We start from the raw sequence: 230,686 nt of genomic DNA, 5'->3' as shown, positions 1-230,686 counted from the left end.
GGGCGGGGTCATCTAGGTCCTCCTAGCACTGCGGCTGAGCCTGCGTCAGCTCTGGGGGTAGGTCGTCGTCGGGCCTGGCACGGGATCAGGCCCGACGGGTGATGGTGGTCCCTGTCAGTGCAGGAGGCTGCCTTGGAGTTCGGCGCGCAGGGCGGGGGTGAGGACGGCACCGGCGCGGTCGACGAGCAGGGCCATCTCGTAGCCGACCAGGCCGATGTCCGAGTCCGGGGAGGAGAGGACGGCCAGCGAGGAGCCGTCCGAGACCGCCATCAGGAAGAGGAAGCCGCGCTCCATCTCCACGACGGTCTGGTTGACGTCGCCGCCCTCGAAGATCCGGCTGGCGCCGGACGTGAGGGAGGTGAGGCCGGAGGCGACGGCGGCGAGCTGGTCGGCGCGGTCACGAGGGAAGCCCTCGGACATGGCGAGCAGGAGACCGTCGGCGGAGACCACCACCGTGTGCGACACCCCGGGGGTGTTGTCCACGAAATTGGTGATCAGCCAGTTCAGATTGCTGGCTGCCTGACTCATCTGACTCAACTCAACGCTCCTGGTTGTCTGTGCCGAAGCCGTTGCTGCCAAGGCTTCCGTTGCCGAAGCCACCGTCCGGTGACTGGGCACGGTAGTCGCCCTGGCCGTCACTGGCACTGCCGGGGGCTGAACCGTCGAACTGCTGGGGGGTGATCGGGATGCCCTGGGTCGCCTCGGCGCCTGCCCGGCGGCCCTGCTGGATGCCGCGGCGCAGGTTGGTGAGCCGGCCCCGGACCTCCTCGGGAGCGCGCGAGACCTGCGGACCGGTCAGCGGCGCCGCCTCGGCGGTGCCGGAGACCAGGTTGGCCTGCGGGGTCCGCCGGGGCAGGCCCGACATGGTGACCCCGCTGGAGCTGGGCTCGCGCAGCTGCTCGGCCCGGCGCCAGCGCTCGTCGTTGGCGGACGGGCGCCACGGGGCGTCCGGCTGGCCGTCGAGCGGCTGGGCCTGCTGCTGCGCCTGCTGGTGCTGCTGGGCCTGCCGACGGGCCTGCTCCTGGGCCTGCTGCGCCTGCTCCTGCTCCGGCGTGAAGCCGGGGGCGCTGGTCCCGGGACGCTGCGGCTGGTACGGCCGGGGCCGTTCCTGCTGCTGGCCGTCCTGCTGCGGGGCGTTCACCTGGACCGAGGCCATCCGGCTGGCGCCGCCGGTGCGGAACCACTGTTCGTCCTGCGCGCCACCGCCCTGGGCCGGTCCGTGCTCGGCCTGCTGCTGACGGGGCGGCAGGGCCATCTGCGGAGCCTGCTGCTGGGCGTACTGCTGCTGCGGCGGGGCCTGGTACTGCTGCTGCGGCTGGGGAGCCTGCGGCCGGGCAGCCGGGCTGGCCACGCTCGGCAGTACGGGCTCGACCAGGCCGAGGCCCAGCGGGTCGCGCGGGTCGATCTCGCTGGCCTCGAAGCGCGGCCGGGCGAACTGCACGGTGCTCTCCACCGGGGCGACCTGCGGTGCCTGCGGTGCCTGCGGTGCCTGCGGAGCCTGGGGCGCCTGCGGAGCTGCCTGCGGCATGCCCTGGGGCATCGCCTGCGGGGCTGCCTGCGGGGCGCCCTGGCCGACGGCCGGCTGCTGCCGGGTCTCCTGGCCCTGCGGGCCGGGGCCCTGGGGCTGCTGCTGCCGGGGCATCGGCGCGCCCTGGCCCGGGCGGCCCTGCGGCCGTCGCTGGCCCTGACCGGGACCCTGGCCCTGAGCGGGGCCCTGGCCGGGCATCGGGCCCTGGCCGGGGCCCTGCGGCGGGCGCTGGCCCTGCGGCTGCTGCTTGCGCTCGAACGGGTTGCGCTGCTGGCGCTGCGGCAGCTCGTCGGGCCGGGCGCCCTGCGGGGCACCGGGACCCTGCGGGCGGTCGGCCTGCTCGGGCCGGCCGTGCTGGGGCAGCTCGGCACCCGTGCGGGGGCGTTCCTGACCCGGGCGGGGACCCTGCGCAGCGGACCGGGGGCCCTGCTCCTGCTGCTGGCCGCGGCGCGGCAGACCGGCACCACCGGCACCAGCGGCCGGCGCGCCGGGGCGCTCGGCCCCGCGGCGCGGCGGCTGACCGGGAGGCGTCTCGCGCAGCGACTGGCCGACCGCGCGGGTCGGCAGGCCGCCGCTGGGCGAACCCTGGGCCGGAGCGGTCGGCATGCCCGGGGCACCCGGCGCACCGGGAGCCGTCGGGGCCGGCCGGCCCTGCGTCGGGGCACCGGGTGCACCCGGTCCCTGCGGGCCCTGGGGGAGCTGCGGACGGCCACCGGGGGCGGTCTGTCCACCGCCGGGACCCTGACCGAGCGCGGGTGCGGGACGCCCACCGGGGGCGTCGGCGCCGGCCGCGAGCGGCCGCTGCTGGCGCGGCGTCGGGCCGACCCCGCGCTGCTGCTTGCCCGCCGGGCCGCCGGGCGGGCGGGTCCCCGGCGCGCGGCGGTCGGCGGAGTTGGTGACGTCCACCGGGAGCATGACCAGCGCGGTGGTGCCGCCGGAGTCGCTGGGGCGCAGCTGGATCCGGATGCCGTGGCGCAGCGAGAGGCGGCCGACCACGAAGAGGCCCATGCGGCGCGAGACCGAGACGTCGACGGTGGGCGGGCTGGCGAGCCGCTCGTTGATGTCGGCGAGGTCGTCGGGGCTGAGGCCGATGCCGGTGTCGTGGATCTCGACGAGCACCCGGCCGTCCGGCAGCGCGTGGCCGGTGACCCGCACGCGGGTCTGCGGGCTGGAGAACGAGGTGGCGTTCTCCAGCAGCTCGGCGAGCAGGTGGACGAGGTCGTTGACGACGCGGCCGGCGACCTCGGCGGAGGGGACGGCGGCCAGTTCGATGCGCTCGTACTGCTCCACCTCGGAGGCGGCGGCGCGCAGCACGTCGACCAGCGGGACGGGACGGGTCCAGCGGCGGCCCGGGTCCTCGCCCGCGAGGACGAGGAGGTTTTCGCCGTTGCGGCGCATGCGGGTCGCGAGGTGGTCGAGCTTGAAGAGGCTGGCGAGCTGGTCGGGGTCGGCCTCGCGGCTCTCGAGCTCCGAGATCAGCGAGAGCTGGCGCTGGATGAGGCCCTGGCTGCGGCGCGAGAGGTTGGTGAACATCGCGTTGATGTTGCCTCGCAGCAGCGCCTGTTCGGCGGCCAGTCGGACCGCCTCGCGGTGCACCATGTCGAAGGCGTGGGCCACGTGGCCGATCTCGTCCGCGGAGTCGATGCCGACCGGGTCGACGGTGACGTCCACGTCGTGCGGGTCGCTCTCGGAGAGCGTCTTGACCAGCTCGGGCAGTCGCCGCTCGGCGACGTCCTCGGCGGCGGTCTGCAGCTTGGTCAACGAGCGCACCATCGAGCGGGCCACCAGGGCCGCGCCGAGGACGGCGACGAAGAGCACCAGCGCGATCAGCACGCCGTTGAGGATGGTCTCGGTGTCGGCGGCCGACTGGAGCTTCTGGGCCTCGCCCTTGAGCTGCTCCAGCAGCAGGTTCTCGATCGCCCGCTCGTTGTCGATCAGCGTGCTGGACTGCTCGTACCAGTCGAGGTAGGTGCGCGGGTCGGCCGACTGGATGCCGTTGGCCTGCATCACCTGCTGCGCGTAGCGGTTGGACGCGGCGATCTCGGAGTTGTAGCTCAGCCGGGTCCGCAACTTCTGCGCGGCGGTGTTGCCGTAGATGTCGTTGAAGTTGGTGACCGCGTTGTCGTACGAGGTCTGCAGGCGGACACCGAAGCTCTGGTCCGACTCGCTCATGCTGGCGCCGCCCGGGTGGGCCAGCGCGGCGCTGATCAGCGCGCGCGTCATCGAGCTGCTCTCCTTCTCGAGGGAGAACTGCTGGAGTGCGCGGGTGGCCTTGACCAGGTCGGGGTTGGCCGAGGCCAGGGCGATGTCCTGGCTGATCGACAGCAGGTCCTTGATCATCGTGTCGTAACTGGTGATCGTCGACTCGATGTTGTCGGGCTGCTTGTAGGCGTTGGGGCGGACGTCCGGCAGCAGCATCATGTCCTTGCGGACCTGCATCAGCAGCGAGTTGCCGCCGGAGAGGTCGATGCCGTCGAAGCTGTCGGCGCGCGCGTTGTACGCCTTGTTGAGGTCGTCGGTCTGCTTGCGCGCCGCCTCGACCCCGTCGTTGGCCTGGCCGGTCTGGGTGAGCGGGCCGGCGCTGATGTCGCGCTCGGTCTCCAGCGCGTCGGCCAGTGCGGTGGCACGCGTTGCCAGGTCGCTCAGGTTGGCCATCTGGGCCAGCTGGCTGGAGTTCTGCATCGAGGACTGCACGCGCAGACCACCGAGGACCATGGCGACCACCACGGGGAGCAGCAGCAGCGCGATCAGGCGGGTCCGGATGCGCCAGTTGCGCAGCCGGATCCGGCCCAGGCCGGTGGCGCGACGGCGGTTGAGCGAGCCACGCAGCTTGGCGCGGCTGAGCCGGCTGCCGGCGGCGCTCTCCTCGGCGTCGGACTCAGCTTCGGGGGCACCGTTGATCAGCTGGTCGCCCGGCACGGCGTCGGGCGCCGGCTGGTCGGGGCTGGTGAGGGGTTCGCGCGACTCCGGGTGGCCCGCGGCGCCGCTACCCCTTTTGAAACGTCCCTGCACTGGCGTCGCAACCTCTGGACCGGGCGCCCCTCCGCGTTGCCGAGGACGGGGCGGTGTCGAGTTTCGATATCTACACCCCGGCTGATCCGGGAATGCACACGAGCCGCCGTGGGTAGGTCCTCCGCACTGCGGGTGTCCGGCGTGCGGTCGATGGATCGCAGTTCGCGGCGGTCGCAGTGCCAAGGAGGGTTCACCTCCGGCGGTTCGTGGCATTCCAGCACAGCGGGGGAACTCCAACAAGGGGCGGGGTGGGCCCCGGTCGGGAGCTACCGAGTGCGCGCGCGGCCTCACGGACGGTGGGTCCAAAGCGGTGGATTCCGCCCTTATCGGACAGTTGGTGTTCGGATGCTCAAGCCTCGCCGCCCCAGCGGGTTCCCGATATGCCGGATACTGCCCGATTGTCGGAATTTCCTTCTTGGGTGAAATATCCACTATGCGGGCCTTGGGCGCCGATTTGTGAGCAAAATCACAGGCCAATGTGTAGCTTTGGTCACGGTGACTGTGGAAAGAGATCTCTACCCTGGCTCGGTGTAGTTCCGCAGTTCGCCCCGCCGGGGCGGCCCCAACCTGAGGTGTGACGCAATGTCCCTGAAGTCGCCCAAGTCGGCCCCCAAGTCGACGCTCGGCTCCCGTCCCACGGCGAACCCGCGCCGGACGACCCTGGCCTCGGTCGAGGACTTCAGCAAGCTGCCGGGCGCCCGCGCCTCGCAGGAGCCGGTCGAGTACGCCGCCGAGCTGCCGACCAGCACGGCCAACCCGCGCCGCACGATCCTGATGACGGTCCCCGAGCAGCGGGCCTGACTTCGCGCATCCGAGGGCGCCGCCAGCAGTAATGGCGGCGCCCTCCGGCGTTCCCTGGCGATAGCCTGGGGCTGAATCTCCGCAGCACCGAAAGGTTGCCAAGCCGTGCGTATTGCCAGGTTTTCTGTCCGGGAAGGGAGCCCTGCCGCCGGCAGCGTCTCCTTCGGCGTGGTCGAGGGCGACAGCTCCCAACCGGAGTCGCTGGTGGTGCACGCCCTGACCGGCCACCCCTTCGGACCGCCCCAGCTGAGCGGCGAGAGCTACCGGATGCAGGACATCCGGCTGCTCACCCCGATGCTGCCCAACAAGATCGTCGCGGTCGGCCGCAACTACGCGGCGCACGCCGCCGAACTGGGCAACCAGGTGCCGGACGCCCCGCTGACCTTCTTCAAGCCGTCCACCTCGGTGATCGGCCCCACCGAGGCGATCGCCTACCCGCCGTTCTCCTCGGACGTCCAGCACGAGGCGGAACTGGCCGTGGTGATCGGCCGGATGTGCCGTGAGGTCCCGCTGGAGCGGGTGCCCGAGGTGATCTTCGGCTACACCTGCGCCAACGACGTGACCGCCCGCGACGTCCAGCAGCGCGAGGGCCAGTGGGCCCGGGCCAAGGGTTTCGACACCGCCTGCCCGCTCGGACCGTGGATCGAGACCGAACTCGACCCGTCCGACCTGGCCATCACCTGCACGGTCAACGGCGAACTCCGGCAGACCGGCCGGACCTCCTTGATGGTCCGCACCATCGCCGAGCTGATCGTGCACATCTCGGAGGCGATGACGCTGCTCCCGGGCGACGTCATCCTCACCGGCACCCCCGCGGGTGTCGGACCGCTCAACGTCGGCGACGAGGTCGCCGTCTCCATCGAAGGCATCGGCACTCTCGCCAATAAGGTGATCAAGCGTGGCTAACACCGAGCTGGACCCCACGGTCCGGGTTCGCTTCTGTCCGTCCCCGACCGGGAACCCGCACGTCGGCCTGGTCCGCACGGCCCTCTTCAACTGGGCCTTCGCCCGCCATCACGGCGGCAAGCTGGTCTTCCGGATCGAGGACACCGACGCGGCCCGCGACTCCGAGGAGTCCTACCACCAGCTGCTCGGCGCGATGCGCTGGCTCGGCTTCGACTGGGACGAGGGCCCCGAGGTCGGCGGCCCGCACGAGCCCTACCGGCAGTCCCAGCGGATGGACATCTACGCGGATGTCGCCCGCCGCCTGCACGAGGCCGGCCACGCTTACGAGTGCTTCTGCAGCACCGAGGAGCTGGACGCCCGCCGCGACGCCGCCCGCGCGGCCGGCCGCCCGTCCGGCTACGACGGCCAGTGCCGCACGCTGACCGACGAGCAGAAGGCCGCCTACCGGGCCGAGGGCCGTCAGCCGATCCTGCGCTTCAAGATGCCCGACTCGACCATCGTCTTCGACGACCTGGTCCGCGGCACCCTCAGCTTCGAGCCCAAGGACGTGCCGGACTACGGCATCGTCCGGGCCAACGGCGCCCCGCTCTACACGCTGGTCAACCCGGTGGACGACGCCCTGATGGGCATCACCCACGTGCTGCGCGGCGAGGACCTGCTCTCCTCGACGCCGCGCCAGATCGCGCTCTACGCCGCGCTGGCCGAGATCGGTGTCGGCACCGGCGCCACCCCCCGCTTCGGGCACCTGCCGTACGTGATGGGCGAGGGCAACAAGAAGCTGTCCAAGCGCGACCCGCAGGCCAGCCTCAACCTCTACCGCGAGCGCGGCTTCCTGCCCGAGGGCCTGCTCAACTACCTGGCGCTGCTGGGCTGGTCGCTCTCCGAGGACAACGACCACTTCTCGATGGACGAGCTGGTCGCCGCCTTCGACATCGCGAAGGTGAACGCCAACCCGGCCCGCTTCGACCTGAAGAAGGCCGAGGCGATCAACGCCCGCCACCTGCGCGAGCTGGCGCCCGAGGAGTTCGTCCGCCGGCTGCTGCCGTACCTCCAGGCCCCGGGCCTGCTGCCGGCCGAGCCGACGCCCGCTCAGCTGGAGCTGCTGGCCAAGGCCGCTCCGCTGACCCAGGAGCGGATGGTCGTGCTGGGCGAGATCGTCGAGATGGCGGGCTTCCTCTTCGTCGACCCGGCCGACTTCGCGGTCGACCCGGACGACGCGGCCAAGGCGCTCACCCAGGACGCCCGTCCGGTCCTGGAGGCCAGCATCAAGGCGCTGGAGGAGCTGGCGGACTTCACCCCGGAGCCGATCCAGGCCGCGCTGCGCGAGGCGCTGGTGGAGGGGCTCGGGATCAAGCCCAAGTTCGCCTTCACCCCGCTGCGGGTGGCCGTCACCGGCCGGCGGATCTCCCCGCCGCTCTTCGAGTCGATGGAACTGCTCGGGCGCGCCGAGACGTTGCGCCGTCTCACGCTGGCCCTGGACGCGCTCCGGACCGGCTGACCCGGTCTGCGGCCTGGTCGCGGCGCACCTGCTGTGACCAGGCCGACGGCCTGCCTGCGGTTATCGATTTTGGAGCGGGGGCAGGCGTCGGGTAATGTTCTTTCTGCGCCGCCCAGTAGGGCACGGAGAGGGACCAGAAGCCTCACCAAGATCCGCAAAGGCGCAAGCATCGAGCAGGGCCTCGCAAGAGGTTGTGTTTTGATGGGGTATGGTGTAATTGGCAGCACGAGTGATTCTGGTTCATTTAGTCTAGGTTCGAGTCCTGGTACCCCAGCGCAGTACGTTGTATCGCAAGCCCCCGTTGTGTAGCGGCCTAGCACGCTGCCCTCTCACGGCAGTAGCGCCGGTTCGAATCCGGTCGGGGGTACGCAGTTCCTGTAATTGCATATGGTTGAGCCCCCGTTGTGTAGCGGCCTAGCACGCTGCCCTCTCACGGCAGTAGCGCCGGTTCGAATCCGGTCGGGGGTACCAGATCCTTCATCAGTCACCATCCGGTGCTGCTTCCCCCGACGGGGGTGGCCAGGCCCGGAGGCGGCGAAGCTGGATCACCAGGTTTGCCCCCGTTGTGTAGCGGCCTAGCACGCTGCCCTCTCACGGCAGTAGCGCCGGTTCGAATCCGGTCGGGGGTACGAGCAGGTAGGCCGGTGGGCTGTGTCCCATTGGCCGAGTGCTTTTTTGGGGTATGGTGTAATTGGCAGCACGAGTGATTCTGGTTCATTTAGTCTAGGTTCGAGTCCTGGTACCCCAGCCAGTGAGGTCCCCCCGGTCACCGGGGGGTTTTTTGTTTTCCGGGATCTCTCGTACGCAAACCCGAAAAGCACGTCGGCCCGCCCCATTTCCGGGGCGGGCCGACGCGCTTTTCGGGTTTTCTCAGCCGCGGCGCAGCGCTTCGGTGAGGCGGTTGGCGGCTTCGATGATGGCCTGGGCGTGCATGCGGCCCGGGTGGCGGGTCAGCCGCTCGATGGGGCCGGAGACCGAGACGGCGGCCACCACGCGGTTGGAGGGGCCGCGGACGGGCGCGGAGACGGACGCGACGCCCGGCTCCCGCTCGCCGATCGACTGGGCCCAGCCGCGGCGCCTGACGCCGCTCAGCGCGGTTGCGGTGAAGCGGGCGCCCTGGAGCCCGCGGTGGAGCCGTTCGGGCTCCTCCCAGGCGAGCAGGACCTGGGCGGCGGAACCGGCCTTCATCGGCAGGGTGCTGCCGACCGGGACGGTGTCGCGCAGGCCGGAGAGACGCTCGGCGGCGGCGACGCAGATGCGCATCTCGCCCTGCCGGCGGTAGAGCTGTGCGCTCTCGCCGGTGACATCGCGCAGGTGGGTCAGGACCGGGCCCGCGGTGGCGAGCAACCGGTCCTCGCCCGCCGCGGCGGAGAGTTCGGGGAGTCGGGGGCCGAGGATGAAGCGGCCCTGCATGTCCCTGGTGACCAGGCGGTGGTGTTCGAGTGCGACGGCGAGACGATGGGCCGTGGGCCGCGCCAGACCGGTGGCGGCGACCAGCCCCGCCAACGTGGCGGGGCCCGACTCCAGTGCGCTGAGCACCAGAGCGGCCTTGTCGAGAACGCCGACGCCGCTAGAGTTGTCCATACCCCGATACTGCAGTCTCAATCTGCGAGACGCAAGTTCAATCTCGCGGGAAAAGCGCCACTCTGGATGGAGCAGCCCGGGAGACACCCCCGGTACGGGCCGCGCGGTGCCAGCTGCCACGCGGTCGGCGCCTGGGATACCGATCCGGCGTGCGGGTCGCCGTAAGCGAGCCCCGTCTAGGGCGCCACGGAAAGTGACCTCGACTACACGAGAAGGCCGGCAGAGCGGCCGGCTGGAGGGAATGCGATGGGACGGACACTCGCAGAGAAGGTCTGGGACGACCACGTCGTCCGGCGCGCCGAGGGCGAGCCCGACCTGCTCTACATCGATCTGCACCTGCTGCACGAGGTGACCAGTCCACAGGCGTTCGACGGCCTCCGGCTGGCCGGACGTACGGTTCGCCGCACCGACCTGACGATCGCCACCGAGGACCACAACACACCCACCCTCGACATCGACAAGCCCATCGCTGACCCCGTCTCCAAGGTGCAGTTGGAGACGCTGCGGCGCAACGCGGCCGAGTTCGGCGTCCGGATCCACTCGCTGGGCGACGTCGAGCAGGGCGTCGTCCACGTGGTGGGCCCCCAGCTGGGACTCACCCAGCCCGGCACCACCGTGGTCTGTGGCGACTCTCACACCTCGACCCACGGTGCTTTCGGCGCACTGGCGTTCGGCATCGGCACCAGCCAGGTCGAGCACGTGCTGGCCACCCAGACGCTGCCGCTGGCGCCGTTCAGGACCATGGCGATCACCGTTGAGGGCGAACTCCCCGAGGGCGTCACGGCCAAGGACCTGATCCTGGCGATCATCACCCGGATCGGTACCGGCGGCGGCCAGGGCTATGTCCTGGAGTACCGCGGTTCGGCGATCCGCGGCCTCTCGATGGAGGCCCGGATGACCATCTGCAACATGTCCATCGAGGCGGGCGCCCGAGCCGGCATGATCGCCCCGGACCGCACCACCTTCGACTACCTGCAGGGCCGTCCGCACGCCCCGCAGGGCGCCGACTGGGATGCCGCGGTGGCGTACTGGGAGACCCTGGTCACCGACGAGGACGCGGTCTTCGACGCCGAGGTCGTCATCGACGCGAGCGAGCTGACCCCGTTCGTCACCTGGGGCACCAACCCCGGCCAGGGCGCCCCGCTCGGCGCCAGCGTGCCGGACCCGGCCTCGTTCGAGGACCCGCAGGAGCGGGTGGCCGCCGAGAACGCGCTGAAGTACATGGGCCTGCAGGCCGGTACGCCGCTGCGCGAGGTCAAGGTCGACGCGGTCTTCGTCGGCTCCTGCACCAACGGCCGGATCGAGGACCTGCGGGCCGCCGCAGCCGTCCTGGACGGCCGCCAGGTCGCCGACGGCGTCCGGATGCTGGTCGTCCCCGGTTCCGTCCGGGTGGCGCTGCAGGCCGTCGAGGAGGGCCTGGACAAGGTCTTCACCGCGGCCGGCGCCGAATGGCGGCACGCGGGCTGCTCGATGTGCCTGGGCATGAACCCGGACCAGTTGGCCCCGGGCGAGCGTTGCGCCTCCACCTCGAACCGCAACTTCGAGGGGCGCCAGGGCAAGGGCGGTCGTACTCACCTGGTCTCGCCTCAGGTCGCCGCCGCGACCGCGGTGCTGGGCCGTCTGGCCGCTCCCGTCGATCTGTCGTCCAACGTCGCTGTGGAGGTCTGACGCGTCATGGAGAAGTTCACCACCCACACCGGCCGGGCCGTTCCGCTGCGCCGCAGCAACGTCGACACCGACCAGATCATCCCGGCGCACTGGTTGAAGAAGGTGACCCGTTCGGGCTTCGAGGGCGGGCTGTTCGAGGCCTGGCGCAAGGACCCGGAGTTCATTCTCAACCAGCCCGAGCGCAGCGGCGCCACGGTCCTGGTGACGGGCCCGGAGTTCGGTACCGGCTCGTCCCGCGAGCACGCCGTCTGGGCACTGCAGAACTACGGTTTCCAGGCCGTGATCTCCTCGCGTTTCGCCGACATCTTCCGGGGCAACTCCCTGAAGAACGGCCTGCTCACCGTGGTGTTGCCGGCCGAGACGGTGGAGCGGATCCTGGCGCTGACCGAGGCCGATCCGAGCGCCGAGGTGACCGTTGACCTGGAGGCTCGCGAGGTGCGTGCCGAGGGTATTGCGGCTTCCTTCGAGTTGGATGAGAACGTCCGTTGGAGGCTGCTGAACGGCCTGGACGACATCAGCATCACTCTGCAGAACGCTGATGACATCACGGTGTTCGAACAGACCCGGCCGACCTTCAAGCCGCGTACGCTGCCGGTGCTCTGAGCACTCGCTTTCTGACGCCGTGCCGGATGGCCCGTCTCCCCGTTGGGGGGGCGGGCCATCGTCGTTGAGGGGGGTCGGTTTGGCCCTCGCGTGTGCCGGGGATAAACCCCGGCGCGTCGCAAGTCCGGACGGATGGCACAATCAGAGCATGCACCGGCACCATGAACCTCCGTACGCGGGCAGCGATCCCGCGTCAACGGAGTTCGTGGCCCCGGAGGTCGAGAGTCGAATTGACGATCGGCCGGACGTCGACACCTCAGCCGATGAGGGACCGGACGACCCGGAAGTCGCAGCGCTCTACGCGCTAGTGGCAGAGCGGTTGAAGCAGGCTCACGCCCGCGTGTACTCGCTGCATGCGTCTGATGACGCAAAGACCGCTCTCACCCGACAGCTGTTGATCGTCACCGAGACCGCCAAGCGCGATCTCCCGGAGGCGGCGCGGCGGTTGAGTCGCTTTGTGCAGGACCTCGACGAGGGGCGTCCGCCCGTCCACTGAGGTCGCAGACGCGCAAATCCATTGCGACACTAGGGTGATTCGCGCGTTTGGTAATTGAAAGTCCGCAAATAGATGCCTAACGTGCGAATTGAACGGATGGAATCATCCGGCGCCCGTTTCTGAAGGGGAAGACGTGAACAAGGCTCAGCTTGTCGAAGCGGTGGCCGAGCAGCTGGGTGGTCGCAAGGCTGCCGCAGAGGCCGTCGACGCAGTGCTCGACACCATGGTGCGTGCCGTCGTGGCCGGTGACCGGGTGTCGGTCACGGGCTTCGGCACTTTCGAGAAGGTGGAGCGCTCCGCGCGCTTCGCCCGTAACCCGCAGACCGGCGAGAAGGTCAAGGTCAAGAAGACCTCCGTGCCGCGCTTCCGCCCGGGTCAGGGCTTCAAGGACCTGGTCAGCGGCAGCAAGAAGCTGCCCAAGGACGGTCCCTCGGTCAAGAAGGCCCCCAAGGGCTCGCTGACCCCGGGCAAGAGCGGCACCACCGCCGCCGTGAAGCGCGCCGCCACCAAGCGCGTCGCGTCCGCCGCTGCCGCCGAGGCGGCCGCTCCGGTCAAGAAGACCGCGGCCAAGAAGACCACCGCGACCGCGGCGAAGAAGGCCGCTGTCGCGAAGAAGGCGACCCCGGTCAAGAAGACCGCCACGGCGGCCAAGAAGACCACCGCCACCGCCAGCAAGGCGACGGCGGCCAAGAAGACCACCGCCACCGCCAAGAAGGCCACGGCGACGGTCGCGAAGAAGGCTGCCGCGGTCAAGAAGACCGCGCCGGCCAAGAAGACCGCCACGCGCAAGACCACGGCGCGCAAGACGGCCTCGAAGTAAGCGGGAACAGACGCAGTCTGCTCCTTCTGCGGTCCGCCAGGACCGCGCACAGCCGCGGCGGCCCGCTTCCCAGACTGGGGAGCGGGCCGCCGCGGCTGTGTCGTAAGTCGGCTGTCAGGCGCCCGGGTCGGCGAAGGTCTGCAGCGTCACGAAGACCACCCGACGGGCCTCGCCCGCCCCCTCGGTGCGAATCCGCACCCGCTGCCCGGGCCGCAGCAGCCGCAGGCCCCCCGCGTCGAACGCGGCGGCGTCGAAGGGCACCGCGGTGCCGTCGTCCAGCAGCACGGAGCCGGACCGGGTCTCGGAGTCGTAAGTGAACGCGGTGGCCTGCATGCCGTCAGCTTAGACCGCTCCACCGACAGCGGGCAGTTCGGATCCCAGCACCGCCGCCACCGCCGCGGTGCAGCGGCCGACGCCCAGGCGCAGCGCCTCGGCGAGGTCGGCCGCGGTGTCCACGTCGCGGCGGACGGACGGGACGTCGAGGAGCGCGAGTTCGAGCGCCCCGCCCGCCGTGTGACGGGCCCGGGAGGCGCCGCCGAAGGCCGGTTCCAGCGGGTGGCCGGGGGAACAGGCCAGCAGCGTGGTGCCGATGCCGGGGGAGTCGGCCAGAAAGGCGCGCCCGGGCGCGGGTACCGACGCCAGCACCCGCGCCAGTTCGTCCGGCCGCAGCGCCGGCAGGTCGGCGGAGAGTGCGGCGAGGGGCGCGTCGGGGGCCAGCACCCGCGCGCGTGCTGCGCCGTGCGCCAGTGCGGGGTTGAGCCCGCCACCGGGCTCGTCGGTCACCAGCACGGCGCCGAGCCGGGCCAGCAGCGGCCCCGCCAGCGGGTCGTCGCAGACCACCAGGACCCGGCCGACGGCAGGGCAGTTCAGCGCGGCCGTCACGGTGTCCAGCGCGAACGCCAGCGCGAGTTCCGCGCGCTGTTCGCCCGCGTACTCACCCAGCCGGGTCTTGGCCCGCGCGAGCGCCTTCACCGGCACGATCAGCGACCAGCCGGACGACCGGCCCCGCGCGGCGGGGGAGACTGGGCGTACGGTGTGCTGGGTCATCCGCGCCATTCTGGCGCCGGTCCGGGAGTCCGCGCCAGACAGCCCCGCGGGGTGTGACGTGCTGTTGGTCACTTGTGCCGGACCTGCTGGAGACCCTGCCGGGGCGACCCGGACCGACATACCGACAGACCGAGATACCGACAGCTGCGGCACCCCACGTGCCGCACCACACGAGGAGGACCTGGGGTGGCCCGCCGCTCGTACGCCAGTTTCGGCAACGCGGACTACGGAATCTGGTACCGCTTCGCCGCGGTCCTGGTGAAACCGGTGACGACCGCACTGGTGAAGCCCGAATGGCGTGGCTGGGAGCACTTCCCCAAGGAAGGCGGCTTCCTGACGGTGGTGAACCACAACTCGGTGATCGACCCGCTGATCTACGCGCACTTCCAGTACAACAGCGGCCGCCCGCCGCGGATGCTCGGCAAGTCGGCGGTCTTCTCCGTGCCGTTCATCGGATTCATGCTCCGCAAGACCGGCCAGATCCCGGTCTACCGCGACTCCACCGACGCCGCGAAGGCGTTCCGCGCCGCCATCGACGCCGTCAACCACGGCCAGGTCGTGCAGTTCTACCCGGAGGGCACGCTCACCCGGGACCCCGACCTGTGGCCGATGACCGGCAAGAGCGGCGCGGCCCGGGTCGCCCTGATGACCGGCGCGCCGGTCATCCCGGTGGCGCACTGGGGAGCGCACGAGATCGTCCCGCCGTACGGCTACGGCGGGCGCGGCAAGGGCAAGGCCAGACTCAGCCTCTTCCCCCGGCACCGGGTGCAGGTGGTGGCCGGTCCGCCGGTGGACCTGAGCAGGTATCAGGGCCGGGAGATCACCGCGCAGGTGCTGCGCGAGGCCACCGAGGACATCATGACGGCCATCACCGAGGTGCTGGCCGGCATCCGCGGCGAGCAGCCGCCCACCGAGCGCTTCGACATGCGCCGGGCCTCCGCGGCCCGCGGCCAGGCCGCCGCCGACCGGCGCGACCGCGCCGTCACCACCGACGAGGAGTCCGCCAAGTGACCCGCTGTGCAGTCTTGGGAACCGGTTCCTGGGGGACCGCTTTCGCGATGATCCTGGCCGACGCGGGGTGTGAGGTGACCCTCTGGGGCCGGCGCCAGGAGCTGGTGGACGCCATCGCCACCACCCGGGTCAACCCCGACTACCTGCCCGACCTCAAGCTTCCGGCGAGCGTGGGCGCCACCACCGACGCGGCCGCCGCGCTGGCCGGCGCGGACTTCGCGGTGCTCGCGGTGCCCTCGCAGACCCTGCGGCAGAACCTCGCGGCCTGGACCCCGCTGCTCGACCCGCGGACCGTCCTGGTGAGCCTGATGAAGGGCATCGAACTCGGCACCGCCAAGCGGATGAGCGAGGTGATCGGCGAGGTGGCCGGCGTCGGCCCGGAGCGGGTCGCGGTGGTCAGCGGGCCCAACCTGGCCCCCGAGATCGCCAACCGCCAGCCGGCCGCGACCGTCGTCGCCTGCGCCGACGAGTCGGTCGCCCAGCGGCTCCAGGCGGCCTGCCACACGCCGTACTTCCGCCCGTACACCAACACCGACGTGATCGGCTGCGAACTGGGCGGCGCGGTCAAGAACGTGATCGGCCTGGCGGTCGGCATGGCCGACGGGATGGGCCTGGGCGACAACACCAAGGCCACCCTGATGACCCGCGGCCTGGCCGAGATCACCCGGCTCGGCGTGGTGCTCGGCGCGGACCCGCTGACCTTCGCCGGGCTGGCCGGGATGGGCGACCTGGTGGCCACCTGCTCCTCGCCGCTCTCCCGCAACCACACCTTCGGCACCAACCTGGGCCGCGGGATGTCGCTGGCGGAGGCCATCGCGGCCACCCGGCAGACCGCGGAGGGCGTGAAGTCCTGCGAGTCGGTGCTGGACCTGGCCTGGCGCAACGGCGTCGACATGCCGATCGTCGAGGCGGTGGTGGAGGTGGTGCACAACGGCCGGCCCACCCAGCAGGCGCTCACCCGGCTGATGGCCCGCTCGGCGAAGTCCGAGCGGCGCTGAGCGAGCGGCGCGATCGGGCGGCCGGGGCCGGTCGGGCCGACAGCGGGCGCGCTACCGGGGAACCAAACCAGTCGCACGGTAGTCTCAGATCCGATATGAGCATCGAACCGACCTCCCCGAACCCGCAGGCCACCGGCGCCGGCCGCAAGCCGCGCGTCGCCGTCGTCTTCGGCGGCCGTAGCTCCGAGCACGCGATCTCGGTCTCCACGGCCGGCAGCGTCCTGAAGTCCATCGACCGCACGAAGTACGACGTGCTGCCGATCGGCATCACCCACGAGGGCCGCTGGGCCCTGGTGAGCGACGAGCTGTCCCGGTTTTCCATCACCGACGGCAAGCTGCCGGACGTCGCCGAGATCGCCGAACAGGCGGACGGCGCGGTCGTCCTGCCCGCCAGCCCGGCCTCCCGCGAGGTGGTCTGGAGCGAGCCCGGCGCCGCGCCGAAGGTGCTCGGCGAGGTCGACGTGGTGTTGCCGCTGCTGCACGGCCCGTGGGGCGAGGACGGCACGCTGCAGGGCCTGTTGGAGCTCTCCGGGGTGCCGTACGTCGGCTCCGGCGTGCTGGCCAGCGCGGTCGGCATGGACAAGGAGTACACCAAGCGGGTGCTGGAGTCCTTCGGCATCGGCGTCGGCCCGTACACCATGGTCCGCCCGCGGGACTGGGAGAGCGAGCAGGGGCGCGCCGCGGCCCGGATGCGGATCGCCGCGCTGGGCCTGCCGGTCTTCGTCAAGCCCTGCCGGGCCGGTTCCAGCATCGGGATCAGCAAGGTCAAGGACCTCGCCGAGCTGGACGCCGCGATCGACGAGGCCCGCCGGCACGACCCCAAGGTGATCGTCGAGGCGGGCCTGGAGGGGCGCGAGATCGAGTGCGCCGTCCTGGAGTTCGAGGACGGCCCGCGGGCCAGCGTGCCGGCCGAGGTGCTGGTCGGCGGCGGCTTCGACTTCTACAGCTTCGAGGCGAAGTACATCGACTCGTCCGAGGTGCAGATCCCGGCGCGGCTGACCGACGAGGAGACGGCCGAGATCCGCCGCCAGGCGGTCGCCGCCTTCGAGGCGCTGAGCTGCGAGGGCCTGGCCCGGGTCGACTTCTTCCTGCTCACCGACGGCCGCTGGGTCGTCAACGAGATCAACACCATGCCCGGCTTCACCCCGATCTCGGCCTACCCGAAGATGTGGGAGGCCACCGGAGTGCCCTACTCCGAGCTGATCGACCGGCTGCTCCAGGCGGCGCTGCGCCGCTCCACCGGCCTGCGCTGACCGCACGCACGGCGGCCCCGGCGCTGGTGCGCCGGGGCCGCCTGGCGTCGCCGCCGGGTGCGCCCGCTGTTACAGGTGCACCACCGGACAGGTCAGGGTCCGGGTGATCCCCTCGACCTGCTGGATCTGGGCGACGACCAGACGGCCCAGGTCGTCGACGGTCTCCGCCTCGGCGCGGACGATGACGTCGTAGGGACCGGTGACGTCCTCGGCCTGCAGAACGCCGGCGATCTTGGCGATGGACTGGGCCACGGCGGTGGCCTTGCCCACTTCGGTCTGGATCAGGATGTATGCCTGTACCACGGAGAACCTCCCGGCGGCTGGGGGTGCTGGTTCACGACAGGCTCCGCAGGCGGTCCGCACGGTGGGATGGGGTGGGGGCGGGCACGCCGCAGGGAGCTGGATCACCACGCTACCGCGCGGCAGGCCCGGGAGGGGAGACCTCGGGGTACTCCAGGGGCGTACGCTTCGCGCGGGGAGCGCGCCGTGCCTCCGCACGACCGCGCGAGGATGCAGGAGAGGACGGCACATGCAGGGGACCGTGGGCGAGCTCGGCGAGTTCGGGCTGATCAGGGAACTCACCGCCCGGCTGCCGCTCACTCCGGCGGTGGAACTCGGTCCCGGCGACGACGCCGCCGTGGTCCGCGCCCCCGACGGCCGGGTGGTCGCCACCACCGACGTGCTGATCGAGGGCCGGCACTTCCGCCGCGACTGGTCCACCGCCTACGACGTGGGCCGCAAGTCGGCCGCGCAGAACCTCGCCGACATCGCCGCGATGGGCGCGGTGCCCACCGCGATACTGCTGGGCCTGGTAGCCCCCGCCGACCTGCCCACCACCTGGGCCACCGAGATGATGGACGGTCTGCGTGACGAGTGCCAGGTGGCCGGTGCCGCGGTCGTCGGCGGGGACGTGGTCCGCGGCGACACCATCACGCTGGCGATCACCGCGCTGGGCGACCTGCAGGGCCGTGCGCCGGTGGTGCGTTCGGGTGCCAGGACCGGCGACGTGGTCGCGGTGACCGGCTGGCTCGGCTGGTCCGCGGCCGGCCTGACGGTGCTCTCGCGCGGATTCCGCTCGCCGCGCGCCTTCGTCGAGGCGCACCGCCGCCCGGAACCGCCGTACCACGCGGGCCCGGCGGCGGCCGACCTCGGCGCGACCTCGATGATCGACGTCAGCGACGGCCTGGTCGCCGACCTCGGGCACGTCGCCGCCGCCAGCGCCGTGGACATCGACCTGAAGGCCGCGGACTTCGACGTGCCCGCGCAGATGGCCGACATCGGCCAGGCGGTCGGCGTCGACCCGCTGGTCTGGGTGCTCTCCGGCGGCGAGGACCACGCCATCGTGGCGACCTTCCCGGCCGGCGTGCAGCTGCCGGCCCGCTGGCGCGTGGTGGGCGAGGTGACGGCTCCGGCCAGGCCCGGCCGCAAGGGCCGGGTCACCGTCGACGGCGCCCCCTGGGAACGGACCGCGGGCTGGGACCACTTCGCTCAGTAGTCGAACCAGGACCCACGGACGCTAGGCTTGCGCTGAATGTCAGTTCTGTCCGGATTGACCACAGAGCGGGAGAGCACAGCCGTATGCGAATCGGTGTCCTGACCAGTGGTGGCGACTGCCCCGGGCTCAACGCGGTGATCCGTTCGGTGGTCCACCGGGGCCTGGACGTGCACGGTGACGAGATCCTCGGCATCGAGGACGGCTTCCAGGGCCTGATCGAGGGTCGGGCCCGGATCATCGGCCACGACGACGTCACCGGTCTGCTCACCATGGGCGGCACCATCCTCGGCTCGGCGCGGGTGCAGCGCGAGCGGATCGCGTGGGCGGTGGAGAACGCCCGTACGCTGGCCGGCAATCTCGGCATCGACGCGCTGATCGCGATCGGCGGGGAGGGCACGCTGACCGCCGCCAAGATGTTCAGCGACGCCGGGCTGCCGGTGGTCGGCGTGCCCAAGACGATCGACAACGACATCGAGTCGACCGACGTCACCTTCGGCTTCGACACCGCCGTGCACGTGGCCACCGAGGCGATCGACCGGCTGAAGACCACCGCGGAGTCGCACCAGCGGGTCATGGTGGTCGAGTTGATGGGTCGGCACACCGGCTGGATCACTCTCACCGCGGGCATGGCGGCCGGCGCGCACGGCATCCTGATCCCCGAGAAGCCCTTCGACATCGAGGCGGTCGCCCGGATGATCGAGGAACGCTTCGAGCGCGGCAAGAAGTTCGCCATCATCGCGGTCGCCGAGGGCGCCAAGCCCGCCCCCGGCACGCTGCGCTTCGACCACGGCACGGTCGACCAGTACGGCCACCAGACCTTCGGCGGGATCGGCACCCGGCTCGCGCACGAACTGGAGGACCTGCTCGGCAAGGAGGCCAAGCCGGTCATCCTCGGGCACACCCAGCGCGGCGGCACGCCCACGGCCCGCGACCGGGTGCTCGCCACCCGGTTCGGCTGGCACGCCGTGGAAGCCGTCCACAAGGGCGCCTTCGGGCACTTCACCGCGCTGCGCGGCACCGAGATCGAGCTGCTGCCGGTCGCCGACGCGGTCCACCGGCTGAAGACCGTGCCGCAGGACCAGTGGGCGGAATCGGAAGCCGTCCTCTGAGCGGCGCCCGGTAGGTTGGGCGCCATGTCTGCTGCAACAACCCCTCCGGGGGTCCTCGCCGTCGCCGGCTCCACCGCGCCGCCTCGCGTCCTCACCGTGGCCGGTTCGGACTCCGGGGGCGGGGCCGGCATCCAGGCCGACCTCAAGACCATGCTGGCGCTGGGCGTGCACGGGATGAGCGTGATCACCGCCGTCACCGCGCAGAACTCGCTGGGCGTGCAGGGCTACTGGGAGCTGCCGGCGCAGGCCGTCCGGGCCCAGTTCCGCAGCGTGGTGGACGACATCGGTGTGCAGGCCGTGAAGACCGGCATGCTGGCCTCGATCGAGCTGGTCGAGACGGTCTCCGAGCTGCTCGCGGGCGTCGACGCGCCGGTGGTGGTGGACCCGGTCGGGGTCTCCAAGCACGGCGACGCGCTGCTCGCCGCCGAGGCGGTCGCCACCGTCCGCGAGCGCCTGTTGCCGGTCGCCACGCTGGCCACCCCCAACCTGCACGAGGTGGCGCAGCTCACCGGCATCACCGTCGTCGAGGAGCGCGAGATGCGCCCGGCGGCCGAGGCGCTGCTGGCGCTCGGCCCGCGCTGGGTGCTGGTCAAGGGCGGCCACCTGGAGGGCGAGGCCGCCGACCTGCTGGTCGGCGCGGACGGCGGCGAGCACTGGTTCCGTTCGCCGCGCTACGACAACCGGCACACCCACGGCACCGGCTGCACGCTGGCCAGCGCGATCGCCTCCGAGCTGGCCAAGGGCCAGGACGTGCCGTCCGCGGTGGCGGCCGCCAAGGAGTACGTCACCGGGGCGATCCGGGCCGGCTTCGCGCTCGGCGAGGGCATCGGCCCGGTCGACCACGGCTGGCGGCAGCGCAAGCACTGAGGCCCGGAAACCTCTGTAGGGCCCGGCACAGGTGTGCCGGGCCCTACAGAGTGGTATGAAGACCAAACAGAAAGCCGACCCATCCGAGGATGAATCGGCTTACTGGAGGACCGGCTTACCGGTCTGCGCGTCAGCGCGAGACCTTACCGGCCTTGATGCACGAGGTGCAGACGTTGAGCCGCTTCGGCGTACGCCCAATCACAGCGCGCACCCTCTGGATGTTGGGGTTCCAACGACGAGGGGTACGGCGGTGCGAGTGGGAGATGCTGTTGCCGAAGCCCGGCCCCTTGCCGCAGACGTCGCAGTTGGCAGCCACAGGAGTCACTCCAAGACTTCAGAATCATTTACGTTCGAAAACCCCGGCTGATCCGTCCCGGAGCACTCGCGTGACCCGGATCGACTCAAGGGGTGAGCCTGGACTGTTCCAGGCAACCGGAGCAGCATACAACGGCTACTCCCGTTCAACGAAATTACCACGAGCGGCCGGGCCGTTGCCCCCGCCAGGCCTCCTGCCAGCGCTGATCCCGCCACCGCCCGGATAACCTGCCGAAGGGCACCGGGGCCCGGTCTTCCCGGTCTCGCCCCACGTTCCCGTCGCGTTCACCTGGAGGAGACCCGGTGCAGGACACGCTCGACGCCCTCGCCGTCCGCACCTGGTGCCGGCTCGCGCTGTCCGCGCTCGGCCAGGCCCGTGAGGAGATCGACGCGCTCAACGTCTACCCCGTGCCGGACGGGGACACCGGGACCAACCTCTACCTGACCGCCGAGTCCGCCACCGCCGCCGTCGAGCAGTGCTTCGAGGACGGCGCCGAACCGGGTCTGGACGCCACGGTCAGGGCGATGGCCAAGGGCGCGCTGATCGGGGCCCGCGGGAACTCCGGGGTGATCCTGGCCCAGCTGCTGCGCGGGACGGCCGAGGTGCTGGCGCAGCGCGGCGGCGGCCCGCAGGCGCTCAGCGCGGCGCTGCGCCGGGGTTGCGAGGCGGCCTACCAGGCGGTCGCCGAGCCGGTGGAGGGCACCCTGCTGACGGTGGCCGCCTGCGCGGCCGAGAGCGCCGAGCGGGCCGAGCGGGACGGCGGCGGCCTCGCGGAGATCGCCGGCGCCGCGCACCAGGAGGCCCGCCAGGCCCTGCTGCGCACCCCCTCCCAGCTGGACGTGCTGGCCAGGGCGGGTGTGGTGGACGCCGGCGGGCGCGGTCTGGTCGCGGTCCTCGGCGCGCTCGCGGACGCGGTGACCGGGCAGCAGCCGATGGGCCCGGTCGCGCTCGGCGAGGATCTGGGCGCGGTGCTGCCGGGCTGCGAGGGGCATCTCCGGCCGCCCGGGCCCGGCCATCCCGCGTTCGAGGTGATCTACCTGCTGGACGCCCCCGACGCGGCGCTGCCCGTGCTGCGCGAGCGGCTGGCGGCGCTGGGCGACTCGCTGGTGGTCGGCGGCGGCGACGGGCTGTGGAGCGTGCACGTGCACGTGGACGACGCGGGCGCGGCGGTGGAGGCCGGGGTCGAGGCCGGCCGGCCGTACCGGATCCGGGTCACCCACTTCGCCGAGGCCGCCGCCCGCGCCGGGGCCGGCGGAGCTCCCGGCCCGGCCGCCCGCGCGGTGCTCAGCGTGGTCGGCGGCGAGGGACTGGCGCAGCTCTGCACGCTGGCCGGCGCCGCCGTGCTGCGGGCCGACCCGGACGCGCCGCCGTCCAGCGCCGAGCTGGCGCAGGCGGTCCGGGCCTGCGCGGCCGGTGAGGTGATCGTGCTGCTCAACGACCCCGAACTGCGGGCCACCGCCGGCGCCGCCGCCGACCAGCTGCGCGAGGAGGGCGTGCGGGTCGCGGTGCTGCCCACCCGCTCCCCGGTGCAGGGCCTGGCCGCGCTCGCCGTCCACGAGGCGGGCCGCCGCTTCGACGAGGACGTGGTCGCCATGACCTCGGCCGCCGGGGCCACCCGGTACGCCGAACTGGCCGTCGCCGAGGGGGAGTCCTGGACGATGGCCGGGGTCTGCCAGGCCGGTGACGTGCTCGGCCTGATCGACGGGGACGTGGCGGTGATCGGCCCGGAGATCGCCGCCACCGGCGCCGAGGTGCTCTCCCGGATGCTCGCGGCCGGCGGCGAACTGGTCACCCTGGTGCTCGGCGAGGGCGTCCCGTCCGGCCTGGCCGACCAGTTGGTGGCGCACGCGCGCAGGCAGCGCCCCGAGGTGGACACCGTGGTCTTCGCGGGCGGACAGCAGAGCGCGCCGCTGCTCATCGGGGTGGAGTGAGGGCCGCTGTCGCAGCGGTGGTGTCCAATAGGGCGTGATGGCCGCACTGGACGAACCCCTGACCAAGCTCGTCGGCGACCGCACCGCGAAGGTGCTCGCCGACAGCCTCAAGCTGCGCACGGTCGGCGACCTGCTGCACCACTACCCGCGCCGGTACGCCGAACGCGGTGAGTTGACCAGCCTGGACGACCTCGACGTGGACGAGCACGTGACGGTGCTCGCGCGGATCGAGAAGGTCACCCTGATCCCGTTCAAGCAGCGTCGCGGCGACCGGCTGGAGGTGGTGGTCACCGACGGCCGGGGCAAGCTCACGCTGGTCTTCTTCAACCAGGGCTGGCGGCAGAAGGAGCTGCGGCCCGGCTCGCAGGGCCTGTTCGCGGGCAAGGTCGGCGTCTTCAACCGGACCCGGCAACTGGCCGCGCCCGACTACCAGCTGCTGGACGCCGACGCGGACTCCTCGGTGGCCGAGAAGTTCGCCGGCCGGCTCATCCCGGTCTACCCGGCCAGCGCTCAGTTCCCCAGCTGGAAGCTGTCCCAGTGCGTGGACATGGCGCTGGACAGTCTCACCGCCACCGGCTGGGAGGGCGTCGGCGAGCCGCTGCCGGCCGAACTGCGGGCCGAGCACGCGCTGATCGCGCTGCCCGAGGCGCTGGAGTCGATCCACCGCCCGCGCACCCACGCCGACCGCGAGCGCGCGCAGAACCGGCTGCGCTGGGACGAGGCGTTCGTCCTGCAGGTCGCCCTCGCGCAGCGCCGGGCCGCCGACTCGGCGTTGCCCGCGGTGGCCCGGCCGGCCCGTTCCGGCGGCCTGCTGGACGCCTTCGACGCCAAGCTGCCGTTCACCCTGACCCAGGGCCAGCGATGCGTCTCGGCCGAGATCTTCACCGACCTGGCGACCGAGCACCCGATGCACCGGCTCCTGCAGGGCGAGGTCGGCAGCGGCAAGACGATGGTCGCCCTGCGCGCGATGCTCACCGTGGTGGACGCCGGCGGCCAGGCGGTGCTGCTGGCGCCGACCGAGGTGCTCGCCCAGCAGCACCACCGCTCGATCGTCGAGATGATGGGGGAACTGGCCGAGGGCGGGATGCTCGGGGGCTCGGAGCTCGGCACCAAGGTGGTGCTGCTGACCGGCTCGATGGGCGTGCCGGCCCGTCGCCAGGTGCTGCTGGACATGGCCTGCGGGGACGCCGGGATCGCGATCGGCACGCACGCGCTGATCCAGGACAAGGTCCAGTTCCAGGACCTCGGCCTGGTCGTCGTCGACGAGCAGCACCGGTTCGGCGTCGAGCAGCGCGACGCGCTGCGCGCCAAGGGCGAGAAGCCCCCGCACCTGCTGGTGATGACCGCCACGCCGATCCCGCGCACGGTGGCGATGACGGTCTTCGGTGATCTGGAGACCTCGGTCCTGGACCAGCTGCCGGCCGGCCGCTCACCGATCTCCAGCCATGTGGTGCCCTCGCTGGAGAAGCCCAACTTCCTCGCCCGGGCCTGGGAGCGGATCCGCGAGGAGGTCGGCAAGGGCCACCAGGCGTACGTGGTCTGCCCGCGGATCGGCGACGAGCCGGACGACCCGAAGAAGAAGCGCAAGACCGCCCCGGACGACACCGAGGACCTCGGCGCGGGCAGCGACGAACGCCGCCCGCCGCTGGCCGTGGTGGCCACCGCCGAGATGCTGGCCAAGGGCCCGCTGGCCGGACTGCGGGTGGAGATCCTGCACGGCCGGCTCACCCCGGAGGCCAAGGACGACGTGATGCGCCGCTTCACGGCCGGCCAGGTCGACGTCCTGGTGGCGACCACGGTGATCGAGGTCGGGGTGAACGTGCCGAACGCCACCGCGATGGTGATCATGGACGCGGACCGTTTCGGCGTCTCCCAACTGCACCAGCTGCGCGGCCGGGTCGGGCGCGGCAGCGCGCCCGGGCTCTGCCTGCTGGTCAGCGAGATGCCGGCCGGCAGCTCGGCGCGGGCCCGGCTGGACGCGGTGGCCGGCACCCTGGACGGCTTCGAACTCTCCCGGATCGACCTGGAGCAGCGCCGCGAGGGCGATGTGCTGGGCCAGGCGCAGTCCGGCGTGAAGTCCTCGCTCAAGGTGCTCTCGGTCCTCCAGGACGAGGACGTGATCGCCACCGCCCGTGAGGAGGCGGGCCGGCTGGTCGCCGTCGACCCGGAGCTGGCCGACCATCCGGATCTGCGTACCGCGCTGGAGAGCCTGTTGGACGAGGACCGGGCGGAGTTCCTGGAGAAGGGCTGACGGCCCCGGACGGGCCGCCGGACACCCGGGATTGTCAGTACCCCGCGAGAGAATGAAGGTGTTCAGGGCGCACCCCCAAGGTGCGTTCCTGACACGACACTTGGGGGTCCTGCCGTGGCATTCCGTCATCTCAACGAGCTCCCGCTCGGCGACAAGGTTTTCCGGATCGAACTCGCCAGCGACGACGACCGAGAGGTCACCCTCACCCTGACCGGCTGGCGCGAGGGGTCGGCCGCCGAGCCGCTGGCCTCCGGCCGGCTCCGCCTCCCGGTGGAGGACGTCGCCAGCCTGCGGATCGCGCTCAACCGCGCGCTGCGCGCCCTGGCGATCGTCGCCGACGTCTCCGAGCCGATCCCCGACCGCGACGTGCTGCGCGAGCTCTACCCGGGCCACGGCGCCCCCTGGGTGCCGCAGCACGAGGAGGAGCTCGTCCGGCGCTTCCACGACAACGAGACCATCGCCCGGATAGCCGCCCGGTTCGGCCGCACGCCCGACTCCGTCCGTACCAAGCTGCGCGAGCTGGGCCACGACCCGCGCCGGCCCGAGCACTGCCCGCCCGACGGCTGCCTCTCCTGGTCGCGCTACGCCTCGCCGGCCCTGCTGGGCGCGGTGCCCCAGGAGTAGCGCCGGCAGCCGCCCCGCGACCCACCGCCCTCCTGTCCGGTCTCGGACAGGAGGGCGTATAGCGTGGTCACGGAAGAGACAGCTCCGACAGTTCAGGATCGTCATGACCCGCGTGATCGCCGGGGTGGCCGGTGGCCGTCGGCTGGCCGTACCGCCAGGCCGCAGCACCCGTCCGACCTCCGACAAGGCCCGCGAGGCGATGTTCTCCACGCTGCAGGCGCTGCGCGGCACCCTCGACGGGGTCCGGATGCTCGATCTCTTCGGCGGCTCCGGCGCGGTGGGCCTGGAGGCGCTCTCCCGCGGCGCCGCGCACGTCCTGCTGGTGGAGGCGGACGCCTCGGCGGCCAAGGTGATCCGGGAGAACGTCAGGACGCTGGCGCTGCCCGGGGCCGAGGTCCGCGCGGACCGCGCCGAGCGGGTGGCGGCCGGCCGGGCGCCCGAGGAGCCGTACGACGTGGTCTTCCTGGACCCGCCGTACACCGTCACGGACCAGGAGCTGTGCGAGATGCTGATCACACTCCGCTCTGGGGACTGGCTCACGGACGACGCACTCGTCACCGTGGAACGCAGCACCCGGGGCGGCGAGTTCGACTGGCCCGAGGGCTTCGAAGCACTCCGCTCGCGCCGTTACGGCGAGGGCACGCTCTGGTACGGCCAGGCCACCGGGGCCGAGGCCGCCGCAGCCGACCGGGCGAACTGACCGGGCGAACTACCGAAGGGACACCCCACCTCATGCGCCGCGCCGTCTGCCCGGGCTCGTTCGACCCGATCACCAATGGCCACCTCGACATCATCGAGCGGGCCTCCAAGCTCTACGACGTGGTGCACGTCGCGGTGCTGATCAACAAGAACAAGCAGGGCCTGTTCAGCATCGAGGAGCGCATCGAGCTGATCGAGGAGACCACCGCGAGCTACGGCAACATCGAGGTGGAGTCGCACCACGGCCTGCTGGTGGACTTCTGCCGGGCGCGCGGGATCCCGGCGATCGTCAAGGGCCTGCGGGCGGTCAGCGACTTCGACTACGAGCTGCAGATGGCCCAGATGAACCGCGGCCTGACCGGCGTCGAGACGCTCTTCGTGCCGACCTCGCCGACGTACAGCTTCCTCTCCTCGACCCTGGTCAAGGAGGTGGCCTCCTACGGCGGCGACGTCTCGCACCTGATCCCGCAGGCGGTCCACCAGCGCCTCGCCGACCGGATCGCCGAGCGCGCCGCACAGTAGGGCGACTGGCGGATCGTCATGGGCTGTCCGCCTCCCGGGTGGCGGCGAGGCGGACGGCGTTGTCACGGCACCCCGTGGTGGACGTACAGTCTGTACTCCCGCCTCGCGGCGCCCCCGGACTGACCCCGGGTGTCGCCCGGCTCCGCTGCCTCCGCCCGTATCCCGGCGGCACACGGAAAGACAGAAGACCCGTGGACGTGCAGAACAAAGTCGATGAGATCGTCGCCGCGGTCGAGAACGCCCGCTCGATGCCCATGTCGTCCTCCTGTGTGGTGAACCGGGCCGAGCTCATCGCCCTGCTCCAGGAGCTGCGCGAGGCGCTGCCGACCGAACTCGCCCAGGCCCAGTCGGTGATGGCCGACCACGAGCAGCTGGTGGCGGACGCCCGCGGCGAGGCGGATCTGATCATCCAGGGGGCGCACGCCGAACGCGGCTCGCTGATCTCGGACACCGAGGTGGTCCGCCGCTCGCAGGCGCAGGCCGACCGGATCCTGGCGGAGGCGCGCGAGGAGATCGCGCTCAAGCGCCAGGAGGCCGACGACTACGTCGACAGCAAGCTGGCCAACTTCGAGGTCGTGCTCACCAAGACGCTGGGCGCGGTCGGCCGCGGCCGGGACAAGCTGCGCGGTGAGCAGAGCGCGTACGAGACCAACGACGCGGACGGCGAGGAGTTCCAGCCGCGCGACACCCCGAGCCCCGAGGTCGACGAGTACGTCGATGTGAAGCTCGCCACCCTCCAGGCCGTGCTCAGCGGCACCCTGGAGGCGGTCGGCCGCGGCCGCGACAAGCTGCTCGGCAAGGCCCCGATCGACGAGCTCGGCGCCTACCTGGCCGCCGCCGACGAGGCCCAGAACCAGAAGGACCGCGCCGAGGCGGTGGCCGCCGGCTTCGCCGAGGAGGGCTTCGCCGACCTCGCCGACAGCGCGGACGACCAGCCCGCCTGGTACCGGGCCGAGGTCCCGCAGCAGCAGAGCTGGCCCGAGCAGACCCCGGTCGAGGCCGGCTGGCAGGCCGCACCCGGCGACGTCCCGTACGCCGCGGCCGCGCAGTACCAGGGCGGCCAGGAGGCCCCGTACGCCCAGCAGCACGGCGGCGGCGAGTACGCCGAGGTCTACGGCGGCGGCTACGACCCGGCGGTCCAGGCCGACCCCTACGGCGGCCACGGCCAGTACGGCTACCAGGGCCAGCAGCAGGCCGACCCGTACGCGGCGCCCTCCTACGGCTACCAGCAGCAGGAGCAGGCCTACCCGGCCGCCCAGCAGGGCTACGACCCGTACGGCTACCAGCAGCAGCACCCCGTCCAGCCCGCCCAGCTGCCGCAGCAGGCCGGCCTGGACGAGACCAGCTTCTTCGACACCAGCATGATCGACATGACCAGACTCCGGGAGCTCGGCGGCCGCTAGCGGCCGCCGGGTGCGGCGGTGCCGGTCGTCCGAAGTTGGGCCTGGCGCCGCTCTCCGGTAGTCTGACCACTCCGGTCTTTCCATACCGGACCGTTCGGCTGCCCGCGCACCAGTGCCAGGCACCCGGACCAAACCCAAGAACCACTCGCGTGGCGCAGCGATGCGCCCGCCGTAGGAAGTCAGGACACCTTGAACCGCCTCGACCACCGCGACCCGCTCGTGTTCGACACGCATGAGCTCGGCCGTCGCCCCGGTTCGCTGCGCAAGGTGTCCCGCACCCTGAAGGCCCCCGAGGGCCTGGGGATCGTCGACGTGATCGGCGTTCCTGCGGACAGCGAGATCGTCCTGGAGCTGCGCCTGGAGTCGGTGGTCGAAGGGGTGCTCGTGACGGGCACCGCCGAGGCCGACGTCACCGGAGAGTGTGTGCGCTGCCTGGAGCCCGTCGAGGACAGCCTCGACGTCGACTTCCAGGAGCTGTACTACTACCCGGAGGCCGACGAGCGCGGGCGCACCCGGACCGGCGGAACCTCCTCCGAGGAGGAGTCCGACGAGGACGAGGATGAGATCTACCGGTTGGAGGGCGATTACTTCGACCTCTCTCCGGTGCTGCGTGACGCGGTGGTGCTCGCACTGCCGCTGCAGCCGGTGTGCCAGGAAGACTGCCTGGGTCTGTGCTCCGAATGCGGAGCACGCCTGAGCGACGACCCGGCCCACCACCATGATGTCGCCGACCCCCGGTGGGCGGCATTGCAGGGACTCTCCGCCGCCCCTGGCGACGAGGGTGACGGAATCAAGACCAGCAGCACCCGTGAGGGTTCTGCCGAAGATCAGGAGAAGTAGCCGTGGCTGTTCCGAAGCGGAAGATGTCGCGCAGCAACACGCGCCACCGACGTTCCAACTGGAAGGCCGTCGTCCCGGCCCTCGTGGCGTGCGACCGCTGCCACGAGCCGAAGCTCGGTCACACCGCGTGCCCGAGCTGCGGCACGTACAACCGTCGCCAGGTCCTCTCGGTCTGATCGGCGGGCGTTCGATGTCGGATGACAACTCTTCCCGCAAGTCGTCCCCCAGCAATGGGGGGAAGGGCGGCGGGCCGGCGTCGACCGACTACGACGTCCTGGAAGGGCGCCTCGGGTACACACTCGAGCGCGCCCTTCTGGTACGTTCGCTGACCCATCGTTCGTACGCCTACGAGAACGGCGGTCTGCCTACCAACGAGCGCCTGGAGTTCCTCGGGGACTCGGTGCTCGGACTGGTGGTGACCGACACCCTCTACCGCATCCACCCGGATGTCCCGGAGGGCACGCTCGCCAAACTTCGCGCCGCGGTGGTGAACTCCCGCGCGCTCGCCGAGGTCGGCCGCGGTCTGGAGCTCGGCACCTTCATCCGGCTCGGCAAGGGCGAGGAGGGTACCGGCGGTCGCGACAAGTCGTCGATCCTCGCCGACACCGTCGAGGCCGTGATCGGCGCCATCTACCTGGACCAGGGCCTGCCGGCCGCGACCGAGTTCGTGCACCGGCTCTTCGACCCGCTGATCGCGGAGTCCTCGCAGCTGGGCGCCGGTCTCGACTGGAAGACCAGCCTTCAGGAACTCACCGCCTCGGTGGGCATCGGCGTGCCCGAGTACGTCGTCGAGGAGTCCGGTCCGGACCACGAGAAGACCTTCAACGCCGCCGCCCGGGTGGCCGGCGAGGACTACGGCAGTGGCACCGGCCGTTCCAAGAAGGAAGCCGAGCAGAAGGCCGCCGAGAGCGCCTGGCGCGCGATCAAGGCCAAGCACGCCGACCCTGCCGCGTAGGACGGGAGTCCCGCCGTGCCCGAACTTCCCGAGGTCGAGGTGGTCCGGCGCGGACTCGCGCGCTGGATCACCGGCCGTACCGTCGCCGAGGTGCAGGTCCTGCACCCGCGCGCGGTACGCCGCCAGCCCGCCGGGGCCGGCGAGTTCGCCGCGCTGCTCACCGGCGCTACGTTCGGCAGCGCCCAGCGGCGCGGCAAGTACCTCTGGGTGCCGCTGGACGACGGCGAGACGTCGATGCTGGGCCACCTCGGGATGAGCGGGCAGCTGCTCGTCCAGGACCCGGCCACCCCGGACGAGACGCACCTGCGGGTCCGGCTGCGCTTCACCGACGGCGGGCGCGAGCTGCGCTTCGTCGACCAGCGGACCTTCGGCGGGCTCGCCGCCGAGCAGGCCGAGGCCGGTGATCCGGAGGCCACCCCGGTCTCGCTCGCGCACATCGCCCGCGACCCGCTCGACCCGCGCTTCGACGACGCGGCCTTCGCCGCCGCGTTGCGCGCCCGCCGCACCACGGTCAAGCGCGCGCTGCTCGACCAGACGCTGATCAGCGGGGTCGGCAACATCTACGCGGACGAGGCGCTCTGGCGCTCCAAGCTGCACTACGACCGCCCCACCGAGAGCCTCACCCGGCCGTTGGCCGCCACCCTGCTGGCCAACGCCCGCGAGGTGATGAACGCGGCGCTGGCGGTCGGCGGCACCAGCTTCGACAGCCTCTACGTCAACGTGAACGGTGAGAGCGGCTACTTCTCCCGCTCGCTGGACGCCTACGGTCGCGAGGGCGAACCCTGCTACCGCTGCGCCACCCCGATCCGGCGGGCCGCCTGGATGAACCGCTCCAGCTACTACTGCCCGCGCTGTCAGCGCGTCCCCCGGCCGCGCTGACCGCTCGCACCGTCAGCGCGTGCTGAGTTCCGGCTCCCGCGCGCCGGACGGCGGGAGCGCCTCCTCGCCCTGCCCGAAGTGCGCCACCGCCACCGCGCCGGCGACGGCCAGCACGAAGCCGACGACGCCCAGCCAGCTCAGGCCGTGCCGGGTGGCGTCGCCCAGCCACAGCACGCCGATCACGCCCGGGACCACCGTCTCGCCGACGACCAGGGCGGCGGTCGCGGCGTTGACCGAGCCGGTCTGCAGCGCGACGGTGTGCAGGTACATCCCGCCCAGGCCGCCGACCAGGATCGCGTAGAGGGCCGGGTCGCTGAGCAACTGGCCCATGTCGAACGGGTCCACGCCGTTCAGGACGCGCACCCCGATGCCGAGCGCGCCGAAGCCGAGGCCGGAGACCAGGCCGGCCACGATCGCCCCGCTGGTGCCGAGCCGGCGGACCAGCAGCGAGCCGCCCGCGATCACCGCCACCGAGACCAGCAGCAGCCACCAGTGGGTGGAGATCGGCGTCGTGCCGGTGCCCTCCGGGCCGGCCGCCACCGCGAGCATCACCAGCGCCGCGCAGACCACCGCGATGGAGGCCCACTCGGGCCGCTTGAGCCGCATGCCGAGCAGCTTGATGCTGAGCAGCGCGGTGATCACCAGGTTGGCGCTGATCACCGTCTGGGAGAGGAAGAGCGGCAGCAGCCGGGCGGCCAGCGCGCCGAGCAGGAAGCCGATCAGGTCGAGCGCGGTGCCGAGGATGAACTCCCAGGTCACCACGGCCTTGGCGGTGGAGGTGAGGCTGGGGCCGCCGTGCTCGGTGGTCATCACCGGGGCGTCGCTCGCAGCCGTCGTGCCGGCGGCCGCAGCCGCGGCCGCCTCCTCGCGGGCCGACCGGCGGGAGCCGACCGCCTGCAGCACCGAACCGGTGCCATAACAGGCGGAGGCCGCCACGGCGGTCACGAGGCCGATGATCACCAGATGCTCCGATCAGGTAAAACGCCTGCACGGCGTGGATGCTCCCACTATGCCCTGTGCTGCAGCAGGGTGAAGAACCCCGGCCACGGGTGAGACCGGGCCGGGGGACGGACGGGCGTCAGTCAACGCAGGGGATGCCGCCCATCTTCACCGGCGGTCCCTGCATCGGAAGGTTGGCAGCCGGGTCCTGAGCCCCGCTGGAGCCCTTGGCGGCCGGGCTCGCGGCGCCGCCCGCCGGCGCGCCGGGCGGGGTGTAGCCGGTGCCCAGGGTGACTTCGACGTGACCGGCACGGGTGGTCGCACCGGCGGTCGCCGTGACGCCGTAGCGGGCCGCGATCTGGTCGGCCGCCTCCTTCGCGCCGGCGCCGTAGGTGACCGTGGTCCTGGTCTGCCGCGGGGCCTGGCCGATCCGGCCGGCGGTGAAGCCGAGCGCGGTCAGCGCCTTCGACTCGGTGGCGGCGGCGCCGGCGGTGGCGGAGGTGTTGAGGACGTCGACCGTGCCCGGGGGGGCCTGCGACGCCGGTGCGGACGCGGCGGCGGAGGGGGCGCTCTCGGTGGGGCTGTCGACCGGGGCCGGCTCGGCCGCCGGGGCCGGAGCCGGGTCGTGCCCGGTCAGCTGCTGCACGATCCGCTTGATCTGGACCGGGTCGACCTTGTTCACGTCCTGCCCGTTGACGGTCGCGAAACCGGCGATCGGCAGGGTGTTGGCCTCGACGTGCCCGCCGGAGAGGTTGGGCGCCTGCTGGGCGAAGTCCAGGACGTTCCACTGGTCGTCCATCACGACGTCCTTCTTGACCACGTCGAAGAGCTGCTGCATCTTGCCCAGGTCGCCCATCACCCCGGCGCCCTTCAGCTTGGCCACCACCGAGGCGATGAAGGCCTGTTGGCGGTGGGTCCGGTCGAGGTCGCCGTTGGCCAGGTTGTGCCGCTGGCGGACGAAGGAGAGCGCCTGCGAGGCGTTCAGGGTGTTCAGGCCCGCCGTGAAGTCGGCGCCGGAGCCCTGGCCCGTGATCGCGGGGTCCCGGGTGGCGTGGTTGAGGCAGACCTGGATGGGTTCGACGGCCTTGGCGATGTCGTAGAAGCCGAGCAGGTTGACCTCGGCGAAGTGGTCGATCGGGATGCCCAGGAAGGACTGCACGGTCGCCAGGGTGGCCTTGCGGCCGGCCTCCCGGCTCTGGCGTTCCAACTCGGGCTTGGAGAGCCCCTTGCCGCCCAGCTTGACCTCGGCCATCGACTTGGCGATGCCGTAGGCCTCCTTGATCTTGTGCATCTTGCCGTCCGCGCCGACCGTCTGCACGTAGTCGTCGCGCGGGATGGAGAGCGCGGTGACCTGCCCGCCGTTGGCCGGGATGTGCATCACCATCAGGGTGTTGGTGTTGTAGCCGCCGACCTCGCTGCTGGAACCGGCGTGCAGTTCGTCCTGGACGAACTGGCCGGGCAGGTCCTCGCCGTTCATGTCCTTGCGGCTGTCCAGGCCGATGAGCAGCAGGTTGACCGAGTTGTCCAGATGCGGGGGCGCGCCCTTCCTGATGTCGTTCAGGGCGCTGGAGGTGGTCAGGCCGTTGGTCAGCGACTGGTAGGCGTACCAGCTGAAACCGCAGGTGCCGAGGACCGCCAGCGAGGTCGCACAGGCGATCGTCCGGCCGGCGACGACCAGCGGCGGGGTACGGCGCGGGGGTGCGGCGGGGCCGGGTCTGCGGCGGGCGGCGCGGTTGGTCCGGCCGGCTCCCTGGTGTTCAGGCACGACGGCCTCCGCTCTCTCGTACGACGCGTACCAGTACGACGGCAAGGGCGGCCACGAGGGCCGACGCCATCACCGGGAACCCGTGGATGGCCAGCCGCGCGGCATCGGTGGCCAGTGCTTTGCCGTCCTGGTACTTAGACGAGTCGGCCAGCACCCGGGTTGCGGCCGTGACGCCGAGTACCACCGGAGGAGGGGCGGGGAGCACCCACCACCAGCCGGCCGGACTGGTGAGCTGGGCCGCTGCGGCGGTGCCGAGGACGGTGAGCACGGCGAAGGTCCAGCCCGGGCCGGAACCCAGCAACTGGTCCAGCAGCGCGCCCGTCAACGGCAGGCCGAGCACCAGGAGGACGGCGGTTCCGCCGGCGCGCGCGCCGCGGGCCGGGCGGCGGCTCTGCGCGCGTCCAGCGCACCGCCGACCCTCCGCCCGGCCGCCCGCGGCGGACTGCGGCGCCCGTCTCGGGTCCGACCGCCGGCCCCCGAGCCGCTCGGCCGGTGCCCGGCGCTGCCCGGGGACCTCGGCCTGCCCCTCCGCCTCTTCGGCGGGCGCACCCGCCCATTGGCCTGCCATGTTCCTACCCTCGTGAGGTCGGGGGACCGACCGGCGAGCACGCCGGGCGGCTGCCGACATTCGACAGTTGCGAAATGTAGCAAGTGTTTTCGCGTTCGGGGAGTGGCCCGAGGGGGCCTCGGAGAGCGCGAAGGTTACCGGGTTCCCCGGGGTGTGCCGAACGTAACACTTGCGTAAGAGAAATAGTGTTGACCGATTGTTGGCCTGTTATTGCCTCTCTGGTCCAACTCGACTGCCATGCGCAGAAGTTGGCGCGCCGCGCGACTTCGCCTGGGAATCCTCGGCGTCCTGCGGGCTCCGGAGAACGGTTTGGCGGCCCGGTAGCGTCGGGGGTATGAGAATCGTTCCCCGCCGTTCCCGGGTCGCCGGTCCGGCCGCCGTGGTGGCGCTGCTCGGGCTGCTGCTCCTGCTGCTGGCTCCCGGCGCCGCGTCCGCCGCGGGCGGCCTCGACGCCGCCTCCTCCGCGCTGAAGCAGGGCAGGGTCTACGTGGACCCGGCGATGACGGGCCAGTTCTCGCAGGCCCAGGCCGACGCGCTGACCGCCAGGATCAAGGCCGCCGACAAGCCGATCTTCGTCGCGGTGGTGCCCGCCACCGACCAGTACCCGGCGAAGACGGTGATCAAGGACCTGCGCACCACCACCGGCGTCACCGGGGTCTACGCCGTCTGGCGCGGCACCGAGTTCGCGGTGGGCAGCGACAACGCCGCGCTCTCCCGGCAGAGCGCGCAGAACTACGCGCAGGCCGCCTTCGACGCGCACAAGACCGACGTCAACGCGGCGCTGAACAGCTTCGTCGACAACGCTGCGCCCCAGGTGCACGGCCACGCTCCCGGCGCCGCGGGCTCCTCCGGCATCAGCACCGCGGCGATCGTGGTCCCGCTGGTGCTGCTGGCGCTGGCCGGCTCCGGCGTCTTCCTGCTCTTCCGGCGCGCGGCCAAGCGCAAGGCGGAGCAGAAGGCCGCCGAGCTGCGCCAGCTGCGCACGGTGGTCGACGAGGACATCACCGCCTTCGGCGAGGAGCTCGACCGGCTGGACTTCAGCCCCTCGGCCGCCGACGTGGACGACCTCCAGCGCGCCGACTACACGCACGCGCTGGACGCCTACGAGAACGCCAAGCGCACCATGGACGCGGCGAAGGAGCCGGCCGACGTCAAGGCCGTCACCGAGGCGCTGGAGGACGGTCGGTTCGCGCTGGCCGCGCTGGCCGCCCGCCGCGAGGGCCGGCCGCTGCCGGACCGCCGTCCGCCCTGCTTCTTCGACCCGCGGCACGGCCCGTCCACCCAGGACGCCGACTGGGCGCCGGACGGCGGCGCGGCCCGGACCGTCCCGGTCTGCGCGGCCGACGCGCAGCGGCTGGCCACCGGCCTGGACCCGGCGATCCGCACGGTCCAGACCGACCAGGGGCCGCAGCCGTACTGGAACGCCGGTCCGGCCTACGGGCCGTGGGCGGGCGGCTACTTCGGCGGCTACGGATCGGGCCTGCTGCCCGGCCTGCTGGTCGGCACGATGCTCGGCTCGGTCTTCTCCGGCGGCGACGCCTGGGCGGCATCCGGCCCGGGCGGGTACGAGGGCGGGCAGGACTCCTCCTTCGAGGGCGGTGACTTCTCCGGCGGTGACTTCAACGCGCAGGACTTCAGTGGCGGGTTCTCCGGTGGCGACTTCGGGGGCGGTGGCGACTTCGGCGGGGGCGGGGACTTCGGCGGCGGGGACTTCTGATCCCCGCTCCGGCCGTCCGGCGTCTGCCATGAGCAACGGGCCCGTCACCGCGAGGTGGCGGGCCCGCGTCGTTCAGTTTGAGAACGAAACCCGCTGTGGCAGGCTGGCGGAGTGACCGCAGACAGCTCTTCGCGCCCCCCGGGCCGCCCCTGCTCGATCGCCGCCGCCCTGCAGGTCATGGGCGAGAAGTGGGCCCTGCTGGCCGTCCGCGAACTCTTCTACGGCAACCACCGCTTCGACCGGATCGCGCGCAACACCGGCGCGCCGCGCGACCGCCTGACGGCCCGGCTGCGCGCGCTGGAGGAGGCCGGGGTGCTGGAGCGCCGGCTCTACCAGGAGCGTCCGGCGCGCTACGAGTACCACCTCACCGAGGCCGGCCGGGAGCTGGCCCCGGTCATCCAGGCGCTGCTGGTCTGGGGCGACCGCTGGGCCGTGGACGAGCCGCCGGTCACCCTGATGCACCAGGTGCCCGGTCACCCGGACCACCCGCTGGACGCCGCCTGGGTCTGCCGCACCTGCGAGGTGCGGCCGAACGGGCCGGACGTCACCCTCGACATTCACTCGCCCGGCTGGGAGCGCTCTGGGCCGATCGGCTGACACGCCGCTAGCGGGCGTTCTGCGGGTAGCCGAAGTCCTCGGTCCACCAGGGGCCGCCGGGGCCCTGGTGCAGGCCGGTACCCAGGGTGGTGAACCGGCAGTCGAGCAGATTGGCGCGGTGGCCGGGGCTGTCCATCCAGGCGGTCACCACGGCCTCGGGGGTCGGCTGGCCGCGGGCGATGTTCTCGCCGCCGAGGTAGCCGATGGACGCGGCCCGGGCGCGGTCCCACGGGCTGTGGCCGTCGGGGTCGGTGTGGTCGAAGAAGCCGCGGCCGGCCATGTCGTCGCTGAGCGACTGCGCCAGCGAGTCGAGCCGCCGGTCGGCCGTCAGCGGCCCGCAGCCGGCCTGCCGGCGGTGCTGGTTGACCAGAGCGATCACCCGGGCCGAGTTGTCGGCCGGGGCCGCGGCGGCCGGGCCGACGGTGACCACGGCGCTCACGAGGGCGGCGCAGCAGAGCGAGAGCGCCAGCGCCCCGGCCGGTCGGGGGCGGCGCCGGGGCTGCCGAACGGGTCTGGTCATGGCGTCGGCTCCTCGATTCGTCACTCTGAGGCATCGTCCAAGGACCGTACGTCAGCATGGTCGGCTCTGGCGTGAGGTGCGCGGTATTGCCCGACTATGGTCGTGGGATGCAAGAAGTAGTCCGAGCCACCATCTGGGTGCGGGGAACCGTGCAGCAGGTCGGCTTCCGCTGGTGGACCAGGGCGCGCGCGCTGGAGATCGGCCTGACCGGATATGCCAGCAATCTGGGCGACGGCCGGGTGCAGGTGGTCGCCGAGGGGTCCCACCAGGACTGCGAGCTGCTGTTGGCGCTGCTCCGCGGCCCCGGCACCCCGGGGCGGGTGGCCGGCGTGACCGAGATCTGGAGCGCCACCGGCGACGGGTACGACGGGTTCGCCATCCGCTGACGATCACGCTCCGTCGCGGCGGCGGGGGTCTGTCGGGGCCCGGTCAGGGCTCGGCCGGGTTCCGGCCGGGTGGAGCATTGATGGAAGATCACCGGATCGGGTGACCCGCGGGTCAACAGGCCGTGCCGCGCGGTTGCGGTCGGCGCGCTGCCGTGGTTGACTCCGCATCGAGCAGTGATCCACCTCCACACGGTGGACACCTCCGCGACCCCGTGGTGTGTCAATCCCGCCATGCAGGTGACAGCGGCGTCGTAGCTCGCGGTGATCGTGTTGACCCGTACGGTCTTTGGTGAGACGCTGGAAACCCGCGCACACGACCGCGTTTTTCGGGCAGGGCCATGCCCTGTGGCCGTACATCCACAGTGTTTGACCTGTTAATGCCCAGCCAGCACTGCCCGTTATCCGCAGCGCGTGCGTGACCCCTTCCCTCGACCTATACCGTACCGGTTCGGTCACTCAGCGTGGAGGACCATTCATCATGGCAAAGGCGCTTCTCGGGTACGTCGGCGGCCCCGACCCGCGAATGCTTTCCGAGATGCGGCGGCTTCAGCTGCGCGTCCAGGACCTGGAATCCGAGCTGACTCGGATGCAGGCGGAGAACGACGCACTCGTCGCTGTCGCTGACGAGCACTCCCTGCTCAGCAGTATCGATCTGGAACAGCGGGAGCCCGCGCTCACCTGATCCACGATCGCTGTCGACCGGCCGCGACCGGCCGACCTCGCCGCATGTTGACGCATTCCGCTTCCGCACGGGACGCGCTCACCAGGGACGCCCTCACCGGCGTCCCTTCGTCGTCTCTGTCTCGCTCCACTGTCCCCCGGTTGCCCCCACTGCTCTCCGCCGCCTCGCGCGGCGGGCCGCCCGGCGATCACACCGGGCCGTTTTCCAGAGACTGCCCACCGGCCGCCGCGACGAAACCGGCGAGCGCGGCCTGACGGTCCGCGGTCGGTCCCTCCGGATACAGTCGACCCCCAAGGGGAGCGGGCGGGGTGACCGGAAGAGCCTCGAAGGACTGGGAGAGCGGCGCGTGCACCTGAAGAGCCTCACGCTGCGTGGCTTCAAGTCCTTCGCCTCGGCGACCACCCTGCGCTTCGAGCCCGGCATCACCTGCGTGGTCGGCCCGAACGGCTCCGGCAAGTCCAACGTGGTCGACGCGCTCTCCTGGGTGATGGGGGAGCAGGGCGCCAAGTCCCTGCGCGGCGGCAAGATGGAGGACGTCATCTTCGCCGGGACCACCGGGCGCGCGCCGCTCGGCCGGGCCGAGGTCAGCCTCACCATCGACAACACCGACGGCGCGCTGCCGATCGACTACGCCGAGGTGACGATCACCCGCACGATGTTCCGCAACGGCGGCAGCGAGTACGCGCTGAACGGCGAGACCTGCCGGCTGCTCGACATCCAGGAGCTGCTCTCCGACTCCGGCATCGGCCGCGAGATGCACGTGATCGTCGGCCAGGGCCAGCTGGACTCGGTGCTGCACGCCGACCCGATGGGGCGGCGCGCCTTCATCGAGGAGGCGGCCGGCGTCCTCAAGCACCGCAAGCGCAAGGAGAAGGCGCTGCGCAAGCTGGACGCGATGGCGGCCAACCTCAACCGGGTGCAGGACCTGGTGGCCGAACTGCGCCGCCAGCTGGGCCCGCTCGGCCGACAGGCCAGGATCGCCCGGCGGGCCGCCGGGATCCAGGCCGACCTGCGCGACGCCCGGCTGCGGCTGCTCGCCGACGACCTGCTGACGCTGCGCCGGGCCGTCGAGGCGGAGGTGGCCGACGAGCTGGCGCTGCGGCTGCGCCGCTCCACCGTGGAACAGGAGCTGGCGGCCGCGCAGCAGCGTGAGGCGGTTCTGGAGGCGCAGGTCGAGCAGCTCGGGCCGCGGCTGGAGAGCGCCCGGCAGGCCTGGTACCAGCTCTCCGCACTGGTCGAGCGGACCCGCGGCACGATCGGTCTGGCCGAGGCACGGGTGCGGCACGCCGCCGCCGGGGGAGCGGCGGAGGAGCGGCGCGGGCGGGAGCCCGAGGAGATGGAGCGCGAGGCCGAGCGGATCCGCACCGAGGAGGCCATGCTCACCGAGGCGCTGGAGCAGGCCCAGGACGCGCTGGCCGAGGCCGTCGACGCGCGCGGCGAGCTGGAGCGCGCACTCGCCGCGGAGGAGCGGCGGTTGAAGGCGGTGGCCCGGGCCATCGCCGACCGCCGGGAGGGTCTGGCCCGGCTCCAGGGGCAGGCCGCCGCGGCCCGGTCCCGGGCGGCGAGTGCCGAGGCGGAGATCGGCCGACTGGCCGACGCCCGGGACCAGGCGACCGAGCGGGCCCGTGCCGCGCGGCAGGAGTTGGAGCTGCTGGAGGAGCGGGTGGCTGCTCTGGAGGCGGGGGACGAGGAGCTGGATGCGGCGCACGAGGCAGCGCGTGAGCGGTTGGCGGGCGCGGAGCGTCACCTGAGCACCGTCCGGGATGCCGCGAGCTCCGCCGAACGTGAGCGTGCCGCGCTGACGGCCCGCCATGAGGCGCTCTCACTGGGCCTGCGGCGTAAGGACGGCACGGGCGCGCTGCTGGCCTCCGCCGACCGGCCGGCCGGGCTGCTGGGTCCGGCGGGCGCCCTGCTGCGGGTCGGCGCCGAGCATCGGACCGCGATCGCCGCCGCTCTCGGCGTCGCGGCGGACGCGGTCGCGGTGGACAGCCTGGACGCCGCGGCTCAGGCCCTGCGGCTGCTGCGCAAGGAGGACGCCGGCCGGGCGGCGCTGCTGATCGCGGACCCGGCCGGCCCGGCCGCGCCCGACATTGCGCCCGCCCCCGTGCCGGCACTGGGCGCGCTGCCCGCCGGAGCCCGTCCGGCCGCCGGGCTGGTGGACGGGCCGCCGGCGCTGCTCGCGGTGGTGCGCGCTCTGCTGGCCGACACGGTCGTGGTCGCCGACCTCGACGCGGCGCAGCAGCTGATCGCCGCCCGTCCCGGACTGACCGCGGTCACCGTCGACGGCGACCTGCTGGCCGGTGGCCTCGCCCAGGGCGGCTCGGCCGCCCCGCCCAGCCTGTTGGAGACCCAGGCCGCCGTCGACGAGACCGCGCTGGCCATCGACGCCCTCGACGCGCGCTGCGCCGAGTCGGCCGAGGAGCTGGTCAGGGCGAACGCGGCGCGTGCGGAACTCGTGGCCGAGGTCGAGCAGTTGGCCGCCGGGCGGCGCCGGGCCGAGCGCGGTCGCGCCGAGGTGGCCGGCTCGCTCGGGCGGCTCGGCGGCCAGGCCCGCGCGGCGGACGGCGAGGCCGAGCGCGGCGCCGCCGCCGTCGAGCGGGCCGAGCAGGGCTTGGCCGCCGCCCACGAGGCCGCCGAGGAGCTGGCCGCCCGGCTGGAAACGGCCCAGGAGCTGGCCGAATCCGGCGACGACGAGCCGGACGCCGCCGAGCAGGACCGGTTGGCGCAGGCGTCCGCGCAGGCCCGGCAGGTCGAGATGGAGTCCCGGCTGGCGGTGCGTACGCACGAGGAGCGGGTCCGCGCGCTGGCCGGCCGCGCCGACGCGCTGGACCGCGGCGCCCGCACCGAACGCGAGGCCCGAGCCCGCGCCGCCGTCCGCCGCCGCCGCGCGCAGCAGGACGCGGCCGTCGCCGGCGCCGTCGCGGACGGCGCCCGGCAGCTGCTCGGCTGCCTGGAGGTCTCGCTGGCCCGCGCCGACGCCGAACGCGCGGCGGTCGAGCAGACCAGGGCGGGCCGGGAGACCGAGCTGCGGGCCGAACGCGAGCGCGGCCGTGAGCTCAAGGCGGAGCTCGACAAGCTGGTCGACGCCGGCCACCGCGACGAGGTGTTGCGCGCCGAGAAGCGGCTGCGGATCGAGCAGCTGGAGGCCAGGGCGCTGGAGGAGTTCGGCATCGAGGGCACCGACCTGCTGGCCGGCTACGGCCCGGACCAGCCGGTGCCGCCGCCCACCCCCGAGGAGGGACAGCCGCCCGGCGAGCCCACCGGCTACGACCGCGCCGAGCAGGAGAAGCGGCTGCGCGCGGCCGAGCGCGCCTACCAGCAGCTCGGCAAGGTCAACCCGCTGGCGCTGGAGGAGTTCACCGCGCTGGAGGAGCGCCACCAGTTCCTCGGCGAGCAGCTGGACGACCTCAAGCGCAGCCGGCGCGACCTGATGGAGATCGTCCGGGACGTGGACCAGCGGGTCGAACAGCTCTTCACCGCGGCCTACCACGACACCGCCGCCCAGTTCGAGGGCGTCTTCTCGCGGCTCTTCCCCGGCGGTGAGGGGCGGTTGGTGCTGACCGACCCGGACAACATGCTCACCACAGGCGTCGACGTGGAGGCCCGCCCGCCGGGCAAGAAGGTCAAGCGACTCTCACTGCTCTCCGGCGGCGAGCGCTCGCTCACCGCGGTCGCGCTGTTGGTGGCCATCTTCAAGGCCAGGCCCAGCCCGTTCTACGTGATGGACGAGGTGGAGGCGGCGCTCGACGAGACCAACCTGCGCCGGCTGATCGCGATCATGGAGGAGCTGCGGGACAGCTCCCAGCTGATCGTGATCACCCACCAGAAGCTGACCATGGAGTCCGCCGACGCGCTGTACGGCGTGACCATGAAGGGCGACGGCATCTCCCAGGTGATCAGCCAGCGCCTGCGCGACGAGCACCGCGAGCGGAAGCTGCCCAAGCAGCAGGCGACGGCAACGCCGTAGGCCCGTCTTCTCTCTGCTGCGGCTGCGCGTCACGGATACTGGTCTGGATATGGAATACGTGATCCTTGCCGTAGTCATCGCCGTGATCGCCATCGGAGCGGTCACCGGCCTCGTCGTCAGCGGCAGACGACGTAAGGAACTTCCCCCGAAGTCGGCTCCCGCGACCCTCGCGCGGCCGACCCCGAGCGAGCCCCAGGTCGGCGAGGAGGCCGCGCCGCCCCGCGCGGAACCGGTCCAGACCGTCGAGGAGGTCCAGCTCCCCGCCGCGCAGGCCCCCGAGGCGACCGTCGAGGAGGCCGCCCAGGCTCCGGCGCTGGATGTCCCGGAACCCACCGCAGGCCGGCTGGTCCGGCTGCGCTCGCGCCTCTCCCGCTCGCAGAACTCGTTGGGCAAGGGCCTGCTCACGCTGCTCTCCCGCGAGCGCCTCGACGAGGACACCTGGGAGGAGATCGAGGAGACCCTGCTGGTCGCGGACGTCGGCGTGGCGCCCACCCAGGAGCTGGTCGAGCGGCTGCGCACCCGGGTCAAGGTGCTCGGCACCCGTACCCCGGCCGAGCTGCGCGCGCTGCTGCACGAGGAGCTGGTCGCGCTGATCGGCACCGACGCGGACCGCTCGCTGAAGACCGCCAAGCACGCCGACGGCCGCCCGGCCGTCCTGCTGGTGGTCGGCGTCAACGGCGTCGGCAAGACCACCACCTCCGGCAAGCTCGGCCGGGTCCTGGTGGCCGACGGCCGCACGGTGGTGCTCGGCGCGGCCGACACCTTCCGTGCCGCCGCCGCCGACCAGCTGCAGACCTGGGGAGAGCGGGTCGGTGCGCGCACCGTGCGCGGTCCCGAGGGCGGCGACCCGGCCTCGGTCGCGTTCGACGCGGTCAAGGAGGGCATCGCCGAGGGCGCCGACACCGTCCTGATCGACACCGCCGGCCGCCTGCACACCAAGACCGGCCTGATGGACGAGCTGGGCAAGGTCAAGCGGGTCGTCGAGAAGCACGGCCCGGTGGACGAGGTGCTGCTGGTGCTGGACGCCACCACCGGCCAGAACGGCCTGGTGCAGGCCCGGGTGTTCGCCGAGGTGGTGGACATCACCGGCATCGTGCTGACCAAGCTGGACGGCACCGCCAAGGGCGGCATCGTGGTCGCCGTCCAGCGTGAGCTGGGCGTCCCGGTCAAGCTGATCGGGCTGGGCGAGGGCGCGGACGACCTGGCGCCGTTCGAGCCGGCCGCCTTCGTGGACGCGCTGATCGGGGACTGACCCCGCGAGACCGACCGCTCACGAAAGGGCCGCTTCCCCACCGGGAGGCGGCCCTCGCTACTGGCAGCTTCGATCCGGTCGGTTCAGGAGGCGAGCCAGGCCGGTTCGGCCGCCACCCGCTCGCGTCCGCGATGGCAGGCGTAGGCCAGCGTGCCGAGCAGCAGCCGGGCCTCCGGCGGCCGGGCAGCGCTCTCCCGGCACGGGCGGCGCAGCCAGCGCACCGGGCCGAGGGCGCCGAGCACGGTGGGCGGCGCGGCGACATAGCCGCCCTCGCCGTGGCAGACCAGGTCGAGGGCGGCGTCGTCCCAGCCCATCCGGTAGAGCAGGTCGGGCAGCAGTGGGGCGGTGCCGCGGGCGACGAAGAAGAGCAGCCGGCCGGTCGGCGCCGCGAGCACCGGGCCGACCTGGGTGCCCATCCGCTCCAGCCGGACCAGCGCCCGCAGGCCGGCCGCCTCGGGGACGTCGAGGACGTCGAAGGCGCGACCGGTCGGGAGCAGGACGGTGGCCTCGGTGTCGGTCCCCAGGAGCGCTCTGACCTCGTGCGGGGCCGCGCCGGGCGGCAGTTCGCGGGGGGCGGCCCCGCGGATCCGGTGCAGACCGGGCGCCGCGCAGTGCGGGCGGGCACAGGCGCAGTGGGCGGAGCCGGTGCCGCGGGACGCGGTCCCGAGGGCCACCGTCCAGCCCCAGTGCCCGGCGTACTCCGCCGCCGCCTGGCAAGCGGTGGCGCGGGTACGGCGGCGCGAGCCGAACCGTAGATCGCCGAACAGGTTGTCCATGCCTCCCCCAACAGGTTTCGATTGCCGGCGGTTACGGGACTGTGACGTTCCGTCAATTCTCGCGTCCGGAGCGCGATGTGCGCGGACGGCGCGCGGCAGCCTGAACGCGCTGCCAGTATCGGCGGCGGCCCGGGCTGCTCGAATCGGGCCGAACACCGGTCCGGCTGCCTTCCAGTGAAGCGCGCGGGCCCCCTGCGCGGTTCACTCCCGGGGGTGGCGAATGGTGGCGTTTCCCGATGAACCATCCCCCGGACGGCGCAAACAGCGTTACGTTCGGCGAGCGAACCACAGCGGCGGGTGCGCGGCGGAACGAGTGAGGACCCCTTCGGGGGCCGGTCGGGACGGGGTGGATCCGGATGGCAGACAAACAGCCCAACGAGAAGTTGACGGCGTGGTTCGCGCGCAGTGGCTGGTCCAAGGGAGAGCTTGCCAGGCAGGTCAACCGCAAGGCGCGCCAGCTCGGCGCGCACCACGTCAGCACCGACACCTCAAGGGTGCGCCGCTGGCTGGACGGTGAGCAGCCGCGCGAGCCGATCCCGAAGATCATGTCAGACCTGTTCTCGGAGCGCTTCGGCTCGGTGGTGGACGTCGAGGACCTGGGCCTGCGGGCCGCGGTCCCGGTCTCCACGGTGGCCGGCGGGGTCGACCTGCCGTGGAGCGGTCCGCAGACCGTCCAGCTGATCAGCGAATACTCGCGCAGCGACCTGATGCTCAACCGGCGCGGCTTCCTGGGGACTTCGCTGGCCCTGACGGCCGGCGCCGCGCTGATCGAGCCGATGCAGCGCTGGCTCACCCCGGGTCCCAGCGGCAGCCCGACACCGATCCTGGCCGCCGCCAACGGCGGAGAGCCGTTCAGCGGGCGGCTCTCCGAGCCGGAGCTCCAACTGCTTGAGCAGACCACCGTGATGTTCCGCCAGTGGGACGCGCAGAACGGCGGCGGGCTGCGGCGCAAGGCGGTGGTCGGCCAACTCCACGAGATCACCGACCTGTTGCAGGAGACCTACCCGCCGCACATCACCCAGCGGCTGTTCCGGCTCACCGCCGAACTCGCCCACCTGGCGGGCTGGATGTCCTACGACGTCGGCATGCACCCCAGCGCGCAGAAGTACTACGTGCTGGCGCTGCACGCGGCCAAGGAGGCCGGTGACCGCCCGTTCGGCGCGCTGATCCTCACCGACATGAGCCGCCAGATGATCCACCTCAACCGCGGCGAGGACGCGTTGGAGCTGATCCACCTGGCGCAGTACGGCAGTCGGGACACCGCCACACCGCGCCAGCAGGCGCTGCTCTACGCGATGGAGGCGCGCGCCTACTCCAACACCGGCGAGGTCAACCGGTGCGCCCGGGCCGTCCGGCTGGCGGAGGACACCTTCACCGACTGCGGGCCGATCGACAACGACCCGGACTGGCTGCGGTTCTTCTCCAAGGCCGAGCTCTACGCGGAGAACGCGCACTCCTTCCGCGACCTGGCGTACCACTCCAGCCGCAGCCCGCGCTACGCCTCGATGGCCGCCCCGGTGATGGCCACCGCGGTCGACCTGTTCCGCGCCGACATGGAGAACCACACCCGCAGCTACGCCTTCAACCTGGTCGGGATGGCCAGTGTCCACCTGCTGCAGGGGGAGCCGGAGCAGGCCGCGGTGATCGCCGAGGAGGCGGTCGAGATCGCGGGCAAGGTGCGCTCCGAGCGGCTGAACACCCGGGTCCGCAAGACCTCCGCGGCCGCCACCGCCGACTACCGCTCGGTGCCCGCGGTCAGCCGGCTGGCCGAGCTCGTGGTCGACCAGATTCCGGAGTTCGAGGCGGTCTGAGAGCAGGCCGGAAGCATCGCCTCCGTTCGACAGTGCGGCACGGTACCTCACCACCTGTCATGGCGCGGCTGAAGTTCACGTACTCGTAACGTGTGCGTCGTCAGCGTCACGGCTGCGAAACACCGAGCCGCACTGGCCGAAACCCGCCTTCGGCACTCTCCTCTTCATCGCCGACACCCCGGGTGGCACGGGACAGGGATCCCGGGTGTGGAGCGGCTTTCATTCACGAGGAGACGCCGATGCCGGACGGCTTCAGCGCAGGCGATACCGCCTTTGTGCTCATCAGTGCGGCCCTGGTCATGTTGATGACCCCGGGCCTGGCCTTCTTCTACGGCGGCATGGTCAGGGTCAAGAGCGTCCTCAACATGCTGGTCATGAGCTTCATCGCGCTCGGCATCGTGACGGTGCTCTGGGTCCTCTACGGATACAGCCTGAGCTTCGGCACCGACGCCTTCCACGGCCTGATCGGCAACCTGGACCACGTCGGGATGCGCGGGATCGGCATGAACGACCTGGCCGGCAGCATCCCGGTCACCGCCTTCTCCGCCTTCCAGCTGATGTTCGCGGTGATCACCCCGGCTCTGATCAGCGGTGCGATCGCGGACCGTGCGAAGTTCGCCGCCTGGGGCCTGTTCGTGGCGCTCTGGGTGACCATCGTCTACTTCCCGGTCGCGCACTGGGTGTTCTTCTTCGACAACGGCCACGGCGGCTGGCTCGGCGACCGCAATGGCGTGATCGACTTCGCCGGCGGAACCGCGGTGCACATCAACGCCGGTATGGCGGGCCTGGCGCTGTGCCTGGTGCTCGGCAAGCGGGTCGGCTTCAAGAAGGACCCGATGCGCCCGCACAGCCTCCCGCTCGTGATGCTCGGCTCCGGGCTGCTCTGGTTCGGCTGGTTCGGCTTCAACGCCGGCTCGGCGCTGGCCGCCAACGGCCTGGCCGGCATGGCCTTCATGAACACCCAGATCGCCACCGGCGCCGCGATGCTCGGCTGGCTCGCCTTCGAGCGGATCAAGCACGGCGCCTTCACCTCGCTGGGCGCCGCCTCCGGCGCGGTGGCCGGCCTGGTCGCCATCACACCGGCCTGCGGCTCGGTCAGCATGCTCGGCGCGTTGGCCATCGGCCTGATCGCCGGTGCGATCTGCGCCGCGGCGATCAGCCTCAAGTACCGCCTCGGCTTCGACGACTCGCTCGACGTGGTGGGCGTGCACGCGGTCGGCGGTGCGATCGGCTCGCTGCTGATCGGGTTCTTCGCCACCGGCCACGTCGGCCAGACCGCCCGGGGTCTCTTCTACGGCGGCGGCGCCGGGCAGCTCGGCAAGCAGGCGATGGGCGTGGCCGTGGTCGCGGTCTACTCCTTCGTGATCTCCTGGTTGCTCGGCCAGGCGATCCAGAAGACCATCGGCTTCCGGGTCTCCGAGGACGTCGAGGTGGCCGGTATCGACCAGGTCGAACACGCCGAGTCGGCGTACGACTTCAGCACGGTGGGTGCCAGCCTCAGCCGCGCCCTGTCGAGCCACGCCCCCACCGGTTCCCCCGTCGCCACCAAGACCGAGGTCGATGCCTGATGAAGCTCATCACCGCCGTGATCAAGCCCTACCGCCTGGACGCGGTGAAGGAGGCCCTGCAGGCCTTCGGGGTGGACGGACTGACCGTCACCGAGGCCAGCGGCTACGGCCGCCAGCGCGGACACACCGAGGTCTACCGGGGAGCCGAGTACACCGTCGACCTGGTCCCCAAGATCCGGATAGAGGTCCTGGTCGAGGACGCCGACGCCGACCAGCTGCTCGACGTCCTGGTGAAGGCCGCCTGGACCGGCAAGATCGGTGACGGCAAGGTCTGGAGCGTCCCGGTCGAGACCGTCATCCGGGTGCGCACCGGCGAGCGCGGACCCGACGCGCTCTAGCTTTTCGAACCCCCTGCGGACCTGCGGATTCCGGTGAATCCGCAGGTCCGCCGACGGCATTCTCCGGCGGCCCGGGCCGCCCGTACGACGGACGGAGAGCCCGCAGTGACCCCCACCACCGACGACTCGACACAGCCCGCCGGCCACGCCGCGGAGCGGGCCGAACTGCTCGCCCGGCCCGGCCTGTCAGGCCCCGCGCGGCGGGCTGAGCTGGCCGGGCTGACCGACCGCTGGCTCGGCTCGCTGCTGGAGGAGGCCGGCCCGTCCGCGCCCGTCGCCCTGGTCGCCGTCGGCGGGTACGGGCGCGGCGCGCTCTCCCCGCGCAGCGACCTGGACGTCCTGCTGCTGCACGACGGCGCCGACGTGGCCGCCCTCGCCGAACGGCTCTGGTACCCGGTGTGGGACAGCGGGGTCGCGCTGGACCACTCGGTCCGCAGCCTCACCGAGGCGCGCACGGTCGCCGCCGCCGACCTCAAGACCCAGCTCGGCCTGCTGGACGCCCGGCACATCGCCGGGGACGCCGACCTCACGGCCGCGCTGCGCTCCGCGATCCTGGCCGACTGGCGGGCCGGCGCCGCCGACCGGCTGCCCGAGCTGCGCGAGCTGGGGCGCGCCCGCGCCGAACGCCACGGTGAGCTGGCCTTCCTGCTGGAGCCCGACCTCAAGGAGGCCCGCGGCGGCCTGCGGGACGCGGTGGCCCTGGACGCGATCGCCGCCTCCTGGCTCGCGGACGCCCCGCGCGACGGCCTGGCCGCCGCCGTCCAGCGGCTCTCCGACGTCCGCGACGCGCTGCATCTGACCACCGGACGGGCCACCGAGCGGCTCGCGCTGCAGGAGCAGGACCAGGTCGCCGCGGCGCTCGGCGTACTGGACGCCGACACCCTGCTCCGGCAGATCTACGAGGCCGCCCGGACCATCTCCTACGCGGGCGAGGTGACCTGGCGCGCGGTCGACCGGGTGCTCGCGGCGCGCTCGGCCAAGGGGCGCCGCCCGTTCGCCTTCCCGTTCGGCGGCTCCGCCCGTGGCGCCGCCGCGTCCGCCCGGGGCGCCGTGCCGCGCCGGCCGCTGGCCGAGGGCGTGGTGGAGCAGGACGGCGAGGCGGTGCTCGCGCTGGGCGCCCGCCCGGCGAACGACCCGGTGCTCGTCCTGCGGGTGGCCGCCGCCGCGGCGCAGGCCGGCCTGGTGGTCGGCCACGCGACGGTCCGCCGACTGGCCGCCGAGAGCAAGTCGCTGCCGGTGCCCTGGCCGGACGAGGCACGCGAGCAGCTGATCACCCTGCTCGGCGCGGGCGAGCCCGGCGTACCGGTCTGGGAGGCGCTGGAGGCGGAGGGGCTGATCACCCGGCTGCTGCCGGACTGGGAGCGGGTGCGGTGCCGCCCGCAGCGCAACGCCGTGCACGTCTGGACGGTGGACCGGCACCTGGTGGAGACGGCGGTGCGCGCGGCCGCGATGACCCGCCGGGTGGCCCGCCCGGACCTGCTGCTGGTCGCCGCGCTGCTGCACGACATCGGCAAGGGCTGGCCCGGCGACCACTCCGAGGCCGGCGAGGTGATCGTCCGCGACGTGGCCGCCCGGATGGGCTTCGACCAGGACGACACCGAGAGCCTGGCGCTGCTGGTGCGCCATCACCTGACGCTGGTCGAGACGGCCACCCGGCGCGATCCGGACGACCCGGCCACCGTCGAGCTGATCGCCAAGACCGTCGGCACGCTGGGCCACCTCGAGCTGCTGCACGCGCTCACCGAGGCGGACGCCACCGCGACCGGCCCGGCCGCCTGGAGCAGCTGGCGGGCCTCGCTGGTGGCCGGCCTGGTCGACCGGGTGGCCGCGGTGCTGGCCGGTGACCCGGCGCTGCCGCCCGCCGTCGCGCCGTCCGCCGACGACGAGCGGCTGGCCATCGAGGCGGCCCGCACCGACGGCCCGGCGCTCTCGCTGCGTGCCGAGGCCGCGCACGACGGCCTGGCCGGCGAGCCGATGGGCGTGCGGCTCGACCTGGCGATCCCGGACCGCCCCGGCCTGCTCGGCACGGTGGCCGGGGTGCTCGCGCTGCACCGGCTGGCCGTCCGCTCGCTCCACCTGCGTGAGCTCGACCCGATCGGCGCGGGCCCGGTGCTGCTGCTCTCCTGGACGGTGGCCGCCGAGTACGGCGAGCTGCCCGAGGCGGCCCGCCTGCGCGCCGACCTGCGGCGGGCCCTGGACGGCTCGCTGGAGGTCGCCCGGCGGCTGGCCGAGCGTGACGCCGCGGCGCCGCGCCGGCGCGGCATCTCCACGCCGCCGCCGGTGGTCGCGATCGCGCCGGGCGGCGCCTCGGCCTCGGCGACCGTCCTGGAGGTCCGCGCCCACGACGCCCCCGGCCTGCTGCACCGGATCGGCCGGGCGCTGGACGAGGCCGGCGTCCGGGTCCGTACCGCGCACGTCTCCACGCTGGGCGCCGACGCCGTCGACGCCTTCTACCTCACCGACCCGGCCGGCCGGCCGCTGGCTCCCGACCACGCCCGCGAGGTGGCCGCGGCGGTGCAGCGGACATTGGGCTGACCGGGGTGGAGACCGCAGCTTGAGCGGCCGGATACCCTGGTGGGCGACGACCGTACTCATACCGATGCCGCAAGGGACCCGCGACCGACGTGTTCGACACTCTTTCCGACCGCCTCGCAGCGACGTTCAAGAACCTCCGGGGCAAGGGCCGCCTCAGTGAGGCGGACATCGACGCCACCGCCCGCGAGATCCGCATCGCCCTCCTGGAGGCCGATGTCGCGCTCCCCGTGGTGCGGGCCTTCATCAAGCAGGTCAAAGACCGCGCGATGGGCTCCGAGGTCTCGGGCGCACTGAACCCCGCCCAGCAGATCATCAAGATCGTCAACGAGGAGCTCATCAGCATCCTCGGTGGCGAGACCCGCCGACTGCGCTACGCCAAGACCGGCCCGACGGTCATCATGCTCGCCGGCCTCCAGGGTGCCGGTAAGACCACCCTGGCGGGCAAGCTGGGCCACTGGCTGAAGAGCCAGAAGCACACCCCGCTGCTGGTCGCCTGCGACCTCCAGCGCCCCAACGCCGTCACCCAGCTCGGCGTGGTCGCCGAGCGCGCCGGGGTGGCGTTCTACGGCCCGCAGCCCGGCAACGGCGTCGGCGACCCGGTCCAGGTCGCCCGCGACTCGATCGAGTACGCCAAGCAGAAGCAGTACGACGTCGTCATCGTCGACACCGCCGGCCGCCTGGGCATCGACGCCGAGCTGATGCAGCAGGCCGCCGACATCCGGGCCGCGGTCGACCCGGACGAGGTGCTCTTCGTCGTCGACGCGATGATCGGCCAGGACGCGGTCACCACCGCCCAGGCCTTCCTCGAGGGCGTCGACTTCACCGGCGTGGTGCTCTCCAAGCTGGACGGCGACGCCCGCGGTGGCGCGGCGCTGTCGGTGGCCCACGTCACCGGCCGTCAGATCATGTTCGCCTCCAACGGCGAGAAGGTCGGCGACTTCGACGCCTTCCACCCGGACCGGATGGCCTCGCGCATCCTGGGCATGGGCGACATGCTCTCGCTCATCGAGAAGGCCGAGCAGACCTTCTCGCAGGACGAGGCCGAGAAGATGGCCGCCAAGCTGCAGGGCGGCGGCAAGGACTTCACGCTCGACGACTTCCTGTCGCAGCTGGAGCAGGTCCAGAAGATGGGCTCGATCTCCAAGCTGCTCGGCATGCTCCCGGGCATGGGCCAGATCCGCGAGCAGATCAACAACATCGACGACAAGGACGTCAACCGCGTCGGCGCGATCATCAAGTCGATGACCCCGGCCGAGCGGACCGACCCGAAGATCATCAACGGCTCGCGGCGGCTGCGCATCGCCAAGGGTTCGGGTGTCGGCGTCGGCGAGGTCAACAACCTGGTCGAGCGGTTCTTCGACGCCCGCAAGATGATGTCCGCGATGGCCTCCGGCAAGGGCATTCCCGGGATGCCGGGGATGCCGGGCATGGGCGGCGGCAAGAAGGCGGGCAAGAAGGCCCAGCCCGCCAAGGGCCGCAAGAAGTCCGGCAACCCGCTGAAGCGGGCGCAGGAGGAGCAGGCCGCCGCCGAGCGCAGGGCGCTGGGCCCGGCCGGTGCGCAGTCGCCGGCCGACGGCGGGGCGTTCGGCATCGGCGCGGGCAAGGGCCCGGCCGACTTCGAGCTCCCCAAGGAGTTCAAGGACCTGCTCTGACCTCTGAGCAGCCCCTTCACCCTGACGGCCCGTCACCCTCGCGGTGGCGGGCCGTCGGCATGCCCGATGATGTTCGAATGATGCGAGTGACGATCCGAGAGCCCCGCCCCGCCGACATCGGGCCGTACGCCGAGGCCGTACGGCGCTCCGCCGAGCACATCGGCCAGTGGAACCCGGTGGAGCCGGACGGGCTGCCCGAGCTGTTGCAGCGTCAGGGGGAGGGGCTGCGCACCTTTCTGATCATCGATCGGGAGACCGGTGGCCTGGCCGGCAAGTGCAACGTGGCCAACATCGTGATGGGTCGTTTCTGCAACGGCGCGCTCGGCTACGACAGTTACGTCCCGTTCAACGGCACCGGCCGGATGACCGAGGGCCTGCAGCTGGTGATCGACCGCTGTTTCGCCGACCAGGCGTCCGGCGGACTGGGCCTGCACCGGCTGGAGATCAACGTGCAGCCGGACAACGAGCGCTCGGTGGCGCTGGCCCGGCGGCTGCGGTTCCGGCACGAGGGCTTCACGCCGCGGATGCTCTTCCTGTCCGGTGCCTGGCGCGACCACGAGCGCTTCGCACTCACCCGAGAGGAGCGGACCCCGCTGGCCTGAGGCTAGCGGGGCCGCTCGGCCACCACGTAGCGGAAGACGTTGGCCATCCGCACCGAGCCGTCGGTGCGGCCGAACGGGTGCAACGCCTCGACCAGCTCCTTGGTCACCAGCGCCTCGCCGGAGTACTCCAGCGCCGCGTCGAACAGGCCGGTGGAGAGCACGCCGCGTACCGCGCTGTCCAGGTCCGGGTAGGCGAACGGGCAGCTCACCCGGCCGCTGCCGGCCGGCCGCAGTCCGGCGCAGGCCAGCAACTGCTCCAGCGCCCCCGGGGAGCTGAGCGCGAACGGGTCCCGGTCCGGCACCGGCGCGCTGCGCCGGTGGGCGACCTCCAGGACGGCGGCGCTCTCGCACCGCTCGGCCGGGCCCCAGCCGGCCAGCACCAGGTGCCCGCCGGGCAGCACCGCGGTGGCCGCGCCGGCGACCAGCCGCTGCGGGTCCTCGACGCGGTGCAGCTCCTCGAAGACGGTGACCAGCGCGTAGGCCGTCCGGGGGTTGTCGGGGTCGGCGGGTTCGCGCAGGGCGTCCGCGAGCACCCGCAGCCGGCGGCCGCGGGCCAGCTCGCGCAGCTCGGGGGCCGACTCCAGGCCGGCCACCTGGGCGCCCCGGGCGGCGGCCAGCAGCAGCGCCAGCCCGGAGCGGCAGCCGATCCCGAGCACGCTGCCGGCCGGCCCCACCTCCAGCCGCTGGTAGACCGCCTCGTAGAGCGGGACGAGCATCCGTTCCTGGATCTCGGCCCAGTCCCGCGCCCGTGTGCTGCTGTCGGCCCGTTCCGACCGTGTCGCCGTGCCTTGCGCTGAAGCCATCCTGCGGCCTCCCATCCGGTCCGTGGACGTGCTGCGAATGCTCCCCCCAACTGTCCCGCCCCGCATCCAGCGAACAACGCCCCGGGCGCGGCGTCCAGAGGGGTGCACGGGGGTATCCGCACAAGGCGGTCGTGCGCCCCTCGCGCTCTCCTCGTGCTCTCCGCGCACGCCGCCGATTCACAGTCGGTCGGCCTCGCCCCGTACCCTTCGCACCATGGCAAAGGCTCCCGTTCTCACCCCGCAGGCCGACGACTTCCCTCGCTGGTACCAGGACCTGATCAACAAGGCCGAACTGGCCGACAATGGTCCGGTCCGCGGCACCATGGTCATCCGACCGTACGGCTACGGCCTGTGGGAGCGGATGCAGCAGGAGATGGACGCTCGGATCAAGAAGGCAGGCGCGCAGAACGCCTACTTCCCGATGTTCATCCCGCAGTCCTACCTGACCCGCGAGGCCGAGCACGTCGAGGGCTTCGCCCCCGAGCTCGCGGTGGTTACGCACGGCGGCGGCAAGGAACTCGAGGAGCCGGTCGTGGTGCGGCCGACCTCCGAGACGATCATCAACGAGTACTTCTCCAAGTGGGTGCAGAGCCACCGCGACCTGCCGCTGCTGATCAACCAGTGGGCCAACGTGGTCCGTTGGGAGCTGCGCCCGCGGGTCTTCCTGCGCACCACCGAGTTCCTCTGGCAGGAGGGGCACACCGCGCACGCCACGTACGAGGACGCCCGCGCCTACGCCTCGCGGATCCACACCGAGGTCTACGCCGACTTCATGACCAACGTGCTGGGCATCGACGTGACGCTCGGCCGCAAGACCGCCAAGGAGCGCTTCGCCGGCGCGATCAACACCCTCACCCTCGAGTCGATGATGGGTGACGGCAAGGCCCTGCAGATGGGCACCAGCCACGAGCTGGGCCAGAACTTCGCCAAGGCCTTCAACACGACCTTCCTGTCCAACGGCTCGGAGCGCGAGCACGTCTGGCAGACCTCCTGGGGCGTCTCCACCCGGATGGTCGGCGGCCTGATCATGTCGCACGGCGACGACAACGGCCTGCGGGTCCCGCCGCGGCTGGCGGCCGTGCAGGCCGTCGTGCTGGCCATCAAGGGCGACGAGGCGGTGCTGGCCAAGGTGCGCGAGATCGGCGCCCAGCTGGAGGCCGTCGGCATCCGCGTGGTGGTCGACGACCGCACCGACACCCCGTTCGGGCGGCGCGCCGTGGACTGGGAGCTCAAGGGCGTTCCGGTGCGGATCGAGGTCGGCCCGCGCGACCTGGAGGCCGGCACCGCGATGCTGGCCCGCCGGATCCCCGGCGGCAAGGAGCCGGTGTCGGTGGACAGCCTCGCCGCCCTGCTGCCCGGCATCCTGGAGGAGGACCAGGCGCTGCTGCTCAAGCAGTCCCGCGAGCGCCGCGAGTCCCGCACGGTGGAGGTCGCCACCATCGACGAGGCGATCGAGGCCGCCGCCACCGGCTGGGGCCGGATCTCCTGGGCCGACCTCGGTCCGCAGGGCGAGGCCAAGCTCGCGGAGCAGGGTGTCTCGGTGCGTTGCATTGTTGCCGAAGACGGTTCCGTTCCGGCTTCGGACGACCAATCGGGAAACATCGCGATCGTTGCCAGGGCCTACTGAGTAACTAGTGGGTGACGCTGTCCGGTCTACTGACCAGTCAACTCCCCGCCAGGCTGAACTAGCGGTACGGTAAACGGCCCGTGGCCCTGTCAAGTCGACCGGGCCCCGGGTCGTACGCCTGGAGCGCTGAATTCGGCGTGCCCTGGGAACGGCGGACCCGGCGAGGAACGACGGTTGCAGACATTGAGGGGGTTGGCCTTGCGTCAGATTCCACGCGCTCAAGAACGGCAGTGTCACACAGAGCTGAGCAATCGCTGGGAATTCCCAGTAAATGCCCAAGGATGGAACACCGGCACGCACTCCCTCGTTGGCATAGCGTGAGCACGACACAGCCCCTCGTCCTCGCGGCCGAACTGGCCGCCGCCTGGAGCGACATCCAGGCCTACCATCACGACCTGCCGGACCTCGCCTCCCCGGAGGCGCTGATCGGTGAGTCGTCCTCGGCCTGCGGCACCCAGCTCGGTTTCGAGCGGCTGCTGCACGAGGCCGCCCACGGTCTGGCCGCGGCCCGCGACATCCGGGACACCTCCCGGGCCGGGCGCTACCACAACCGCCGATTCCTGCTGCTCGCCTCCGAGTTGGGCCTGGCGCACCCGGTCGAGCCGCATGCCAGCAGCGGCTTCTCCCAGGTGACGATGCTCGCCGAGACCGAAGAGCGCTACGCCATGACCATCGACCGTCTGGAGCTCGCCCTCGGCGCCCACCAGCAGGCCGTCACCGGGGACGGCGGCGTGCTGCGCGCCTTCCGCGGCCCGGCCGGCCGGCACGGCTCCTCGGGCGGCGGCGTCCGCGTCAAGGCCGTCTGCGGCTGTGGCCGCAACGTCCGGGTCGTGCCGTCGGTGCTCGCGCAGGCCTCGATCGTGTGCGGCGCCTGCATGCAGCCGTTCAAGATCACGTGAGGCCGCTCTCCCTGGCCGGGGCACTGCCCCGGTCGGGCAGAGGCGCGTCATGTGGCACAATCGATAGCTGATACCCGGCAGCCGAGCAGGACCCCTCTCTCCTACGGCTGGCGTGTCATTCGAACGGCCGACCCTGCAACCCCACGCAGGAGCGCGGTCGCTCACCCACGTCAACTCCAGGAGAACCCACTCCCGTGGCAGTCAAGATCAAGCTCAAGCGTCTCGGTAAGATCCGCTCCCCTCACTACCGCATCGTCATCGCCGACTCGCGCACCAAGCGTGACGGCCGTGCGATCGAGGAGATCGGCATCTACCAGCCGACGTACAACCCCTCGAAGATCGAGGTCGACAGCGACCGCGCCCAGTACTGGCTGTCCGTCGGCGCCCAGCCGACCGAGCCGGTCCTCGCGATCCTCAAGCTGACCGGTGACTGGCAGAAGTACAAGGGCCTGCCCGCCCCGGCCCCGCTGCTCGTCGCCGAGCCCAAGGTCGAGGACTTCTCGCACCTGTTCGCGAAGGCCGTCGCCGGCTTCGAGGACAGCACCACCGGTGTTGCCATCACCCCGAAGGCCAAGAAGTCGGACAAGGTCGAGGCTGACGCCGAGACCACCGAGGCCTGATCGTGATCGAGGACGCCCTGGACCATCTGGTGAAGGGCATCGTCGAGCACCCCGACGAGGTGCAGGTGCGCTCGCGCAACCTGCGCCGGGGCAACACCATCGAGGTCCGGGTTCACCCCGATGACCTCGGCAAGGTGATCGGCCGTGGCGGCCGGACCGCGCGCGCTCTGCGCACCGTGGTCGGCGCCCTCGGCGGACGCAACGTCCGTGTCGACCTGGTCGACGTGGACAGCATCCGCTGACGACTGTCGTCGTCTGCTCGGGACCGGCCGGGACGCGTGTACGCGTCCCGGCCGGTCCTTTTCCCGCTCCCGGCTCGTATCGCCGCCCGGGGCGGTCCAGGCTTTTCCCAGTAGCCCAATCTCTCGAAGCTCAGGAGTGCTCACCGTGCAGCTCGTCGTCGGCCGGATCGGCCGCGCCCACGGCATCAAGGGGGACGTCAGTGTCGAGGTCCGCACGGACGAGCCGGAGCTGCGGCTCGGCCCGGGCGCGGTCCTGCTCACCGACCCCGCCTCGGCCGGCCCGCTGACCGTGGAGTCGGGCAAGGTGCACAGCGGTCGGCTGCTGCTGCGCTTCGCCGGGGTGCAGGACCGCAACGCCGCGGAGGCGCTGCGCAACACCGTCCTGATCGCCGAGGTCGACCCGGAGGAGATGCCGGAGGACCCGGAGGAGTACTACGACCACCAGCTGATCGGGCTGGACGTGGTGCTGCTCGACGGGACGCCGGTCGGTGAGCTCAGCGAGGTCGTCCACCTGCCGTACCAGGACCTGCTCACGGTGATCCGGCCGGACGGCACCGAGGTGCTGATCCCGTTCGTCTCGAAGATCGTGCCGACCGTCGACCTGGAGAACCAGCGGGTCGTCATCGACCCGCCCGGCGGCCTGATCGACCCGGAGAACGCCGAGACCGTCGGCACCGAGGGCCCCGAGGACGACGACGCCGAGGGATCCGAGTGACCGAGCAGCACGGCATGCGGATCGACGTCGTCAGCATCTTCCCCGAGTACCTGGAACCGCTGAACGTCTCGCTGGTCGGCAAGGCCCGCGCCCGCGGCCAGCTCGACGTGCGCCTGCACGATCTGCGCGGCTGGACCACGGACGTGCACCGCACGGTGGACGACACCCCGTACGGCGGCGGGCCCGGCATGGTGATGAAGCCGGAGCCGTGGGGCGCCGCGCTCGACGCGGTGCTCGCCGACGGACCGCCCGGACTCGTCCCGACCCTGGTGGTGCCCACCCCCAGCGGTGTGCCGTTCGCCCAGGAGCTCGCCCAGGAGCTGGCCGGCCGTCCCTGGCTGGCCTTCGCGCCGGCCCGCTACGAGGGCATCGACCGCCGGGTCATCGACGAGGCCGCCACCCGGATGCCGGTGGTCGAGGCCTCGATCGGCGACTACGTGCTGGCCGGTGGCGAGGTCGCCGTGCTGGTGATGGTCGAGGCGATCGCCCGGCTGCTGCCCGGCGTGCTCGGCAATGCGGAGTCGCACCGCGACGACTCGTTCGCCCCCGGCGCGATGGCCGACCTGCTGGAGGGCCCGGTCTACACGAAGCCCGCCGAGTGGCGCGGCCGGGAGGTCCCCGAGGTGCTGCTCAGCGGCAACCACGGGAAGATCGCCCGCTGGCGCCGCGAGCAGGCCTTCGCCCGCACCCTGGCACACCGCCCCGACCTGGTGGCGCGCTGGAGCAACGGCGACTTCGACAAGAAGGACCGCGAGGCGCTCAGCATCCTCGGCCTGCTGTGGGACGCGGACCTGGGCCGATTTCGGTCCACGGTCGATCCTGTGGAAGAATAGGCGGCTGCTGTCTGTCGCTGGGCTCCCCGCAGGGGATCCAGTGGTCCGGTACCCCCGCCACGGGGGGTCTGCCGCCAGCCGACGCGACCCGCAGCGCACCCCATCAGCATCAATTTCCGTGGGCGGCCCGTGGCGCCCGCGATGGAGAGCAACATGAGCAACAAGCTCGCTGCTGTCGACGCGGCCTCGCTGCGTTCCGACATTCCGGCCTTCCGCGCCGGTGACACCCTGAAGGTTCACGTCCGGGTCATCGAGGGCAGCCGCTCCCGTGTCCAGGTCTTCCAGGGCGTCGTGATCCGCCGCCACGGTTCGGGCATCGGTGAGACCTTCACCGTCCGCAAGGTGAGCTTCAACGTCGGCGTGGAGCGTACCTTCCCGGTGCACACCCCGATCGTCGAGAAGATCGAGGTCGTCACCCGCGGTGACGTGCGTCGCGCCAAGCTGTACTACCTGCGTGACCTGCGCGGCAAGGCCGCGAAGATCAAGGAGAAGCGCGACCGCTGATCCGTCGCCCCCCGCCTCGGCAGGGGGTGCAGGATGCTCATCCGGGGCGGCTAAGCTCACCCCGATGAGCACGCACGAACCGATCGCGGACCGCGACGGCAGTCCCGCACCCGAGGGTGTGCGGACGCCGTCGCGGTCCGCGGCCGTTTCCGGCGAGGACGCCGGAAACGTTGCTGAAGCCGCCGACGAGCCGGGCGGCTGGCGTACCCGCGACCTGTTCCTCCTCGTGGGCGCGTGCCTGCTGATCCTGGTGCTCGTCAACGTCTTCGTCGCCCAGCCCTTCGTCGTCCCCTCGGCCTCGATGGAGAACGCCCTGCGGCCCGGCGACCGGCTGGTGGTCGACAAGCTGGCGTACCGCTTCGGCGGCCAGGTCCAGCGCGGTGACGTGGTCGTCTTCGACGGCACCGGCTCCTTCCTCCCCGAGGGCGACGAACCGAGCGGAATCGGCGCGGAGCTGAGCAAGGTCGGTGCCTCGCTCGGCCTGGCGGCCTCGGACGGCTCGGTCTTCGTCAAGCGCGTCATCGGCGTCGGCGGCGACCGGGTGACCTACCACGTGGGTGACCAGCGGCTCACCGTCAACGGTGTTCCGCTCACCGAGTCCGACTACCTCTTCCCCGGCGACGCGCCCTCCAGCGTCGGCTTCGACATCGTGGTACCGCCCGGTGAGCTGTGGATGATGGGCGACCACCGCAGCGACTCCCGGGACTCCCGGGACCACCTGGGCGACCCGGGTGGTGGCTTCGTGCCCACCGGCAAGGTGATCGGGCGGGCCGACTGGGTGGTCTTCCCGGTCGGTCACTGGACGAGCCTGGACCGCCCGGCCGGCTTCGCCGCCGTCGCCTCCGCCTCCGCAGGGGGGAGCGGTGGTCATGGGGACCAGGGGTAGGCCTCCGGCGCAGCTGCTGGACCGGCCGGCCGCAGGGCGTGGGCGCGCAGAGCGGCGCAGGACGGCGAAGCGCGCCTCGCGTCGCGTCAAGCGCTCCCTGATGCGCGAAGTTCCGCTGATCGGCGTGGTCGCGCTGCTCATAGCGCTGGCGCTGAAGACCTTCCTCGTCCAGGTCTTCGTGATCCCGTCCGGCTCGATGGAGCAGACCATCCGGATCGGTGACCGGGTGCTGGTGGACAAGCTGACGCCCTGGTTCGGCAGCCAACCGCAGCGCGGCGACGTGGTGGTCTTCAAGGACCCGGGCGGCTGGTTGGAGAACGACGCCGTCCCCGACACCGACGGACCGGTCACCCACGGACTCAAACAGGCTTTCAGCTACGTCGGGTTGCTGCCCTCCAGTGGTGAACAGGACCTGATCAAGCGGGTGATCGGAGTCGGCGGCGACACCGTGGCCTGCTGCGACCCGCAGGGCCGAATCACCGTCAACGGCAAGGCGATCGACGAGCCGTACCTCGCTCCCGGCAACCCGCCCTCGCGGATCCCCTTTCAGGTGAAGGTCCCGCCGGGCAGCCTCTGGGTGATGGGCGACCACCGCGACGTCTCCGCCGACTCCCGCTACCACATGGGCAATCCGGGCGGCGGCAGCGTGCCGTTGAAGGACGTGGTCGGCCGGGCCTTCCTGATTGCCTGGCCGCTGGGCCGACTTCAGGGCATCCCCGCCGGGCCCGCCGCGGTACCGGCTGCCGCCGCCGGGCCCGTCCTGCCGCTCGCCACCCGGGCCGGCTTCTCGGCGGCCTCGCCGCGGGCGGGTCCGGGAGACGATTGGCAATCCGTGGCGTCCAGGCCGGGTCTGTTGGAACCCTCGCTCGTTATGGGGATGTTGGGCGTTCCTCCGGCCCTCGTTCGACGGCGGCGCCGGAAGCGTGCAGGCGGGCCGCCGTGTGGGAAGACCCCGGTGGACCGCCCGGAGTGATAGAGAGGTGCAGGAGCGCCCGCAGTCGGAAGCGGGCCGTTCCCCAAGGCTGTGCTGGTGTCAGGCCGTCCTTTCCGGGCAGGCCTGAGGCGGGTTCATGGTCGTCACAGAGCGTGGTGCCCGCTGTGCGGCACTGGTGAGCGCGGGCGTGAGACACGTCCGCACAGCAGGGAGGAGATGTCGTGGGGGATCTGGTGATCGGCGCCCGCTCAGGAGCCGGCGAGCCTGAGGGCTCCGGCAACCGTACGGCCCAGTCCACCGAATCCGCAGAGCCTTCGGAGCCCGGCGACGACTCGGCGGCTGACCGTCGCGGTCCTGCCGAGGTGCCCGAGGAGCCCGTGGAGCGCGAGAAGCCACCGGGTGAGCGCAAGCAGCGGTCGTTCTGGAAGGAACTGCCGATCCTGATCGGCATCGCTCTGGTCCTGGCACTGGTCATCAAGACCTTCTTCGTCCAGGCGTTCTCGATTCCCTCGGAGTCGATGCAGAACACCCTTCAGGTCGGCGACCGGGTGCTGGTGGACAAGCTCACCCCGTGGTTCGGCTCGACGCCGGACCGCGGCGAGGTCGTGGTCTTCCACGACCCGGGCGGCTGGCTGAACGACGAGCCCAGCACGCAGAGCAGCAACTCGGTGATCCGCGGCTTCCAGGACGTCCTGAGCTTCATCGGCCTGATGCCGTCCGCGAACGAGAAGGACCTGATCAAGCGCGTGATCGGGGTCGGCGGCGACACGGTGCAGTGCAACGGCACCGGCCCGCTGATGGTCAACGGCGTCGCGCTGGACGAGCCGTACATCTACCCGGGCGCGACGGCGTGCGGCACCAAGCCGTTCGGGCCGATCAAGGTGCCGCCGAACAGCATCTGGGTGATGGGCGACCACCGGGACGACTCGCTGGACTCGCGCTTCCACATGGACCAGCCGGGCGGCGGCAGTGTGCCGGACAAGGACGTCATCGGGCGGGCCTTCGTGGTCGCCTGGCCGCTGAACCGCTGGAGCACGCTCCCGATCCCGTCCACCTTCAGCCAGAAGGGGATCTCCAACCAGAAGGCGCTCTCCGCCGAGGGCATGGCCCCGCCGCTGGCCGCGGTCGGTGGCGCGCTGCCGTTCGCCTGGTGGGTGCGGCGGCGCCGGAACTGACCGGACACCGGGCGCACAGCCCGGTTTTGCCCCGGGCTTTGCCCGTGGGCGCGGCTTCGGCTCTTGCGCGGGCCGTGGTACCGACGAGTAATCTGCTCGGACGTGCCACGGCCCGCCGCCGTGTCCGGCCCCTTCTTCCCCTGGACGGTCCCGATGAGCAGCCTCGCCGCAGACACCACCGGCCCGGCCGCCGGCTCCCCGCCGGACCGGCCCGCGGCGCGGCGGGCCGGCGCGGTGGCGCAGGGCGTGGCGCTGGCGCTGGGCCTGGTCCTGCTGCTGGGCGGCTTCGGGCTGATCGCGGTGGACTACCGGCCGTACACCGTGCCCACCGGGTCGATGGAGCCGACCGTCGCGGCCAACGACAAGGTGCTCGCACGCAAGGTCGGCGGGGCCGCGGTGGGCCGCGGCGACGTGGTGGTCTTCCACGACCGGACCTGGGGCACCGAGACCATGGTCAAGCGCGTGATCGGCATCGGCGGGGACACCGTGGTCTGCTGCGACGCGCAGGGGCACCTGAGTGTCAACGGCTCGCCGATCGACGAGCCGTACCTCAACCGGAACCCGTTGCAGGGCGTCACGCCCCTCGCGTCCACCTCCTTCACCGCCACGGTGCCGACCGGGCGGCTCTTCGTGCTCGGCGACAACCGGGTCGGCTCGCAGGACTCCCGGGTGCACCTCGACCAGCTCGCCGGGACAGTGGCCACCACGGACGTGCTCGGCCGGGTGGAGGCCACCGTCTGGCCGGTGGCCAGGACCGGGATGCTCGGGCGAACGGCCGCATTCGACGCGCTCGGCGGCGCGGGCGACGACCGGAGCGGGCCGCTCGAACCGGCCGCCTACGCGATGCTGGCCGGGGCCGCGCTGATCGTGCTGACCTCGCTGGCCGGCTCGCTGGCCGGACTGGCCCGGCGCCTGCGCGGCTGACGCCGCTCCTCCCCCCGGGGCTCGTTGACACTGCGGTCGGATCGCGGTGCGCTTGGCAGGCGACGGGCCTGGGCGGACAGCGGGCAGCGGTCAGTGGGCAGCGGGTGGAGAGGCGGGACGGATCGATGACGGTGCGGCGGCGCAGGGCGGCTCGGGTGCTCCTGCTGGACGGGGAGAGCCGGTTGCTGCTCTTCCACGGCTTCGACCCCGCGGAGCCCGCGCGGACCTGGTGGTTCACTCCGGGCGGCGGTCTGGAGCCGGGGGAGGACTCGCGTGAGGCGGCGCTGCGCGAACTCGCCGAGGAGACCGGACTGACCGCGGTGCGGCTGGGCCCGGTGGTCGCGGTAGACCTCGCCGCGTTCAGCTACGACGGCGAGGAGTACGAGCAGGAGCAGTGGTTCCACCTCGCGCACACCGAGGAGACCGCGCTGGACTGCTCGGGCAGCCCGGCGGCGGAGCAGCCCCAGCTTCGGGAGGCCCACTGGTGGACGGTGGCCGAGTTGCGGGCAACCGCCGAGACGGTCTACCCGCGGGGGCTCGCCGGGCTGGTGGAGCGGCTGCTGGACCAGGGGCCGCCAGTCGTTCCGGTACGGCTCTGACTGAGGGTGTAGTGGTCCACAATGGTGAAGGACCTGCCGAACTGAGGGGACGCGTGCATGAGTGCCGAAGATCTCGAAAAGTACGAGACCGAGATGGAGCTCAAGCTCTACCGGGAGTACAAGGACGTCGTCGGGCTGTTCAAGTACGTCATCGAGACCGAGCGGCGTTTCTACCTCACCAACGACTACGAGCTGCAGGTGCACTCGGTCCAGGGTGAGGTGTTCTTCGAGGTCTCGATGGCCGACGCCTGGGTGTGGGACATGTACCGGCCGGCCAGATTCGTCCGCAAGGTGCGGGTGCTGACGTTCAAGGACGTCAATGTCGAGGAGCTCGCCAAGAGCGACCTCGAACTACCGTCGGACGAGGCGGGCTTCGGCAACTGACACCCGACCGGGTGAGGCCGGTTGTCCACATCCCCGGGGTTATCCACAGGAATCACGTCGGCTCTACCGGGTCTCCGACCGCGCTGACAGCCTCCCTCCAGGGAGGTGATCACCGTGCAGAACGCACAGACTGCCCTCGGTCGCTATGGCGAGGAGGTGGCAGCGCGCTGGCTCGGTTCGGGAGGCCTACAGGTCCTGGAGCGCAACTGGCGCTGCTCGGCCGGCGAGCTCGACATCGTCGCGCTGGATGGCGACACCGTGGCCGTCTGCGAGGTGAAGACCCGGTCGGAGCGCGGGTTCCAGCAGCCGGCGGAGGCCATCGGCCCGGCCAAGGCCGACCGGCTGAGACGGCTGGCCGAGCGCTGGCTGAGCGAGCGCTGGCCGGTCCATTTCGCGCTCCTGGCGGCGGGGGTCGCACCCTGCGGCCCGAGCTCGTATCCGTCGTCCGGCACGGCCCCACCGCCACCGGGCGGGGTGCGGATCGACCTGCTGTGCGTGGTCAGCCGGGCCAGGGGCGCCGCGTCGGTCGAGCACCTTCGGGGGGTGCTCTGAGATGGCCTTCGCCCGGACGTGTTCGGTGGCCCTGGTCGGTGTCGACGGCGTGGTGGTCGAGGTCCAGGCGGATCTTGAACCCGGCGTCGCCGCGTTCAGCCTGGTCGGCCTGCCCGACAAAGCCCTCAGCGAGGCCCGTGACCGGGTCAGGGCGGCCATCACCAACAGCGGCGAGAGCTGGCCGCAACGCAAGCTGACGGTCGGGCTCAGCCCGGCCTCGGTGCCCAAGAGTGGCAGCGGATTCGATCTCGCGGTCGCCTGCGCGGTGCTCGCGGCCGCCGAGCGCCTGCCGCCCGCCGCCATCGCCGACCTGCTGATCATCGGTGAGCTCGGGTTGGACGGCCGGGTCAGACCGGTCCGCGGGGTGCTGCCCTCGGTACTCGCCGCCGCCGAGGCCGGATACCGGCACGTGGTGGTCGCCGAGCAGACCGCCGCCGAGGCGGCGCTGGTGCCCGGCGTCTCCGTGCTCGGCATCCGGAGCCTGCGCCAACTGATCGCCCTGCTCACCGATCAGCCGGTGCCCGAGGAGCCACCGGATCCGGTCGCCGGTCGCCCCGACGCGCTGCTCTCCGGGCTGCTGCTGCCGGGCGCGGCCGTCCGCCGGGGCGCGGCGGACCCGGAGTTCGGCCCCGACCTGGCGGATGTCGCCGGCCAGTACGAAGCACGCCAGGCCCTGGAGATCGCCGCCGCCGGCGGGCACCACCTCTACCTCAAGGGCCCACCCGGCGCGGGGAAGACCATGCTGGCCGAGCGGCTGCCCGGGCTGCTGCCCGCGCTGACCCAGCGCGAGGCGTTGGAGGTGACCGCCGTCCATTCGGTCGCCGGGCTGCTCCCACCCGGGCGCCCACTGGTCGACACCCCGCCGTACTGTGCCCCGCACCACTCGACCACCATGCCCGCGATCGTCGGCGGCGGCAGCGGCCTGCCCCGGCCGGGCGCCGTCTCACTCGCCCACCGGGGGGTGCTTTTCCTGGACGAGGCACCGGAGTTCCCGGTCCGCGTTCTGGACGCCCTGCGCCAGCCGCTCGAATCGGGCGAGGTGGTGATCGCACGATCAGCCGGCTCCCTGCGGCTACCGGCCCGTTTCCTGCTCTGCCTTGCGGCGAACCCCTGTCCCTGCGGGCGGTATTCACGGCGTGGTGAGGGGTGCGACTGCACGCCGGCGATGGTCAGCCGCTATCAGGGGCGCCTCTCCGGGCCGCTGTTGGACCGGGTGGATCTGCGGGTGCAGGTGGACCCGGTGACCAAGGCGGAGTTGCTGGACCGGGACAGCTCCGCCGAGAGCACGGCGGTCGTCGCCGGGCGGGTGCGGGTGGCCAGGGAGCGGGCCGCCGCCCGCTATGAGGGGACGCCCTGGCAGACCAACTCCCAGGTGCCGGGCCGCGAACTGCGCTCCCGATGGAGACCCGACGCCGGTGCGCTGGCCGACGCGGAACGCGAGATGGAGCGCGGCATGCTCACCGCGCGCGGTCTCGATCGGGTGCTCCGCGTTGCCTGGACGGTCGCGGACCTCGCCGGCCGCGACGCTCCGGGGCGCACCGAGCTGCGGACCGCCCTGGTGCTGCGCCGGGGCTTCCCGACCGGCCTACCCATGCAGGGCCCGACCCGCCCGCCGACCTAGCGGCTGATCATCCCCCCCCGAGGAGGCAACGATGCACGCTGTTCAGACCGCGCTCGACCTGGGCGACCTTGGCGACCTTGGGCCCCCTGGCGAAGCGGGCGACAACGGCGACGTGGGCGACGTGGGCGACTTGAGTGCTGCCGAGCGGGAGCCCGAGGCGGAACGCTTCGCCCGGGCCGCACTCACCAGGCTGGCCGAGCCCGGCGACCCCGCAGTCGGCCGGTGGCTGCTCGAACGCCCGGCGGCCGAACTCCTTCAACTCATCCGAGCCGGGATCGGGCACCCCGCGCTCCAGCTCGACCAGGCCCGAATCGCCGCGCTGAACGCCAGGTTGTCGGCCTGCCACCCGGCCGCCGACCTGGCCGGCATCGAGGCCGTCGGCGGACGCTTCGTCACCCCGGCCGATCCCGAGTGGCCCAGCCAGCTCGACGACCTGGGCGAGACCAAGCCGGTGGGGCTCTGGGTGCTGGGCACCGGCTCGTTGCGGCTGCTCGCCCTGCGGTCCGTCGCCGTGGTCGGCGCCCGGGCCTGCACCGCCTACGGTGCGCATGTCGCCGGTGAACTCGCCGCCCAACTCGCCGAGCGCGGCTGGGTCGTCGTCTCGGGCGCCGCCTACGGGATCGACTCGGCAGCCCATCGCGGTGCCCTGGCGGTCGGGGGCATGACGGTAGCCGTGCTCGCCTGTGGTGTGGATGTGGCCTACCCGCGCGGGAACACCGAGCTGATCCGGCGGATCTCCGGACAGGGTCAGCTGGTCAGCGAACTCCCGCCGGGCTCGCACCCGAACCGATTCCGCTTCATTCTGCGCAACCGGGTGATAGCTGCTTTGACCCGCGGCACCGTGGTGGTCGAAGCCGCGCTGCGCAGCGGAGCACTGAGCACGGCGCGGCGGGCGCACGAACTCAACCGGCACACGATGGGCATCTGTGGACCGGTCACCTCCGAGCTCTCGGCCGGAGTTCACGCGCTGCTCCGCAGTGGCGCCGCCACCCTGGTCACGGACGTCGCCGAGGTCGTCGAGCTGATCGGCGCCATCGGCGAGGACCTGGCTCCGCTGCGGCGCAGCGAGATGCGCCCGAGGGACGTCCTGCGGCCGGCGGCCGCGCAGGTGCTGGAGGCGATCCCGGCCGGTCGCGACGGCGCGCCCGTGGAGTACCTCGCACGTTGCTCGGGCCTCCCGGTGGACGAGGTCCTCAAGCAGCTGTACGAGCTCTGCTCACTGGGGTTCGTCCAGCGAGAGGGGTCGCACTGGCGGGTGATCCGCTGACGACCCGCCGGACGGGTCGGTGGACGATCCGCCGACGGTCGGTGGGCGCGGTCGGTGGGCGCGGTCGGTGGGCGCGGTCGGTACCTCGGCCGGCGGACAGGATGACCGGACGGGCCGTCGGTCAACGGGACACGTCGACGCCGGAGGTGAATGCGCGAGGCGCCCCGCGGGCGTCGGCGGTCCGGCCCGAAGCCGAGCCCGGCGTGCGGGTCCTGGACAGGGCGTGCACGTTCCTGCGGAGGAGTGAACGCCACCGGAACGAGCGACGGCCAGGTGGTGGTAGCACAGTGCATCGACTCGGTCACGCTACGCTCGCTATGGCTTCCTTATCAGCACATGACTCGGCAGAACGGCGCAGACCCACGTATGCCCACACACATTCCCGGACGCCGGGCGACCGGCGCCGCCCGGCCCTTGGGGGGCTCAGGCAAGGAGCCCCGTTCCGGCATCGATGCCCAGCCGAAGGCGCGGAACTCCCCAACCTCACCATCGCCCAGGGCACAGGCAGCGGACGGTGAGATCCGCCGCACCGGCCTGGCGGGCGCACCTGCGAACGAGGCGGAGCGTTCCGAACGACGTCGCCGCCGTGACCCGGCGACCAGGGCTGGAGCGGAGGCCACCGCCGGTACGTCGACCGGTGCTGTGACAGGCGCGGTGACCGGTAGGACAGGTGCGGCGGCCGACATCGCCGCAGATCCCTCGACCGGTGTTGCGGGCGGCACGGCCTCCGGATCGGCACCCGGCGCGGGGGACAGCGGGCAGCGACCGTCCGGGGCCCGGGGTGACGGTGGGTCATTCGATCAGCGGTCAGACCGCTCCTCGGGCGGTCGCAGCACTGCCGGTCGCCCGGCGGTGACGTCGCAGCGCGCCCGGCGTGACGGAGCGACAGGTCCGGCCGCACCCTCGCCCCAGTTCCTGCCGCGCTCCACGTCCCCCTCGGGTTCGTCCTCGTCGATTCCGTCCTCCGCCTCTTCGTCTCCCTCCCTGTCGGCTCCCTCCGCGGCTGTGCCACTGGCGGCGGCCTCGGCCGAAGGACCGGTCGGGGCGTCGGCCCGAGCTCCGGTGCCGAAGCCCGGCAGGACCGCCGGGGCGCCGCCGCCGTCGGTGCCTCCGCCGGCGCACCCCCCGGGCCGACAGGACGCCGCCGCCACGGACGCGACTCCCGGCGCCGGGGGCGACGACCACACAGCAGAGACCGCACTCCCCGCATCCGCCCCCGCGCCCGTCACCGTCCCCGCGCCTGCACTGAGCACGCCGGACATGCCCAGCAGTTCAGGCCGGAAGAGCGAGCCGGTCGGCATCGTCCAGCGCACCGCGTTGGAAACCCTCTGGCGGTCCTACAAGGAGACCGCGGACCCCAAACTGCGCGAGCAGTTGATCCTTCACTACTCCCCGTTGGTGAAGTACGTGGCGGGCAGGGTCGGCGTCGGTCTGCCGGCCAACGTCGAGCAGGCGGACTTCGTCTCCTCCGGCGTCTTCGGCCTGATCGACGCGATCGAGAAGTTCGACATCGACCGGGCCATCAAGTTCGAGACCTACGCGATCAGCCGTATCCGCGGCGCGATCATCGACGAACTCCGGGCGCTCGACTGGATCCCCCGTTCGGTCCGGCAGAAGGCGAAGGCGGTCGAGCGCACCTACGCCTCGCTGGAGGCCCGGCTGCGCCGTACTCCGCACGAGCCGGAGGTCGCGGCCGAGATGGGCATCGCGATCGAGGATCTGCACGCGATCTTCAGTCAGCTCTTCCTGGCCAACGTCGTGGCACTCGACGAGCTGCTCCACCCCGGGGGTGAGAGCGGTGACCGTCTTAGCCTGATGGACACCCTGGAGGACAGCGGCGCCGACAACCCGGTCGAGGTCGCCGAGGACCGTGAGTTGCGCCGGCTGCTGGCTCGCGCGATCAACACCCTGCCGGAGCGGGAGAAGACCGTGGTGACGCTCTACTACTACGAGGGCCTCACGCTCGCGGAGATCGGTCAGGTGCTGGGGGTGACGGAGAGCAGGGTGAGCCAGATCCACACGAAATCCGTCCTCCAGTTGCGTGCGAAACTCTCCGACCTGCGCTGAGCCGACCGGCCGTGAGACTCTCCGCGCGACAGCCGTTCCCTGCCGGTTGGATACCCGCTTGGCCGGTATGCGTGCCACCGTTCCGGCGGATGTGAGGGCTCCGTACAGTGGGAGGGTGCCGAAGATCCGTGCAGCCACCCTGGCCGAGCATCGTCAGCTGCAGCGCGCAGCCCTCCTCGACGCTGCCCGCTCGTTGCTGACCGAAGGCGGGACGGAAGCGCTGACCTTCCCCGCCCTGGCCTCGCGGACCGGGCTCGCGCGCTCCTCCGTGTACGAGTACTTCCGTTCGCGCGCCGATGTCGTCGAGCAGCTCTGCGAGACCGACTTTCCGCTCTGGGCGGCCGAGATCGAGGCCGGGATGGCGTCCTGCGGCACGCCGTTGAGCCAGGTCGAGGCCTACGTCCGCGGACAGCTCGCGCTGGCCGATGACCCTCGACACCGCGCCATCACCGCCCTCTCCGCGCTGGAACTGGACGACGCCGCCCGCGAGCGGATCAGGGCGGCCCACACCGGGCTCGTGACACTGGTCGTCAACGCCCTCCAGGAGCTGGGCCACGACGAGCCGCGCCTCGCTGCGGCGTTGCTGCAGGGAGTGGTCGAGGCCGCCGTGAAGCGGACCGAGGGCCGCTCGGTGGACGAGCGTCGGGCCGTGGCGGATGCCGCCGTCGCCCTGGCTCTGCACGGGCTCGCGGGCGTCGGCTCCGACACTGCCTCCTGATTCGCCCGCCGAGGAGCCCAGCGGTAGCAGCCGGGCCCGGCCGGCGCCGAGCAGGGCGAGTGGGTCGAGGTAGCGGTCACCGCGGAGCAGACCCCAGTGCAGGCACCCTGCGGCGCAGTGCCCGCTGCCGGGGGAGAGCGCACCGATGGTCCCGCCGGCCGGCACCGCCGCACCGACCGCAACGCTTCCCGTCACCGGCAGGTAGGTGGTGCGCAGTGGTGGGCTCCCGGTGCCGGGGTGCTCGACCGTCACCACCGGTCGCCCGGCCACCGTCCCGGAGAAGGTGACGACGCCGGCCGCCGCGGACCGTACCGGCGCGCCCACCGATGCCACGAGGTCGACGCCGCGATGGCCGGCGGCCCATGGCGCGGGCGGCGCGTCGAATCGGCGCAGGATGCCTGACGGTCCGCCCGTCGGCCAGGCTCGCCCCGGTCGTGCCACCGAGCTGTACAGACGCCCGGAGGGAAGTCCAAGGGAAAGCCCACGCGGCAGGCCGGACCGGTAGTCGGCGCGGTCGTCGGACGCCGACCGAGTGGGCGAGGCGCGTGCCACCGGCCCGGGCGTGAGCACGAACACCACCGTGACGACGAACAGGGCGACCAGCGCGGTCCGCCTTCGCCCGTCCGGCGTCGGTGGGGGCATGCCGGTCGCGGGGAGCAGCCCCCCAAGAGGTGCGGGGGTCCAGCGTCCCGGAGCCTGGAGCGGGGAGGGCTGAGAGCAGGGCCAGGGGGAGCGTCGGGGGAGCCGAGTGAATCCGAAGGTGGTCATGACCGTGAGGTTCCGCCGCTCTGCCCGATGCCACCAGTCCCACCCCGAAAGCTGTGGACAACCCGCTCCCTGTGGACAACGAGCCTCACCCGTTGTGACCAACCGAAGGCCCTGGCGCCCCTGCGAAACGTCCCTAGCAGCCACCGCCGTCACCCCCGCCGCAGCGCCTCCCCACCCCGGCCGTACTATGCCCCCGCCCGCCGCAGCATGCCCCGCCCCGGTCGCCGTCCCGGTCCCCACCCCGGCCGCCGCACCACAGAGTCGCCGGTCGCGCGGCGCTTCCCGTACACTTCTCACGCGACCCGGTCCGCCGGGTCGACTTCGCACGCCCCGCCACCGGCGAATCAGTGCGCGAACCAGCACCCTCCGGGTCCTGTTCGCCACTCCCGCCCGATGCGAGTGCCGCTCGGTCCGCCCGAGCCTGTCGCGGCTCCGCCGCCCAGGCCAAGCGGCTCGGCACGTTCGGGGCGTCAGGCGTGACGGTCATCCTGACCGGCACGGACAAAACCGAGCCTGACCTGGTCATTGCCCACGAGCGCGCGCGAGCGTGCGGGCGACACACCAGGCGCAACACCTGAGGAGCACGGCCATGGCCGTCGTCACGATGCGGGAGCTGCTTGAGAGCGGCGTCCACTTCGGTCACCAGACCCGTCGTTGGAACCCGAAGATGAAGCGCTTCATCCTCACGGAGCGCAACGGCATCTACATCATCGACCTGCTGCAGTCGCTGAACTACATCGACCGCGCGTTCGAGTTCGTCAAGGAGACCGTTGCCCACGGCGGCAGCGTCCTCTTCGTCGGCACCAAGAAGCAGGCCCAGGAGGCCATCGCTGAGCAGGCCGGTCGCGTGGGCATGCCCTACGTCAACCAGCGCTGGCTCGGCGGCATGCTGACCAACTTCCAGACCGTCTACAAGCGCCTTCAGCGGATGAAGGAGCTCGGCGAGATCGACTTCACGGATGTGGCCGGCTCTGGCCTCACCAAGAAGGAGCTCCTGGTTCTGGAGCGCGAGCACACCAAGCTCGAGAAGACCCTCGGTGGTATCCGTGACATGCAGCGCGTTCCCAGCGCTGTGTGGATCGTTGACACCAAGAAGGAGCACATCGCTGTCGGCGAGGCCCGGAAGCTCAACATCCCGGTCGTCGCGATCCTCGACACCAACTGTGACCCCGACGAGGTCGACTACAAGATCCCGGGCAACGACGACGCGATCCGCTCCGTCTCGCGCCTGACCCGCGTCATCGCCGACGCCGTCGCGGAGGGCCTGAAGGCCCGTGCGGGTGTCGCCAAGGCCGACGTCAAGGCCGAGCCGGGCGCCGACCAGCCGCTGGCCGACTGGGAGCAGGACCTCCTGGCGGGCGAGAAGGCCGCTGACGAGGCCCCCGCCGCCGACGCCGCTGCCGAGGCCCCCGCCGCCGACGCTGCCGCCGAGGTCGAGGCCCCCGCGGCCGAGGTCGAGGCTCCGGCCGCCGAGGCCGAGCAGGCCTGACGTACCCAAGGGTGAGGGGCACTCGCCGGTACGTACCGGCGAGTGCCCCTCTCTCCACGTGCCGGGGCTGAACCACGAGCCTCGGCACACCTCCCCGCAGACACGCGAGACGCGAGAAGAGATTCACACCATGGCGAACTTCACCGCCGCGGACGTCAAGAAGCTCCGTGAGCTCACCGGCGCCGGCATGATGGACTGCAAGAAGGCGATCGAGGAGTCCGACGGCGACGTCGACAAGGCCGTCGAGCTGCTTCGCATCAAGGGCCAGAAGGGCGTCGCCAAGCGCGAGGGCCGTGACGCCACCAACGGTGCCGTCGTCGCCAAGATCGCCGCGGACAACAAGTCCGGCGTCCTGGTCGAGCTGCGCTGCGAGACCGACTTCGTCGCCAAGAGCGAGAAGTTCGTCGCCGTCGCCGACGCGATCGCCGCGCACATCGCCGCCGCCGCCCCGGCCGACATCGAGGCCGCCCTGGCCAGCGAGATCGAGGCCGGCAAGACCGTCCAGGTCTTCGTGGACGAGGCGAACGCCAACCTCGGCGAGAAGATCGTTCTCGCCCGCTTCGCGCAGTTCTCCGGCGACAACTACGTCGCCGTCTACCTGCACCGCACCTCGCCCGACCTGCCGCCGCAGGTCGGCGTCCTGGTGGAGCTGGACAAGGAAGACGCCCTGACCGCCAAGGACGTCGCCCAGCACATCGCCGCCTTCGCCCCGAAGTACCTCTCCCGCGAGGACATCCCCGCCGAGGACATCGAGAACGAGCGTCGCGTCGCCGAGGCCACCGCCCGCGAGGAGGGCAAGCCCGAGGCTGCCCTGCCGAAGATCGTCGAGGGTCGCGTCACGGGCTTCGTGAAGGAGAACTCCGTTCTGGAGCAGGCCTTCGCGAAGGACAACAAGAAGACCGTCGCCAAGGTCCTGGACGAGGCCGGCGTCAGCCTGAAGCGCTTCGCCCGCTTCCGCGTCGGCGTCTGATCCACGTTCACCGGGGTTCCCGCCTAAGGTAGGAACCGCGGCCCCCCGCTGTGACCAGCGGGTCGGCACCATGAACGACGAGGAGGCCATTGCCGTGCAGGACACCGAACCGGTTCCCGCGGCAGTGGCCTCCTCGCGTGTACGCGCAGGTCTGGGCTCCGCACACCCGGCCCTGTGAAGCAGCAGGTAGAAGGAGAAGTCCATGCAGGAGACCCAGGAGACCACGCCGGGGGGAACGGGTCGCCGCGTTCTGCTCAAACTGTCGGGTGAGGCCTTCGCCGGTGGTGGGGGCCTCGGCGTCGACCCCGACGTCGTCCACAAGATCGCCCGTGAGATCGCCACGGTGGTCCGCAACGGTACCGAGGTCGCCATCGTCATCGGCGGCGGCAACTTCTTCCGCGGCGCCGAACTCCAGGTCCGCGGCATGGACCGGGCCCGCTCCGACTACATGGGCATGCTCGGTACGGTGATGAACTGCCTGGCGCTCCAGGACTTCCTGATGAAGGAAGGCATCGAGACCCGGGTGCAGACCGCGATCACGATGGGTCAGGTCGCCGAGCCCTACCTGCCGTTGCGCGCCATCCGGCACCTGGAGAAGGGCCGCGTCGTGATCTTCGGCGCCGGTATGGGCATGCCCTACTTCTCCACCGACACCACCGCCGTGCAGCGCGCCCTGGAGATCCACGCCGAGGTGCTGCTGATGGGCAAGAACGGGGTCGACGGTGTCTACGACTCCGACCCCAAGACCAACCCGGACGCCGTGCGCTTCGACGCGCTGGAGTACTCCGAGGTGATCTCGCGGGATCTCAAGGTCGCCGACCTCACCGCGATCACCCTCTGCAAGGACAACGGCCTTCCGATCCTGGTTTTCGAGCTGCTGGCGGAGGGCAATATCGCCCGCGCGGTCAACAGTGAGAAGATCGGCACACTCATCAGCCAGGATTCCGTCCGGGCCTGAACAGTAGTCAGCCGCGCCCACTCGTGAGGCGCTCCAGTACACCGCAAGGCAACCGGACAGGGAGCAGACTGTGATCGAAGAGATCCTCCTCGAAGCCGAGGAGAAGATGGAGAAGACCGTCACGGTCGCGAAGGACGATTTCGCCGCGATCCGCACGGGCCGGGCCCACCCGGCGATGTTCAACAAGATCGTGGCCGAGTACTACGGTGCGCTGACCCCGATCAACCAGCTCGCCTCGTTCTCCGTGCCGGAGCCCCGGATGGCGGTCATCACGCCGTTCGACAAGAGCGCTCTGCGCAACGTCGAGCAGGCGATCCGCGACTCCGACCTGGGCGTCAACCCGTCCAACGACGGGTCCATCATCCGGGTGTCGTTCCCGCAGCTGACCGAGGAACGCCGCAAGGAGTACATCAAGGTCGCCCGCACCAAGGGCGAGGACGCCAAGATCTCCATCCGGGCCATCCGCCGCAAGGCCAAGGAGACCCTGGACAAGCTGGTCAAGGACAAGGAGAGCGGCGAGGACGAGGTCCGCCGCGCCGAGAAGGAGCTCGACGACACCACCGCGAAGTACGTCGCGCAGGTGGACGTGCTCCTGACGCACAAGGAAGCAGAGCTGCTCGAAGTCTGATGAACGACGCCCCGAACGCCCCTGGCAGGCGGGGCGCACCTCAGCAGACCCCGGTCGCGCCGGATCAGCTCCGGCCGCCCGTCGGGCACCGAACGGGTCATCCGCAGCGGCCCCCGGTATATCCGGGGGCCGAAGCGGCACAGACTCAGACCATGCCTCGAGTCCAGGACCCCTCGGCCGAGCCGCCCTCGTCGGCGGCCGAGGAGGCAGCCGTGCTCCCTCCGCTGTCCGGCCCGACCCGCGGGCCGGACAGTTCCCCGCAGATTCAACCGGCGGCCGCCGACAGCGGCCCGAGTGCCGGACACCCCGAGCCGGCCCGCGTGCCGTCCCACCCAGGGCAGGAGACACCTGTGGCCCAGCCCGACCCGCAGCAGCCCCGCAAGCAGCGCGGCGGCCGCAACCTGCAGGCCGCGATAGGAGTCGGGGTCGGCCTCGGTGCGGTGATCGTCGCCTCGCTCTTCGTGGTGAAGGTGCTCTTCCTCTTCGTGGTCGTCGCCGCGGTCTCGGTCGGGATCTGGGAGCTGACCAGCCGCCTCGCCGAGCGCAAGCAGGTCGACGTCCCGCTGCTGCCGCTGCTGGTGGGCGGCGTCGCGATGCTGACGACGGGCTACTGGATCGGTGCGCAGGGCGCGGCCGCCGCGCTCGCGCTGACCGCGCTGGCGGTGATGGTCTGGCGGATGCGCAAGCCGCCGGAGAACTACCTGCGCGACATAACGGCCGGTGTCTTCACCGCCTTCTACGTCCCGTTCCTGGCCACCTTCGTGGCGCTGCTGCTGGCGGCCCACGACGGACCGCAGCGGATCGTGCTCTTCCTGGTGGTCACCGTCTGCAGTGACACGGGCGCCTACGCCGTCGGCTACAAGTTCGGCAAGAACAAGCTGGCCCCGACGATCAGCCCCGGCAAGACCCGTGAGGGCCTGGCCGGCGGCATCGGACTGTCGATGCTGGCCGGTGCGCTGCTGATGCAGTGGATCATCGACGACGGCCACTGGTGGCAGGGCCTGATCCTGGGCGGCTGCGCGGCGGTCGTCGCCACCCTCGGCGACCTGGCCGAGTCCATGATCAAGCGTGACCTGGGCATCAAGGACATGGGCACGCTGCTTCCCGGCCACGGCGGGATCATGGACCGCCTGGACTCGCTGCTGCCGACCGCTCCGGTGGTCTGGCTGCTGCTGGCGGCCTTCGTCGGAAGCTGACCCGCCTCACCCTGTCGAGAGCCCCGGCGCCCAGCGTCCGGGGCTTTCCCCATCTGCGACACTGGATGAACCATGCCTGCACCCGGAGAACTCACCTTCGTCGCGCCGCGCGGCGCCAAGCCCCCGCGACACCTTGCCGACCTCAGCCCCGCACAGCGCAAGGAGGCGGTCGCTGAGCTGGGCGAACAGCCGTTCCGCGCCAAGCAGCTGTCGAACCACTACTTCGGCCGGATGTCCAACAACCCGGCCGACTGGACGGACATCCCGGCCGCGAGCCGCGAGAAGCTGACCAAGGAGCTGCTGCCCGAGCTGATGTCGGTGGTCCGTCACGTCTCCTGTGACGACGACACCACCCGCAAGACGCTCTGGAAGCTCTTCGACGGCACGCTCGTCGAATCCGTGCTGATGCGCTACCCCGACCGGGTGACGATGTGCATCAGCTCGCAGGCCGGCTGCGGGATGAACTGCCCGTTCTGCGCCACCGGTCAGGCGGGTCTGACCCGCAACCTGTCCACCGGCGAGATCGTCGAGCAGATCGCCGCGGGCATCCGCGCGCTCAAGGCCGGCGAGATCCCCGGCGGGGAGGCCCGGCTGAGCAACGTGGTCTTCATGGGCATGGGCGAGCCGCTGGCGAACTTCAACCGGGTGCTGGCCTCGATCCGCCGGTTGACCGACCCGGCGCCGGACGGCTTCGGCATGTCGCAGCGCGGCATCACGGTCTCCACCGTCGGCCTGGTGCCGGCCATGAACCGCCTCGCGGACGAGGAGCTCAGCGTCCGGCTGGCGCTCTCGCTGCACGCGCCGGACGACGAGCTGCGCGACGAGCTGGTCCCGGTGAACACCCGCTGGAAGGTCGCCGAGGTGCTGGACGCCGCGTGGAACTACGCGGAGAAGTCCGGGCGCCGGATCTCCATCGAGTACGCGCTGATCAAGGACATCAACGACCAGGCCTGGCGCGCCGACCTGCTCGGCCGGTTGATCAAGCACCACCGGGTGCACGTCAACCTGATCCCGCTCAACCCCACCCCGGGTTCCAAGTGGACCGCCTCCCGTCCGGAGGACGAGCGCGAGTTCGTCCGCCGGCTGGTCGCGCACGGCGTGCCCACCACGGTCCGCGACACCCGCGGCCAGGAGATCGACGGAGCCTGCGGGCAGCTCGCGGCGGCGGGGTAGGACCGCTAGCGGCACTAGCTGCGCAGGATTCCTGCGGCCAGCGCGGCGGTCAGCCCGCCGGTCAGCAGCAGGACGGTGCCGCCGGCCAGCCAGCGCAGGGCGGCGGCACCGAAGAGCAGCTGCGGCGAGGCGCCCAGCTGGTGCAGGGTCGCGGCGACGGGGCGTCGGGCGATCCGAAGCTCGGTCAGCCGGGCGATCATGGCGGCGGCCACGCAGCCGGTGATCAGCACCGCCTCGGCGCCCGGCAACGGCTCGCCGTTCTGCACGCCGGGCGTCACCCACTGCCGGACGGCCGTCAGCACGACCGCGAGGGTCAGCGCCAGCACGGCCGGCGGCGCGCCGAGCCGGGTCGCCCGGCTGCTCAGCTCGCGCCCGGCCAGCAGCCGACGGGCGCTGGGCCGTCCGAGCGCCAGCAACCGTCCGGCGAACGCCAGCAGCGGACCGGTCAACAGGGCGAGACCCAGTGCGGCGATGCCCCAGCCGATCAGCAGGTTGACGCTGCTGTGCCCGAGGCCGGCCGGCAGCTTCAGCGGGTGCGGGTCGACGGGCGCGGCGGGGCGCAGCCCGTACAGCTCCGTCAGGGTGCCACCGAGCGCCAGCAGGGCGGCCAGGATCGTCCGGGCCGGGTGGAAGCGTCGGGTCCCGGCCGCGGTGGTGGCGCCGGGCAGTTCCTCCCGGACCGGCACCGCGAGCGCGGCCGCGAGGCCGGCGGCCAGCGGCAGCAGGGTGAGCAGCGCGACCGGCGCGGCGATCGGCAGCGCGACGCCCATGCCGAGGTCGGGCGCCAGCGTGGGGCCGGCGATGTTGTTGCGCAGCACCAGGAAGAGCAGCAGCGAGACCACGCTGCCGACGGCGCAGGCGAACGCGATCTCGCCGGCGATCAGCAGCCGGATCCGGCGCGGTCCGGCTCCGGCCGCGGTCAGCCCGGCCATCCGCTCGGGCCGCTGGGCGGGCAGCGCGCGGGCGGCGATCGCGGCGAACCAGCCGACCGCGGCCAGCGGCGGCAGACACCAGAGCAGCCGTCCCAGCGATCCCCCGCCCCGCGGATCGCTCAGCGCCAGCCCCAGGGCTCGCAGCAGGAAGCCGGCGACCACCGCGGCAGCGGCGGCGGTGAGCAGCCAGCGGCCCAGGTCGATGACCCGGTATCCCCTGACCAGGCGGAGATAGAACACCTGAGTCTCCCTCAGCCCTTCAGTGCGCGGCCGGAACGGGCGTCCCGCGGCGCACCGGGGCGGCGGGTACGGGCGTGCGGCCGTCGACCAGGGCGACCGTCCGGTCCGCGTAGCGGGCGAGTTCGGGGTCGTGGGTGGCGAGGACCAGGGTGAGCTGGTGGGAGCGGGCCGCGCTGGTCAGTATCCGCAGCACCTGGTCCCGGGCTTCGCGGTGCAGCGGCGCGGTCGGGTCGTCGGCGAAGACCACCCGGGGCAGTGGTGCGAGGGCGCGGGCGACGGCGATCCGCTGGCGTTCGGTCTGCACCAGCTCGGCGGGCCGGCGCTTGGCGCAGCCGGTGACGTCCAGGCGTTCCAGCCAGTCGTCGGCGGCGCTGTAGGCGGCCTTGTGGCCGGCTCCCGCCAGGAGCAGCGGCAGGGCGACGTTCTCGCGGGCGGTCAGCTCCGGGACCAGCCGGGGTTCGGGTCCGACGAAGCCGAAGCGGTCGCGGCGCAGCTTTTCGCGTCCGGCCCGGCTGAGGGTGTGCACGGGGGAGCTGTTGAACCAGACCTCTCCGCGGTCCACCGGAAGCAGCGCGGACAGGCAGCCGAGCAGCGTGCTCTTGCCCGAGCCGCGCGGTCCGGTGATGGCGAGCACCTCGCCCTCCCGGACCCCGATCGAGACGTCGCGCAGCGCGGGGGTGCCGTTGTGGGACTTGACGATCCCGCGGGCCCACAGCACGTCGTTGTCCGGCGGGGCCGCTGACGTGGCCGCTGACATGAAGTTCCTCCGCCGGTGCTGGGGGCCGCTGCACGGGTGCAGGGAATGACAGTCGTCAGATTAGAACGACAAGGTCGCGTTGAGGTTGCGGCACACCCGGCCGAGTCGGGTTATACCTGGATGAACCAGTCAGAAGATCAGTCCGGTTCGGCCGAGAAAAACGCCGCGAGGCGGTCCCGGCGGCTCCGAGGAGGAGACTGCCGGGACCGCCTCGCGGCGGAGGGTGGGTCAGAAAGCTTCAGACGGTCAGATCTTCGCCCACGCGTCGGTGAGGCTGACCCGCAGGATCTGCTCGATCTCGTCGAAGGTCGACTGGTTCGAGATCAGCGGCGGGGCCAGCTGGATGACCGGGTCGCCACGGTCGTCGGCGCGGCAGTACAGGCCGTTGTCGAAGAGCGCCTTCGACAGGAAGCCGTAGAGCACGCGCTCCACCTCGTCGTCGTTGAACGACTCCTTGGTGACCTTGTCCTTGACGAGCTCGATGCCGTAGAAGTACCCGTTGCCGCGGACGTCGCCGACGATCGGCAGGTCGCGCAGCTTGCTGAGGGTGCCCAGGAAGTTGGCCTCGTTGTCGAGGACGTTCTGGTTGAGGCCTTCGCGCTCGAAGATGTCGAGGTTGGCCAGCGCCACCGCGGAGGAGACCGGGTGGCCACCGAAGGTGTAGCCGTGCAGGAAGGTGTTGTCACCCTTGTAGAACGGCTCGGCGAGGCGGTCCGAGATGATCGTCGCGCCGATCGGGGAGTAGCCCGAGGTCATGCCCTTGGCGCAGGTGATCATGTCGGGCTGGTAGCCGAACTTGTCGGCGCCGAACATGGTGCCCAGGCGGCCGAAGGCGCAGATGACCTCGTCCGAGACGAGCAGGACGTCGTGGCGGTCGCAGATCTCGCGCACGCGCTGGAAGTACCCGGGCGGCGGCGGGAAGCAGCCACCGGCGTTCTGCACCGGCTCCAGGAAGACGGCGGCGACGGTGTCGGCGCCCTCGTTGAGGATCGCGACCTCGATCTCGTCGGCGCACCAGCGGCCGTACGCCTCGGGGTCGACGGTGCCGTCAGCGCTCTCCAGGAACGCGGGGGCGCGGTAGATGTTGGTGTTCGGGGCCCGGAAGGTGCCCGGCACCAGCGGCTCGAACGGGGACTTCAGGCCCGGGAGGCCGGTGATCGAGAGGGCGCCCTGGGGGGTGCCGTGGTAGGCGACCGCGCGCGAGATGACCTTGTGCTTGGTCGGCTTGCCGGTCAGCTTGAAGTACTGCTTGGCCAGCTTCCAGGCGGTCTCGACGGCCTCGCCACCGCCGGTGGAGAAGAAGACCTTGTTCAGGTCGCCCGGGGCGTAGTGCGCCAGCCGCTCGGCCAGCTCGATCGCCTTCGGGTGGGCGTAGCTCCACACCGGGAAGAAGGCCAGCTCGGCCGCCTGCTTGGCGGCAACCTCGGCGAGCTCGCGCCGGCCGTGGCCGGCGTTGACCACGAACAGGCCGGAGAGGCCGTCCAGGTACTTCTTGCCGTTGCTGTCCCAGATGTAGGTGCCCTCGCCCTTGACGATCGTCGGCACGGGGGAGTTCTCGTACGACGACATGCGGGTGAAGTGCATCCACAGGTGGTCGTAGGCGGTCTTCGAAAGGTCCTTCGGTGCCGGGTCGGCGCTCATCGGGTGCCCCAGGTGTAGGTCTGTTTCCGGAGTTTCAGGTAAACGAAGCTCTCGGTCCTCCGCACGCCGGGAAGCGCGCGGATTCGCTTGTTGATCATTTCGAGCAGGTGTTCGTCGTCCTCGCACACGAGCTCGGCCAGCAGGTCGAACGAGCCCGCGGTGCAGACCACGTAGTCGACCTCGTCCAGGGCGGCCAGCGCGTCGGCGACCGGCTCGATGTCGCCTTCGACGTTGATCCCGACCATCGCCTGTCGGGTGAATCCGACGGTCAGCGGGTCGGTGACGGCGACGATCTGCATCACGCCCTGGTCGAGCAGCTTCTGGACCCGCTGCCGGACGGCGGCCTCGGAGAGGCCGACGGCCTTGCCGATGGTCGCGTACGCGCGGCGGCCGTCCTCCTGCAGCTGCTCGATGATCGCCTTGGAGACGGAGTCGAGGGGAACGCTGCTGTTCCGGTCGCGGTTGGCCACGCCGCCACTGTGCCTGATCGCTGGTGTGTTCGCAAGTGGCGTGGGTACTGATTTCGTCGTCGGGATCAGTAATCGATGCGGATTTCATCGTGATCTGCGCACGGGTATGTCGATTCCAGCAAGAATGCGGATACCCTTGCGAGGTCACCCGCGCGCCCGCCAGCTGGGCGTACGCTCCCCACCAGTGGACCGTGTCGTACCCGACCCGGCCACTCGGCGCTCCGCCGAGCGCCACGCCTGGTCAACTGCCCGGGTCCACTGGCAGAGCCCCCCGCCGGACCAGCGCCACCGCGCCGTCCGCAACCCGAGGAGAGAGTCGTGAGCGACCTTCGTACGCTGCGCAACTACATCAACGGCGAGTTCGTCGACGCGGCGGACGGCCGCACGCTGGAGGTGGTCGACCCGACCACCGGTCAGGCGTACGCGACCTCCCCGCTGTCGGGTGCGGCCGACGTCGACGCCGCGATGGCCTCGGCTGCCGCCGCCTTCCAGACCTGGCGCGACGCGACGCCGTCCACCCGGCAGAAGCTGCTGCTGAAGATCGCCGACGCGGTCGAGGCGCGGGCCGACGAGCTGGTGGACGCCGAGTGTCGTAACACCGGCAAGCCGCGCGGACTCACGCTGTCCGAGGAGATCGGCCCGATGGCCGACCAGATCCGCTTCTTCGCCGGTGCCGCCCGCCTGCTGGAGGGCAAGGCCGCGGGCGAGTACATGGACGGGATGACCTCGATCGTCCGCCGCGAGCCGGTCGGCGTCTGCGCCCAGGTCGCGCCGTGGAACTACCCGATGATGATGGCCGTCTGGAAGTTCGCCCCGGCGATCGCCGCGGGCAACACCGTGGTCCTCAAGCCCTCCGACACCACGCCGGCCTCCACCGTCCTGCTGGCCGAGATCGTCGGCGGGATCCTGGCCGACCTCGGGCTGCCGGCCGGTGTCTTCAACGTGATCTGCGGTGACCGCGAGACCGGGCGCCTGATGGTCGAGCACTCGACCCCGGCGATGGCCTCCATCACCGGTTCGGTGCGGGCCGGCATCCAGGTGGCCGGCAGCGCCGCCAAGGACGTCAAGCGGGTCCACCTGGAGCTCGGCGGCAAGGCCCCCGTGGTGGTCTTCGAGGACGCCGACATCGCCGAGGCCGTCGAGGGCATCTCGGTCGCCGGCTTCTTCAACGCCGGCCAGGACTGCACCGCCGCGACCCGCGTGCTGGTGCACGACTCGATCCACGACGCCTTCGTGACGGCGCTGGCCAAGGCTGCCGCCGAGACGAAGACCGGTGGCATCGACGACGAGGACGTGCTCTACGGCCCGCTCAACAACGCCAACCAGCTGGCGCAGGTGACCGGTTTCATCGACCGGCTGCCGGCGCACGCCAAGGTCGAGGCGGGCGGCCACCGGGTCGGCGAGGTCGGCTACTTCTACGCCCCCACCGTGGTCTCCGGCCTCAACCAGGACGACGAGATCATCCAGAACGAGGTCTTCGGCCCGGTCATCACCGTGCAGCGGTTCACCGACGAGGAGCAGGCCGTCTCCTACGCCAACGGGGTGGAGTTCGCGCTCGCCTCCTCCGTCTGGACGAAGGACCACGCCCGCGCGATGCGGATGTCCCGGGTGCTCGACTTCGGCTGCGTGTGGATCAACACCCACATCCCGCTGGTCGCCGAGATGCCGCACGGCGGTTTCAAGAAGTCCGGCTACGGCAAGGACCTCTCCTCGTACGGCTTCGAGGACTACACCCGGATCAAGCACGTCATGACGGCGCTCTGACCCGATCGGTCCGATGCTCTGCCGCAGGCCCGGGAGCCCTCTCCCGGGCCTGCGCGTTTGTCACCCTGTCGGCCTGGAGGGTGACCGCCTGACAAGATGGAACTGCACGGTTGCGGCGCGCTTCCCTACCCTTGCGACATGAGCATCCCCACTGCCGATCCCGCCGCCGGGCTGGCCGTCAAGGCCGCCGACCGCGCACACGTCTTCCACTCGTGGTCCGCACAGGCCCTGATCGACCCCCTCGCGGTGGCCGGGGCCGAGGGCTCGTACTTCTGGGACTACGAGGGCAACCGGTACCTCGACTTCTCCTCCCAGCTGGTGAACACCAACATCGGCCACCAGCACCCCAAGGTGGTCGCCGCGATCCAGGAGCAGGCCGCCAAGCTCTGCACGCTCGCCCCCGGCTTCGCCGTCGAGCCGCGCAGCGAGGCCGCCCGCCTGATCGCCGAGCGCACCCCCGGCGACCTCGACAAGATCTTCTTCACCAACGGTGGTGCCGAGGCGGTCGAGAACGCCGTCCGGATGGCCCGGCTGCACACCGGCCGGCAGAAGGTGATGTCGACCTACCGCTCGTACCACGGCGCCACCGGCAACGCGATCGCCCTCACCGGTGACCCGCGCCGCTGGCCCAGCGAGACCGGCATCGCCGGCGTCGTGCACTTCTGGGGCCCGTACGCCTACCGCTCGCACTTCCACGCCGAGAACGAGACGCAGGAGTGCGAGCGCGCACTGGCGCACCTGGAGGAGGTGATCGCCTTCGAGGGTCCGCAGACCGTCGCCGCGATCATCCTGGAGGGCGTCGTCGGCACCGCCGGCATCCTGATCCCGCCGGCCGGCTACCTGGCCGGAGTCCGTGAGATCTGCGACCGCTACGGGATCGTCTTCATCCTGGACGAGGTGATGTCCGGCTTCGGGCGCACCGGCGAGTGGTTCGCCGCCGACCACTGGGGCGTCGTCCCCGACCTGCTGACCTTCGCCAAGGGCGTCAACTCCGGCTACGTGCCGCTGGGCGGCGTCGCGATCAGCCCCGAGATCGCCGCAACCTTCGCCGAGCGGCCGTTCCCGGGCGGGCTCACCTACTCGGGCCACCCGCTGGCCTGCGCCTCCGCCGTCGCCACCATCAACGCGATGGCGGAGGAGGGCATCGTGGAGAACGCCAAGCGGATCGGCGAGCAGGTGATCGGCCCCGGCCTGCGCGAGCTGGCGGAGCGTCACCCCTCCATCGGCGAGGTGCGCGGTCTGGGCGTCTTCTGGGCGCTCGACCTGGTCAAGGACCGGGCCACCCGTGAGCCGCTGGTGGCCTACAACGCGGCCGGCGCGGCCAACGGCCCGATGGCCGAGCTGGCGGCGGCGTGCAAGAAGCGCGGGCTCTGGCCGTTCACCAACATGAACCGCTTCCACGTGGTGCCGCCGTGCACCGTCAGCGAGGAGGAGGCCAAGACCGGCCTCGCCGTGCTGGACGAGGCGCTCAGCGTGGCGGACAAGTACACGGTCTGACCCCCCCCGGGGGCACGGCCCTGCTCAGCGCCGGACGGCGTCCAGCGCGAGCAGGGCCACGTGCAGGGACAGGCAGGACTCCACCTGGTCCAGGTCCACGGCCAGGATCCGTTCCACCTTGTGCAGCCGGTCGTAGAACGAGGGCCGCGACAGATGCGCCGCGTCTGCCGCGGCCGACTTGTTCCTGCCCTGCTCCAGGTAGACCCGCAGCAGCGGCACCAACTGCGAGCCGTGCTCGGCGTCGTGTGCCAGCAGCGGTCCCAACTCGCGCTCCACGTAGGTCTGCAGACGGGCGTCCTCGCGCAACAGGTGCAGCAGGCCGCGCAGTCGGACGTCCGGCAGACGGTAGTACGAGGCGGCCCGGGTGCCCGGCGCGTCGTGCAGCGCGGCGTCGGCCACCTGGGTGGCCTCCATCAGGGTGCGCCGGGCGTCGCGCACCGAGCCCACCGAGGAGCCCACCGCGATCACCGGCTCCGCGACCTCACGCGACGGCGCCTCCTTGCCGCTGTCGGCCGACAGCTTGCGCAGCGCGGCGGCGAAGCCTTCGAGGGCCGCGTGCTCGTCCTGCTGCGAGCCGAGGGCGATCAGCAGGCCGACGCCGTCGTCGTCGAGCGCGCCGACCAGCGCGGCGAGGCGGCAGGAGCGGGCGGCGGTGGCGGCGAGTTCGGTGAAGTCCCGCAGTCGGGACTGCGCCTCCAGTGCGGCCGGGATCAGGCCGCCGCGTTGCCGCAGCACCACGCCGACCAGTCGGCGGCCCTCCAGCGGCACGCCCAACGCCTGGGCCCGCAGCGCGACTTCGGAGACCGTCAGGGCGTGCGTCAGGATGCCGGAGAGCAGTGTGCGGTGGGTCTGGCGCTCCAGGCTCTCCCGGTCGCGGACCAGCAGCCGGTTCAGCGCGAGGGTGGCCGCGCCGCGCTCCAGCAGCATCGCGAGCGGTCCTTCCTGCCCGTTGTCGGCGCGCCCGCCCGGCTCGTTCACCAGGACCAGGCGCCCCCAGTCCTGCCCGCGCGCTCCCACCGTGGTCACCAGCCAGCCGCTGCGCGGGTCGTAGCCGGTCCGTCCGGTCGGCCGCACGCCGCGCGAGCGGCGCTCCCAGTCCTCCAGCAGTTCGTTCTCCGGGCTGCCCGCCGAATCGTGGGCCAGCACCTGGTGGCTGAGGTTCTCCAGGACGACCGGGGCGCCGGCCATCCGGGCGATCTGCCGCAGCACCTCGCTCGGCTCGGCGCCCTCCACGGCCAGCTCGTTGAAGACCTGGTGCACCGCCTCGGAGGCGCGCAGCTGCTCCAGCTGGGCGTTGACCACCAGCGCGTGCACGGCCTCGGTGATCGCGACGAAGCGCAGTTCGCGGCGGAGCACGATGACCGGCAGGCCGCGCTGCTCGGCGGCGTGCACCAGGGCCCGGGGCAGCGAGTCGAAGTAGCGGCGGCCGAACTCCACCACCAGGCCGGCCGCGCCGACCTCCACCAGTTCCCGGACGTAGCGGGCGAGGCCGTCCCGGTCCTCGGGCAGCGCGATACCGGTGGTGAGCACCAGCTCACCGCCCTGCAGCACGCCGGCCACGTCGTGCAGCTCGCTGACGTGCACCCAGCGCACCAGGCGCTCCAGCTGGTCCGCGCCGGCGACCACCTGTGGCAGGCCACGCCGCATCACGTCGAGATCGAGCACGCGGGCGACGGTGGGGAGCACGGCTACGGCCTCCTGGCTGTGGGGGAGCGGGGGAGCAAAGTGTCAGGTGAATCATGCATCCTGGCGACGACCTGTTGCCCGGCCAGGCCGTTGGCACTCTGTAAGGCCCTTGGCGGATCGGCTGGCGGAGTGAGTCTTGTCCGGTTTGTCGGTGAGCGGGCATGGTCGGCGAGCCGGAGCGGTTGGAATGGGCGGCATGGGCACGCGGAGGAGAACCGAACAATGGATCTGACCAGCTTCACGGACGGCGCACAGTACATCGCGGGAAAGCAGACCGGTGGTTCCGGCAGCGAGCCCTTCGACGTGGTCAACCCGGCGGACGGCAGCACCGTCGAGCGGGTACGGCTGGCGTCGACGGCGGACGTCGACGCGGCGGTGGCCGCCGCCGGCGCGGCGCTTCCCGAGTGGTCGCGGGCCACCCCCGGCAGCCGCTCGGAGGCGCTGCTGCGGCTGAGCGCGATCCTGGCCGACCACGCCGAGGACTTCGCCCGGGTGGAGACCGCGCAGACCGGCAAGCCGATCAAGCTCTCGACCGAGTTCGACGTGCCCGGCACGATCGACAACACCGCCTTCTTCGCCGGCGCCGCCCGCAACCTGGAGGGCAAGGCCGCCGGCGAGTACTCGGGTGACCACACGTCCTACGTGCGCCGCGAGCCGATCGGCGTGGTCGGCTCGATCTCGCCGTGGAACTACCCGCTCCAGATGGCGGCCTGGAAGATCCTGCCGGCCATCGCGGCCGGCAACACCATCGTGCTCAAGCCTGCCGAGCTGACCCCGCTGACCTCGCTGATGTTCGCCCGGGCCTGTACCGAGGCCGGCATCCCCGACGGCGTGGTCAACGTCGTCACCGGCGCCGGGCGCACGGCGGGCGAGCATCTGGTCTCGCACCCGGGCGTCTCGATGGTCTCGTTCACCGGCTCCACCCCGGTCGGCAAGCGGGTCGCCGAGCTGGCCACCGCGACCGTCAAGCGGACCCACCTGGAGCTCGGAGGCAAGGCCCCGTTCGTGGTCTTCGAGGACGCGGACCTGGACGCCGCCGTGCACGGCGCGGTGGCCGGCTCACTGATCAACAGCGGCCAGGACTGCACCGCCGCGACCCGCGCCTACGTGCAGCGTCCGCTCTACGAGGCCTTCGTGGCCGGGGTGGCCGAGCTGTTCGCGGCCGTCCGGCTCGGCGACCCGCTGAACCCGCGGACCGACCTGGGCCCGCTGGTCTCCTTCACCCACCGCGACCGGGTGGCCGGCTTCGTCGAGCGCGCCCGCGGCTACGGCGCGCGGGTGGTCACCGGCGGCGAGACCGGGACGGTCGGCCACGACGGCACCGACCTGACCCGCGGCGCGTACTACCGGCCCACGCTGATCACCGACATCGCCCAGGACAGCGAGGTGGTGCAGGGCGAGATCTTCGGGCCGGTGCTGGTGGTGCTGCCGTTCGACTCCGACGACGAGGGCCTGCGGCTGGCCAACGACACGCCGTACGGCCTCGCCGCCTCGGCCTGGACCCGCGACATCCAGCGCTCACTGCGGGCGACCCGGGAGATCGCCGCCGGGTGCGTCTGGATCAACGACCACATCCCGATCATCAGCGAGATGCCGCACGGCGGGTACAAGTCCTCCGGCTTCGGCAAGGACATGTCGCAGTACTCGCTCGACGAGTACACGCAGGTCAAGCACGTCATGTACGACATCACGGCGGTCGCGCGCAAGGACTGGCACCGCACCGTCTTCGGCGACCGCGACTGACGGCCGCGGCGCAGGACCGGCGGACCGGAAGCGTGTAAGAGAACCCCAGCTCAGCGCTCTCTCCCAGTGGACGGCGGCTTCGATGCCCGCCGCGTCGCGCGAGCAGAGGACGAGCCATGGAGAGCACCGGACCCGCCACCGCCGTGGAGTGGCTGTCGGCAGCGGCACCGGACCCGGAGGCCTGCCGACGGGAGTGGGACCGCAGCGGGCTGGGCGTGGCGCTGCTGCCGGCCGGTCGGCTCTGGGACGTGCTGCTGGTCCCCGGGCCGCTCGGGCACCCCGCTCTCGGGGTGCTGGGGCAGCTGCTCGGCGGCCGCGGGCCGGTGCTGGTCGATCCGGGCGACGGGACCGTCGGGTTCTTCGTCCCGGTCGGCACGGCCGCCTGGTGGGTGGGGACGGGCGTGCGCGGCGCGGGCGAGGGCACCTGGGTCCTGGTGCCGCACCCGGCCCGCCGGGGGCGGGGCCTGCACTGGCTGGTCCCGCCGGACGGCTCGGGTGCGCTCAACGACCCCGTCCTGCTGGAACTCGCGCTGCACGAGGCGGCCGGCGGGCTCGGCGGACCGCGGGAGCATCCGTGAGCAGCGGCAGAGGGTACGAGCTGTAAGGCCAACCGGGGTATCTCCAGCAGTGTGCTCGTTGAGCCGGGGCACCGGGGCGCGCAGACTGGGAGAAGAGCGCGGTAGCGCCGTGATCCCCGTCGCCCGGCACAGAGCCCGGGTGGCGCCGCACAAGGGTCCGGCGGGCAGCTGAGCCGCCCGGGAACTTCGGAGGCAGACGACCTTGAGCAAGCCCACCACGAACAAGCACTGCACCCACTGGATCAACGGTGCGCCGGTTGCGACCGCGGGTGTCGCACCCCGCCGCGGTGACATCTACGACCCGGCCACCGGGCGGATCTCCGGCCAGGTCGACTTCGCCGGCATCGCGGAGGTGGACCAGGCCGTCAGCGCGGCGGTCTCCGCCTTCGCCGAGTGGCGCAACGCCTCGATCGCCAAGCGCACCTCGGTACTCTTCGCCTTCCGCGAGCTGTTCAACGCCCGCAAGGACGAGCTGGCCTCGATCATCGTGTCCGAGCACGGCAAGGTGCACTCGGACGCGCTCGGCGAACTGGCCCGTGGCCAGGAGGTCGTGGAGTACGCCTGCGGGATCCCGCAGCTGATCAAGGGCGGCTTCACCGCGCAGGCGTCCACCGGCATCGACGTGTACTCGATCCGTCAGCCGCTCGGCCCGGTCGCGATCATCTCGCCGTTCAACTTCCCTGCCATGGTGCCGATGTGGTTCTTCCCGCTGGCGATCGCGGCAGGCAACACGGTGATCCTCAAGCCCTCCGAGAAGGACCCGTCCGCGGCGAACTTCATCGCGCAGATGTGGAAGGACGCCGGTCTCCCGGACGGCGTCTTCAACGTCGTGCACGGTGACAAGGTCGCGGTGGACCGCCTGCTGGAGCACCCCGACGTCAAGTCGATCAGCTTCGTCGGCTCGACGCCGATCGCCCGCTACGTCTACGAGACCGGCACCCGCTACGGCAAGCGCGTGCAGGCGCTGGGCGGCGCCAAGAACCACATGCTGGTGCTGCCGGACGCCGACCTCGACCTGAGCGCCGACGCCGCGATCAACGCCGGCTTCGGCGCGGCCGGCGAGCGCTGCATGGCGGTCTCGGTCCTGGTGGCGGTCGACCCGATCGGCGACGAGCTGGTCGAGAAGATCAAGCAGCGGATGGCCGAGCTGAAGGTCGGCCCCGGCTGCAACGGCGACTCCGAGATGGGCCCGCTGGTCACCGGCCAGCACCGGGACAAGGTGACCTCCTACGTCGAGTCCGGCATCGCGGATGGTGCGGAACTGGCCGTGGACGGCCGCAAGCACCCGATCACCGAGACGGACACCGACGGCGACGTCACGACGGACGGCTTCTGGCTCGGCCCGACGCTCTTCGACCAGGTGAAGCCGGGCATGTCCGTCTACAACGACGAGATCTTCGGCCCGATTCTCTCGGTGGTCCGGGTCTCCTCCTACGAGGAGGGCCTGGAGCTCATCAACGCCAACCCGTACGGCAACGGGACCGCCATCTTCACCAACGACGGCGGCGCGGCGCGGCGCTTCCAGCAGGAGGTAGAGGTCGGCATGGTCGGTATCAATGTGCCGATCCCGGTGCCGGTCGCCTACTACTCCTTCGGCGGCTGGAAGGCCTCGCTGTTCGGCGACGCTCACGCCTACGGTCCGGACGGCGTGCAGTTCTTCACCCGGGGCAAGGCCGTCACGCAGCGCTGGCTCGACCCGTCGCACGGCGGCATCAACCTGGGCTTCCCGACCAACAGTTGATCCCTCCTGCCGCTCGAAACGGCCGGCCCGCCCGCAGCACGTCTGCGCAGGCGGGCCGGCCGCGTTTGCATCGTCCCCCGTCAGGGCGTAGTGTTCCCTAGTCGCTCGGCAGGGAGCACCGGACACGCATCGGCGCGGACGGTCCCGGGGCGGCCACTCTCCTGAAACACCACTTCCCGGCAATACATTCTCCTTTTTGCGCACCGTCGCAGGGGTGCTGTTTTGCTGTGCCGGTATTTAGGTGAGTGGGGTCGGATTCGCCTTTCGGGGCGGGGCTGGGCTAAAGTTCAACACGTCGGACAGGCCGTCAGGTCGGTTACGGCGAAGGGCACTTGAGGCCAAGTGGTGCGGAAGACCTGCTAGGGTCGGAGGCACTGCGGCAGGAAAGCGAGTGGGAAACGCCGAACGGCGGATCTGATAAGCTGAATGCAGAACGAAACGCAGTAATATTGAAACGAATACTCGGAGAGCTTGCGAGAGCGGCTTGAAGACAGTGTCCGTTCCTTGAGAACTCAACAGCGTGCCAAAAGTCAACGCCAGATATGTTGACATCCCCGGCCTCGGTCTTTGATCGGGGTTGGAGATTCCTTTTGAAGTAAGACACAGCGAGGACGCAGTGCACGTAGCCACCCTATTCCGGTGGTTGTCGTGCCGCTCAACGCGGGTGTTGAGCCCGATTACGGGCAGACATTCACGGAGAGTTTGATCCTGGCTCAGGACGAACGCTGGCGGCGTGCTTAACACATGCAAGTCGAACGATGAAGCCTTCGGGTGGATTAGTGGCGAACGGGTGAGTAACACGTGGGAAATCTGCCCTGCACTCTGGGACAAGCCTTGGAAACGAGGTCTAATACCGGATATGACCTGTCCTCGCATGGGGGTGGGTGGAAAGCTCCGGCGGTGCAGGATGATCCCGCGGCCTATCAGCTTGTTGGTGGGGTAATGGCCTACCAAGGCGACGACGGGTAGCCGGCCTGAGAGGGCGACCGGCCACACTGGGACTGAGACACGGCCCAGACTCCTACGGGAGGCAGCAGTGGGGAATATTGCACAATGGGCGAAAGCCTGATGCAGCGACGCCGCGTGAGGGATGAAGGCCTTCGGGTCGTAAACCTCTTTCAGCAGGGAAGAAGCGCAAGTGACGGTACCTGCAGAAGAAGCACCGGCTAACTACGTGCCAGCAGCCGCGGTAATACGTAGGGTGCGAGCGTTGTCCGGAATTATTGGGCGTAAAGAGCTCGTAGGCGGCTTGTCACGTCGGATGTGAAAGCCCGGGGCTTAACCCCGGGTCTGCATTCGATACGGGCAGGCTAGAGTGTGGTAGGGGAGATCGGAATTCCTGGTGTAGCGGTGAAATGCGCAGATATCAGGAGGAACACCGGTGGCGAAGGCGGATCTCTGGGCCATTACTGACGCTGAGGAGCGAAAGCGTGGGGAGCGAACAGGATTAGATACCCTGGTAGTCCACGCCGTAAACGGTGGGAACTAGGTGTTGGCGACATTCCACGTCGTCGGTGCCGCAGCTAACGCATTAAGTTCCCCGCCTGGGGAGTACGGCCGCAAGGCTAAAACTCAAAGGAATTGACGGGGGCCCGCACAAGCAGCGGAGCATGTGGCTTAATTCGACGCAACGCGAAGAACCTTACCAAGGCTTGACATATACCGGAAACGGCCAGAGATGGTCGCCCCCTTGTGGTCGGTATACAGGTGGTGCATGGTTGTCGTCAGCTCGTGTCGTGAGATGTTGGGTTAAGTCCCGCAACGAGCGCAACCCTTGTTCTGTGTTGCCAGCATGCCTTTCGGGGTGATGGGGACTCACAGGAGACTGCCGGGGTCAACTCGGAGGAAGGTGGGGACGACGTCAAATCATCATGCCCCTTATGTCTTGGGCTGCACACGTGCTACAATGGTCGGTACAAAGGGCTGCGATGCCGCGAGGCGGAGCGAATCCCAAAAAGCCGGCCTCAGTTCGGATTGGGGTCTGCAACTCGACCCCATGAAGTTGGAGTTGCTAGTAATCGCAGATCAGCATGCTGCGGTGAATACGTTCCCGGGCCTTGTACACACCGCCCGTCACGTCACGAAAGTCGGTAACACCCGAAGCCGGTGGCCTAACCCGTAAGGGGAGGAGCCGTCGAAGGTGGGACCAGCGATTGGGACGAAGTCGTAACAAGGTAGCCGTACCGGAAGGTGCGGCTGGATCACCTCCTTTCTAAGGAGCACATAGCCAGACCTGGGCGAATGTCCCGGGTTGGTTGCTCATGGGTGGAACGTTGACTATTCGGCACACACGGTTGAAGTCGTTAGTACTGTCCTTCGGGGCGTGGAACGCGGTGGAGGTCGGGTGTGTCGGGCACGTTGTTGGGTCCTGAGGGAACGGCCGTATGGCTGGTACCTCTGGAGCCGGTCCCACGGACATTGCCTCATTTTTGGGGTTGTGTAGGTGGGTGTCTGGTCGTTGTTTGAGAACTGCACAGTGGACGCGAGCATCTGTGGCCAAGTTTTTAAGGGCGCACGGTGGATGCCTTGGCACTAGGAACCGATGAAGGACGTGGGAGGCCACGATAGTCCCCGGGGAGCCGTCAACCAGGCTTTGATCCGGGGGTTTCCGAATGGGGAAACCCGGCAGTCGTCATGGGCTGTCACCCATACCTGAACACATAGGGTATGTGGAGGGAACGAGGGGAAGTGAAACATCTCAGTACCCTCAGGAAGAGAAAACAACCGTGATTCCGGGAGTAGTGGCGAGCGAAACCGGATGAGGCTAAACCGTATTGGTGTGATACCCGGCAGGGGTTGCCAATGCGGGGTCGTGGGAAAGTTCTTCAGTCGTCTGCCGGCGGCTGGGTGAGTCAGAAACCGTATGGGTAGTCGAAGGACATGCGAAAGGTCCGGCGTAGAGGGTAAGACCCCCGTAGACGAAATCTGTACGGCTCACTTGAGCTTCTCCCAAGTAGCACGGAGCCCGAGAAATTCCGTGTGAATCTGGCGGGACCACCCGCTAAGCCTAAATATTCCCTAGTGACCGATAGCGGATAGTACCGTGAGGGAATGGTGAAAAGTACCGCGGGAGCGGAGTGAAATAGTACCTGAAACCGTGTGCCTACAAGCCGTGGGAGCGTCGGACACCAGCTTGCTGTGTGTCTCGTGACTGCGTGCCTTTTGAAGAATGAGCCTGCGAGTTTGCGGTGTGTAGCGAGGTTAACCCGTGTGGGGTAGCCGTAGCGAAAGCGAGTCCGAATAGGGCGGTTGAGTTGCATGCCCAAGACCCGAAGCGGAGTGATCTAGCCATGGGCAGGTTGAAGCGGAGGTAAGACTTCGTGGAGGACCGAACCCACCAGGGTTGAAAACCTGGGGGATGACCTGTGGTTAGGGGTGAAAGGCCAATCAAACTCCGTGATAGCTGGTTCTCCCCGAAATGCATTTAGGTGCAGCGTCACGTGTTTCTTGCCGGAGGTAGAGCACTGGATAGGCGATGGGCCTCACCGGGTTACTGACCTTAGCCAAACTCCGAATGCCGGTAAGTGAGAGCGTGGCAGTGAGACTGTGGGGGATAAGCTCCATGGTCGAGAGGGAAACAGCCCAGAACACCGACTAAGGTCCCTAAGCGTGTGCTAAGTGGGAAAGGATGTGGAGTCGCACAGACAACCAGGAGGTTGGCTTAGAAGCAGCCATCCTTGAAAGAGTGCGTAATAGCTCACTGGTCAAGTGATTCCGCGCCGACAATGTAGCGGGGCTCAAGCACACCACCGAAGTCGTGTCATTGCAGCAATACTCCCAACGGGGGCTGTGATGGGTAGGGGAGCGTCGTGTGCCGGGTGAAGCAGCGGAGGAATCCAGTTGTGGACGGTTCACGAGTGAGAATGCAGGCATGAGTAGCGATACAAGAGTGGGAAACTCTTGCGCCGATTGACCAAGGGTTCCTGGGTCAAGCTGATCTGCCCAGGGTAAGTCGGGACCTAAGGCGAGGCCGACAGGCGTAGTCGATGGACAACGGGTTGATATTCCCGTACCCGCTTTGAAGCGCCAACGTCGAACCTCTGAATGCTAAAGCCGCGAAGCCGGCCTGGAGTCTTCGGACGAAGGGACGTGGTGGAGCCGCTGACCCAACAGGGTAGTAGGTGAGCGATGGGGTGACGCAGGAAGGTAGTCCAGCCCGGGCGGTGGTTGTCCCGGGGTAAGGGTGTAGGCCGAGTGATAGGCAAATCCGTCACTCATTGAGGCTGAGACCTGATGCCGAGCCGATTGTGGTGAAGTGGATGATCCTATGCTGTCGAGAAAAGCCTCTAGCGAGTTTCATGGCGGCCCGTACCCCAAACCGACTCAGGTGGTCAGGTAGAGAATACCGAGGCGTTCGGGTGAACTATGGTTAAGGAACTCGGCAAAATGCCCCCGTAACTTCGGGAGAAGGGGGGCCACGCCTGGTGATGGGATTTACTTCCTGAGCTGGGGGTGGCCGCAGAGACCAGCGAGAAGCGACTGTTTACTAAAAACACAGGTCCGTGCGAAGCCGTAAGGCGATGTATACGGACTGACGCCTGCCCGGTGCTGGAACGTTAAGGGGACCGGTTAGTCATGATTCGTCGTGGCGAAGCTGAGAACTTAAGCGCCAGTAAACGGCGGTGGTAACTATAACCATCCTAAGGTAGCGAAATTCCTTGTCGGGTAAGTTCCGACCTGCACGAATGGCGTAACGACTTCTCGACTGTCTCAACCATAGGCCCGGTGAAATTGCATTACGAGTAAAGATGCTCGTTTCGCGCAGCAGGACGGAAAGACCCCGGGACCTTTACTATAGCTTGATATTGGTGTTCGGTTCGGCTTGTGTAGGATAGGTGGGAGACTGTGAAGCGGCAACGCCAGTTGTCGTGGAGTCGACGTTGAAATACCACTCTGGTCGTGCTGGATGTCTAACCTAGGTCCGTGATCCGGATCAGGGACAGTGTCTGGTGGGTAGTTTAACTGGGGCGGTTGCCTCCTAAAGAGTAACGGAGGCGCCCAAAGGTTCCCTCAGCCTGGTTGGCAATCAGGTGTTGAGTGTAAGTGCACAAGGGAGCTTGACTGTGAGACCGACGGGTCGAGCAGGTGCGAAAGCAGGGACTAGTGATCCGGCGGTGGCTTGTGGAAGCGCCGTCGCTCAACGGATAAAAGGTACCCCGGGGATAACAGGCTGATCTTCCCCAAGAGTCCATATCGACGGGATGGTTTGGCACCTCGATGTCGGCTCGTCGCATCCTGGGGCTGGAGTAGGTCCCAAGGGTTGGGCTGTTCGCCCATTAAAGCGGTACGCGAGCTGGGTTTAGAACGTCGTGAGACAGTTCGGTCCCTATCCGCTGTGCGCGTAGGAATATTGAGAAGGGCTGTCCCTAGTACGAGAGGACCGGGACGGACGAACCTCTGGTGTGCCAGTTGTCCTGCCAAGGGCATGGCTGGTTGGCTACGTTCGGGAGGGATAACCGCTGAAAGCATCTAAGCGGGAAGCCTGCTTCGAGATGAGTATTCCCACCTCCTTGAGAGGGTAAGGCTCCCAGTAGACGACTGGGTTGATAGGCCGGATGTGGAAGCCCAGTAATGGGTGGAGCTGACCGGTACTAATAGGCCGAGGGCTTGTCCTCAGTTGCTCGCGTCCACTGTGTTGTTCTGAAACAACGACCCCACCCCGTGGCCATGGGGTGGTGCGGTTGACAGTTTCATAGTGTTTCGGTGGTCATAGCGTGAGGGAAACGCCCGGTTACATTCCGAACCCGGAAGCTAAGCCTCACAGCGCCGATGGTACTGCAGGGGGGACCCTGTGGGAGAGTAGGACGCCGCCGAACAAATTTTGATAAAGATAAGCCCTCACCCGGGTTCCGGGTGGGGGCTTATCTGCGTTCAGGGGCTAATCTGCTCTCCAGCACGTCAGCACGTCAGCACCGCGGAGAGGCACAGGGCGTTGCAGAATCTGACCCTTTCGTACCAGGGAGCCGGCGGTACGGCCGCGGTGCTCCTCGGTGCCTCCTACGCCGTCCACCGTGTCTCGCCGTCCCGCCGCACTGTGGTGGCGGTTCTGCGGGAGGCCGGCACGCTGCTCGCGTTGTTCGCGCTCTGGCAGCTCGTCGGCCAGCTCTCGCTGATGAGCACGGATCACGCGCTGGACCGCGCCGAATGGATTCATCGCACCGAGCTGCGATTCGGCCTGCCGGACGAGACCTCCTGGCAGCGGGCGGTCACGCCCTACCCGATCCTGGTCAGGCTGGCCAACTACTACTACGCGAGCATGCACTTCGCTGCCATGATCGCCCTGCTGGCCTGGGTGTTCCTGCGGCACCGCGCGCGGTACGCGTGGGTGCGGACCACGGTCGTCCTGGTCACGGCGGCCTGCCTGCTGATCCAGTTCATCCCGGTCGCCCCACCCCGCCTGCTGCCGGGCAGCGGTTTCGTCGACGTGGCCGCGCAGTACGGCCAGTCCGTCTACACGGCGGGCTTCGGCGGCATCCACGCCGACGAGCTGTCGGCGATGCCGTCCGTCCACGTGGCCTGGTGCGTGCTGGTGGCGATCGCGGTGATCAAGGTGGCGCGGACGCCGTGGCGCTGGCTGATCCTGGTGCACCCCGTCCTGACCGTCGCCGTCGTGGTGGTGACGGCGAACCACTTCTGGGCGGACGGCCTGGTCGCCGTCCTGCTGCTGCTGTTGGCGTACGCCGCGCAGTACGCCTGGGCGCGGGCGCGCAGCCGGGGGACGTCCGGTGGCCCAGGGGATGCGGCGACGCACCAGCGCGAGAAGCAGTCAGCGGCGTTCAGGCCCTAGGCCCAATGCCGGTGACTTTAGGTCGGGCCGTGCTTGGTGATGGTGGGTGTTGCTGGTTGTGGTGGTGGGCAGTTGCGGTGGTGGGCGCGTTTGAGGGGCCAGTTGGACATCTTGCGTTTGATGACGCGCGGGCAGGCTCGTTGACGCCGTTCGGGTAGCAGGCGTTCGGTGATCTCAGCCAGGGTGCGGATCAGTGCGCTGGCGAGTCTGCCGGGGGGAAAGCGCCGCCTGGGTGGGGACTTGGCGGCGCACAACACGCAGGCTGCGGGTGAACGACAGACGGTCGGGGTCCAGGCCCTCGCGCAGGGCAGCCTGGTGCATCAACTGCCGGATGGCGTGATGGACGAGGAGGAGGCCGTAGATCTCCTGCTCGACGCCCCACGGGTACTTCGAGCGCAGGACGAGCCTGGGGCCGCGCTGGTGGGTCTTGATCTCGTCCAGCGTGGTCTCGATCTCCCAGCGCTGGGCATAGAGCGCGGCCAGTTCGACGGCCGGTGCCTCCTTCGGGTCGAGGAGGGTCGTAAGCAGCCGGTAGACGGTGGTGTCGCCGGTGCGGGCCAGGGTGTACTCGACGACCCGCACGGTCACCGGGTCGCGGCGGGTCCTCCTGTCCTGCTCGGCGAAGACCTCGCTGAGGTAAGAGCCGTCGCCAAGGACCCGCACGATTGGCAGGGCCGCGTTCTTGCGCACCCGCCACAGGAGGTCCGCGCCGCTAGCCCGTGCCTGCTGCCACAGCTCGAAGCCGTAGAAGCCCCGGTCGGCCAGCAGCAGCATCCCCGCCCGAAGATGGGCAAACAGCTGCCGGGAGAGCGTCTGCTCGCTGGCCGACAACGGTCCCAGCGCGGCGCCGAACACCGCATGGGTGCCGCACTCGGCCAGTCCCACCAGCCTGGCCTGCGGGAACGCGCCCACCCCACGCCCGGACCCCGGACGGCCGAAGAACTCGTCGTTGGCTTCGGTGTCGGCCAGGTCCAGCGTGGTGCCGTCCACGGCTACCAGTTGCCAGCGCCGGTACCAGGCACCCGCCGTCCCGGACACGGCCAGCGGACGGCACACCCGCGCGAACAGCAACCGCAAGGGCTCCGGGCCCAGCCTGCGACGGGCCCGGCCGATCGCAGCGGTCGTCGGCACTCTCCACGACCGCCGCCCGTCCCCGAGGCCTTCGCCCAGCAGCCGCGCGACCTCCTCATAGCCCTGCCCGAAGAACAGGCACATCGCCAACACGAAGTACACGACCACCCGCGCCGGCAGCAGCCGACTGCGCTTCTCGACCCGCCCAGTCTCGGCGATCACCTCATCGACCAAACCCGGCGGAAACGCCTGGGTCAACACCCCGATCGCAATCCGATCCGACAACCGCTCACCCGCAGGCAACTTGACCTGCCCCACCCTCGCCACACCACAACCAACGAGACCGGAAGCCCAAAGTCACCGGCATTGGCCCTAGGCCGTGTCTGACACGGCCTAGCGGGAGAAACAGCCGGTGGGCGGGGTCTGCGTCGAGACCCCGCCCACCGGCGTTCGTGCTCACCTTCGTTCAGGTGATCACTTCATCGGCAGCGCCGCCCGGCCCCAACCGCTGTTGGTCAGGGTCGCGGTGGCCCAGTACCAGCTGATGGCCCCGGCGACCGCGGCCAGCCAGCCGGCGGCCTTGACCAGGCCGCCCGAGCTCGCGAACGTGCCGATCGCGGCGACCAGCAGGGAGAGCGTCAGCAGGCCGTAGACGCCCCGGCTGAACAGGCCGGAGTGCCAGCTCGCGGCCGCGAGCGTGAGGGCCAGCAGGGTCCAGACGAGCAGGAAGAGACCGGTCGCGTTCTTCCCGGCGGCCGATCCCATGCCGGCGGCCCAGGTGACCCAGAACGCACCCAGCCCGGCGAAGGCGGTCCCGCCGAAGCTGTCACCGGAGCGGAACTGCCACAGGCCGGCGATGAACAGGGTGACGCCGCCCACGAAGTGGGCGAGGCCTGCGGCGTGGCCGACGTTGGTGTTGCTGAGGATGCCGGTCTGGAGCAGGCCGTAGGAGAGAAGGGTCAGGCCGAGTGCGAGGTAACCGAGAGGACCCGCGTCGAGTGAGGCGGTTCGGGCGTCGGCCCCGGAAGCGTCATTGCTCACCGGAGGCTCCTTTCACGCTGTGTGGGGTCATGACGAGGTGAGCGCCCGGGCAGCCGTGGCCGCCGTGGGCGCGTGGATTCGCGTGTGTGGGGGAGAGAGGGTGCGGAGGCGGCGGCGGGTACGACAACCGTCGCTGTGGCTGGGCCGCGGGCGCCCTGCGGGAGGGCGTGGGAGGCGGTGGCCGATGGGTGTCCCCGCAGCTCAGCTGCTGGGACTGGGCTCGCCGGGGGTGACTTCCCGGTCAGCTGGGTTCTACCCGGCTCGCAGTCGCTTGTACCCTTGTGAATCGTGGAAATTGTTCGTTTGTCAGCTGAGTGACGATCAGAACTGTCACACCCGCCCGAACTGACCGAGCGCCAGCCCGATCACCCCGGTCGCCCCGGTCAACGCTGTCAGCCCCGGCGCTGGAGCGGCACCCGCAGCGCGATGATCGCCATGTCGTCCGACGGCGGCTCCGGCGCGAAGCGCTCGACGGCCCGCTGGACCCTGGCCGCGACGGCGCCCGCGGTCAGGCCGGTGCAGCCGGTGAGCACCTCGGCGAGGCCGTCCTCGCCGAGCATCCGCTGGCCCTCCCGGCGCTCGGTCACCCCGTCGGTCACACAGAGCAGGACCTCGCCGGGCTCCAGCACCACCTTCTCGGTAGTCAGCTCCAGGTCCTCCAGGACGCCCAGCAGCGGCTGCGGCGTCGCGGCCGCCTCGACCTGTCCGTCCACCCGCAACCGCAGCGGCAGCGGGTGCCCGGCGCAGACCAGGCTGAGCTCGATGCTGCCGTCCGGGCGGGGCGTCAACTCGCCGTACAGCAGGGTGAGGAAGCGGCTGCGGCTGCCCTCGTCGAGGATCGCCGCGTTGAGCCGGGTCAGCACCTGCGGGGCGTCCAGGCCCTCGCGGGCGAGCAGGCGCAGTGAGTGGCGCGCCAGTCCGGTGACCGAGGCGGCCTCCGGACCGGTGCCGCAGACGTCGCCGATCGCGAAGCCGTAGGTGCCCTCGCGGATCGAGAAGAGGTCGTAGAAGTCACCGCCGACCTCGTTGCCCTCGCCGGCTGCCTGGTAGAAGACCTCCACCTCGACGCCCGGGATCTTCGGCAGCTCCGGCGGCAGCAGACTGCGCTGCAGCGCCTGGCTGGTGGCGTTGCGCTCCGAGTAGAGCCGCGAGTTGTCCAGGGCCAGCGCCGCCCGGCGGGAGAGGTCCTCGGCGAGTTCCAGGATCTCCTGGCGGAACCGCACGCCGGCCGAGGAGCCGAGCACCAGCAGCCCGATCACCCGGTTGCGGGCGGAGAGCGGCAGCACGTAGGTCTCGCCGATGAGTCCGGCCGGATCGGCGGGGGTCACGGCCTGCGCCGGGCCCGACCAGCCGGTGGCGCCGGGCGTCGCGACGGCCTCCGGCGCGACGGTCCGCTCCAGCAGCGCCCGCAGGCCGTCGATCCGCTCCTCGTCCTCGTGCAGGACGAAGGCGAGGTGGGCGGTCCGGCTCTGCTCGGCGGTGGTGTACACCGCGCACCAGGCGGCCAGGGTCGGGACGGCCATCTGGGCCATCAGGGCGAGCGTCTGCTCGTGTTCCAGGGTGCCGGCCAGCAGGTCGGAGGCCTCGACCAGGAAGGAGAGCGAGCCGCGCCGCAGCCGTTCCAACTCGGCCAGCCGGGCGTTCTCCACGGTCAGCGCGATCCGGTCGGCGGCGAACTGCAGGCGCAGCGCCTGGTCGTTGTCGTAGTGGTGGGGCCGGCTGGAGGCCACTCCCAGCGAGCCGGTCAGCCGGCCCTCGACCTTGAGCGGCACGGTGATCAGTGAGCGCAGTCCGGTGCCGACCAGCAGCGGGACGGCGCCCGGTCGGATGTCCAGGTCCTCGTGGACGGCCGGCAGCCGGGCCGAGTCGTAGCGTCCGTGCGCGCCCTCGACCGGGATCTTGGCGAAGCGCTGGCGGTGTGCGGGCAGTCCGGTGGAGGCGCGGACCTCGAACTCGCTCTCGTCCTCGGTGGTCAGCAGCAGGTAGGCCGCGTCGCCGTCCAGCAGGTCACGGGTCCGCTCGACGGTGCGCTGGAGCAGGGCGCCCAGGTCGTCGGCCCGGACGCCGTCCGCGAGCAGGTCCAGCGGCTCGACGGCGGCGGTGGCCGGCCCGGGCGGACCGCTCGTCAGCGGAGCGCAGAGCACGGCCCGGTCGCGCTCACGGACCATCAGGCAGAGCGTGGACGGCGTGCCGGTGGCGTCCAGCACCCGGACCTGGGAGCCGTAGACCTCGATGGCCCGGTGGTCGGCCCGGCGCACCGCGAAGCTGCCCTCCCAGCGGGCCAGCCGCAGCGTCTCGGCCAGTCCGGCGCCCGTCCCGGCCGGCTGCGGCCAGACCACCCGCTCCGCCCAGGGCGCGCCGAGCACCTGATCGGCGGGGTGTTGGAAGAGTCCCTCGGCGTCGGCGTTCCAGGAGCGCACGAGGCCCTCGCCGTCGACCTGGACCACCGCGACCAGCACCGGGCCGTCGGTGCTCGGCAGCACCTCGCCGGGCGCCTGCGGCAGGGCGTAGCGGGTGCCGGGCGTGCTGCGCTGCAGTGGCAGGCGGAACCAGACGGTCTTCTGCCCGGCGGTGTACTCCACGCCCCAGCGGCTGGAGAGCGCCGAGCACATCAGCAGACCGCGCCCGCCCTCACCCTCGGCGTCGGCGAAGTGCTCGGAGGCGGCGGCTTCGACGGCCGATTCGGAGAAGGCCGGCAGGCCGCGCTCGGGGTGCCGGTCGGTGACGCCGATCTGCACCGAGTCCTCCTCGCGCAGACAGCTCACCTCCGCGGCCGTTCCGGCGTGGACGACCGCGTTGGTGACCAGTTCACTGACCAGGACGACCGCGTCGTCGACGACCTCGGGCAGCCCCCAGCCCAGCAGCGCGTCGCGGACGAAGCGGCGCGCGGCGGAGGCCGACCGGCCGTCCGGGTCGAAGGTGGCGGCTGCGCGCGCGGTGACCACGGGCGACTTCTCCTCTGGTTCGGGTACGACTGCCCGGCACCTGGGGTTCACCGGCGCGGGAGCGGGTCCCGGTGGATTCAGGCCAGGGCGAGGTGCAGCGCTCCACCCTACTTTCCGCGAGGTTTCCCCGGGGGCAAGGGGCGCCGAAACAGGCTCCAGAGGGTGATTCTGCCCACCATACGGTGAGCGCACCCGTGGAAAGCCTTGGTAAGCGGGCCTACTCGGTCGGTCGGTGCTGTCAGACTGGGGGATCCGCAGTACTCCGTACCGCTGCGCAGGCGTACGGAAGCCAGTCGCGATGTGTGGGAGGGTCCAGTTGAGTTCGGCCACCAAGGACGCTGCCGGGCAGAGCACCACGAGCCAGAAGGCCGCGCCGGTGCGCGGCGGACGGTCGGCGCCGACCCCACGGGGTGGCGCGAGTCGCCGCCCTGCCCACAACCGCGGCGCGGAGCCGGCGGAACTGCGCAAGCTCCTCGGCGCCCTCACGGCGATGCGGGACGGCAATTTCCGCCGCCGGCTCACGGTGCCCGGCGACGGGCCGATGGCCGAGATCGCGGCGATGTTCAACGAGGTCGCCGAGCGCAACCAGCACCTGACCGGCGAGTTGGCCCGGGTCCGCCGCGCGGTCGGCCGGGAGGGGCGGCTGACCGCCCGCCTGGAGAACGGCGCGGGTGAGGGCGCCTGGGCCTCGGCGGTCGACAACGGCAACGCACTGATCGACGACCTGGCCCGGCCGATGGCCGAGGTCGGCCGGGTGCTCGCCTCGATCGCCGAGGGCGACCTCGACCAGCGGATGGAGCTGCGCTCGATCCATCCGGACGGCGGCAGCCACCCGCTGCGCGGGGAGTTCCTCAAGGTCGGCCGCACGGTCAACGGGCTCGTCGACCAACTCTCCGAGTTCACCGACGAGGTGACCCGGGTGGCCATTGAAGTGGGCACCGAGGGCAAGCTCGGCGGGCAGGCCCGGGTGCGCAGCATGTCCGGCAGCTGGAAGGACCTCGCCGACTCGGTCAACACGATGGCCGGCCGGCTGACCGCACAGGTCCGCAACATCGCCGAGGTGACCACCGCGGTCGCCAAGGGCGACCTGTCGCACAAGGTCACGGTCGACGTCGCCGGCGAGATGCTGGAGCTGAAGAACACCGTCAACACGATGGTGGACCAGCTGAACTCCTTCGCCGCGCAGGTGACGCGGGTGGCGCGGGACGTGGGGACCGAGGGGCGGCTCGGTGGTCAGGCGCAGGTGCCGGGTGTGGCGGGGGTGTGGCGTGACCTGACCGACTCGGTGAACTTCATGGCCAACAACCTCACCGATCAGGTGCGCAACATCGCGCAGGTGACGACGGCGGTGGCCCGTGGTGACCTGTCGCAGAAGATCGAGGTCGACGCCCGGGGCGAGATCCTCGAACTGAAGAACACCATCAACACCATGGTCGACCAGCTCTCCGCCTTCGCCGCGCAGGTGACGCGGGTGGCGCGGGACGTGGGGACCGAGGGGCGGCTCGGTGGTCAGGCGCAGGTGCCGGGTGTGGCGGGGGTGTGGCGTGACCTGACCGACTCGGTGAACTTCATGGCCAACAACCTCACCGATCAGGTGCGCAACATCGCGCAGGTGACGACGGCGGTGGCCCGTGGTGACCTGTCGCAGAAGATCCAGGTCGACGCCCGCGGCGAGATCCTCGAACTGAAGAACACCATGAACACCATGGTCGACCAGCTCTCCGCCTTCGCGGACGAGGTCACCAGGGTCGCCCGGGACGTCGGAACCGAGGGCATCCTGGGCGGCCAGGCCAGCGTCCCGGGGGTCTCCGGTACCTGGAAGGACCTCACCAACAGCGTCAACCTGATGGCCAACAACCTGACCAGCCAGGTCCGCAACATCGCCGAGGTGACCACGGCGGTGGCGCTCGGCGACGTCTCCAAGAAGATCACCGTGGACGCCCGGGGCGAGATCCTGGAGCTGGTCACCACCGTCAACACGATGGTCGACCAGCTGAGCGCCTTCGCGGACGAGGTGACCCGGGTGGCCCGCGAGGTGGGCACCGAGGGGATCCTCGGCGGTCAGGCCCGGGTGCGCGGTGTGTCGGGCATCTGGAAGGACCTGACCGACAACGTCAACTTCATGGCCTCCAACCTGACCAGCCAGGTCCGCAACATCGCCGAGGTGGCGACGGCGGTGGCCCGCGGTGACCTCTCCAAGAAGATCACCATCGAGGCGCAGGGCGAGGTCGCGGCGCTGGCCGGCACGCTCAACACCATGGTCGACCAGCTGAACGCCTTCGCCGTCGAGGTGACCCGGGTGGCCCGCGAGGTGGGCACCGACGGCATCCTGGGCGGCCAGGCGGGGGTGCCCGGCGTGGCCGGCATCTGGAAGGACCTGACCGACAACGTCAACCAGATGTCCAACAGCCTCACCGGGCAGGTCCGCAACATCGCCCTGGTGATCACCGCGGTGGCCCGCGGCGACCTGTCGCAGAAGATCGACGTCGACGCGCGCGGCGAGATCCTGGAGCTCAAGACCAGCATCAACACGATGGTCGACCAGCTGAGCGCCTTCGCGGACGAGGTGACCCGCGTTGCCCGCGAGGTGGGCACCGACGGACGGCTCGGCGGCCAGGCCCGGGTGCCCGGCGTGGACGGCACCTGGCAGGACCTCACCGAGTCGGTGAACGAGCTGGCCAACAACCTCACCCGGCAGGTCCGCGCGATCGCCCAGGTCGCCACCGCGGTGACCCGCGGCGACCTCAGCCTGCGGATCGACGTGGACGCGTCCGGAGAGCTCGACGAGCTCAAGGACAACATCAACCAGATGATCGCCAACCTGCGCGAGACCACCCGTACCAACCAGGAGCAGGACTGGCACAAGACCAACATGGCCCGGTTCTCCGGCCTGTTGCAGGGCCGGCGCGACCTGGAGGCGGTCGCCTCACTGATCATGACCGAGCTGACACCGGTGGTCTCCGCCCAGCACGGTGCCTTCTTCCTCGCCCAACCGGCCGGCCGCACCGCCGAGATGATCACCGAGGACGACGACGAGAGCGACACCATCCTGCGGCTGATCGGCAGTTACGGCTACCAGCGCCGGGCGATGCCGACCACCTTCCGGCCGGGGGAGTCGCTGGTCGGCCAGGCCGCGGTGGAGAAGCGCCCGATCAGCCTGACCGAGACGCCGCCCGGCTACCTGCGGATCGCCTCCGGCCTCGGCGAGGCCGCGCCCGCCCATGTCGTGGTGCTGCCGGTGCTCTTCGAGGGCCGGCTGCTCGGCGTGATCGAGCTGGCCACCTTCGCTTCGTTCACCACCGTGGTGATGGACTTCCTGAACCAGATCGCCGACCTGATCGGCGTCACGGTCAACACCATCAGCGTCAACACCAAGACCGAGGGGCTGCTCCTGGAGTCCCAGCGGCTGACCGCCGAACTCTCGATGCGGTCCGCCGAGTTGGAGGCCCGTCAGGAGGAGCTGGAGCGCACCAACGAGGAGCTCCAGGAGAAGGCCGAGCAACTCGCCCAGCAGAACCGCGACATCGAGATCAAGAACAGCGAGATCGAGGAGGCGCGCAAGGTCCTGGAGGAGCGCGCCGAACAGCTCGCGCTCGCCTCGCGCTACAAGAGCGAGTTCCTGGCCAACATGTCGCACGAGCTGCGCACCCCGCTCAACTCGCTGCTGATCCTGGCCAAGCTGCTCTCCGACAACAACGAGGGCAACCTCTCGCCCAAGCAGGTCGAGTTCGCCGACACCATCCACGGCGCCGGCTCCGACCTGCTCCAGCTGATCAACGACATCCTCGACCTCTCCAAGGTCGAGGCGGGCAAGATGGACGTCCGCCCGGCCCGGATCGCGCTCGTCCAGCTGACCGACTACGTCGAGGCCGCGTTCCGGCCGATGACCGCCGACAAGGGCCTGGACTTCACGGTCACCGTCTCGCCCGACCTGCCGCCCACCCTGCACACCGACGAGCAGCGCCTCCAGCAGGTGCTGCGCAACCTGCTCTCCAATGCGGTGAAGTTCACCGACAGCGGCGCCGTCCAGCTGGTGATCCAGCCGGCCGGGTCGAGCGTTCCGCAGCACGTGCGGGAGCAGCTGCTGGAGTCCGGGCAGATCGACGATCCGGACGCAGCGCTGGTGGCCTTCTCGGTGACCGACACCGGGATCGGCATCCCCGGCAACAAGCTGCGGGAGATCTTCGAGGCCTTCAAGCAGGCGGACGGCGGCACCAGCCGCAAGTACGGCGGCACCGGTCTGGGCCTGTCGATCAGTCGCGAGATCGCCCGGCTGCTCGGCGGCGAGATCCACGCCGAGAGCGAGTTGGGCCTCGGCAGCACCTTCACGCTCTACCTCCCGCTGCGTACCGACGCACCGGGCATCTCGCTGGAGCGCTCGGCTCCGGCCGCGCTGCCCGCGGGGACCAGCACGATCCGGGCCTCGGTAGGGGTCACCCCGACCGGCCTGCCGGTGCCGGTCGGCGCCAACCCGGCCGACCACTGGGCCCAGGAGGTCCGCGAGTTGGCCCAGGAGCGCCGCCGGGACGCGGCCGAGCGCCGGCGGGCGGCGGCCGATCCGGCGCCGCTGGTGCGCGCCGACGAGGCTCCGGCGCCCAGAGCGGGAATCGGCACGCAGTTCCAGGGCAGGTTCGACGGAGAGCAGGTGCTGATCGTCGACGACGACATCCGCAACGTCTTCGCGCTGACCAGCGTTCTTGAGCAGTACGGACTGACCGTGCTGTACGCCGAGAACGGCCGGGAGGGTATCGAGGTGCTGGAGCAGCACGAGGACGTGGCAGTGGTGCTGATGGACATCATGATGCCCGAGATGGACGGCTATGCGACGACCGAGGCGATCCGTCGGATGCCGCAGTTCGCCGGGCTGCCGATCATCGCGCTGACCGCCAAGGCGATGAAGGGCGACCGGGAGAAGAGCATCGAGGCCGGCGCGTCCGACCACGTCACCAAGCCGGTGGACACCGACCACCTGTTGGAGGTGATGCGCCAGTGGCTGGGGGAGCGTTAGCCGGGCGACCGCCCTCACTGGCGGGCCGGACCGGGAACCCGCTAGGGTCACTCATCGTTGCGAACAGTAACCGGGTGGCGACGGTCCGCAGGTCTGCGGGGCGTCCTGCGGGGCGGCAGGGTGCTGGTGGGGCCTGCCGTGATCGTGTGACAGTGATGCGTGCGATAGGGCTGGGCGAGGGGGTGCGGCTAGCATGACCGGGGCAGTGGCGGGTGGCACACGGGTGCTCCCGCTGGGAAAACAGGGTGGATACACGACAGGAGGGCGGGCCGGAATGCAGAAGGCGAAGATCCTCCTGGTCGACGACCGGCCGGAGAACCTCCTGGCGCTGGAGGCCATTCTCTCCGCGCTCGACCAGACGCTGGTCCGGGCCGTCTCCGGTGAGGAGGCGCTCAAGGCGCTGCTCACCGACGAGTTCGCGGTGATCCTGCTGGACGTTCAGATGCCCGGCATGGACGGCTTCGAGACGGCCGCCCACATCAAGCGCCGCGAGCGCACCCGGGACATCCCGATCATCTTCCTGACCGCGATCAACCACGGTCCGCACCACACCTTCCGCGGCTACGCGGCCGGCGCGGTGGACTACATCTCCAAGCCCTTCGATCCGTGGGTGCTGCGCGCCAAGGTCTCGGTCTTCGTCGACCTCTACATGAAGAACTGCCAGCTCAAGGAGCAGGCCGCGCTGTTGCGGCTGCAGCTGGAGGACGACCGGCAGGAGAGCGACCGGCAGGGCCGGCACTCGGCCGAGCCGCTGCTGGCCGAGTTGTCCGCGCGGCTGGCCGCCGTCGAGGACCTGGCCGAGGCGCTCACCAAGCAGCTGGAGGACTCGCCGGAGGCCGGCGCCGCCGGCGCCTGCGCGCAGTTGGAGGAGAAGCTGACCACCGTGCGCGCCGCGCTGGAGGCGCTTCGGCCCGGTGGCGCCCCCGACCGGCCGACGACGGACTGATCCCGGCTCAGCTAGGCCGTGCGGGTGGACCGGCACACCGGTGACGGTGTGTCGGACGCCCGGAGCGACACGCCAGGGGCATTGCGGTCGGTCACATGTCCAGCGCTCGGGCCCGCCGGTAGGCTCTGGTGCCATGGCCACACGTACTCCCGGCAGCGCGGCACGCACCCCGAGTCCGGGAGCCTCGAAGAAGGCCGCTCCGGCGAAGAAGGCAGCGGCCAGGAAGGCCACCGCGACCAAGGCGCCGGCCAAGGCCCCGGCGAAGGGTGCCGCGAAGGCTCCGGCGAAGAAGGCACCCGCGCCCAGGCCACCGGCCCGCAAGGCCGCCGCCAAGCCGCCCGCCGCCCCGCCGCCCGCCCACCGGCCGCCGATACTCTTCCGCGCCGCCCGCGCCTGCTGGCTGGGCCTGGCGCACAGCGTCGGCGCGCTCTTCCGCGGCTTCGGCGACGGTGCCAAGGGCCTGCACCCGGTGCACCGCAAGGACGGTCAGGCGCTGCTGCTGCTGGCGCTGGCGCTGGTCGTCGCGGCCGGCACCTGGTTCGGCCCGCAGGGCTGGCTGGGCTCCGGAGCCACCACCGTGGTCAGCGGCCTGTTCGGCCGGCTCGACGTGCTGGTCCCGCTGCTCTTCGGCGCGATCGCGATCCGGCTGATGCGCCATCCGGAACTCCCCGAGGCGAACGGCCGGATCGCCATCGGCGTCACCACCCTGGTGCTCGGCGTCCTCGGGCTGGTGCACATCGGCTGCGGGGCGCCCGGGATGCAGAGCGGCGCGACCAGGATCCGGCAGGCCGGCGGCATCCTCGGCTGGGCGGTCTCCACCCCGATGATGGCCGCGGCCGGTCCGCCGCTGGCCGTCCCGCTCCTGCTGCTGCTGGCCTTCTTCGGCCTGCTGGTGGTCACCGCCACGCCCGTCAACCGGATCCCCGAGCGCCTGCGCGGGCTCGGCGAGCGCCTCGGCATCGTCGAGGGCCCGCCGGCCGACGGCCTCGACGAGCCGGAGGGGACGTACGACGAGTACGGCCACGAGTACTCCACCGAGCCGCCGGAGGACGCCGACCCGGATGCCCTGCCGTACACCGTGGAGGACGCCGACCCCGAGGACGAGGTGGGCGCCCGGCGCCGCCGCCGGGGCCGCCGCAAGCAGGTGGACGATCCGGACCTGGAGCCGGCCGTCCCCGACATGTTCGTCAAGGACCCGTTCCAGACCCGCGACCTGGCCGCCGGGGTGGCGGCCGACCTACAGGGCGCCCTGCAGTACGGCGTGCCCGCCTCGCCCGCGGTGGCGAGCATGATGCACCAGGTGCAGGACCGGACGGCCGCGCCCGAGGAGCCCGCGGTGCCACCGGCCCGCACCCCCGCGGCGGCCGCCGCCGCGCCGGAACACACCCCGGCCCCGGACCGGATGGAGCAGTTGCAGTTCTCCACCGAGACCGAGGGGGGCGGCGGCTACCGGCTGCCGTCGCTCGACCTGCTGGAGCGCGGCGGCCCGGGCAAGACCCGCAGCAAGCTCAACGACGACGTGGTGGCCCAGCTGACCGTCGTCTTCGGCGAGTTCAAGGTGGACGCCCGGGTCACCGGCTTCACCCGCGGCCCGACGGTCACCCGCTACGAGGTCGAGCTCGGCCCGGCCGTCAAGGTCGAGCGGATCACCGCGCTGGCCAAGAACATCGCCTACGCGGTGGCCAGCGCGGACGTCCGGATCATCAGCCCGATCCCCGGCAAGTCGGCGGTCGGCATCGAGATCCCCAACCTCGACCGCGAGATGGTCAACCTCGGCGATCTGCTGCGCTCGCGCTCGGCGGCCGAGGACAGCCACCCGATGGTGGTCGGCATGGGCAAGGACGTCGAGGGCCACACGGTGCTCGCCAACCTGGCCAAGATGCCGCACATCCTGGTCGCCGGCGCCACCGGCGCGGGCAAGTCCTCCTGCATCAACTGCCTGATCACCTCGATCCTGGCCCGGGCCACCCCGGACGAGGTCCGGATGGTGCTGGTCGACCCCAAGCGGGTCGAACTGACCGCCTACGAGGGCATCCCGCACCTGATCACGCCGATCATCACCAACCCGAAGAAGGCGGCCGAGGCGCTCCAGTGGGTGGTCCGCGAGATGGACCAGCGCTACGACGACCTCGCCGCGTTCGGCTTCCGGCACGTGGACGACTTCAACGTGGCGGTCCGCTCCGGCAAGGTCACCGCGCCGCTCGGCAGCGAGCGGGTCCTGACCCCGTATCCGTACCTGCTGGTGATCGTCGACGAGCTGGCGGACCTGATGATGGTGGCCCCCCGGGACGTCGAGGACTCGGTGGTCCGGATCACCCAGCTGGCCCGCGCGGCCGGCATCCACCTGGTACTCGCCACCCAGCGGCCCTCGGTGGACGTGGTGACCGGCCTGATCAAGGCCAACGTGCCCTCCCGGCTGGCCTTCGCGACCTCCGCGATGACCGACTCGCGGGTCATCCTGGACCAGCCGGGCGCCGAGAAGCTGATCGGCAAGGGCGATGCGCTCTTCCTGCCGATGGGCGCCAGCAAGCCGGTCCGGATGCAGGGTGCCTTCGTCACCGAGGCCGAGATCGCCGCGGTCGTCCAGCACTGCAAGGACCAGCTCACCGCCACCTACCGGGACGACGTGACGGTGGGCGGCGGCCCGAAGAAGGAGATCGACGAGGAGATCGGGGACGACCTCGACCTGCTGATCCAGGCGGTCGAGCTGGTGGTCTCCACCCAGTTCGGCTCCACGTCGATGCTGCAGCGCAAGCTGCGGGTCGGTTTCGCCAAGGCGGGCCGGCTGATGGACCTGATGGAGTCGCGCGAGATCGTCGGTCCCAGCGAGGGCTCCAAGGCCCGCGACGTGCTGGTCACGCCGGAGGAGTTGGACGGTGTGCTGACCCTGATCCGGGGGTAGCCGACAACCGGTCGTTGCGGGGCGTCAGCGCAACGGCCGGTCAGCCGACACACCCTCACACCGGCACTGCGCGTTCGGTCGAACTCCGGTTGAGAAACGATTCTCTTGCACCCCTAGACTGTTCTTCCAGCAGGTGGCCTCCGCTCGAAAGGCGCGCCCAGTGACCGTCGGCAAGTCTTCCCACCGCGACCAGCGCCGATCCTCCCCGTCCCAGGCCGAGCCCGTCGAGGCTCCCCCCGGGGCGCAGGACGACGCGCCCACCATCGGCCGGATCCTCGCCGACGCCCGGCTCACCGCGGGCCTCACGGTCGACGAGGTGAGCTCTGCCACCCGGGTGCGGGTGCCGATCGTGCACGCGATCGAGGAGGACGACTTCGGCCGGTGCGGGGGCGACTTCTACGCCCGCGGCCACATCCGGGCGATCGCCCGCGCGGTCGACACCGACGGCGAGGTGCTGGTGGCCCGCTACGACGCGATCCACGGGACCGAGCCCCTGGTGCTGGCCACCCCCTCGATCGACGCCCGGCGGATCCGCGCCGACCGCGGACGGCCGAACTGGACGGCCGCCATGGTCGCGGCGATCCTCGCCGTGGTCGCGCTGATCGGCTTCAACCTGGTCACCGGCAAGCGCGGCGCCGAGGCGACGGCCGGGTCGGCCAGCGTTCCGCTGCCCAGCGTCGCCGCCGCGATCTCCGCCTCGCCCTCGGCCAACCAGCCGCCCGCCCCGGCGCCCAGCGCCGCGCCGATCGCCGCCGCTCCGGCGGACAAGGTCACCGTCAAGGTCGTCGCCGACGGCGGCACCAGCTGGATCTCCGCCTCGGACGGCGACGGCCAGTCGCTCTTCCAGAACGACCTGGACGCGGGCGCCGACCAGACCTTCACCGACCCCAAGCAGATCAAACTGGTGATCGGCAACGCCGCCGCCGTGCACCTGTACGTCAACGGCAAGGACCTCGGCCCCGCGGGCAAGGACGGCCAGGTGGTGCACCTCACCTACACCCCGGGCGACCCGCAGGCCGGTTGAGCCCAGGACCTGCGACGATCTTCGAATCGGGGCGGCGCGACCTCCGGGGGGAACGGCACCGGGGGGCGCGCGTTAATCTTGGCCCTATGCCTGAACGCCGTACTGTCGCCCTTGTCACGCTCGGATGCGCCCGCAACGAGGTGGACTCCGAGGAACTCGCCGGGCGACTGGAGGCCGATGGTTGGCTGCTGGTCGACGACGCAGCCGATGCCGATGTCGCCGTGGTGAACACCTGCGGCTTCGTGGAGGCCGCCAAGAAGGACTCCGTGGACGCCCTGCTGGAGGCCAACGACCTGAAGGGTCACGGCCGCACCCAGGCCGTCGTCGCGGTCGGCTGCATGGCCGAGCGCTACGGAAAGGAACTCCAGGACGCGCTCCCGGAGGCCGACGCCGTCCTCGGCTTCGACGACTACGCCAACATCACCGACCGCCTGCAGACCATCCTCTCGGGCGGCCACCACGCCGCCCACCTCCCCCGTGACCGCCGTAAGCTGCTCCCCCTCACCCCCGTCGAGCGGCAGGCCGCTGCCGCCGACGTCGCCCTGCCGGGCCACGGCGCCCCCGAGGACCTCCCCGACGGGGTGGCCCCCGCCTCCGGCCCGCGCACCCTGCGTCGCCGCCTGGACGACAGCCCGGTCGCCTCGGTCAAGCTGGCCTCCGGCTGCGACCGCCGCTGCTCGTTCTGCGCCATCCCGGCCTTCCGCGGCTCGTTCATCTCCCGCCGGCCCTCGGACGTGCTGCACGAGTCGCAGTGGCTGGCCGAGCAGAACGTTCGCGAGGTGGTCCTGGTCAGCGAGAACAACACCTCGTACGGCAAGGACCTCGGCGACATCCGCCTGCTGGAGACGCTGCTGAGCGAGATCGCGGCCGTCGAGGGCATCGAGCGGGTCCGCGTCAGCTACCTGCAGCCCGCCGAGATGCGGCCCGGGCTGATCGACGTGATGACGGGCACGCCCGGCGTGGTGCCCTACTTCGACCTCTCGTTCCAGCACTCGGCCCCGGCCGTGCTGCGCCGGATGCGCCGCTTCGGCAACACCGACCAGTTCCTTGACCTGCTGAAGACCATCCGGGACAAGGCGCCGCAGGCCGGTGCCCGCTCCAACTTCATCGTCGGCTTCCCCGGCGAGACCGAGGAGGACTTCGCGGAGCTGGAGCGGTTCGTCACGCACGCCGGCCTGGACGCGATCGGCGTCTTCGGCTACTCGGACGAGGACGGCACCGAGGCCGCGACCTTCGACGGCAAGCTGCCCGAGGACGTGGTCTCCGACCGGCTCGCCAGGCTCTCCAAGCTGGCCGAGGAGCTGACCGCCCAGCGGGCCGAGCAGCGGATCGGCGACGAGGTCGAGGTGCTGGTCGAGTCGGTGGAGGACGGCCTGGTCGAGGGCCGGTCCGCCCACCAGGCGCCCGAGACGGACGGCCTGACCACCCTGACCGGTGCGCCGGACGCCGTGGTCGGCCAGTTCTACCGGGCCCGCGTGACCGGCTCCGAGGGCGTCGACCTGGTCGCCGAGGCGATCGAGATCTGCCGTCAGGCGGCGGCGGAATGACCGGCGGGCCGGGCAGCCCGGCAGCGGCCCGCCCGGCCCGGAGCGGGGCTGTGCAGCCCGCCGAGCCGTCGCTCTGGAACATCGCCAACCTGCTGACGATGCTCCGCCTCGCGCTGGTGCCGGTCTTCGTCGTGCTGCTCTTCGCCGACGGCGGCCACGACCCCAAGTGGCGCTCGGTGGCCTGGGCGGCCTTCGCGATCGCGATGATCACCGATGTGTTCGACGGCGAGATCGCCCGGCGCAAGGGTCTGGTCACCGACTTCGGCAAGATCGCCGACCCGATCGCCGACAAGGCGATCATGGGCGCGGCGCTGATCGGCCTGTCCGTCCTGGGCGACCTGCCCTGGTGGGTCACCGTGGTGATCCTGGCCCGCGAACTGGGTATCACCCTGATGCGGTTCTGGGTGATCCGCTACAGCGTGATCCCGGCCAGTCGCGGCGGGAAGATCAAGACCCTGACCCAGGGCATCGCGGTGGGCATGTACGTGCTGCCGCTGACCGGCCTGCTGGCCACCGCGCGCGCGGTGCTGATGGCGGTGGCGGTGCTGTTGACCGTGGGCACCGGGGCCGACTACGTGCGCCAGGCCGTCCGGCTGCGCCGGGAGGGGCTGGCGCGGAAGCGGGAGAACGGATGACCGAGTACTACCCGCTCGCCGAACAGGTGCACGCCGAGCTGCGCGCGCTCGGCGGCACGCTGGCGGTCGCCGAGTCGCTGACCGGCGGCCTGCTGGCCGCCCAGTTGGTGGAGGTCCCCGGAGCCTCGGTCACCTTCCGCGGCTCGGTCACGGCCTATGCCACCGAGCTCAAGGCCTCGCTGCTCGGCGTCGACGAGGGCCTGCTGGAGGTGCACGGCCCGGTGCATCCCGTGGTGGCCCGGCAGATGGCCGAGGGCGTGCGCCGACTGTTGGGCGCCACCTTCGGCCTCGCCACCACCGGAGTGGCCGGTCCCGGGCCGCAGGACGGCATGCCGGCCGGCACAGTACACCTCGGGTTCGCCGGTCCGGGCGGAAGTGCCGTGAGATCGCCCCGGCTGTCCGGGGACCGTGCCACAATCCGACGGATGGCGGTGACCGGCGCCATGGAGCTGTTTCTGGCCAGGGTGCTGGTCGACGAGGGCCGGAGCGACACCGCGATCTTCCGCTGAACAGTCGCTGAACAGTCGGAATCCGGGCAGGGTGTGAGAACCGCGGGGCGGCTGGGAATAGACCAGGCAGCCGACGGGCCGCCTGCACCCCGCCGCACGGCCCCGATCCGGGGAGTGCCGGAGTCCGGGACGGGAACAAACAGGGGAGGGGGAAGACTTGCAGCCCAGAGTGAACACGACCATGGTCCCCGCACACGAAGCGGGCAAGGCGGTACGGTGGGGTCGTGACATCTCGATCCGCAGTCCGAGGAGGGAGCCACCGATGATCCTGCTCCGTCGCCTCTTGGGTGACGTGCTGCGTCGGCAGCGCCAGCGCCAGGGCCGCACACTTCGCGAGGTGTCGGCCGCCGCACGAGTCTCACTCGGATATCTCTCCGAGGTCGAACGCGGGCAGAAGGAGGCCTCCTCCGAGCTGCTCTCCGCGATCTGCGACGCACTCGACGTCCGGATGTCCGAGGTCATGCGAGAGGTGAGCGACGAGCTGTCGCTGGCCGAGCTCGCCGCGATGGCCGCGCTCTCCGAGGGCGACCTGCTGCGTCCGGTGCTCGAACCGGTGCAACTCCCGGCCCCGGGAGACCGGATGAGTTCGATCACTCCGAAGGCCGCGGCCGTGGACGTCGTCGCAGCCTGACCTCGCCCTGATCGGGGGATCGAGAGAAGGAGTCGCCGGTGCGCGGTTCTGCCGACAGCGGGACGCCGGGCCGAATAGGCCCGGGCGTCTCAGGACAGCTTTCGACTCTCCGCGGCCGCCTTGCGCGCGGCCCGTTGCGCTGGGCACTCACCGTGCCGCTCGGCATCCTGTGCTGGTGGCTGGTGCTGACCGGTTCTCCGCCGTCCGGTGGCACCGGAGCCGTGCTCGGGCTGCTCACCCTCGGCGGGTGGGGGCTCGGCGTGCTGCCGGTGCACTGCGACCGTCGGCTGACCGGCCCCCGGCGGCGCCTAGGCGCGCAGTCGCAGGCCGCGCGTGGTCGGGTGGAAGCCGGCCCCCTCCAGGACGGCGCCCAGGGGTGAGGTGAGCGCCGCCTCCCCGTTCGCCCGCTCGACCGTCACGCTGCTCAGCGCGCCCTGCCCGACCGCGTCCACGAGCGCTCGCGCGGCGGCCGCCAGCACCTCCGGCTCCTCGGCCCAGGCCAGCAGTGACTTCCCGCCGCGCTCCAGGTAGAACACCAGCGCGCCGTCCACCAGCACCACCAGGGCGCCCGCCTTGCGGCCGGGCCGGTGCGCGGTGGCCTGGTCCCCCGGCGGCTCGGGCCAGGGCAGCGCGCCGCCGTACGCGTTGGCCGGGTCGGCTGCGGCCAGCAGCTGAGCCGTGTGCTCCCCGGCCCCTTCGTGCTGCGCCTGCGGCCACTCGGAGGGGACGGCCCGCTCCAGCCGGGCGTGCACCGAGCGCAGCCGGTCCACCGCGCCGTCCATCGCGAACTGCGCGCCGCCCAGCCCCTCCACCAGGTAGCCCCGGCGGGCCCGGCCGCGCTCCTCCAGGGCCGAGAGCACCCGGTAGACGGCCGCGAAGCCGCCCGGGATCCGCTCGGCCTGGACCGCGCCGCGGGTGAGCACGCCGTGCCGGTCCAGCAGCAGCTGCGCCTGGGCGGTGGCGCGCAGCGTCGGGTCCGCGGCGGGCGCGGCCAGCAGCGACCAGCGGCCGACCACGGTCGGGTCGCCCGCGCGGGTGGTGGCGGCGCGCGCGAGGCCGCCGTACCGGCCGCGCGGGACGGCCCGGGGCGCGCGGTGCGCGGTGGAGCCGGCCGTCCGGCCGGAGCCGAGCAGGGCGCGCAGCGGAGCGAGCGTGTCATTGCTGACGTACCCCGACCAGGTGAGGTCCCAGAGCGCGGCGGCCACCTCCGGCTCGGGGCTCGGCGTGAGCCGCTCCATCAGCTGGCGGAAGAAGAGACCGTAGCCGCCCGCCAGGGCGTCCAGCAGGGCCTGGTGCAGCGGGGTGAGGGTGAGCGGGACGGGCTCGGGGCGCACCAGGTGCGCGGCGTCGGCCAGGTGCAGGCTGACCCAGCCGTCCTTGCCGGGCAGCGCGCCGGCCCCGGACCAGCCGACCTCGCCGGCGGCCATCAGCTCGTCCAGCAGTCCCGGCCGGTAGTCCGTCAGCCGGGCGGGCAGCACCAGCTTCTCCAGCGCGGAGGCGGGCAGCGCGGCGCCCTGGAGCTGCTCGACCACCCGCAGCAGGCCGTCCGGGCCGCGCAGCCGGTGGCCGTCCAGGTGCTGCCACTGCGGGAGGAAGGCGGCCAGCGCGCGGGGCGGGACGGCCTCCACCTCCTGGCGCAGCGCGGCCAGCGAGCGGCGGCGCAGCCGGCGCAGCACATCGGCGTCGCACCACTCCGGCTCGCCGCTGCCGCCCGCCTCGACCGGCCGGAACTCGCCCTGGACGAGCCGCCCGGCGGCGACCAGGCGGTGCAGGACACCGGCGACCACGGCGCTGCCGAGCCCGAACCGGGCGGCGGCCTGCTGAGCGGTGAACGGGCCGTGGGTGCGGGCGTGCCGGGCCAGCAGATCACCCAGCGGGTCCTTCACCGGCTCGGTGAAGGCCTCGGGGACGCCGACCGGCAGCGGGGTGCCCAGCGCGTCGGCGAGCCGGCCGGCGTCCTCGATCGCGGCCCAGCGGTCCTGCCCGGCGATCCTGACCAGCACCACCCGGCGGGCGGCCTGCAGCTCGGTGCTCCAGCCGGGCTCGGCGCCGCGGACCGCCAGCTCCTCGGGGCCGAGCGGGCCGAGCAGGCGCAGGGCGTCGGCGACGCCCTCGGCGTCCTTGATCCGCCGCTCGGGGGTGAGCCGCTGCAGCTCGGCCTCCAACTCGGCCAGCACCGCCGGGTCGATCAGCTCGCGCAACTCGGCCTGGCCGAGCAGCTCGGCGAGCAGCCGGGAATCCAGCGCGAGGGCGGCGGCGCGGCGCTCGGCGAGCGGGGAGTCGCCCTCGTAGAGGAACTGGGCGACGTAACCGAAGAGCAGGGAACGGGCGAACGGGGAGGGCTCGGGGGTGGTGACCTCGACCAGGCGCACGGCGCGCGATTCGAGGTCGCGCATCAGCTCGACCAGCCCGGGGACGTCGAAGACGTCCTGCAAGCACTCTCGGACGGCCTCCAGCACGATCGGGAAGGAGCCGAACTCGCTGGCCACCTCCAGCAGCTGGGAGGCCCGCTGGCGCTGCTGCCAGAGCGGGGTCCGGCGGCCGGGGCTGCGGCGCGGCAGCAGCAGGGCCCGGCCGGCGCACTCGCGGAACCGCGAGGCGAACAGGGCGGAGCCGCCGACCTGGTCGGTCACCAGCTGTTCGATCTCGGCCGGGTCGAAGAGCGCGGTGTCGGCCCCGACCGGTGCCTCGTCGGGGACCGGGGCGTCACCGGCGGGGAAGTCGAGCAGGTCCGCGTCCGGCAGCCGGAGCACGATGCCGTCGTCGCCGTGCATGACCTGCGGGTCCAGCCCGTGCCGCTCGCGCAGCCGGGCGCCCAGGGCCAGCGCCCAGGGGGCGTGCACCTGGGCGCCGAAGGGGGAGTGGATGACGATCCGCCAGTCGCCCAGCTCGTCGCGGAAGCGCTCGACCACGATCGTCCGGTCGTCGGGCAGATGGCCGGTGGCCTGGCGCTGTTCGGTGAGGTAGGCGAGCAGGTTGCCGGCCGCCCACTCGTCCAGACCGGCGGCGAACAGGCGCTCGCGGGCGGCAGGTTCGGGCAGCGCGCCCAGCTCGCGGACGAAGGCGCCCAGCGCCCGGCCGAGTTCCAGCGGACGGCCGAGCGAGTCGCCCTTCCAGAAGGGCAGCCGGCCGGGCACGCCCGGGGCGGGGGTGACCATGACCTTGTCGTGGGTGATCTCCTGGATCCGCCAGGAGCTGGTCCCCAGGGTGAAGACGTCGCCGACCCGGGACTCGTAGACCATCTCCTCGTCGAGTTCCCCCACCCGTCGCCCGCCGCCGCCCTTCTGCCCGGAGTCCGAGCCGACGATGAAGACGCCGAACAGGCCGCGGTCGGGGATGGTGCCGCCGGAGGTGACGGCCAGCCGCTGGGCGCCGGGGCGGCCGGTGACGGTGCGGGCGACACGGTCCCAGACCAGGCGGGGGCGGAGCTCGGCGAAGGCGTCCGAGGGGTAGCGGCCGGCCAGCATGTCGAGTACCGAGTCGAAGGCGGACTGCGGCAGCGCGGCGAACGGCGCGGCCCGGCGGACCAGGGCGAGCAGCTCGTCGACGTCCCAGGTGTCCAGCGCGGTGATCGCCACCAGCTGCTGGGCCAGTACGTCCAGCGGGTTGCGCGGGATCCGTAGCGCCTCGATCCGCCCGGATCGCATCCGCTCGGTGACCACCGCCGACTGCACCAGGTCGGCGCGGAACTTGGGGAAGACCACGCCGGTGGAGACCGCGCCGACCTGGTGGCCGGCCCGGCCGACGCGTTGCAGGCCGGAGGCGACCGAGGGCGGCGACTCGACCTGGATCACCAGGTCGACCGCGCCCATGTCGATGCCCAGCTCCAGGCTGGAGGTGGCCACCACGGCGGGCAGCCGGCCGGCCTTCAGCTCCTCCTCGACGAGCGCGCGCTGCTCCTTGGAGACCGAGCCGTGGTGGGCCCGGGCCAGCACGGCCGGCGCGCCCTTGGCGACGCCCGACTCGGCCATCAGCTGGGCCGGGGCGTGCGCTTCGGGCAGCGGCACCCCGGTGGCGCGCTCCTGGGCGATCTCGTTCAGCCGGTTGCACAGCCGCTCGGCGAGACGGCGGGAGTTGGCGAAGACGATGGTCGAGCGGTGTGCCTGGACCAGGTCGACGATCCGCTCCTCGACATGCGGCCAGATCGAGGCCTTCTGCGCCGGGTCGTCGGTCGCGGGGGAGGGCGTGAGCTCGGCGAGGTCGGCGACCGGCACGACCACGGACAGGTCGAAGCGCTTGGTGGACGGGGGTTGCACCACGGTCGCCCCCCGGCGGGGGCTCAGGTAGCGGGCCACCTCCTCGACCGGGCGGACGGTGGCGGAGAGGCCGATCCGCCGGGCCGGGCGCTCCAGCAGCTCGTCCAGCCGCTCCAGGCTGAGCGCCAGATGGGCGCCGCGCTTGGTGCCGGCGACGGCGTGCACCTCGTCCAGGATCACCGTGTCCACGCCGCGCAGCGCCTCCCGGGCGGCGGAGGTGAGCAGCAGGAAGAGCGACTCGGGGGTGGTGATCAGGATGTCCGGCGGGTGGGTCTGGAAGCGCCGCCGGTCGGCCGCCGGGGTGTCGCCGGAGCGGATGCCGACCTGGATCTCGGGCTCGGGCAGGCCGAGCCGGACGGCTGCCTGCCGCAGGCCGACCAGCGGGGCTCGCAGATTGCGCTCGACGTCGACCGCGAGGGCCTTCAGCGGTGAGATGTAGAGCACCCGGCAGCGGCGGCGCGGGTCGGCGGGCGGCGGGGCGGTGGAGAGCCGGTCCAGGGCCGAGAGGAAGGCGGCCAGGGTCTTGCCGGAGCCGGTGGGGGCGACCACCAGGACGTCGGCCTGTTGGCGGATGGCGGCCCAGGCGCCGACCTGGGCGGTGGTCGGGCCGGCGAAGGCCGCGTCGAACCACGCCCTGGTGGCGGGGGCGAACCCGGCCAGGGGATCGGGAGGGAGCTGCTGGTCCGCCATGTCCCCATGGTGCCGGGTGGCAGTGACAGGTCGCGTCGGGCGCGGCTGTGCCGGTGCCTCCGGATGGCGGGCAAGCACGGACAAGAACGGGCAACTCGCATAATCCGCTCATATGGTGATGATTCATATTGCCGATGAGTGGAGGGCACACCATGGCAGAGGTGCGCATGGTGTCCCGTCGCTCCGGCGGACGCCGCTCGCTCCTGCTGCGCGGCTCGCCGGCGGTGCTGGCGCTCGTGCTGCTGCTGGGCGGCGCGATGCCGTACGTCGCCGGTGCCGGGCAGTCCTACCTCAGCTACCTGGTGCTGGCCGACCGCCTGGACGCCCAGGGGACCGCGGCCGCCGAGGACGAGGTCCGCTCGGTCGGCGGGCAGGTGGTCCAGGGGTATCCGCAGATCGGCGTCGTCCTCGCCTACGCCGACGACGACGCCTTCGCCGGCCGGTTACGCGGGCGGCCGGGGATCGCGGCCGTGGGGGCCAGCCGCACCGCCACGGTGCCGGGGCCGCCGGGGCCGCTCGGCGGCGCCGGGGACTTCCGCCACGGCAGGGCGTCGGACGCCGTCCAGGGCGTGGAGGCGGACAACACCCCGACCGTGCCCGACCCGGGCGAGCGCGACGCCTGGAACCTCGCCATGCTGGGCGCGCCCACCCGGCAGCGGACCCCGGTCGCGCTGCTCGGCACCGCCGGGGGCGACCGCCCCGGTCCGACCCCGGCGGCGTTGCGCAAGGTCACCGTCGCCGTGCTGGACTCCGGGGTCGACGACACCCACCCGGACCTGCGCGAGGCCGTCAGTCCCGCCGACTCGGTCTCCTGCGCGGACGGACGCCCGGACGCCCGGTTCGGCGCCTGGCGCCCCGACCCGGGCGTCACCGAGAGCGGCCACGGCACGCACGTCGCGGGCATCATCGGCGCGGCCCGCGACGGCCGCGGCGTCACCGGGGTCGCGCCGGGCGTGCGGATCGCGGCCGTGCGGCTGCTCGGCCCGCTCGGCCAGTACTACCCCGAGAACATCGTCTGCGGTCTGCTCTGGGCCGCCGACCACGGCGCGGTCGCGATCAACGACAGCTACTTCGCCGACCCGTGGAAGTACAACTGCCCCGAGCAGCCGGACCAGGCCGCGCTGATCCTGGCCGTCGGCCGCGCGGTGGCCTACGCCCAACAGCACGGCGCACTGGTGGTGGCCTCGGCGGGCAACGACGGGCAGGACCTCACGGGGCTGCGCACCGACGAGCGCAGCCCCAACGACCGGCTCTCCGGCCCGGCAGAGAACCGCTGGCTGGGAGCCGAGTGCATCCGGTTGCCGGGGGAGCTGCCGGGGGTGCTGGCGATCAGTGCGGTGGACCGCAACGGCGCCATCGCCGGCTACTCGAACGTCGGCGACGGCCGGATCGCCCTGGCGGCCCCGGGCGGAGACCCGGACGGCGGGCCGGGCGAGGCGATCGTCTCGGACTGGCCGGGCGGACGGTTCGCGGCGCTGGCCGGCACCTCGATGAGCGCCGCCCACGTCACCGGCGCGATCGCGGTCGCGGCGGCGGCGCACCCGGGGTGGGGTCCGGACCAGCTGCGGGAGCTGCTGCTGGCCCAGGCCCGGGCGGACTGCCGGGCCGGCCCGCTGCCGGCCCGCTGCCTGGACCGGCGCGACTACGGCGCCGGGATCGTGGCGCTGCCGCGCTGACGGCCGGTGCCCGCGTCCGGCACTCGTGGGGGTGACGGTGGACTGCTGGATACTGGAGCGCATGAGGCTGACCGAGTTCTGGCGACGGATGGACGAGCACTTCGGCACGGCGTACGCGGAGTCGTTCGCGCGTGACCACGTGATGGCCGAGCTCGGCGGCCGGACGGTTCACCAGGCGCTGGACGCGGGGTGGGAGGCCAAGGACGTCTGGCGGGTGGTCTGCCAGGTGATGGGTGTCCCTGCGCTGCTGCGCTGATCCGAACGGGGGACCCGCGGGCTGTGGACAACCGGGGACAGCCACGGCGCATGAATCGAACTAATGTTCCCTATACTGAATTCTCGGCGAGTTTTCCACAGGCTGAGCCCGTCCGGGGCAGATTGTCGGTGGCAGGCGCTAGCGTCGAGGACGATGAAGCGCACAGCACAGAACCCGAGGGTGGAAGCCATGGCAGGTACGGACCGCGACAAGGCACTTGAGAACGCGCTCGCCCAGATCGAGCGGCAGTTCGGCAAGGGCTCGGTGATGCGCCTGGGCGACCAGTCGCGCGCCCCGATCGACGTGATCCCGACCGGATCCACCGCACTGGACGTCGCCCTCGGCGTCGGCGGCCTGCCCCGCGGCCGGGTGGTCGAGATCTACGGCCCCGAGTCCTCCGGCAAGACCACGCTGACCCTGCACGCCGCCGCCAGCGCGCAGAAGCTCGGCGGCACGGTGGCCTTCATCGACGCGGAGCACGCGCTCGACCCGGAGTACGCCCGCAAGCTCGGCGTCGACACCGATGCCCTGCTGGTCTCCCAGCCGGACACCGGTGAGCAGGCGCTGGAGATCACCGACATGCTGATCCGCTCCGGCGCGGTCGACCTGATCATCATCGACTCGGTGGCCGCGCTGGTGCCGCGGGCCGAGATCGAGGGTGAGATGGGCGACTCGCACGTGGGTCTGCAGGCCCGTCTGATGAGCCAGGCGCTGCGGAAGATCGCCGGTGCGCTGAACCAGTCGAACACCACGGCGATCTTCATCAACCAGCTGCGCGAGAAGATCGGCGTGATGTTCGGCTCGCCGGAGACCACCACCGGTGGCCGCGCGCTGAAGTTCTACGCCTCGGTGCGCCTGGACATCCGCCGGATCGAGACGCTGAAGGACGGCACCGAGGCGGTCGGCAACCGGACGCGCGTGAAGGTCGTCAAGAACAAGGTCGCCGCGCCGTTCAAGCAGGCCGAGTTCGACATCCTCTACGGCCACGGCATCAGCTGGGAGGGCGGCCTGATCGACATGGGTGTCGAGAACGGCTTCATCCGCAAGGCCGGCGCCTGGTACACGTACGAGGGCGACCAGCTCGGCCAGGGCAAGGAGAACGCCCGCAACTTCCTGCGCGACAACCCGGCGCTGGCCGAGGAGATCGAGAAGAAGATCAAGACCAAGCTGGGGATCGGCGTCGACCCGAACGCCCCGGTCGAGGCCGCCCCCGAGGCGGAGGCGGACGGCGCTGCCAAGCCGATCACCGCCACCGCGGCCAAGGCCGCGCCCGCGAAGAAGGCAGCGGCGGCGGCCAAGGCCTGAGCCGTTGATCAGGAGCGAGTCGGGGCGCGCGGGGAGCGGCGAGGACCGCGCCCCTGAGGGCGGCGCGGACGAGTCGGGCGTGTGGGGGCCGCGCGACTGGTGCGCCAGCGGCGTCGGCGGAGAGAGCTTCGAGCTCGCCGCCGAGCCGGTCGTCGGGCTGCGTTCGGGCGCCGGGGGCGTCGGGGGGCGCGGGGGCCCGGCGGGATGCCGGCTCGAACGGTGGCCTGCACGGTGGCCTGGGCGACGGCCTGGGCGACGGCTCGGATGATGGTCCGCACGACGGGTCTCACGAGGGCTCGCACGACGGCGAGGCCGGTGGGGGTGCGGCGGCCTGGGGGGAGGGCGGTCGCGGGCGACGGCGCGGGGGGCGTCGAGGCGGTCGCGGCCAGGGGGGTGAGGGCGGGCAGCGCCGGTCCGGGGGGCCGGGCGGCACGCGGGGAGCGTCCGGCCGAGCCCGTCGCCGATCCGGCGGCCCGGGCCCGGGACATCTGCCTGCGGCTGCTCACCGGCACCGCCAAGACCCGCAAGCAGCTGGCCGACGCCCTGCGCAAGCGGGAGATCCCGGACGAGGTGGCCGAAGAGGTCCTCGCCCGCTTCGAGGACGTCGGCCTGATCGACGACGCCGCGTTCGCTGCCGCCTGGGTCGAGTCCCGGCACGCCGGACGCGGGCTGGCCCGCCGGGCGCTGGCCCAGGAGCTGCGCACCCGGGGCGTGGCTGCCCCGCTCGTCGAGGACGCAGTCGCCCAGCTCGACCCGGACGAGGAGATGGCCACCGCCCGGGCTCTGGTGGACCGCAAGCTCCGGGCGACCGCGGGGCTGGACCGACAGGTGCGGATGCGGCGCCTGGTCGGGATGCTGGCCCGCCGCGGCTACGCCGAGGGCCTGGCCTTTCGGGCGGTGCGCGAGGCCCTGGACGAGGAGGGCGAGTCGTCCGAGGAGCTGGAGGACTGGTCGCTCGGCGACCGCTGACCGCGCGGTCTGCTCAGCAGCCTGATGGGTACGAAAAGCTGACGGTGCGTATACCGGCGAGTCTTGATGATGACCCGTCAGTAACGGTCAAAGGTCAGGATCCGATCACATCTTGACCGTTTCGTAACCCGCGCCTAGCCTCACAGGCAGCGAGCGATCATTTCGATCTTGACGTTGCCGTACCCGGTCGGCGCCGGTCGAGGCCGGTCCCCGGCTGCCGTGGCGGCATGTCGCCGGACTGCGCGGGAACGGATGTGGGGCCGGATGAGGATCGCACTGAGTGCCGGATCGGTGGGTCCCGTGCTGGTGATCGGCCTGCTCTGTCTGCTGGCCGCCCTGCTGGCCGTCGGGCTCGGGCTGGTGGTCCGTCAGTACCGCGCCGGCTCGGCCCGGTTGCGGGCCGAGGTGGAACGCCGCGAGGAGCGGCTGGTCGAGCGGGAGGCCCGGCTCGACGCGGAGCAGGCCCGGCTGCGCGCCCGGGACGAGGAACTGGCCGCCCGTTCGGGTCTGTTGGAACGGGACCGGGCCGAACTGGCCGAGGTGGAGACCGAGCGTCGCCGGGTGCTGGAGCGGACGGCCGCGCTGAGTGCCGAGCAGGCGCGCGACGAACTGCTGCGCGCCGTCGAGGAGGAGGCCGAGCGCGAGGCCGCCGTGACAGTGCGGGAGATCGAACGCCGGGCCAGGCAGGAGGGCGAGGGGCGGGCCCGCGACATCATCGCCCACACGATCCAGCGGCTGGCAGGCGAGCAGACCGCGGAGTCGGTGGTCGCCGTCATCCAGCTGCCCAATGACGACGTCAAGGGCCGGATCATCGGGCGTGAGGGCCGCAACATCCGTGCCTTCGAGGCGGCCACCGGCGTCAACCTGATCGTCGACGACACCCCGGAGTCCGTCCAGCTCTCCTGCTTCGACCCGGTGCGCCGCGAGACGGCCCGGCTGACCCTGGACGCGCTGCTGGCCGACGGCCGGATCCATCCGCAGCGGATCGAGGAGATCCACGAGCGCAGCCGGGCCGAGATCGAGCGACTCTGCGTACGGGCCGGGGAGGACGCCCTGCTGGCGGTCCGGCTCACCGGCATGCACCCCGAACTGGTCCGCACCCTGGGACGGCTGCGCTATCGGACCTCGTACGGGCAGAACGTGCTCGGGCACCTGGTGGAGTCCGCGCACATCGCCGGCATGATGGCGGCCGAACTCGGCGTGGACCCGGCGCTGGTGAAGCGCGCCGCGCTGCTGCACGACATCGGCAAGGCGATGACGCACGAGGTGGAGGGCAGCCACGCGGCGATCGGCGCGGAGTTCGCCCGCCGGCACGGTGAGTCCGCGGAAGTGGTGCACGCCATCGAGGCGCACCACGGCGAGGTGGAGCCGCGCACGGTGGAGGCGGTGCTGACCCAGGCGGCCGACGCCTGCTCGGGCGGTCGGCCCGGGGCCCGGCGGGAGTCGCTGGAGGCGTACGTCCGGCGGCTGGAGCGGCTGGAGGAGATAGCCGCCGCGCACGAGGGGGTGGCGAAGGTCTTCGCGATGCAGGCGGGCCGCGAGGTTCGGGTGATGGTGCAGCCTGAACTGGTCGACGACCTGCGGGCGCAGGTGATCGCCCGCGAGGTCGCCAAGCAGGTGGCCGACGAGCTCACCTACCCGGGCCAGATCCGGATCACGGTGGTGCGGGAGAGCCGGGCGACCGAGTTCGCCCGCTGAGCCGGGCATGAGCCGGCCTGAGCAGACGGCCAGACGCCCGTGGCTCAGGCCGTCTGCTCCGCTCCGGTCAGCGAGGCGGGCCCGCCGCGCGCGCGGTCGGCCAGCGCCTTGAGGTCCTCCGCCCGGCAGCCCTGGGTGATCCCGACCAGATGCCCGTCCGGCCGCACCAACAGCACCGTGTGCGGGCTGGCGCCGGGGTAGTCCTCGGTGACCAGCACCTCCGCCGGCACCGGCAGCGCGGCCGCCACCTCGGCCAGCTGCGGCATCAGCCCGGCGCTCATCCAGCGCTCCGAGGACCAGACCGCCGTCCCGGGCGCGACCAGCAGCAGCAGGAAGGTGGCGCCGAGCCGGGCGTACAGCTGGTCGGGGGTGCCCTCGGTGGTGACCACGGCGACGTCCGGGACCAGGACGCCGGGCGCGGTGGCCGGCAGGTTCTCGGTGAGCGTCGTCGCCCGGGCCGGGGTGCGCGGGGTGTTGCGCTGGACCGGCAGGCCCGTCGGCACCCCGGAGGGCGCGGCCGGGTAGGCGGGTGCGCCGCCGAACCGGCCGGTGCCGAGCAGGCCGTCCGCCAGCAGCGGTGCGTGCTTGCGGAACGAGCCGGTGAGCAGCGAGCGGCGGGTCTGCTGCCAGCCGCGCAGCGGGCGCAACAGCGGCATCGCCTGGTCCACCGCCCGCAGCCGGGCCCCGACCGCGCCGCGCCGCTCGGCCTCGTAGCCGTCCAGCAGCGAGCCGCCGGGCTGCGGACCGCCCGCGTGGAGGTGCCAGGCGACGGCGAGCCGCCAGGCGAGGTTGTCGGCGTCCCGCAGGCCGTCCGCGAGGTTCTGCATGCCGAGCGCCCCGTGCAGATGCGCGGCGTCCCCGGCCAGGAAGCAGCGGCCGCTGCGGAACCGGGCGGCCAGCCGCTGCTGGGCGGTGTGGTCGGCGGCCGCGAGCAGGTCGTAGCGGGGGAGTTCGCCGCACCAGCCGGTCAAGGTGGATTTCACCCTTGTGAGCAGGGTGTCTCCGGTGACGATGCCGGGCCAGGTGGCATGCGGGTCCACCGGTTCGGTGGGTGCGGGCCGGCCGGGGGGCAGCCGCCAGTCCAGCCGCCACAGGCCGTCCGGCAGCGGGCGGGCGGAGGCCTCGCGGTCGCCGCGCCAGGGCGGCTCGCGGTGCAGCCGGGCCTCGCCGGCGAACGGCAGGTCGACCCGGACGGTGGCGATGGCGTGCCGGTCCACCGCGGGCCGGCCGGGGAAGCGGATCTTCAGCAGCTTGCGCACCGTGGAGCGGGCGCCGTCGCAGCCGATCAGGTGACTGGCCCGCCACCAGGTGTCCGAGCCGTCCTGCGGGTGCCGGCTGCGGACGCTCACGCCGTCCGCGTCCTGGGTGATCTCCTCCACTCGGGAGTGCGGGACCAGTTGGATCAGCGGGGTGGCGGTGACGGCGTCGCGAAGCCCGCGTTGCAGGCGGTGCTGCGGCAGGTGCAGCACCGGATGATCCGTCAGATCGACCCGCAGCACCTCCTGTCGGCGGCGCCAGACGGTGAGCTGTTCCCAGCGCGCGGCGTCCGAGGCCGCCCGCAGGTAGCCGAGCCGGGTCAGGAACGCGGTGCTCTCCGAACCGAGCACGGCGCTGCGCGGGCCCTCGGGGCAGACGCCGTTGCCCTGGTCCAGGACGATGCTCGGTACCTCGTGCCGGGCCAGCGCCAGCGCCAGCGCCAGGCCCACCGGCCCGGCCCCGACCACGATCACCGGGTCCATGAGCGGCCTTGCCGGTCGGCGTCACGGTGGAACCCGGGGCAGGCCGAGGGCGTTCCCGTGTCAGGCGGAGCGAGGGCGGTCCCGGGTGGTGTCACGAAGAGCAATGCAACAGATCACCTGGGTGTCCGTCAAGCAGGGGCAGGTGTGCGCCGGTTCGTGCCGCGGCGCCCACGCGACTCGATCCACCGGGCCAGCGCCGTCAACGCCAGGCAGAGCGCGATGTAGATCGGCGCGATCACCAGCACCACGGGGATGTAGGGGTAGCCCTGCGGCGTGCTGGTGTTGCCGGCGATCAGCTTCCCCACGTAGAGCAGCTCGGTGTAGGTGATCACGAAACCCAACGAGGTGTCCTTGAGGGTGACGACCAGCTGGCCGATCATCGCCGGAAGCATCGCCCGGACGGCCTGTGGCACCAGGACGGTGGCCATCAGCTGACTCTTGCGCAGTCCCAGCGCGTAGCCCGCCTCGCTCTGGCCGCGCGGCACCGCGTTGACGCCGCCGCGGATGATCTCGGCCTGCACCGCGCCGTTGTACAGGCCCAGGCCCAGCACCAGGGCCCACAGCGGCCGGGCGCTGAAGACCGCCTGGTAGAGCGCGAAGATCATGATCAGCAGGGGCATCGCCCGGAAGAACTCGACCACCCCGGAGGCCGCCCAGCGCACCGGGCGGTGGTCGGAGAGCCGCCCGGCCGCCAGCAGCACGCCGAGCACCAGCGAGAGCACCGCGGCGAGGCCGAAGGCCGTCAGGGTGTCCCGCACGCCGTCCAGGATCCGCTGCTGGACGGCGGTGTACTCGAAGGGCGCCCACATCTGGGCGCTGAACTGGCCGTGCTCGGCCAGCTGGGCGACGGCGTACCAGAGCAGCGCGGCGATGCCGAGCGCGCCGAGCACGCCGAAGGCCCGGTAGCGGGCCCGGGCGCGCGGGCCCGGGACGTCGTACAGCACACTCGCCCGGGCGGTCATCGGGCCACCGCCGGGCGGTGTTCGAGCCGACGGAAGCCCAGGGCGACCGTCGCGCTGACGCACAGGTAGGCGAGGGCGATCCAGAAGAAGACGGCGAAGATGGCGTAACCCCGTTCGGACAATGTCTGCTGCACGCTGTACAGCTCGGCGACGTTGAAGGCGCCGGCGATGGCGGAGTTCCTCGGCAGCGCGATGAAGACGCTGCTCATCGGACCGAGCACGGCCCGGCCGGCCTGCGGCAGGACGACCTGGACCAGCGTCTGGCCGAACGTCATCCCCAGGCTGCGGGCGGCCTCGGCCTGGCCCAGCGGGACGGTGTTGATCCCCGAGCGCAGCACCTCGCAGACGAAGCTCGCGGTGTAGCAGCCCAGCGCCAGCACCGCGCAGACGAAGGCCGACAGGTGGACGTCCACCCGGGGCAGGCCGAAGGTCACCGCGAAGAAGAGCAGGGTCAGCGGGGTGTTGCGGAAGATCTCGATCCAGACGGTGGCGAAGGTGCGCAGCACCGGCACCGGGGAGACCCGGAAGGCGGCCAGCAGGACGCCGAGGAGCAGGGCCAGCACGGCGCTGGCCGCGCTCAGCTCGACGGTCCGCAGGAAGCCGTCGCGAAACAGTCCGAAGTTCCCGTCCTCGAACAGGATGCCCATGGCTGGAGGCCTTTCGGTAGCTCAGCGGGTCGGTCTCAGTAGCGTTCGAGGGCGGGCGGCTGCGGGGCGGCCGAGCCCGCGGTGCCGAGCGTGCGGTCGTAGGCGGCCTTCCAGTCGCCGCTGTCCTCGTGCGCCTTGAGCGCGTCGTCCACCGCGGCGCGCAGCACCTTGTCGTCCTTGTTCAGGCCGACGCCGTACTTCTCGGTGGTGAAGGGCTTGCCGACCACCCTGAGTTCGCCGGGGTTCTGCGCGGCGTAGCCCTTCAGGATCGCGTCGTCCGTGGTGACCGCGTCGACGTCCTTGGTGATCAGCTTGTCCACGCACTGCGAGTAGGAGCCGAAGGTGGTCACCTCGGCGCCGTAGGTCCTGATGGCGTCCACCGAGGTCGAGCCGGTCACCGTGCAGACCCTGCGGCCCTTGGTCGACTCGGGCCCGGTGATGTCGGTGTTGTCCTTGCGCACCAGCAGGTCCTGGCCGGCGAGGTAGTACGGGCCGGCGAAGGAGACCTGGGTCTTGCGCTTGTCGTTGATGCTGTAGGTGCCGACGTAGTAGTCGATCTGGCCGCCGGCCAGTGCCGTCTCGCGGTTGGCCGAGTCGATGGTCCGCCACTCGATCTGGCTCTCCGGGAAGCCGAGGTCGGCGGCGACCATCCTGGCGATCTCGATGTCGAAGCCGTTGCGGGTGTTGGCGGTGATGTCCTCGAAGCCGAGGCCCGGCTGGTCGGCCTTGGCGCCGATCACCAGCTTGCCGCGCGCCTTGGCGGCGGCGAAGGTCGCCGAGCCGTCCAGCTTCACGTCGGTCCTCACGGTGTAGCCGGTGCTCGGCGCGCCGGCGGTGGGCGAGCCGCTCTTGCCGCAGGCGGCGGTGGCGGTCAGGGCGAGCACGGCGAGGGCGGCCGCGGCGGTACGGCGGACGGGCATGCGGACGGGCATGGTGAAGCGACTCCTAAGCCGGGAGGGTGCGGTCCGGCGCTGCTGCGGCCGGACGGGACGCCGAGTGTGCTCAGGCGTCTCTCAGTGGTGCAGGATCTTGGAGAGGAAGTCCTTGGCCCGGTCGCTGCGCGGATTGGTGAAGAACGCCTCGGGGGTGTTCTCCTCGACGATCCGGCCGTCGGCCATGAACAGCACCCGGTTCGCGGCGGAGCGGGCGAAGCCCATCTCGTGGGTGACCACGACCATCGTCATGCCCTCGGCGGCGAGGCCGCGCATGACGTCCAGGACCTCGGTGATCATCTCCGGGTCGAGGGCGGAGGTGGGCTCGTCGAAGAGCAGCACCTTCGGGTCCATCGCCAGGGCGCGGGCGATCGCGACCCGCTGCTGCTGGCCGCCGGAGAGCTGGGCGGGGTACTTGTCCGCCTGGGCGGCCACCCCGACCCGTTCCAGCAGCGCGCGGGCCTTGGCCTCGGCCACGGCCGGCTCGGTGCGGCGGACCTTGACCTGGGCCAGCACCACGTTCTCCAGCACGGTCTTGTGCGCGAAGAGGTTGAAGCTCTGGAAGACCATGCCGACCTCGGCCCGCAGCCGGGCCAGCTCGCGTCCCTCGGCGGGCAGCGGACGGCCGTCGATGGTGATGCTGCCGCCGTCGATCGTCTCCAGCCGGTTGATGGTGCGGCAGAGCGTCGACTTGCCCGAGCCGGACGGGCCGATGACGACCACGACCTCGCCCTGGGTGATCGTCAGATTGATGTCCTGGAGGACGTGCAGGGCACCGAAGTGCTTGTTGACCCCGGCCAGCTCGACCAGAGCCCTGGGCCCGGAGTCCGCAGTCTCGGTCATCTCGCCCCTGCTCCCTGGTACGGCCGACGGGAACGACTCCCCCCGGGTCGGACTGGCACCGGGGACCGTTGAGCCGGCGGAGCCCGCGGCCCCCGGTGAGACGACCGTAGGCCGCCTGACGGTGCCACGTCAGCCTATCTGAGCGGAACTTGAGCATCACGAAAGGAACACACACCCCCCATCGAAGCTGCGCGCTCCGGTGCGCTGATCAGGGGGGTGGCCCGAGCGGCGACGGTGGGGGAGGATGAGCGCTTCGCCGACAGCCGGGTGTTGTCGGGAGGCGGTTTCCGAGCGGGAAGGTGTGGGATGCGGCTGCTCCTCGTCGAGGACGATGACCGGGTCGCGGCTGCGCTGGTCGCGGTGCTGAGCCGGCACGGCTTCCAGGTGCGGCACGCGCGCAGCGGGCACGAGGCGCTGGACGCGCTGGTGCCGGACGGCTCCGACCCCTACCGGGTGGTCCTGCTCGACCTCGGGCTGCCCGACCGGGACGGCTTCGAGGTGTGCAGCCGGATCCGGGCCGGCAGCGGTGTCCCGGTGATCATGGTGACCGCGCGCGCCGACATCCGGTCCCGGATCCACGGCCTCAACCTCGGCGCGGACGACTACATCACCAAGCCCTACGACATGGGCGAGCTCCTCGCCCGGATCCACGCGGTGGCCCGCCGCTTCCAGCCGACGGCCGTCGGCCAGGCCGCCGAGCAGCCCGAGGCGGTCGGCGGCGCCGGCTCGCTGGAGTCCTGGGGCATCAGCATCGACCGCGAGCGCCGCCGGGTGAGCGTGGCGGGCCGCGACGTCGCGCTGACCCGCAAGGAGTTCGACCTGCTGGCGCTGCTCGCGCAGAGCCCGGGCGTGGTCTACCGCCGCGAGCAGATCTTCAGCGAGGTCTGGCAGAGCGGCTGGGAGGGCAACGGCCGGACCCTGGAGGTGCACATCGGTTCGCTGCGCACCAAGCTCGCGCTGCCCGGGCTGGTCGAGGCGGTGCGCGGGGTCGGCTACCGGCTGATCCCGCAGTCCCCCTCGCCGCCCCCGACGGGCTGATCCGGGCATGCGCACCCGCCTGCTGGGCATCCTGCTCTCCCTGATGGGCTGCGTCATGGCCGCCCTCGGGGTACCGCTGGCCGCCGCGATGGCCGCCGCGGAGCAGAGCACGGTGGTGGTGGACCGGATGGACGACGCCGCCCGGTTCGCCCAGGAGGTGCCCACCCAGGGCCTGCCCTCGCGCTCCGACTCCAGCCAGGACGCGGCGTCCGGCGCCGCGCTGCCGGACGCCGCCCAGCTGCACGAGCTGCGCGCCGAGGTGCAGCGCTACCACGACCTCTACGGGCTGAAGATCGGCCTCTTCATGACCGACGGCAGCGTCCTGGCGGTCGCCCCCGGCGACTGGAAGCGGCCCTCCACCGGCGTCGGCGGCCGGGCGGTCCAGGAGGCCGGCGACGGGCGCCGCAGCCAGGACCCGCCGCAGGTCTGGCCGTGGACCCCGGACCGCACGCTGATCGTCGCCTCCCCGGTGATCCGCGACGGTGACGTGGTGGCCGTGGTGGTCACCGAGTCCCCGTCGGACGCGCTGCGGGTGCGGATCGAGCACCTCTGGCTGCTGCTGGGGGCCGGCGAGGCGGTCGCCGTGATCGTCTCCGTGCTGTTCGCGGTACGGCTCACCGAGTGGGTGCTGCGCCCGGTGCGGACGCTGGACCGGGCCGCCCACGACATCGCCACCGGCCGGATGAACGCCCGGGTGGCCGCCGCCGGCGGGCCGCCCGAGCTGCGCCGCCTGGCGCACTCCTTCAACGACATGGCCGACCACGTGGTGCTCGTCCTCGACCAGCAGCGGGCCTTCGTCGCGGACGCCTCGCACCAGCTGCGCAACCCGCTCGCCGCGCTGCTGTTGCGGGTCGAGCTGCTCGGGCTGGAGCTGCCGGAGCGGCACGAGGCCGACCTCGGGAGCGTGCGCGAGGAGGGCGTCCGGCTGGCCCGGGTGCTGGACGACCTGCTCGGCCTGGCGACCGCCGAGGGCAACCGGCCCGCCCCCGAGCCCGTCGACCTGACCGGCCTGGTGCTGGCCCGGGTGGACGCCTGGCAGCCGTCGGCCCGGCAGCGCGGGCTGACGCTGACCTGCGCGGCGCCCCCGGCGGCGCGCGGCTGGGCCGACCCGATCGGCTTCGGCAGCGCGCTGGACGCGGTGCTCGACAACGCCCTGAAGTTCGGCCCGCCCGGCAGCCTGGTGGCGCTCGTGGTGGAGGTGCGCAAGGAGGAGGTCGTGGTCACCGTGACGGACGCCGGTCCCGGCCTCACCGAGGAGGAGCTGGCCCGGGTCGGCGACCGCTTCTGGCGCAGCGCGCGCCACCAGAACGTGGACGGCTCCGGTCTCGGCCTCTCGATCGCCCGGACCCTGCTGACGGCGGGCGGCGGCTCGCTGGACTTCGCCCCGGTGCTGCCGACCGGGCTGGCCGTCACCTTCACGGTGCCGCGCGCCCTGCCGTAGCCGTCGGCCGTCAGGGTTTGGCGGAGCGGTAGTAGCGCTTGGCGCCCTCGTGCAGCTCCAGCGGATCGGTGTAGACGGCGGTGCTCCGGTCGACCACCTGGGCGGCGTGCACCTGCTGGCCTATCAGGTCCCGGCTGTCGATCACCGCCTTGGTCACCCCCTCGACCAGCGAGGGGTCGACGTCGGCCCGGGTGATCAGCAGGTTCGGCACCGCCATGGTCAGCACCGGGGTGCCGAAGGGCTGCGCCTTGGGGTAGACGTCGGCGGGCAGCACGGCGGCCCGGTACGCGCCGGTATCGCCGCCTTCCTTGTGCAGCGCGTCGATCAGGTCGCCGAGCGGGACCAGCCGGATCGGGAACCGGTTGGAGAGGTCGGTGATGGCGCCGGTGGGCAGCCCCCCGGACCAGAAGAAGGCGTCGATCTGCCCCGACTGGAGCTCGCTCGCGGCGTCCTCCACCCCGAGCGGCTCGGCCGTGATCCCGGTGTCCGGATCGATCCCGGCAGCCGCCAGCAGCTGGTGGGTCACCAGGCTCACGCCGGACTTGGGCTGCCCGATACCGACCTTCAGGCCCTTGAGCTGGGAGGCCTGCGTCACCGAGGAGTCGGCCGGGACGATCAGCTGGAGGTAGTCGTCGTAGAGCCGGGCGATCGCGCGCAGCCGGTCGTCGCCGGTCTCGTTGAAGTCGGCCACCGAGTCGGCGGTGGCGATGGCGAAGTCGTCCCGGCCCTGGGTGACCCGTTCCAGGTTGTCCACCGAGCCCTGCGAGCCGTCCAGCCGCAGCTGAACGCCGGGCATCTTGTCGTGCAGGTAGCTGCGCAGCAACTGGCCGTACTTGTCGTAGACGCCGCTCTGCACGCCGGTGGCGAAGCCGTACACGCCCTTGGGGTAGGAGGCCGTGCCGCCGCCGTTCAGCCACCATCCGCCCAGCGCACCGGCCACCAGCAGCAGCGCCGCGGCGGCGCGCCAGAGCCGGCGGCGCGCGGTGGCGCGCGGGCGTCCGGTGGTCGGTGTCATGGGGGGATCCTGCCAGGCGGACGCGGGATCCGGGAGGGGGTGCCGGTGGCCGACGGGCTGCGGCGGCCCCGGGGCGGCACCCCTTCTGGCGCTGCCCGGGCTGCCCGTACCCTTGCTGTCGTGGGTATGGGAGAGAGCTTGCGAACTTACAAAGTCGTCACGTACGGCTGTCAGATGAACGTCCACGACTCCGAGCGGCTGTCCGGGCTGCTGGAGGACGCCGGATACGTGAAGGCCGACCAGGGCGGCGACCCCGACCTGGTGGTCTTCAACACCTGCGCGGTGCGCGAGAACGCCGACAACAAGCTGTACGGAAACCTCGGCCAGCTCGCCCCCGCCAAGGCCGCCAGGAAGGGCATGCAGATCGCCGTCGGCGGCTGCCTGGCCCAGAAGGACCGCGCCACCATCGTGCAGAAGGCGCCCTGGGTGGATGTCGTCTTCGGCACCCACAACATCGGCCACCTGCCGGCCCTGCTGGAGCGCGCCCGGATCGAGCAGCAGGCCCAGGTGGAGATCCTGGAGTCGCTGGAGACCTTCCCCTCCACGCTGCCCACCCGCCGCGAGTCGGCCTACGCCGCCTGGGTGGCGATCTCGGTCGGCTGCAACAACACCTGCACCTTCTGCATCGTCCCCGCGCTGCGCGGCAAGGAGGAGGACCGCCGCCCCGGCGACGTGCTCGCCGAGGTCGAGGCGCTGGTCGGCGAGGGCGTCATCGAGGTGACCCTGCTCGGCCAGAACGTCAACGCGTACGGCTCCGACCTGGGCGACCGCGAGGCCTTCTCCAAGCTGCTGCGGGCCTGTGGCCAGGTCGAGGGCCTGGAGCGGGTCCGCTTCACCTCGCCGCACCCGCGCGACTTCACCGACGACGTGATCGCGGCGATGGCCGAGACCCCGAACGTGATGCACCAGCTGCACATGCCGATGCAGTCCGGCTCGGACACCGTGCTGCGGGCGATGAAGCGCTCGTACCGCCAGGACCGCTTCCTCGGGATCATCGAGAAGGTGCGCGCCGCGATGCCGGACGCCGCGATCTCCACCGACATCATCGTCGGCTTCCCCGGCGAGACCGAGGAGGACTTCGAGCAGACCCTGCACGCGGTCCGCCAGGCCCGCTTCACCAACGCCTTCACCTTCCAGTACTCCAAGCGCCCCGGGACTCCGGCCGCCGAGATGCCGGACCAGATCCCGAAGGCCGTCGTGCAGGAGCGCTACGAGCGGCTGGTCGCCCTCCAGGAGGAGATCTCCTGGGAGGAGAACAAGAAGCAGGTCGGGCGGACCCTGGAGATCCTGGTCGCCGAGGGCGAGGGCAAGAAGGACAACCGGACCGACCGGCTCTCCGGCCGGGCGCCCGACAACCGGCTGGTGCACTTCGAGCGGCCGGCCGCACCGGTCCGCCCGGGGGACGTGGTGACCGTGGAGATCACCTACGCGGCCCCGCACCACCTGCTCGCCGAGGGCCCCACGCTCGGCGTCCGGCGCACCCGGGCGGGCGACGCCTGGGAGCGGCGCACCGCCGCTCCGGCGGCCAAGCCGGCCGGCGTGATGCTGGGCCTGCCGACCGTCGGAGTCCCGGTGCTGAGCGCCCCGGCCACCGAGGGCGGCTGCTGCAGCACCGACTGATCACCGAGCGGCACTAGAGTGATCGACATGCTCGTTGCCGCCGCCGTCTGCCCCTGCCCCCCGCTGCTGGTGCCCGAGGTCGCCTCGGGCGCCGCCGCCGAACTCGACGTGCTGCGCGCGGCCTGTGCCGAGGCGGTCGCCGAGCTGCTGGCGGCGGGGCCCGAGCTGCTGGTGCTGGTCGGGTCCGGCGCCGAGGCCGAGGTCTGGACGGACGGCGGGGCCGGCTCGCTGCGCTCCTTCGGCGTCGACCTCGCCGTCCGGCTGCCCTCCGGCGGTGTCGGCGGGCCGGAGCTCAGCCCGGCCCTCACCGTCGGCGCCTGGCTGCTGGACCAGGCCGACGTCGCACTGCCGACGCACGCCTGCGCGGTGCCGGACGACGCTCCCGTGGAGCGGCTGCTCGGCCTCGGCAAGGGCCTGGCCGGCCTCGCCGACCGGGTCGGGCTGCTGGTGCTGGGCGACGGCAGCGCGCGCCGCACCCTCAAGGCCCCCGGCTACCTGGACGACCGGGCCGAGGCCTACGACGCGCTGGTCGCCCGGGCGCTCGGCACGGCGGACACCGCCGCGCTCGCCGCGCTCGACCCCGCGCTCTCCACCGCCCTGCTCGCCGAGGGCCGCGCGCCCTGGCAGGTGCTGGCCGGGGCCGGCGAGGACGCCGGGCTCCGCGGCCGGCTGCGCTACGAGGACGCGCCCTACGGCGTCGGCTACTTCGTGGCGTCCTGGAGCTGACCTGACCACAGACGTCGAGCGGGGCCGGAGAGCATGCTCTCCGGCCCCGCTCGACGTCCGGACGTCAGGACTGCGGGGTGCCGCCCTGCTCGGGCCGGTCGGGCTTCTCGGCGAAGTCGTCGACCGCGCTCTTGGCCTTCTCGGCGCCGGTGGCGATCTTGTCGCTGTACTTGCCCTTGGTGGCCTTGTCGATCGCTTCGCCGGCCTTGTCGACCACCTCGTCGATCTTCTCGGCGTGCTGGCCGGCCAGGTGGCTGGCCTTGTCCTTGAGCTCCTCGGCCTTGCCCTTGAGGTTGTCCATCACGCCCATGGCTTCGTCTCCTGTGTCAGGCCGCTCAGGTCGGCTCTCCTCGTGGCTGTGCCCGGCCGGAGCCCGGACCTCCGCCACCGCGGTCTGCACGGGCACGGCGAGGAGCGACTCGACGGCGGACGCCGCGATGCCGGCGGGCTCCGCGACGATCGGCTCGTCCCGGTCCGCCGACACCTCGTCGTCCGTCACCGCACCACTCTGCGCCGTGTCCGCCGCTGCGAGCACGGCGTCGGTGTCCGGCGCGGTCCGGGCGGCCGGGACACCGTGCGGCGCCTGCTGCTCCGCGTCGTCGGCCGGTTCCTGGTCCGTCCGGTCCTCCGGGTCCAGGACGGCGATCGCGCCACCACCCTGCTCCTCGACGGGCCGTACTCCGGCTCCACGGCGGCGGAACCAGCTCAAAACACTCATATCTTTCTCCCAACCTACGCGGTCTGCGGCGGCCTCGACCGGTTCTGCGGCGAGTCGGTGCAGGGTGCCGCCCACCCGGCCAACGAGCGGACCGGTGGCCGGTCACGTCCCCCGTTCGGGTCGGGCGCGTCCTTTTGCGAGACTGGGCGGTGTGAGCAGCTCTCTTTCCCCTATTCCGGTGGTCTCGGTGGTCGGTGCGACCGCGGCCGGCAAGTCCGACCTGGCCGTCGCGCTGGCACGTGCGCTGGGCGGCGAGGTGATCAACACCGACTCGATGCAGCTCTACCGGGGCATGGACATCGGCACCGCCAAGCTCACCGACGCCGAGCGCGGCGGCATCCCGCACCACCTGCTGGACGTCTGGGAGGTGACCGAGGCCGCGAGCGTCGCCGAGTACCAGCGCCTCGCCCGGGCCGAGATCGACCGGCTGCTGGCGGCCGGGCGCACCCCGGTGCTGGTCGGCGGCTCGGGGCTGTACGTCCGCGCCGCGATCGACGAGATGGAGTTCCCGGGGACCGATCCGGCCGTCCGGGCCCGCCTGGAGGAGGAGCTGGCCGCCGAGGGACCGGCCCTCCTGCACGCCCGGCTGGCCGTGCTCGACCCGGCCGCCGCGGCCGCGATCCTGACCAGCAACGGGCGCCGGATCGTCCGGGCGCTGGAGGTCATCGAGATCACCGGCCGGCCGTTCACCGCGAGCCTGCCCGGCAACACCGCGGTCTACCCGGCGGTCCAGATCGGGGTGGCGGTGCCCCGCCCCGAACTCGACGCCCGGATCGCGCTGCGGGTCGACCGGATGTGGGAGGCCGGTCTGCTGGACGAGGTCCGCGCGCTGGAAGCGGTCGGCCTGCGCGAGGGACTGACGGCCAGTCGGGCGCTCGGTTACCAGCAGGTGCTTGCGCACTTCGCGGGCGAGTGCACCGAATTGGGGGCGCGCGAGGAGACGGTGCGCGCCACCAAGCGATTCGCACGCCGCCAGGAGTCGTGGTTCCGCCGCGACGACCGGATCCACTGGCTCGCCAGGCCCGCCGGGGCGGACCCCGCCGACCTGCTGGAACGCTCGCTGGAACTGGTCGGCGCGGCATCCTGAAGCCTCGCCCGGCCGGCCTCGACGACGGGATCCGGCCATCCGCCGGTGCACCTGCTCACGCGTCTGCAGGTGCACGACGAGGCGGGTGTTACAGCCGGATCACGTCCTGGCCACGGATCATCCGGTGACCCGCGCTACGCGCTGTGAGCGACCCGAGACATGCCATTATCGAGGCAAGAGGGGCCAGTCGCGCGGGCCGGTCCCGCCGTTCGAGAGTTCGTACTCGTGTCGAACTGTCAGGGGAGGCCGCGTGTCCACGGGTCCCGGCCCTGAAACCGAGCAGTTCCCGCAGCACGTCTCCGACCTTCCCGGTCCGACACGGCGCCTCGGCGAGACGGACGGCGGCCCTGTCGCCCGCACCGGCCTCGCGGCGGACGACTCCTTCGTGCTGCCCTCGCCCGAGCTGCTGCTGCTCGCCGCGGACCCCGACGCACCGCTCGGCCTGCCGCCGGACGCCCTGTTGTTCGAACGGGAGATCCGCCCGCGGCGCCGGCTGCGCTGGTGGCAGATCCTGCCGATCGCCGTGATCGGCATCGTCGGCTCGCTGATGTTCGCCTTCCCGCTCGCCTTCGGCTCGGGCAGCGGCGCGGCCATGGTCGCCATGCTCGGCCTGCTGCTGACCGCCGCCTCGGTCGGCTGGGGCGCGATGGCGGCCAGACGCGCCGGCTACGCCTGGCCGGGGCTGCCGCGCCGGGGCTCCGGGCGCCGGGCGAGCTGGCGCTCCATCGTGATCTACACGCTGATCGTCTGCGCCGCGCTCGCGCTGGCCGTCTGGCGCGTCGTCCACCTGCGCGGCTGAACCCGCCGCACGGTCGGTCAGTACCATCGGCAGGGTGAGCGAAACCACCCTGCGACCCAGCGGCCTCCCCTTCCTCAAGGGCCACGGCACCGAGAACGACTTCGTGATCCTCCCCGACCCGGACGGCCTGCTCGACCTGGGCCCCGCGGAGGTGGCCCGGCTCTGCGACCGGCGGGCCGGCCTCGGCGGCGACGGCCTGCTGCGGGTGGTCCGCTCGGCCAAGGACGAGGCCTCGGTGGCGATGGCCGACGAGGCCGAGTGGTTCATGGACTACCGGAACACCGACGGCAGCGTCGCCGAGATGTGCGGCAACGGCGTCCGCGTCTTCGCCCGCTACCTGGTGCACGCCGGACTGGTCGGTCCCGGCCCGCTCGCGGTGGCCACCCGGGCCGGCGTGCGCCGGGTGCGGATCGCCGAGGACGGCCCGGACGGCGCGCCCGGCGAGATCACCGTGGACATGGGCCGCGCCGTGCTGCCCGGCCCGGACGGCGTCGAGGTGACGGTGGGGGAGCGGCACTGGCCGGCCCGCAACGTCAACATGGGCAACCCGCACGCGGTCGCCTTCGTCGCGGACCTCGCCGACGCCGGCGACCTCTTCCGCGCGCCGCTGGTGGCCCCCGACGGGGTCTACCCGCAGGGCGTCAACGTCGAGTTCGTGGTGGACCGCGGCGAGCGTCACGTGGCGATGCGGGTGCACGAGCGCGGCTCCGGCGAGACCCGCTCGTGCGGGACCGGCGCCTGCGCGGTGGCCGTCGCCACGGCCCGCCGGGACGGCGTCGACCCGGCGGTCACCGGAGCCCCCGTCAGCTACACCGTGGACCTGCCCGGCGGTCGCCTGGTGATCACCGAGCACCCGGACGGCCGGGTCGAGATGACCGGCCCCGCGGTGATCGTGGCGAGCGGCACCTTCGAGCCGAACTGGCTGTAGGGCGAAGCCTTTACCCCGTTCCGCGGGGCTGCGAATCCGCCCGTTCGGGTGATCCGGATGACAGACCGGAAGCGCAGCCTCGCGGAACGTGTTGTCCTCGGTAGCATGGACCACCGGGCAGCAATCGCTCCGGTGCTCGCTGCCGGAGGTTGCCATGACCGTCGAGACCGGCCGGCCCCAGACCGGCCAGCCCACCCCGCCCGCGCTCCCGCAGACCAGACGCCGGCTCGGTCGCGCCGCACTCGGCCGCGCCGGGCGCGCGGCGCTCCTGGCCACCGGCCGCCCGCCGGTGCCGGACGCCATCGAGCCGATCGTCCAGGCGCACCGCCGCCACCATCCGCAGGCCGACCTCGCGCTGCTCAGCCGCGCCTACCGGACGGCCGAGGCCAGCCACCGCGGCCAGAAGCGCAAGAGCGGCGAGCCGTTCATCACCCACCCCCTCGCCGTCACCATGATCCTGGCCCAGCTCGGCGCCGAGACCACCACGTTGGTCGCCTCGCTCCTGCACGACACCGTCGAGGACACCGAGGTGACGCTCGATCAGGTGGCCGCCCACTTCGGCCCCGAGGTGGCCTATCTGGTCGACGGCGTCACCAAGTTGGAGAAGGTCGACTTCGGCGCGGCGGCCGAGGCGGAGACCTTCCGCAAGATGCTGGTCGCCACCGGCTCCGACGTGCGGGTCATGGTGATCAAGCTCGCCGACCGGCTGCACAACATGCGGACGATCCGTCACATGAAGCCCGCCAGCCAGGTAAGGATCGCCAAGGTCACCCGGGACGTGCTGATCCCGCTGGCCGAGCGGCTGGGCATCCAGGTGGTCAAGACGGAGCTGGAGGACATCGTCTTCGCCACCCTGCACCCCGAGGAGTACGCCCGGACCCGCGCGCTGGTCGCCTCCCACGAGGCCGAGCAGGACGAGCCCCTCGCCCCCTTCGCCCTCGCGCTGCGCCGCCAGCTGGCCGAGGCCGGGGTCGCGGCCGAGGTCACCGTCCGGCCGCGGCACTGCGTCTCGGTGCACCGGATGCTGCTCAAGCGCGGCTCGGCCACCGGCTCGGCCCTCCCGGACCCGGCCGACTTCGCCCGGCTGCTGGTGGTGGTCGAGGAGAACGCCGACTGCTACGCCGTCCTCGGCGAGTTGCACACCTGCTGGACCCCGCTGCCCGGCGAGTTCACCGACTTCGTGGCGGCGCCCAAGTTCAACCTCTACCAGTCGCTGCACACCGCGGTCTCGGTCGAGGGCGCCGCGATCGAGGTGCTGGTCCGCACGCCGCGGATGCACCGGGTCGCGGAGTTCGGCGTGGTCGCGCTGGGCAGCCCGCGGACGTCCGGCGTCGAGCAGCCCGGCAGCGAGCAGCCGGGTGGCGAGGGGGCCGGCCGGGACGAGCTGGACGGCACCGACCCGGCCAGGCCCGGCTGGCTCAGCCGCCTGCTGGAGTGGCAGCAGGAGACGCCCGACCCGGACGCCTTCTGGTCCACCCTGACCGCCGACCTCTCCGGCGACCGGGAGATCACCGCGGTCACCGAGGAGGGCGCCACCGTCGTGCTGCCGGCCGGTGCCAGCTGTGTGGACGCGGCGTACCAGCTCGGCGAGCAGATCGGGCACCGATGTATCGGCGCCCGGGTCAACGGCCGGCTGGTCGCGCTCTCCACCCCGCTGGGCGACGGCGACGTGCTGGGCATCCTCACCGAGGCGGTGCACCCGGCGGGTGAGGGGGAGCCCTCGGGGCCCAGCCCGCAGTGGCTGGACCACGCGCGCACCGCGGGGGCGCGGATCGCCATCGAGCGCTGGCTGGCCGAGCACCCCGCGCACGCCGAGCAGTCCGGCGCCGGAGGGCCGGCCGAGCCGTCCGGTCCGCCCGCGGCCCCGGTGCAGGGCCGGGCCGGGTGCCGGGCGGGCGGTCGCGTCCGGTGCTCGTCCCCGGGCATCCGCGGGCGGCCGTCCGGCTGGCCCGCTGCTGCACCCCGGTCCCGCCGGACCAGGTCACCGGCTTCGAGACCCGCGGCGGTTCGATCGCCGTGCACCGGGCCGACTGCCCGACCGGGGAGCGGATGCGCAGTTCGGGGCGCGGACCCGTCCAGCTCGGCTGGGCCCCCGGCGCCGGGGCGCCGAACGACCGGCCGGTGACCTACCGGGTCACCCTGCAGGCCGAGGCGCTGAACCGGCCCCGGCTGCTGGCCGACCTGACCGCCGCGATGTCGGCGACCGGCCTGGACATCGTCTCGGCGGTGGTGGAACCGCCGCAGGAGCTGCGGGTCCGGCACACCTACACCGTCGAGCTGCCGGACGCCCAGACGCTGCCGGTGGTGATGCGCGCCATGCTCCGGGTCTCGGGCGTCTACGACGTGCGCCGCCCGGGGCTGGAGGAGGCCCCCAGGCCGCCCCGACTGCGCCCGAACAGCCGTGGCACGGGAAATGCTGGTGACCCGGCCGCGCGGCCCGTGCGACCATCGTGGGGAATTCACGACGGCCCCGCCGCGTTCTCAGGGACGAGCGGGCCGGCAGAAGCCCACCCCCAGTAGCCAGCTAAGGACACGATGACCTCCACGTTCGACACCCGCGATGAATCCAGCGAGTCGGCCGGCCGCAGTTCCCGCCGACCCGCTGACCTCCGGGCCGATGCCCTGATGGACGAGGACCTTGCGGCGATCGACGAGGACTTCGGCCGGGGCTACGACGGCGACCAGTACGACCGCAGCGATCGCGCGTCGCTGCGCCGCGTCGCCGGCCTGTCCACCGAGCTCCAGGACGTCACCGAGGTCGAGTACCGCCAGCTCCGCCTGGAGCGTGTGGTGCTCGTCGGCGTGTGGACGGACGGCAGCGTCCAGGAGGCCGAGAACTCGCTGGCCGAGCTCGCGGCACTCGCCGAGACGGCCGGTTCCGAGGTGCTCGACGGCGTGATCCAGCGCCGCGACAAGCCCGACGCGGCCACCTACATCGGCTCCGGCAAGGCCAAGGAACTGCGTGACATCGTCGCGAGCACCGGCGCCGACACCGTGGTCTGCGACGGTGAGCTGACCCCCGGCCAGCTGATCCAGCTGGAGGACGTGGTCAAGGTCAAGGTCGTCGACCGGACGGCCCTGATCCTGGACATCTTCGCCCAGCACGCCAAGTCCCGAGAGGGCAAGGCGCAGGTCTCGCTGGCGCAGATGCAGTACATGCTGCCGCGCCTGCGTGGCTGGGGCGCCTCGCTCTCCCGGCAGATGGGTGGTGGCGGCGGCTCCTCGGCCGGCGGTGGCGGCGGTATGGCCACCCGTGGTCCGGGTGAGACCAAGATCGAGACCGACCGTCGTCGGATCCGCGAGAAGATGGCGAAGCTGCGCCGCGAGATCGCCGACATGAAGAAGGGCCGGGACACCAAGCGCCAGGAGCGCAAGCGTCACCAGGTCCCGTCGGTCGCGATCGCGGGCTACACCAACGCCGGCAAGTCCTCGCTGCTCAACCGGCTCACCGGCGCCGGGGTCCTGGTGGAGAACTCGCTGTTCGCCACCCTGGACCCGACCGTCCGCCGGGCGCAGACCCCGGGCGGGCGGCTCTACACGCTGGCCGACACCGTCGGGTTCGTCCGGCACCTGCCGCACCACCTGGTCGAGGCCTTCCGCTCGACCATGGAGGAGGTCGCGGACGCCGACCTCATCCTGCATGTGGTGGACGGCTCGCACCCCGAGCCGGAGACCCAGCTGGCGGCGGTGCGCGAGGTGATCGTCTCGGTCGACGCGCAGCACGTGCCGGAGATCGTGGTCATCAACAAGGCCGACGCCGCCGACCCGCACGTGTTGCAGCGCCTGCTGCGCCGCGAGCCGCACGCGATCGTGGTCTCGGCCCGTACCGGGTTCGGCATGGACCAGCTGCTCAAGCTGATCGACGACGAGCTGCCGCGGCCCGCCGTCGAGGTCCACGCGCTGGTCCCGTACACCCGTGGCGACCTGGTCTCCCGGGTGCACGCCGAGGGCGAGCTGTTGGAGACCGAGCACACCGGCGACGGCACGCTGCTGCGCGCCAAGGTGGCGGCCGAGCTGGCCGCCGAGCTGGAGCGCTACGCGGTGGCCGTCCAGCGCTGATCGTCCGTACGACGAAGGACCCCGGTCTCGTGACCGGGGTCCTTCGTCATGCCAGGTGGGTCATGAAGGCGAACATCTGCGCCGCCTGGTCGTCCAGCTCCGGGCCGGCCAGCCAGGAGGCCGGGGTCGGGCCGATCGAGGTGTTGCTGACCAGGGCCGGCCTGCCGTCCGGCCCGGTGGCCAGCCAGCCGCCGCCGCTGGCGCCGCCGGTCATCGCGCAGCCGATGGTCAGCATGGCCGGGCGGGTCGGGTCGAAGGAGAGCCGGGCCGGGCGGGGGCTCGTACAGTGCTCCAGCTCCTGGCCGTCGAACGGCGGTCCGGCCGGGAAGCCGTAGGCGGTCACCGCGTCGATCTTCGCGCGCGGGGCGTTGAACCAGACCGGGACCGAGCCGCCGACGGCCTCCTCCAGCGAGGTGCCCGGCAGGTCCGGGTCGGTCACCCGGATGATCCCGGAGTCGTCCTGGTTGACGGCGCCGGCACTGTCGTCGCTGCCCTCCGCCATCCACTGCGGGGCCACCGTCGCGTAGTTCGCCCACCAGCGGCCGTACGGAGCGACCTGCGCCGGGGTGGCCGACCGGCCGCCGCTGCCCGCGCCGGAGTCGTTGTAGGCGGGCATGAAGGCGATGTTCTTCAGCCAGCCACCGCCCTTGCCGCCGTGCAGGCAGTGGCCCGCGGTCCACACCAGGTTGCTCTTGCCCGGGTGCTCGGGATCGCCGACCACCGTGCCCGAGCAGACGTAGGTGCCCTGCGGGCTCTTCGCGACGATCTTGCCGAAGACCGCGAGCGCTCCGGGGTAGGGGTGCTGCTCGGCCAGCGCCGGGGCGGCGGCCGGCAGCGGGTCGTTCTGGTCGTCGGCCGAGGGGCCGGCCGTGGGCACCGGCGGCACCGGGGTGGCGGCGGCGCTCGGAGCGGCCGCCTTCAGGGCGTCGGGCGACCAGAGGTCCTTGGCGATCTGGTTGGTGAACGCGTGCTGCTGCGCCCAGGCGGCCCAGTCCGAGGACTTCCAGTTCTTCACGTTCCGAAGTGCGCCGGTCAGCCCGTGCCCGGCCTGCGGGCCGGGCACCGCATCCGATCCGCAGGCCGTGCCGGCGAGGATCAGCGCGGACGCCAGGGCCAGGGCCGGTACGGGCCCCAGGGCCGAGGGGATCCGGCGGGAGGTGCGGTGTGCCATGGTCCGGTCTTCCCGTGCTCGCGGTGGTGCCGGCGGCCCCGCGCGGGGCCGCCGGCGCGGGCGTCAGCCCTTCTTGGAGATGTAGTCGAAGGCGCTGGAGGCGACGTCGTCCAGGTACGGGCCGGCCAGCCAGGACGGGTTGTCCGCCGGGCCGATCGAGGTGTTGCTGACCAGGTAGGTCTTGCCGTCCTTGACCGCGAACCAGCCGCCGCCGCTGGAGCCGCCGGTCATCGTGCAGCCGATGGTGTACATCGCCGGACGGGTCGAGTCGAAGGAGAGCTGGCTCGGCTTGCCACCGCTGCACTGCTCCAGCTCCACGCCGTCGAACGGCGGGGCGGCCGGGTAGCCGATCGCGGTCAGCGAGAGCTGGGCGCGCGGGGCGTTGAAGAGGACCGGGACGGAACCGCCGACGGTCTCCTCCAGCGACTTGGCGCCGCCCTCGGGGTTGCCCACCTTGATGATGCCGAAGTCGTACTGGCTGGCGGGGCCGCCGGACTCGGTGCCCTCGGACGTCCACTGGGGCGAGCTGATCGCGCTCAGGCCGGGCCACATGCCGAGCGGGGCGAACTTGTCGGGGGTCGACGTCTTGCCCTTGCTGACCGCGCCGGTGCTGTTGAACTCGGGTATGAACGTGACGTTCTTCGCGGGCGAGCCGTCCTTGCCGCCGTCCACGCAGTGGCCGGCGGTCCACACCAGGTTGCTCTTGCCGGGGTGCGCGGGGTCGGACACCACCGTGCCGGAGCACACGTAGTGCTTGCCGTCCGACTTGTCGAAGAAGATCTTCCCGTCCACCGCGTCCTTGGTGTACGGGTGGGGCACGGAGCTGGCCGAAATCGCGGCCGGCAGCGGGTCGTTGCTGCCCGCGCCCGGGTCGCTCGGCGGCTGGGCCGGGCCGGCCGGGGCCTCGGGCTTGGCCTGGAGCATCTTCTGCAGGTCCCAGAAGCCCTTCGCAGCCGGGGTGATCACGTGCTGCTTGGCCCAGTTGTCCCAGTCGCCGGCTTTCCACTTCTTCAGCTGGTCCAGGCTGGGCAGTCCGGCCGGCAGGCCCGCCTTGGTGGCGGAGGGGACGGCCGAACTCGGGGCCGGAGCACTGCTCGGCGGCGGCTTCGGGTTGTCGTCCGGACCGCAGGCGGTGGCCGCGAGCAGGGTCAGAACGGTGACCGCTCCGGCCGCCGCGGCCCGCCCGCCGCGGCGCGCGGACGCGCTGCCTGACGTCGGACGATCGTTGTTCGGGTGCACTGACATACCTTCGATTCCCCCATGGGATTTCACTCGGACGGCTGACGGGCCGCCATCGGGCATCAGGGAGTCTCCCATCTGCGGGGAAGGACGGCGCAGACCGCCCCCTGGTTGCCCGGCCTGACGGAAGGTCACCGATCCGTGACCATCCGGCCACCGATCGGCGCGACGCGACCGTGCTCCCCGGGCGGTTCTCTCGTTAGACCAAGTGGATGTCCCCGGACGGGCGCGAGCCCCCCGCATCCGCAGTCCGACGCGTCGCAAGGAGCAGCCTTGAGCACCGCCCTGACCGGAGCCCCGGCCACCGTCCCCCGCCAGCTGGACCAGTCCGCCGAGTCGGACCCGCTGCTCCACCAGGACCCGGCGGTTGCCGCCGGACAGGCCGCCGTCGAGGCCCTGTTGCGCTGCTGGGTGCGGGAGACCGGGGCCGCTCCCGACCAGGACGGCGTGCTGCGGATCCCCGTCCTCGGCGGCACCGCCCGGCTGCTGGCGGACGTCCGGCACTGGTCGCTGTGCGGCTGGCACCGGTTCGGGCCGGCCGTACTGGCGCCGGGCGTGGCGGAGAGCGGTGTTCCGGTGGACGCGGTCACCGCCGCCGCGCTGCTGGCCCGTTCGGCCGCCGAGCACCCCGACCCGGAGCAGGTCGCCGACCTCGCCGGGCGGGTCGCCGACTCGGTGCGCCGCACCGCCGACATCCTGCTGTACCGGCGCGAACACCCCGACCGCGAACAGGCCGGCCCGGCAGCGGAGTCGACCTTCCTGAGGGCCGAGCAGTCGTTGCTGCTCGGCCACCCGCTGCACCCCACCCCGAAGAGCCGCGACGGCCTGGGACCGGCCCAGAGCGCCGCCTACTCGCCCGAACTGCGCGGCTCCTTCGCCATGCACTGGTTCGCCGTCGACCGCGAACTGCTGACCTCCGGCTCGGCGCTGGAGAAGGACGCCGCCCAGCTCACGGCCGACCTGCTCGGCGCCCCCCGGCTGCTCCCGCCCGGAACCGCCGCACTGCCGCTGCACCCCTGGCAGGCCCGCGAGTTGGCGTTGCGCCCGCAGATCGCCCAGCTGCTGGCCGACGGTCTGCTGCACGACCTCGGCGCGCACGGAGCGCCGTGGTACCCGACCTCCTCGGTGCGGACCGTGTTCCGCCCCGGCACGCCGTGGATGCTCAAGCTCTCGCTGGGTCTGCGGATCACCAACTCCCGCCGGGAGAACCTGCGCAAGGAGCTGCACCGCGGCCTGGAGGTGCACCAGCTGCTGGAGGCGGGCCTCGGCGCCGAGTGGCGGGCCGCGCACCCCGGCTTCGACATCGTCCGCGACCCGGCCTGGATCGGCGTGGACCTGCCCGGCCTGGACGAGCGGACCGTGAGCGGCCTGGACACCGTCCTGCGCCAGCAGCCCTTCGCCCCGGGCGACCGTGCGCTCTGCGTCGCCGGCCTGGTCGCCGAACGCCCGCTCGGCGAGGCCGCGCCGGGCGTGCCGTCCGAACTGGGCGACCTGCTGCGCGCACTGGCCCGGCGCAGCGGCCGGCCGCTGCCCACCGTGGCCACCGAGTGGTTCCTGCGCTACCTGGACGCGGTGGTGCTGCCGGCGCTCTGGCTGGACGGCCGGGCCGGCATCGCCCTGGAGGCGCACCAGCAGAACAGCCTGGTGATGCTGGACGCGGCGGGCTGGCCGGTCGGCGGGCGGTTCCGGGACAACCAGGGCTACTACTTCCGGGCCTCGCACGCCGAGCGGTTGGAAGAGCGGCTGCCCGGGCTCGGCAAGGCCAGCGACACCTTCGTCGAGGACGCGGTGGCCGACGAGCGGTTCGCCTACTACCTGGGGATCAACCACATCCTCGGCCTGATCGGCGCCTTCGGCTCGCAGCGGCTGGCCGACGAGCGGGTGCTGCTCGCCGCGCTGCGCCGGTTCCTGTCCGGCCCGGCCGCCACCGCGACCCGTTCCACCCTGCCCGCCCACCTGCTGGACTCCGCGCAGCTGCGCTGCAAGGCCAACCTGCTCACCCGGCTGCACGGGCTGGACGAGCTGGTCGGGCCGGTGGAGACGCAGTCGGTCTACGTCACCGTCCCCAACCCGGTGGCCGCCCGGTGACCGTCGTGGCGACCACGGCCGGGGAGCTGCTGCTGCGCCCGGTCGAGCCGGCCGACCTCCCGCTGCTCGCCGCCTGGATGAACGACCCGGCGGTGGCCGCCTTCTGGGAGCTGGACGGCCCGGCCGAGCGCACCGCGCTGCACGTGCGGCGGGAGCTCGACGCCGGCAACGCGACGAATCTGGGCCTGCTGGACGGCGTCCCGATGAGCTACTGGGAGGTCTACCCGGCCGAGCGTGACCGGCTGGCCGAGCACTACCCCGCCGAGCCCGGCGACACCGGGCTGCACCTGCTGCTCGGCCCGGCCCCCTACCGCGGCCGGGGTCTCGGCGCGGTGCTGCTCGCCGCGGTCGCCGAGGACCTGCTGCGCGGCGCCCCGCGGGTGGTCGCCGAACCGGACGTCCGCAACACCGCCTCGATCCGGGCCTTCCAGCGGGCCGGGTTCACCGCCGTCCGCGAGATCGACCTGCCCGAGAAGCGTGCGGCCCTGATGGTGCGTGAGCGCGCCCGACCTCAAGGAACCGTCTGATGGACACTCGCCCTCCGTACGATCTGCTCGGTGTCGGGATCGGCCCCTTCAACCTCTCGCTCGCCGCGCTGGCCGACCGGGTGGACGGCCTGCGCACGCTGTTCTGCGACGCCAAGCCGGAGTTCCGCTGGCACCCGGGGATGCTGGTCGAGGGGGCCAGGATGCAGGTGCCGTTCCTGGCCGACCTGGTCTCGCTGGTCGACCCGACCAACCCGTGGTCCTTTCTCAACTACCTGCGCGAGCACGACCGGCTCTTCCCGTTCTACTTCTCCGAGCGCTTCCAGCTGCCCCGCCGGGAGTACGACCACTACTGCCGCTGGGCCGCCGAGCGACTCGCCTCCTGCCGGTTCTCCACCCAGGTCACCGCGGTGGCCTGGGCCGACGGCGCGTTCACCGCGACGCTGCGCTCGGCGGGGGCCGAGCAGCAGGTGCGGGCCCGCAACCTGGTGCTCGGCGTCGGGACCGAGCCGGTCCGCCCGCAGGCCTTCGACGCGCTGGCCGACCACCCCGCCGTCTGGCACTCGGGTGAGTACCTGGAGCGCCGGGCCGGCCTGGACCGCGCCCAGGACATCACCGTGGTCGGCTCCGGCCAGTCCGGCGCCGAGGTTTTCCTGGACCTGCTGCGCGCCAGGGCCGGCGACGGCACCCGGCTGCGCTGGCTGACCCGGACCCGGGCGATCGCCCCGATGGAGTACTCCAAGCTCGGCTTGGAGCACTTCACCCCGGACTACACCCGCTACTTCCACGCCCTGCCCGGCGAGGTCCGCGACCGGCTGGTGGCCGAGCAGTGGCAACTGCACAAGGCCGCCAGCGCGGAGACCCTGGCGGAGATCCACGACCTGCTCTACGAGCGGACCATCGGCCGCCCGCCGGCCGCCGCCGGCGCCGAGATCGCCCCCGGCACCGAGGTCACCCTCGCGCTGCCCGGCCCGTGCGGGGGTCTGGAACTGCGGTGCCTGCACCGTGACTCGGGCGTTCCCCGGCTGGTGCGCACCGACGCGGTGGTGCTGGCCACCGGCTACCGGGCGGTCCGCCCGGCCGCCCTGGAGCCGCTCGCCGAGCTGATCGACTGGGACGACCAGGGCCGCTACCGGGTCGGCCTGGACCATCGGGTGGCCACCGTGGCGGAGCTGACCGGCGGCCTGTACGTGCAGAACGCCGAGTTGCACACGCACGGCGTCGGGACCCCCGATCTGGGGCTCGGCGCGCACCGCGCGGCCGTCATCCTCAACGCGCTCTGCGACCGGACCGTCCACCGGCTGCCCGCCCGCACGGCGTGGACCACCTTCGCGCCCTCCCCGCTGCCCGCCCAGTCCGCCGCCTTCACCGAGGAGTGGAACCGTGCCCCAGCCACCAGCTGTTGAGATGCCGCTGAACCAGGACCGCTGGCGCCGGGCCGGCCGGGCGCTGCTGGCCAAGATGATCGGCGAGTTCAGCTACGAGGAGCTGTTGCACCCCGAGCCCGCCCCCGGCGGCTACCGCCTGCCGCTGCCCGACGGGACGGAGTACCGGTTCGCGGCCCGTCGCGGCGCGTACGGCAGCTGGCAGGTCGACCCGTTCTCGCTGCGCGCCGACGGGTCGCCGGCCGAGGACCCGCTGATCTTCCTGCTGGCCGCCCGCCGCCTGCTCGGCCTCTCCGGGGACACCGCCGGGCACCTGGTCAGGGAGCTGACGGCCACTCTGCTGGCCGACGTCCGGCTGGCGGCCGGCGCGCTGACCGGCGCCGAACTGGCCGAGCTCGGCCACACCGAACTGGAGGGGCACCAGAGCGGCCACCCGTGGATCGTGCCGAACAAGGGCCGGCTCGGCTTCTCGGCCTCCGACGCCGCCGCCTGGGCCCCCGAGGCCCGCACCCCGCAGGCGCTGCCCTGGCTCGCGGTGCACGACTCGCTGGCCCAGTACCGCGGCGTCGGCGAGCTGGCCGACGCCGAGGCGCTCTACCGCGACGAACTCGATCCGCAGGTGCTGGCCGGCTACCGGGAGCTGCTGGCCGGCCAGGGCAAGGACCCGGGGGAGTACCTGCTGCTGCCGGTGCACCCCTGGCAGTGGGACGAGACCGTGGTGCCGCTCTTCGCCCCCTGGATCGCGGACGGCCGGATCGTCCTGCTGCCCGCCGACCGGGACGAGCGGCTGCCCCAGCAGTCCATCCGCTCCTTCTTCAACACCACCACCCCGCGCCGGCGCACGGTCAAGCTGCCACTGGCCATCCTCAACACGCTGGTCTGGCGCGGGCTGCCGACCGAACGCACGCTGGCCGCGCCCGCCGTCACCCGCTGGATCCACGGGCTGCGCGACGGCGACGCGTTCCTGCGCGACGAGTGCCGGGTGGTGCTGCTCGGCGAGGTCGCGTCGGTCACCGTCGAGCACCCCTACTACGCCCGGCTGCCCGAGGCGCCCTACCAGTACAAGGAACTGCTCGGGGCGATCTGGCGCGAGCCGCTCGGCGCCCAGCTGGACGAGGGGGAGCGGGCCCGCACCCTCGCCTCGCTGCTGCAGACCGGCTCGGACGGGCGCGCGCTGGTCGAAGAGCTGGTGGAGCGCTCCGGGCTCGGCCCGCGCGCCTGGCTTACCCGGTTGTTCGCCGCGATGCTGCCGCCGCTGCTGCACTTCCTCTACCGCTACGGGACCGTCTTCTCCCCGCACGGCGAGAACGCGATCGTGGTGTTCGACGCCACCGACACCCCGGTGCGCCTCGCGGTCAAGGACTTCGTGGACGACGTCAACATCAGCGACCAGGACCTCCCCGAGCTGCGCGCGCTGCCGGCCGCGGTCTCGTCCGTGCTGCTGCGCGAACCCCCGGCGTTCCTCTGCCAGTTCCTGCACTCCGGGCTCTTCGTCGGGGTCTACCGCTACCTCGCTCCGCTGCTGGAGGCCGGGTTCGGGCTGCCGGAGGCGGAGTTCTGGGCGCTGCTGCGCGCCGAGATCCTCCGACACCAGCTGCGGTTCCCCGAGCTCGGTGAGCGGTTCGCGCTCTTCGACCTGTTCACCCCGACCATCGACCGGCTGTGCCTGAACCGCAACCGGCTGCTGCTGGACGGCTACCGCGACCGGCCCGAGCGCCCGCACGCGGCCGTCCACGGGCAGGTCGCCAACCCGCTGCACCCACTCGGCGCGGCCACCCTGCCGCAGCCTCGGGACCGTACTGTCAGTCCCGCCCCGTAGGCTGGGAGCGTCATGACGAACGACTCACAAACCCAGCTGCCGCCCGACGACGAGGCGGCCGAGCCCGCCTCCCCGAAGCCCGTCGGCCGTGCCCGCATCCCCGAGCTGCTGCACGCCGCGGTCACCGCGGTCGGCGGCGTCGAACGGCCCGGGCAGATCCGGATGGCCGAGGCCGTCGCCGAGGCCGTCGAGAACGCCGAACACCTGCTGGTGCAGGCCGGCACCGGCACCGGCAAGTCCCTCGCCTACCTGGTGCCCGCGCTCGCCCACGGCGACCGGGTGGTGGTCGCCACCGCCACCCTGGCGCTGCAACGCCAGCTGGTGGAGCGGGACTTGCCGCGTACGGTGGAGGCGCTGCACCCCGTGCTGCGGCGTCGCCCGCTGTTCGCGATGCTCAAGGGCCGCTCCAACTACCTCTGCCTGCACCGGGCGCACGAGGGCACCCCGAGCGACGAGGGCGAGGGGCTCTTCGACCCGGCCGAGGCGCTCGGCGGCCCGAGCGGCAAGCTCGGCCAGGACGTCCTGCGGCTTCGCGACTGGGCCGACGAGACCGAGACCGGCGACCGCGACGACCTCACCCCCGGCGTCTCCGACAAGGCCTGGGCGCAGCTCTCGGTGAGCTCCCGCGAGTGCCTGGGCGCCAGTCGCTGCGCCTACGGCCAGGAGTGCTTCGCCGAGAAGGCCCGGGAGCGGGCCAAGCTGGCCGATGTGGTGGTCACCAACCACGCGCTGCTGGCGATCGACGCGCTGGAAGGCGCCCCCGTGCTGCCCGAACACGAGCTGCTGATCGTCGACGAGGCGCACGAGCTGGTCAACCGGGTCACCGGCGCGGCCACCGCCGAGCTGACCGTCGGCGCGGTCAACCGCGCCGTGAAGCGGGCCGCCCGGCTGGCCAACGAGAAGGCGGTGGACGCCCTGCAGGCCGCCGCCGAGAGCTACCACGGCCTGATGGAGACCGCCCAGGCCGGCCGGGTCGAGGAGCTGCCGGAGTACCTCGCCTACGCGGTGACGGCGATCCGGGACGCCAGCCGCCAGGTGATCACCTCGCTCGGCGAGACCCGGGACAAGAGCCTCAGCGACGAGGACGCGGTGCGCAAGCAGGCGATGGCCATGGCCGAGACCCTGCACGACACCACCGACCGGCTGCTGACCGACTCCCCGTACGACGTGGTGTGGATCGAGCGCAACGACCGCTTCGCGATGGGCACCGCCTCGCTGCGGGTGGCGCCGATGAGCGTCTCCGGGCTGCTGCGCGAGAACCTCTACAAGGAGCGCTCGGTCGTCCTCACCTCCGCCACCCTCAAGCTCGGCGGCGACTTCAACGGCGTGGCGGCCTCGGTGGGCCTGCCCGGTGAGGGACGCCTGCCGGACGAGCGGACGGCCGCCGAGCCGGAGCGCGGCGAGCGCGGCGAGGACGCGCCGCCGCTCTGGCGCGGGCTGGACGTCGGCTCGCCGTTCTCCTACCCCAAGCAGGGCATCCTCTACGTCGCCAAGCATCTGCCGCCGCCCGGCCGCGAGCCGGAGCGTCCGCAGATGCTGGACGAGCTGGCGGAGCTGATCGAGGCGGCGGGCGGGCGCACGCTCGGCCTGTTCTCCTCGATGCGGGCCGCCCAGACGGCGGCGGAGCAGCTGCGCGAACGCCTGGACGTGCCGATCCTGCTGCAGGGCGAGGACACCCTCGGCGAGCTGATCCGCAACTTCGCGGCCGACCCGCAGACCTGCCTCTTCGGCACCCTCTCGCTCTGGCAGGGCGTCGACGTGCCCGGCTCGGCCTGCCAGCTGGTGGTGATGGACAGGATCCCGTTCCCGCGTCCGGACGACCCGCTGATGAGCGCCCGGCAGAAGGCGGTGGAGGAGGCCGGCGGCAACGGCTTCATGGCGGTGGCGGCGACGCACGCCGCGCTGCTGATGGCGCAGGGCGCGGGCCGGCTGGTGCGGGCCGCCGAGGACCGCGGGGTGGTCGCGGTGCTCGACCCGCGGCTGGCGACCGCCCGCTACGGCGGATTCTTCCGGTCCTCGATGCCCGACTTCTGGTACACCACCGACCGCAACCAGGTGCGGCGCTCGCTGGCGGCCATCGCGGCCTCGGCGCCTGCGCCGCGTCCGGTGGCCAAGCGCGGCTGAACGCTGCTCAACGCTGCTCAACGCTGCTCAACGCGAACGAGGGCCCCTCCGATTTGGAGGGGCCCTCGTTCGCGTGTGTGGGGTGGATCAGAGCCGACGCAGCACCGCGACGACCTTGCCCAGGATGGTCGCGTTGTCGCCGGGGATCGGGTCGTAGGCCGCGTTGTGCGGCATCAGCCAGATCCGGCCGTCCTCGCGCTTGAGGCGCTTGACGGTGGCCTCGCCGTCGATCATCGCGGCCACGATGTCGCCGTTCTCGGCGACCGGCTGGCGGCGCACGGTGACCCAGTCCCCGTCGCAGATCGCCGCCTCGATCATCGAGTCGCCGCGCACGGTGAGCGCGAAGAGCTCACCCTCGCCGACCAGCTGGCGCGGCAGCGGGAAGACGTCCTCGACCGTCTGCTCGGCCAGGATCGGACCGCCGGCGGCGATCCGGCCGACCAGCGGCACGTAGGAGGTGGACGGCCGGCCGGCCGCCTCGGCGGTGTTCGGCCGGGTGACCTCGACGCCGCGCACCTCGTAGGCGCGCGGGCGGTGCGGGTCACGGCGCAGGAAGCCCTTGCGCTCCAGGGCCATCAGCTGGTGGGCCACCGAGGAGGTGGAGGAGAGGCCGACCGCCTGGCCGATCTCGCGCATGCTCGGCGGGTAGCCGCGGCGCTGCACCGAATCCCGGATGACCTCGATCACCCGGCGCTGCCGCTCGGTCAGCCCGGCCTCGTCGGTCCGGATGCCGGGCGGGCGCCCGGGCAGGGAGCGGGTCTGGCCGTTCGCCAGACCGAGCGGGACGTCCTGGGCGGACGCGTGCTCGACCTGGTGGTCGGGGAGGTAGCCCGGCGTGGCTGCGGGGCGGCTGTCGCTGCGATCCATGCTCTGGTCCATGCTCTGCTGGTCCAAGGCCGGCCGGCCCCCGGAGTGCTGGGAACGGTCCTGCACCGGGATGGTGTGGCTCTCGGCGGCGCTGTTCTGGGTGAGGACGGTGCTGTTGGTGCTGGTCTGTACGGTGCTCACGGCGGCCCCTCTCGACGGGCGTTCTCCCTTGTCCAGCCCAACGGCAGCACCTATCGAAAGGTTGCGCCAAACACACGTTCGAGTGAATTATTGATGAGTCGGCTGACTCGATCAAGACTTTGGGTGTATGTCGATTAAATGTTCGATCGCCTCATTCTATGGGCGCTCGGGGCCGACCGCCGAAACCGGGTCGAAGCTGGCTGGAAGGCGTCGCCGGGATTCCCCCGGTGAGCCGTGCCACACGCCCCACGGCCGGATGGGTGACTCGTCCGGAATGCCGATCGGCGCTGACCAGCATCGATCGCGCCAGGTGATGCGGGAGCTACGACACGCGCGGTCGAGAGGTGCGACACGCGGGGCCCGGGGCCACGACACGAAACCAGATCTAGTGGTTACATGGGTGCTTGCGACCCACAGGTTGTGGTCCCCGGTTTTTTGATCATGGGGGCTTCGCCTAGACTTGGGGAGCCCGGGGGTCGGGTCAGATCTCGCGTGGCCCGGTTTCGCCAGTTCCGTCAGGAAGGGAGTCGTACGTGCACTGCCCCTTCTGCCGGCACTCCGACAGCCGAGTCGTCGACAGTCGTACGACCGACGACGGCAGCTCGATTCGCCGCCGCCGCCAATGCCCGGACTGCGGTCGCCGCTTCACCACGGTGGAGACCGCGGCACTGATGGTCATCAAGCGCAGCGGCGTGACCGAACCGTTCAGCCGGGAGAAGGTGATCTCCGGAGTCCGCAAGGCCTGCCAGGGACGCCCGGTCACCGAGGACGCCCTCGCGTTGCTCGGCCAGCGCGTGGAGGAGTGCCTGCGCGCGAGCGGCAGTGCCGAGCTCTCCACGCATGACGTGGGCCTGGCCATACTCGGTCCGCTCAAGGATCTCGACGTGGTCGCCTACCTGCGGTTCGCCTCGGTCTACCAGGCCTACGACGGACTCGCGGACTTCGAGGCCGCCATCGCGACGCTGCGTGGCACCGAGGGTCCCCCCGGCGGGCAGGGCGACGGCACGGCCGTCCCGGTCCCCGCCGCAGCTACCTAGGACGCGGGGCGGCGGCGCACACCCGGCTCGGGCCGGGCTGCGCGACCAGCCGTCCCGGGTCCACGCGCGCCCTCAAACGGCGCACAGAACATGACAAACCGTGCGAACCGGTCGGCATCCCGGCCTGCCCGCACGTCAGGAGAAGCGAAGCAGCAGTGCCCCTCGGAGCGCGTGGCGCGCCGAAAGAAATAGGGCACTCAGGGCGTTTGCCCAGGAGGAGGAGCAGAAGTGACAGACACGACGAGCGGTTCCGCACGCGGGTCCAAGTCCGACAAGGCGGCGAAGGGAGCCGGCAAGGCTCCCAAGGGCGGTCTGCGGATCGAGCGCATCTACACCACCCCTGGCGTCCATCCGTACGACGAGGTCAGCTGGGAGCGGCGCGACGTCGTCATGACCAACTGGCGTGACGGCTCGATCAACTTCGAGCAGCGAGGCGTCGAGTTCCCCGACTTCTGGTCGGTCAACGCGGTCAACATCGTCACCAGCAAGTACTTCCGCGGCGCCGTGGGCACCCCGCAGCGCGAGTGGAGCCTCAAGCAGATCATCGACCGGGTGGTGCTCACCTACCGCGCCGCCGGTGAGAAGAACGGCTACTTCACCTCGCCCGCCGACGCCGAGGTCTTCGAGCACGAGCTGACCCACGCCCTCCTCCACCAGGTCTTCAGCTTCAACTCGCCGGTCTGGTTCAACGTCGGCACCAAGCAGCCCCAGCAGGTCAGCGCCTGCTTCATCCTGGCCGTCGACGACTCCATGGAGTCCATCCTCGACTGGTACAAGGAAGAGGGCATGATCTTCAAGGGCGGCTCCGGCGCCGGCCTGAACCTCTCCCGGATCCGCTCCTCCAAGGAACTGCTCTCCTCCGGCGGCAACGCGTCGGGCCCGGTCTCCTTCATGCGCGGCGCCGACGCCTCGGCCGGCACCATCAAGTCCGGCGGCGCCACCCGCCGCGCGGCCAAGATGGTCGTACTGGACGTCGACCACCCGGACGTCGAGGCCTTCATCGAGACCAAGGTGAAGGAGGAGGAGAAGATCCGCGCGCTGCGCGACGCGGGCTTCGACATGGACCTCGGCGGCGACGACATCGCCTCCGTCCAGTACCAGAACGCCAACAACTCGGTCCGCGTCTCCGACGAGTTCATGACCGCGGTCGAGAACGGCACCGACTTCGGCCTGCGCGCCCGGATGACCGGCGAGGTCATCGAGACCGTCGACGCCAAGAAGCTCTTCCGCAAGATGGCCGAGGCCGCCTGGGCCTGTGCCGACCCGGGCATCCAGTACGACTCGACCATCAACCACTGGCACACCTGCCCGGAGTCCGGCCGCATCAACGCGTCCAACCCGTGCAGCGAGTACATGCACCTGGACAACTCCAGCTGCAACCTCGCCTCGCTCAACCTGATGAAGTTCCTGCGCGACGACACTGCGTCTGATGGTGGTCAGGGCTTCGACGCCGAGCGCTTCGCCAAGGTCGTCGAGCTGGTCATCACCGCGATGGACATCTCCATCTGCTTCGCCGACTTCCCGACCGAGAAGATCGGCGAGACCACCCGCGCCTACCGCCAGCTGGGCATCGGCTACGCCAACCTCGGTGCCCTGCTGATGGCCACCGGCCACGCGTACGACTCCGAGGGCGGCCGCGCGCTGGCCGGCGCCATCACCTCGCTGATGACCGGCACCGCCTACCGCCGCGGCGCCGAGCTCGCCGGCGTGGTCGGCCCGTACGAGGGCTACGCCCGCAACGCGGCCCCGCACCAGCAGGTCATGCGCCAGCACGCGGACGCCAACAGCGCCGCCGTCGCGGTGGACGAGCTGGACGCCCCGGTCTGGGCCGCCGCCACGGAGACCTGGCAGGACGTCCTGCGGCTCGGCGCGCAGAACGGTTTCCGCAACGCCCAGGCCTCGGTGCTCGCCCCCACCGGCACCATCGGCCTGATGATGGACTGCGACACCACCGGTGTGGAGCCCGACCTCGCGCTGGTCAAGTTCAAGAAGCTGGTCGGCGGCGGCTCGATGCAGATCGTCAACGGCACCGTGCCGCGCGCGCTGCGCCGCCTCGGCTACCAGGCCGAGCAGGTCGAGGCGATCGTCGCCCACATCGCCGAGCACGGCAACGTGCTCAACGCCCCCGGTCTGAAGAGCGCGCACTTCGAGGTCTTCGACTGCGCGATGGGTGAGCGCTCCATCTCGCCGATGGGCCACGTGCGGATGATGTCGGCGATCCAGCCGTGGATCTCCGGCGCGATCTCCAAGACCGTCAACATGCCCGCCGACTCCACCGTCGAGGAGGTCGAGGAGGTCTACTTCGAGGCCTGGAAGCTCGGCGTCAAGGCGCTCGCGATCTACCGCGAGAACTCGAAGGTCGGCCAGCCGCTCTCGGCGAAGAAGACCGAGGAGGCCACCACCGAGGCCCCCGTGGTCCAGAAGGTCGTCGAGTACCGCCCGGTCCGCAAGCGCCTCCCCAAGGGCCGCCCGGGCATCACCACCTCGTTCACGGTGGGCGGCGCCGAGGGCTACATGACGGCCAACTCCTACCCGGACGACGGCCTCGGCGAGGTCTTCCTGAAGATGTCCAAGCAGGGCTCGACCCTCGCCGGCATGATGGACGCCTTCTCGATCGCCGTCTCGGTCGGCATGCAGTACGGCGTCCCGCTGGAGACCTACGTCTCGAAGTTCACCAACATGCGCTTCGAGCCGGCCGGTCTGACGGACGACCCGGACGTGCGGATGGCGCAGTCGATCGTCGACTACATCTTCCGCCGCCTGGCGCTGGACTTCCTGCCCTTCGAGACCCGGTCCGCCCTCGGCATCCACTCCGTCGAGGAGCGCCAGCGGCACCTGGACACCGGCTCCTACGAGCCGCTGGACTCCGACGAGGACATGGACGTCGAGGGCCTGGCCCAGTCGGCGCCGCGCGCCGTCGCCGAGCCGGTCCGGGCCGAGGCGCCCAAGCCGGTCCCGGCCAAGGCCCAGCCGCACAACTCGACCGAACTGCTGGAGATCCAGCTCGGCCTGAACGCGGACGCGCCGCTCTGCTTCTCCTGCGGCACCAAGATGCGCCGCGCCGGCAGCTGCTACCTCTGCGAGGGGTGCGGCTCCACCAGCGGCTGCAGCTGATCATCCGAGCTGATCGGCTGAGCTGACGTCATGGGTGGGGCGAGGACTTCGGTGTCCTCGCCCCACCCTTCGCGTTTGCGTCTCATTCCCTGGGCCGTTCGCACCCTGACGTCACTTGTCCGGAACGGAGAGAGCACAATGCGTCAACTGACCGGTTGAGTAGCTCATCTGAATCGATATGATCTGTTGACTGCGTGAACTGATCATGCATCTTCCGGTGACGGGGGAGCAGGTGCGCCGTCGCCCGTTCTGACTCCGACGCTCACACCGAGGATCAGCCTGATGACCGCACGCCTTCGACGCCCGACCGGTGGACCGGTCGGGCCGCTCTGTGTCCTGGCGGCCGTGTTGGCCGGGGCCGGTGCGGTGGCCGCCGCCACCGCCGCGGCTCCTTCCTCGGAGCGGTCGGTGGTCGCCGGCTGGGCGTCGGCGGCGGCGCTGGCCTGGTGTGCGGCGGTGGTCGTGGCCGTCGTCCAGCGCGGGCGGGCCGGGAAGTTGCGCGTCCAGCTGGCTCAGGCCCAGGCCCGGGTGGAGGCGGCGCACGCCGCCGCGCTGCGGGCCGGGGCGGACACGGCGGCCGCGGTGTCCGAGGCGCAGGCCTCCCGGGCGCGCGCCAACGCGGCCCGCACCGAGGCCGAGGCGGCCCGGATCGAGCTGCTGGCCGCCCGCTCCGAGACCGTCGAGGCCCGTGCGGAGGCCGCCACCGCCCGCGCCGCGGCGGACGACGAGCGGGCCGAACTGGCCCGGCTGGCCGAGCAGACGATCCCCGCCGTGGTGGGCCGGCTGCGCGCCGGGGCCTCGGTGGACACCGTCCTGGTCGAGCACCGGCAGACCGCGCACGAGGACCTGCTGCGGCTGATGGCCCGTGAGGTCGCCTACGGCGAGCGGCAGCGGGCGGCGGCGCTCGCGGTCTGCGCGACGGCCGCCGGGCGGGTCCAGGCGCTGGCCACCAGCATGCACGCCGAGCTGCGCGAGATGGAGCACCGGCACGGCGAGGAGGTGCTCGGCGACCTGCTCCGGCTGGACCACAGCACCGCGCAGGCGGGCCGGATGGCCGACAGCATCGCCGTGCTCACCGGCGCCCGTACCGGCCGCCGCTGGACCAAGCCGATCACGGTGGAGAGCATCCTGCGCGGGGCGCTCGGCCGGATCGGCGCCTACCAGCGGGTCCGGCTGCACTCGGCGAGCACCGCCGCGGTGGCCGGCTACGCGGCCGAGGGCGTGATGCACGCGCTCGCCGAACTCCTTGACAACGCCACCAACTTCTCGGCTCCGCCGGCCGAGGTGCACGTCTACGTCGAGGAGTTGCACTCCGGCCTGGTGATCACCGTCGAGGACGGCGGCCTGGGACTCTCCGAGGTCTGGCTGCGCCGGGCCGAACGGGCGGTCTCCGGCGAGGCGTTGGACCTGACGGCGCTGTCGGCCGGAACCCGGCTCGGCTTCGCGGTGGTCGGTGCGCTGGCCCGCAAGCACGGCCTGTCGATCTCGTTCCGCCCGTCCTCGCGCGGTGGTACGGGTGTCGTGGTGCTGATCCCGGAGACGCTCGTCGCCCACCCCGAGCCCGGCGCCGCCGAGCCGGTCCGCGCGGCCGTCCAGCCCGCGCTGCCCGCGGCCGCGCCGCAGGCCGCCCCGCCGCCGGTCACCGACGGCGGTCTGCCCAAGCGTCGTCGCGGCCAGACCATGGCGGCCGCGACCGGTCCGGCCGCCGCACCGGCACTGAAGGTTCGCCAGCCCGAGACGGCCAGCCGGTTCGGAGCGTTCCGGCAAGCCGTCCAGGGTTCGCAGCCCGCACCTCCCAGCCCTGCCACCCCCGCTGACCTCCCGAAGGACAACTCCTGATGAGCAGCACCGCCGACCGCGATCTCGACTGGCTGTTGGAGAACCTGCTGACCAACACCCCCGGTTCCAAGCACGCCCTGGTGCTCTCCGCCGACGGCCTGAAGCTGTGCCACAGCGCCGGGTTGGGCACCGACCAGGCCGACCAGCTGGCCGCCATCGCCTCCGGAATCCAGAGCCTGTCGCACGGCGCCTCGATCGAGTTCGGCGACGGGACGGGCGGGGTGCGCCAGTCGATGACGGAGTTCCACGGCGGGATCCTGTGCATCGTGGACGCCGGCGCGGGCGCGCACCTGGCCGTGGTGACCGACGAGAGCGCCGACGTCGGCATGGTCGGCCACCAGATGCACGCCCTGGTGGAGCAGATCGGGACGTTCCTCAGCTCGCCGCCGCGCGGGATCGACGCCACCGCCGCGCAGTGACGCGGGTCGGCGAGCCGGCCCGGGACGACGATCCGGACCGGCTCTACACGGTGACCCGCGGCCGCAGCCAGGCCACCCGGCACGCGTTCGACGTGGTGACGCTGATCGTCTCCGAGCAGGAGCCGCAGCCCGGGATGCAGTCCGAGCACGCCCGGATCCTGCGGCTGTGCGTGCGCCCGACCGCGGTGGTCGAGGTGGCCGCCGAGCTGGGCCTGCCGGTCAGCGTCGTCAAGATCCTGCTCGGCGACCTGCTGGAGGCGGGTCGGATCACCGCCCGCCACCCGCGGTTCGTTCCCGCCCAGGCGAAGTTGCCCGACCTCGACATGCTGAAGCAGGTGCTCCATGGACTCCAGAAGCTCTGACGCGCCGGTCCTGACCGCCGCCGCGCGGACGCCGCTGCGGAGCACCGCCGACAACGCGCTGAAGATCGTCGTGGTGGGCGGCTTCGGGGCCGGCAAGACCACCCTGGTCGGCTCGGTGAGCGAGATCCGGCCGCTGGCCACCGAGGAGGTGATGACCCGCGCCGGGATCGGCGTCGACGACCCGTCGGCGGTCCTGGACAAGCGGTCCACCACGGTGGCCTTCGACTTCGGCCGGATCACGCTCTCCGCCGAGAGCGTGCTCTACCTCTTCGGCGCACCCGGACAGGAACGTTTCTGGTTCCTCTGGGACCGGCTCTTCACCGGGGCGCTGGGCGCGGTCGTGCTGGTGGACACCCGGCGGCTGGACGACTCCTGGTACGCGATCGACCGGCTGGAGCACCACGGGACGCCGTTCGTGGTGGCCTGCAACACCTTCGAGCCGCCGCGGCACAGCCTGGCGGAGATCCGTGAGGCCCTGGACCTGTCGCCCGGCGTCCCGTTGCTGGACTGCGACGCGCGCGACCGGGAGTCCAGCAAGCGGGTGCTGATCGAGCTGGTCCGCCACCTCTACGCCCGTGCCGAAGCCGAACATCCGCAACGCGTCGAACTGGAGAGCACCCCGTGACCGAGCCAGCGACCACCCCACCGCCGGGCTGCCCGGCGCACGCCGCCGCGGCCCCGCTGCACGGCCCCCGGTTCCAGACCGACCCGGGCCAGGTCTACCGCGAACTGCGCGCCGCGCACGGCCCGGTGGCGCCCGTCGAGTTGGCCGGCGGGGTACCGGCCTGGCTGGTCATCGGCTATCGCGAACTGCAGCTGATGACCAGCCAGCCCAAGCTGTTCGGCCGTGACTCGGCCCGCTGGAACGCCTGGCCGACGGTCCCGGCCGACTGGCCGCTGCGGCCGATGATGGCGTCGGTCCCGTCGATCCTGTACGCCGAGGGCGCCGAGCACCAGCGCCGGTCGGCGGCGGTCACCGACGCGCTGTCGGCGGTCGACCCGTACGAGCTGAAGAAGAAGTGCGAGCAGATCGCCGACACCCTGATCGACGAGTTCGCCGGCCGCGGCGAGGCGGACCTGGTCGCCGAGTACGCGCACCGGGTGCCGCTGCTGGTGCTGTGCTGGATGTTCGGACTGGACGACTCCCAGGCGCCGGTGCTGATCCGCGGACTGCTGGACATGCTGGACGGCGGCGCCGACGCGCAGAGCGGCGCGCAGCGGCTGCTGACCGTGATGCTGGAGCTGGTGGAGACCAAGCGGGAGCGGCCGGGCGCGGACGTGACCACCAGCCTGCTGCAACACCCGGCCGCGCTGAGCGACGAGGAGATCATGCGCGACCTGCGGGTACTGCTGATCGCCGGCCATCAGCCGACCTCGTACTGGATCGCCAACGCGCTGCGGCTGATGCTCACCGACGAGCGCTTCGCGGCCTCGCTCTCGGGCGGCCGGCGGAGCATCGGCCAGGCGCTCACCGAGGCGCTCTGGGAGGACACCCCGACCCAGATCTTCGCCGGCCGGTGGGCCACCCGGGACACCCGGCTCGGCGGCCAGCAGATCGCCGCGGGCGACATGCTGCTGCTCGGCCTGGCGGGCTCCAACGCCGACCCGGCGGTGCGCCAGGAGAACGGCGCGGCAGCCGACGGCAACCACGCGCACATGAGCTTCTCGCACGGTGAGCACCGCTGCCCGTTCCCGGCCCAGGAGGCGGCGGAGGTGATCGCCGGCACCGCGATCGAGGTGCTGCTCGACCGGCTGCCGGACCTGCGGCTCGCGGTCGCCGAGCACGCCCTGGTCTGGCGCCCGTCGGCCTGGGTGCGGGCGCTGGTCGCGCTGCCGGTCGGGTTCACCCCGGGGATCCAGTCTTCTAGTGGAGGAGCACTCTGATGAGCACCCCGATCGTGCTGGACCCCTTCGCGCGCGACAGCGCCGGCGAGGGGGCCCTGCTGCGGGCCGCCGGTTCGGTGGCGGCGGTGGAGCTGCCGGGCGGCGTACGGGCCTGGGCGGTCACCCGGCACGCGGCCGCCCGCGCGCTGCTGACCGACCAGCGCCTGGTCAAGGACGCGGCCCACTGGGCGGCCTTCCAGCGCGGCGAGGTGCCCAGGAGCTGGCCGCTGATCGGCCTGGCGGTACCCGGGCCGAGCATGGTGACCACCGACGGGGACGCGCATCGGCGGTTGCGCGCGCTGGTCGCGCAGGCCTTCACGCCGCGGCGGGTCGAGTTGATGCGTCCGCAGATCGAGGCGATCACGGCCGGCTTGCTGGACGGCCTGCAGGCGGGTCCGGCGGAGGTCGACCTGAAGACCGCCTTCGCGTTCCCGCTGCCGATGACGGTGATCGGCACCCTGCTCGGGGTGGACCCGGCCGACCACGCGTACCTGCGGGACCTGTATGAGCGGTTCTTCAGCAGCGTGCCGGACCCGGCGGGCATCCAGGCGACCATCGCCGCGCTGAACGCCTTCGTCGGCGCTCTGGTCGGGCAACGGCGCAAGGAGCCGGGCGAGGACCTGACCAGCGCCCTGCTGGCCGCCGATGTCGAGGACGGCGAGGCACTGAGCGACGCCGAGGCGGCGGCGACCCTGCGGGTGATCATCGCGGCCGGTCACGAGACCACCGTCAACCTGATCACCAACGCGGTGCGGGCCCTGCTCACCCACCCCGACCAGCTCGCGCTGGTGCGCTCGGGCCGGGTGTCCTGGGCCGCGGTGGTGGAGGAGTCGCTCCGCTGGACGCCGCCGACCAGCAACTTCCTCTTCCGTTTCGCCACCGAGCCGATCACCGTGGACGGGGCGCTCGTCCCGGCGGGCGACCCGGTGTTGATCTCGTACAACGCGATCGGCCGCGACCCGGTGCAGCACGGGATCACGGCGGAGTTGTTCGACGTCACCCGTGACCCGATACGCCATCTCTCCTTCGGGCACGGCCCGCACGTCTGCCCGGGGTCGCCACTGGCCCGGTTGGAGGCGCAGGTGGCACTGCCGGCGCTGTTCGCGCGTTTCCCCGACCTGGAGCTCGCGGTGCCGGACGCGGAACTTCGGCCGGGCGCCTCGATCGTGGTGAACAGTCTGCAGACCCTGCCGGTGCGGCTGCGCCGAGCCTGATCCCGTCTCCGTCCGGTGCTGTGCCGGTAGCGCGGGAAGTCGATTTCCTCGACTTCCCGCGCTGCGCTGTTTTCGGCCCACGGTTCGATGGATAAACCTGAACGTGTCCCTTCACCTCGGGGGGCGGGTGCGTTAACGTCTTCAAGCCAGTGACGGCATTCGATCTCCGGTTCAGCGCAGCGCCAACTCGTCTCCACCAGGCCGCAGGAGAGCGCTTTGAAGATCTTGAAGAGTGTTCGGCTCCGCAATCGTCTACTGGTGGCCCCGGCCGTTCTGGGCCTGGCCCTCACCGCCGCCTGCTCCAACAGCTCCTCGTCGGACGGTCATCAGGGCGCCACCGCCACGCTCACCGGCGACTGCGCCAAGTACCAGCCCTACGCCGGGCACGCCGGGACGAAGGTGACGATGTTCGCCTCGATCCTCAGTCCCGAGTCGGACTCACTGCAGAAGTCCTGGTCCGATTTCAGTACTTGTACTGGCATCAAGATTTCCTACGAGGGCTCCAACGACTTCGAGTCCCAGCTCCCGGTCCGGGTGGCCGGCGGCAACGCACCCGATCTTGCGATCATTCCGCAGCCCGGTCTGCTCGCCCAGATGGTCAAGACCGGAAAGGTCGTCAAACCGCCGGCCCAGACCGTCGACAACGAGAACAAGTGGAGCCCGGTCTGGAAGACCTACGGCTCGGTCAACGGGACGTTCTACGCGGCCCCGATGAGTGCCAACATGAAGTCGCTGGTCTGGTATTCGCCCAAGGCCTTCCAACAGGCCGGCTACCAGGTGCCGAAGACCTGGGCCGACCTGATGGCACTCAGCGACAAGATCGCCAAGGCCGGGGGCAGCAAGCCCTGGTGCGGCGGGATCAGCTCCGGCACGGCCACCGGCTGGCCCGCCACCGACTGGCTGGAGGAGGTGGTCCTCGGCGGCCAGGGCGGTGACGTCTACGACAAGTGGGTCAACCACACCGTCAAGTTCAGCGATCCGCCGATCAGCGCCGCGATGCACACCGTGGCCGACTGGATGCAGAACCCGGCCTGGGTCAACGCCGGTATCGGCGACGTGAAGTCGATCGCCACCACGACCTTCCAGGACGCCGGTGCGCCGATCCTGACCAACAAGTGCTGGATGCTCCAACAGGCTTCGTTCTACGAGGCGCAGTGGCCCAAGACCACCAAGGTCGCGCCGGACGGTGACGTCTTCGCCTTCCAGCTGCCCGCGGTGAACCCGGCGGTCGCCAACCCGGTCGAGGGCGGTGGCGAGTTCGTGGCCGCGTTCTCCAGCCGGCCGGAGGTCCAGGCGGTGCAGAACTACCTGTCCACCGCGGACTGGGCGAGCAGCAGGATCAAGGTCGCCACCGGGTGGGTCTCGGCCAACCAGGGGGTCGACAAGAGCCTCTACACCGACCCGATCGACCAGCTGTCGGCCGCCGCGCTGACCGACCCGGCTGCCACCTTCCGCTTCGACGCCTCGGACATGATGCCCGCGGCCGTCGGTGCGGGCCAGGAGTGGAAGTCGCTGACGGCCTGGTTCGCCGAGGGGCAGTCGATCCAGCGGGTGGCCGCCGACATCGACGCGGCCTGGCCGCAGTAGCCCGCGCCGTTCGCCCTTTGAGCGTCCCTGGCCCGTCGCAGGAAGGACACCGTGCGCATGCCCCTTTCCGGCGCCCAACTCGCCGACTCCGCCTGGAACGACGCCGCGATCAAGCTGGGCAACAGCCTCGGCGCGATCGCCGGCTTCCTGGGCATCCTCCTGGTGGTCTTCTTCGTGGCGGGCCGGGCGACCGGGCGGTTCGGGCGGCCCACGGCGATCGCGGTATTCCTCGGCCCCGCCGTGCTGCTGCTCCTGGTCGGGCTGGTGGCGCCGCTGATCCGCACCGTCTACCTGAGCTTTCGCAATGACGACAGCACCCGCTTCCTCGGCGGCAAGAACTACGGCTGGGCGCTGACCACCGACTCGATCCACCAGGTGCTGCTCAACACCCTGCTCTGGCTGCTGGTCGCCCCCGTGGTGGCGACCGGCCTCGGCCTGGCCCTGGCCCTGGCCGTGGAGCGGATGAAGTGGCAGGCGCTCTACAAGTCGCTGGTCTTCATGCCGATGGCGGTCTCGCTGGTCGGCGCGAGCATCATCTGGAAGTTCGTCTACGAGGCCCGCGAGGCGGGCCAGCCGCAGATCGGCCTGCTCAGCGAGGTGGTGATCCGGCTCGGCTGGAAACACCCGCCCAACTGGATCCTCGACCACCCGCTGAACGACTTCCTGCTGATGGCCGTGATGGTCTGGGTGCAGACCGGCTTCGCCATGGTGGTGCTCTCCGCCGCGATCAAGGCGATCCCGGACGAGGTGACCGAGGCCGCCCGGCTGGACGGGGCCGGCGGCCTGCGGCTGTTCTGGTACGTCACGGTCCCGATGATCCGCACCACGCTGGTCGTGGTGCTCACCACCGTCATGATCGTCACGTTGAAGGCGTTCGACATCGTGCGCACCATGACCGGCGGCAACTTCGGCACCCAGGTGCTCGCCAACGAGATGTACTCGCAGTCCTTCGTGCAGTTCAACGTCGGGCGGGGCAGTGCGCTCGCGGTGATCCTCTTCCTCGCGGTGCTTCCGCTGGTCGCCTACAACATCGTCCAGCTGCGCAAGGAGCGGACCACCCGATGAGTACTCAGACGTCCTCGGTCACCGTGCCGTTGCCTGCGGTGAAGGCCGTACGCCGGTCCTTCAGCAGCCCGCTCGGCTCGCTCTTCGTCGTCGTGGTGACCGTCCTCTGGACGCTTCCCACCTTCGGCCTGCTGGCCACCTCGCTGCGCCACCAGCAGGACGTGGCCGACAGCGGATGGTGGAACGTCTTCACCCACCCCGAGTTGGTGCTCTCCAACTACCACACGGTGCTCTTCGAGGGCGGGTTCGGCGTCAGCGGCGGGCTGATGCCGTACCTGGTCAACTCGTTGGCCATCAGTGTCCCGGCGACGGTCTTCCCACTGGTGCTCGCGTCGATGGCCGCCTACGCGCTGGCCTGGGTGCGGTTCCGGGGGAGCGACACCCTCTTCTTCGTGATCTTCGCCTTGCAGGTGGTGCCGTTGCAGATGGCGCTGATCCCACTGCTCCAGCTGTTCTCCGGGGGCGCCCACCTCGGCTCGTTCACCGTCCTGCCGTCCTTCGACCTGGCCGGTACCTACCTGCCGGTCTGGCTCGCGCACACCATGTTCGCGCTGCCGTTGGCGATCTTCCTGCTGCACAACTTCATCTCCCAGCTGCCCAGGGACCTGATGGAGGCGGCGGTGGTGGACGGCGCCTCGCACTTCCGGATCTTCCGGTCGATCGTCCTGCCGCTCTGCGCGCCGGCGCTGGCCTCGTTCGCGATCTTCCAGTTCCTCTGGGTCTGGAACGACCTGCTGGTGGCGCTGACCTTCGCGGGCGGCACCCCGGACGTCGCGCCGATGACCGTGCGGCTGGCGCAGCTCTCCGGATCGTTCGGCGGGCGCTGGGAGCTGCTCACCGCCGGGGCGTTCCTGTCGATCATCATTCCGCTGATCGTCTTCTTCAGTCTCCAGCGGTACTTCGTGCGAGGCCTGCTCGCCGGCTCGGTCAAGGGCTGACCCGGTCCGGCGCGGTGACCGGTCCGGCCGCCGTAGGGTGAAGCGAACGCCCGACCCTCTGCGCGAAGGACCGCCCGCCATGCCGTACACCCCGCCGACCCACAGTGTGGAGCGCTCCCTGCGCCGCGCCGGAGCGACCGTCGTGGTGGGCCTGGACGAGGTGGGGCGCGGCGCCTGGGCCGGGCCGGTGACCGTGGGCGCCGCCGTGACCGGCATGCGCCGCCCGCCCGAGGGGCTGACCGACTCCAAGCTCCTCACCGAGCGCCGCCGCAACCAGCTCGCCCCGGTCCTGGAGGACTGGGTCACCGCGCACGCCCTCGGCCACGCCTCCGCCCAGGAGTGCGACGAACTCGGCATGACGGCGGCGCTGCGCCTCGCGGCCGAGCGGGCCCTGGAGGCGCTGCCGGTTCGTCCGGATGCGGTGATCCTGGACGGCAAGCACGACTACCTCGGCGGTTCGTGGAACGTGCGCACGGTGATCAAGGGTGACCAGAGCTGCGTCTGCGTCGCGGCGGCGTCGGTGCTGGCCAAGGTGCACCGGGACGGCGTGATGGCCGAGCTCGCGCCGCAGTACCCGGCGTTCGGCTTCGAGGACAACGCGGGCTACCCGTCGCCGGTGCACCGGGCCGCGCTGGAGGAGTTCGGACCGACCGAGTACCACCGGCTCTCCTGGGCTTACCTGGACGCGTTGCCGCAGTGGCGGCATCTCAAGATCATCCGCGAGCTGCCGGCCGCCGCCGACGGCAGCGAGCAGCTCACGCTGGGCTTTTGACGGACGGTCAGCGCAGGTCGGTGCCGGTGCGCTGCGCCGATCGAGTCGTCTGCGGGGCGTCCAACAGGTGGGGCGCCCGTGCGCAGCCGACCGGCATTTGATAGATATCCGGGTATGCCTGTCTTCCCCGAGGAGCCGGAGATTCACGAGAGCATCCCGGGCCCCGGCGTTCCCTTCCCCCGCGAGTCGGACGCACAAGCCCCCAGCACGCCTGCCGCCGGCGGCGTTTCCCCTGTCCACCCCGCCCCTGCGGGCGCTGCCGTCCCCGGGCCCCGGCCCGGACCGCCGCGCCCCGCGGCGCCGCGCCCCGGCCCGCCGCGGCCCGGTCCGCGTGCGGCGCAGATCCCGATGCCCGGACCGCGCCGGGCCCCGGCCGGCCCGACCGTCCAACTGCTGCCGTCCACCCCGGCCGCAGCCCTGGACCGCGCGGACGAGGCGGTCGACCAGCTGTTGGAGTCGGGGCGCGACCCCGGCGACATCCTGGTGCTGACCGCGAGCACGCCGCATCCGTGGCACCAGCACGAACTCTCCTTCGGGGAGCAGCACTACTGGGCGCAGCTGGCCGAGGGCACCGACGTCTTCTACGCGGACCTGGCGACCTCCCGCTCGTTCCGCCGCGAGGTCGTCGTGCTGGTCCTCGACGGTGCGTCGGCGGCCCGTGCGACACAGGCGCTGCAGAAGGCGCTCACCCATGCGGGTGCGCTGCTGCTGGTCTGCGGCGCCACGGCGGGACTGGCCGGACACCAGGCCGTCGGCGGACAGTCCGTCCGGGCCTGACCGGGTCGCGCCGCGTCGGTGGCGCGGCGCGACCCGTCGGGTCTGCCCGGGGTCAGCTGCTGCTGCCCCGCCCCCGCCCCCGCCCCCGCACTCAGTGCGCGGCGCGCCGTACGTGCTCGGACTCGGACGGAACTCCCGGGTACCAGGCCCAGGCGGAACGCGCGATCTCCTGCCCGGCACGCCCGTCGTCGATCCCCCGCGTCGGCAGTGCGGAGACGGCCCGCACCGGACGTTCGGCCCAGGACCCGGCGTGCGGGGTGCGACCCACGCGGTCGTCGCCGAAGGCCTGCCAGCCGGCCGGGGTCATGGCCACGTACGCACCGCACCGCAGACCGTGCAGCGACGAGGCGTCGCGCAGGGCCCACATCCAGGCGCCGTCCTCCTCCGTCCAACCGGGATCGCCCTCGCGGCAGCGCAGCAGCACGGCGGTCCGCCGAGGTGTGACGAGTCGAAGGTCGTGCGGGATCACCCGCCGCAGCTGGCCGAGGATCGCGTTCCGGTGGTGCCAGCCGTCCGTCACATGGGGGCGGGTCGTCACGGAGGCGGAGGCCACCACCCGGTGGTCACCGTCCAGTACGGCGACCACGCTGGTGCCCGGCGGGGGCAGATGGCGCTGGTGCAACTCGCTGACCAGGTCGCGTGGATCGCGCAGCGGCGGCACCGCCGTGTTCGTCCAGCTCTCCAGATCGATGCTCCGCCGTGGGACGGAGGGGAGCCGGTCGCGGTCGATCCCGTGACTCACGTTCCTCCTTCCCAGGGCCCGCGGAGCGTGCGGGCGCGTGCGTACGCCGAAGACGCGGTCCGGAGGACCGAGCTCGGGGGTACCGGGCAATTGTCACGTCAGATGGGCCTCAGCGGCAACGACGCACTGGCGAATCCCGCCCAAAAGGTCTGTGTCCGTTGGATATATTCCCCAGATGGCCCGCCCTCATCCGGGTATCGAGGCCGCCGAAATCTCACGAAGCGGCAGCCGTGGGCGCCGACGGAATCTCGCCCCGCGCTCTCGCCTCCCTCGTCCCTCCCTCCCCCTGGCTACCCCTGCACCGCCAGCACCAGGGGCAGCACGGCTGCGGCGCCGGACCGACGGAGCAGCCGGGCCGCCACCGTGACCGTCCAGCCGCTGTCGACCAGATCGTCCACCAGCAGGACGGGCCCGGGCGTGGCGGCGAGGGCCTCGGCGAGCCCGGGGGACAGCACCAGCGACCCGGCCAGCGAGTGCAGGCGCTGCGCGCTGTTGCTCCGGGCGCCCTGCGGCGCGCGGCCGTCCGCGTACTCGACCCGGCCGAGCAACGGGAGCCGGCCGATCGCCCCGATCCGGGCGCCCAGGCTGGCGACCAGCTCGGGCCGGGAGGCGGACGCCATCGTGACGACGCCCACCGGCCGGGCGGTCTCCGGGCCGCTCCCGGCCCAGCCGCCCGGGCCACGCGCCCAGTCCGCCAGCACGGTGACCAGCGCGTCCAGCACGTCGGGCGGTACGGGGGCGTCCGGTGCGCCGGCGGTCAGCATGGTGCGCAGCCGGCCGCCCCAGCCGATATCGGAGAGCCGGCCGAGGGCACGGCCGGACTGGGCCTGCTCGCCGGCCGGGATCCGGCCCTTGAGCGGCACACCCAGCGAGTCCATGCCGGTCGGCCAGAGCCTGCGCGGCTCGAAGGCCACACCAGGGCGGCCCAGGGCGGCCCGGGCGGCGTCCAGCGCCTCGGCGGAGACGTCCGGCTTCAGTCGCGGACCCGCGCAGACGTCGCAACGGCCGCAGGCGGTGGCCTCCTCGTCGTCCAGCTGACGGCGCAGGAACTCCATCCGGCAGCGGTCGCTGGTCGCGTATTCGCGCATCGCCTGCTGCTCGGCCTCGCGGGCGCGGGCCACCTTGGCATAGCGCTCGCCGTCGTAGGCCCAGCTCTGGCCGGTCGCGAGCCAGCCGCCGCGCACCCGGCGGACCGCGCCGTCGACGTCCAGCACCTTGAGCATGGTCTCCAGACGGGCGCGGCGAAGGTCCACCCGGGCCTCCAGGGCCGCGGTGGAGAGCGGCCGGCCGGCCTCCTCCAGGGCGGCGAGGGTGCGGCGGACCTGTTCCTCGGGCGGGAACCCGAGGGAGGCGAAGTAGCGCCAGATCGCCTCGTCCTCGCGGCCGGGCAGCAGCAGGACCTCGGCCCGGTCCACCCCGCGCCCGGCGCGGCCGACCTGCTGGTAGTAGGCGATCGGGGAGCCGGGCGAGCCGAGGTGGACCACGAAGCCCAGATCCGGCTTGTCGAAGCCCATGCCCAGCGCGGAGGTGGCCACCAGGGCCTTGACCCGGTTGGCCAGCAGATCGGCCTCGGCGCTGCGCCGCTCGGCGTCCTCGGTCCGGCCCGAGTACGAAGCGACCGGGAAGCCTCGACCGCGCAGGAAGTCGGTGACCTCGTCGGTGGCGGCCACCGTGAGGGTGTAGATGATGCCCGAACCCGGAAGCTCGTCCAGGTGGTCGGCCAGCCAGCCCAGGCGGTGTGCCGGATCCGGGAGCGAGAGCACGGCGAGGCTCAGGCTCTCGCGGTCCAGCGGGCCGCGCAGCACCAGGGCACGGCCGTCGGAGCCGGCCGTGCCCAGCTGCTCGGCGACGTCCTCGGTCACCCGGGCGTTGGCGGTCGCGGTGGTCGCGAGCACCGGGACGCCGGGGGACAGCTCCGCGAGCATGGTGCGCAGTCGGCGGTAGTCGGGCCGGAAGTCGTGTCCCCAGTCGGAGATGCAGTGCGCTTCGTCGACCACCAGCAGGCCGGTGGAGGCGGCGAGCTTGGGCAGCACCTGGTCGCGGAAGTCGGGGTTGTTCAGCCGCTCGGGGCTGACCAGCAGGATGTCCACCGAGCCGGCCGCGACCTCGGCCTGAATCTCGTCCCACTCCTCCGGGTTGGCGGAGTTGATCGTGCGGGCCTGGATACCGGCTCGGGCCGCGGAGTCCACCTGGTTGCGCATCAGGGCGAGCAGCGGCGAGACGATCACCGTCGGGCCCGAGCCGGCCGCGCGCAGCAGCGCGGTCGCGATGAAGTAGACGGCCGACTTGCCCCAACCGGTGCGCTGGACGACCAGCGCCCGGCGGCGGTCCAGGACCAGCGCCTCGATGGCCAGCCACTGGTCCTCGCGCAGCTGGGCCGCGGGGCCGGCGAGTTCTCGCAGCACCGCCTCGGCGCGGGCGCGGGCCGCCGCACGATCGGCGGGGGTGGGAGCGAGGTCGGCGGAGGCTGGGGCGGAGGCGGCTGGGGCGGGGGACGTGGCGTGCGGCTCGGGCTGGTCCATGGGGTCCATGAAACAGCGTGCGGCGGACAGCAGGCCAACCGCTGCTCCGAACCTGTGGACAACTGGGCGCGCAGGCGCGGGGCGACTCACCCGTTCGGAGGCGTGTACGGCCATGTGGGTGCTGGTGATTGTCCCCAGGGAGGCGGTTTTCCACAGGAAAAAAGAGATTCGGACCGCGCGGCCGAATCGGTCGCACTCTTCCGTCATGACTCACGACGACACCACTCGCCCGTTCCGCGCTGAACGCCCCGGCCGGCTCCCCGGCCGACTCTCCGGTGGGCTGCCGGTCAAGATGCGCAGTCCGGCCGACATGGCCGCGATGCTGCCCTACCTGCTGGGCTTCTACCCCGACGACAGCATCGTCGCCGTCGGACTCCAGGGCCCGTCCTTCCGCCAGGGCGGGGTGATCCGGCTCGACATCCCGGACGCCCCGCTGAGCTGGCCCTTCATCGCCGAGGAGAGCGCCCGGCTGCTGCTGGAGCTCTCCGAGGAGCGCGACCGCCGCCCGGCGGCCGTCCTGCTGTACCTGTGCCGGGATTCGACGCCCGGCGCGCTCCCGGTGGCGAGTGCGCTGCGCCCGCTGGCCGATCTTCTGGTCGGGGCCTTCCGGGCCCAGGACCTCCCGGTGAAGGAGGCCCTCTGCCTCTCGGACGGCCGTTGGCGGTCGTTCCTCTGTCTGGATCCGGCCTGCTGCGATCCGGCGGGGACGCCCGTCCACTCCGGGCAGGACCCGGGGGTGGCGGTGGCTGCGGCGACCTTCGCGGGCCTGGCGCCGCGCGGCAGCCGCAGGGCCATCACGGACGCGCTCGGGCCGGTCACCGGGCCCGTCGCCGAGCGGCAGCGCACGGCGCTCGAGCACCGGGCGGACGCCCTGCGGGCGGCAGTCGGTGAGCGGGACGGCCGGGACCGGCTGCTCGACAGCACCGGGCGCCTGCTCGACGAGGTGATGGCCGAGTTCCAGGCCGGAGCCCTGCTGCTGGACGACGAGCGTACGGCGCGCCTGATTCTCGGCCTGCAGGACAAGATCAGCCGGGACCGGGCGGCGGAGTACGCCGAACCGGAGGAACTCGCCCACGCCCAGCGTCTGTGGCGGTTCCTGGCCCGGCGCTGCGTTCCGCCGTTCCAGGACTGCGCGGCCGCGCCGCTGACGCTGCTGGCCTGGACGGCCTGGCTCGCCGGCGACAGCGCCACCAGCCGGGTGGTGCTGGCGAGGGCGCTCGATCTGGACCAGGACTACACACTCGCCCAACTGCTCTACCACTCGCTCAACGGCGGTCTGGAGCCCGATCAGCTCCGGGAGACCGTCCGGGCCGAGCGCTCCCGGCGCTCCCGGCCCGGTGCTCCGGGCTCCGCAGACGCGGACGGCCCGGAGCGGCCGAGCGGCCGTGTCCCTGGCGGCGACGGTTCACGGGCCCCCGCGGACGGTTCCGGCCGACCCGGCTCCACCGATCCGGACAGCGCCACCCGCTCCGGCGAGTCGGGCGGGCCGCTGCCGCCGAGCCCGACCACCTCGGCCACGCAGGCGCTCGGCCCGCGTATTCCCGGTCAGCGCTCCGGCGGGAGCCCGCCACCGCCCCGGCTCCCCGGCGAGTTCGGCCGCCCGCCCGGCTCGGACGCCCCGCCGAGCGCCGCCGGCTGTCTGGGACGGCCGGAGCGCCAGGGCGGGCGGCAAAGCCTTCGCAGCATCCACGACACCTCGATCGGAGCCTGAGATGACCACGTTCCGCCAGCCCGCACCGGCCTCATGGCACCGCAGGGCAGCTCTCCCCGGCGCGCGCCGCCCCGCGCGCCTCGGCGCGCGACGCCTTCGGCGCTTCCCGCCGGTGCGGTTCCCCGAGCCGCCCCGGTCGCCGCAGCCACCCGGGCCCGCAGGTGTAGCGGCACCCGTGCCGAACCCGCCGACCGGACCCGCTCCAACCCTGCGGGCCCGGGTGCCCGCCCTCCTGCGGCTCGCCCCACCGGCCCCGCAGACGCGCTGCCGGGCGTGGCTGCACCGGGTGGCACGCGGGCCCAAGCGGCTGCGCCGCCGCCGGTCGGGGCGGCGCGCCACCGCGCTCCCCGTCCCCCGTTCGGCGCGCGGCCGCTACAGCTCGCCGCGGGACATCCGGATCAGCCGGTCCAGGACCTGGTTGCCGCTGACCCGCAGCCCGTCGTGCTCCCACTCGTTGGTCACCCAGGTCCGGAGCCCCCGCACCGCGTCGGCCGTCGCCAGCGAGTCGGCCGTGTCCACGTACATGTCGTCGTGGTAGACCGCTGCCACCACCGGTACCTGATTCGTCGCCAGTACCTCGGGCGCGTACAGGTCGGGCCAGTCGGTGCGCTGGGCGAGCAGCTCGGCGGCCCCCCGCAGCGGGCGCAGCGCCGGGTCCGTCTCGAACATCCAGGGGTAGATCATCTCCCCGGTGAAGTGCACCGGGCTCCCCGCCTCCAGCGCCCGCACGGCGTCGAACTCCGGGAACTCACTCCGGACGCGCTGAGCGGCCCAGTCGGTCGCGCCCGGGTCGACGGAACGCTGCCCGTAGATGGATTCGTGCAGCACGGCGTAGAGCGGCCCGTCCGCGTACGAGAGCTTCGCCTGGGCCCCGGCAAGGAAGGTGTCGGACAGTTCCAGTCCCGCGCTGCCGCGGACCCAGGCCTCCTCCAGCAGGTAGTGCAGCGAGTCCGAGCCACTGCCGGAGCCGAGCAGCAGGCCGAGCGCCTGGAAGGCCTCCACCGTCAGCAGACCGCCGTCGGGCAGTGGGGCCGCCGATGTCGCGAGGTGCTCGGCGATCCGGCGGACCGCCTCGACGTCCTGCGGGTAGCGGGCGTAGTGCCCCTTGTTCTTCCGTGCGACCCGGGGGTAGGCGGCCCGGTACACGTCAGCGGCGCTGCTCCGCAGCCCGGCCAGACCGCCCGTGACCATGGCCTCCCGCAGGCTCTCGGGTGCGAGCGAGAGGTAGGTCAGCGTGCAGAAGCCACCGAAGCTCTGACCGAGCAGGCTCCACTGGCCCTGCTCCCCGATCAGCTGGCGCCGGATCAGTTCGGCGTCCCGGACGATCGAGTCGGCCCGGAAGAACGCGAGGTACTCCGCCTGCTCCTGCGCGCTGCCGCGCAGCAGGAGGGTCTGCCGGGTCGCGGGGGTCGACCGGCCGGTGCCGCGCTGGTCGAGGAGCAGCACCCGGTAGTCGTCCAGCGCACGGTCCAGCCAGGAGTCCCGCCCCAAGGGCCGGTTGGCCTTCCCGCCCGGTCCGCCCTGGAGGTAGAGCAGCCACGGCAGGTCGGCCCGTTCCTTGCCTGCCGCCACGACCTCCCGTGCGTAGACCTCGATCTGCTCACCCTGGGGTACCTGGTGGTCCAGGGGTACCTGGAACAGATGATCGGTCAGGACGATCCCGGGCTGTCGGCTGACGACGGACATGAAGCTCCTCGGTCTGTGCTCGATCTGCTGGGCTGTCGCATCGGGCCGGCTGCGCCGGGTGCGACGCCCGCGCTGTTCACGGGCGGCCCCAGGCGCCGGTCGGAGGTCGTTCCGACGGAGGTGGCGCCACCCCGGCACCGTATCCTGACGCCGAGTGCGCCGGACCGGGGCCGTCAGGACCCGGCAGCCAGCGTCTTTGCGCCACAGCGACGGGTACCGAGAACCGGCGTCTGTCGAACCGCACGGCCTACCGATCCGAGCCGCCGTCGCCTTGGGCGTGACCTGCGCCCGGTGCACCGCGTTCACTCTGCGGGGCACCGCCGAGGCCGCAGCGCACGAGGGTGCCGCGTGCGGGAGAGCGGGCACCCGGTGCGTCCGGATCTGCCATACCGTGACCCCGGTGCTCCGAGGTGGACCGCCCGGGAGGATCCGAGCGAGCGCACGACGACGCACGGCAGCCGCGGCCCACGGGCCCGCCCTGCCGGCCGACAGGAGGAGATCCCGGTGACGGCCCCCAGGCCAGCACAGACTGCGATGCCGGCCGAGACGGTCGGCGGGTCCCGGCCCGCGACCCAGGGGCGTCCCGAGCCCGTGGCCGCCGGTCCCGTCCGTCCCGCCGCGCAGGCACGACGGCAGCCCGTCTCCACCCACGGCGACGTGCTCTGCGTCAACGCCCCGGCGATGGCGGCATCCGGCCCCGACGGGCAGCTGCGCGGCGAGGGGCTGCACGGGTTCTTCCGTTCCGGCATCCGCATGCTCAGCCGGGTGGAGCTCAGGCTGGGCGGGATCGAGCCGCTGGCCCTGCAGGGGGATCTCTCCTCCGCGGCCCAGGCGCGGTTCCTCGCCGCGGTGCGCACCCCCGGCGATCTGGACCCCGATCCCGCGCTGACGGTGGAGCGCCTGCGGCACGCCGACGGGGTGGAGACGATCACGGTCCGCAACGCGGGCAGCAGGCCGGCCCGCCTCCCTCTGGAGATCACGCTCGGCACGGATCTGGGCAACCTTGCCGAGATCGCGGCCGGGCAGCGCTCCCCGGACGTCGCCGGACAGGTCCAGTCGGCCGGGCTGCGCTGGTCCGGCCGTGGCTACGGCGCCGTCGTTTCGGCCCGGCCCTCGCCGCACGCCGTGCTGGCCGGGGCGGGTGTGCTGCGCTGGGATCTGGAGATTCAGCCGGGGGCCCGCTGGTCCGTCGAGCTGCACGTGGAGCTGGAGACCGCGCCGACGGTGGCCCGCCCGCCGATCGGTCGGGGAGCGGGCGTCCCGCTGCCCTGGCCGGACCTGGCGATCCGCTGTGACGACTCACGCGCCGAGCTGCTCGTGCGGCGCTCACTGGACTCGCTCGGCGGCCTGCTGCTCGCCGACTCCGACCGGCCGACCGATCTGTACGCGGCGTCCGGTGCGCCGTGGAGATTCGGGCTGGCCGCCGCCGACGCCCTCTGGGCGGCCCGCTACACCCTCCCGCTGGGCACCCGGCTGGCCGGCGGCACGCTGCGAGCGCTGGCACGCCGTCAGCAGAGCGGGCCAGGGCCGTTCGGGCGGGCGGACGGCATCGTCCCCGGGGCACTTCGCCATGCCGGTCCGGAACTACCGCCCTCCTGCACGGCCACTGAGGCCACCCTGCTCTTCGTCACCGTGCTGGCCGAGGCCTGGCGCTGGGGGCTGCCGCGGCAGGAGGTGCTGGAGCTGCTCCCGGCCGCCGAGCGCGCGCTGGGCGCGCTGCGGGCGACAGCGGAGAGCAGCGTCGTCGAGGGCTTCGTCACCGATCTGGGGCGGTCGCCCGACGACCGGGCCGGCTACCCTCCGGCCGCCCGTTGCGAGGTGCAGGCCCAGGCACACCGTGCCGCGTTGCACGGGGCGGAGCTCCTGGACGCGTTCGGGCGCCCCGGCGGGGCGCAGTGGCGGGAGTGGGCGGCGGGCCTGCGCGGCCGCTTCCGGGAGCGGTTCTGGGTCGACGATCTGTCGGGCGGCCGACCGGCCGCCGCGCTGACCGCTGACGACCGCACGCTGTCCGCCGTGGCCGCCTCCTTCGTCCATCTGCTGGACCTCGGGCTGGCGGCGGAGGGCGAATCCCTGCCGGGCCTCCTGGACCGTGAGCAGACGAGACTGCTGGCACAACGGCTGGCGGCGCCGGAGCTGGACTGCGGCTGGGGCCTGCGAACGCTCAGCTCCAAGTCGGCACGGTTCAACCCGCTGGGCCACCGGAGCGGGGCCGTGCGGGTCCAGGAGAGCGCCATGGCGGTGTCCGGGCTGGCGGAGGCCGGGTTCGAACGCGAGGCCGGCGCACTGCTGGAGGGATTGCTGGCGGCTGCCGCGCACAGCGGCGGACGGCTCCCCGAGATGTACGCGGGGGAGCAGCGGCTGCCGGACTGCCCGCCCGTTCCGCATCCCGCCGCCTGCCGGCCGGCCGCGGTCTCGGCGGCCGCCGCCGCGCACGCGGTCTTCGCGCTGGCCGGTGTGCGGCCCGACGTGCCGGCCCGCCGCGTGGTGGTCAGGCCCGCCAGTACGGCGCCGGTGGGGGAGTTGGAGCTCTCCGGGCTGCGGGTGGCGGGCGAGCCGTTCGCGGTCAGGATCAGCCGGATCGGTGTGGCGGTGGTCGAGGAGGCTTCCCCCGACCTCCAGCTGGGAGCTCGCTGACACCGGCCCGGGCTTGTCGCGATCTCACGGTGTTGCGCACCTCTGTGCTTATCGTCAGAAAGACGACTATGATCGCCCTTATGTCGCGCTATGACCCGTCGGCCTTCCCCCCATTCGCAGTCACGGTCGACCTGGTGGTGCTGACTGTCAGGGAGCACGCGCTCTGCGCGCTGCTGGTTCGCCGAGGCGAGCCGCCCTTCCAGGGCTACTGGGCCCTGCCCGGCGGCTTCGTGCGCCCGGATGAGGGACTCGGCGAGGCGGCCTCCCGCGAGCTGGCGGAGGAGACCGGCCTGCGCGCCCACGCGACGCCCGGACAGGGCAGCTCCGGCGCGCATCTGGAGCAGCTGGCCACCTACGGGCACCCGCAGCGCGACCCGCGGATGCGGGTGGTGAGCGTGGCGCACCTGGCCCTGGCGCCGGACCTGCCGACCCCTAAGCCGGGTGGCGACGCCCGCGGAGCCCGCTGGGCACCGGTCGGCGATCTGCTCGGCCCCGCCCTGGCGGATCACGAGCCACTCGCCTTCGACCACGCACTGATCCTCGCCGAGGGCGTCGAGCGGGCCCGCTCCAAGATCGAGTACTCCGCGCTGGCCACCGCCTTCTGCCCCAAGGAGTTCACCGTGGGGGAGCTGCGTCGGGTCTACGAGGCGGTCTGGGGTGTGGTCCTCGACCCGCGCAACTTCCACCGCAAGGTCACCGGCACACCCGGCTTCCTGGTCCCCTCGGGCGGCACCACGACCCGTCAGGGCGGCCGCCCGGCACAGCTGTTCACCGCCGGAGGGGCGACCGTCCTCAACCCGCCGATGCTCCGCCCGGAGTCGTGACCGGACTCGTGACCGGACTCGTGACCGCAGGCTGACCCGACGTCGCCTGATCGGGTGAGGCGGGCCGTCGAGTTGCCCGTGCCGCTTCCGCAATGCCCGGTTTCTCCCCCCGCCCGTCCTAGGGTGCTGGGACCGGGGCGACCTGTGCCGTCCCGCGCCAGGGCAGCCGAGCAAGTGGGAGCAGCCAGTGATGATCCAGGTCAACGGCCTCACCAAGGCCTACCGCCGCGGCCGTCGTCCGGCGCTGCTCGACCTCGGCTTCGACGTCCGGCCCGGCAGCGTCACGGCACTTCTGGGGCCGACCGACGCCGGCAAGACCACCGCGCTTCGCCTGATGCTCGAACTGGAGCAGGGCCAGGGCGTGACCCTCTTCAACGGACGGACCTATCGCCGGCTGCGCCGACCGGAGCGCGAGGTCGGTGTGCTGCTCCCGACCGGCCACGGTGCGCCGGGCAACCCGGGCCGCACGGCTCGCGGCCACCTGCGGATGCTCGCCGCCGCGGTCGGCGCGCCGGCCCGGCGGGCCGAGGAACTGCTGGAACAGACCCGGCTCGCGACGGTGGCCGACCACCGCCTGCGATCGTTCTCGCCGGGCATGAGCCGCCGCCTGGAGCTTGCGGTGGCCCTGCTGGGCGAGCCGAACACCCTGCTGCTCGACGCCCCCACCCAAGGCCTCTCACCGCGCAACGCCGAGTGGCTGCACGCCTTCCTGCGGGCCTTCCCAGCCGGTGGCGGGACGGTGCTGGTCACCACACGCAGCCCGCAGGAGGCCGCACTCCTGGCGGATCGGGTGGTGACCCTGGACGACGGACGGATGGTCGCGGACCAGCCGATCAGCGACTTCCGCCGGACCAGGCTGCACCCGGAGGTGGCAGTGCGCGGTCCGCAGATGGCGCGCCTCGCCGACCTGGTGCGGGCCCAGGGCGCGCAGGTCCGGCAGGACGGCGGCGCGGGCATCGCGGTGAGCGGGTTGGAGCGTACGGAGATCGGGGAGCTGGCCTACCGCAGCGGAATTCTGCTGCACGAGCTGGCGGACCGGGTCGTGGAGCAGCCGGCTCCACGGGCCCAACAGGTCACCGCGGCGCGCAGCGCGGCGCCGCCTGCCGTACAGCTGCTGGCGTCGACGCAGCCGGTGGCGACGGTCGGGGCGGCGCGCCAGAGCCGCGAGCTTCCGGCCGCGAGCCCAGCCCCGACGTCGCACCAGCAGCCGCACCCGCACTCGTCCCGCCCCGAATCCGCCGGGGGATCGACCGCCACGGTCGCGTTCCCGCTCGCCACCGCCGTCGCCCCCACTGCTCACACTGCCCCCGCCGTCTCCCCCGGATCCGCCCACGGCCCGGAAACCGACCTCATCCCCGAGCCCCTGACCGGGCCCGACCACTGGAACGGGTGACCCTGTGCGCGTCCTGGCCTACGAGGGGCGGCGGCTGCTCGGCCTCCGTTCGACCTGGCTGATCCTTGTCGCCGCGCTGCTCGCCGACGCGGCCGTCGCAGCGGTGGCCTCTCGGCAGGCGGCCCCCGGGCCACTGTCGGTGACCGAGGGGACCCGCCTGATCACCGCGGCCCTGCCACTGCTGCCGATCCCGCTCGCCGCCCTGGCAGCAGGGGCGCTGGGCGCACTCGCCCCGGCCCACGAGGTCCGGCACCCGGGCCTGGCGGCCTCGCAGGTCCGCTACCTGACCCGGCTGCGCCTGCTGGCGGGCAAGCTCACCGTCAACGCCGTGGTCTCGGCACTCCTGGCCGCCCTCTCGCTGGCGGTGGACGCCGTGGTCGTCCGCTTCGCCCTGCCGCCGGGCACCTCGGCCGCCCGCCTCTACGCGCCGACGCTGTTGCGGGCCGATCCGCGCCCGCTCCTGGTGCTGGTGACCTTCGCCGCCGTGGTGGTCGCGGCCGGCTGGACGGGACTGCTGGCCGCCGCGCTGACCCGCAGTGCCGCTGCCGGCATCATCCTGTTCTGCGCGCTGCCGACCCTGGTCGAGCCCGTCGCGGCGGCGCTGGCGGAGCGCGCCGGGGCGGGGTGGGCGGTCCGTGCCGGGGAGGCGCTTCCGCTCCAGTACGGCGTGGACCGGCTCTACGGCGCCGGCAGCGGGCTCCGGCCGGCCGGGCTGGCGGAGTCGGTGGGATCGGCGGGTGCGTCGCTGTCGTCGGGCCCCCTCGCCTCATTGTTCGAGCTGGCCGACCCGCTCGCCGTGGCGGCCCTGCTCGCCCCGGTCGCCCTGCTGATGCTGGGCTGCCTGCTGGCGCAGGTGCGTCGCCGCTCGCTGTGACGTAGCGGCCTGACCGCCCGACCGCCCGACCACCCGACCGCGCGCCCGCCCGCCCGCCCTGCTCGGCCAGTCGGCCCGGTGCCTGCCGGGGGCAAAGGGAGATTCGGATTCGAACAGCCCTGCCGCGCAATCGCACTGACTGCCAGTCAGAACGGCCGAGCAGTGGCGGCTGAGCGGCCCGCGTCGCCAACTCTCCCACCAGGCATGACCGGTATGGCCATTTCTTCCTGATAAGAAGTCAATTATCCAGTCATGGGCGATCACCCTTTCGTGTGCTTTTCACGAGAATTCTCAAGCCGGACCCGCCGATCGCCGACAAAGGACCTGTGAGTACCCTTGCGCACCCCGCCATGACCGTCGCTCGCCCCGCCGAGGCCGCTGCCCCCGGCGCTGGCGAGCTCGACCGCTTTTCCTACGCCGATCGGCCCACCCCGCCCGTCCCCCGTTGGGACGGCGAGAACGACCTCTCCCGGGTCGGCCGCAAGACCACCAGCAGCCGCGGCCGCGGGCTCCACGGACAGCTCGTGCAGCAGCTCGGCCAGATGATCGTCTCCGGTGACCTGGGCGCCGACCGTCCGCTCGTCCCGGAGGAGATCGGCCAGCGCTTCGAGGTCTCGCGCACCGTCGTGCGCGAGTCGCTGCGCGTGCTGGAGGCCAAGGGCCTGGTCAGCGCCAGGCCGAACGTCGGCACCCGGGTCCGCCCGGTGAGCGACTGGAACCTGCTCGACCCCGACATCATCGAGTGGCGCGCCTTCGGCCCGCAGCGCGACGAGCAGCGCCGCGAGCTGTTCGAGATGCGCTGGGCGATCGAGCCGCTGGCCGCCCGTCTCGCGGCCGGCCACGGCCGGGAGGAGGTCCAGCAGCGGCTGGTCGAGATGACCGAGATCATGACCCACTCGGCGGCGCAGGGTGACCTGATCACCTTCTCGCGCGCCGACGCGGAGCTGCACAGCCTGGTCCTGCAGATGGCCGGCAACCGCATGCTGGAGCACCTCGCCAGCATCGTCGGTTCCTCGCTGCAGGTCTCCGGCGGCCCGGCCACCGCCTGTGAGCGCCCCTCCGACTCCTCCGTGAGCGTGCACGCCCGCCTGGTCGAGGCGCTGGGTACCGGTGACGGCAGTGCGGCCGAGGCGGCGATGCGCTCGCTGCTCACGGCCGTCCACCCGGACGTCGAGCACTCGGTGCCGGCCCCGCGCGAGCACTGAGCGGGGACGGCCACGGACCCGCTGGGAGCGAGCAGAGCCCTCCGGTCGTCCCGCGCGAAGCCGCGGCGGCAACCGGAGGGCTCGCGGCGTTCCGGAACGCTCTGCGGGCCGCTCTGCGGGCCCGGACCCCGCGCCGGAGGCCGCTGCGCAGCCGGATCGGGCCGAAGTGGATCACCTGCACGACGGCGTGTGACCTGTGCCACGAGCGGCATGCGTAACACTTGGGGAGCGGCAGCGATATGTACGGAGCGGAAGCAGCTCCGGAATACCGCGCCATGTCAGAATGCTGTGTTGGTCTGCGGCGCTGCTGCCGTCCCACACACCCAGCGTTCTGCAAACCCAGTCCTCAAGTCCGAGCCGGTCGGAACCGACGTCGTGCCCTGTGGCACGTGATCCTTCCTCGCCCTCTCGGGCGGTCCGGTACGGGTTCGAGTTCACTCTTCGTCCGAGAGGTTGTTCGTGTCGGCCAGCACATCCCGTTCGCTCCCCCCCGAGATCGCCGAGTCCGCGGCACTGCTTGCGCTCATCGAGCGTGGCAAGGCCCAGGGGCAGATCGCCGGTGACGACGTGCGTCAGGCCTTCGAGGCGGACCAGATCCCGGTCACCAAGTGGAAGAACGTCATGCGCAGCCTCAACCAGGTGTTGATTGAGGAAGGGGTGGACCTGATGGTCAGCGCGGCCGAGCCGTCCGCTGCCAAGCGCAAGAGCGTTGCGGCCAAGAGCACCACCAAGCGCACCGCCACCAAGGCGGTCACCACGCGTACTCCCACTGCCCAGACCAAGCCGCCGGTGCGGATCGCTCCCGCCGCGATGATCTCTCCTTCCGCCGTGACGGTCGAGGCCTCGCTGGGTGACCCCGCAGGCTCCGAGGGCGGTGTCGCCGCGGCCAAGAAGATCGCCGCTGCGGCTCCGGCCAAGAAGGCCGTCGCCAAGAAGGCCGCCCCGGCCAAGAAGACCGCCGCCAAGAAGACCGCCGCCAAGGGCGACAAGCCCGAGGACGAGCTGCTCGGCGACGAGGAGCTCGAAGAGACCGCGACCCCCGGTGCGGCCAAGGCCGAGGCCGAGGGCACCGAGGAGGAAGAGGGCACCGAGGGCTTCGTCCTCTCCGACGACGACGAGGACGACGCGCCTGCCCAGCAGGTCGCCGTGGCCGGCGCCACCGCGGACCCGGTCAAGGACTACCTCAAGCAGATCGGCAAGGTCCCGCTCCTCAACGCCGAGCAGGAGGTCGAGCTCGCCAAGCGCATCGAGGCCGGCCTCTTCGCCGAGGACAAGCTCAGCGCCTCCGACAAGCTGGCCCCCAAGCTCAAGCGCGAGCTGGAGATCATCGCCGAGGACGGCCGCCGCGCCAAGAACCACCTGCTGGAGGCCAACCTCCGCCTCGTGGTCTCGCTGGCGAAGCGTTACACCGGTCGCGGCATGCTCTTCCTGGACCTGATCCAGGAGGGCAACCTCGGTCTGATCCGCGCGGTCGAGAAGTTCGACTACACCAAGGGCTACAAGTTCTCGACCTATGCGACGTGGTGGATCCGCCAGGCGATCACCCGCGCGATGGCCGACCAGGCCCGCACCATCCGTATCCCGGTGCACATGGTCGAGGTCATCAACAAGCTGGCCCGCGTCCAGCGCCAGATGCTCCAGGACCTGGGCCGCGAGCCCACCCCGGAGGAGCTGGCCAAGGAGCTCGACATGACCCCTGAGAAGGTCATCGAGGTCCAGAAGTACGGTCGCGAGCCGATCTCCCTGCACACCCCGCTCGGCGAGGACGGCGACAGCGAGTTCGGTGACCTCATCGAGGACTCCGAGGCCGTCGTCCCTGCGGACGCGGTCAGCTTCACGCTGCTCCAGGAGCAGCTGCACTCGGTGCTCGACACGCTGAGCGAGCGCGAGGCGGGCGTGGTCTCGATGCGCTTCGGCCTGACGGACGGTCAGCCGAAGACGTTGGACGAGATCGGCAAGGTCTACGGGGTCACGCGTGAGCGGATCCGGCAGATCGAGTCGAAGACCATGTCGAAGCTGCGTCACCCGTCGCGTTCCCAGGTGCTGCGCGACTACCTCGACTGACCGGTCGCCGGGTAGCCGGCGGACCACAGGCAGTGAACCGGAGGCCCGGGGCGACAACCGCCCCGGGCCTTTGGCGTGTTCCTCTCGTGGTGATCCGCGTCATCCGGCGGTGACGGAGGTCCTCCGTCCGAGTGTCCGCAGGCGCGGGGGCTGCCACTCAAGGTGATCAAGCGACTACGCTGTGGCGGTTGCCTGCCGTCGAGTCGTTCGGAGCGCCCTGTGATGTCCACCTCACCCGCCCTGCTCGGCCGCCGCAGAATCGACCGGAGCCGGCGATCCCGATCGGCCGTGCTGGCGGTGCTGGCGGTGCTTCCGGTCGCGCTGGTCTCGTTGGGGGCCGCTCCTGCGCACGCCGATCGTCGGATCATCGGCGGTGCGGTGGACAGTACGGACCGGCACCCGTGGGTGGTGGCGATCTCCAGTCGGCCCCAGTTCGGGGATGCCCGGTCCGGGCAGTTCTGCGGTGGAACCCTGGTCTCGCCGACCAAGGTCGTCACGGCCGCGCACTGCCTCTACGACGAGAGCACCGGCCGCCCCACCGACCGGCCCGGCCTGACGGTGATCGTCGGGCGCACCGATCTGACCACCCGGGCCGGCTCCGAGGTCCCCGTGTCCAACGTCTGGATCCACCCGCAGTACTCGTTCGACCAGAACACGCAGGACGTGGCGGTGCTCACACTCGCGTTGCCGCAGCAGGGCGTTCAGGTGCTGCCGATGGTCGCTCCGGGCGATCAGGGGCCGTATGCCACCGGCACGCGCGCGCAGGTCTACGGCTGGGGGGACACCACCGGCCACGCGACGTACGCCAGCACGCTGCACGCGGTCGACGTGCCGATCGTTGCTGACGATGTGTGTGCGCGCGACTACCCGGGCGGACCGGAGGGGGCCTTCGACGCGCGCAGCATGGTCTGTGCCGGTGAGGCGCGCGGGGGCAAGGACGCCTGCCAGGGCGACAGTGGCGGACCGTTGGTGGTGGAGGGCCACCTGGTCGGCCTGGTCTCCTGGGGCGCCGGCTGCGCGGAGGCCAGGCATCCGGGCGTGTACACCCGGCTCGCGGCCGTGGTGGACGCGGTCGACGCCCAGCTGTGACCGCACGGTGACGCGCTGTCAGGAGGGCTGAAAACGCTGAGCGGCAGGCTGCATACAGCCTGCCGCTCAGGTGCCGACCCGCAAGGGTCGACCTCAGCCCGTCATGGGAGCGTCGTGATCAGCGCTCGTCGGTATTGGCCGGGGCCGCCGTGGTGGCGAGACGACCGCTCTCGTCCTGTATGTCCACAGCGATCTTCTTGAGCTCCGGCTCGAACTTACGCCCGTGGTGGGCGCAGAAGAGCAGCTCTCCGCCACTCGCCAGTACGACGCGCAGGTATGCCTGGGCGCCGCAGCGGTCGCAGCGGTCAGCCGCGGTGAGCGGGCTCGCAGGTGTCAGAACAGTAGTCACGTCGCCTCTTCTCTAGCTCGACGAGCTGTCGTACCAGGGTCAACATCCAACCAGGCCGAAAACGTTCCCGCTCGTGGCTTTTCTTCTTTGAGGATTCTGCTTGTGTTGATGAGGACGTGCCCCGGCTGCCGGTGGTTCATGCCTGTCGGAAACCGTGACCTGTCGATCACTCGAACATTCCATCGAACTGATGTCCGAGGGTGGGCGTAGCATAATCCTCTACTGGGTTGGAGCATAAGCCCCGTCCCGGGCACCGGTAGCCTGCATCTCAGCAGTTCCAGAGCTCGCGGTTCGTTCGACGGTCCGCCAGGACCCGCGGGGCAGGGGTGAGATGGCGCTTCGGCGCGGCAACCCGGGCCCGACCCGTGTTCGCGCAGCGCGTACAAGCTGCGAGGCACGGGCGGAGTGTGCAGCGGGAGCGTAGTGCGGCAGTGTGCGGTCGGGTGCAGTGCGACCGCTCCGCACCGCAACGGCCGCTGGTGGAACCGCCGCCGGGATCGAGATCAGAAGTTCTCATTGGAGGAGTGCACCGCGTGAGTGCCGAAACGACCGTGCCGCCCGCCCTGCGCGCCGCGGATGACGGATCCAACTACACCGCTCGGCACCTGCTCGTCCTGGAGGGGCTGGAGGCGGTGCGCAAGCGCCCCGGCATGTACATCGGCTCGACCGACAGTCGGGGCCTGATGCACTGCCTGTGGGAGATCATCGACAACTCGGTGGACGAGGCCCTGGGCGGCCACTGCGACCACATCGAGGTCGTGCTGCACGACGACTCCTCGGTCGAGGTGCGCGACAACGGCCGTGGCATCCCGGTCGACGTCGAGCCCAAGACCGGACTGTCCGGCGTCGAGGTCGTGATGACCAAGCTGCACGCCGGCGGCAAGTTCGGCGGCGGCTCCTACGCGGCCTCCGGCGGCCTGCACGGTGTCGGCGCCTCCGTCGTCAACGCGCTCTCGGCCCGGCTGGACGTCGAGGTGGACCGCGGCGGCCACACCCACGCGATCAGCTTCCGGCGCGGCACTCCCGGCCTCTTCACCGAGCTGAGCCCGGACGCGCCCTTCGACCCGGCCAGCGGCATGACCAAGGCCCGCAAGGTCTCCCGGACCCGTACCGGCACCAGGATCCGCTACTGGGCCGACCGGCAGATCTTCCTCAAGGAGGCCAAGCTCTCCCTGGAGGGCATCCACAGCCGCGCCCGGCAGACCGCCTTCCTCGTCCCCGGCCTCACCATCGTGGTGCGTGACGAACGCCTGACGGAGAGTGAGAAGGTCGAGCAGACCACCTTCCGCTTCGACGGCGGCATCGGCGAGTTCTGCGAGTTCCTGGCGCCCGACAAGCCGATCTGCGACGTGCTGCGGCTGCGCGGCGAGGGCACCTTCAAGGAGACCGTCCCGGTCCTGGACGACCTCGGCCACATGACCCCGACCGAGGTCACCCGCGAGCTCGGCGTGGACATCGCGCTGCGCTGGGGGGCCGGCTACGACACCACGCTGCGCTCCTTCGTCAACATCATCGCCACTCCCAAGGGCGGCACCCACGTCAGCGGGTTCGAGCGCTCGCTCGCCAAGACCGTCAACGAGGCGCTGCGTTCGGCCAAGCTGCTCCGGGTGGCCGAGGACGACATCACCAAGGACGACGCCACCGAGGGCCTGACCGCGGTGGTCACCGTCCGGCTCGCCGAGCCGCAGTTCGAGGGCCAGACCAAGGAGGTGCTCGGCACCTCGGCCGCCACCCGGATCGTCGCCGCGGTCGTCGCCAAGGAGCTCAAGGCCTTCCTCACCTCGGCCAAGAAGGACGAGAAGCTCCAGGCCCGGGCCGTCCTGGAGAAGGTCGCCGCCGCCGCCCGGACCCGCGTCGCGGCCCGCCAGCACAAGGAGGCCCAGCGCCGGAAGACCGCGCTGGAGACCTCCTCGCTCCCCGCCAAGCTGGCCGACTGCCGCAGCGACGACGTGGAGCGCAGCGAGCTCTTCATCGTCGAGGGTGACTCCGCGCTCGGCACCGCCAAGCTGGCCCGCAACTCCGAGTTCCAGGCCCTGCTGCCGATCCGCGGGAAGATCCTCAACGTCCAGAAGGCCTCGGTCTCGGACATGCTCAAGAACACCGAGTGCGCGGCGATCATCCAGGTGATAGGGGCGGGCTCCGGCCGCACGTTCGACATCGACCAGGCCCGCTACGGCCGGGTGATCTTCATGGCCGACGCCGATGTCGACGGCTCGCACATCCGCACCCTGCTGCTCACGCTCTTCCAGCGCTACATGCGGCCGATGGTCGAGCAGGGGCGGGTCTTCGCGGCCGTCCCGCCGCTGCACCGGATCGAGCTGACCAACCCCAAGCGCGGCATGGAGAAGTACCACTACACGTACTCGGACGCCGAGCTGCGCCGCACGATGCTGGAGTTCCAGAGCAAGGGCCTGCGCTGGAAGGAGCCGGTCCAGCGCTACAAGGGCCTCGGTGAGATGGACGCGGACCAGCTGGCCGAGACCACCATGGACCCGCGCCACCGCATCCTGCGCCGGATCAACCTCGGCAACCTGGACGCCGCCGAGCAGGTCTTCGACCTGCTGATGGGCAACGACGTGGCACCCCGCAAGGAGTTCATCGTCGACTCGGCGGCCACCCTGGACCGCTCGCGCATCGACGCGTAGTCCCGGCCGCCCCGAAGGGCCCTCCACCCACGGGTGGAGGGCCCTTCAACCGTTTCTTCAACCCTGGCGCCGATCAGCCGCGGGGCCGCGAACCGTAGCGTCGGAGAGGTCAGCAGAACCCCGATCGGTGGGACGGAGCGAGTCCGATGAGCGGCCTTGTGAACATCGTTGTGATCGTCGCGGTAGTGGCCCTGGTCGTGGGGCGCCAGCTCCGGGCACAGAAGTTCGACACCGAGCGGCGTTTCTGGGTGCTGCCGGTCGTCCTCGGCGTGCTCGCGCTGCGTGACCCGCACCTGATCGACCCGCACCACAAGGTGGACGCGGTGGCGCTGCTGGTCGCCTCGGTGGTGCTGGTCCTGGCGATGGGCGTCGTCTGGGGCTGGACCGTACGGCTCTGGCGCGAGGCCGACGGCAGCCTCTGGGTCAAGGGCAGCGCCGCCACCCTGGCGGCCTGGGTCGGCATGATCGCCCTGCGCTTCGGCCTCTACGGCATCGGCTCGGCGCTGCACGTCCACCAGAGCACCAACGCGCTGCTGCTCACCTTCGGCGTGCTGCTGCTGGTCCGCGGTGCTGTGGTGAACTGGAGGGCCCGCAGTGTGCACTCCGCCGCCGGCCTGCACGTGGCGAGCTGATCATCCTCGTGACCACGGAAGGACCGCTCGTGCCGCTGGAGACCTGGACCCGCTGGCCCTCCTCGGAGGCCCTCGCCCAGGAGCGGCGCTCGCGGCCCCGGCAACTGCTCAACTTCTTCAGCCGCACGGTCCTGTTGTCCGTGATCGTCTGGGGGACGTACGCGACCGGCCGGTTCACCGGCTGGTCCGCCGTGCTGATGGCGGTCCGGATCCTGGTGACCGTCGGGCTCTTCTACCTGCTGACCCGGACCACCCGGGTCCACCGGATCGGGCCGGCCCTCGTGGTGGTGGCCGGCCTGCTGGCCACTGCCGCGCTGGCCCACGAGAGCGGGGCCCTGCTGCTGGCGAACGCCACCTGGTGCGCGGTCGCGGTGATCGGGTTGCTGCGGTTGCCGCTGGCCGCGGCGCTGCCGAGCTGCGTGGCGGCGCTCGCCTCGTACGCGGTGGGCAGCGGGGACGGCTTCGTGGCGATGCTGGCCACCGTGGTGGGCATGGTCCTACTCGGCTATCTGCTCCGGTTGGACGGCGAGGCGCGCAGCAGCGCGCAGCGCCTGGTGGAGCAACAGCTCGCGGCCCGGGCGGCCGAGGCGGAGAGCGCCGCCCTGGCGGAGCGGGCCAGGATCGCCCGGGAGATCCACGACGTGCTGGCGCACAGCCTCTCCGCCCAGTTGGTCCACCTGGAGGCGGCCCGGCTGATGCTGGACCGGGGCGCCGAACGGGAGCAGATCCGCGAACGCGTCGTGGCAGCACGGCGGATGGCCCAGGACGGACTGGTCGAGACCCGGCAGGCGCTCTCCGCGCTGCGCGGCGAGTTCACCCCGGTCGGCGAGTTCCTGGTGGAACTCGCCCGCACCGAAGGGGCCGTGCTCACCGTGCGCGGCACCCCCCGCCCGCTCGCCGCCGAGGCCGGCCTGGCCGTCCGGCGCACCGCGCAGGAGGCGCTGACCAACGTCCGCAAGCACGCCTCGGGCGGGGCCTGCACACTCCAGCTGAGCTACCTCCAGGACGACGTGGAGCTGGAGATCCGCAATGCCAGAAGCGCCCCTGACGCGGTGTCCGCCGATCTGGCGGCCAGCGGCAGCGGGTACGGTCTGCTGGGGATGCGCGAACGCGCGGAACTGCTCGGCGGCAGCCTGCTGGCGGGCCCGGACAACGGAGGATGGCGCGTGCTGCTGCGGGTGCCGGCGTGACGGAGCAGAGCCCCACCAGGGTGCTGGTGGCCGATGACCAGACGGTGGTGCGCGAGGGCATCGTGATGCTGCTGGGGCTACTGCCCGGCATCGAGGTGGTCGGCGCCGCCGCGGACGGTGAGGAGGCGGTCCGGCTGGTCGCCGAACACGCCCCGCACGTCGTCCTGATGGACCTGCGGATGCCGCGCTGCGACGGCGTGGAGGCCACCCGGCGGATCCGGTCCGAGTACCCCGGCACCGAGGTGGTGGTGCTCACCACGTACGCGGACGACGACTCGCTCTTCCCGGCGCTGCAGGCGGGGGCCCGGGGCTACCTCACCAAGGACGCGGGGGCGGAGGAGATCGCCCGGGCCATCGCCGACGTGCGCTCCGGTGCGGCCGGGCTCTCCCCGCAGGTCCAGCGGCGGCTGCTGGAGCGGCTCTCCGGACCGGGCGCCGGGCTGCCGCAGCCGCCGGCCGCGCCGTCGCAGCCGTCGCCCAAGCCCGTCCAGCGGGTGCTGCCGGACGGGCTCACGGTGCGCGAGGCCGAGGTGCTCGCGCTGATCGCGGAGGGTCTGTCCAACGCCGAGATCGCCGCCGCGCTCTTCGTCAGCCCGGCCACGGTGAAGACTCACATCAATAATCTCTTCGCGAAAACCGCGGTGCGAGATCGCGCACAGGCGGTCAGTTATGCATTTCGTCATGGCATTTCACGCAATTCGCAAACCGACTGATCTTCACCATATTGGGTGAATAGTCCTGCTGAATGCCACAGAATGGTTTCTGACCCGTCATCATGGTCCCGTCAGGGTGCTGTCGGTGCGCCGATTGGATCTTCGGGGCGGGCCGTCCGGAGTGCCCGGCGCCGATATCGACGCCCACCGCTCGGTGGCGCATCACGGGCCAGGAGCAGCTTTGGCACAGCAGGAAGTCACCGGACCGGCCGGTCGTAGGCCCCGAGCGGGCCAGCGCTTCGACTGGTGGTCGGCAGCGGGCCCGACCGGCGCGGCGCAGCGGGCCAAAGGGCCCGCCGTCGCCAAGCCCAAGCCGGTAGCCGCCGCCGCCGTCGTCCCGGCGCCGCGGCCGGAGCCGCCGGTCGAGCGGCCGCCGGACCCGGCCGCGGCGCAGGTCTACCGCGAAGTCCAGCGCAGTGAGGCCTTTCAGGAGATTCGCCGCAGTTATCGGACATTCGTCTTTCCCGCCACCGCGGTATTCCTCGGTTGGTACCTCCTGTATGTGATTGCCCAGGCGGCCGCGCCCGACCTGATGCGTCAACAGGTTGCCGGACCGTTCAGTGTGGCGTGGCTGCTGGGACTGCTCCAGTTCGTCTCGACTTTTCTGATCACCTGGCTTTACTCCCGCAATGCCCGTACGAAGCGCGACCGAGCTGCCCTCGGCCTGCGCTGGGACACCCAGGACCAGCTCCGATGAAACTCTCCGAGATCCCCGTGCCTCCCCCGGTTCCCGTGCCCGTCCACCGGCTGGCACCGCCCCCGCCACCGGCCGGTCAGCACCACGACCTGGCCATCGTGCTCTTCGCCCTGGTGGTCGTGGTCACCCTGGCGATCACCCTCTGGGTCGGCCGCCGAGGCCAGGCCACCGAGGACTTCTACGCGGGCGGCCGCGACTTCGGTCCCCTCCAGAACGGCATCGCGCTCTCCGGCGACTACCTCTCGGCCGCCTCCTTCCTCGGCGTGACCGGACTCATCGCGCTGTACGGCTACGACGGCATGCTCTACAGCATCGGCTTCCTGGTCGCCTGGCTGGTCGTGCTGATGTGGGTGGCGGAGCTGGTCCGCAACACCGGCCGCTACACGCTCGCCGACGTGCTGGCGACCCGGATGCGCCAGCGTCCGGTGCGGGCCGCGGCCGGCGTCTCCAGCGTGGTGGTCACGCTGCTCTACCTGATCGCCCAGATGGTCGGCGCGGGCAGCCTGGTCGCGCTGCTGCTCGGCAGTACCGGTGCCGCCGCCAAGACCTGGACCATCGTCGCGGTCGGCGCTCTGATGATCATCTATGTCACGGTCGGCGGCATGCGGGCCACCACCTGGATCCAGATCGTCAAGGCACTGATGCTGATGGTCGGCGCGGTCCTGCTGACCGTCCTGGTGATGGTGCACTTCCGCGGCGACTTCGCCGAGCTGATGCACGCCGCCGCCCGCGGGAGCGGCTCCGGGGACAAGTACCTGGAGCCCGGCCTCAAGTACGGTGCCAGCACCACCAGTCGACTGGACTTCGTCAGCCTGGGCCTGGCCCTGGTGCTCGGTACCGCAGGTCTGCCGCACATCCTCTCGCGGTTCTACACCGTGCCCACCGCGCGCGCCGCGCGCCGCTCCACGATCTGGGCGATCGGCCTGGTCGGCTGCTTCTACCTGATGACCGTGGTGCTCGGGCTCGGCGCCACCGCGCTGGTCGGCTCGAAGGCGGTGCGCAGCGCCAACTCGGCTGGAAACACGGCGGTCCCGCTGCTCGCGCTGAAGCTCGGCGGCGGTGAGGGCAGCACCGGCGGCACCCTCTTCTTCGCCATCACCTCGGCGATCGCCTTCGCCACCATCCTCGCGGTGGTCGCCGGACTGACCCTGGCCTCATCGGTCTCGTTCGCCCACGACCTCTACGCGCAGGCCTTTCGCAGCCCGGCCAAGCCGCCGGTCACGGACCGCCGGGAGGTGGTGGTGGCCAGGCTGGCGGCCGTGCTGATCGGCGGGCTGGCGATCGTGCTCAGCCTCTTCGCCCAGCGGCTGAACGTCGCCTTCCTGGTCAGTCTGGCCTTCGCGGTGGCCGCCTCGGCCAACCTGCCGACCCTGCTCTACAACCTCTTCTGGCGCCGCTTCACCACCCGGGGCGCCTGCTGGGCGACGTACGGCGGGTTGGTGCCGGCGCTGGCGCTGGTGCTCTTCTCGCCGGTGGTCTCCGGCAGCAAGACCGCGATGTTCCCGGGCGTCGACTTCCACTGGTTCCCGCTGGAGAACCCGGGCCTGATCTCGATCCCGCTGGGCTTCCTGCTCGGCTGGGTCGGCACGGTCAGCGGCGAGGAGCGCGCGGACGAGGACAAGTTCGCCGAGCTGGAGGTCCGCTCGCTGACCGGCGCGGGCGCCGTCTGAGCGGCCCGCACCACGACGGGACGGCCGTCCTCGGCAGCGCGCGCTGCCGAGGACGGCCGTCCTCTTGGGTCCGGGGGGTGGTCAGGGACGGCCGGTCTGGGTCGGCCAGTACCCGCTGTTCAGCTGGGAGATCCGGACGTTCGTGCCCGGGTGCGCCGCCTCGACGTACTGGTTGTCGCCGAGGTAGATGGCGGTGTGGTGGATCTGGCCGGGGGAGCCGTCGTAGGACCAGTAGAGCAGGTCACCGCGCTGCAGATCGCTGGAGCTGATCGGCGTGGTGGCGCTGTACTGGTCGTCGGCGATCCGCGGCAGCGAGATGCCGGCGCGCAGGTAGGCCTGCTGCACCAGACCCGAACAGTCGTAGTCGTCCGGCCCGTTGCCGCCCATCTCGAAGGGCTTGCCGACCTGGGCGAGGGCGAACTCGACGGCCGACTCGGTGTCGCCGCTGCCGCGCGAGGCGGAGTCCGAGGTGTCGGAGGCGCTGCTGTCACCCGCCGAGTCGGAGCCGGACCCGGAGCCGATCCGGTCCAGGTAGATGTCCTCGTGACTGGTGTAGCGCCAGGTGCCGCTGCTGTTCTTGAACCAGTAGACCGACCCGTCCCAGCCCTGCTGGATGTCGCCGCTGGAGGACGTCGGATCGGCAGTGTCACTGTTGTCATCGGAGTAGCTGTTGTAGCCGCTGTCACTGTCGCTGTCGTCGGCGCCGATCCGGTCCAGGTACACGTCCTGGTGACTGGTGTAGCGCCAGTCGCCGTCGGCGTTGGTGAACCAGTAGACCGAGCCGTCCCAGCCCGAGTGACTGGGGGCGGGGTCCGCGCTCGCGGTCCCGACGGAGGCGCCGAGGCTGATCGCTCCGGCGCCCGCCACCACGGCGGTGGCGATCCCGATGCCGCGCCGCAGGCGGGCCACTCGGTGGCCGTGCGGCCGGTGGCTGGTCTCCGGGGTGTCTTCGGCCGACTCGGCCGCCGTCGAAGGGAGGACCTGCTCAGCAGCGTCCGTGCTCACGACGGTCTGGGTGCGTATGTCCATGGCGTCACGCTAGGCACCGGGTCGACTACGGCGCCTGGTGGAATCCCCCGGACGGGCGGTCACTCCTGGTGAGTGCGCGCCGGGGTCAAGCCGTCGTGACGGACCGGACGTCCATCCGGCTCGGGGTGCCCGGCGCCTTGCCGCAGCTCTCCGGGCGCGGCGGCAGGCTCAGCTCCGCTGCCACCTCGACCCGCCAGCGCCGGCCGTCCAGGTGGTCCACCCGGCACGCCCAACGCCCGTCGCCCGCGAGCTCCTGGGTGATGGTCAGGGCGTCCGCGGCCGTCTCGCCGGTCAGCTCCCGGACCGCCTGCTCGGCCGCCTGCGCCGGACGGTCCCAGTACGAGCGTCCGCGGGAGAACTGCGGGACGGTGTGCCCGGCGGCCGTCGCGGCCAGCACCTCCTTGGCGCGGGCCTCGGTCAGCCGCCCGTAGGCGTAGCCGTACGGCAGCACCAGCATGGTGGGGGAGAAGCGGTGGCCGCCCAGGTGGGTGACCTCCCAGACCTCGCTGTGCCCGGCAGCCGCCAGCTCGGCGGCCAGCGGACGGCCCAGCAGCGCGCAGCAGCGGTCGCGACGGCCGTTGGTGCACACCAGCGCCAGCGGGCCGCCGGTGTGCGCGGAGCCGAAGCCGCCGTGCTCGCCCGCGCCGGCCGCCGCCAGATCCAGCGTCAACAGCTCGGTCAGGTCGGCGAGTTCGGCCCGTCGCAGCCAGGAGTTGCCCGGTGCGGTGTGGGCCAGTACCACCTGGTGTCCGGCGTCGGTATGGGTGTCGGCGTGCCGGCCCGGGCGCCGGATCAGCGCCGGGCGCACGCCGGTTCCCGCGCAGGCCGCGTCCAGGGCCGCGCCCAGGCCTTCGGGGAGGTGGCTCTCGCCGAGAGCCTTGGCACCCCAGGGCCCGGACTGCTCGATCAGCAGCCAGGTGGTGGCGGTGGCGGCGGTGGCGGACAGGGGCTCGGTCAGCTCGCTCGACAGCGTCGCACAGGTGGTCACTTAGGTCACCCTACCCGCGTCAACGGGAGGGTGACCCAAGCGAGCGCCCCTTGTTCAGGCCGGTCCTGCGACGGCGGCCACCGGCGTGGTCACCGGCGTGCCCGAGCCGTCCCTGCGCGGGTCGCGCTCCGGCAGGGTCACCGGCGCACCGTTGGCCGCGGCCGCCCGGGCCGGCATCGCGCCCGCCCAGGCGAACGCCAGCGCGTCCTCCCCGCGCAGGAAGCGCTGGCAGCGCACCCCGCCGGTGGCCCGGCCCTTGCGCGGGTACTGCTCGAAGGGCGTCACCTTCCAGCTGCTCTGCGCCTCGCCGGTGAGGGTCCCCGAGGCACCGGCCACCGAGATCACCACGGCGTCCACCGCCGGGTCGACCGCGGTGAAGGAGAGCACCCGGGCGCCGTCGGTCAGCTTGATGCCGGCCATCCCGCCCGCCGGCCGGCCCTGCGGGCGGACCTGACCGGCCGGGTAGCGCAGCAGCTGGGCGTCGCTGGCGATGAAGACCAGGTCTTCTTCACCGGTGCGCAGCTCGACGGCGCCGACCACCTCGTCGCCGTCCTTGAGCGCGATCACCTCGAACTCGTCCTTGTTGGCGGGCCATTCCGGCACCACCCGCTTGACCACGCCCTGCGCGGTGCCCAGTGCCAGGCCGGGCGAGGACTCGTCGAGCGTGGTCAGGGCGATCAACCGCTCGCCCGGCTCCAGCCGGAGCAGCTCGCCGATCTGCGCCCCGCCGGCCAGCGAGAGCGAGGGCTGCGGCGGCAGCGCGGGCAGGTCGATCACGGGCAGCCGCAGCACTCGGCCGGCCGAGGTCACCGCGCCGACGTCGGCCCGCGCGGTGGCGGGCACCGCGGAGACGATCACGTCGTGCTTGGAACGGCTCGTCGAGGGCTCCCCGAGCTCGACCGGCTCGCCGTCCGGCGTGCGGGCCAGCATCCCGGTGGAGGAGAGCAGCACCCGGCACGGGTCGTCGGCCACCTCCAGTGGCACGGCCAGCGCGGCCGACGGCAGTGCGCCGGCCTCCAGCAGCACCGTGCGCCGCTCGGTGCCGAACTGCTTGGCCACCGCGCCCAGTTCGGTGGAGACGACGGTGCGCAGCTTGCTGTCCGACTCCAGGATCTCGGTCAGCTCGGCGATCTCGCCGGAGAGCTTGGCCTGCTCCTCCTCCAGCTCGACCCGGTCGAACCGGGTCAGCCGGCGCAGCGGCGTGTCCAGGATGTACGCGGTCTGCACCTCGGAGAGCGAGAAGCGCTCCATCAGGCGCTCCTTGGCCTGCGAGGCGTTGTCGCTGGACCGGATCAGCGCGATGACCTCGTCGATGTCGACCAGCGCCACCAGCAGGCCCTCGACCAGGTGCAGCCGCTCCTGGCGCTTGCGCCGGCGGAACTCGCTGCGCCGGCGGACCACCTCGAAGCGGTGGTCGACGTAGACCTCCAGCAGCTCCTTGAGGCCCAGCGTCAGCGGCTGGCCGTCCACCAGCGCCACGTTGTTGATGCCGAAGGTCTCTTCCATCGGCGTCAGCTTGTAGAGCTGCTGGAGCAGTGCCTCGGGGACGAAGCCGTTCTTGACCTCGATCACCAGCCGCAGGCCGTGCTCGCGGTCGGTGAGGTCCTTGACGTCCGCGATGCCCTGCAGCTTCTTGGCGCCGACCAGGTCCTTGATCTTGGCGATCACCTTCTCCGGGCCGACCGTGAACGGCAGTTCGGTCACCACGAGGCCCTTGCGGCGCGGGGTGACGTCCTCCACCGTGACGGTGGCACGGATCTTGAAGGTGCCGCGGCCGTTCTCGTAGGCGTCGCGGATGCCGGAGAGGCCGACGATCCGGCCGCCGGTCGGCAGGTCCGGACCGGGGATGAAGCGCATCAGCGTGTCGAGGTCGGCGCCCGGGTGCTTGATCAGGTGCCGGGCGGCGGCCACCACCTCGCTGAGGTTGTGCGGCGGCATGTTGGTCGCCATCCCGACCGCGATCCCCGAGGTGCCGTTGACCAGCAGGTTCGGGAACGCGGCGGGGAGCACCGCCGGCTCCTGCTCGCTGCCGTCGTAGTTCGGCCCGAAGTCGACGGTGTCCTCGTGGATCGACTCGACCAGCGCCATCGAGGCGGCCGTCAGCCGTGACTCGGTGTAACGCATCGCGGCCGGCGGGTCGTCGTTGCCGAGCGAGCCGAAGTTGCCGTGCCCGTCGATCAGCGGCACCCGCATGGAGAACGGCTGTGCCATCCGGACGATCGAGTCGTAGATCGAGGCGTCCCCGTGCGGGTGGAGGCGACCCATCACCTCGCCGACCACGCGGGCGCACTTCACGTGCGAGCGATCCGGGCGAAGGCCCATCTCGTTGGCCTGGTAGAGGATTCGGCGGTGCACCGGCTTGAGGCCGTCCCGCGCGTCCGGCAGGGCTCGGGAGTAGATCACCGAGTAGGCGTACTCCAGGAACGAACCCTGCATCTCGTCCACGACGTCGACATCGAGGATCCGCTCCTCGAAGTCTCCGGGCGGCGGGGTCGGCGAACTGCGGCGGGCCATCGCGGCGGGGCTCCCTTGCGTCTGTCAGCTGCATCACGTGTCGTCACCGGGGTACGGCGCCCCCCATTGTGGACCCTCTCACCGACACCGCCCGCCAAGGGCCGCCCCACGACCCTCTTCCGCCGCTGGCGAACGGCTCATCCGCGCGGACACATCTGCGGCCCTGCCGCGTTGCACCACAATGGGGGCTGCTGACATCCGACGATCCCCCCGACCCCAACTCGACGGGAAGGACCCGAGCGCATGGCCAACCCGGCCCCCGCCTCCACCAAAGGCATCGCGATCACCGAGCACCGCCTGGCCAACGGCCTGCGTGTGGTGCTCTCAGAGGACCACCTCACTCCGGTGGCCGCCGTCTGCCTCTGGTACGACGTCGGCTCCCGCCATGAGGTGAAGGGGCGTACGGGTCTGGCGCACCTGTTCGAGCACCTGATGTTCCAGGGCTCCGCCAACGTCTCGAACAACGGCCACTTCGAGCTCGTCCAGGGTGCGGGCGGATCGCTCAACGGCACCACGAGCTTCGAGCGCACCAACTACTTCGAGACCATGCCGACCCACCAGCTGGAGCTCGCGCTCTGGCTGGAGGCCGACCGGATGGGCTCGCTGCTCGCCGCGCTGGACGACGCGTCGATGGAGAACCAGCGCGACGTCGTCAAGAACGAGCGCCGCCAGCGCTACGACAACGTGCCCTACGGCACGGCGTTCGAGAAGCTCACCCGGCTCTCCTACCCGGAGGGCCACCCCTACCATCACACCCCGATCGGCTCGATGGCCGACCTGGACGCGGCCACGCTGGAAGACGCCCGCGCCTTCTTCCGCACGTACTACGCCCCCAACAACGCGGTGCTCTCGATCGTCGGCGACTTCGACGCCGAGCAGGCCGTCGCCTGGGTCGAGAAGTACTTCGGGTCCATCCCCGCGCACGACGGCAAGCAGCCGCCGCGCGACGGAACGTTGCCCGAGGTGATCGGGCAGGAGATCCGCGAGCTGGTCGAGGAGGAGGTCCCCTCCCGCGCGCTGATGTCCGCCTATCGCCTGCCGCACGACGGAACCCGCGAGGCCGACGCCGTGGACCTGGCGCTCACCGTCCTCGGTTCCGGCGAGTCCAGCCGTCTCTACAACCGGCTGGTCCGCCGCGACCGTACCGCCGTGTCGGCCGGCTTCGGCATGCTGCGGCTGTCCGGCGCCCCCTCGCTGGGCTGGCTCGACGTCAAGACCAGCGGTGAGGCGACGATCGAGCAGATCGAGAGCGCCGTCGACGAGGAGCTCGCCCGGTTCGCCGCGGAGGGCCCCACCCCGCAGGAGCTGGAGCGCGCGCAGGCGCAGATCGAGCGGGAGTGGCTCGACCGGCTGACCACCGTCAGCGGCCGCGCCGACGAACTCTGCCGGTTCGCCGTCCTGTTCGGCGACCCCAACCTGGTCAACGACGCCCTCGCCAAGGTCCTGGACGTCACCGCGGAGGAGGTCAGGGCGGTCGCCGCGGCCCGCCTGCGCCCGGACAACCGCGCCGTGCTCGTCTACGAGCCGCTGGCCACCGCCGATGCCGACTCCGACAACGCCGAGGAGGACGCCGCATGAGCACCTTCGTCCCCACCATGACCTTCCACCCGCAGCCGCAGCCCGGCACGCCGACCCCGTGGGCCTTCCCGGCGCCCACCCGCTCGGTGCTGGCCAACGGCCTGACGGTGCTGCACTGCAACCGTCCCGGCCAGCAGCTGGTGGCCGTCGACGTGCTGGTCGACGCGCCGCTCGCCGCCGAGCCCACCGAGCTGGAGGGCGTCGCGACGGTCCTGGCGCGGGCGCTCAACGAGGGCACGGACACGCTCACCGCCGAGGAGTTCGCCGGCGAGCTGGAGCGCGCCGGAGCCACCCTCGACGCGAACGCCGACCACCCCTGCATCCGGGTCGCCCTGGAGGTGCCGGTCTCCCGCCTGGAGCGCGGCCTCACCCTCCTCGCCGACGCGCTGCGCTCTCCCGCGCTGCCCGAGGACGAGATCGAGCGGCTGGTCGCCAACCGCCTCGACGAGATCGTCCACGAGCAGGCCAACCCGGCCCGCCGCGCGGCCAAGGCGCTGCACGCCGAGCTCTTCGACTCCGCGGACCGCCTGTCGCGCCCGCGGGCCGGCAGCGCCGAGAGCGTCAAGCGGATCGACCGCGCCGCGGTCAAGGCCTTCTACGACGCGCACGTCCGTCCGTCCACCGCCAGCGTGGTCGTGGTCGGCGACCTCACCGGCGTCGACCTCCCGGCGCTCCTGGAGTCCACCCTGGGCAGCTGGAGCGGCGACCGGGCCGAGCCCAGCAAGGCCGCGCCGGTCACCGCCGACGACAGCGCGCGGGTGGTCATCGTGGACCGGCCCGGAGCCGTCCAGACCCAGCTGCTGATCGGCCGGATCGGCCCCGACCGGCACGACCCGGCCTGGGCCGCGCAGGTGCTCGGCACCTACTGCCTGGGCGGCACCCTGACCTCCCGGCTGGACAAGGTGCTGCGCGAGGAGAAGGGCTACACCTACGGCGTACGGGCCTTCGCCCAGCCGCTGCGCTCCGCCGCCGACGGCTCGGGCCGCGCGCTGCTCGCCATCAGCGGCTCCGTGGACACCGCGTCCACCGCACCCGCGCTGGCCGACACCTGGACCATCCTGCGCACCCTCGCCGCCGAGGGCCTCACCGACGCCGAGCGCGAGGAGGCCGTGCAGTACCTGGTCGGGGTCGCCCCGCTGCGCTACGAGACCGCCGGATCGGTGGCGAGTACCCTCGCCGACCAGGTCGAACAGCACCTCGCGGACGACTTCCAGGCCGAGGTCTACCGGCAGATGGCCGTCCTGAGCACGCAGGCCGCCACGGACGCCGTGGTCAGCGGCTTCCTGCCCGAGCGGCTGGTCACCGTCCTGGTCGGGGACGCCTCGGTGATCGGTGAGCAGGTCAGGGAGCTCGGCATCGGCGAGGTCACCGTCATCTCCTCCTGACGCTGTTTCGGCAGGTGGTGCCCGAGGCCCGGCGGATGATCCGCCGGGCCTCGGTAATTCCCTTGCCCGGCACGCCGGTTCCATGGGTTGATATCCCCGTCGCACAGCGCGGCGGACAGGCGACAATCGGGAGAGGAGGCGGTCACCGTGCGGGTCGAGCAACCAGGCAGGCGCGTCAGCGCTCTGCGCTCCCCGAGGCGGCCGTCCGTTGCCTCCCGCAGCTCGCGACGAACCGCCTGAGCCCTGCCGCCAGGCCGTTCCCGTCGCTCTCGCGCCACAGCCTCCCGCGCCACAGCCTTCCCGAGCCACGCCGGACTCTTCGCGTGGCAGTCCTACCCTGGAATCGTCGACCTTTGGGGGTCAGTCTCACCATGTCGTACACCGAAGTACCCGGCGCACGCGTCCCGATCCGGATGTGGACCGATCCGGCGACGGTCGAGGGCGAGGCTCTCCAGCAGCTGCGCAACATCTCCGGCCTGCCCTGGCTGCACGGCCTCGCCGTGATGCCGGACGTCCACCTGGGCAAGGGCGCGACCGTCGGGTCCGTCATCGCCATGAAGGACGCGGTCTGCCCGGCCGCGGTCGGCGTCGACATCGGCTGCGGGATGAGCGCGGTGAAGACCTCGCTGACCGCCCGCGACCTGCCCGACGATCTCGGCCGACTGCGCTCGCGGATCGAGCAGCTCATCCCGGTCGGCCGCGGCCTGCACACCGACCCGGTCGACCCGCGCTCACTGCGGGACCTCACGGCGACGGGGTGGGAGGACTTCTGGGGCCGGTTCGACCAGGTCGCGCCGGAGGTGAAGTGGCGGCGCGAGCGGGCCATGCAGCAGATGGGCACGCTCGGGGCCGGGAACCACTTCGTCGAGTTCTGTCTCGACACGACCGATTCCGTCTGGTTGATGCTGCATTCTGGATCGCGCAACATCGGCAAGGAGCTGGCGGACCACCACATGGGTGTCGCTCGCTCGCTCTCGCACAACCAGGGTCTGGTCGACCGCGACCTCGCGGTCTTCCTCGCGAAGACCCCGGAGATGGACGCCTACCGCCAGGACCTCTTCTGGGCGCAGGAGTACGCCAAGCGCAACCGGGCGGTCATGATGGCGCTCTTCCAGGACGTGGTGCGCGGTGAGTTCCCCCGGGCCGAGGTCGCCTTCGACCAGGTGATCAGCTGCCACCACAACTACGTCAGCGAGGAACGCTACGACGGCGTCGACCTGTTGGTCACCCGCAAGGGTGCGATCCGGGCCGGCTCCGGTGATCTCGGGATCATCCCGGGCTCCATGGGCACCGGGTCGTACATCGTCCGCGGCCTGGGCAACGCGGACTCGTTCAACTCCGCCTCGCACGGCGCCGGCCGCAAGATGAGCCGGACCGCGGCCAAGAGGAAGTTCACGGTCAAGGACCTGGAGGAGCAGACCCGGGGCGTGGAGTGCCGCAAGGACAGCGGCGTGGTCGACGAGATCCCGGGCGCCTACAAGTCGATCGACAAGGTCATGGCGCAGCAGCAGGACCTGGTCGCGGTGGTGGCCAAGTTGAAGCAGGTGGTCTGCGTCAAGGGCTGACGTCGGGTCAGGGTGCGCGGAAGTGGAGGGGCCGCGCACCCCGGCCGTTAATTCGGTTGCGCCCTGCGCGGAGGTCGATAGGGTCGTGGTGTTCCTGCGGAATCGGGCGTTCGGTGCCCGGCCGTGACGAGAGAGAGGGGAGGTGCGCCTCCGTGGTTGCCGCCTCGACGCGGCGCGCTGTTCCCTGCGCGCCAGACGCTTCCTCTCGTTATCTGCCCGCCGGCTGACGTCGCCTTCGCCGACGCACCCTCCGGTGGGCCCACTCCGCAGGAGACCACCGCAGTGCGTGAGCGCTTTTCCGACAGTGAGTCCTTCGCCCGTATCCGCCCCAAGGGCGGCAAGGGCGGCAACCGCACCACCCACCACGACGACGCCGCCTTCGACGAGGCGTTCGCCGACTACACCGCGCGCTTCTGGCCGGAGGCGTCCGAGGACGTACCCGCTGACGGCGACGGCGCCCCCGACGGGCCTCCCCAGGGGGACCGCTGGTCCACCTGGGACGTCTCGACGCCGACCGAGAAGGGGCCCGAGCCGCGCCCCGACTGGGTGGTGACCGATCTCGCCGCCGTCGACACCGAGTTGGGCATCGTGAAGACCGGCAAGGAGGCCGATGTCTTCCTGCTGGAGCGCGGCGTGCCGGGCGGTGGCCGCAGCACTTTGATGGCGGCCAAGCGTTACCGCGACGGCCAGCACCGGCTGTTCCACCGTGACTCCGGCTATCTGGAGGGCCGTGCGCACAAGGAGTCGCGGATCAGCCGCGCGACGGAGAAGCGCACGGCCTTCGGCAAGGAGGCCATCGCCGGCCAGTGGGCCGCCGCCGAGTTCGCGGCGCTGTCCCGGCTCTGGCTGGCGGGCGCGGCCGTGCCGTACCCGGTCCAGATCGTCGGCACCGAGATCCTGATGGAGTTCATCGGCGACCGGTCCGGCGCGGCCGCCCCGAGGCTGGCCCAGACCCGGCCGCAGGGCGCGGAGTTGGACGACCTGTGGGAGCAGCTGGGCCGCAGCCTGTCGCTGCTCGCCCGGGACGGCTACGCGCACGGGGACCTGTCCGCGTACAACATCCTGGTCCACGAGGGCCGGTTGGTGATCATCGACGTCCCGCAGATCGTCGACGTCATCGCCAACCCGCGCGGGCGGTCCTTCCTGGAGCGCGATGTGCGCAACGTCGGGGCCTGGTTCGTCTCCCAGGGGCTTGCGGCGCGGCGCGTCGAGGAGTTGACCCGGGAGCTCGCCTTCGACGCCCGTCTCGACTGAGCGCTCAGGCCGGGGTGGGCCGCAGGAGCAGGACGGCGAAGCCGTCGGTGCCGCGCCGCTCGCGCAGCCAGTGGTTGCGGTGGGCGGTGGCGGCCTCCAGCGCCGGGGCGGCGTCCGGGTCGTCGGGGTGGTCGAGGGCCCAGGCGGCGAGTGAGCCGGCCCTGGACCACTCGTAGTCGTCCAGTTCCTGCCGGGTGCTGGTGTGCCCGTGGACCGGGACCCAGCCGTCGGCGGTGATCTGCTCGACGAGGGTGGCCAGGCCGTGCGGGGTACTCCCGTCGTAGCCCTCGCCGATCAGCACGGCGCCGCCCGGGGCCAGGAGGGCGCGGGCGGCCGCGAGGGCGGGCAGCAGTCCGCCGAAGGCCGGCGCGACACCGATGCCGAGCACCAGGTCGTACGGGTGCGGGGCGATGAAGTCCGCCGGCGCGCTGTGGTGCAGGCCCAGCCGCCGGGCCACCCCGAGCTGCTCGGCCGTCTGCTGGGCCCTGGTCAGGCCGGACGCCTCTGGGCCGACGCCGTCGCCGGTGACGCCGGGGCGGCCGGCCAGTGCGCGCAGCAGCCAGACGGCCTCGCCGCAGCCGAGGTCCAACAGGCGCTCGTTCCCACGGGGGAGGGCGCGGGCCAGTAGCTCGGCCACCGTCGCGTCGCTCAGCGGGGCGGCGATGGGGTGGTGGGCGTGGGCGCGGTGGGAGGTCAGGTGACGGTCCATCGTTGAAGCGTCCCAGCCGGCCGGCCGGGACGCAGCGGATTGCGGCGTCCGGGTTTCACTGATTCACCGTCATGCGGGGTCGAGGAAAGCGGCATGGAGATCGCGCCGATGCATACCGAGCCGTTCGTAGAGGCGGATCGCGGCCGGGTTGTCCTCGTCCACCATGAGCGCGGCGCGTCCGCAGCGCCGCAGCATGGTGTCGAGCAGCAGTCGGCAGGCGGCCGCGGCGTGTCCGCGGCCGCGCCCGTGGACGGGGTGGGCGGCGACGCCGGCCAGGAAGCCGACCTCGGGGGCGCTCCAGGCGTCGGCGGCGAGCGCGGTGAGCCGGCCGGTCTCGTCACGGACTCCGGCCCAGGAGCGGCTGCCGGGCAGCAGCGGGTGGGCGTAGGAGCCGGGGAAGACCTCGTCGAGGAGGGCGGCGGCCTCGGGAAGTTCGGTTGTGGAGAGCAGTCGGGCGAGCGGCGGGACGCCAGAGGCGTCCGGGTCGGCCGGCCCGGCGGCGCGCAGTTCCATCCAGCGGAACGGGCTGGCCCGGCGCAGGCCGGGGACCGCCGTGACCAGGTCGTCGATCAGCGCGCTGTCGCCGACCGGGCGCAGGCTGGGGCCGAACTCCGCCAGCGCGTGTCGGACCAGTCGGGCGGCAGGCCCGGCGGGTCCGCGAACGGCCAGCCGGTCGCGCCCGGAGAGCCCGGGGGAGGCCACCGCGACCGCGTCCTGCTGGGCCCAGGCCCGCACGCCGGGGGCGAGGCCCTGGGCGGCCCAGAGCAGGAGGCCGTCGTTCTCGGCGGCCTCGTCCAGGTCGGGGACGGTGTGGAGTTCGCGCACCCGGCGATTGTGGCAGGACATGCCGAAGGGGTGGCACCGCAGTCGCGGTGCCACCCCTTCGGGGCGGGCTCAGGCCTCCGGCAGCGCGTCCAGGCCGTTCTGCACCATCGCGGCCAGGCGGTCCAGCGCGGCCTCGGCGCCCTCGGCGTCGGCGGTGAGCACGACCTCCTCGCCGCCCTGGGCGCCGAGCGCCAGCAGGCCGAGCATGGAGGCGGCGTTGACGGGGGTGCCGCCGGCCTTGGCGATGGTGACGGGCACGCCGACGGCACCGACCGCGCGGACGAAGACCGAGGCGGGACGGGCGTGCAGGCCCTCGGGCCAACCGATGGTGACGCGGCGCTCAGCCATGAGACGTGCCTTTCAGGTGGAGCTGCTGGAGCTGTGTTGTCTAGACCATTCTGGCACGGGTGCGGAGGAACCTGGCCCGGCCGGGCGCCGACCGGCCCGCCGCCCGATAGCCTGGCGGTTGTGGACGACCCCCAGACCTCGGCCGCCGCCGCACCGGGCAACGCGATACCGCGCGGCGCCGCGCCGGGCGACGCGCACAGCTACCCCCGGCACTGGGAGGCCGACGTCCTGCTGCGGGACGGCGGCACCGCGCGGATCCGCCCGATCACCCCGGCCGACGCCGACCGGCTGGTGGAGTTCTACGCGCTGGTCTCCGACCAGTCGAAGTACTTCCGCTTCTTCGCCCCCTACCCCCGGCTCTCCGCCAAGGACGTCCGGCGCTTCACCCACCACGACTATGTCAACCGGGTCGGCCTGGCCGTCGTGGTGCGCGACCGCTTCATCGCCACCGTCCGCTACGACCGGATCGACGCCGCCGGCCGTCCCTCCGAGAGCGGTACCGACGCCGAGGTGGCCTTCCTGGTCCAGGACGCCCACCAGGGCCGCGGGGTCGCCTCCGCGCTGCTGGAGCATATCGGCGCGGTCGCCCAGGAGCGCGGCATCCGGCGCTTCGTCGCCGAGGTGCTGCCGGAGAACCGCAAGATGGCCAAGGTCTTCACCGACGCCGGCTACGTCCAGCAGCGCAGCTTCGCCGACGGCGTGCTGCACCTCGAACTCGACCTCGAACCCACCGCCGCCTCGCTCGCGGTCATGCGCGCCCGCGAGCACCGCGCGGAGGCCCGGTCCGTCCAGCGGCTGCTGACTCCGCGCTCGGTCGCGGTGGTCGGCGTCTCGCGCACCGAGCGGTCGGCCGGCCGGGCGCTGCTGCGCGACCTGACCGGCAGCGGGTTCCGGGGCGAGGTGTACGCGGTGAACAGCGCGGCTCCGCCCGGCACCGTGCTGGACGGCGTGCCGGTGTGCGCCTCGCTCATGGAGATCCCCGGACCGGTCGACCTGGCGATCATCGCCGTGCCCGTCGCGGCGGTCCCGGCGGTGGTCGCCGAGTGCGGCGCGCACGGGGTGCAGGGCCTGGTGGTGGTGACCGCCGGGTATGCCGAGACCGGGCCCGAGGGCCGGGACCGTCAGCGCGCCCTGGTCCGCCAGGCCCGTGCGGCCGGCATGCGGGTGATCGGCCCCAACGCGTTCGGCCTGATCAACACCGACCCGGAACACCGGCTGAACGCCTCGCTGGCCCCGGCGCTGCCCGCGGCGGGCCGGTTCGGGCTGTTCTGCCAGTCCGGCGCGATCGGTGTCGCCCTGCTGGAGGCCGCGCACCGCCGGGGCCTGGGCGTCTCGTCCTTCGCCTCGGTCGGCAACCGCGCCGACGTCTCGGGCAACGACCTGCTCCAGTACTGGGAGGAGGACCCGGCCACCGACGTGGTGCTGCTCTACCTGGAGTCGTTCGGCAACCCGCGCAAGTTCACCCGGATCGCCCGCCGGCTGGCCTCCGCCAAGCCGGTCGTGGTGGTCAAGGGCGCCCGGCACACCGGCAGCCTGCCGCCCGGCCACGCCATTCCGTCCATCGCCTCCGGCCTGCGCGACGCCACCGTCGACGCGCTCTTCCAGCAGGCCGGCGTGGTGCGGGTGGAGACCATCACCGAGCTCTTCGACGCCGGCGAGCTGCTGGCCCACCAGCCGCTGCCGTCCGGCGACCGGGTGGCGGTGGTCGGCAACTCCGACTCGCTGGGCCTGCTCACCTACGACGCCTGCCTCAGCGCGGGCCTTCGCCCGCGCACCCCGGTGGACCTGACCACCGCCGCCACCGGCGACAACTTCCGGATCGCCCTGGAGACCGCGCTCGGCGACCCCGGCGTGGACGCGGTGATCGCGGTGGCGATCCCGCCGATCTCCGGAGCCGTCCCGGGCGACCAGCCGCTGCCCGGCACCGACCCGGAGATCGGCGAGGCGCTGTTGGCCGCCGCGAGCACCGCGCAGCGGCGTGGCAAGCCGCTGCTGCTGACCCATCTGACCCTCACCGGCCTGCCCGCCCGGCTGCGCACCGACGAGCACACCGTGCCGACCTATCCGGCGCCCGAACGCGCGGTGAGCGCCCTGGCGCACGCCGTGCGCTACGGCGCCTGGCGGCGCACCACCGAGGCCGCCGAGGAGACCGCCCGGGTGCCCGAGCTGGACCGGATCGACGAGGCCGCCGCCCGCCGCCTGGTCGAGCAGCACCACGTGGGAGGCCGGACCACCCTCCCCGACCGGGACGCGGCCGCCCTGCTGGCCTGCTACGGCATCGACGTCCAGCCCACATTGCCCGCCCCGGACGAGGCACGGGCGGTGCTGGCCGCAACCGAGCTCGGCTACCCGGTCGCGCTCAAGGCCACCGCCGGCCACCTGCGCCACCGGCCGGACCTCGGCAGCGTCCGGCTCGACCTGACCGGCGAGCCGGGCCTGCGCCGCGCGCACCGCGAGCTGGACGCGCTGCTCGGCGGCGCGGCCCAGGCCGAGCTGGTGGTGCAGCGGCTGGCTCCGCGCGGGGTGGACACCGTGATCGCCGCCACCGTCGACCCGGCGGTCGGCGCGATCCTGTCCTTCGGCCTGGCCGGCGCCCCCGCCGAACTGCTCGGCGACCTGGCGCACCGGCTGGTCCCGGCCACCGACCTGGAGGTCGCCGCCCTGGTCCGGGAGGTCCGGGCGGCGCCGCTGCTGTTCGGCTGGCGGGGCGCCGATCCGGTGGACACCGACGCGTTGGAGGAGCTGCTGCTGCGGGTCTCCCGGCTGGTCGACGACCTGCCCGAAGTGGCCTCGGTGGACCTGGAGCCGGTGGTGGTGGCCCCGCACGGCCTGACCGTCCTGGGGGCCCGGGTGCGGATCGCCCCGCTGCCGGTCCGCAGTGATCTGGGCCCGCGCAGCATGAGCACCCTGTAGCCTTCCTGGGTTGCGCCCGCTCGGGCCACGTCCGGTGCAGCCGGCCGCCCGAGACGTACGGCGCAGTCCAGCCCGCTCCGTCGGCGGGACATGCCAGGATGGAGTTATGGCGAAGACCGGTACCACCACCACGCAGGACCTGCGCTCGGCGATCGAGCGCAGCGGCTACTACCCCGCGTTGGTGTCCGAGGCCGTGGAGTCCGCGGTGGGCCCCGAGCCGATCAGCTCCTACCTGGTCCACCAGGAGACCACCTTCGACGCCAACGAGGTGCGTCGGCATGTCACCGTGCTGGTGCTGACCGCCACCAGGTTCGTGGTCAGCCACACCGACGAGCAGGCCGCCGACGCGACCAGCCCGGTGCCCTACGCCACGACCTCCACCGAGTGCGTGCGCCTGGACCGGATCGGTTCGGTCGTGCTCAGCCGCATGGTCGCCAACCCGGAGACGTACACCCCGGGCACGCTGCCGCGCGAGGTGGTGCTCACCATCGGCTGGGGAGCGGTCCAGCGGATCGACCTGGAGCCGGCCGGCTGCTCGGACCCGAACTGTGAGGCCGACCACGGCTACACCGGTTCGGCCACCGCCGACGACCTGTCCCTGCGGGTCAGCGAGGCGGGCGACGGACCGGAGACTGTCGCCCAGGCCCTGGTCTTCGCCCGGGCGCTGTCCGAGGCCACCATCAGCACCCGCTCCTGAGGCCCGGCACCCCACGATGTCCTACACCCCTCCCTCGGACCACGACGCCTTCGAGCTTCTCGTCCCCGCCGACGCGCCCGTCCCCCGCTACGGCACCGGCTCGCTCTGCGACCTGCTGCCCTCGGTGGCGGCCGGCCTCGGCGTCCCCGGTTTCACCAGCACGCTGCCGATCGAACCCGCCGACCGGGTCTGCGTCTTCCTGGTCGACGGCATGGGCTGGGAGCTGATCAAGCGCCACCCCGAGTACGCGCCCTTCCTGACCTCGCTGCTGCCCAGCTCGCTCGGCCGCACCGCCCGGCCGCTCACCGCGGGCTTCCCCTCCACCACCGCGACCTCGCTGGCCTCGGTCGGCACCGGTCTGCCGCCCGGCCTGCACGGCCTGGCGGGCTACACGGTGGCGATCCCGGGGCGCAACCAGCTGATGAACCAGCTGCGTTGGCAGCCGCCGGTGGAGCCGCGCGAGTGGCAGCCGTACCCGACGGTCTTCGAGCGGGTGCACGCGGCCGGGGTGACGGCCAGTCAGGTCTCCTCCCCGCTCTTCGCGCAGACCCCGCTCACCCAGGTCGCGCTCTCCGGCGGCCACTTCCTCGGCCGCACCACCGGCGAGGAGCGGATGGACCTGGCAGCCCGCCAACTGGCCGCCGCCGACCGCACGCTGGTCTACACGTACGTCAGCGAGCTGGACGGGATGGGCCACCGCTACGGCGTCGACTCCGACGAGTGGCGGATGATGCTCAACACCGTCGACCGGCTCGCCCAGCGGCTCGCCGAGCAACTGCCGCCGCGCTCGGCGCTGTACGTCACCGCCGACCACGGCATGATCGACATCGCGCCGGAGGACCGGATCGACTTCGACGACGACTGGGAGCTGAGCGCCGGCGTCGCCCTGCTCGGCGGCGAGGCCCGCGCCCGGCACGTCTACGCCGTCCCGGGCGCGGCCGCCGACGTGCGGATGGTCTGGAGCGAGGTGCTCGGGGACCGCATGTGGGTCGCCGGCCGGGACGAGGCGATAGCGGCCGGCTGGTTCGGCCCGTCCGTCGACGACCGGGTCTACCACCGGATCGGCGACGTGGTCGCGGCGGCCCGTGACGACGTCGCGGTGATCGCTTCACGCAGCGAGCCGGGGGAGTCCGCGATGACCGGGCTGCACGGGTCGATGACCCCGGTCGAGCAGTTCGTGCCCTTGCTCGAAGTCCGCGGCTGATCACCCCCATCCCGAAAGGCCCACGCTCCACCCATGGCTGACCTGGTGTTCTTCTCCGGCACGATGGACTGCGGCAAGTCGACGCTGGCGCTGCAGATGAACCACAACCACGCCGCGCGCGGCCGACAGGGCATCATCTTCGCCCGCCACGACCGCGCCGGCGCCTCCACCATCTCCAGCCGGCTCGGCCTGCGGGCCGAGGCGGTCGAGGTGACCGAGGGCTTCGACTTCCACCTCTACGTCGTGCAACTGCTCTCGGCGGGCGGCCGGGTGGACTACCTGATCTGCGACGAGGCGAACTTCTACACCGCGGCCCAGGTCGACCAGCTCGCCCGGGTGGTCGACGAACTGGGCATCGACGTCTTCACGTTCGGGATCACCACCGACTTCCGCACCCGGCTCTTCCCCGGTTCGCAGCGGCTCGTCGAGCTCGCCGACCGGGTGGAGATCCTCCAGGTCGAGGCGCTCTGCTGGTGCGGCGCCCGGGCCACCCACAACGCCCGCACGGTCGGCGGGGTGATGGTGGTCGAGGGGCCGCAGGTGGTGGTCGGCGACGTCGCGGTCAGCGAGGACGAGGTCGGCTACGAGGTGCTCTGCCGCCGTCATCACCGCCGCCGGCTCACCGCCGCCACCGCCCGCGCGGCCGCCCTCTCCCCGGACGTGCTCCCCTTCGAGGGCTGACAGCGCGCCGGTTACGGCAGCCTGACCACCGAGAACCGGCCGCCCTCCGGATCGGCCAGCCGGGCCACCCGCCCGTACGGGGTGTCGTAGGGCGCCACCAGCAGGCTGCCGCCCAGTGCCAGCGCCTGGTGCACGGTCAGATCGACGTCCGCGACCGCGAAGTAGACCCGCCAGCGCGGCGGACCGTCCCGCAGGTCGCCGGTCTGCCGGATGCCGGCCACCCGGTGCCCGTCCACCTGGAGGGTGGCCTCCTCGTCCCCGCGGGCCAGCGCCGACGGGTCCGCCTCGACCACCGCGCGGCCCAGCACCGAGCCGTAGAAGGCGGCAGCCAGCGGCTCGTCGTTGGTGACCAGTTCGCTCCAGACCGGCGCGCCCGGCTCGCCGACCACCTCCCAGCCGAGGTGCTCGCGGCCCTCCCAGAGCCCGAAGAAGGCTCCCGAGAGGTCCGCGGCGACGGCGAGGCGTCCGGCCGGCCCGGACCGCAGCGGCCCGACCGCCACCGTTCCGCCGCACTCGCGCACCCGCTGCGAGACGTCGTCGGCGCTGTCCACCGCGAAGTACGTGGTCCACTCGGTGGGCAGTGCCGTGTCGGCCGGGGCCACCCCGATCCCGGCGACCTTGGCGCCGTGCAGGCTGGCCCGGACGTAGGCGCCGAGTTCGGCGGGTCCCGGGGTGAAACTCCAGTCCAGCAGCGGACCGTAGAAGGCCTTGGCGCCCTCCAGGTCATGGACCATCAGGCTCACCCAGCAGGGTGTGCCCTGCGCCACCCGGACCTTCACCGCAGTCATCACAGGCCTCCTCGCGGGGGCACCCGGCCCGGCGGCGCGGGCCCCAGGCCCAGATGCTCCCATTCCTCGTGCACGACACACCGCAGGACCGCGCTGACGCCACGGCAAAGACCGTACAAAGAGCGTTCCGCACCCCGATGCGACCGTCGCAGGCGGCAGAATGACCCGCATGGACAAGACTTCTCCGTTGATCTCCGTCGACGAGCTGGTGCGGGCGCTGGCCGGTCCGCTGCCGCCGGTGCTGCTGGACATCCGCTGGCAGCTGGGCGGCCCGGCCGGCATCGAGGACTACGAGGTGGGCCACCTGCCGCAGGCCCACTTCCTGGAGCTGGACCGCGTGCTGGCCGCCCCGGCCGTCCAGGTGGGCGTCGGCGGGCGCCACCCGCTGCCGGACCCGGAGGAGTTCGGCGCCGCGCTGCGCCGGGCCGGGGTCGGCGCGGACCGTCCGGTGGTGGTCTACGACGCGAACACGTCGATGGCGGCGGCCCGGGCCTGGTGGCTGCTGCGCTGGGCCGGCCACCGCGACGTCCGGGTGCTGGACGGCGGCCTGGCCGCCTGGCTGGCGGCCGGACAGCCGCAGACCACCGAGGTTCCGCCGCCGGGAGACGGTGACTTCAAGCCGGTCCCCGGGCAGCTGCCGACGCTGGACGCCGAGCAGGCGGCCGAGCTGGCGCGCGGCGGCCTCCTGCTGGACGCCCGGGCCGGCGAGCGCTACCGCGGCGAGACCGAGCCGATCGACCCGCGGGCCGGGCACATCCCCGGCGCGGTCAGCGCGCCGACCAACGAGAACCTCGGTCCGGACGGGCGCTTCCGGCCCGCCGCCGAGCTGGCGGAGCGGTTCCGCGCGCTGGGCGCGGACGGGCAGGCGGTGGGCGTCTACTGCGGCTCGGGGGTGACGGCGGCGCACCAGGCGCTGGCCCTGGAGCTGGCGGGGCGTCAGGCCTCGCTGTACCCGGGCTCCTGGAGCGAGTGGTCCCGCGACCCGGCCAGGCCGGTCGCCACGGGAGCCGAGCGCGGCTGAGCGGGAGCGCCGGCCGGCAGCACGAAGAGGGGCCCTCACCCGGGGCCCCTCTTCGCTACTCCTGCTTCTTGCGGCGGCTGCCGAAGACGATCTCGTCCCAGCTGGGCACCGTGGCCCGGCGGCCCGGACGCACGCCGTCCGCCTCGGCCTGCCGGTCGGTGGTGCCGACCAGCCGCTCCCGGTGCGGTGCGACCGCCCGGGGCATCAGGATGTCCGCGTAGGCCGAGCCCGCGCCGACGGCCGGTGCCACGGCGGCGGCCGGCTCCTCGACCAACTGCTCGTCCTCGACCGGCGGCGCGGCCTCGATCGCCGACGGGCCGACCGCGAGGTCGCCCCGGAAGGCCGGGACCACATCCAGCAGGCTGGTCAGCGAATCCCGGGCGTCGGCGGTGGCGGCCGTGGCCGTCGCCTCGCGGGCCACGATCCGCTCGGGCGGCGGGGACATGATCCGGTCGGCCGAGGGACGCTCGATCATCGGGCGCATCGGACGGTCGTGCGGGAGCCGGGCGATCCGCGGGATGAACGGGAAGACCGAGTCCTCCTCGCGCTCGACGTTCTCGCCGATCAGCGCGCGGGCCTCGTCGTCGATCGGCTGGACCAGCCGCCGGGGCGGGTCGTACGTCCAGCTCGCGGAGCGGCCCTCGTCGTCGGCCCGGTAGGAGAGGACGACCTCCCAGGTACCGTCGTCGCGCCGCCAGGAGTCCCAGCGCTCGGCGTCCTTCTCGGCGCCACGCAGCACCAGCCGCTCGGCGACGGCCTCGCCCAGCTGCGGTCCGGTGCTCTCGCCGTGCCGACGGATCGGGGTCTTGCGGGCCCGCTCGGCCATGAAGGCGCGCTCGGCGAGCACCGGACCCTCGAAGCGGCGGACCCGGTCCACCGAGATCCCGGCGGCCTGGGCGACCTCCTCGGCGGAGGCGCCGGCTCGTATCCGCGCCTGGATGTCACGGGGGCGGAGGTGGCTCTCCACCTCGATCTCGATCTGGCCCAGGCGTGGCCGGTCACCACGGATGGCGGCGCGCAGCCGCTCGTCGATGGGGAGGGTGAACTCCGTGCTGTCGGCAGCCTTGAGGACCAGCCGTGTGCCGTCATTGCTGACAGCCACGACGCGCAGTTCGGGCACGGTTACCTCCCGGGTGGTGCCTGCCGACGTCACCTGCGTCGCTGCTCCCGTACTGAGTGTGGCCTGCCCACTGGCGACTTGCCACAACCTTGCAGAGTTCTCCGGCGTGTCGGACTTCCGTCCGATCACACCGCTGTGGCACGGTTGCCTGTTCGCCGCGTCGTCTGGTGACGCCGCGCCTCGGGTCCCGGCCGTACCCCGCACGTGGATGTGGAGCGACGGTTCGGGTCGAGCGCCGCCGTGCGTGCCTGGACCGAGGTTGTCCGTACTGCCGTGTTGACGGGCAGTCGACAGGATGACCGAGGGCTCAGGCTCCACGAACAGTACTCCATTCGTGGCATCCAGAGGGGCGGCTCGCCGCTCAAGTCTCCCGCGATTCACGGGAATCTCAAGACTGCGGACTCCGATGGCGGACCGCCGATCAGTTGACGGTGATCATCTTCACATATATCGACTGCAAGGTGGTGGATTTTCGACCCTTGTGTCCTTCTTTGTGCAAGATGGTTGGACTTATCTGATTGATGGACCAATTGTGCGAGAAGTTGAGGGAGGGGCGCGGATGCCGCAGCAGAACGGGCGGGCGGTCGCCGAGGGAGGGGCCGAGCCCGGTGACGGCAAGGCCGGCGACGCGGCCCAGGGGACGAAGCGGATCGACCTGAGCGTCGCCCAGGTCGCGGCGAGTGCGCTGGCCGCGGTGGTCGGCGCGGTGCTCGCCTCCGAGCTCGGGGTCTACGGCACGATCATCGGAGCGGCGGTGGTCAGCATCGGCGCGACCACCGGGGGCGCGGTCTTCCAGCACGTCTTCCGGCACACCGGCCGGCAGCTGCGCGAGGTCACCGACCGCGCGGCCGGGCCGAGCGTCAACGCGCTGACCCAGGTCCCGCTGCGGGACACCGCGCCGATCCCGGCCGCCTGGCTCCCGCAGGGCGCGCCGGGAGCGAACGGCGAGTGGAACGACTCCCCGGTGCTCAAGGCCCGTCGGCGCTGGACCTGGAAGACCTACGCGGCGGTCTCGGCGCTGGTCTTCGGGCTGGCGATGGTGCCGATCGTGGGCGTCGAGCTGGCCTGGGGGAAGAGCGTGCACTCCATGACCTCCGGCCAGGACGGGGGCGGCACCTCGCTCTTCCCCAGCGACAGCCGCAAGCCGGACCGTGCGCCGGTGCAGCCACCGGCCGGCCGGGAGAGTCCGGACGCGCCGGCCACCCCACGCTCCTCGGCGAGCGCGGGGGCGAGCGCCGGAGCCTCCGATCCCGCCGCACCCTCCTCGACGCCCTCCCCGGACGCCTCGCGCTCCTCCGGCGCGCCGAGCAGCGGCTCCGCGAGCCCGTCGGCGACCCCGACCCCGACTGCCACGCCGACCCCGACGCCCCCGGAGCGGTCGGCGGCCTCGCCCGGTGCGGTGCCGCCGACCACGGTGGGGGCGGGCGCCGGGGCGGGTGCCGGGTCCGTGCCGCCGTCCCCGTGAGCTACTTCCCGAGGACGCGCCGCAGGTAGTCGTTGGCGAACCGGCGCTCCGGGTCCACCCGGTCACGCAGCGCCGTGAAGTCGGCGAAGTGCGGATAGACGCCTGACAGGTAGTCGGCGTCCCGGGTGTGCAGCTTGCCCCAGTGCGGACGGCCCTGGTGAGCGGTCATCAGCTGCTCGACCGCGGTGAAGTAGCCCTGCTCGGCGGTGCCCCGGTAGAGGTGGACGGCGATGTAGACGCTGTCCCGGCCGCTCGCGGTGGAGAGCCACAGGTCGTCGGCGGGCGCGGTGCGCACCTCCACCGGGAAGCTGATCCGCCAGCGCGAGCGCTCGACCAGCGCCTTCAGCTCGCGCAGCACGGTGACCGCCGCCTCGCGCGGCACCGCGTACTCCATCTCGGTGAAGCGCACCCGGCGCGGGCTGGTGAACACCTTGTACGCGGTGTCGGTGTACGTCCGCTCCGACCAGGCCCGGCTGGCGACGGCGGCGATCGCCGGAATGCTCGCCGGGACGGCCCGGCCGACCCGGCAGGCGCCCTCCCAGACCGTGTTGGAGAGGAAGTCGTCGTCCAGCCAGGCCTTGAACCCGGGCAGCGGCGCGGCCGGTCCCCGGGAGCGGTTGTTGCGCTTGGTGCTGCACCGGTCGGTGTGCGGGAACCAGTAGAACTCGAAGTGCTCGTTGACCGCCGTCAGGTCGTCGAAGTCCGCGATCACCCGGTCGAAGGTCATCGGCTGCTCGTGGGCGGTCAGCAGGAAGGCCGGCTCGACGCCGAAGGTCAGCGCGCTCACCAGGCCCAGCGCGCCCAGGCCCAGCCGGGCGCCCTGGAACAGCTCGGGCTCCTCGGTGGGTGAGCAGTGCCGGACACTGCCGTCCGCGAGCACGATCTCCACGGCCCGGATCTGCGCGGAGAGCGAGGCCGAGTCGCGCCCGGTGCCGTGGGTGCCGGTGCTGGTCGCCCCGGCGACGGTCTGCACCTCGATGTCGCCCATGTTGGTCAGCGACAGGCCGGCGGTCGCCAGCAGCCGGTTGAGCCGGGAGATCGGCACACCGGACTCCACCGTGACGGTGCCGGCCGCACTGTCCAGCTCGCGGACCGCGGTCAGGCCGTCCGGGCGGACCAGCACCCCGTCGCCGGCCGAGGCGATCGCGGTGAAGGAGTGTCCGGACCCGACGGCCTTGACCGTCCGTCCGTCCTCGGCGGCCTGCCGGACCACGGCGGCCAGCTCGTCGGGCGAGGACGGCGTGACCACCTGGCGGGGATCGGCACTCTGGTTGCCCGCCCAGTTGCTCCAGCGGCCGGGGGTCGTGGTGGGGGGCATGCGGGGGCCTCCTGCTCAGAGCGCTACCAGTGGGTAGGGAGCCTAATCACCAGCCCGGCGCGGGTAAATGGCTCCTGCGCGTCCCCTTCGGTCACCCGTGGCCGACCGGCACGGCCTCGGTCGGCGTCGCCTCGGCGTCCGTCCGCAGCCAGCGGCCGCCGGCCAGCGCGGTCAGCGCGGCGAACACCCCGCCGGCCACCGGCACCCAGTACCCGGTGGCCGCGCCCGCGTGGTCCACCACCAGGCCGGCCAGCGAGGACCCCAGCGCCACGCCCATCGCGAGCCCGGTCGTCGTCCAGGTCATCCCCTCGGTCAGCTGGGCGGCCGGGACCAGCCGCTCGACCAGGCCCATCGCCGTGATCATGGTCGGGGATATCGAGAGCCCGGCCACGAAGAGCGCGCCACCGAGTGCGACCAGCCCGGCCACCCCGGTGCACCAGGAGGCCACCAGCACCAGCGGCACCATGCTGACCGCCATCAGCGAGACCCCGACGCGGAACCGCTGGCCGAGCGTGCCGGGCAGCTTCAGGGCGCCGAAGGCCACCCCGGCCAGTCCCGAGCCGAGCGCGTAGACGGCCAGCACCAGGCTGGAGACGGCGGTGTGCCCCTGCTCCTGGGCGAAGGCCACGGTGACCACCTCGACCGCGCCGAAGATCGCACCGGTCGCCACGAAGGTCAGCACCAGCACCCGCAGCCCGGCCGAGCGGATCGCCGACGTGCCCGACTGCCCGGCCGCCGGGTGCACCGGCGGCTCGGTCCGGCGCTGCGCGGTGAACAGCACCACGCCGACGGCGAGGAAGAGCACCGCCAGCAGCAGCCCGGCCTCCGGGAAGACCGAGGTGGCCAGGCCGATCGCCAGGATCGGGCCGACGATGAAGCAGATCTCGTCGACCACCGCCTCCAGCGAGTACGCGGTGTGCAGCTTGGCCGCGTCCTCGCGGTACAGGTGCGCCCAGCGGGCTCGCACCATCGCGCCGGTGCTGGGCATGCAGCCCATCCCGGCCGCGCAGACGAAGAGCACCCAGTCCGGCGCGCCGAAGTGCGCGCTCAGCAGCAGGGCCATCGCCGCGAGCACCGTCAGCACGGTGGCGGGCCGCGCGACCCGGCGCTGGCCGAGCCGGTCCACCAGCCGGGAGACCTGCGGCCCGAGCACGGCGGCGGAGACCGCCACGGTCGCCGAGACCGCGCCCGCGACGCCGTACGAACCGCGCAGCTCGGCGAGCATGGTGACGATGCCGATCCCGGTCATCGAGATCGGCAGCCGGGAGACGAATCCGGTGGTGGAGAAGGCCAGACTGCCCGGCGCGGCGAATATCTGACGGTAGCTGGACAGCACGGTGGCTCCGGGTGGTAAGGAACGTTGATCCTCTACATAGCTTACGAAGCTTGGCAAACCGGAGCCCCGGCCCGTCCCCGCGTGGCCCGGCCCGCGGCGGGCCGGTGCGCAGTGGCAGGATCGGTGCCATGTCCGACGCGCAGACCCTCATCGACCCTGCCCCCTACGACGCGCTGCTGCTGCTCTCCTTCGGCGGCCCGGAGGCACCCGAGGACGTGGTGCCGTTCCTGGAGAACGTCACCCGCGGCCGGGGCATCCCGAAGGAACGGCTGGCCGAGGTGGGCAAGCACTACTTCCTGTTCGGCGGCGTCAGCCCGATCAACGCGCAGAACCGCGAGCTGCTCGCCGCGCTGCGCGAGGACTTCGCCGCGCACGGCCTGTGCCTGCCGGTCTACTGGGGCAACCGGAACTGGGCGCCCTACCTGATCGACACCCTGCGCGAGATGGCGAACGACGGCCACCGCCGGATCGCCGTCCTGGCCACCAGCGCGTACGCGGGGTACTCCGGCTGCCGCCAGTACCGCGAGAACCTCGCCGACGCGCTCGCCCGGCTGGCCGAGGAAGGGCTGCCGACGCTGACCGTCGACAAGCTCCGGCACTTCTACAACCACCCCGGCTTCGTCCGCCCGATGATCGACGCCACCCTCGCCGCGCTCGCCGAGCTGCCCGCCGACACCCGCGACGGCGCCCGGCTGGCCTTCACCACCCACTCGATCCCGCTCTCGATGGCCGAGTCCTCCGGCGCGCCGGACGACCCCGCCCGTGGTACGCCGGGCGGGGCCTACGTCGCCCAGCACCTGGAGGTCGCCCGGCTGGTCGCCGAGGCCGTCGCCGAGGCGACCGGTGTCGCGGACCGGCCGTGGGAGCTGGTCTTCCAGAGCCGCAGCGGCGCCCCGCACATCCCGTGGCTGGAACCCGACATCTGCGACCACCTGGACGCGCTGCACGCGGACGGCGCGAGCGCCGCCGTGATGATCCCGATCGGTTTCGTCTCGGACCACATGGAGGTCAAGTACGACCTCGACACCGAGGCCGCCGACCACGCCGCGAAGCTCGGCCTCCCGGTGGCCCGCGCCGCGACCGTCGGCGCCGACCCGCGCTTCACGGCCGCGGTGCGCGGGCTCCTGCTGGAGCGGGCGGCGGTCGAGCGCGGCTCGGCGGTCGAACGCTGCGCGCTGGGAGCGTTCGGCGCCAGCCACGACGTCTGCGCCGTCGCCTGCTGCCCCAACCCGCGGGCTCCGCGACCCGCCGCCGCGCAGGTCTCCTGAGACCCGGCTTCCCCGCCGCCCGTCCCCGCCGCCCGTCATCCGACCCGGAGGACCACCGTGCCCGACCAAGCCGTGCCCGACCAAGACCTGCTGGACGAGCTGCTCGTCGTCGCCCTGGAGGCCGCCCGGCAAGCCGGCGAACTGTTGCGCGACGGCCGCCCCGCCGACCTCGGCGTGGCGGCCGTCAAGAGCAGCCCGGTCGACGTCGTCACCGAGATGGACCTCGCCTCCGAGAAGCTGATCGTCGAGCTGATCGCCGCCCGCCGCCCGCTGGACGGGTACCTCGGCGAGGAGGGCACCGAGCGGGTCGGCCGCAGCGGCGTCCGGTGGATCGTCGACCCGCTCGACGGGACCGTCAACTACCTCTACGGACTCCCCGGCTGGGCGGTGAGCGTGGCCGCCGAGCTGGACGGGCAGACCGTGGTCGGCGTGGTCGCGGCACCGGCCCGCCGCGAGACGTTCCAGGCGGTGCTGGGCCGCGGCGCGTTGCTGGACGGCCGCCCGATCTCGGTCCGTCCGGCGCCGCCGTGGGGGCAGGCGCTGATCGGTACCGGCTTCAACTACGTCCAGTCCGCGCGGGTACACCAGGCGGACGTACTACGGCAGTTGATGCCCGAGCTGCGCGACATCCGGCGCGGCGGCGCGGCGGCGATCGACCTCTGCGACGTCGCGGCCGGCCGGCTGGACGGCTACTACGAGCGCGGCCTGGCCCCCTGGGACCACGCCGCCGGGGCGCTGATCGCCCGCGAGGCGGGCGCGCTGACCGGCGGCCGCCCGGGTGATCCCGTCTCCCGCGAGCTCACCGTCGCGGCGCCGCCCGGCGTCTTCGAGCTGCTGCAGGACCGCCTGGAGACCCTCGGCGCCTGGCACGACTAGGACCAGGTACGGGAGCTCGCAGCAGACGCACCGAGCCCCGGCGCAGTGGGTCGCGCCGGGGCTCGGGACGTGTCGGGGGCCGGTTCACCGGCCCGGAGGGGGGTGAGGACCGGACCGGGAGGGCTGTGGTCACCCGGTCCGGAGCGCCGGTCAGGCGCTACGGGGCAGAGCAGGCACCAGGTCGACGCCGTGGTCGGCGGCGAGACGGCGAAGGTCGTCGATCTCGGACTGCTCCACTTCGGCCAGGAACTCGTCCCCTGACTCGAGAGCGCGGTGCAGATCCTGCTCGGCGTTCTGAATACGCTGCAGAATTCCGGCGGTGAAGGCGTCCATGCGGCAGGCCCCCTTGCTGTGTCGGACGTGCACGGTCGAGCGTTCTCCGGCTTGGGGAGGTGCGATGTCCTTCGGTTGCGCCCGACCGGTCGGCTGGCCCCGGTACGGCGCTGCTGCGGCCTCGGGCCGCTCCGTGAACTGCGATCCCCCGACCGGTGCGGATGAAACGCGCGGCGGGTGGGTGCGATCGACCTACGGCGTGATCGCGGGTGTGCAATCGTCCTCCCCAGCCACATACCGGGGAAACCTCATCCGGGCGAGAAAGTTGCCTTTGTCACAATCCGCGCCCTGGAGCCGGTGGATCCGGAATCCGCTCCGCCGGGCCCGGCGGAAGGCGAGGGGAGGCGTCGAGTGCCCCCTCTTACCGGTGCTTTACGCACGCACCAGGCAGGATGGAGGAACCGTCGGAGTCGTAGGCCCGAGCAACGGGACCTCCGGATCCCGCCGTGCGTGCCCCGATCCGGTGCCCGGGTCCGCAGGCCCGCCCGGGCCGTCGCGGTGGGCCGGGAGAGAGCGGATCGGGCAGGGCCGCGGCAGCCGCCGGCGACCGCCCGCGCCAGAGAAGGGAAACCGCTGTGCGGGTACTTGTCGTCGAGGACGAGCAGCTGCTCGCCGAAGCCGTCGCCACCGGCCTGCGCCGCGAGGCCATGGCGGTCGACGTGGTGTACGACGGCGAGGCCGCCCTCCAGCGGATCGCGGTCAACGACTACGACGTCGTGGTCCTCGACCGCGACCTGCCCCTGGTGCACGGCGACGACGTCTGCCGCAGCGTCGTCGAGCAGGGCCTGGCCACCCGGGTGATCATGCTGACCGCCTCCGGCGACATCAGCGACCGGGTGGAGGGGCTGGAGATCGGCGCCGACGACTACCTGCCCAAGCCGTTCGCCTTCAGCGAGCTCGTCGCCCGGGTCCGGGCGCTGGGCCGCCGCTCGACGGCTCCGCTGCCGCCCGTCCTGGAACGGGCCGGCATCACGCTGGACCCGGGTCGCCGCGAGGTGCTGCGTGACTCCAGGCCCGTCCAGCTCGCGCCCAAGGAGTTCGCCGTCCTGGAGGTCCTGATGCGGGCCGGCGGGGCCGTGGTCTCCGCCGAGCAGCTGCTGGAGAAGGCCTGGGACGAGCACACCGACCCGTTCACCAACGTGGTCCGGGTGACGGTGATGACGCTGCGGCGCAAGCTCGGCGACCCGGCCGTCATCGTCACCGTGCCGGGCTCCGGCTACCGGATCTGACCCCCCACCCCAACCCTCTCCACCCAAGGGGACGACACTCATGACCACCCCGCCCACCGCCGGCGGGGCCTCCGGCAGCGCCCGACCCGTGCCGCCGCGCCCCGACCGCCCGCCACACCCGGCCGGCCGGCCGCAGCCCGAGGCGTACCGGCCGGGCGACGGGCTGAGCTGGCTTCCGTTCCGCCCGACCATCAGGATCCGGCTCACGCTGCTCTACGGCGGGATGTTCCTGATGGCCGGGGTGCTGCTGTTGCTGCTGATGTACTTCTTCGTCCGGCAGGCGTTCCAACAGGCCACCCTGCCGAAGATCAACATCAGCCCGGACGTGGTGGTGCGCACCGCCGACGGTCAGCTGCTCACCGGCCCCCAGTTCAACGCCTACATCGACAGCATCCAGAACTCGCAGTCGCACACCGCGCTGGACACCCTGCTGCGCAAGTCGCTCACCGTCCTGGTGGCGCTCGCGCTGATCGCCTTCGCGGCCGGTTACGCGATGGCCGGCCGGGTGCTGCGCCCGTTGGGCCGGATCACCCGGACGGCCCGCGAGGTGGCCAGTTCCGACCTGCACCGCCGGATCGAACTGGACGGCCCGGACGACGAGCTCAAGGAGCTCGCCGACACCTTCGACGGGATGCTCGACCGGCTGGACCGCTCCTTCGACTCCCAGCGCCGGTTCGTGGCCAACGCCTCGCACGAGCTGCGCACTCCGTTGGCGATCAACCGGACCCTGCTGGAGGTGCAGCTCTCGGACCCGAACACCTCCGCCGACCTCCAACAGCTGGGCAAGACCCTGCTGGTCACCAACGAGCGCAGCGAACAGCTGGTGGAGGGCCTGCTGCTGCTGGCCCGCAGCGACAACGAGCTGACCGACCGCAGACCGGTCGAACTCTCCGAGGTGGCCCTGCGCGCGGTCGAACAGATCCGGTCGGAGGCGGCCAAGCGCGAGGTGGAGATCCGCTCGACGCTGACGCCGGCCACCGTCTCGGGCAACGGCGTGCTGCTGGAGCGGATCGCGCTGAACCTGCTGCAGAACGCGGTGCGCTATAACCTCCCGGACGGCTGGGTGGAGATCACCACCACGATCGGCCCGGGCGGGCTCGGCGAGCTGGTGGTCAGCAACACCGGCCCGGTGGTCCCCGGCTACGAGCTGGAGCACATCTTCGAGCCGTTCCGCCGGGTCAAGGGAGCCGACCGGACGCGCAGTGACAAGGGCGTCGGCCTGGGCCTCTCGATCGTCCGCTCGGTGATCCGGGCGCACGGCGGCTCCATCGAGGCGTCGACCCGTGCGGGCGGTGGACTGACCATGCGGGTGCGGATTCCCGGCGTCTGAAAACCGGGGGAGCCGGGCGGCGGAGCGCGGGTCGGCCGCCCGCCCGGCCCCGCCCCACCCGTTGCTCCCCGTCCCTGTCGGTCGCTGACCGTTGCTGCCCTGAGCCTGCCCCCGGAACGTACGAAGGGGCTGGCCAGGGCACTTGTCATTTGCGGTCCGAACAACTTACGGTGGCGTAACCTACGCATCCGTAAGTGCCCCGTCCCCTCAGGAGCCACCGTCGTGACCATCGCACCCGCCCAGCGCACCGGTTCGACCGCCTGGACCGATGCCCGACTGATCCTCGCCCTCGAAGAGGTGGTCGAGACCGAGCTCAACCGGCACCTCGCCATAGCCAAGGAATGGATGCCCCACGAGTACATCCCGTGGAGCCAGGGGCGGGACTTCGACGGGGTGCTCGGCGGTGAGGCCTGGGCGCTGGAGCAGTCCAAGGTCACCCCGCTCGGCCGGATCGCGCTGGTGGTCAACCTGCTGACCGAGGACAACCTCCCCAGCTACCACCACGAGATCGCCACCATGTTCGGTCGCGAGGGCGCCTGGGGGACCTGGGTGCACCGCTGGACGGCCGAGGAGGGCCGCCACGGCATCGCGCTGCGGGACTACCTGCTGGCGACCCGTGCGGTCGACCCGGTGGCCCTGGAGCGGGCTCGGATGGAGCACATGGGGGAGGGCTTCCAGTCCGACAACTCGCACAGCATGCTGCACTCGGTGGCCTATGTGGCCTTCCAGGAGCTCGCCACCCGGATCTCGCACCGCAACACCGGCCACTTCGCCGGCGACCCGCTCTGCGAGCAGCTGCTGGCGAAGATCGCCAACGACGAGAACCTGCACATGGTCTTCTACCGGAACCTGCTCAAGGCCGCCCTGGAGATCGCCCCGGACCTGGCCATGCAGGCCGTCCGCGACGTCGTCACCGACTTCCGGATGCCCGGTCACGGCATGCCCGGCTTCGAGCGCTCGGCGGCCCAGATCGCCATCGGCGGCATCTACAACCTGCGGATCCACCACGACGACGTGCTGCAGCCGGTGCTGCGCCACCTCAAGGTGATGGAGATCGGCGGCCTCGGCCCGGCCGGCCTGCAGGCCCAGCAGGAGCTCGGACTCTTCCTGGACGGTCTGGACGTCCAGGCCACCCGCTTCGACGAGCGGCAGGCCGCGCTGCTGGCCCGCCGAGCCGCCAACGCGGCCCGGAAGTAGCCTCGGCCGGGGCCGGCCGGTAGGCCGGTTCCGGCAGTTTCGTCCGAAAAATACCGCGACGTGACGAAGGTCACATCCAGCGGCCCTACCCGTTCGGATGATCTCGCAGAGTGATCGTCCTACGGCGGGTGATCATCGCGGAGCGTAGTCGTATCCGGTGGCGAGCGCTCCGCTCCGGCGGGCGCCGGGCGAGGCCCTCACCAGCGCGGAGGCGCTCTGGCGCACTGGCCCGACAGGGCGTACCATCACCTTCCGTATTCGGAACCGATGGGCCGATGAGCCCCAGCAGGCACGCTGCGCAAGCCCTCGAAAGGATGGTTCGATCACTCGATCGGGCCTGCCGCTGAGTGTCGATTGAGTAACAGGGCTTGAAGTAAGGCACAATCTCGGCCTCGGGTCGGGCACAACACCGGCCCCTCATGCGTTACGTGCGCTGGAGATACCGCACACACCCAGAGGGGGAGAGCGAACATGGCAACGGACTACGACACCCCGCGCAAGACCGATGACGACCTCAACGAGGACAGCATCGAGGAGCTCAAGGCACGTCGAAACGAGAAGTCGACCAGCTCGGTCGACATCGACGAGTTCGAAGCGGCTGAGGGCCTCGAACTGCCCGGCGCTGATCTGTCCAACGAGGAACTGTCCGTCAGGGTGCTGCCGCGCCAGGCCGACGAGTTCACCTGCATGAGCTGCTTCCTGGTGCACCACCGCAGCCAGCTGTACAGCGAGAAGAACGGCAACCCGATCTGCCGGGACTGCGGAGCCTGATCATCGGGCGGCAATGGTCCGGACCCGGTGGCCCTCGTGCGAGGCACAGTCACCGTCCCGGCACACCGCCCCGTCCGGGCCGGGTGACCGGCCCGGAGGCTGATCTCGCGACCGTCGCCGTACGGTCGCACACCGAAGGAAAAGGGACGGTCCGCTCTGCGGAACCGTCCCTTCGCCTTTTCCCCGGTGCCTGCCGGCGGCCCGGTCAGCCCTTCGCCTGCGCGATGGCGGCCGCCAGGCCGTCCGGGTCCCGGGTGGAGAGGTAGAGGTACGGCGTCGGGTCCGCCGGGTCGGTGACCTCCACCCGCAGCGCGGTGCGGACGTAGCTGCGCAGCAGCATGAAGGCCCGCGGATCCGCCTTCACCGACCGCCAGGCGACCGCCTCGTCGGCGTCGAGCGGCTCGGTCCGGCCGAGCGCGGTGAGCGGGATCCGGGCCTTTCCGGCCACCAGCGAGCCCTGCACCACCCGGATCCGGGCGGAGGCGTAGCTGCTGAGGCCCATCGCGCCGGCGACGATGCCCGCCACCAGGCCGATCAGGCCGGGGATCGGGCCGAAGCGAAGGAAGACCAGGCCGAACGAGAGGCCGGAGCCGACCGGAAGCAGCCACCAGGAGCGGGGTGCGGTGAGGCGTTCGTCGTACATGGCTCCCATTGTGAGCACGATTCATTCGCGGCTCGGCGCAGCCCCCCGGATCGGGCGAAGTGGACAGTCGGTGCGACGGTTCCTACCGGCCGGTAGGGTCGGCGACTGTGACCGGACCCCTTGCCTCCTCATCCGCTCCGCAGGGCTCTGCCTCGCCCGCCGAGCAGGACCACGTGCCGCTGCCGCCGAGCGCCCACCGCGCACCCACCACCCCGCCGGACGACGCCCTGATACCGGAACGCCATGCGCTCGCTCCGGCCCCCGGCACGGTGCTGAGCTCGCACTACTCGCACTGCTTCGGGTGCGGACCGCAGCAGAGCGGCGGGCTCCAGCTGGAGGCCCGGGCGGGGGAGGGCGTGGAGGTGACGTCCGAGTTCCTGGTCCGCCCGGCCCACCAGGGGGGACCAGGCCTGGCCCACGGCGGCCTGCTGGTCACGGCGATGGACGAGACGCTCGGCACGCTCAACTGGATGCTGCACACCGCTTCGGTCACCGGGCGGCTGGAGAGCGACTTCGTCCGGCCGGTGCCGGTCGACTCGCTGCTGCATATCCACGCCTGGGCGACCGGTGTGCACGGCCGGAAGATCTACTGCGCCGCCGAGGGCCGGATCGGCGGCCCTGACGGACCGGTCGCGATCCGGGCGCAGGCACTCTTCATCGAGGTGAAGCTGGAACACTTCACCACGCACGGTCGTCCCGAGGACATCAAGGCTGCCCTGGACGACCCTGCCCTGTTGATGCGCACCAGAGCCTTCGAGGTGAATCCGTGAGTACCACCGCCCGGCCCCAGATCGACGTCCTGATCCGGCGGCTCGACCCAGAACTTCCGCTGCCCTCGTACGCCCAGCCGGGCGACGCCGGCGCGGACCTCTGCGCCGCCGCCGACGCGGACCTGGAACCCGGCGAGCGCACGGTGATCCCGACCGGTATCGCCATCGCGTTGCCGGATGGTTACGCGGCGTTCGTCCACCCGCGTTCAGGACTGGCAGCTCGTTGCGGAGTTGCGCTCGTGAACGCCCCAGGGACGGTCGATGCCGGGTACCGTGGTGAGATCAAGGTGATCGTCGTCAACCTGGATCCGCGCGAGCGGGTCAGCTTCCGCCGTGGGGACCGTATCGCTCAGCTGGTGATCCAGCAGGTCGAGAAGGCCCGCTTCCACGAGGTGGCCGAACTGCCCGGGTCTGCACGAGCCGAAGGCGGGTTCGGGTCGACCGGTGGCCATGCCGCGGTCCAGTAGGCCGCAGCCGCTCAGCTATTCGCATCGGTCTTGGACCGGGAAGGACAGTGACCGTGTTCCGTCGTCGCCACAAGAGCGAGGACGCTGTCGAGCCGCTCGCCGAGGACGCCATCAGCGCCGACGAGACGGCCGATGACGTCGAAGGTTCCGCCGACTCCGAGAGCGAGCCGCTGACCGACGCCGAGGAGCTGGAGGTGGACCCGGCCGACCGCGTCGGGCTGCCGCCGGCCCCCCGCCCGGACGGTCCGTGGGACCACTCCGAGCTGGAGAGCCCCGAGGAGGGCCGGGTCGACCTGGGCGGTCTGCTGGTCCCGGGCGTCGAGGGTATGGAGCTCCGGGTGGAGGTGGCCGGCGACGCGATCGTCGCCGCCACACTGGTGCTCGGCAACAGCGCCATTCAGCTGCAGGCCTTCGCCGCCCCGAAGTCCGAGGGCATCTGGGGCGAGGTCCGCGAGGAGATCGCCGGCGGCATCACCTCGCAGGGCGGACTGGTCGAGGAGGAGGAGGGCCCGCTGGGCTGGCACCTCCGCGCCCAGGTCCCGGTCCAGCTGCCCGACGGCACGCACGGCGTGCAGCTGGTCCGCTTCGTCGGCTGTGACGGCCCGCGCTGGTTCCTGCGCGGCGTCATCTCCGGCCAGGCCGCCGTGCAGCCGGAGTCCGCGAGCGTGCTGGAGCAGGTGTTCCGGCAGACCGTGGTCGTCCGGGGCGAGACGCCGATGGCTCCGCGCGACCCGATCGTGGCTCAAGCTGCCGGAGGACGCTCAGATGGTCGCGGACGGCGGCGTCGGCGCCCCCGAGGCCGAGGCCTCGCGTTTTGGTGACGCGACGCTGAGCCCGTTCGCGCGCGGCCCGGAGATCACCGAGGTCCGCTGAGTCACCGCCCTCGGCCCGGTCTTCCCTGCCTCCTCAGGAGGCTCGGAAGACCGGGCCCGAGGCGCTCTCGGAGCGGATTTGCCTGGGCGCCACGGGCCACGTACAGTTCCACGGTCGCGTCGTTGACCGGCCCAATCGGGCGGGTCGGCAGGAATATCCAGATGCGGCCGGCGGGAAAAGATGCTCAGGGAAACCTGATAGAGTCTGGAAGCGCCGAAGGGCAAGGAAGAAAAGAGAAACTCCGGTAAAACGGAGTGAAACTGATCTGATAAGCTTAGCGCAGAGAGCGAAACACTCGGAGAGCTTGCGAGAGCGGCTTGAAGACAGTGTCCGTTCCTTGAGAACTCAACAGCGTGCCAAAAGTCAACGCCAGATATGTTGA

185 protein-coding genes, 5 tRNA genes, 3 rRNA genes and 3 pseudogenes (1 of these 196 cut by a window edge) are annotated in these 230,686 nt (G+C 71.9%); 146 read left to right on the top strand and 50 right to left on the bottom strand.

The window, feature by feature from the left end; all coding sequences use genetic code 11:
* The 3 genes from BS80_RS15200 to BS80_RS15190 form a co-directional block, all read right to left on the bottom strand.
* Window positions 1-12: the beginning of a DUF742 domain-containing protein gene (locus BS80_RS15200; protein WP_035797806.1), read on the bottom strand. The gene continues 414 nt to the left of window position 1, outside the view; only the first 12 of its 426 coding nucleotides appear in the window; its start codon is at window positions 10-12; the stop codon falls past the left edge of the window.
* Between the two features lie 102 nt (window positions 13-114).
* Entirely contained in the window at window positions 115-528 is a 414-nt protein-coding gene (locus BS80_RS15195) for a roadblock/LC7 domain-containing protein (RefSeq protein WP_035797804.1), read from the bottom strand.
* Window positions 529-538: 10 nt separating this feature from the next.
* Window positions 539-4,540, bottom strand: coding sequence for a nitrate- and nitrite sensing domain-containing protein (locus tag BS80_RS15190; protein WP_051966641.1), 4,002 nt, complete (start codon window positions 4,538-4,540; stop codon window positions 539-541).
* Window positions 4,541-5,122: 582 nt separating this feature from the next.
* Here BS80_RS15190 and BS80_RS15185 point away from each other — a divergent pair.
* The 8 genes from BS80_RS15185 to BS80_RS15150 all read left to right on the top strand — a co-directional run bounded on the left by BS80_RS15185 (window position 5,123) and on the right by BS80_RS15150 (window position 8,496).
* Entirely contained in the window at window positions 5,123-5,341 is a 219-nt protein-coding gene (locus BS80_RS15185) for a hypothetical protein (RefSeq protein ID WP_035797802.1), read from the top strand.
* A 105-nt stretch (window positions 5,342-5,446) separates the two neighbouring features.
* The gene (locus BS80_RS15180) at window positions 5,447-6,247 is read left to right on the top strand and encodes a fumarylacetoacetate hydrolase family protein (protein ID WP_035797801.1); all 801 of its coding nucleotides are present in this window, start codon (window positions 5,447-5,449) and stop codon (window positions 6,245-6,247) included.
* Window positions 6,240-7,745 (top strand): glutamate--tRNA ligase, encoded by a 1,506-nt coding sequence (gene gltX / locus BS80_RS15175; RefSeq protein WP_035797799.1) that lies wholly within the window; start codon window positions 6,240-6,242, stop codon window positions 7,743-7,745. Before BS80_RS15180 ends, gltX begins: the two co-directional genes overlap by 8 nt.
* Window positions 7,746-7,947: 202 nt before the next feature.
* Window positions 7,948-8,019: transfer RNA gene (locus BS80_RS15170), tRNA-Gln, on the top strand.
* A 20-nt stretch (window positions 8,020-8,039) separates the two neighbouring features.
* A tRNA-Glu gene (locus BS80_RS15165) sits at window positions 8,040-8,112 on the top strand.
* A 28-nt stretch (window positions 8,113-8,140) separates the two neighbouring features.
* Window positions 8,141-8,216 (top strand) — tRNA-Glu (locus tag BS80_RS15160).
* Window positions 8,217-8,301: 85 nt separating this feature from the next.
* Window positions 8,302-8,374: transfer RNA gene (locus BS80_RS15155), tRNA-Glu, on the top strand.
* 47 nt (window positions 8,375-8,421) lie between these two features.
* A tRNA-Gln gene (locus BS80_RS15150) sits at window positions 8,422-8,496 on the top strand.
* Between the two features lie 119 nt (window positions 8,497-8,615).
* Here the strand turns inward: BS80_RS15150 and ndgR are convergent.
* Window positions 8,616-9,329 carry an IclR family transcriptional regulator NdgR gene (gene ndgR / locus BS80_RS15145; RefSeq protein ID WP_035797797.1) on the bottom strand — a complete coding sequence of 238 codons (714 nt, stop codon included), beginning with the start codon at window positions 9,327-9,329 and terminating at the stop codon, window positions 8,616-8,618.
* Window positions 9,330-9,575: 246 nt separating this feature from the next.
* Here ndgR and leuC point away from each other — a divergent pair, with 246 nt between their 5' ends.
* From leuC to BS80_RS15125, 4 genes are all read left to right on the top strand, one after another.
* The gene (leuC, locus tag BS80_RS15140) at window positions 9,576-10,997 is read left to right on the top strand and encodes a 3-isopropylmalate dehydratase large subunit (RefSeq protein ID WP_035797795.1); all 1,422 of its coding nucleotides are present in this window, start codon (window positions 9,576-9,578) and stop codon (window positions 10,995-10,997) included.
* A 6-nt stretch (window positions 10,998-11,003) separates the two neighbouring features.
* Window positions 11,004-11,600: a 3-isopropylmalate dehydratase small subunit gene (gene leuD, locus BS80_RS15135; RefSeq protein WP_035797793.1), complete on the top strand. Its 597-nt coding sequence runs from the start codon at window positions 11,004-11,006 to the stop codon at window positions 11,598-11,600.
* 229 nt (window positions 11,601-11,829) lie between these two features.
* Entirely contained in the window at window positions 11,830-12,096 is a 267-nt protein-coding gene (locus tag BS80_RS44090; RefSeq protein WP_035801265.1) for an SCO5555 family protein, read from the top strand.
* A gap of 133 nt (window positions 12,097-12,229) precedes the next feature.
* Window positions 12,230-12,916 carry an HU family DNA-binding protein gene (locus tag BS80_RS15125; protein WP_035797791.1) on the top strand — a complete coding sequence of 229 codons (687 nt, stop codon included), beginning with the start codon at window positions 12,230-12,232 and terminating at the stop codon, window positions 12,914-12,916.
* Window positions 12,917-13,030: 114 nt separating this feature from the next.
* Here BS80_RS15125 and BS80_RS15120 read toward each other — a convergent pair whose 3' ends face one another.
* Window positions 13,031-13,249 (bottom strand): hypothetical protein, encoded by a 219-nt coding sequence (locus tag BS80_RS15120; RefSeq protein WP_035797789.1) that lies wholly within the window; start codon window positions 13,247-13,249, stop codon window positions 13,031-13,033.
* Between the two features lie 9 nt (window positions 13,250-13,258).
* Window positions 13,259-13,963 carry a 2-phospho-L-lactate guanylyltransferase gene (gene cofC, locus BS80_RS15115; protein WP_051967099.1) on the bottom strand — a complete coding sequence of 235 codons (705 nt, stop codon included), beginning with the start codon at window positions 13,961-13,963 and terminating at the stop codon, window positions 13,259-13,261.
* Window positions 13,964-14,149: 186 nt separating this feature from the next.
* Here cofC and BS80_RS15110 point away from each other — a divergent pair, with 186 nt between their 5' ends.
* The 3 genes from BS80_RS15110 (at window position 14,150) to BS80_RS15100 (ending at window position 17,225) form a co-directional block, all read left to right on the top strand.
* Window positions 14,150-14,974 (top strand): lysophospholipid acyltransferase family protein, encoded by an 825-nt coding sequence (locus BS80_RS15110; RefSeq protein WP_035801259.1) that lies wholly within the window; start codon window positions 14,150-14,152, stop codon window positions 14,972-14,974.
* A complete protein-coding gene (locus BS80_RS15105) occupies window positions 14,971-15,972 on the top strand; it encodes an NAD(P)H-dependent glycerol-3-phosphate dehydrogenase (protein ID WP_035797787.1) in 1,002 nt (333 codons plus the stop codon). Before BS80_RS15110 ends, BS80_RS15105 begins: the two co-directional genes overlap by 4 nt.
* A 95-nt stretch (window positions 15,973-16,067) precedes the next feature.
* Entirely contained in the window at window positions 16,068-17,225 is a 1,158-nt protein-coding gene (locus BS80_RS15100) for a D-alanine--D-alanine ligase family protein (protein WP_035797786.1), read from the top strand.
* Window positions 17,226-17,294: 69 nt separating this feature from the next.
* On the opposite strand, the gene BS80_RS15095 is transcribed toward BS80_RS15100, so the two are convergent.
* Complete coding sequence (locus BS80_RS15095) at window positions 17,295-17,528, bottom strand: Lrp/AsnC family transcriptional regulator (protein WP_035797781.1); 234 nt, start codon at window positions 17,526-17,528, stop codon at window positions 17,295-17,297.
* A 226-nt stretch (window positions 17,529-17,754) separates the two neighbouring features.
* On the opposite strand from BS80_RS15095, the gene BS80_RS15090 reads away from it, so the two are divergent.
* The 3 genes from BS80_RS15090 (at window position 17,755) to thiD (ending at window position 20,696) form a co-directional block, all read left to right on the top strand.
* Complete coding sequence (locus BS80_RS15090) at window positions 17,755-18,720, top strand: thiamine-phosphate kinase (protein ID WP_035797779.1); 966 nt, start codon at window positions 17,755-17,757, stop codon at window positions 18,718-18,720.
* 83 nt (window positions 18,721-18,803) lie between these two features.
* Complete coding sequence (locus tag BS80_RS15085) at window positions 18,804-19,829, top strand: ATP-dependent 6-phosphofructokinase (RefSeq protein WP_035797777.1); 1,026 nt, start codon at window positions 18,804-18,806, stop codon at window positions 19,827-19,829.
* A gap of 24 nt (window positions 19,830-19,853) precedes the next feature.
* A complete protein-coding gene (gene thiD, locus BS80_RS15080) occupies window positions 19,854-20,696 on the top strand; it encodes a bifunctional hydroxymethylpyrimidine kinase/phosphomethylpyrimidine kinase (RefSeq protein ID WP_051966639.1) in 843 nt (280 codons plus the stop codon).
* A 130-nt stretch (window positions 20,697-20,826) separates the two neighbouring features.
* Here the strand turns inward: thiD and rpmB are convergent, their stop codons facing one another.
* The gene (rpmB, locus tag BS80_RS39400) at window positions 20,827-21,012 is read right to left on the bottom strand and encodes a 50S ribosomal protein L28 (RefSeq protein ID WP_083974744.1); all 186 of its coding nucleotides are present in this window, start codon (window positions 21,010-21,012) and stop codon (window positions 20,827-20,829) included.
* Window positions 21,013-21,314: 302 nt separating this feature from the next.
* On the opposite strand from rpmB, the gene BS80_RS15075 reads away from it, so the two are divergent.
* The 10 genes from BS80_RS15075 (at window position 21,315) to mutM (ending at window position 31,116) form a co-directional block, all read left to right on the top strand.
* Entirely contained in the window at window positions 21,315-22,943 is a 1,629-nt protein-coding gene (locus BS80_RS15075; protein ID WP_035797774.1) for a DAK2 domain-containing protein, read from the top strand.
* Between the two features lie 37 nt (window positions 22,944-22,980).
* Window positions 22,981-25,194 (top strand): ATP-dependent DNA helicase RecG, encoded by a 2,214-nt coding sequence (gene recG / locus BS80_RS15070; protein WP_035801256.1) that lies wholly within the window; start codon window positions 22,981-22,983, stop codon window positions 25,192-25,194.
* Between the two features lie 114 nt (window positions 25,195-25,308).
* Complete coding sequence (locus BS80_RS15065; protein ID WP_035797772.1) at window positions 25,309-25,818, top strand: hypothetical protein; 510 nt, start codon at window positions 25,309-25,311, stop codon at window positions 25,816-25,818.
* Window positions 25,819-25,921: 103 nt separating this feature from the next.
* Window positions 25,922-26,518 carry a 16S rRNA (guanine(966)-N(2))-methyltransferase RsmD gene (rsmD, locus tag BS80_RS15060; RefSeq protein WP_035797771.1) on the top strand — a complete coding sequence of 199 codons (597 nt, stop codon included), beginning with the start codon at window positions 25,922-25,924 and terminating at the stop codon, window positions 26,516-26,518.
* Window positions 26,519-26,550: 32 nt separating this feature from the next.
* A complete protein-coding gene (gene coaD, locus BS80_RS15055; protein ID WP_035797769.1) occupies window positions 26,551-27,039 on the top strand; it encodes a pantetheine-phosphate adenylyltransferase in 489 nt (162 codons plus the stop codon).
* Window positions 27,040-27,230: 191 nt separating this feature from the next.
* Window positions 27,231-28,442: an ATP synthase F0 subunit B gene (locus BS80_RS15050; protein WP_035797768.1), complete on the top strand. Its 1,212-nt coding sequence runs from the start codon at window positions 27,231-27,233 to the stop codon at window positions 28,440-28,442.
* A gap of 189 nt (window positions 28,443-28,631) precedes the next feature.
* A complete protein-coding gene (locus BS80_RS15045) occupies window positions 28,632-29,282 on the top strand; it encodes a YceD family protein (RefSeq protein WP_035797763.1) in 651 nt (216 codons plus the stop codon).
* A gap of 2 nt (window positions 29,283-29,284) precedes the next feature.
* Complete coding sequence (gene rpmF / locus BS80_RS15040) at window positions 29,285-29,458, top strand: 50S ribosomal protein L32 (RefSeq protein ID WP_035797762.1); 174 nt, start codon at window positions 29,285-29,287, stop codon at window positions 29,456-29,458.
* Between the two features lie 14 nt (window positions 29,459-29,472).
* The gene (gene rnc / locus BS80_RS15035) at window positions 29,473-30,237 is read left to right on the top strand and encodes a ribonuclease III (protein WP_035797760.1); all 765 of its coding nucleotides are present in this window, start codon (window positions 29,473-29,475) and stop codon (window positions 30,235-30,237) included.
* A 15-nt stretch (window positions 30,238-30,252) separates the two neighbouring features.
* A complete protein-coding gene (gene mutM / locus BS80_RS15030) occupies window positions 30,253-31,116 on the top strand; it encodes a bifunctional DNA-formamidopyrimidine glycosylase/DNA-(apurinic or apyrimidinic site) lyase (protein WP_035797758.1) in 864 nt (287 codons plus the stop codon).
* 12 nt (window positions 31,117-31,128) lie between these two features.
* Here the strand turns inward: mutM and BS80_RS15025 are convergent, their stop codons facing one another.
* The 3 genes from BS80_RS15025 to BS80_RS40785 all read right to left on the bottom strand — a co-directional run bounded on the left by BS80_RS15025 (window position 31,129) and on the right by BS80_RS40785 (window position 34,388).
* Entirely contained in the window at window positions 31,129-32,076 is a 948-nt protein-coding gene (locus tag BS80_RS15025; protein ID WP_035797756.1) for a hypothetical protein, read from the bottom strand.
* A 118-nt stretch (window positions 32,077-32,194) separates the two neighbouring features.
* Complete coding sequence (locus BS80_RS15020; RefSeq protein WP_232246494.1) at window positions 32,195-33,820, bottom strand: LCP family protein; 1,626 nt, start codon at window positions 33,818-33,820, stop codon at window positions 32,195-32,197.
* Window positions 33,813-34,388 (bottom strand): DUF6542 domain-containing protein, encoded by a 576-nt coding sequence (locus tag BS80_RS40785; protein WP_157536286.1) that lies wholly within the window; start codon window positions 34,386-34,388, stop codon window positions 33,813-33,815. Before BS80_RS40785 ends, BS80_RS15020 begins: the two co-directional genes overlap by 8 nt.
* 334 nt (window positions 34,389-34,722) lie before the next feature.
* Here BS80_RS40785 and BS80_RS15010 point away from each other — a divergent pair, with 334 nt between their 5' ends.
* Complete coding sequence (locus BS80_RS15010) at window positions 34,723-36,105, top strand: hypothetical protein (RefSeq protein WP_035797755.1); 1,383 nt, start codon at window positions 34,723-34,725, stop codon at window positions 36,103-36,105.
* Between the two features lie 111 nt (window positions 36,106-36,216).
* Entirely contained in the window at window positions 36,217-36,702 is a 486-nt protein-coding gene (locus tag BS80_RS15005) for a winged helix-turn-helix transcriptional regulator (protein ID WP_035797754.1), read from the top strand.
* Window positions 36,703-36,709: 7 nt separating this feature from the next.
* On the opposite strand, the gene BS80_RS15000 is transcribed toward BS80_RS15005, so the two are convergent.
* The gene (locus tag BS80_RS15000) at window positions 36,710-37,222 is read right to left on the bottom strand and encodes a CAP domain-containing protein (RefSeq protein ID WP_051966637.1); all 513 of its coding nucleotides are present in this window, start codon (window positions 37,220-37,222) and stop codon (window positions 36,710-36,712) included.
* A 107-nt stretch (window positions 37,223-37,329) separates the two neighbouring features.
* Here BS80_RS15000 and BS80_RS14995 point away from each other — a divergent pair, with 107 nt between their 5' ends.
* The 4 genes from BS80_RS14995 (at window position 37,330) to ftsY (ending at window position 43,509) form a co-directional block, all read left to right on the top strand.
* On the top strand, window positions 37,330-37,608 hold the full coding sequence (locus BS80_RS14995) for an acylphosphatase (RefSeq protein ID WP_035797753.1): 279 nt from the start codon (window positions 37,330-37,332) through the stop codon (window positions 37,606-37,608).
* 478 nt (window positions 37,609-38,086) lie between these two features.
* Complete coding sequence (locus tag BS80_RS14990; RefSeq protein ID WP_035797752.1) at window positions 38,087-38,290, top strand: hypothetical protein; 204 nt, start codon at window positions 38,087-38,089, stop codon at window positions 38,288-38,290.
* Window positions 38,291-38,636: 346 nt separating this feature from the next.
* Entirely contained in the window at window positions 38,637-42,257 is a 3,621-nt protein-coding gene (smc, locus tag BS80_RS14985; protein WP_051966636.1) for a chromosome segregation protein SMC, read from the top strand.
* A gap of 49 nt (window positions 42,258-42,306) precedes the next feature.
* The gene (gene ftsY, locus BS80_RS14980; RefSeq protein ID WP_035797751.1) at window positions 42,307-43,509 is read left to right on the top strand and encodes a signal recognition particle-docking protein FtsY; all 1,203 of its coding nucleotides are present in this window, start codon (window positions 42,307-42,309) and stop codon (window positions 43,507-43,509) included.
* A gap of 83 nt (window positions 43,510-43,592) precedes the next feature.
* Here the strand turns inward: ftsY and BS80_RS14975 are convergent, their stop codons facing one another.
* The gene (locus BS80_RS14975; RefSeq protein WP_035797750.1) at window positions 43,593-44,285 is read right to left on the bottom strand and encodes a bifunctional DNA primase/polymerase; all 693 of its coding nucleotides are present in this window, start codon (window positions 44,283-44,285) and stop codon (window positions 43,593-43,595) included.
* A gap of 356 nt (window positions 44,286-44,641) precedes the next feature.
* On the opposite strand from BS80_RS14975, the gene nsdA reads away from it, so the two are divergent.
* The 6 genes from nsdA to BS80_RS14945 all read left to right on the top strand — a co-directional run bounded on the left by nsdA (window position 44,642) and on the right by BS80_RS14945 (window position 52,791).
* Entirely contained in the window at window positions 44,642-46,096 is a 1,455-nt protein-coding gene (gene nsdA / locus BS80_RS14970) for a transcriptional repressor NsdA (protein ID WP_035797748.1), read from the top strand.
* A 239-nt stretch (window positions 46,097-46,335) separates the two neighbouring features.
* Window positions 46,336-47,664 carry an ammonium transporter gene (locus tag BS80_RS14965; RefSeq protein WP_035797747.1) on the top strand — a complete coding sequence of 443 codons (1,329 nt, stop codon included), beginning with the start codon at window positions 46,336-46,338 and terminating at the stop codon, window positions 47,662-47,664.
* Window positions 47,664-48,002 (top strand): P-II family nitrogen regulator, encoded by a 339-nt coding sequence (locus tag BS80_RS14960; RefSeq protein ID WP_035797746.1) that lies wholly within the window; start codon window positions 47,664-47,666, stop codon window positions 48,000-48,002. The genes BS80_RS14965 and BS80_RS14960 overlap by 1 nt, the downstream gene beginning before the upstream one ends.
* 105 nt (window positions 48,003-48,107) lie before the next feature.
* Window positions 48,108-50,537, top strand: coding sequence for a [protein-PII] uridylyltransferase (locus BS80_RS14955; protein WP_035797744.1), 2,430 nt, complete (start codon window positions 48,108-48,110; stop codon window positions 50,535-50,537).
* Between the two features lie 89 nt (window positions 50,538-50,626).
* The gene (gene ffh, locus BS80_RS14950; protein WP_035797743.1) at window positions 50,627-52,189 is read left to right on the top strand and encodes a signal recognition particle protein; all 1,563 of its coding nucleotides are present in this window, start codon (window positions 50,627-50,629) and stop codon (window positions 52,187-52,189) included.
* Window positions 52,190-52,269: 80 nt separating this feature from the next.
* Window positions 52,270-52,791 (top strand): GNAT family N-acetyltransferase, encoded by a 522-nt coding sequence (locus BS80_RS14945; RefSeq protein ID WP_083975245.1) that lies wholly within the window; start codon window positions 52,270-52,272, stop codon window positions 52,789-52,791.
* A 2-nt stretch (window positions 52,792-52,793) separates the two neighbouring features.
* Here BS80_RS14945 and BS80_RS14940 read toward each other — a convergent pair whose 3' ends face one another.
* A complete protein-coding gene (locus BS80_RS14940) occupies window positions 52,794-53,594 on the bottom strand; it encodes a class I SAM-dependent methyltransferase (RefSeq protein ID WP_051966635.1) in 801 nt (266 codons plus the stop codon).
* Between the two features lie 214 nt (window positions 53,595-53,808).
* Between BS80_RS14940 and proS the strand changes: the two genes are divergently transcribed.
* The 18 genes from proS to BS80_RS14850 all read left to right on the top strand — a co-directional run bounded on the left by proS (window position 53,809) and on the right by BS80_RS14850 (window position 70,161).
* The gene (gene proS, locus BS80_RS14935; protein ID WP_035797738.1) at window positions 53,809-55,221 is read left to right on the top strand and encodes a proline--tRNA ligase; all 1,413 of its coding nucleotides are present in this window, start codon (window positions 53,809-53,811) and stop codon (window positions 55,219-55,221) included.
* Window positions 55,222-55,538: 317 nt separating this feature from the next.
* Entirely contained in the window at window positions 55,539-56,120 is a 582-nt protein-coding gene (locus BS80_RS14930; RefSeq protein WP_035797737.1) for a hypothetical protein, read from the top strand.
* Window positions 56,121-56,314: 194 nt separating this feature from the next.
* The gene (rpsP, locus tag BS80_RS14925; RefSeq protein ID WP_035797735.1) at window positions 56,315-56,740 is read left to right on the top strand and encodes a 30S ribosomal protein S16; all 426 of its coding nucleotides are present in this window, start codon (window positions 56,315-56,317) and stop codon (window positions 56,738-56,740) included.
* A gap of 2 nt (window positions 56,741-56,742) precedes the next feature.
* Window positions 56,743-56,982, top strand: coding sequence for an RNA-binding protein (locus BS80_RS14920; RefSeq protein WP_030306741.1), 240 nt, complete (start codon window positions 56,743-56,745; stop codon window positions 56,980-56,982).
* 145 nt (window positions 56,983-57,127) lie between these two features.
* On the top strand, window positions 57,128-57,697 hold the full coding sequence (gene rimM / locus BS80_RS14915; protein ID WP_035797733.1) for a ribosome maturation factor RimM: 570 nt from the start codon (window positions 57,128-57,130) through the stop codon (window positions 57,695-57,697).
* 14 nt (window positions 57,698-57,711) lie between these two features.
* Window positions 57,712-58,530, top strand: a complete 819-nt coding sequence (gene trmD, locus BS80_RS14910) for a tRNA (guanosine(37)-N1)-methyltransferase TrmD (RefSeq protein ID WP_035801234.1) — start codon at window positions 57,712-57,714, stop codon at window positions 58,528-58,530.
* Window positions 58,531-58,683: 153 nt separating this feature from the next.
* Window positions 58,684-59,034 carry a 50S ribosomal protein L19 gene (gene rplS / locus BS80_RS14905; RefSeq protein ID WP_035797732.1) on the top strand — a complete coding sequence of 117 codons (351 nt, stop codon included), beginning with the start codon at window positions 58,684-58,686 and terminating at the stop codon, window positions 59,032-59,034.
* A 64-nt stretch (window positions 59,035-59,098) separates the two neighbouring features.
* A complete protein-coding gene (lepB, locus tag BS80_RS14900; RefSeq protein WP_035797731.1) occupies window positions 59,099-59,920 on the top strand; it encodes a signal peptidase I in 822 nt (273 codons plus the stop codon).
* Between the two features lie 100 nt (window positions 59,921-60,020).
* A complete protein-coding gene (gene lepB / locus BS80_RS14895; RefSeq protein ID WP_051966634.1) occupies window positions 60,021-60,893 on the top strand; it encodes a signal peptidase I in 873 nt (290 codons plus the stop codon).
* A 182-nt stretch (window positions 60,894-61,075) separates the two neighbouring features.
* The gene (gene lepB, locus BS80_RS14890) at window positions 61,076-62,029 is read left to right on the top strand and encodes a signal peptidase I (RefSeq protein WP_035797730.1); all 954 of its coding nucleotides are present in this window, start codon (window positions 61,076-61,078) and stop codon (window positions 62,027-62,029) included.
* A gap of 153 nt (window positions 62,030-62,182) precedes the next feature.
* Entirely contained in the window at window positions 62,183-62,953 is a 771-nt protein-coding gene (gene lepB, locus BS80_RS14885) for a signal peptidase I (protein WP_083975243.1), read from the top strand.
* Between the two features lie 125 nt (window positions 62,954-63,078).
* Window positions 63,079-63,552, top strand: a complete 474-nt coding sequence (locus tag BS80_RS14880; protein ID WP_035797728.1) for an NUDIX hydrolase — start codon at window positions 63,079-63,081, stop codon at window positions 63,550-63,552.
* Window positions 63,553-63,609: 57 nt separating this feature from the next.
* A complete protein-coding gene (locus BS80_RS14875; RefSeq protein ID WP_035797726.1) occupies window positions 63,610-63,936 on the top strand; it encodes a DUF2469 domain-containing protein in 327 nt (108 codons plus the stop codon).
* A gap of 105 nt (window positions 63,937-64,041) precedes the next feature.
* Window positions 64,042-64,488, top strand: a complete 447-nt coding sequence (locus BS80_RS14870) for a YraN family protein (RefSeq protein ID WP_083974740.1) — start codon at window positions 64,042-64,044, stop codon at window positions 64,486-64,488.
* 1 nt (window position 64,489) lies between these two features.
* On the top strand, window positions 64,490-66,109 hold the full coding sequence (locus BS80_RS14865) for a YifB family Mg chelatase-like AAA ATPase (protein ID WP_035797725.1): 1,620 nt from the start codon (window positions 64,490-64,492) through the stop codon (window positions 66,107-66,109).
* Window positions 66,110-66,140: 31 nt separating this feature from the next.
* Window positions 66,141-67,376: a DNA-processing protein DprA gene (gene dprA, locus BS80_RS14860; protein ID WP_083974738.1), complete on the top strand. Its 1,236-nt coding sequence runs from the start codon at window positions 66,141-66,143 to the stop codon at window positions 67,374-67,376.
* Window positions 67,377-68,636: 1,260 nt separating this feature from the next.
* Window positions 68,637-69,443, top strand: coding sequence for an RNA polymerase sigma factor WhiG (gene whiG, locus BS80_RS14855; protein WP_035797724.1), 807 nt, complete (start codon window positions 68,637-68,639; stop codon window positions 69,441-69,443).
* A gap of 139 nt (window positions 69,444-69,582) precedes the next feature.
* A complete protein-coding gene (locus BS80_RS14850) occupies window positions 69,583-70,161 on the top strand; it encodes a TetR/AcrR family transcriptional regulator (RefSeq protein ID WP_035801219.1) in 579 nt (192 codons plus the stop codon).
* Window positions 70,162-70,281: 120 nt separating this feature from the next.
* On the opposite strand, the pseudogene BS80_RS39395 reads toward BS80_RS14850, so the two are convergent.
* Window positions 70,282-70,803, bottom strand: a pseudogene (locus BS80_RS39395) (peptidoglycan DD-metalloendopeptidase family protein); the annotation flags it as partial.
* 715 nt (window positions 70,804-71,518) lie between these two features.
* Here BS80_RS39395 and rpsB point away from each other — a divergent pair.
* The 6 genes from rpsB to rlmN all read left to right on the top strand — a co-directional run bounded on the left by rpsB (window position 71,519) and on the right by rlmN (window position 77,343).
* Window positions 71,519-72,418: a 30S ribosomal protein S2 gene (rpsB, locus tag BS80_RS14845; protein ID WP_035797722.1), complete on the top strand. Its 900-nt coding sequence runs from the start codon at window positions 71,519-71,521 to the stop codon at window positions 72,416-72,418.
* A 130-nt stretch (window positions 72,419-72,548) separates the two neighbouring features.
* The gene (tsf, locus tag BS80_RS14840) at window positions 72,549-73,388 is read left to right on the top strand and encodes a translation elongation factor Ts (RefSeq protein ID WP_035797720.1); all 840 of its coding nucleotides are present in this window, start codon (window positions 72,549-72,551) and stop codon (window positions 73,386-73,388) included.
* Between the two features lie 202 nt (window positions 73,389-73,590).
* Window positions 73,591-74,346 carry a UMP kinase gene (gene pyrH / locus BS80_RS14835; RefSeq protein ID WP_035797719.1) on the top strand — a complete coding sequence of 252 codons (756 nt, stop codon included), beginning with the start codon at window positions 73,591-73,593 and terminating at the stop codon, window positions 74,344-74,346.
* 70 nt (window positions 74,347-74,416) lie between these two features.
* Window positions 74,417-74,974, top strand: a complete 558-nt coding sequence (gene frr / locus BS80_RS14830) for a ribosome recycling factor (protein ID WP_035797718.1) — start codon at window positions 74,417-74,419, stop codon at window positions 74,972-74,974.
* Window positions 74,974-76,170, top strand: a complete 1,197-nt coding sequence (locus BS80_RS14825; protein ID WP_198045538.1) for a phosphatidate cytidylyltransferase — start codon at window positions 74,974-74,976, stop codon at window positions 76,168-76,170. The genes frr and BS80_RS14825 overlap by 1 nt, the downstream gene beginning before the upstream one ends.
* Window positions 76,171-76,242: 72 nt before the next feature.
* Entirely contained in the window at window positions 76,243-77,343 is a 1,101-nt protein-coding gene (gene rlmN, locus BS80_RS14820) for a 23S rRNA (adenine(2503)-C(2))-methyltransferase RlmN (protein WP_035797717.1), read from the top strand.
* 14 nt (window positions 77,344-77,357) lie between these two features.
* Here the strand turns inward: rlmN and BS80_RS14815 are convergent, their stop codons facing one another.
* From BS80_RS14815 to BS80_RS14800, 4 genes are all read right to left on the bottom strand, one after another.
* A complete protein-coding gene (locus BS80_RS14815) occupies window positions 77,358-78,515 on the bottom strand; it encodes a hypothetical protein (protein ID WP_051966633.1) in 1,158 nt (385 codons plus the stop codon).
* Between the two features lie 19 nt (window positions 78,516-78,534).
* Window positions 78,535-79,272, bottom strand: coding sequence for an ABC transporter ATP-binding protein (locus BS80_RS14810; RefSeq protein WP_035797716.1), 738 nt, complete (start codon window positions 79,270-79,272; stop codon window positions 78,535-78,537).
* 246 nt (window positions 79,273-79,518) lie between these two features.
* Window positions 79,519-80,913 carry an aspartate aminotransferase family protein gene (locus tag BS80_RS14805; RefSeq protein WP_035797715.1) on the bottom strand — a complete coding sequence of 465 codons (1,395 nt, stop codon included), beginning with the start codon at window positions 80,911-80,913 and terminating at the stop codon, window positions 79,519-79,521.
* Window positions 80,910-81,383, bottom strand: a complete 474-nt coding sequence (locus BS80_RS14800; RefSeq protein WP_035797714.1) for an Lrp/AsnC family transcriptional regulator — start codon at window positions 81,381-81,383, stop codon at window positions 80,910-80,912. The genes BS80_RS14805 and BS80_RS14800 overlap by 4 nt, the downstream gene beginning before the upstream one ends.
* Before the next feature lie 318 nt (window positions 81,384-81,701).
* On the opposite strand from BS80_RS14800, the gene BS80_RS14795 reads away from it, so the two are divergent.
* Complete coding sequence (locus BS80_RS14795; protein WP_035797713.1) at window positions 81,702-83,147, top strand: gamma-aminobutyraldehyde dehydrogenase; 1,446 nt, start codon at window positions 81,702-81,704, stop codon at window positions 83,145-83,147.
* A gap of 138 nt (window positions 83,148-83,285) precedes the next feature.
* Window positions 83,286-84,644 carry an aspartate aminotransferase family protein gene (locus tag BS80_RS14790; protein WP_035801208.1) on the top strand — a complete coding sequence of 453 codons (1,359 nt, stop codon included), beginning with the start codon at window positions 83,286-83,288 and terminating at the stop codon, window positions 84,642-84,644.
* Window positions 84,645-84,668: 24 nt separating this feature from the next.
* Here BS80_RS14790 and BS80_RS14785 read toward each other — a convergent pair whose 3' ends face one another.
* Window positions 84,669-86,330, bottom strand: a complete 1,662-nt coding sequence (locus tag BS80_RS14785) for a PucR family transcriptional regulator (RefSeq protein ID WP_035797712.1) — start codon at window positions 86,328-86,330, stop codon at window positions 84,669-84,671.
* Between the two features lie 222 nt (window positions 86,331-86,552).
* Between BS80_RS14785 and BS80_RS14780 the strand changes: the two genes are divergently transcribed.
* From BS80_RS14780 to BS80_RS14750, 7 genes are all read left to right on the top strand, one after another.
* Window positions 86,553-88,073: a gamma-aminobutyraldehyde dehydrogenase gene (locus tag BS80_RS14780; RefSeq protein WP_035797711.1), complete on the top strand. Its 1,521-nt coding sequence runs from the start codon at window positions 86,553-86,555 to the stop codon at window positions 88,071-88,073.
* 116 nt (window positions 88,074-88,189) lie between these two features.
* Window positions 88,190-88,651 carry a hypothetical protein gene (locus BS80_RS14775; protein ID WP_035797710.1) on the top strand — a complete coding sequence of 154 codons (462 nt, stop codon included), beginning with the start codon at window positions 88,190-88,192 and terminating at the stop codon, window positions 88,649-88,651.
* 202 nt (window positions 88,652-88,853) lie between these two features.
* Entirely contained in the window at window positions 88,854-90,392 is a 1,539-nt protein-coding gene (locus BS80_RS14770; RefSeq protein WP_035797704.1) for a CoA-acylating methylmalonate-semialdehyde dehydrogenase, read from the top strand.
* A 690-nt stretch (window positions 90,393-91,082) separates the two neighbouring features.
* A 16S ribosomal RNA gene (locus BS80_RS14765) occupies window positions 91,083-92,604 on the top strand.
* A gap of 282 nt (window positions 92,605-92,886) precedes the next feature.
* Window positions 92,887-96,007, top strand: a 23S ribosomal RNA gene (locus tag BS80_RS14760).
* An 84-nt stretch (window positions 96,008-96,091) separates the two neighbouring features.
* A 5S ribosomal RNA gene (gene rrf / locus BS80_RS14755) occupies window positions 96,092-96,208 on the top strand.
* The 16S, 23S and 5S rRNA genes sit together here, the layout of an rRNA operon.
* A 116-nt stretch (window positions 96,209-96,324) precedes the next feature.
* Complete coding sequence (locus tag BS80_RS14750) at window positions 96,325-97,179, top strand: phosphatase PAP2 family protein (RefSeq protein ID WP_063771988.1); 855 nt, start codon at window positions 96,325-96,327, stop codon at window positions 97,177-97,179.
* 174 nt (window positions 97,180-97,353) lie between these two features.
* On the opposite strand, the gene BS80_RS14745 is transcribed toward BS80_RS14750, so the two are convergent.
* The 3 genes from BS80_RS14745 to BS80_RS14735 all read right to left on the bottom strand — a co-directional run bounded on the left by BS80_RS14745 (window position 97,354) and on the right by BS80_RS14735 (window position 102,287).
* Window positions 97,354-98,577 (bottom strand): IS4 family transposase, encoded by a 1,224-nt coding sequence (locus BS80_RS14745; protein WP_051966434.1) that lies wholly within the window; start codon window positions 98,575-98,577, stop codon window positions 97,354-97,356.
* Between the two features lie 147 nt (window positions 98,578-98,724).
* A complete protein-coding gene (locus BS80_RS14740; protein ID WP_035797700.1) occupies window positions 98,725-99,291 on the bottom strand; it encodes an acetate uptake transporter in 567 nt (188 codons plus the stop codon).
* A 392-nt stretch (window positions 99,292-99,683) separates the two neighbouring features.
* On the bottom strand, window positions 99,684-102,287 hold the full coding sequence (locus tag BS80_RS14735) for a SpoIIE family protein phosphatase (protein ID WP_232246493.1): 2,604 nt from the start codon (window positions 102,285-102,287) through the stop codon (window positions 99,684-99,686).
* 439 nt (window positions 102,288-102,726) lie between these two features.
* Between BS80_RS14735 and BS80_RS14730 the strand changes: the two genes are divergently transcribed.
* The 8 genes from BS80_RS14730 (at window position 102,727) to BS80_RS14695 (ending at window position 115,438) form a co-directional block, all read left to right on the top strand.
* Complete coding sequence (locus tag BS80_RS14730; RefSeq protein WP_051967095.1) at window positions 102,727-107,244, top strand: hybrid sensor histidine kinase/response regulator; 4,518 nt, start codon at window positions 102,727-102,729, stop codon at window positions 107,242-107,244.
* A gap of 274 nt (window positions 107,245-107,518) precedes the next feature.
* Window positions 107,519-108,190, top strand: a complete 672-nt coding sequence (locus BS80_RS14725) for a response regulator (protein WP_035797696.1) — start codon at window positions 107,519-107,521, stop codon at window positions 108,188-108,190.
* A 133-nt stretch (window positions 108,191-108,323) separates the two neighbouring features.
* The gene (locus tag BS80_RS14720) at window positions 108,324-111,092 is read left to right on the top strand and encodes a DNA translocase FtsK (RefSeq protein WP_035797694.1); all 2,769 of its coding nucleotides are present in this window, start codon (window positions 108,324-108,326) and stop codon (window positions 111,090-111,092) included.
* 160 nt (window positions 111,093-111,252) lie between these two features.
* Window positions 111,253-112,116 carry a helix-turn-helix domain-containing protein gene (locus BS80_RS14715; RefSeq protein ID WP_232246492.1) on the top strand — a complete coding sequence of 288 codons (864 nt, stop codon included), beginning with the start codon at window positions 111,253-111,255 and terminating at the stop codon, window positions 112,114-112,116.
* A gap of 86 nt (window positions 112,117-112,202) precedes the next feature.
* Window positions 112,203-113,663 (top strand): 30S ribosomal protein S12 methylthiotransferase RimO, encoded by a 1,461-nt coding sequence (gene rimO, locus BS80_RS14710; RefSeq protein WP_035797691.1) that lies wholly within the window; start codon window positions 112,203-112,205, stop codon window positions 113,661-113,663.
* The gene (gene pgsA, locus BS80_RS14705) at window positions 113,660-114,298 is read left to right on the top strand and encodes a CDP-diacylglycerol--glycerol-3-phosphate 3-phosphatidyltransferase (RefSeq protein ID WP_083974732.1); all 639 of its coding nucleotides are present in this window, start codon (window positions 113,660-113,662) and stop codon (window positions 114,296-114,298) included. Before rimO ends, pgsA begins: the two co-directional genes overlap by 4 nt.
* Entirely contained in the window at window positions 114,295-114,807 is a 513-nt protein-coding gene (locus BS80_RS14700) for a CinA family protein (RefSeq protein WP_035797689.1), read from the top strand. Before pgsA ends, BS80_RS14700 begins: the two co-directional genes overlap by 4 nt.
* A gap of 262 nt (window positions 114,808-115,069) precedes the next feature.
* Window positions 115,070-115,438 (top strand): helix-turn-helix domain-containing protein, encoded by a 369-nt coding sequence (locus BS80_RS14695; protein WP_035797687.1) that lies wholly within the window; start codon window positions 115,070-115,072, stop codon window positions 115,436-115,438.
* A gap of 308 nt (window positions 115,439-115,746) precedes the next feature.
* Here BS80_RS14695 and BS80_RS14690 read toward each other — a convergent pair whose 3' ends face one another.
* Window positions 115,747-120,384 carry an ATP-dependent helicase gene (locus BS80_RS14690; protein WP_035797685.1) on the bottom strand — a complete coding sequence of 1,546 codons (4,638 nt, stop codon included), beginning with the start codon at window positions 120,382-120,384 and terminating at the stop codon, window positions 115,747-115,749.
* Between the two features lie 152 nt (window positions 120,385-120,536).
* Here BS80_RS14690 and BS80_RS14685 point away from each other — a divergent pair, with 152 nt between their 5' ends.
* The 5 genes from BS80_RS14685 to rny all read left to right on the top strand — a co-directional run bounded on the left by BS80_RS14685 (window position 120,537) and on the right by rny (window position 126,288).
* Complete coding sequence (locus BS80_RS14685) at window positions 120,537-122,060, top strand: S8 family peptidase (RefSeq protein ID WP_051966632.1); 1,524 nt, start codon at window positions 120,537-120,539, stop codon at window positions 122,058-122,060.
* Window positions 122,061-122,121: 61 nt separating this feature from the next.
* Window positions 122,122-122,316: a DUF3046 domain-containing protein gene (locus tag BS80_RS14680; protein ID WP_035797683.1), complete on the top strand. Its 195-nt coding sequence runs from the start codon at window positions 122,122-122,124 to the stop codon at window positions 122,314-122,316.
* Between the two features lie 189 nt (window positions 122,317-122,505).
* Window positions 122,506-123,621, top strand: coding sequence for a recombinase RecA (gene recA, locus BS80_RS14675; protein ID WP_035797681.1), 1,116 nt, complete (start codon window positions 122,506-122,508; stop codon window positions 123,619-123,621).
* 264 nt (window positions 123,622-123,885) lie between these two features.
* Window positions 123,886-124,590 (top strand): recombination regulator RecX, encoded by a 705-nt coding sequence (gene recX, locus BS80_RS39390; protein WP_408607425.1) that lies wholly within the window; start codon window positions 123,886-123,888, stop codon window positions 124,588-124,590.
* 264 nt (window positions 124,591-124,854) lie between these two features.
* Complete coding sequence (gene rny / locus BS80_RS14665; RefSeq protein WP_157536284.1) at window positions 124,855-126,288, top strand: ribonuclease Y; 1,434 nt, start codon at window positions 124,855-124,857, stop codon at window positions 126,286-126,288.
* A gap of 44 nt (window positions 126,289-126,332) precedes the next feature.
* Here rny and BS80_RS14660 read toward each other — a convergent pair whose 3' ends face one another.
* The 5 genes from BS80_RS14660 to BS80_RS14640 all read right to left on the bottom strand — a co-directional run bounded on the left by BS80_RS14660 (window position 126,333) and on the right by BS80_RS14640 (window position 131,411).
* Complete coding sequence (locus BS80_RS14660) at window positions 126,333-128,027, bottom strand: FAD-dependent monooxygenase (RefSeq protein WP_035797676.1); 1,695 nt, start codon at window positions 128,025-128,027, stop codon at window positions 126,333-126,335.
* Window positions 128,028-128,155: 128 nt separating this feature from the next.
* Window positions 128,156-128,989: an amino acid ABC transporter permease gene (locus BS80_RS14655; RefSeq protein ID WP_035797675.1), complete on the bottom strand. Its 834-nt coding sequence runs from the start codon at window positions 128,987-128,989 to the stop codon at window positions 128,156-128,158.
* A complete protein-coding gene (locus tag BS80_RS14650) occupies window positions 128,986-129,636 on the bottom strand; it encodes an amino acid ABC transporter permease (RefSeq protein WP_035797674.1) in 651 nt (216 codons plus the stop codon). The genes BS80_RS14655 and BS80_RS14650 overlap by 4 nt, the downstream gene beginning before the upstream one ends.
* A gap of 35 nt (window positions 129,637-129,671) precedes the next feature.
* A complete protein-coding gene (locus BS80_RS14645) occupies window positions 129,672-130,556 on the bottom strand; it encodes a glutamate ABC transporter substrate-binding protein (RefSeq protein ID WP_035801197.1) in 885 nt (294 codons plus the stop codon).
* Between the two features lie 93 nt (window positions 130,557-130,649).
* A complete protein-coding gene (locus BS80_RS14640) occupies window positions 130,650-131,411 on the bottom strand; it encodes an amino acid ABC transporter ATP-binding protein (RefSeq protein WP_035797673.1) in 762 nt (253 codons plus the stop codon).
* A 306-nt stretch (window positions 131,412-131,717) separates the two neighbouring features.
* On the opposite strand from BS80_RS14640, the gene BS80_RS14635 reads away from it, so the two are divergent.
* Together BS80_RS14635 and BS80_RS14630 are read left to right on the top strand one after the other, a co-directional pair.
* Window positions 131,718-132,449, top strand: a complete 732-nt coding sequence (locus BS80_RS14635; RefSeq protein ID WP_035797671.1) for a response regulator transcription factor — start codon at window positions 131,718-131,720, stop codon at window positions 132,447-132,449.
* 7 nt (window positions 132,450-132,456) lie between these two features.
* A complete protein-coding gene (locus BS80_RS14630) occupies window positions 132,457-133,890 on the top strand; it encodes a sensor histidine kinase (RefSeq protein WP_035797669.1) in 1,434 nt (477 codons plus the stop codon).
* 10 nt (window positions 133,891-133,900) lie between these two features.
* Here the strand turns inward: BS80_RS14630 and BS80_RS14625 are convergent, their stop codons facing one another.
* A complete protein-coding gene (locus BS80_RS14625) occupies window positions 133,901-134,905 on the bottom strand; it encodes a TAXI family TRAP transporter solute-binding subunit (RefSeq protein ID WP_035797668.1) in 1,005 nt (334 codons plus the stop codon).
* A 126-nt stretch (window positions 134,906-135,031) separates the two neighbouring features.
* Between BS80_RS14625 and miaB the strand changes: the two genes are divergently transcribed.
* Entirely contained in the window at window positions 135,032-136,525 is a 1,494-nt protein-coding gene (gene miaB / locus BS80_RS14620) for a tRNA (N6-isopentenyl adenosine(37)-C2)-methylthiotransferase MiaB (RefSeq protein WP_035797667.1), read from the top strand.
* A gap of 27 nt (window positions 136,526-136,552) precedes the next feature.
* Entirely contained in the window at window positions 136,553-137,251 is a 699-nt protein-coding gene (locus BS80_RS14615; RefSeq protein ID WP_035801194.1) for a class III extradiol ring-cleavage dioxygenase family protein, read from the top strand.
* A gap of 64 nt (window positions 137,252-137,315) precedes the next feature.
* Here BS80_RS14615 and BS80_RS42790 read toward each other — a convergent pair whose 3' ends face one another.
* Window positions 137,316-137,969, bottom strand: a complete 654-nt coding sequence (locus BS80_RS42790; protein ID WP_232246491.1) for an antitoxin — start codon at window positions 137,967-137,969, stop codon at window positions 137,316-137,318.
* A gap of 151 nt (window positions 137,970-138,120) precedes the next feature.
* On the opposite strand from BS80_RS42790, the gene miaA reads away from it, so the two are divergent.
* The 5 genes and pseudogenes from miaA (at window position 138,121) to hflX (ending at window position 144,842) form a co-directional block, all read left to right on the top strand.
* A complete protein-coding gene (gene miaA, locus BS80_RS14605; protein WP_035797666.1) occupies window positions 138,121-139,056 on the top strand; it encodes a tRNA (adenosine(37)-N6)-dimethylallyltransferase MiaA in 936 nt (311 codons plus the stop codon).
* A gap of 250 nt (window positions 139,057-139,306) precedes the next feature.
* Window positions 139,307-139,855, top strand: a complete 549-nt coding sequence (locus tag BS80_RS41870) for a hypothetical protein (protein ID WP_035797663.1) — start codon at window positions 139,307-139,309, stop codon at window positions 139,853-139,855.
* 34 nt (window positions 139,856-139,889) lie between these two features.
* Entirely contained in the window at window positions 139,890-140,783 is an 894-nt protein-coding gene (gene dapF / locus BS80_RS14595) for a diaminopimelate epimerase (RefSeq protein ID WP_232246490.1), read from the top strand.
* Window positions 140,784-140,937: 154 nt separating this feature from the next.
* A pseudogene (locus BS80_RS14590) lies at window positions 140,938-143,303 on the top strand (RelA/SpoT family protein).
* A 15-nt stretch (window positions 143,304-143,318) separates the two neighbouring features.
* A complete protein-coding gene (gene hflX, locus BS80_RS14585) occupies window positions 143,319-144,842 on the top strand; it encodes a GTPase HflX (RefSeq protein WP_035797662.1) in 1,524 nt (507 codons plus the stop codon).
* Between the two features lie 46 nt (window positions 144,843-144,888).
* On the opposite strand, the gene BS80_RS14580 is transcribed toward hflX, so the two are convergent.
* Window positions 144,889-146,013: a trypsin-like serine peptidase gene (locus tag BS80_RS14580; RefSeq protein WP_051966630.1), complete on the bottom strand. Its 1,125-nt coding sequence runs from the start codon at window positions 146,011-146,013 to the stop codon at window positions 144,889-144,891.
* A 63-nt stretch (window positions 146,014-146,076) separates the two neighbouring features.
* On the bottom strand, window positions 146,077-147,258 hold the full coding sequence (locus BS80_RS14575) for a trypsin-like serine peptidase (RefSeq protein ID WP_051966629.1): 1,182 nt from the start codon (window positions 147,256-147,258) through the stop codon (window positions 146,077-146,079).
* A 267-nt stretch (window positions 147,259-147,525) separates the two neighbouring features.
* Here BS80_RS14575 and BS80_RS14570 point away from each other — a divergent pair, with 267 nt between their 5' ends.
* The 5 genes from BS80_RS14570 to BS80_RS14550 are packed head-to-tail and all read left to right on the top strand — an operon-like array spanning window position 147,526 to window position 155,153.
* Complete coding sequence (locus BS80_RS14570; protein ID WP_035797661.1) at window positions 147,526-149,340, top strand: IucA/IucC family protein; 1,815 nt, start codon at window positions 147,526-147,528, stop codon at window positions 149,338-149,340.
* On the top strand, window positions 149,337-149,867 hold the full coding sequence (locus BS80_RS42785) for a GNAT family N-acetyltransferase (protein ID WP_035797660.1): 531 nt from the start codon (window positions 149,337-149,339) through the stop codon (window positions 149,865-149,867). The genes BS80_RS14570 and BS80_RS42785 overlap by 4 nt, the downstream gene beginning before the upstream one ends.
* Window positions 149,867-151,231, top strand: a complete 1,365-nt coding sequence (locus tag BS80_RS14560; RefSeq protein ID WP_051966628.1) for a lysine N(6)-hydroxylase/L-ornithine N(5)-oxygenase family protein — start codon at window positions 149,867-149,869, stop codon at window positions 151,229-151,231. Before BS80_RS42785 ends, BS80_RS14560 begins: the two co-directional genes overlap by 1 nt.
* Before the next feature lies 1 nt (window position 151,232).
* Window positions 151,233-153,029, top strand: a complete 1,797-nt coding sequence (locus BS80_RS14555; protein ID WP_051966627.1) for an IucA/IucC family protein — start codon at window positions 151,233-151,235, stop codon at window positions 153,027-153,029.
* 12 nt (window positions 153,030-153,041) lie between these two features.
* Window positions 153,042-155,153, top strand: a complete 2,112-nt coding sequence (locus tag BS80_RS14550) for an ATP-dependent DNA helicase (protein ID WP_083974730.1) — start codon at window positions 153,042-153,044, stop codon at window positions 155,151-155,153.
* Window positions 155,154-155,240: 87 nt separating this feature from the next.
* Here the strand turns inward: BS80_RS14550 and lexA are convergent, their stop codons facing one another.
* Window positions 155,241-156,032, bottom strand: a complete 792-nt coding sequence (gene lexA / locus BS80_RS14545) for a transcriptional repressor LexA (protein ID WP_232246603.1) — start codon at window positions 156,030-156,032, stop codon at window positions 155,241-155,243.
* 662 nt (window positions 156,033-156,694) lie between these two features.
* Here lexA and nrdR point away from each other — a divergent pair.
* From nrdR to BS80_RS43840, 13 genes are all read left to right on the top strand, one after another.
* A complete protein-coding gene (gene nrdR / locus BS80_RS14540; RefSeq protein ID WP_035797657.1) occupies window positions 156,695-157,198 on the top strand; it encodes a transcriptional regulator NrdR in 504 nt (167 codons plus the stop codon).
* Window positions 157,199-157,426: 228 nt separating this feature from the next.
* Window positions 157,427-160,312, top strand: a complete 2,886-nt coding sequence (locus BS80_RS14535) for a vitamin B12-dependent ribonucleotide reductase (RefSeq protein WP_035797656.1) — start codon at window positions 157,427-157,429, stop codon at window positions 160,310-160,312.
* 282 nt (window positions 160,313-160,594) lie between these two features.
* Entirely contained in the window at window positions 160,595-162,151 is a 1,557-nt protein-coding gene (locus tag BS80_RS14530; protein WP_051966626.1) for a sensor histidine kinase, read from the top strand.
* Entirely contained in the window at window positions 162,151-162,570 is a 420-nt protein-coding gene (locus tag BS80_RS14525) for a roadblock/LC7 domain-containing protein (RefSeq protein WP_035797654.1), read from the top strand. Before BS80_RS14530 ends, BS80_RS14525 begins: the two co-directional genes overlap by 1 nt.
* Window positions 162,567-162,932, top strand: coding sequence for a DUF742 domain-containing protein (locus tag BS80_RS14520; RefSeq protein ID WP_035797652.1), 366 nt, complete (start codon window positions 162,567-162,569; stop codon window positions 162,930-162,932). The genes BS80_RS14525 and BS80_RS14520 overlap by 4 nt, the downstream gene beginning before the upstream one ends.
* Window positions 162,913-163,557: a GTP-binding protein gene (locus BS80_RS14515; protein ID WP_051966625.1), complete on the top strand. Its 645-nt coding sequence runs from the start codon at window positions 162,913-162,915 to the stop codon at window positions 163,555-163,557. Before BS80_RS14520 ends, BS80_RS14515 begins: the two co-directional genes overlap by 20 nt.
* Window positions 163,554-164,816, top strand: coding sequence for a cytochrome P450 (locus BS80_RS14510; RefSeq protein WP_035797650.1), 1,263 nt, complete (start codon window positions 163,554-163,556; stop codon window positions 164,814-164,816). The genes BS80_RS14515 and BS80_RS14510 overlap by 4 nt, the downstream gene beginning before the upstream one ends.
* Window positions 164,816-166,030, top strand: a complete 1,215-nt coding sequence (locus tag BS80_RS14505; protein WP_035797648.1) for a cytochrome P450 family protein — start codon at window positions 164,816-164,818, stop codon at window positions 166,028-166,030. The genes BS80_RS14510 and BS80_RS14505 overlap by 1 nt, the downstream gene beginning before the upstream one ends.
* Window positions 166,031-166,288: 258 nt before the next feature.
* Window positions 166,289-167,617 carry an ABC transporter substrate-binding protein gene (locus BS80_RS14500; protein WP_232246488.1) on the top strand — a complete coding sequence of 443 codons (1,329 nt, stop codon included), beginning with the start codon at window positions 166,289-166,291 and terminating at the stop codon, window positions 167,615-167,617.
* Between the two features lie 57 nt (window positions 167,618-167,674).
* Window positions 167,675-168,682: a carbohydrate ABC transporter permease gene (locus BS80_RS14495; protein WP_035797646.1), complete on the top strand. Its 1,008-nt coding sequence runs from the start codon at window positions 167,675-167,677 to the stop codon at window positions 168,680-168,682.
* Complete coding sequence (locus BS80_RS14490; protein ID WP_035797645.1) at window positions 168,679-169,620, top strand: carbohydrate ABC transporter permease; 942 nt, start codon at window positions 168,679-168,681, stop codon at window positions 169,618-169,620. Before BS80_RS14495 ends, BS80_RS14490 begins: the two co-directional genes overlap by 4 nt.
* Before the next feature lie 79 nt (window positions 169,621-169,699).
* Entirely contained in the window at window positions 169,700-170,392 is a 693-nt protein-coding gene (locus tag BS80_RS14485) for a ribonuclease HII (RefSeq protein WP_035797643.1), read from the top strand.
* Window positions 170,393-170,740: 348 nt separating this feature from the next.
* Window positions 170,741-171,169, top strand: coding sequence for a hypothetical protein (locus BS80_RS43840; RefSeq protein ID WP_051966624.1), 429 nt, complete (start codon window positions 170,741-170,743; stop codon window positions 171,167-171,169).
* Window positions 171,170-171,260: 91 nt separating this feature from the next.
* Here BS80_RS43840 and BS80_RS14475 read toward each other — a convergent pair whose 3' ends face one another.
* Window positions 171,261-171,860, bottom strand: a complete 600-nt coding sequence (locus BS80_RS14475) for a hypothetical protein (RefSeq protein ID WP_232246602.1) — start codon at window positions 171,858-171,860, stop codon at window positions 171,261-171,263.
* A 341-nt stretch (window positions 171,861-172,201) separates the two neighbouring features.
* Window positions 172,202-174,433 carry a RecQ family ATP-dependent DNA helicase gene (locus BS80_RS14470; RefSeq protein WP_083974726.1) on the bottom strand — a complete coding sequence of 744 codons (2,232 nt, stop codon included), beginning with the start codon at window positions 174,431-174,433 and terminating at the stop codon, window positions 172,202-172,204.
* A 205-nt stretch (window positions 174,434-174,638) separates the two neighbouring features.
* Here BS80_RS14470 and BS80_RS14465 point away from each other — a divergent pair, with 205 nt between their 5' ends.
* Window positions 174,639-176,144 carry a DUF4192 domain-containing protein gene (locus BS80_RS14465; RefSeq protein ID WP_051966623.1) on the top strand — a complete coding sequence of 502 codons (1,506 nt, stop codon included), beginning with the start codon at window positions 174,639-174,641 and terminating at the stop codon, window positions 176,142-176,144.
* Between the two features lie 372 nt (window positions 176,145-176,516).
* Here BS80_RS14465 and BS80_RS14455 read toward each other — a convergent pair whose 3' ends face one another.
* Complete coding sequence (locus BS80_RS14455) at window positions 176,517-177,830, bottom strand: alpha/beta fold hydrolase (RefSeq protein WP_035797640.1); 1,314 nt, start codon at window positions 177,828-177,830, stop codon at window positions 176,517-176,519.
* Between the two features lie 504 nt (window positions 177,831-178,334).
* Between BS80_RS14455 and BS80_RS14450 the strand changes: the two genes are divergently transcribed.
* From BS80_RS14450 to BS80_RS14420, 7 genes are all read left to right on the top strand, one after another.
* Window positions 178,335-180,464, top strand: a complete 2,130-nt coding sequence (locus BS80_RS14450) for an amylo-alpha-1,6-glucosidase (protein ID WP_332262172.1) — start codon at window positions 178,335-178,337, stop codon at window positions 180,462-180,464.
* Between the two features lie 80 nt (window positions 180,465-180,544).
* The gene (locus BS80_RS14445) at window positions 180,545-181,288 is read left to right on the top strand and encodes an NUDIX hydrolase (RefSeq protein WP_035797639.1); all 744 of its coding nucleotides are present in this window, start codon (window positions 180,545-180,547) and stop codon (window positions 181,286-181,288) included.
* 190 nt (window positions 181,289-181,478) lie between these two features.
* Complete coding sequence (locus tag BS80_RS14440) at window positions 181,479-182,681, top strand: ABC transporter ATP-binding protein (protein ID WP_051966622.1); 1,203 nt, start codon at window positions 181,479-181,481, stop codon at window positions 182,679-182,681.
* A 4-nt stretch (window positions 182,682-182,685) separates the two neighbouring features.
* Window positions 182,686-183,555, top strand: a complete 870-nt coding sequence (locus BS80_RS14435) for a hypothetical protein (protein ID WP_035797638.1) — start codon at window positions 182,686-182,688, stop codon at window positions 183,553-183,555.
* Window positions 183,556-183,827: 272 nt separating this feature from the next.
* Window positions 183,828-184,760, top strand: coding sequence for a FadR/GntR family transcriptional regulator (locus BS80_RS14430; protein ID WP_083974720.1), 933 nt, complete (start codon window positions 183,828-183,830; stop codon window positions 184,758-184,760).
* A 453-nt stretch (window positions 184,761-185,213) separates the two neighbouring features.
* On the top strand, window positions 185,214-186,824 hold the full coding sequence (locus tag BS80_RS42780; protein WP_035797635.1) for an RNA polymerase sigma factor: 1,611 nt from the start codon (window positions 185,214-185,216) through the stop codon (window positions 186,822-186,824).
* A gap of 222 nt (window positions 186,825-187,046) precedes the next feature.
* Window positions 187,047-187,913 (top strand): S1 family peptidase, encoded by an 867-nt coding sequence (locus tag BS80_RS14420; RefSeq protein ID WP_083974718.1) that lies wholly within the window; start codon window positions 187,047-187,049, stop codon window positions 187,911-187,913.
* Between the two features lie 118 nt (window positions 187,914-188,031).
* On the opposite strand, the gene BS80_RS14415 is transcribed toward BS80_RS14420, so the two are convergent.
* Window positions 188,032-188,262 (bottom strand): DUF7455 domain-containing protein, encoded by a 231-nt coding sequence (locus BS80_RS14415; protein ID WP_035797632.1) that lies wholly within the window; start codon window positions 188,260-188,262, stop codon window positions 188,032-188,034.
* 533 nt (window positions 188,263-188,795) lie between these two features.
* Between BS80_RS14415 and BS80_RS14410 the strand changes: the two genes are divergently transcribed.
* From BS80_RS14410 to BS80_RS14385, 6 genes are all read left to right on the top strand, one after another.
* Window positions 188,796-190,907, top strand: a complete 2,112-nt coding sequence (locus tag BS80_RS14410; protein ID WP_035797630.1) for a DNA gyrase/topoisomerase IV subunit B — start codon at window positions 188,796-188,798, stop codon at window positions 190,905-190,907.
* A 146-nt stretch (window positions 190,908-191,053) separates the two neighbouring features.
* Window positions 191,054-191,539: a CcdC protein domain-containing protein gene (locus BS80_RS14405; RefSeq protein WP_035797628.1), complete on the top strand. Its 486-nt coding sequence runs from the start codon at window positions 191,054-191,056 to the stop codon at window positions 191,537-191,539.
* An 8-nt stretch (window positions 191,540-191,547) separates the two neighbouring features.
* Window positions 191,548-192,729, top strand: a complete 1,182-nt coding sequence (locus tag BS80_RS14400) for a sensor histidine kinase (RefSeq protein ID WP_232246487.1) — start codon at window positions 191,548-191,550, stop codon at window positions 192,727-192,729.
* On the top strand, window positions 192,699-193,442 hold the full coding sequence (locus tag BS80_RS14395) for a response regulator transcription factor (RefSeq protein WP_198045535.1): 744 nt from the start codon (window positions 192,699-192,701) through the stop codon (window positions 193,440-193,442). Before BS80_RS14400 ends, BS80_RS14395 begins: the two co-directional genes overlap by 31 nt.
* A gap of 181 nt (window positions 193,443-193,623) precedes the next feature.
* Window positions 193,624-194,139, top strand: coding sequence for a DUF485 domain-containing protein (locus tag BS80_RS39380; RefSeq protein ID WP_083974717.1), 516 nt, complete (start codon window positions 193,624-193,626; stop codon window positions 194,137-194,139).
* Window positions 194,136-195,809, top strand: a complete 1,674-nt coding sequence (locus BS80_RS14385) for a solute symporter family protein (RefSeq protein ID WP_083974716.1) — start codon at window positions 194,136-194,138, stop codon at window positions 195,807-195,809. Before BS80_RS39380 ends, BS80_RS14385 begins: the two co-directional genes overlap by 4 nt.
* A gap of 81 nt (window positions 195,810-195,890) precedes the next feature.
* Here BS80_RS14385 and BS80_RS37745 read toward each other — a convergent pair whose 3' ends face one another.
* The 3 genes from BS80_RS37745 to BS80_RS14370 all read right to left on the bottom strand — a co-directional run bounded on the left by BS80_RS37745 (window position 195,891) and on the right by BS80_RS14370 (window position 200,340).
* Window positions 195,891-196,838 (bottom strand): C40 family peptidase, encoded by a 948-nt coding sequence (locus BS80_RS37745; protein WP_051966621.1) that lies wholly within the window; start codon window positions 196,836-196,838, stop codon window positions 195,891-195,893.
* An 85-nt stretch (window positions 196,839-196,923) separates the two neighbouring features.
* Window positions 196,924-197,826, bottom strand: a complete 903-nt coding sequence (locus tag BS80_RS14375; protein WP_035797623.1) for a sucrase ferredoxin — start codon at window positions 197,824-197,826, stop codon at window positions 196,924-196,926.
* 54 nt (window positions 197,827-197,880) lie between these two features.
* A complete protein-coding gene (locus BS80_RS14370; protein WP_035797622.1) occupies window positions 197,881-200,340 on the bottom strand; it encodes a DNA gyrase/topoisomerase IV subunit A in 2,460 nt (819 codons plus the stop codon).
* Window positions 200,341-200,583: 243 nt separating this feature from the next.
* Here BS80_RS14370 and BS80_RS14365 point away from each other — a divergent pair, with 243 nt between their 5' ends.
* From BS80_RS14365 to BS80_RS14350, 4 genes are all read left to right on the top strand, one after another.
* Window positions 200,584-201,918: a M16 family metallopeptidase gene (locus BS80_RS14365; RefSeq protein WP_035797621.1), complete on the top strand. Its 1,335-nt coding sequence runs from the start codon at window positions 200,584-200,586 to the stop codon at window positions 201,916-201,918.
* The gene (locus BS80_RS14360) at window positions 201,915-203,303 is read left to right on the top strand and encodes a M16 family metallopeptidase (RefSeq protein ID WP_035797620.1); all 1,389 of its coding nucleotides are present in this window, start codon (window positions 201,915-201,917) and stop codon (window positions 203,301-203,303) included. The genes BS80_RS14365 and BS80_RS14360 overlap by 4 nt, the downstream gene beginning before the upstream one ends.
* A 371-nt stretch (window positions 203,304-203,674) precedes the next feature.
* The gene (locus BS80_RS14355) at window positions 203,675-204,868 is read left to right on the top strand and encodes an RtcB family protein (protein WP_035797619.1); all 1,194 of its coding nucleotides are present in this window, start codon (window positions 203,675-203,677) and stop codon (window positions 204,866-204,868) included.
* 282 nt (window positions 204,869-205,150) lie between these two features.
* Complete coding sequence (locus BS80_RS14350) at window positions 205,151-206,122, top strand: serine protein kinase RIO (RefSeq protein ID WP_035797616.1); 972 nt, start codon at window positions 205,151-205,153, stop codon at window positions 206,120-206,122.
* A gap of 4 nt (window positions 206,123-206,126) precedes the next feature.
* Here BS80_RS14350 and BS80_RS14345 read toward each other — a convergent pair whose 3' ends face one another.
* The 3 genes from BS80_RS14345 to BS80_RS14335 form a co-directional block, all read right to left on the bottom strand.
* A complete protein-coding gene (locus BS80_RS14345; RefSeq protein WP_035797614.1) occupies window positions 206,127-206,831 on the bottom strand; it encodes an SAM-dependent methyltransferase in 705 nt (234 codons plus the stop codon).
* A 69-nt stretch (window positions 206,832-206,900) separates the two neighbouring features.
* Entirely contained in the window at window positions 206,901-207,656 is a 756-nt protein-coding gene (locus BS80_RS14340) for a GNAT family N-acetyltransferase (protein WP_035797612.1), read from the bottom strand.
* A gap of 69 nt (window positions 207,657-207,725) precedes the next feature.
* Window positions 207,726-208,004, bottom strand: coding sequence for an HPr family phosphocarrier protein (locus BS80_RS14335; protein ID WP_035797611.1), 279 nt, complete (start codon window positions 208,002-208,004; stop codon window positions 207,726-207,728).
* 165 nt (window positions 208,005-208,169) lie between these two features.
* Here BS80_RS14335 and BS80_RS14330 point away from each other — a divergent pair, with 165 nt between their 5' ends.
* The 4 genes from BS80_RS14330 to BS80_RS14315 all read left to right on the top strand — a co-directional run bounded on the left by BS80_RS14330 (window position 208,170) and on the right by BS80_RS14315 (window position 213,499).
* On the top strand, window positions 208,170-210,917 hold the full coding sequence (locus tag BS80_RS14330; RefSeq protein WP_035801156.1) for a bifunctional acetate--CoA ligase family protein/GNAT family N-acetyltransferase: 2,748 nt from the start codon (window positions 208,170-208,172) through the stop codon (window positions 210,915-210,917).
* A 106-nt stretch (window positions 210,918-211,023) separates the two neighbouring features.
* Window positions 211,024-211,614 carry a DUF5998 family protein gene (locus BS80_RS14325; RefSeq protein ID WP_035797609.1) on the top strand — a complete coding sequence of 197 codons (591 nt, stop codon included), beginning with the start codon at window positions 211,024-211,026 and terminating at the stop codon, window positions 211,612-211,614.
* 16 nt (window positions 211,615-211,630) lie between these two features.
* Window positions 211,631-212,818, top strand: coding sequence for an alkaline phosphatase family protein (locus tag BS80_RS14320; RefSeq protein WP_035797608.1), 1,188 nt, complete (start codon window positions 211,631-211,633; stop codon window positions 212,816-212,818).
* A gap of 33 nt (window positions 212,819-212,851) precedes the next feature.
* Window positions 212,852-213,499: a thymidine kinase gene (locus tag BS80_RS14315; RefSeq protein ID WP_035797606.1), complete on the top strand. Its 648-nt coding sequence runs from the start codon at window positions 212,852-212,854 to the stop codon at window positions 213,497-213,499.
* Window positions 213,500-213,510: 11 nt separating this feature from the next.
* Here BS80_RS14315 and BS80_RS14310 read toward each other — a convergent pair whose 3' ends face one another.
* On the bottom strand, window positions 213,511-214,287 hold the full coding sequence (locus BS80_RS14310; RefSeq protein WP_035797605.1) for a VOC family protein: 777 nt from the start codon (window positions 214,285-214,287) through the stop codon (window positions 213,511-213,513).
* A gap of 169 nt (window positions 214,288-214,456) precedes the next feature.
* Here BS80_RS14310 and BS80_RS14305 point away from each other — a divergent pair, with 169 nt between their 5' ends.
* On the top strand, window positions 214,457-215,308 hold the full coding sequence (locus BS80_RS14305; RefSeq protein ID WP_035797604.1) for a sulfurtransferase: 852 nt from the start codon (window positions 214,457-214,459) through the stop codon (window positions 215,306-215,308).
* Between the two features lie 55 nt (window positions 215,309-215,363).
* Here the strand turns inward: BS80_RS14305 and sepH are convergent, their stop codons facing one another.
* The gene (gene sepH / locus BS80_RS14300) at window positions 215,364-216,461 is read right to left on the bottom strand and encodes a septation protein SepH (RefSeq protein WP_083974712.1); all 1,098 of its coding nucleotides are present in this window, start codon (window positions 216,459-216,461) and stop codon (window positions 215,364-215,366) included.
* A gap of 526 nt (window positions 216,462-216,987) precedes the next feature.
* Here sepH and BS80_RS14295 point away from each other — a divergent pair.
* Window positions 216,988-217,893, top strand: coding sequence for a hypothetical protein (locus BS80_RS14295; protein ID WP_051966620.1), 906 nt, complete (start codon window positions 216,988-216,990; stop codon window positions 217,891-217,893).
* A 1-nt stretch (window position 217,894) separates the two neighbouring features.
* Here BS80_RS14295 and BS80_RS14290 read toward each other — a convergent pair whose 3' ends face one another.
* Window positions 217,895-219,211, bottom strand: a complete 1,317-nt coding sequence (locus tag BS80_RS14290; RefSeq protein WP_035797602.1) for a D-arabinono-1,4-lactone oxidase — start codon at window positions 219,209-219,211, stop codon at window positions 217,895-217,897.
* A 91-nt stretch (window positions 219,212-219,302) separates the two neighbouring features.
* Window positions 219,303-220,547: an MFS transporter gene (locus tag BS80_RS14285; RefSeq protein WP_051966619.1), complete on the bottom strand. Its 1,245-nt coding sequence runs from the start codon at window positions 220,545-220,547 to the stop codon at window positions 219,303-219,305.
* A 128-nt stretch (window positions 220,548-220,675) separates the two neighbouring features.
* Between BS80_RS14285 and BS80_RS14280 the strand changes: the two genes are divergently transcribed.
* Window positions 220,676-221,815: a ferrochelatase gene (locus BS80_RS14280; RefSeq protein WP_035797601.1), complete on the top strand. Its 1,140-nt coding sequence runs from the start codon at window positions 220,676-220,678 to the stop codon at window positions 221,813-221,815.
* A gap of 57 nt (window positions 221,816-221,872) precedes the next feature.
* Entirely contained in the window at window positions 221,873-222,691 is an 819-nt protein-coding gene (locus tag BS80_RS14275) for an inositol monophosphatase family protein (RefSeq protein ID WP_035797599.1), read from the top strand.
* Window positions 222,692-222,841: 150 nt separating this feature from the next.
* Here the strand turns inward: BS80_RS14275 and BS80_RS14270 are convergent, their stop codons facing one another.
* Window positions 222,842-223,024: a hypothetical protein gene (locus tag BS80_RS14270; RefSeq protein WP_035801146.1), complete on the bottom strand. Its 183-nt coding sequence runs from the start codon at window positions 223,022-223,024 to the stop codon at window positions 222,842-222,844.
* Window positions 223,025-223,599: 575 nt separating this feature from the next.
* On the opposite strand from BS80_RS14270, the gene BS80_RS14265 reads away from it, so the two are divergent.
* The 4 genes from BS80_RS14265 (at window position 223,600) to BS80_RS14250 (ending at window position 227,551) form a co-directional block, all read left to right on the top strand.
* Window positions 223,600-224,253 (top strand): response regulator transcription factor, encoded by a 654-nt coding sequence (locus BS80_RS14265; RefSeq protein ID WP_035797598.1) that lies wholly within the window; start codon window positions 223,600-223,602, stop codon window positions 224,251-224,253.
* Window positions 224,254-224,293: 40 nt separating this feature from the next.
* Window positions 224,294-225,583 (top strand): sensor histidine kinase, encoded by a 1,290-nt coding sequence (locus BS80_RS14260; protein ID WP_035797596.1) that lies wholly within the window; start codon window positions 224,294-224,296, stop codon window positions 225,581-225,583.
* A gap of 222 nt (window positions 225,584-225,805) precedes the next feature.
* Window positions 225,806-226,780, top strand: a complete 975-nt coding sequence (locus BS80_RS14255) for an acyl-ACP desaturase (protein WP_035797595.1) — start codon at window positions 225,806-225,808, stop codon at window positions 226,778-226,780.
* A 471-nt stretch (window positions 226,781-227,251) separates the two neighbouring features.
* Window positions 227,252-227,551: a DUF4193 domain-containing protein gene (locus BS80_RS14250; protein ID WP_035797594.1), complete on the top strand. Its 300-nt coding sequence runs from the start codon at window positions 227,252-227,254 to the stop codon at window positions 227,549-227,551.
* A 205-nt stretch (window positions 227,552-227,756) separates the two neighbouring features.
* Here BS80_RS14250 and BS80_RS14245 read toward each other — a convergent pair whose 3' ends face one another.
* Entirely contained in the window at window positions 227,757-228,194 is a 438-nt protein-coding gene (locus BS80_RS14245; protein ID WP_408607376.1) for a DUF3093 domain-containing protein, read from the bottom strand.
* A 173-nt stretch (window positions 228,195-228,367) separates the two neighbouring features.
* Between BS80_RS14245 and BS80_RS14240 the strand changes: the two genes are divergently transcribed.
* From BS80_RS14240 to BS80_RS14230, 3 genes and pseudogenes are all read left to right on the top strand, one after another.
* On the top strand, window positions 228,368-228,964 hold the full coding sequence (locus tag BS80_RS14240; protein ID WP_198045607.1) for a PaaI family thioesterase: 597 nt from the start codon (window positions 228,368-228,370) through the stop codon (window positions 228,962-228,964).
* Window positions 228,961-229,431, top strand: coding sequence for a dUTP diphosphatase (gene dut, locus BS80_RS14235; RefSeq protein WP_035797591.1), 471 nt, complete (start codon window positions 228,961-228,963; stop codon window positions 229,429-229,431). Before BS80_RS14240 ends, dut begins: the two co-directional genes overlap by 4 nt.
* Window positions 229,432-229,484: 53 nt before the next feature.
* A pseudogene (locus tag BS80_RS14230) lies at window positions 229,485-230,304 on the top strand (DUF3710 domain-containing protein).
* Window positions 230,305-230,686: the final 382 nt, after the last annotated feature.

The organism is Kitasatospora mediocidica KCTC 9733 (genome assembly GCF_000744225.1).
In the GTDB taxonomy this organism is placed as follows: Bacteria; Actinomycetota; Actinomycetes; order Streptomycetales; family Streptomycetaceae; genus Kitasatospora; species Kitasatospora mediocidica.
Note: the sequence above shows the minus strand (reverse complement) of the source record. Positions and strands in the feature narration are given on the sequence as shown.

Coding starts and splice junctions, on each gene's coding strand:
- BS80_RS14555 (WP_051966627.1), top strand. CDS start 151,233: ATGCCGCTGAACCAGGACCGCTGGCGCCGGGCCGGCCGGGCGCTGCTG.
- dprA (WP_083974738.1), top strand. CDS start 66,141: ATGCACGCTGTTCAGACCGCGCTCGACCTGGGCGACCTTGGCGACCTT.
- pgsA (WP_083974732.1), top strand. CDS start 113,660: ATGACCGGCGGGCCGGGCAGCCCGGCAGCGGCCCGCCCGGCCCGGAGC.
- BS80_RS14245 (WP_408607376.1), bottom strand. CDS start 228,194: ATGTACGACGAACGCCTCACCGCACCCCGCTCCTGGTGGCTGCTTCCG.
- BS80_RS15085 (WP_035797777.1), top strand. CDS start 18,804: ATGCGAATCGGTGTCCTGACCAGTGGTGGCGACTGCCCCGGGCTCAAC.
- BS80_RS14825 (WP_198045538.1), top strand. CDS start 74,974: ATGAACGACGCCCCGAACGCCCCTGGCAGGCGGGGCGCACCTCAGCAG.
- BS80_RS15120 (WP_035797789.1), bottom strand. CDS start 13,249: ATGCAGGCCACCGCGTTCACTTACGACTCCGAGACCCGGTCCGGCTCC.
- BS80_RS14345 (WP_035797614.1), bottom strand. CDS start 206,831: ATGGACCGTCACCTGACCTCCCACCGCGCCCACGCCCACCACCCCATC.
- hflX (WP_035797662.1), top strand. CDS start 143,319: ATGACCTCCACGTTCGACACCCGCGATGAATCCAGCGAGTCGGCCGGC.
- thiD (WP_051966639.1), top strand. CDS start 19,854: ATGTCTGCTGCAACAACCCCTCCGGGGGTCCTCGCCGTCGCCGGCTCC.
- BS80_RS14365 (WP_035797621.1), top strand. CDS start 200,584: ATGGCCAACCCGGCCCCCGCCTCCACCAAAGGCATCGCGATCACCGAG.
- BS80_RS14720 (WP_035797694.1), top strand. CDS start 108,324: ATGGCCACACGTACTCCCGGCAGCGCGGCACGCACCCCGAGTCCGGGA.
- rpsB (WP_035797722.1), top strand. CDS start 71,519: ATGGCCGTCGTCACGATGCGGGAGCTGCTTGAGAGCGGCGTCCACTTC.
- BS80_RS14335 (WP_035797611.1), bottom strand. CDS start 208,004: ATGGCTGAGCGCCGCGTCACCATCGGTTGGCCCGAGGGCCTGCACGCC.
- BS80_RS14660 (WP_035797676.1), bottom strand. CDS start 128,027: ATGGACCCGGTGATCGTGGTCGGGGCCGGGCCGGTGGGCCTGGCGCTG.
- leuC (WP_035797795.1), top strand. CDS start 9,576: ATGGGACGGACACTCGCAGAGAAGGTCTGGGACGACCACGTCGTCCGG.
- tsf (WP_035797720.1), top strand. CDS start 72,549: ATGGCGAACTTCACCGCCGCGGACGTCAAGAAGCTCCGTGAGCTCACC.
- BS80_RS14440 (WP_051966622.1), top strand. CDS start 181,479: ATGATCCAGGTCAACGGCCTCACCAAGGCCTACCGCCGCGGCCGTCGT.
- BS80_RS14455 (WP_035797640.1), bottom strand. CDS start 177,830: ATGTCCGTCGTCAGCCGACAGCCCGGGATCGTCCTGACCGATCATCTG.
- BS80_RS14315 (WP_035797606.1), top strand. CDS start 212,852: ATGGCTGACCTGGTGTTCTTCTCCGGCACGATGGACTGCGGCAAGTCG.
- BS80_RS14790 (WP_035801208.1), top strand. CDS start 83,286: ATGAGCATCCCCACTGCCGATCCCGCCGCCGGGCTGGCCGTCAAGGCC.
- BS80_RS15100 (WP_035797786.1), top strand. CDS start 16,068: ATGAGCATCGAACCGACCTCCCCGAACCCGCAGGCCACCGGCGCCGGC.
- BS80_RS14730 (WP_051967095.1), top strand. CDS start 102,727: ATGCGGGACGGCAATTTCCGCCGCCGGCTCACGGTGCCCGGCGACGGG.
- coaD (WP_035797769.1), top strand. CDS start 26,551: ATGCGCCGCGCCGTCTGCCCGGGCTCGTTCGACCCGATCACCAATGGC.
- BS80_RS14420 (WP_083974718.1), top strand. CDS start 187,047: ATGTCCACCTCACCCGCCCTGCTCGGCCGCCGCAGAATCGACCGGAGC.
- BS80_RS14320 (WP_035797608.1), top strand. CDS start 211,631: ATGTCCTACACCCCTCCCTCGGACCACGACGCCTTCGAGCTTCTCGTC.
- BS80_RS14990 (WP_035797752.1), top strand. CDS start 38,087: ATGGCAAAGGCGCTTCTCGGGTACGTCGGCGGCCCCGACCCGCGAATG.
- recA (WP_035797681.1), top strand. CDS start 122,506: ATGGCAGGTACGGACCGCGACAAGGCACTTGAGAACGCGCTCGCCCAG.
- BS80_RS14395 (WP_198045535.1), top strand. CDS start 192,699: ATGGCGCGTGCTGCTGCGGGTGCCGGCGTGACGGAGCAGAGCCCCACC.
- rny (WP_157536284.1), top strand. CDS start 124,855: ATGAGGATCGCACTGAGTGCCGGATCGGTGGGTCCCGTGCTGGTGATC.
- BS80_RS14525 (WP_035797654.1), top strand. CDS start 162,151: ATGAGCAGCACCGCCGACCGCGATCTCGACTGGCTGTTGGAGAACCTG.
- rsmD (WP_035797771.1), top strand. CDS start 25,922: ATGACCCGCGTGATCGCCGGGGTGGCCGGTGGCCGTCGGCTGGCCGTA.
- BS80_RS14465 (WP_051966623.1), top strand. CDS start 174,639: ATGACTCACGACGACACCACTCGCCCGTTCCGCGCTGAACGCCCCGGC.
- BS80_RS15090 (WP_035797779.1), top strand. CDS start 17,755: ATGCAGGGGACCGTGGGCGAGCTCGGCGAGTTCGGGCTGATCAGGGAA.
- BS80_RS14280 (WP_035797601.1), top strand. CDS start 220,676: ATGTCCGACGCGCAGACCCTCATCGACCCTGCCCCCTACGACGCGCTG.
- BS80_RS14630 (WP_035797669.1), top strand. CDS start 132,457: ATGCGCACCCGCCTGCTGGGCATCCTGCTCTCCCTGATGGGCTGCGTC.
- lepB (WP_051966634.1), top strand. CDS start 60,021: ATGCGCGAAGTTCCGCTGATCGGCGTGGTCGCGCTGCTCATAGCGCTG.
- BS80_RS14385 (WP_083974716.1), top strand. CDS start 194,136: ATGAAACTCTCCGAGATCCCCGTGCCTCCCCCGGTTCCCGTGCCCGTC.
- BS80_RS14470 (WP_083974726.1), bottom strand. CDS start 174,433: ATGGACCAGCCCGAGCCGCACGCCACGTCCCCCGCCCCAGCCGCCTCC.
- BS80_RS14560 (WP_051966628.1), top strand. CDS start 149,867: ATGGACACTCGCCCTCCGTACGATCTGCTCGGTGTCGGGATCGGCCCC.
- BS80_RS14325 (WP_035797609.1), top strand. CDS start 211,024: ATGGCGAAGACCGGTACCACCACCACGCAGGACCTGCGCTCGGCGATC.
- BS80_RS14810 (WP_035797716.1), bottom strand. CDS start 79,272: ATGTCAGCGGCCACGTCAGCGGCCCCGCCGGACAACGACGTGCTGTGG.
- BS80_RS14485 (WP_035797643.1), top strand. CDS start 169,700: ATGCCGTACACCCCGCCGACCCACAGTGTGGAGCGCTCCCTGCGCCGC.
- BS80_RS14490 (WP_035797645.1), top strand. CDS start 168,679: ATGAGTACTCAGACGTCCTCGGTCACCGTGCCGTTGCCTGCGGTGAAG.
- BS80_RS14940 (WP_051966635.1), bottom strand. CDS start 53,594: ATGGCTTCAGCGCAAGGCACGGCGACACGGTCGGAACGGGCCGACAGC.
- rplS (WP_035797732.1), top strand. CDS start 58,684: ATGAGCAACAAGCTCGCTGCTGTCGACGCGGCCTCGCTGCGTTCCGAC.
- recX (WP_408607425.1), top strand. CDS start 123,886: ATGATGGTCCGCACGACGGGTCTCACGAGGGCTCGCACGACGGCGAGG.
- BS80_RS14965 (WP_035797747.1), top strand. CDS start 46,336: ATGCCGGACGGCTTCAGCGCAGGCGATACCGCCTTTGTGCTCATCAGT.
- BS80_RS14360 (WP_035797620.1), top strand. CDS start 201,915: ATGAGCACCTTCGTCCCCACCATGACCTTCCACCCGCAGCCGCAGCCC.
- BS80_RS14640 (WP_035797673.1), bottom strand. CDS start 131,411: ATGACCGAGACTGCGGACTCCGGGCCCAGGGCTCTGGTCGAGCTGGCC.
- BS80_RS14295 (WP_051966620.1), top strand. CDS start 216,988: ATGCCGCAGCAGAACGGGCGGGCGGTCGCCGAGGGAGGGGCCGAGCCC.
- BS80_RS14290 (WP_035797602.1), bottom strand. CDS start 219,211: ATGCCCCCCACCACGACCCCCGGCCGCTGGAGCAACTGGGCGGGCAAC.
- leuD (WP_035797793.1), top strand. CDS start 11,004: ATGGAGAAGTTCACCACCCACACCGGCCGGGCCGTTCCGCTGCGCCGC.
- BS80_RS14650 (WP_035797674.1), bottom strand. CDS start 129,636: ATGGGCATCCTGTTCGAGGACGGGAACTTCGGACTGTTTCGCGACGGC.
- BS80_RS14775 (WP_035797710.1), top strand. CDS start 88,190: ATGGAGAGCACCGGACCCGCCACCGCCGTGGAGTGGCTGTCGGCAGCG.
- BS80_RS15000 (WP_051966637.1), bottom strand. CDS start 37,222: ATGACCAGACCCGTTCGGCAGCCCCGGCGCCGCCCCCGACCGGCCGGG.
- recG (WP_035801256.1), top strand. CDS start 22,981: ATGGCCGCACTGGACGAACCCCTGACCAAGCTCGTCGGCGACCGCACC.
- BS80_RS14975 (WP_035797750.1), bottom strand. CDS start 44,285: ATGGACAACCTGTTCGGCGATCTACGGTTCGGCTCGCGCCGCCGTACC.
- BS80_RS14505 (WP_035797648.1), top strand. CDS start 164,816: ATGAGCACCCCGATCGTGCTGGACCCCTTCGCGCGCGACAGCGCCGGC.
- ftsY (WP_035797751.1), top strand. CDS start 42,307: ATGGAATACGTGATCCTTGCCGTAGTCATCGCCGTGATCGCCATCGGA.
- BS80_RS14270 (WP_035801146.1), bottom strand. CDS start 223,024: ATGGACGCCTTCACCGCCGGAATTCTGCAGCGTATTCAGAACGCCGAG.
- BS80_RS43840 (WP_051966624.1), top strand. CDS start 170,741: ATGCCCGGACCGCGCCGGGCCCCGGCCGGCCCGACCGTCCAACTGCTG.
- BS80_RS14405 (WP_035797628.1), top strand. CDS start 191,054: ATGAGCGGCCTTGTGAACATCGTTGTGATCGTCGCGGTAGTGGCCCTG.
- BS80_RS14635 (WP_035797671.1), top strand. CDS start 131,718: ATGCGGCTGCTCCTCGTCGAGGACGATGACCGGGTCGCGGCTGCGCTG.
- lepB (WP_035797731.1), top strand. CDS start 59,099: ATGAGCACGCACGAACCGATCGCGGACCGCGACGGCAGTCCCGCACCC.
- BS80_RS15195 (WP_035797804.1), bottom strand. CDS start 528: ATGAGTCAGGCAGCCAGCAATCTGAACTGGCTGATCACCAATTTCGTG.
- rlmN (WP_035797717.1), top strand. CDS start 76,243: ATGCCTGCACCCGGAGAACTCACCTTCGTCGCGCCGCGCGGCGCCAAG.
- lepB (WP_083975243.1), top strand. CDS start 62,183: ATGAGCAGCCTCGCCGCAGACACCACCGGCCCGGCCGCCGGCTCCCCG.
- BS80_RS14355 (WP_035797619.1), top strand. CDS start 203,675: ATGTCGTACACCGAAGTACCCGGCGCACGCGTCCCGATCCGGATGTGG.
- BS80_RS14700 (WP_035797689.1), top strand. CDS start 114,295: ATGACCGAGTACTACCCGCTCGCCGAACAGGTGCACGCCGAGCTGCGC.
- BS80_RS15185 (WP_035797802.1), top strand. CDS start 5,123: ATGTCCCTGAAGTCGCCCAAGTCGGCCCCCAAGTCGACGCTCGGCTCC.
- rnc (WP_035797760.1), top strand. CDS start 29,473: ATGTCGGATGACAACTCTTCCCGCAAGTCGTCCCCCAGCAATGGGGGG.
- miaB (WP_035797667.1), top strand. CDS start 135,032: ATGGGAGAGAGCTTGCGAACTTACAAAGTCGTCACGTACGGCTGTCAG.
- lexA (WP_232246603.1), bottom strand. CDS start 156,032: ATGGACCAGAGCATGGATCGCAGCGACAGCCGCCCCGCAGCCACGCCG.
- nsdA (WP_035797748.1), top strand. CDS start 44,642: ATGGCAGACAAACAGCCCAACGAGAAGTTGACGGCGTGGTTCGCGCGC.
- BS80_RS14645 (WP_035801197.1), bottom strand. CDS start 130,556: ATGCCCGTCCGCCGTACCGCCGCGGCCGCCCTCGCCGTGCTCGCCCTG.
- cofC (WP_051967099.1), bottom strand. CDS start 13,963: ATGACCCAGCACACCGTACGCCCAGTCTCCCCCGCCGCGCGGGGCCGG.
- BS80_RS14805 (WP_035797715.1), bottom strand. CDS start 80,913: ATGAGCGCCGACCCGGCACCGAAGGACCTTTCGAAGACCGCCTACGAC.
- BS80_RS15010 (WP_035797755.1), top strand. CDS start 34,723: ATGAGAATCGTTCCCCGCCGTTCCCGGGTCGCCGGTCCGGCCGCCGTG.
- BS80_RS14725 (WP_035797696.1), top strand. CDS start 107,519: ATGCAGAAGGCGAAGATCCTCCTGGTCGACGACCGGCCGGAGAACCTC.
- BS80_RS42790 (WP_232246491.1), bottom strand. CDS start 137,969: ATGAGTGTTTTGAGCTGGTTCCGCCGCCGTGGAGCCGGAGTACGGCCC.
- BS80_RS14495 (WP_035797646.1), top strand. CDS start 167,675: ATGCCCCTTTCCGGCGCCCAACTCGCCGACTCCGCCTGGAACGACGCC.
- whiG (WP_035797724.1), top strand. CDS start 68,637: ATGCCCAGCAGTTCAGGCCGGAAGAGCGAGCCGGTCGGCATCGTCCAG.
- BS80_RS14655 (WP_035797675.1), bottom strand. CDS start 128,989: ATGACCGCCCGGGCGAGTGTGCTGTACGACGTCCCGGGCCCGCGCGCC.
- BS80_RS14575 (WP_051966629.1), bottom strand. CDS start 147,258: ATGTCAGTGCACCCGAACAACGATCGTCCGACGTCAGGCAGCGCGTCC.
- BS80_RS14780 (WP_035797711.1), top strand. CDS start 86,553: ATGGATCTGACCAGCTTCACGGACGGCGCACAGTACATCGCGGGAAAG.
- BS80_RS14615 (WP_035801194.1), top strand. CDS start 136,553: ATGCTCGTTGCCGCCGCCGTCTGCCCCTGCCCCCCGCTGCTGGTGCCC.
- BS80_RS14550 (WP_083974730.1), top strand. CDS start 153,042: ATGACGAACGACTCACAAACCCAGCTGCCGCCCGACGACGAGGCGGCC.
- rimO (WP_035797691.1), top strand. CDS start 112,203: ATGCCTGAACGCCGTACTGTCGCCCTTGTCACGCTCGGATGCGCCCGC.
- BS80_RS14995 (WP_035797753.1), top strand. CDS start 37,330: ATGCAAGAAGTAGTCCGAGCCACCATCTGGGTGCGGGGAACCGTGCAG.
- BS80_RS14580 (WP_051966630.1), bottom strand. CDS start 146,013: ATGGCACACCGCACCTCCCGCCGGATCCCCTCGGCCCTGGGGCCCGTA.
- BS80_RS14530 (WP_051966626.1), top strand. CDS start 160,595: ATGACCGCACGCCTTCGACGCCCGACCGGTGGACCGGTCGGGCCGCTC.
- BS80_RS14260 (WP_035797596.1), top strand. CDS start 224,294: ATGACCACCCCGCCCACCGCCGGCGGGGCCTCCGGCAGCGCCCGACCC.
- pyrH (WP_035797719.1), top strand. CDS start 73,591: ATGCAGGAGACCCAGGAGACCACGCCGGGGGGAACGGGTCGCCGCGTT.
- BS80_RS37745 (WP_051966621.1), bottom strand. CDS start 196,838: ATGGACATACGCACCCAGACCGTCGTGAGCACGGACGCTGCTGAGCAG.
- BS80_RS14370 (WP_035797622.1), bottom strand. CDS start 200,340: ATGGCCCGCCGCAGTTCGCCGACCCCGCCGCCCGGAGACTTCGAGGAG.
- BS80_RS40785 (WP_157536286.1), bottom strand. CDS start 34,388: ATGGCAGGCCAATGGGCGGGTGCGCCCGCCGAAGAGGCGGAGGGGCAG.
- BS80_RS14250 (WP_035797594.1), top strand. CDS start 227,252: ATGGCAACGGACTACGACACCCCGCGCAAGACCGATGACGACCTCAAC.
- BS80_RS14445 (WP_035797639.1), top strand. CDS start 180,545: ATGTCGCGCTATGACCCGTCGGCCTTCCCCCCATTCGCAGTCACGGTC.
- BS80_RS14960 (WP_035797746.1), top strand. CDS start 47,664: ATGAAGCTCATCACCGCCGTGATCAAGCCCTACCGCCTGGACGCGGTG.
- BS80_RS14695 (WP_035797687.1), top strand. CDS start 115,070: ATGATCCTGCTCCGTCGCCTCTTGGGTGACGTGCTGCGTCGGCAGCGC.
- BS80_RS14310 (WP_035797605.1), bottom strand. CDS start 214,287: ATGACTGCGGTGAAGGTCCGGGTGGCGCAGGGCACACCCTGCTGGGTG.
- BS80_RS14875 (WP_035797726.1), top strand. CDS start 63,610: ATGAGTGCCGAAGATCTCGAAAAGTACGAGACCGAGATGGAGCTCAAG.
- BS80_RS14945 (WP_083975245.1), top strand. CDS start 52,270: ATGCGAGTGACGATCCGAGAGCCCCGCCCCGCCGACATCGGGCCGTAC.
- BS80_RS14305 (WP_035797604.1), top strand. CDS start 214,457: ATGGACAAGACTTCTCCGTTGATCTCCGTCGACGAGCTGGTGCGGGCG.
- BS80_RS14865 (WP_035797725.1), top strand. CDS start 64,490: ATGGCCTTCGCCCGGACGTGTTCGGTGGCCCTGGTCGGTGTCGACGGC.
- BS80_RS14690 (WP_035797685.1), bottom strand. CDS start 120,384: ATGGCGGACCAGCAGCTCCCTCCCGATCCCCTGGCCGGGTTCGCCCCC.
- BS80_RS14685 (WP_051966632.1), top strand. CDS start 120,537: ATGGCAGAGGTGCGCATGGTGTCCCGTCGCTCCGGCGGACGCCGCTCG.
- BS80_RS14625 (WP_035797668.1), bottom strand. CDS start 134,905: ATGACACCGACCACCGGACGCCCGCGCGCCACCGCGCGCCGCCGGCTC.
- BS80_RS14680 (WP_035797683.1), top strand. CDS start 122,122: ATGAGGCTGACCGAGTTCTGGCGACGGATGGACGAGCACTTCGGCACG.
- BS80_RS14515 (WP_051966625.1), top strand. CDS start 162,913: ATGGACTCCAGAAGCTCTGACGCGCCGGTCCTGACCGCCGCCGCGCGG.
- trmD (WP_035801234.1), top strand. CDS start 57,712: ATGCGGATCGACGTCGTCAGCATCTTCCCCGAGTACCTGGAACCGCTG.
- proS (WP_035797738.1), top strand. CDS start 53,809: ATGGCAAAGGCTCCCGTTCTCACCCCGCAGGCCGACGACTTCCCTCGC.
- BS80_RS14880 (WP_035797728.1), top strand. CDS start 63,079: ATGACGGTGCGGCGGCGCAGGGCGGCTCGGGTGCTCCTGCTGGACGGG.
- ndgR (WP_035797797.1), bottom strand. CDS start 9,329: ATGGACAACTCTAGCGGCGTCGGCGTTCTCGACAAGGCCGCTCTGGTG.